This window comes from Luteolibacter ambystomatis, from assembly GCF_018137965.1.
In the GTDB taxonomy this organism is placed as follows: domain Bacteria; phylum Verrucomicrobiota; class Verrucomicrobiia; order Verrucomicrobiales; family Akkermansiaceae; genus Luteolibacter; species Luteolibacter ambystomatis.
Genome location: NZ_CP073100.1, coordinates 4,320,863 through 4,551,548 on the forward strand (window position 1 = coordinate 4,320,863; position 230,686 = coordinate 4,551,548).

Genomic DNA, 230,686 nt, shown 5'->3' on the forward strand with positions numbered 1-230,686 from the left:
TGGATGCTGATCTCAAGTTGGAAAGCTCCGAAAACCGGCTCCTGGCTGAAGGGACTCTACAGCTTCAGCGAGAACTTCGGCGGCGCGAACGGCCAGCTCCTGCGCAAGTGCTACTATGGCAACCAGTGGGCTCGCACCGACAAGGGCCAGTGGATCGAGATCACCCGCGCCAACTTCAGTCACGATGGCACCGGCAAGGAAGACCGCCTCGACCGCTACATGGGTGTGGATCACGGCCGTTTTTTCCTCAGCCAGGGTGGCTTCACGGATGATTTCGTGAAATACGGCACGCCGTTCGACCGTCCGGCGACCAAGACTCCACCGAACGATTTGAAACTGCCGCCGCTGCCGGGGATGTGAGCTTCCGTTTCTGATTTCGCGGGCCGGTGGATCCAGCATCCTCCGGCCCGTTTTTGTGTACGGCGATCAACCGCCTCCGCCGGGCCCGCGGAACGCATCGCCTTCGTAGAACCGGAACGGTTGGAGCATCAGCCCGCCCTTGCGGAAACGCGGAGCGGCCGGGTTTTTCAGCCACTCGCCGAGGATGCGCTCCAGCCGTTGGAGCGGCAGCCGGAAATGGGCGGGCCGTGGTTGGAACCATTCGATATGGCTGTCATAGGTCAGCACCACGCCCACGATGTCGCGGCCAAAGGCCAGACCACGGTTTGCCAGCAGCGCGGCGGTCGCGACAAAGTCGATCCATTCCACGAAAACCATGGCGCTGGGGATGCGGGCGTTGAAGACCTTGGCGAGCAGCGAAGGGATGGTGGTCGGGTTGCGTGTCGGCGAGGTCGGCACGTGGTAGTTTGGCACGAAGGGGATATTCCGGGCGGCCAGCGCGTCGGCGAATTGCGTGCGTACCGGCTCGCTGAGATAGTCCTGAAGGCCGCAGACCGGCATGCAGATGTGGCGATGACCGAGCGCCAGCAGCTTGTCCAAGGCGGATTCCAAGCGGGCCCGGAGGCTGACACCGACGGCCACGACCGGGGTATTGGCGGGAGCACCACCCACAAAGAGGGTCGGCATGCCGCGGCGGCTGGCCCATTCCGCCAGCACCTTGTTTCCTGCCAGAGCGACGAGTTGGGTGGGTCGGACTTCGTCGAGCACTTCGTCCCAGCGCGGGCTGGAGCGGGTGGCATCGGCGTAGGGAATGATGCGGTGGTGGAATTCCCATCCGTGGCGCACGCATTCCAGCATCACGCGGTCCACGCCGGAGCGGCTGCTCGATTCGAATTCGCCGATCGGCTTCGGGCTGATGAGGAGGATGACCTTGCGGCGCGCCGCCGGTTTGGCCGGGGTTTTAGCTTCCGAGCCGAGACGGTAGGGACGGCGCGGTTTGCCCCGGACGACCAATCCTTCCTCGGCGAGCCGTTCCAAGGCGGAGAGCAAAGTGGGCACGCTGACTTGGAGGGATTTTGCCAGTTCACGGCAGGGGGGCAGTTCGCTGGAAAAGGCTCCTGAAGCTATCTGCCGCCGGAGATGCGTGGCGGTGTCTTCCACCAGCAGGGCGCGTTTCACCGGGGTCATAATTCAGCATGCAATTTCTGTTCCGCTGTTCAAGCAGCTTGATCAGGCGGCATGAAATCCCCGGATTGCCAATGGGTTTCACAAATGGGAGGGAACAGGAGTTCGGGAAAAATCCCGGATAGTTCCCCAAACCCACCTCCATGTTCCGGACCCTCCTGCTTGGCGGCCTGCTGCCATTCCTGCCTCTCTGCGCCCATGCGGCGGGAGGCGCGGATTCCCAACCCACCCGTAACACCGCCAGCCATGGCAAGCGGGTGATCGGCTATATCACCCAGTGGGATGCGTGGAAGGGCACCTCCGCCGGCCTCCCGAAGCAGGGTTTCCTGAACCACCTCAACATCGACTACTCCCAGTACACGCATCTGAACTTCTCGTTCTTCGGTGTGGCGCAGGATGGTTCGCTGCACAGCGGGGACTTCCGGAATCCGAACATCTATCAGGCCGGTCAGGTGCAGGCACCCGCGGCGTTGTTGAACGGCGACGTCTATTCCTCATGGGACTACTATCTCGTCTGGGGCGAGTTGAGTCCGCAGTGGAACTTCACCAGTCAGGTGACGGCGGCGGGTTTCGAGTCCTATGGAAACGGGTGGCGGCACACGCCGAGCGGCCTGACAGGACCGATGCCCGTGCCCTATCATGTGCCCGGCACCATGCCGGGTGTGCTTGAGCTGGCGCACGCGAAGGGGGTGAAGGTGATGGCCAGCATCGGCGGCTGGAGCATGTGCAAGCACTACGGCGCGATGGCGGCGGATCCGGTGAAGCGCGCGCGCTTCGTGGCGGATTGCCAGCGCCTGATCGCGCTGGGCTTTGATGGCATCGACTTCGATTGGGAATACCCCGGCACCTCCGGCGGCATGAATTTTGTGGGCACCCAGGCGGACTACGCGAACTTCGTCACACTGATGCAGGAGGTGCGCGCGGCGATCGGCTCCACCAAGCAAATGAGCGCGGCGTTGAGCTGCGCGCCCTCGAAGCTGGAGGGTTTCGATTGGACCGCCGTGGCGGGCCTGCTCGATTCCATCGACCTGATGACGTATGACGTGCAGGGCGGCTGGTCGGACAAGGCCGGGCACAATGCCCCGCTCTACGCGTATCCGGATGAGGAAGGCGGCGCGATGTCCTGCGACACTACGGTGCAGTACTTGATCGGCAAAGGTGTGCCGCGAGGAAAGATCGCGCTGGGGCTGCCTTTCTATGGCCGTGGCGTGGTGTGCTCCGGCAGTGCGGCGCTGGGTGCTTCCACCGTGAAGATCCAGAAGACCGTGCAGCCGGATGGACCGATCACCACCTGCGGTGACTTCGCCGCGTGGGGCGACTACGATGCCACGCCGAACTACGAATACATACGCCAGAATCTCTCCGGCTGGACCCGCCATTGGGATGATGTCGCGAAGGTTCCGTATCTGACCAAGGGCAGTTCGTTCCTCAGCTACGATGATTCCCGTAGCATCGGCCTGAAGGCGGAATACGTGCGCGCGCAGAACCTCGGCGGGGTGATCGTCTGGCATGCCTATGGCGACCTGCGCGCGGGCGCCATCCAGGACAATTCGGCCAAGCTCCCGTACAGCCCCGCCACCGATGCGCCGCTGGTGAACGTGGTGAACTCCGTGCTCGCCGGAGACGCGGTGCCCGCGGATGGCACCGAAGGTCCCTCCCCCGCCACCGGTCCGCAGCGGGGCCTGAACACCCTGCCCTCCCATCCGCTGGTGATCGGCTATCTCAACGGCCTCCGCAACGCGCAGGGCCAGGATCAGGTCATCAGCGACTATCCCGCCGCCCTGCAGGCCGCGAATCTGGAAGCGTTCGATGTGATCGTCACCGCCTTTGCCGAACCGAAGGCGGATGGAACGATCGGTACCACCCTGGGTTCATTCTCCTCGTACCTGCCAGCGGTGGTGAATGAAGGTCACACGCTCGGGAAGTCCGTGGTCGTGAGCATCGGCGGAGCCTATCCCGCCGCACTCGCGGATCAGTATGCGACCATCGCCGCCAGCCCGACGCTGCGGCAGACCTTCGCGAACAACGTGTTGGCTTTCCTGCAGGCAAACCATCTCGATGGTCTCGACATCGACTACGAGTTTCCCGCCGATGCAGGCACCTCGCGCACGAATTTCACCGCGCTGATGCAGACGCTCTATACCACGGTGAAGGCGGCGGATTCCCGCTACATCGTCATGTTCGGCAGCGGACCGGGCTGGTATCTCGGCGGTTTTGATTTCGCCACACTCGGAAGTTATACGGATTTCTTTTTCTACTTCGGCTACGATTGGAAGAACCCCGCGAACGGCTCGCTGCGCAAGCCCGGTTCCACCCAGTGGACGCTGGCGAACGACCAGCTTCCGGAGGCTTCGGTGAAGGGTGGTGTCGACTACGTGCTGGGCAAGGGCTTCCCGGCTTCGAAGGTGATCGTCGGCCTGCCGTTCTATGGTTCCAACAACCATTCGTGGTCCTCCGTGCGTGATACCTGGGCGGCGAACCAGGCGGCCTACACCGCGGCCATTGATCCCAACGCGCTGGAAGTACAGATCAACGGCGAGTGGTTCACGCCGCCGGATGCGATGAAGCGCAAGATGGACGGACTGCTGTCCTCCACCGGCACCGTGCTGGCGGGAGGTGCGACGGTTCGCGGGGTCGGCTGCTGGGAGATCGGCCACGAGCACGCCTCGCACCCGGATCTTTCGAATGCCTTCGCCGAATGGATCGCGGGAAGCACCAGCGGACCGCCGGTGATCTCGGTGGCCGGCGGAAGCATCGCGGAGGGAAATGTTGGTACCGGCTTGCTGAATTTCACCATCACGCTCTCCAAGGCCGCCGCCACCTCCGTGACCGTGGACTACGCCACCGCGAACGGCACCGCCACCGCAGGCAGCGACTATGTTTCCCGTAGCGGCACGCTGGTCTTCGCCGCCGGTGAAACCTCGAAGACCATCGCCGTCACCATCAATGGAGACGAGACGGTGGAGGCGAATGAAACCTTCACGCTCACGCTTTCCAATCCCACCGGGGGGACTCTCGGTACATCCATCGCCACGGGTACCATCACCAATGACGACAGCAATGGTCCGGGGCCGGATGAGGGATGGACCTCGCATGCTGCTCCGGCGGGGATCACGCTTTCGCTGGTGACCTCGGATTCGTGGTCGGGAGGGTTTGGCGGCGAGTTGCATCTGACTAACAGCACCGGTGCGGCGATGAGCACCTGGAACATCCAGTTCGATGCACCGTGGAGCGTGGCCTCGATGTGGAATGGCGTGTTCGTCGGGAAGAGCGGAAACACGCTCACCGTCACCAATCCCACCTGGGGCGGCTATTCGCTGGCGAACAACACCACCGCCGTGATCGGATTCACCGGTTCGGGCAGCCCGTCCCAACCGACCAACCTGCGTCTCAACGGCCAGGCCGTTGGCTCCGGCGGCAGCTCGTTCGCCACCTGGGCCTCGACCCGTGGAATCACCGCCACCGCCTACGCCGCGGATCCGGATGGCGACGGCCGCTCGAACCTGCTTGAATTCCTCAACGGCACTTCGCCGCAGGTCATGAACTACGGTGGACCTCGTACCGAGATCCGCGCCTTGACCGTTTCAGGCAACAGCGGCGGCTACTTCTGCGTGGTGGTTCCGGCGGACACCGCGGCGAGCAATGTGGAGTACCGCGTGATTGCTTCCGCGACCCCCGCCTTCTCTCCTTCCCGTCTGATGGTGCTCCAGCAGACCGTCGATCTTGGCGGAGGAAAGATCGAGGCGGTGTGGCGGGACAATGCGCCCATGGTCTCGCGGCCCACGGCCTTCGCGCGTATCGAAATGCGCGTGAAGTAAACTTGTTCCATCAGTTACCTGATTCGGTTACTTGTTATTCGTGTACAATATCCTTGTACAAAAACATTGCATGTAATCCCTCGTAGAGGCTCGGCGTGTGCTCTACGCCGTGAAGTTGAAATAACAGGCCGATCCGGTTGCACGTGCTCTTCGGGGCATGGTGGCGCCGCCGGTTCGGGTGCGTTCTGAAAACTTCACAAGCATCATGAAACCCCGATTCCTCGTTCTTCCGGTTGCGGCGCGCGCCGCCCTCCCACTGGTTCTTTGTCTTGCCGCCTCATCCTTCGCCGTGGCCGTCACCGGCTCATGGAATACCGATGCGGCCGGAACCTGGAGCACGGCTTCCAGTTGGACCGGTGGCGTTCCCAATGGCATTGGTGATGGGGCCAACTTCACGAATAACATCACCGCAGCCCGCACCATCAGCCTCGCGGGCAACCGCACGGTGGGCGCGTTGAATATCGGCGACTCCGGCACGAGCTACTTCGGATTCACCATCAATGCGGGCACGCCCGGTACTTCGCAGCTCGTCTTCGATCAAACGGGCACGGCGAACGCGACGATCACGGTGCCGAATACCGGTGGCGTGGCGACGAACACGATCACCCCCTTCTCAGTCCTCCTGAAGGACAACCTGGTGGTGACGACCGCGTTCCCGAACAGCGGCACCACGCAGCTCAGCATCAACGGCATCATCACCGATGGCAGTGGCAGCTGCAGCCTGACCAAGGAGGGCCCGGGCATCGTGGTCCTCCAGGCACCGAACAATTATAAAGGTGGAACGCTCATCAATGCCGGGCGTCTCAATGCACAGAGTTCGGTAACGGCCTTCGGTGCCGGTCCGGTGACGGTTGCGAGCGGGGGTCAGGCCTACCTCAACACCAGCGGCACGTATAACAACTTCACCATCGCCGGCACCGGCTACGCCAACAGTGCGGACACCGCCGCGCAGGCGGGTGCCATCCGGCTTGAGAACAATCGGGGAGTGATGGGGAATGTCACCATCACGGCAGCCGGTGCGCGTCTCGGTGTGAATACGAGTGCAGCGGGTTTCATCGGCGGGAATCTTCTCGGTACGGGCAATCTGGAGATCCACTCGCCGGTGACCACCACCGGCACTGTTTCATTGCTGGGAAGCGCTTCCGGTTACTCCGGTACGCTCAGCATGGCGCGGGGCAATTTCAATTTCGCCGGTGCTTTCGGCGGTTCGATGTCGGTGGTGACCGCGACCGGAGCCACCACTACCCTTGGTGGGGGCACTTCGGTGGCCGGCGGTCTCACGCTGGACTCCACCAATGCCGTAATCACCTACCGGAACAACCACGGCACGCTCGCCATTGGCGGCGCATTGAACCTCGGAGGCAGCACGACGGTGTCGCCCTCCAGTTTCCCGGCTCCCGGAACCGGCACCCTCACGCTGATGACCTATGCCTCGAAGACCGGTGCGGGCACGCTGGCCTTCAATGCCACCGGCTACCGCGGCACCCCTGCGATTTCCGTGGGCGCGACGTCGGCCGCGATCACTGGTCTTGATGGCCAGACGCGGACCTGGGTCAACGCGCTCGCCAATGGAATGTGGGATCTCAATGCCTCGGCGAACTGGGATGGAGGTGACAACAAGTTCTGCCATGCGGATGCCGTGGTCTTCAGTGATGTGGCGGCGGGCACCGTGACTCTTACTGGAACTGTAGTACCTCACTCGATCACTTTCACGAATACCACCGGCAACGACTACGTGCTGACCGGCGGAGTGATCGATGGCGCGGGCGGCGGCATCACGAAGTCCGGCGCTGGCATTGTCACGCTGGGCGGCACCAATACCTTCGTGGGGCCGGTGGCGGTGAATGCCGGGCGTCTCAGCCTCGGTACCGCGCAGGCGCTGGGTTTCACCACCGGAGTGACGGTCGCGTCCGGCGCTTCGCTGGACCTGAACGGAAAGGGGATGACGGCGGTTTCCCGGATGGTGGACATCACGATTTCAGGTTCGGGAGACGGTAATCTTCCGGCTCTAGCCAACAACGGTGCGAACATCGCTTTCACCGGGTCCGCGGCAGCGGGTATCCGCAATGTCACCCTTGCGGCGGATGCGACAATCGGCGGCACCGGAAACTTCGATATCGGCAGCAGCGGTATCCTGGACGGTGGTGGCTTCACCCTCACCAAGACCGGGACGAGTCAGGTGTATCTCACCGGCCTTTCGAGAAACCTGAACACGGTGGTCGAAGGTGGCACTCTCTCCGGCTACGGCCCCGATCCATTCGGCACCACGCTCCGGATCAAGGCGGGCGGCATCGCCCAGGCTGCCAATCCGGGCACCTACACCTCGCAGGTGACGATTGAAAGCGGCGGTGTTCTTCAGCATGCCATCGGCACCGAATCCCTGTGGACCGGCGCGTTTACCGTTCCGGGGGATGCGGAGCTCTCATGCAACAATACCACGGGCACCTCTCTCACCGTGGTGCAGGGATTCTCCGTTCCGGGGAATCTGACGAAGAGCGGCGGCGGCACGGTGACGCTCTATAGTGACGTGCCGGTCTCGGGGGGCGTGAGTGTGACCGGCGGTATTCTTCTGTTGGGTACCGGCGGTGGCACCGGTTCCTTTGGCAGCGCGCCGGTCACCCTATCCGCCGGTGCCACCCTCAATCTTTTCCGTAGCGGTACCGTGGCGTTCGGTAGCGCGATCAATGGCGCGGGCAACTTCCAGGTGACAGGCCCGGCGGCCGTGAGCCTGCCTGCAACGAGTACGTACGCCGGTAGCACTACGGTTTCCGCTGGTAGCCTCCAACTGCTGAATCCCGCACACAGCGGCGGCACGCTGACCACGTCCGCAGGCACTTGGTTCGGGGCCGCGGGAACCTTTGGCAATACAGGCGTCAGTGGGATTCTATCGCCGGGAACTCTATCGGCTCCGATCGCCACCCTCAATGTTGTCGGCACCGGTGCGGCTACGGTCATGAACCTGAATCTCGGTGCCACGGCCACCTATGAGGCCCAGATCAACACCGATAACGGCACCGCCGACAAGATCGCCGTTTCGGGAACGGGTACGGCGGCCGGCAATGTCGCCATCGGGGCTGGCACCACGCTTTCGCTGGCGAATCTGGGAACCACCATCGCAGCTCCCGGGACGAAATTCACCCTGATGACCTACACCGGCACGATCACCGGCAGCTTTGCCGGATTGCCGGAAGGCGGAGTCGTTGGGATTGGTGGAACCAATTATGTCATCCGCTATGCGGACGGAGGTAAAAACCTGACACTCACCGTGGCGACCGCCTACGACAATTGGATCCTCGGATACTACGCAGGAAGCTCCGGCGGAGTGGTGCTCGGTGCCACTGCCGACCCGGACAAGGACGGTGTGGCAAACCTGATGGAATATGTCTTGGGATCGAATCCCTCCTCATCCTTGGCAACCCACATGCCGGTGGGTGTCCGTTCGGGATCGGACTTCCTCTTCAGTTTCGATTTCCGCAAGGAGGCGGAAGAAGCCGGCTACATGCCTGCGGTGGAATACTCGTCAACCATGGCACCGGGCGAGTGGTTCGTCGCCGGTCCGGAAACGTATTCCAGCGTCGATCACGGATCGTACAGGACCTTCACCATCACCCCTCCATACGGTTCACTGGAGAAGCTTTTCGGCCGTCTGCGCGTGACGGCACCGTGATCAATTGATTTGAGCAACATGCGCCGGAGGGGACGATTGCTCCTCCGGCGCTTCTTCATACAGTCCATCCATGAAATCCATCCTCATCTTTGGTGCCATCGCCGCGATGGTGTCCACCGCCTCCGCTCTTCAGGCAGGTGACCGCGTGACCCCGGAGGCTCTCGGTCAGGCGAAGTTCGTGCAAGGTTCGGTTCCCAAGGAATGGGAGCCCGGCAAGCTCTACTTCATCGAATGCTGGGCCACCTGGTGCGGTCCATGCATCGCCTCGATCCCGCACGTCAATGAACTGCACAAGAAGTATTCCGAAAAAGGCCTGCGCGTGATCGGCCTGAACGTGTGGGATGATGGCCCGTACGAGAAGGTGGAGAAGTTCGTGAAGGCGAAGGGCGAGGGCATGTCCTATCCCGTGGCTTTCGTCGGCAAGGGCGGCGCGTTCGAAACCTCCTGGCTCAAGCCCGCGGGCGTGACCGGCATTCCCCACACTTTCCTTGTGCGGGATGGCAAGTTGCTCGCCACCCAGCATCCCGGCCAGCTCACCGATGAGGTGATTGGGAAGCTGCTGGCGGGCGGTGATGGTGAAGCCCAGGCGCTGGGCGTCATCGCGCAACAGAAAGCGGATCGCGCCGCGGAGACACAGCTCTACAAGGATTTCCGCGCGGCCCAGGCGAAGAAGGATACGGCGGCGATGGCGCAGGCGATCCAGGGATTGGAGAAGTACGATTCGCGTGGTATTCCGAACCTCCGTTTCGATCTCGCCCGCACCAAGGGTGACTGGAACGAGGTGAAAACGGCGGTGGCCGGTTTCCCGGATGATGCCACGGCACTGATGCCGCTGGGCCAGTTTGCCGCCGAGTTGTGCGACGAAACCCGCACGCCGGGCGTATCGGATGATCTTCGCCGCGAGGTCGCCGCCAAGATCATGAAGGCCCAGGGCGGCAAGCCGGGACGCTATTATGAAATGGTGCCCCTCGCCGCGCTCCAGGCAAAGGCGGGTGACAAGGAAGCCGCATTGAAAACCGCGAAAGTTCTCATTGCGAATCCCGGTGACACACCGGCGGCCGTGATGACCCGTTACACCGCTGAAGTGGACAAGGGCGAGGTTCCCTCGTTGTCACAGTTTCTCTCCTGGGTCTCGGAGGAACGGAAGGCCGCCGCAGCGAAGCAGTAGGCTTCCGCAGGTGTGCTTGCCCGCATGTCGGATTGCTGTTAGCCACCCGCTGTGAGCAACTGGTATTATGAGAGCAACGGGACCCAGGCGGGTCCCGTGACCATGGAAGTGGTTCTGGCCATGGTGGGCCGTGGCGAACTGGGCCCGGCGAGTCTGGTGTGGACCGATGGCATGCCGGGATGGCAGGCCGTCTCCCAGACATCCGCGCTGGCGGTGGTTTCCAGCCCCACTCCTGCACCGGCTCCTGTCGCTCCGGGCGGTTTCAATCCCTATGCTCCTCCATCAGTCGCCTACCAGCCTGCGCCGGTGCCCGAGATGCGAGGGTTTCCATTTGTGAAGCGGGCCAACTATGGTCTTTCCATGGCGCTGCTTTTGAGCGGTTTCGCCGGGATCATTGTGGGAGCCATCGGTATGGAAGCGAATCCCCGCAACGAGGTCGTGTTTGGGATCTTCGCGGGTGTGGGGGGCATCCTGCTCTTGGTCGGAGCGATCCAGTTTCTGATCTACCTCTATCGTGCGTGGCTTGTTCTCCAGCCGCATACCAGCCGCAGCACGCCCGGTAAGGCGGTCGGGTTCCTGTTCATCCCGCTGTTCTCCATCTACTGGAAATTCGTCGCCTACTGGCGCTGGTCGGAGGAGTGGAACCGTCTGGTGGCGAATGTCCGTCCCGGCGCTCCGCGCATGACCGAGGGAGTATTCCTCGCCTATGCCATCACCGGAGCGGCGGCGCTCATTGCCGGTGCTTTTGCCGCCCTTCCCTCCATCATCCTTTTCCTGATCGCGATGCGGCAGGTCTGCAACGCGGTCAACTACGCGGCGGATCATCCGGCCTGATTTCGCGGTCAGGTTTCCCCGGTCCGGGAGATTTGCAGGGAAGGCGGTCAGGAAAGGCCGCCTTTTCCAGATCTCCGTTCATGAAAGTCCCGCTGTTCCTGCTCCTGTCGAGCTTGTGTCCGCTGTATGCCGTCGAATTTCCCGGCGCGTCCCCCGGAGCCGCGGCGCTGGTGGTGGAGGGAACCGGTTGGCAGCTCGGTAATGCGGCGCTGGCCGCGCATTTCGCCCCCGCGGGCGCATCGTGGCAGCTCGTGCGGGTGGACCGGCTGGCAGGTGGAGGTTTCTCCGGAGGTACGGATTTGTTCCGTATCGGGCTGAATGGAGGGACGACGATTTCTTCCTCCCAGATGCATGTGGTGGGTACGGTGCAGCAGCTTCCGCTTACAGCCGTGGCTGACAGTCCGCGTCTGGCCGAACGCCTGTCTGGCAAGGCCCTCCGGATCGTTTTCCGGGATGCGGCGGAGTCACTGGAAGTGCGCTGGCAGGCGGAGTTGCGGGATGGTTCCGCCTATCTGCGGCAGTGTGTGGAAATCGTTTCCCTTTCCGGCAGCCCGACCATCACGGATGTCACCGGACTGACCGGCACTCTCGATGCCGGTGCGATCTCCGGTTACACGGATGGTGCGGTGTTCTCCGGAACCGGCTTCTTCGCGGGTCTCGAGACTCCGGTCGCGAAGCTCTACATCGATCCCGCGGCCGCGCGTGATGTGGGCACCTGGAATCCGGCGGCGGTGGCCACCGGCACCTTGCTCCACGATCTGGGAACCACTGGGCCCGGTCCGTTCCAGATCAAGTACCAGTACACCTCCGGCAACCACCGGCTCGACATGGTGAAGGCCGAGTTGCTCGACGGGAATACCGTGGTCTCCACGGACACCCACACCGGTTATACCGGCAACGCCGCATCCAACAACACATACGTCCTGCAGGCACCGGAGCGGAAAAACTACAAGCTTCGTACCACGCTCCAGCAGACCAGCGGCAACGACAGCAACGGCAGAATCACCCTTACCGAAGGCGCGCCCGCGCTTTCCATCGGCAACTGGACTCCGGCTCTGGTGACGCCGAAGCACATGAACTTCCCCGTCTCTTTCCCCGCCGCGGGGTCGTGGCAGGTCGTGTTCACCTATACTTCCGGCAATCATCGCCTGGACGTCACCCGCGTGGATTTGCGCGATGCTTCGAATCAGATCGTTTCGTCCGATGTCCACTCCGGTTACGCCGGGGTGCCATCGTCTCTGAATACCTACACGCTGAACGTTCCGGCCGCGGGTTCCTACACGCTTTCGATCGACAACACCTATCCGAACTCGGATACGAACAGCAACGGCACCATCACCGCCAACCCGGCGGGGGGGCCGAAGAACGTCCGCGCCGTCTGGCCGCGTGGTCTTGCGCTTGCACCCGGCGATGTCTGGAAAACATCCTCGGTTGTCGGCCTCAGTGAGCCGGGGCAGGCGCGGCGCTCCTTTCTCCACTATCTCGAACGCGAGCGCGCCCATCCCTACCGCCAGTTCGTCCACTACAATTCGTGGTTCGACCTGAACATCGGCCGCAACGACAACTCGAATCCGCTCCAGCGCATGACCGAGAGCCAGGCGCTGGCGGTGGTGGATGCTTGGAACCAGCAGCTCTACACCGCGCGGGGCGTGCGGCTGGATGGCTTCGTGTGGGACGATGGCTGGGATGATTTCAATTCGCTGTGGAATTTCCACGTTGGCTTCCCGAACGGTTTTTCCGCCGTGAACCAGCGGGTGGCCAACCAGCAAAGCGGCATCGGCGCATGGTTGTCACCGTGGGGTGGCTATGGATCGGCGCAGACCCAGCGCATCGCCTATTGGAACTCGATGCATGATCCGGACATCGGCTCATTCCATCTGTCGAACGCGGAGTACTATGGAGCCTTCCGCGACCGCTGCCTGCAGATGGCCCAGGACTATGACATGCGTTATTTCAAGTTCGACGGCATCGGCGGCGGCACCTTCGCCACCGGTCCCGGCAGCGGCACGGCGCAGGACATCGATGGATTGTTGAAGCTCGCCGGCGAATTGCGGGACCGCCGCAGTGATGTGTTCATCAACTGCACCGTGGGCACCTGGGCTTCGCCGTTCTGGCTGCTCTCCGCGGACAGCATCTGGCGGCAGGGCTATGACACCGGCTTCACCGGACCGGGCAACAACCGCGAACGCTGGATCACCTATCGCGATGAAATCACCTGGGAGCGCTTCGCCTCCTCCTCGCCGTTCTATCCGCTGAACTCGCTCATGTTCCACGGGCTGGTGGTGGGGAATTATCCCGGGACGGACCCGGCCTCCATGCCGCTCGATCCCGCCAGCGTGGCGCATGAGATCCGCTGCGCCACTGCTTGCGGCAGCGGCCTGCAGGAGCTGTACGTCAGCGCGGGGCTGATGACGCCAGCGATGTGGGATGAGCTGGCGAAGAGCCTGCGCTGGCTGCGGGCGAATGCGGATGTGCTGCCGGATGTCCATTGGGTCGGTGGCAAGCCGTACGACAGCGCATCCTCCACCGCGTCGGTCTATGGATGGGCGGCGTGGAATCCGCGCAAAGGCACGCTGGCGCTGCGCAATCCGGGATCGCAGGCGACAACAATCACGCTCACGCTGGCCCAGGCACTGGAACTTCCCGCGGGAGCACCTGCCTCCTTCGCCGTGCGCGCGGGCTATGCCGACCAACGCTCGATCACCGGCATCAGCGGTGCGACCGTGGCTTCCGGCGCTTCACTGACCTTCGATCTCCAGCCGTATGAGGTGCTGGTCTTCGATCTTTGGCCGGCGGGTTCGGCGATTCCGGATGGTCCGTTGTCCGCGGCTCTGGCCGGGCCATCCAGCTTCGGCCAATGGGCGGCGGCGAAGGGACTCACCGTTTCCAGTAGTCCCGGTGACCGGCTTGCCGAGGTTTTCGTGAGGGATGATGATGGCAACGGGATCACCAATGGTGTCGAATATGCGCTTGGGCTGAACGGCAATCAATCTCCGCTGAATATGCGGGATACGTCCACGGGCAAGGTGGCGGAGACGCCCGAACCCTCCGTCGCCGCGACGGACTCCGCCCGTTGCTGGGTTGAGACGAGCAGCGATCTGGCAAATTGGAGCGCTGCGACCGATCAAGCGGATGCCTTGGACAAGCCCGCCGGCGTGCGCTGGTGGAGAGCGGAGGGAAATCCCGATCGGGCTTTTTTCCGCGTGCGTGCGGCTCTCAAATGAAGTGAGCCGGCTGCCAAAAAAGAAGCGGCCCGACCGATACTCCCTTGGGAAAAACCCAATAAACCCAGAGGGAACCTTCGGCCGGGCCGCCTTGTTGTGTCGCGACAGGGGATGATACGCAGGTCGCGTGCAAACCTATCGATTATTTTATCCAAAAATAGGATAAGATCCGCTGATGATTGAAGATCAGAGAGAAACGGATGTCATTATTTGCTCTCGAAGACAGGCCGGGTTGTTTGACATACGAACTCATGAAAGCTTTTCCGCAATCTCTTCAAGGGGATAGGTAAGGATTTCCGCCAGCGTGGGATGATACCAAGGTGCGCGCAGCAGGTCGTATACCGTGGCCTTCATCGCCAGCGGCCCCGTGAGGCAGTGGATCAGCGAGTCAGCGTGGGTGCCCACGATCTCCGCGCCGAGCAGACCTCCGCGTTTGGGATCGGCGAAGAGCTTCACGTAACCATAGGTCGCGTCCATGAGGATCGACTTGCCATGATCGTCGAAGGGATAGCTGGCGGAGAGGAAGGGAATGTTCCGCTCCTTGAGCTCCTTTTCTTGGAGGCCAAGCGTGGCCAGTGGTGGATCGGTGAAGACGACGCTGAGGAGCAGATCGGGATCGATGGGTTTGAGACTCTTCACGCCAAAGGCATGGCGGGCGGCGAGTTCACCTTGGGAAACGGCGAGGTGGACGATGTCGTGGGGTCCGCAAACGTCGCCACCGGCATAGATGTGGGAACGGCTGGTTTGTTGCCAGCGGTTCACGGCGACCCGGCCTGCGTCGGTGAGTTTCACACCCGCAGCCTCCACGTTGAGTCCTCCGGTGTTCGGTTCTCGCCCGAGTGCGTTGAAGAGATACGCGGCGCGGCGCGTGAGGGTTTTGCCATCCTTGGTGAACTTCGCGCTCACGCCATCCGTGGTGGTGCTGATCTTTTCGATCTTGGTGCCGGTGTGGAGCTGGATGCCTTCATCGCGGAACGCTTGTTCGACCACCGCAGCGGCGGATTCGGAGAATTCCTTCAGCAAATGCGGGCTGCGTTGGATGAGCGTCACCTTGGAGCCGATGCGGCGGAGGAACTGCGCCAGTTCGCAGGCGACGATGCCGCCGCCGAGCACGATCACACTCTCCGGCACGAAATCCAGATCGAGCACGTCATCGCTGGTCCAGTGTGGGGTTTCCGCGAGCCCAGGAATGGGCGGTGAACTGACCTTGGAACCGGTGGAGATGAGGATCTTTTCCGCTGCGATCTCCGTGCCATCGGAGAGGGCGACGGTCTTCGGTCCGGTGAAGCGGGCATGGCTGCGGTAGAGGTCGAACTTTCCGCTCTCCAGCCCTTGCACGCGGTAGTCGGCGAATTCACGGATGGTCTTCACTTTCCAGCGGTGCAGCGCCTTCATGTCCACCTCGGCAGTGGGGATGCGCAAGCCGAAGGTCTTGCCCTTGCGGGCGTGGTGCAGGACCTCGGTGGCGTGGAGCAGGGTCTTGGAAGGCATGCAGCCGCGCAGGATGCAGAGGCCGCCGAGTTCGCGCGCGCCATCGGCGACCGCCACGCGCTTGCCGAGATCGGATGCCGTACGGGCCGCGGCGTATCCGGCGGAACCACCGCCGATGACGAGGAGATCGTAGGATTTCATAACCTGGCTGCCAGTTTCCACCGGGGTCGGGTGAATGCAAGGAGCAGGGACATTCCTGTCCCGTTTCTGAAGACGAAGAACGGGACAGGAATGTCCCTGCTCCTTGTTGAGTTCGCATGCCGGTTTCTTTAAAAGCCGCGTTGTGCACGAGACGATCGAACTGGGCGGACTGACCAATGCCGAATTCTTCGCGACCCACGCGGCTCCCGGCCGGGTGGGTCTGGTCGGCGGCACGGCACTCATCGATCGCGCGATCTGCCGTGCCCAGCGTCATGTCACGGATGGCGCGTGGAGCTGGTTCTCGCATGCGTTCTTCATCCAAGGTGCACGTGCGGACGGTCACCATTGGGTGATCGAATCCGACCTCGATATCCATCGCCGCCATGTCCGTCTTGGCGTGCAGGAAAACCGCGTTTCGAAGTATCATGACGAGGAGCTATATTCCACCGTGGCAATCCTCGACTTCGGCCTCACGCCTGAGCAAACCGCGGCCATCGTCACCGAAGGGCTCAACCTGGTGGCGGACCGCACGCGTTATTCGCTGCGCGAGTTGTTGGGCGTGATGGTTGCGATCCGGAGTGAAACGCTCCGCGGCAAGACCAACCTCCTTTCGCGGGAGAAATCGATGTTCTGCTCGGCACTGGTGCGGCATCTCTTCCGCGCGGCCGGAGTCGATCTCGCGCCGGATCTGGATGTGAAACACACCGCACCGGAAGATCTCGCGCGGTCGCTCGTTCCCCACACCACTTATCTGCTCAAGCGCGAGATCGCGACGAGCAAGCTGAAGGCGATCAAGCGGAAGCTGAACCGCGGATTCATGCTGTGAGGTGGAGTGCGAGACCTCGAAGAGGTTGCGACCAAGTAGCGTCAAGCTTGGCTTGGCGTGCTTCTGGCGGCTGCCTTTACCGGCAAAGGCGCTTTCCCATACGCGAAGCAGAGCTTCGCGCTACTACGCGCCCGCTGACGCGTGGGCGTGGGCGCCAAAAGAGGGTCTCGATACGGAGATGCCGTCGCCGAGGCTCCTCAACCTCCGGCTATGTTCCGCGGCCTCTTTGAGGTCGTAAGCAGATCCTCGAAATTCGAACCCAAATGGAAAACGCGTGCATGCAGCCGGTGAGCGTGGTTTTTCTCTCCCTTCATGGCAGGCCGCGCGACGCAGATCGACGGGCTCCGGGCGTTCGCGATGCTCGGGGTGGCGTGCGTGCATTGGTTGCCGCGGGAGATGCGCGGCTGGGTGCCGTTCGAGCTGGGCTTGTTCTTTTTCCTGGTGCTCACCGGCTATCTCATCACCGGCGTGCTACTGCGGGAGCGCGACCGTGGCGATGCCTCCGGAGTGGCGTGGAAAGCGTATGGCCTGAAAAATTTCCAAGTCCGCCGCGGCCTGCGGATCCTCGCTCCCTATTACGCGGCGGCGGCGTTCGCGCTGGTGCTGGGAGCGCGGGACATCCGTGAGGCATGGGGATGGTATCTGACACATACGTCGAACCTCCACATGGCCATGCACGGCTGGGCGGACTTCACCTCGCACTTCTGGACGCTGGCGGTGCAACAACAGTTCTACGTGCTATGGCCGTTCGTGATCTGGTGGGTGCCCCGGCGCTGGCTGGTGCCGCTGCTGGTGGTGTTCTCCGCCATCGCACCGGCTTACCGGCTTTTTGACACGGCATTGGAGAAGACCTTCGTCCTGCCGGACCTGCTGCCACTGGCGGCGTGCGACTACCTCGGGCTGGGAAGCCTGCTGGGCCTGGCGGTTCATCGCGGCCTGCCGTTGTCCCTTCCGGTGCTGCGGCGCGCGGGGATGGCGGCCTTCGTTTGCTATGCCGTTCTCTATGGGTTCCAGCAGGCGGGTCATCCGGTGCCGGTCCTGCGGGTGTTCCAGCAGACCTTTCTCGCCGTGGCGTGCTGCGGATTGATCGCCGCGTCCTCGGTGGGATTCGGGGGATGGCGGGCGGCTCTGCTCGATCATCCCGCGATCCAGCATCTCGGGAAACTTTCGTACGGGCTCTATCTTTTCCACAATCTCGCGCCACTGGCGGCCGGGTGGATATTCCCGTGGCTGTGGAACGGGCATTTCGAGCACGGAGCCGGTTTTGCCGCGCGGCTGGGGGTGTTCGCCCTGATCTCATGGGCGCTGGCGTGGCTGTGCTGGCGGCTGCTGGAAGTCCCGGCGCAGGGGGTAAAAGCCCGTATGGCGCGTAATCCCTGATCCATGCAGGCTGCAAAAAATTTTCGTGGCCCCGGGACCGGTCGCGTGCACCATCCGTCGCGTAACTTATGAAAGCATTGGTCAAGGCAAAGGCGGAAGAGGGCTTGTGGCTCCAGGACGTTCCGGAACCCGAAGTGGGTCCGAAGGACGTCCTCATCAAGATCCGCAAGACATCGATCTGCGGCACGGACGTTCATATCTGGAAGTGGGACAAGTGGGCCCAGCGCACCATCCCCGTGCCGATGCATGTCGGTCACGAATTCTGCGGCGTCGTGGAAGCCGTCGGCTCCGGCGTGACCGACGTGGTCCCTGGCGAACTCGTCTCCGGTGAGGGCCACATCGTTTGCGGCCGCTGCCGCAACTGTCTGGCCGGCCGCCGCCACCTTTGCCCGAACACGCTGGGCGTGGGCGTGAACCGTCCCGGTGCCTTCGCCGAATACCTCTCCATCCCCTACACCAACGTTTACAAGGTCGATCCCGCCATCCCGGAGGAGGTCATTTCCACCTTCGACCCGTTGGGCAATGCCGTCCACACCGCCCTGTCCTGGGACATGGTGGCGGAGGACGTGCTGATCACCGGTGCGGGTCCGATTGGCTGCATGGCTGCCGCCGTGGCGAAGTTCGCCGGTGCGCGCCACGTGGTCGTTACCGACGTGAACCCCTACCGCCTTGAGCTGGCCAAGAAACTCGGCGCCACCCGCGTCGTGAACGTCGCCCAGGAAAACCTGGATGACGTGAAGAAGGAGCTCGGCATGAAGGAGGGCTTCGACGTGGCGCTGGAGATGTCCGGCCACCCGTCCGGCCTCAACGACATTCTCCAACACACGTCCAACGGCGCGAAAGTTTCGCTGCTCGGCATCTTCCCGGAAAAAATCGCCATCGATTGGGACAAGGTCATCTTCAAGGGCCTGATCCTCAAGGGGATCTATGGCCGGGAAATGTTCGAAACTTGGTACAAAATGAGCAGTATGATTCGTGCCGGTTTGGACATTTCGCCAGTGATCACCCATCGATTCCACTACACCGACTTCGCGAAAGGCTTCGAGACCATGATGTCCGGCCAATCCGGGAAGGTTGTGCTGGATTGGACGTGATTTCCGGCGGAATTCCCGCCTGCCCATCCTACCACATCCCCTCACTGCATGTCCTTCCTCCCAAAACCCTTCGCCCATCCGTACGAGATCGCTCCCGAGTTTTCGAAGAGCGCGGTGTATTTCTCCTGCGAATTCGCCCTCGACCAGAGCTTCAAGATCTACTCGGGCGGGCTCGGGTTCCTGGCGGGCTCGCACATGAAATCGGCGGCAGCCCAGCGGCAGAACCTGTGCGGGGTGGGGATCTACTGGTCTTACGGCTATTATAACCAGACCCGCGGCGACGAGGGTGAGATGGCGGTCCAGTTCCGGAAGAACGAATACGCGTTCCTCCGGGATACCGGCATCCGCTTCACCGTGCCGATCCACGGCCATCCGGTATGGGTGAAGGCGCTGTACCTGCCTGCGGAGACCTTTTCCACGGTGCCGATGTTCTTCCTGAGCACGGACCTGGAGGAGAACGATCCACTGTCCCGTGCGATCACCCACCGTCTTTACGACAACGATCCGCTGCGCCGCATCGCCCAGTACACCATCCTCGGTGCGGGCGGTGCCCGGCTGATGGAGGAGCTGGGTGTCGATCCGGAGGTCTGGCACCTCAATGAGGCCCACGGTCTTTCCGCGGCCTTCCGCCTGTATGAAAAGCATCGTGATGTGGAGGAGGTGCGGAAACGTCTCGTCTTCACCACCCACACGCCGGAGGAGGCGGGCAATGAGAAGCACGACTTCAAGTTGTTGAAGGATTTCTCGTTCTTCGGCAGCGTGCCGGAGGAAGAGGTCCGGGAGATCACCGGCATCGAGGGCGAGGTGTTCAACCACTCGCTTGCCGCGCTGCGCCTGGCCCACATCGCCAATGGCGTCTCGAAGCTCCACGGCGAGGTGTCCCGCCAGATGTGGAAGGGCCACGCCGGCATCTGCCCGATCACCCACGTCACCAATGCCCAGAACAAGAAGTACTGGGCGGACCACGGCCTCGAAGCCGCCCGCGTCCACGGCGACACCGAGCTGCTGCGCAACCGCAAGCGCGAGCTGAAGGAGCGTCTCTTCCGCGTGGTCGCGGACCAGACCGGCAAGATCTTCCGTCCGGATGTGCTCACCATCGTGTGGGCGCGTCGTTTCGCAGGCTACAAGCGGCCGGACCTGATCACCCGCGACATGCGACTGTTCCGTGAGCTGCTTTCCAACTCCGAGCATCCGGTGCAGGTGATCTGGGCGGGCAAGCCGTTCCCGTTCGACTTCGGTGCGATCGAAACCTTCAACAAGCTCGTCGGCCTCTGCCGCCATCACCCGAATGCGGCCGTGCTCGTCGGCTATGAACTGGAGCTGTCCCGCTTCCTCAAGAACGGCGCGGACATCTGGCTGAACAATCCGGTGGTCACCCGCGAAGCCTCCGGCACCTCCGGGATGACGGCCGCGATGAATGGAGCGCTGAATCTTTCCACCTACGATGGCTGGGTCTGCGAGTTCGCCGACTTTTCCGGTGCGAACAGCTTCATCATTCCGCCCGCGGATCCCTCGCTCTCGCCGGAGTCACGGGATCGTCACGATCTCCTCGGTTTCTATGAGCAGATGGAAAAGAACGTCCTGCCACTCTACTACGAGAACCCGCAGGGTTGGGCGGAGAAGATGCTGCGCTCGATGAACGATGTGGTGCCGTTCTTCGACTCCGACCGCATGGCGGCCGAGTACTATACGAAAATTTACGCTCACGCGGCGCAACCGGTGATTGACCAGACACCGGCCCACAGCGTCCTTTGAAGCATGCCTTTGCCTCCGAAGCGAAACGGGAGATTCGTCCGGAATAGTCCGCCATCGCCCGCCGAATCCGCCATCTGGGAGCCCTTGGATGGCGAGCCTTCGGCTGCACCGCCACCGGTTCGCGTACGGGTGGCGGAAGCGGCTCCCGTGGAGGTGTCCCCGGCTCCGGAGCCTATTGCCGCACCGCTGGCGGAAGCCTCCGCTGCCGGGCCGGTGCCTCCCGCGGTTCCTGTGACACCGCCGCCGCAGGGCGTGCTTGCAGCCGCTCCGGAGCCCGAGCCGGTTTCCGCGCGGCAGATTGCCGCGGATCTGGCGGCCCGGATCGGTGCGGGCAAGGTGGATCTCAGCCAGCCGGTATTGGATACCCACGCCGGGGACAAGTGGTATGCCCGCCACCAGCCGGACGTTGTTGTCTTCGCCGAGTCCACTGCGGATGTGTCCGCGGTGATGGCCTATGCCCACAAGCACCGCATCCCGGTGACCACCCGCGGCGCGGGCTTCGGCTATGTGGGCGGCTGCGTGCCGGTGAAGGGCGGCATTGTTCTCTCCACCATGCGGATGAACCGCATCCTGGAACTGGCTCCCGCCGATGGCGTGGCCGTGGTCCAGCCGGGTGTGATCACCGCGGAGCTCCAGCGTGCCGTGCGCGAGATCGGCTGGGAATATCCGCCGGACCCCGCATCGCTGAAGGATTGCTCGATCGGCGGAAACATCGCCACCAACGCCGGCGGACCGCGCTGCCTGAAGTACGGCGTGACTCGTAATTACGTGCTCGGTCTCGAGGTGGTGCTGGTGAACGGCCGCGTGATGCGCACCGGCGGACGCCTTCACAAGAACAAGACCGGCTTCGACCTGTGCGGGCTCTTCACCGGTTCGGAAGGCATGCTCGGCATCGTCACGGAGGCCACGCTGCGCCTGATCCCCCGCCCGCCCGCGCGTGCGATGGTGGCTGCGGTATTCCCGGATTTCGCGATGGCCGCTGCGGCCGTGCAAACGGTGCTGAACTCCGGCCACCTGCCGTCCGCGCTGGAAATCACGGATGCCTTCACCCTCGCCGCCGCGCGCAAGCGCCTCGGAGCCGATGTCTTCCCACCGGGCGATGCCTATTTGATCGTGGAAATCGACGGCCGCCACACCGCCGTGGCTTCCGAACTGGCGGAGCTTCACACCCTGCTCATGAAAAACGGCGCGACCCATCTGGAGATCGCGCCGGATGAGGAGGACTGCGAGCGGATCTGGCAGCTCCGCCGCGAGTTCTCCTACTCGCTGCGGGATACCGGCCTGACCAAGCTCAACGAGGACATCGTCGTGCCGCGTTCGAAGCTGGTGGAACTCGTGAATTTCGCCCGCCGCCTGCAGGACGAAACCGGTATTCCGGTCGCCTGCTTCGGCCATGCCGGAGATGGCAACATCCACACCAACCTGATGGTGAAGGATTACAACGATCCGCTCGTCCGGGAGAAGGCGGATGCCGCTCTGGACGTGCTTTTCCATTGGATTCTCGCCAATGGGGGCGCGATCACCGGCGAGCATGGCGTGGGCCTCGCCAAGAAGCCATGGATCAAGGAGGCGCTCGGGGACGCATCGTTCGCCATTCACCGCTCGCTCAAGCGCACCCTCGATCCCCACGGTATTCTCAATCCCGGGAAATTCCTGGATCCTTGATCAAAATTTTTGATCCGCAACCTGCTGATCGGGAGCGCCTTGAAAACGTGACGCGAGAGTCACTTTAAAAAATTCGATAGACAGGGCCGCCATCTGCGTATGTTCCCTCGTCGCGACACTACAGGCGGTCCGGCCGACGAGCCTACAGGTTTTTGGGTTTTTCCTTAGGTTTATCGGTCGGGCCGCCTCCTTCTTTTCCGGTGTTGGTTTTCGGGCGGCTGGGCTGATAGGAATCAAAGTTGGATTCCATATGGATCAGCGGCACCCATCATCCCATTGCGGAATCAGGCTCTACAGGGTCGTGCTGTGGATCATGCCCTCATGTCTCGTGCTCGCCATTTCCGCAGGCTGGGATCGGGCTTTTCCGATGCGGAGATTTCCGGGGGGTCATCACCCACCTGAATGGTTGGGCCCGACAGTGTTGCTCTTCATACTCGCCGTGATGGTGGCCATCGGCTCCTGGGATGCCCGTTTGAGCGGGAGACCTTCTCCTTTAAAAGCCGCGCTGAGATACACCTTCATTCAGTGCGTGTGGCTGCTATTGGCGGGTGCAGCGGGTGCCAACGCCTAAGAAGGCGTACCAGAAATCCTGGTTGAAGCCCCTTCGTCCCGTTGGGACGAAGAAGTTTCGGTACACCCTCTAAGAAGCCCGTCCGGGCAACATGCACGGCCCCTTGTCATTGCCTCCTTTCGAAGAATCGGCCTAACATGCGGTATTCATGGAGAGGCTCGGTCACGTGGATCATGTCCGGCTGTTGGATTTCATCGCTGGAATCCATGAAGCGGTGCCGCTGGCTGGATTTGGCAAGCACCTCATCCGTTTGACCTCCGAGCTGCTGCCGGGCCTCACGGTGTCCTTCGACCAGATCGAGGAATCGAGTGGCTTCTATTCGCTGGAGCACAATTTTCTGATGTCGGAGTCGGAGCAAAGCCAGCTCTTCAACCGCCTGCGGGACGTCTATCAGCAGAATCCGATCTACCGCTACCTTCAGGAAGGCGGGACCGGACCGGTGGTGGACATCGCGGATCTGGTGCCGCGCCGCCAGTTCCAGCGTACCGATTTCTATCAGGACATCTTCCGGCCCGTAGGGCTGGAGTATCAGATGCAGGTGCTGATGAACCGCCCCGGCTGGATCCAGACCCTGACTCTCAATCGCGACCGGCCGATTCCGAAGGCTGCGGCACTCACTCTCAAGCTGGCCGCACGTCATATCCAGCTCGCTCATCGCAACGCCTGTCTGATGGAGCAGTTGCGGCCGGTCGTGGTGGCGGACCCGCAACCTGCGATCGCTTTCACCCGCCGTGAGCGTGAGGTCTTCGCGTGGTTGCAGGAGGGCAAGCGCAACGGTGAGATCGCCCTGTTGCTGGGTTGCTCACCCCGGACGGTGGACAAGCACGTGCAGCGCATTTTGTTCAAGACCGGGGCCGAAACCCGCACCGCTGCCGTCCGCTGCCGGCGTCTGTGAAACGTACGCGGTACCGCCCATATCCGGCTACGTGAATTTACGGCATGGTGTGCGCGCTCATGAATCCACGCACCTTTCTGCCTGCCTTCGCGTTTTTCGCCTTATCCCTTGCCCGGCTTCATGCTGCGGATGCTCCCGGGACCAAGGACCATCCGATGCTCAAGCGCGTCACGGGTTCGGAAATCATCTGGGGCAATACCGCGAAGTTCGATGAGATGAAGATCGCGCTGGAGAAGATCCAGTACGACTACAATGCGCAGGGCTTCAAGGCGACCAAGCAGGAGACCGTCGAGGGCGCGCACGCCACGCTTTACTACCGCTTGCCCGGAGACGTCTCCACGCTGGAGGCGGTGCGCCAATACGAGCAGGACCTGAAGGCCGCCGGATATGCCGTGGCCTTCACCGCCGCGAACGACGAGCTGGATGATGGCTATGGCCGCTTTGTCGAACGCATCTTCCCCGCCGCTCTCAAGACGGAAGGGTTGAAGTACTTGCATGAGTTCAACCACGAGGAGCAGCGCTATTCGGTGCTCAAGGGCAAGTCGAAGGAAGGTGCGGACGTCGTTGTCTCGCTATACGCCTTCGTCCTCAAGGATGTCTCGACCGGCTTCAAGAAGCTCGTGGAAGATCACAAGTTGCAGAAGGACCAGACCGTGGTGCGGGTCGACATTCTCGAAACCAAGCCGATGGATGCCCGCATGGAAGTGGTGAAGGCCGCGGAGATCACTTCGTCCATCAGTACCACCGGCCGCGTGGCGATCTACGGCGTCCACTTCGATACCGACAAATCCGAGATCAAGCCGGACTCCGCGGACTCGCTGGCGGAAATGGCGAAGGCGATCAAGGAAGGCGGCGGCCGCTATCTGATCGTCGGCCACACCGACAACCAGGGCGAATACGCCCACAACCAGACCCTCTCCGACCGCCGCGCCGCCGCCGTGACCTCCGCGTTGGCCAGCCGCTATGGCATTCCCTCCTCCACCCTGATTCCGGTGGGCGTGGGTATGGCCGCACCGGTCGCCCCGAATACCGATGAAGCGGGCCGTGCGAAGAACCGCCGCGTCGAGATCGTGAAGATGTGACTTCCCCCCAAACGAAGACCCCAAAGAAAACGACCAGGGCTCGCGGGCAATCGCGGGCCCTGGTTATTTCAGAGGGTTTCGGGAAACCCCTCAGAGGTTTCGTGATTTTCAGATCACAAAGTCGAGGTCATCCGGCTTCGGATGGCGGGACTTCTTGTTGAGGATGCTGAGCTGCTTCTCTTCATACACGACCAGCGAGTGCGCCGGGACGCTGTGCATGAGGAAGACGTTCGCGCCGATGGTGGAGTTCGCGCCGATCACCGTTTCACCACCGAGGATGGTCGAGTTCGGATAGATGGTGACGTTGTCCTCTACGTTCGGATGGCGCTTGAGGCCTTTCACGATGTGGCCCTGTTCGTCCTTCTCAAAGCTGCGCGCGCCGAGCGTGACGCCATGATAGAGCTTCACGTGGTTGCCGATCACGCAGGTCTCACCGATGACCACGCCCGTGCCATGGTCGATGAAGAAACCCGCGCCGATCCGCGCACCCGGATGGATGTCGATGCCGGTGCGCGAGTGCGCCCACTCCGTCATCATCCGAGGGATGATCGGCGCGCCGAGGCGGTAGAGCCGGTGCGCCACGCGCTGGATGGCGATGGCTTCGATGCAGGGATAGGAAAGGATGATCTCCTCATGGCAGGTCGCGGCCGGGTCGCCCTCATAGGCGGCCTCGATGTCGGTGCGCAGGAGTTCGCGGACCATCGGCAGCGATTTGCAGAAGCGTTGCATGATGCCGGGCACCGGATCGTCGCCCTCCGTTTTCCGGCCGATGTTCACGCTCTTCTTCACCTGGTCGGTGAGGCGCTCCACCACGCGGATGAGGCGCTTGCGGGTGACACACTCCAGCGTGTCCTCCTGGATCGCGTCGTCATCGTGGAAGCCGGGGAAGAGGATCTTGAGCAGATCGCGGCAGATGTGGCCGATCGCGCCGGTGGACGGCATGTCGAGCGCTTCGCGGTGGTTCAGACCGCCGACTTGTTCGTAGGAAGCGAGCAGCGCCGCGACGTACGGGTCGAAGGTGTGGTCCAAGATCTGGAGCGTCGCCGCGTCCGGCTGGATCCGGCGTGACGGGACGTTGGCGGGTTCGTGAGACATGGGCAATAGGGGCCGTGACCGCTTTCAAAGTCCCACGATGGGCCGGATTCCGCAAGGCGGAGGTGGGGGTGTCCTCAATCCTCGCGCATCAGGCGGAACGTCAGGTTGATCCGCGGGGTCGTGACCTTCTTCATCTTCGGCAGGCTGTGAAGCCAGTGGGTTTGGGTGATGCCCGCCATGACGAGAAGGCTGCCATTCGCGAGGGTGAGAGAGGTGGTTGCGCTGGTGCGTTTGTGACGCAAGGCGAACTTCCGTTCCGCGCCGAAGCTCAGCGAAGCGATGGCCGAGTCGCGCACGATGGAGGCCTCATCATCGCTGTGCCAGCCCATGCCTTCGCCGCCGTGGTGATAGAGATTGAGCAGGCAGGAATTGAAGGCACTCCCGCTGAGGCGCTCGGCAAGGGCTTTCAATTCCAGCAGCTCCGCCGTCCACGGCAGCGGTTGTTTGGTGGTGCCGGAGTAGGTGTAGGAGAGACCCGGATTGCCGAACCACGCGATCTCCCGCGTGGTGACGATCTTCCTGCCGAACATCACCAGTTCATCGTGCCGCCATGGAATCGTCTCCAGCAGGCGGGCGAGGAATTCATCGGCCTCCGCCTTCGTCATCACCGGGCCGTGGTAGCGGGCATCGCCATCACACGGCAGCAGGTTGAACGCGGAGCCGGGGCCGAAGAGATCCATGTGCAGTTTACTTCGCGGTGAGAAGAATCACCACACTTTCGAGGTTCTTCGCGAGTGGAAGCTTGAGTCCTTCTTCGGCGAGTTGTTTGCCGGTGAGATCCTTGCCATTGGCTTCGAGGGTGGAGCTTGCACCCGGCTTCACGTTTACTTCCTCGAGGTGATAAGTCTTCGCCGGATCGAGACCCTGGAGCTTCAGCGGATGATCCGGGCTGTTGGAATCATCGCCGGTCTGCCACGCGAACACGACCGCCTGCGATTTGTCCGCAGTGACGTACGACGTGGATGGACGCTTGGTTTCGTAGGGGCTCTCGAGGCGATAGAGTTCGCCGAACTGCACGATGGGGCGGAGGCGGGTCTTGTAGAGTTCGATCGCCTGCTTTGCGATGGCGCGGTCCTCGTCGCTCAGGTGGCGCGGATCGAGATCCATGCCGAGGCGCGCGCTCATGGCCACATCGAAGACGAACTTGAGCGGACGCTTGCCCCAGTGGGTGGCGTGGGCGCTGATGGCGGTGGCGGGGAAGAACTGCGCGTAGTCCCACTGCATCGAAATGCGGCGCACCGGATCGGTGTTGTCGCTCGGCCAGAACTGCTGGAAGCGCGAGAGCGAACCGTAGTCCACGCGGCCGCCACCACCGGAGCAGACCATGAAGGTCACGTTGGGATACTTCTTCGCCACCTGGTCCATCACCTTGTAGAGGCCGCGCACGTAGTCGATCCACAGGTGCGATTGAAGACCGGCATTGAGATAGCTCGATCCGGGCTGGGTGATGTAGCGGTTGCAGTCCCACTTCACGTAGGTGGTGTCCGGTGCGGATTGCAGCGTCTTGTCGATGCAGTTGAAGGCGTGCTCCTGGACTTCGGGCCGCGTCATATCCAGCACGAGCTGGTTACGGCGGAAATGAAGATCGCGGCCCGGCGCGGTGATGATCCAGTCCGGATGCTTCTCGTAGAGATCGGACCTTACGTTCACCATCTCCGGCTCCACCCAGATGCCGAACTGGATACCGGCCTCCTTGCCCGCATCGGTGAAGGGTTTCAGGCCGTTTGGCAGCCGGTCCTTGTTCGGCTCCCAATCGCCGAGACCGGCGTTGTCCGCGAGGCGCGCGTGCTTGCCATTCCCAAACCAACCGTCATCCAGCAGGAAAATCTCCGCACCGAGATCCTTCGAACCCTTCATGATCTCGATGATCTTCTTCTCATCGAAGTCGAAGCCGGTGGCCTCCCAGTTGTTGTTGATCACGAGCTGTGGCTTCGCACCATCGCGCACGCCGAACTGGCGTGCCCAGCGGTGGAAGCGGCGCGCGGCCTCGCCCTTGCCGGTGGTGCTGAGCGTGTAGATCAGATGCGGCGTTTGGAAGGGCTCCTTCGGTGCGAGTACACGCTCGGACGCGTAGGGATTCATCCCGGCGTTGACGCGGGTCACGCCGCCGTCCATGCGCTCGAAGTTGAAGGCGAAGTTGCCGGACCATGCGAGGCTGGCAGCCAATACCGTGCCTTCATTTTCACGCGGCTTGCCATCGATCCCCAGCAGGAAGTGCGCACCGACGTACTGGGTGCCCATCACGCCATACTTGTTGTCGATGAGCTTCGAGCCCGGTGTGAGTTTCTCCTCCACCGGGTTCATCTCGTTCGCCCATTCACCGTGATAGTGGGTCAGCCACAGCTCGTTCTGGCGGAAGGTCAGGCTGGCGGAGGCGAAGTTTTGGAGCAGCACCGGCTTGTCCTCCTCATGGCGGATCTCGGTCCACTGTTCGATCACCTCCTCCTTCGCATGGGCGCGGAAATACAGGTCCACGAAGAAAGGATAGTGTCCGTCCTTGAGCTGGATGCGCGTGAGCGTGTCGCCGGGTGCGGTTTCCTTCGTCTCATGGGAAACGTAGCGTAGCTCCGTCGAGGTGCCGCCATCGGCGTGACGGGCGCGGACGGCGGGATCGCCGATGAAGATGCCGCCACCGCCGGGATAGGCGGGATCTTCCTTGGGCTTCTCCGGCGCCGTGGTGGGTGCCTTCGATTTTTCGCCCAGGTAGAGCTGGTGGAGTTCCTTTTTCCCATCCACGCGGAACAGGAGCGTGGTGGAATCGGTCTGGATGGGAATCAGGTCATCAGCCGCTGCCGTGAGGGAGAGGCCGATGAAGCCGGCAAGAGCAATGGATACTCGGGGCATGCGTGGGTACTCAACGCTTGCCCCGATCCATTGCCAAGCCGGAAGGCTGGTTTCCCGGGAGAGACTTATGCCCGGCGTCGGCGCAGCAGGAGCATTACGCCGAGGCCGCCAAGCAGGGCGGCGGAAGGTTCCGGCACCGCATCGCCGAGGAAGCGCACTTCCGAGAGGCCCACGCGGTCCCCGCCACCGCCACCGAAATAATTGTCCGTCACCGTCATGCGGATGAAGTTCGCTTGCGTGGCGGTGAAGGCGGTGGTCGTCGCATTGGTGGCATTCGCGGCCACGTTGATGTCGCTGATGGTGGAGTCGTAGCTGGTACCGCCGTTGGTGGAGAACTCCAGCGTCACGGTCTTGATGCTGTTGCCGGTGCCGCCGTTGTTGTAGCTCCAGTTCACCAGCGAATCGACGAGGTAGGTGTTGTCGAGGCTGAAGGTGAAGACCACGGAGGCCGTGGTATCCGCGAAGAAATCGCCACCCGCGGCACCGGGATCGTTGGTCACCCAGGCATTGCCGGTGGCGGCCGCGGCGTGGGTGATGGTGGTGTAGTTGGCGAAGGTGGGTGTGGCGGAGAGTCCGGCGCTGTTGATGAGGTTCGCCTCGGTGGGGAAGAACTCGACGGCGGTGCCGGTGAAGGTCGCCGCGGTAGGGGTGATCAACACGGTGGCAGCGTGGGCGGCTCCGGCCAATGGCAACAGGGGGAGGAAGCGGAGGAGGGATTTCATGGGATGGGAATGCGATGACGGAGGCCGGTCGTGCGCCGGCCATCCCCATGCCAATCTCGCCCGCCGGGAAAACCTGACGGGAAATCCGTGGATATTACTTTTTGGCGCGGATCGCGTCCCGGTAGGGACGGTTCGTAAACACGAGCGTCTCCGGATCGCGCAGCAGATGGCGTTCGATGATGGGGCCGCTGGCTTCCGGGACGGTCAGCTCCAGGCAGCCGTCCTTCACGATCCAATGGCTGTTGGCAAAGGTGCTGTAAGGTTTGCCATCGATCAGGAGATCGGCCGTTCCATCCGGACGGAAGGTGCGTTTGAACGATTGGCCGTCGTGAAGGTATTCCCACGTGCCGATGAAGTCCTCCGGCTTCGCATTCACGGCGAGGCCTTCCTCCACCAGAACCACTCCGCGTGCCACCGCGGGTTTGTCCGCCAGCCAGTCCGGTTTCACATGCAGCCGCAGCGTCCACTTGCCGCGCCGGTAGTGGTCTCCGGCCACATTGAGATCGTATTCATTGTTCTTGGTCAGCGAGGCGAGCCCGGTGAAGCCCGGGTGATCATCCGAGGCCACCAGTACGTCGTCCAGCCTCAGTTCCGCACCGCGGGTGGCCACACCGTGTGGGCCGGTCATCCATTTGCAGATGACGCGGTAGTGGCCGGGCTTCCACACGAGATGGCTGATATCGTAGTCCCACGTTGTTTCGGCCGCGGCTTCTTTGACTTCCCAGGCGAATTCGCGGGACGGGAACCGGCGGGTGAACTTGGCCTGGTCGAAGGGCACCGATTGGATGCGTCCCTCCCCGGCGAGCACGGCGTGGTTTTCCAACAGCCGCACCGGCCGGGCCCCCTCGCCCTTCGGCTGGAATTCGATCTCTCCCCGGAAGACGCCGAAGTTGGCAACTTTCTCCCCGCGGCCGATGTCGACACCGAATTCCGTGCCGAGATCGACGATCCGTCCGTCCGCATAATTCACCGTGAATCCTTCCGCGCCCTTTGGCACGTCCGCCACCACCTTGCCGTAGGTCAGGGACATCGAATTATGGCCCGTCACCTCGAAGTTGGCCGGACCTTCGATCACCGTGCGCGTGCCACTGCCGAAGGTGACTTCCAGCAGCCCGGAGGTGATGCGGGTGGTTCCCGAGCCGTGTTTCAGATCCACCGAGCGGTCACCGGCCACGCCGTCCCACGTCACTCCCATCATGCCGGTGATCGTTGCCTCCGGACCGAATGACCTGCCGCCTGCGGGCGATTTCGCGCCGGTCATTTTCCACGCGAGCGCGCCACTGGCCGCGCCGATGACGAAGACGGCCGCCATTTTCCACCATGAGCCGGTGGTGGACTGCGGACGCGGTTTTGCCGCGATGGGCGGCAGCATGGCCGCAGCTTCCGCGAGGCCACCTTCGAGTTCGGAGATTTCGAAGAAATAGTCGCGCGCGGCGGTATCGGCTAGGAGGCGTTCTTCCAGCCGCAGGGCGTCGCCGCGGGAGATGGTCCCGTCGTGCCAGGCGTCCGTAAGGCGCCGGAGTTCGGAGTCGGGGGCTTTCATGAGCGTTCGGAGTGGGATTGCCGCCGCATGCAGTCACGCAGGGCGAGGCGGATGCGCGAGATCCGCTTGTGAAGCGATTGGGCGCTGCAGCCCAGCGTCCGGGCGTGGTCGACCAGCGATTGGCGCTGGACGTATTTCACTTCCACCAGTTCGCGCTCCTGGGCGGGCAGGCGTTTCAGGCACTCGGCCAGCGTTTCGCTGCTGCCGTCGCGGGTGGTGAATCGTTCTTCGGCGTGGGCCGCCAGCTCTTGGAATGCGGTTTCGCTGAAGACCACCCGGCCCTCGCGCTGGCGGTCGCGCCGCCAGGTGGTCGCCTTGAAGTAGGCCACGCGGAAGGCCCATGAGATGAAATTCGTTCCGGCCTCGAAAACCCCCTGCTTCTGGATCAGCACCAGATTGGTTTCCTGCACGAGATCGTCCACGTCCGACCAGCCGCCGAGGATCGAGGCCACGTACCCCCTCAGCCGCGGCTGGGCGGCCGCCAGCAGCAGGTCGAATTCCTGCTCGGAGAGCCGTGGCGGGTCCCCGGGAGCTGGAAAAGGAATCGTCATGGTACGTGGATTCGTCTGGGAGTGTATCTCCCCTGCCGCTGGAACCTGACTGGAAAATTGCGGGCAAGAGATCGGGCCCCGGTTCCCACCCCTTCGCTAGACCCTTGCGCACCTGCGGCGGCCCCGCTAAACGTCCCGCCGCCATGGCCACGATCAATTCCAATTTCCTGAAGCTCAAAGCCGGATACCTCTTTCCTGAAATCGCCCGCCGCGTGAAGGCCTACTCGGAAGCGAACCCGGACAAGGCCGGCCGCATCATCCGCTGCGGCATCGGCGACGTGACCGAGGCCCTGCCGCCCGCCGTGGTGAAGGCCATGCACGAGGGTGTGGACGAGCTCGCCAACCGCAGCACTTTCCACGGCTATGGCCCGGAGCAGGGCTATGAGTTCCTCCGCCAGGCGATCGTGGACAACCAGTTCGCCAACCTCGGCATCGAGGCCGATGAGGTTTTCATCTCGGACGGGTCGAAGTGCGACACCGGCAACATTCTCGACATCTTTGGCAAGGGCAATCGCACCGGCATCACCGACCCGGTGTATCCCGTCTATGTTGATACCAATGTCATGGCCGGAAACACCGGCGATGCCAATGACAACGGCGCCTACGAAGGTCTTGTTTACCTCGAGTGCAATGCCGCCAACGGCTTCGTTGCCGCTCCGCCCTGCGACAAGCTCGATCTCGTCTATCTCTGCTTCCCGAACAACCCGACCGGCGCCGTGGCCACCCGCGAGCAGCTTGAGGCCTGGGTGAAATACGCGCAGGAGAACGACACCATCATCCTCTTCGATGCCGCCTACGAGGCCTTCATCCAGGATTCCTCGATCCCGCGCTCGATCTTTGAGATCGAAGGTGCCCGCGATGTCGCCATCGAGTTCCGTTCGTTCTCGAAGAATGGTGGTTTCACCGGCGTCCGCTGTGCTTACGTCGTGATTCCCAAGACCGTCACCGGCAAGTCGGAGTCCGGCGAGCGTATCCCGCTGCACCGTCTCTGGTCGCGCCGCCACAGCACCAAGTTCAATGGTGCCAGCTACCCGGTCCAGAAGGCCGCCGCCGCCGTGTTCTCCACGGAGGGCAAGGAGCAGGTCGCCGCGCTGATCGAGCACTACATGGGCAATGCCAAGCTGCTCCGCGAAACCGCGCAGGCGCTCGGCCTCCAGGTCTTTGGTGGTGTGAATGCCCCGTACGTCTGGGTGGGCTGCCCGGCGGGTCTGACCTCGTGGGACATGTTCGACAAGATGCTGGAGGAAGCTCAGGTCGTCATCACTCCGGGCTCCGGATTCGGTGCCGCTGGCGAAGGCTGGTTCCGAATTTCCGCGTTCAATTCCCGCGCGAACGTCGAGGAGGTGTGCAGCCGCCTCAAGGCGCTCGTTTCGTGACGGAATTGTTAGCAGCATTGCTTGCACGGGACGGTGCGTGAGTTATGGTATCGAGCGTCGTGAAAAAGGCGCTCGGTGCCATTGGTTGTTTTGTTCCGCTGGTTGTCTGCGGATGCCTTCTCGTGTCCTGCGAATCCCCGCAGAAAAAGGCCGTGCGCCAGCTTTCGGAGCGTGGTATCGAGCCGACCGGCAAGGCGCTGCTGGACGCGGTGACGTCCGGGGATTCCAGCACCGCCCGGTTGTTGATCGAAGCGGGCGTCCATACCGGACATCGCGATGAAGCGGGCCGCACTCCGCTGCAACTGGCGATCAACGGTCATGATGTGGGCACGGCCCTGCTGTTGCTGGCACCGGGGCATGACGATCTCGATGTGACGGATGCCAATGGCGTGTCCGCGCTCGGCTATGCCCTGGAGGCGAAGGAAACCGCCGTGGCGGATCGCTTGCTCGATGAGGGCGCGAAGGTGGAGGGGGTGATGCCGGATGGGGAGGAGCTGCTGCCGTGGGCGATCCGGGAGGGTCGGCTCGCCTTCGTGCGCCACGCCCTTGAAAAAGGTGCGGATCCCCACGGTACGGATCGCAATGGCGATTCGCTTGCCCAGGTGGCGATGCGGCATGGCCGTCAGGAAGTGCTTTCCGTCTTGCTCGACCGCGGCGCGGACGCCGCCAGCGTGGATGCGCAGGGCATGAGCCTGCTGCACCGTGCCATGGAAAAAGGCTGGCTGGATCTCGTCCCGCGTTTGTTGAAGGCCGGTGCCGATCCCAATCTGGCGGATGCGAAAGGCCGCACTCCGGTGGAGGAGGCCATCCGTCTGCACGATCCAAAGCTGCTCTCGATGTTCCTCGGCTCCGGGGGCGATCCGAATTTCCGCAACAAGTCGGGGGATTCTCCCGTGAATCTCGTGATGCGGGCGGCTTGGCCGGAAGGCCGTGCCCTGCTTGCCAAGGCCGGTGCCGATTTCAGCCGCGCCGATCACGCGGGCAAGACGCCGCTGGCCTATGCCATGGAAGTGCGCGATTGCGATCTGGCCGTGGAACTCATCGCCTACGGAGCAAAGCCGATGGAAGGCGGCTGGGCCCGTTGGCTGTCGCGGGCCTTGGTCACCGGGGACACCGCGATGGTTCACAAACTGCTCGCCATGGGCGTGAAGGCCGATGCCCGCGACCGTCTCGGCCGGCTGCCGGTGGAAGCCGCCGCACTCAGCGGGCAGGGGTCGATGGTTCGTGCGCTGGTGGATGCCGGGGCACCGGTTGGAAACTCGCTCTATCTCACCTGCGCCACCGGGAACGGCAGCATGGCCCGCCTGCTCATGGCCTGCGGCGTTTCTCCGAATCCGTCCCACGCGCCATGGCTGGATACTCCCCTGGGGGCGGCGATCCGTTCGGGTGATGAAGGCCTTGTCACGAGCCTGCTGCAGCGCGGCGCGAATCCCTTCATCCGCACCGCGGAGGGCCAGTTGCCGCTCAATCTCGCCATCGCGCTGCGCCGGCCGGCGGTGGTCGCGATGCTCCTCAAGCTCGGCGCGAATCCGAACATCCCGTGCCTTACGCCGGTGCGCTCCTCTTTCCTCAAGCATGTGAAATCCAGCTCGATGCGCTATGTGTTGAAGGAGGATAGGAACGTGACCCCGCTGATGCTCGCCGCCGCCAGCGGTGAAGTGGCGACCACCCTCCACCTGCTCAAGGCCGGTGCGAACAAGAACATCACCACCCGGGAGACCCATTTCTGGCCGATCAACTTCGCCTCGTTCGTGGGCGATGTGCGGATGATGCGCGTGATGCTGGGACGCGATCCGTGGATCGAGGAGCGCGTGATCGTGGTGAGCCTGTCCGAACAGCGGGCGCGGGTGTACAACCAATATGGCGAGGAGATCTACACCACCAAGGTTTCCACCGGCAAACCGGGTTTCGCGACCAAGACCGGTGAGTTCGCCATCACCGACAAGAACCGCCAGTGGAAGTCCACGCTCTACCATGCGGAGATGCCGTTCTTCCAACGTCTCAGCGGCGATGACTTCGGCCTGCACGAAGGGGTGGTGCCCGGCTATCCGGCATCGCACGGCTGCATCCGCGTGCCTTCCGGCAATGCGCAGAAGCTCTTCTCGATGACCCAGACGGGTGACCGGGTGAAGATCGTGCCGTGAGGCGACGTCTTACGCCACCCTCGTCACCAGCACCTTGTCCACGCGGTTGCGGTCGAGGTCGAGCACCTCGATCCGGAACGGCCCGGCTTCAAGGGTTTCGCCGGTGGTCGGCATGTGATCGAGCTTCTGGAGGATGAAGCCATTGAGGGTGACGTAGTGGCGTTCATTCGCGCCTTGGCCGGGGAAATCGGGGAAGCGTTCGATGAAGTCATCGAAGTAGATCGAAGCATCCACCAGCCATGAGCCGTCCTTGCGTTCGACGATGGCGGGCTCGGTATCGGGCGAATCCTGGAAGTCCCCGATGATGGCCTCCACGGCATCCTGCATCGTGATGATGCCGCAGATGCCGCCGAACTCGTCCGACACCAGCGCGAAGGTGGAACCGGAGGTGCGGAAGGTTTCCAACAGCCGGATCACCGGTTGGGTGGGCGGCACCATCAGCGCGGGCCGGGCAAGGGCTTTCAGGTCCACCGTGCCTCCCGTGCGCTGGGCGATGAAGACGTCCTGGATGAAGACGACGCCGAGCACGTTGTCGCGGCGGCCTTCATGCAGCGGGAAGCGGGTGTGGCCGCTGGCGAGCATCAGATCGAAGGAATGATTCACCGGTGCGGCCACATCCAGCCACACGATGTCGCCGCGGGGGGTCATCAGCTCGCGCACACGCAGGCTGTCGAGGCCCAGTACGGCTTCCACCATTTCGGATTCCTCGGGCAGCAGCGCGCCGCTCTTGCCGCCCTCGCGGACGATCTGCTTCACGTCCTCCTCGCTGACCGTATCGGCCGCGGCGGGCTGGATCTGCAGGACTGCCACGATGCCGTCCGCGGTTTGTCCGAACAACCGGGCGAGCGGGGCGATCAGCGCGGTCCATTTCCGGACCGTGCCGGCGGTGAAGCGCAGCACGGCTTCCGGGTGTGCAAGGCCGATCCGCTTCGGCACCAGCGCGCCGAACAGCAGTACGGAGCCCGCGACGGCGGGCACCACCAGGAGGCGTGCCACCGGGCCGACCCAGGCGGCGCCATGGAACCAGCCCGAGGCCGCCGTGGCGAGCGGCGCGGCGAGCCCCTCGGAGGCGAACGCGCCTGTTAGAACGATGGCCAGCGTGATCACCGCCTGGGCTGAGGAAAGGGTGTTCTCCGGAGCCCGCAACAGGAGCAACGCGTCCTCCGCACCCTCCTCGTCCGCTTTCAATTTTGATTCACGGCACAGCACCAGCGCGATCTCGACCAACGAGAGGAAGGCGTTGAGAGCGATCAGGAACAGGATGGCGAGTGCGGGCAGCCAGGGTGACATCTCTTGAAATCCCATCACCCAAACCCATGTGGCGGTCTTGTGCAAGCCGGGAAAGAACGTCCGCTCAGGGCACCGTCATTCCCGCCGCGTTTTCATTGAGGGTGATCCGCACCCGTGCGAACTTCCGCGCGGCATTGGCGGGAAACGTGACCAGCGATTCCTTGAACCCGGAAACCGCGGGGGAATGGACCTGATAGGAGGGAGCACCCGCGCCCGCCGGAGCGGTCTGGCTCCAGGTGGTGAGATTGTCCGACCATTCGATCACATACGTCAGTCCTCGTACTTGGGAGTCGGATCTTACCGGGAATCTCAGTGAAGCCGTCCCGGCGGCCGTGCTGATCGCGGTGCCGGCCTGCACGCCGGGAGAGAGGAGATTGGCTCCGGATGATGGATCACCGCCGAAGGCGTATTCGATGAGGTTGTTCCTGCCATCGTTGTCCGGATCGGCGGTGGTGGCCGGTTGCGCCAGGGGAGCGCTCCACTCCGCGTAGGATACCGCGGGAGCGAGATCGTAGTTGCTGGTTTGCAAACTGCTGCCGTCGCTCTGGCTGGTGATGGTGACGGGCAGGGTGGCGGTCGCGGGCACGGAATTCCAGGAGGCCGTCAGCGGTGCGGGACTGCCGTTGGTGAGAGTGGCCCGATGAAGCGTCCAGACGGTTGGCCCCGTGGTATCCACGAACCAATCCGTGCCGCTGATGCTGGTGGGACCGCTGCCACTCGGGAAGGTGAGTGAAACGACGATGTTGGTCGCCCCGTTTGCCGGGGTGTTGTTCGAAATCGTGAACGTCGCGGATCCGGTCTGTGCGCGCCGCAGGGTGGCGGGACTCGTCGACGATTGTGCGGAGGCCAGGGTGACGGCGGGGGGAGAGGATGGAATCATCTGATAGCCATCCGTCGCCATGAGGGGGTTGAGCTGTGCGACGTAGTGCGGAACGAACGTGTCGTAGTTCGTGTACACCGTGGCGGAGCTGGTCGTATCGATGGCGGAATGGGTGCCGACCAGCAGCGGCTTCGAGCCCGTCGGGTTCACGAATGATGGCGAACCGGAATCACCGCTGATGAAGTAGCTGTCATCCTGGCCTCCGCTCGCCAACGTATAGGAGAATGAGAACATCCGGCTGATGGACCCGTTTCCCATGTCCACATTGGCGAACGATCCGAGGGTGCCTCCGCCGGCCTTGGCATCGAATCCGAATACGTGGAGGACCCGTCGGCTGGGGGGGCCGGATGGATAGTAGCTTTCGCTGGTGCTGCCGTATGGGAATGCCGCCACCCCGGAACCTGTGGGGATGGGAGTGGTGAAGCGGCCCAACGTGAGATCCGTGTAAGTCGAATTCTCCTGGATGATGGTCGACGAGGCGATGGTGGCGGTGACGATCTGCCCGCTCGAGGACAGGAAGCGGATCTGATCGCCATTGCCCACCCCCCAGTGCGAGGGCGAGACGAAATGCTGGGGCGATACCAGGGCGAACTGCCGCCGGGTATCGGATGCCAGCCAGCCGACTCCGGTATAGAGGGACCCCGTGAACCATGAACCGGTGTTCAACACCGGTGCGCCCGGGAAACCGGTGAACCGGTCATGCCGTGCGGCGCTGTAGGTCCGGATCGCCAGCGCGTCCGCCGTTGGTGCGGTGACAAGAGCCGCGAGGAGCGGCAGGCACCCTCTTTGAAAAATTGCGGACATTCGTAAAACCATACTCCCTTACTGCTCAACCGCCACCGACCGGCACCAGGGCCTTCGCCAGCGAAAGGAAGATCCCCATGCTGGCGATGTCCGTGGCGGTGGTGAGGAAGATGCTGGAAGCCGTTGCCGGGTCCGCGCCCAGGCGTTTCAGAGTGAGGGGGATCAAGGCGCCGGAGAGGCCGCTGATCACGCAGCTCGCCGTCATGGCCGCCATGACGATGGCTCCCATCAGCAGCGGATGGGCGTTCTTCTGCATGGAGGCGTAGATGAACATGCCGATGCCAGCGGTGATGCCCACCAGCAGGCCGTTGGCAAATCCGAGGATGCCTTCCTTGATGATCAGGCGGCGTTCCTTGCCTTTCACGTCCCCCAGCGTCATGCCGCGCAGAGACATGGCCAGCGCCTGGCAGCCGGTATTGCCGGATTGTCCGGCCATCACCGGCAGGAAGACGGCGAGGATGACGAAGTGGTTGATGGTATCCTCAAAGCAGCCGACTACCGCAGCGGCGAGGAAGGCGGTGAGCAGGTTGATCTGGAGCCACGGATGGCGGAGCTTGAGGCTGCGCGGGAGTGGAGTGGCAAGGCGTTCCTCCTTTTCCACACCGACCATGCTACCGGCCTGGGCGCTGATCTCCACGACTTGCTCGGCGAAGAGCGTGTCGCCGCGGACGAGGCCTTTCAACCGGCCCTGGTCATCGCAAACAGGATAGACCGGGTAGTGCTTCGAGAGTGCGACCTTGAGCGCATCCGGCATCGGCGTGCTTTCGCGCAGGGAGAAGACATCCTTGAGCATGATGTCGCCGAGCTTGGTTTCCGGAGAAGCAAGCAGCAGATCCCGCATCACCACCACACCCTCCAGCCTGCCGTCTTCATCGGTGACATAGCCGTAGGTGATGAAGGCCGCGCGGGTCATTTCGCGCAGGCTTTCGATCGTTTCCGCCACGGTCATGTCGCGGCGGAAAATCCCCACCGGTGGGGACATGAGTTCGCCCACGGTGGTGGCGCGTGCTTTCGGGGCCAGGGGGGATGCGACGGCTTCCTCGCTCATGGCATCGCACCCTGCCTGATCGGACGGCGATCCACAAGCTCAAGACCGCGCGACCGTGATCCGGGTGCGCAGGACATGATGGCCGCCGGGCGGGACGGTGACCTCCGCGCCGGGGGTATTCGCCGCCTCGATGCAGACGAAATGTGGATAGTCCCCCGCAGGCAGGTCGCCCAGCGAGGCGGCTTTTTCCGGACCGGGATTCCACACCACGGTGGAGCCGCTGCCGTGCTTGTGGATGTGGATCGTCCGCTTGTCGTCGTCGGTTAGAACGGTATCGGCGGTGGAGGCATAGACGCGGTCCACTTCGCCGACGATCCGCACCGGCCCCGCCTGGTCGCCGGGGACGTTCAAACCACCGGCCTTTTCGAGGAAGGTCGATCCGCCCAGACCGGCGATCTCAATGGCATCGACATGGCTGATGGTTAGGTAGGTGTGCAGCGCGGCGGTTTCGACGAAGGGCCCGGTGCCGGTATTGTGACTGGTGAGGGACACGTGCAGTTCCGCACCAAGGCGGATCTCCACGATCGCCTCGAATTCATGCGGCCACAGCGCGCGGGTATGCTCGTCGGATTTCAGCGTGAAGCGCAGTTCGACCGAAGCTCCTTCGTCCTGGCAATCCACCAGCTTCCAGAAGCGCGCGCGGGCAAAGCCGTGGGCGGGTTTGCTGGAGTCGGTCGGATGCGGACCGAACCACGGCCAGCAGACCGGAATGCCGCCACGGATCGCCTTGCCTTCCTTCAATCCGGTTTTCGGGCTGAGATAGAGCACCGGATCGTGACCCGCGGGAGTCCACTCCATCACGTGTGCGCCATGCAGCGCCACCTTCGCCCGGCAGGAAGCATGATCGATCTCCAGCACCGGATAATTCTCGGCGGGATGGGTCAGGCGGACGCAGGCGGGAAGCTCGGACATGGCGTGAAATTGGCCGGTTGCCGCCTGCCCTGCAAGCAGGCAGGGACGGCTTCCCATGCAGGGGGCTCATCCGCCTGCTGCAAGGAAATCGTCGATCGTCACCTTCCGCATCATCGCCGCGCATGTTTTCAACATCGCGTGGTCGCCCGCTCTTCGCGGACCGGCCAGGGGTGGCATCACCATCAGGTATTCCAGTTCGGGTTTGAAGGCACGGCGGCGCTTGAACTCCCCCGCTCCGCTGGAGGTGTTTTCATAGGCCCTCGATTGGACCGCGAAGTTGGTGACCACGGTGGACAACTGCCGGTAGAGGCCCTCTTCCGGTGGCAACCGCAGATCGTGACCGAAGATCGGTGTGGTGATGGTGCGGCCGACCATGTGCAGACCGAAACATCCCAGCAGCCGGCCGGTGACCGGATCGGCGAGTCCCCCCAGGCGCAGCCATCCGCGCCCTCGGGCCAGCGCGATCATCTCCGGTGTGAAATCCGGATGACGGATCGAGTAACGGTTCCGGTAAAGCTGGGCATACAGTCCGAGTGCTTCACGGATGCGGGCATCATCGAAATCCCCGTCCTCCAGTTGATCCAGTCCCGCTCGTTCCAGCAGCCGGAAGTCGCGGCGGTAGTGCTTGCTGCGCGGCGGGTGCCCTTCGGAAAAATCCTGCACATAGACCACCCGCACCGGCAGCAGCACGGCATCTTCCGGAAGCATTTCCGGCAGGTCTGTTTTCAACACATTGCGCACAGCAAAGGGGCGCTCCGGCATTTCCTCGCGCAGCTCCGGCAGGATCTTCCACATCGTCTCGCCGGTATTTTCCGATCGGACCGTGGTGGAGAAGGGCAGGCTGCCGACCTGGATCGCTCGCCGCCAGGGTCCGCAGGACATGACCCCGGAGATGCCGTGACCAACCATGGAAAGCAGCCCGCGGGGGTTCCGCTTGGCGCGCCACTCATCCATCACAAAGCCGATGGCGGCGGATTCCAGACAAGTCGTCCAGCAACGTTCCCGGTGGGGGAACGCAGGTTTTGGGTCCGGGACAATCACCGGCACGGAAGTCTCATCCGATTGATATTCAACCAGTGTTGCTTCGGCGTTACGGATCAGGGGACCGAGGACGGTTTCCGTACGGGTCATCAAGGGGGCATATGCATATTGCAGAATGCCACGCGAGAAGGCGATCAAAATCAGCCATGATGGTCCCGTGGGGGATGTCAGTCGTCGTCTCCGCCACTGAAAGTCCATACCCGGCGGGGGCCGGCATGTTCGGCGAGACGGGTTTCTCCCTCTTGGTTGATGAGGTCGATTTTCCGGGAATCCGCGCGCTCCCCGATCTCGCGGGCGAGGGCCTCGGAGTGGGTGACCACGATCAACTGGGTTTGAGGGGGCACGGCGGCGATCAATCCAGCCAGCGCGGGCATCAGTCCCGCGTGGAGGCTGTTCTCCGGTTCGTTGAGCACGATCAAGGGTGGCGGTTTCGGAGTCAGGAGGGCCGCGCAGACGCAGAAGAAACGAAGCGTGCCATCGGACAACTCGCTGGCATCCATCCAGCGTTTCAGCCCGGGCTTTTGGATGCGGAGCTGGAAGCGGCCGGAACCCTCTCCCGGGGTCCAATGCAGGCCGGGAAAAGCCTCGGCGATGGCGGCCTCAAGCGGCTCGTCGCATTTGGATTCGAGAATGGTTTGCAAGGTGGCGGCGAGATTCGCGCCATCGTGGGACAAGACCGGCGACCACGATCCGATCAGCGGACGCCGCAGTGGTGAGTCGGCATCGGTGCGGAACTGGTGGTAGAAGCGCCATGTCAGGAAGATCTCCCGGGCGGCGGCCAGCCCGGGATAGCGGATGCCATCGCGCACCTCCGCGAGCATGGATTCCGGGGCATGCAGGGGCAGTGGCGATCGTTCGAAGCCGCCTTCACCCGCGCGGAGTTCGACCATGGGACCTTTTCGCCGGGCGACCTCCTGGCCCTTGCCGTGCCGCTGGAGCCGGAGGCTCTCGACCTTGATATCAGGATCGGTATGAAAAGCCGTGGTTCCTGGTGCTGCCGGAATCAATCCGCACGCCATGGAGTAGTGGAAGAAATCGTGCTCCACCTCCCACTCCACGCGGATCGGCTTGTCCTTCTTGCGCGGTCCCGCCCATGCCACGCTCGGCATGCCGCCCTCGGCGGCGATGGCCGCCGCGAAGTTCCCTTCCGCCATCCGCTGCAGCATCGCCAGCGCGCGGTAGAGATTGGATTTCCCCACGCCATTGCCGCCGGTCACCACCGTGACCCGCCCCAGCTCCAATCGGAAATCGAGCAACGAACGGTAGCCGCGGAGATGGAGGGTGCGGAGCATCGGTGGCAGGATGAAGGAAAAGAACCGGCAGGGGAATGCGGGTTTTTAGGCAGCAGGTCTCCGGCTTCGTTCCTTGCATTGGAACGAGCCATGGAGGATCATGACGCCATGACGGTGCTCGATCAGATCAAGGGCCTTTCCGCCGCCGATGCATTGGTGGCCATGGAAGCCTTGTGGGATCGGCTTAGTGAAAAAGGAGCTGAGCCGGAATCGCCGGATTGGCATCATGAGGAACTCGCCAGACGGGAAGCCATGGTCGCCGAGGGGAAGGTGGAGTTCTTCGATTGGGATGAGGCGAAGCTGCGCATCCGGGATCGGGTGAAATGAAGATCCGCATCCTTGGAACTGCTGAAGAGGATTTGGAGGCGGGCTATCACTTCTACGAAAGCCAGGCACCGGGCATCGGAGACTACTTTCTCGACTCCCTTTTCGCAGACATCGATTCGCTCCATCTGTATGCGGGAATCCACAAGATCATCGGGAACAAACACCGGATGCTCGCAAAGAGGTTTCCGTTTGCGATTTTCTATCGTGTGCGAAACGAAGGCGTGGACGTATGGGCGGTTTTGGATTTGCGCCGTCGGCCTTCGTGGATACGGAAGCAGCTGGAACGTTAGAGACTCCGCCTCACGGGAAGACCCTCCTCGGCTAAAGCCTCAACTCCATTACTCCATCGGAGCCAGCAGCGCGCCGAGCGTGTTCGAGTCGAGGCGGGTGGAGACATCCGCATCGGCGAGCAGGGCGTTGGCGAGCTGGCTCTTCTGCTGCTGGAGCTTGTGGATACGTTCTTCCACGGTGCCCTGGCAGAGCAGCTTGTGGACGAAGACCGGCTTGTCCTGGCCGATGCGGTAGGCGCGGTCGGTGGCTTGCGCCTCGGCGGCGGGGTTCCACCACGGATCGTAGTGGATCACCGTGTCCGCGGCGACGAGGTTGAGGCCGGTGCCGCCCGCCTTCAGCGAGATCAGGAACACCGATGCATCCCCTTCCTGGAATTCCTTCACCAGCCCGCCGCGGTTCTTCGATTCGCCAGTAAGCTTCAAGTACGAGATCTTCCGTAGTTTCAGCCCGTCCTCGATGATCTGGAGCATGGAGGTGAACTGGGAGAACAGCAGCGTGCGGCGGCCTTCCTCGACCAGCGTCTCCAGTAGCTCGAAGAGATAATCGAGCTTCCCGGAGCCGGCGAGATCCGCTTCCAGCTTCGACTCACCTTCCAGCTTCAGCAGCCGTGGATCGCAGCAGATCTGGCGCAGCTTCATCAGCGCCTCCAGGAACACCATCTGCGACTTGTCGAAGCCGCGCGCGGCGATCGCCTGGCGCACCCGTTTGTCCATCGCCGCGCGGATGGTTTCGTAGAGGTCCTTTTGGCCGGAGGTCAGCTCCACCATGTGGACCAGCTCGGTCTTCGGCGGCAGTTCCTTCGCCACCTGGTCCTTGGTGCGGCGCAGGATCAGCGGGGCCACGCGCTTCTTCAATGCGGCCTGGCGTTCGGCATCGCCATTGCGCTCGATCGGCGTGCGGAAGCGACGGTTGAAATCCTCCTGACTGCCGAGGAAGCCGGGCATCAGGAACTTGAGCTGGCTCCACAGTTCGCCGAGGTGGTTCTCCACCGGCGTGCCGGAGAGACACAGGCGGTGGCGGGCATTGAGCTTGCACGCGGCCTGCGCGACCTTGGCGGAAGGGTTCTTGATGTTCTGCGCCTCATCCAGCACCGCGAGGTGGAACGAATGCTCCGTGAGCTTGTCGATGTCACGTTGGAGCAGGGCGAACGAGGTGAGCACCACGTCCGCGTAGGGGATCGAGCGGAAGTACTTCTTCCGCTCCGGGCCATCGAGCAGCAGGATGCGCAGCTCAGGCGCGAACTTGCGGATCTCCGCCTGCCAGTTCGGCACCACGCTGGTCGGCGCGATCACCAGCGAGGGCCGCTTCGCATTGCGGCCGCTGGCTTTCTCCGCAAGGATGTGGGTGATGGTCTGGAGCGTTTTGCCGAGGCCCATGTCATCGGCCAGGATGCCGTGCAGCTCGTGGCGGGCGAGGAACTGCATCCAGCGGAAACCGGAGAGCTGGTAGGGGCGCAGCTCGGCCTTGAGTCCCTCCGGCGGTGGCTCGGGGTTGATGCCCTCGAAGCCATTGAGCTTTTCCGCCAGCTCGGCGAGACGCGGCGGCGGCTCGATGCCGAACTCCGCCAAGCCCAGCGCGGCGGCATCGAGCGGATGCAGCGGCATCTTGCCGCCCTTGAACCGGCGCGGGTCGATGAGCGCGGCGAAGTGTTTGAGAATCTTCCGCACGCGGGCAGTCGGCAGGCGCAGCGCGGTGCCGTCCGGCAGGTAGTGCAGGAAATGACCGTCGGCGGGGAACTCCAGCGATTCCTCCAGCGCGCCCTTGTCGAGCAGCGCGGCGAGGATCGGCAGCAGGTCGATGGACTTGCCCGCCACCTCGATGCCCACGGAGAGGTGGAACCAGCCGGTGGAATCATCCTCCAGCGTGAAGACCCAGTTGTCCGGATCAAGGTCGATCACATCGTAGCCCACATCGCGGGCGACTTCGAAGGTCCACTTCGCCGCTTCCAGCACCTCGCGTCCGCGCGAGCGCAACCATGGCCAGAATTCCGCGATGGGGCCGTGCACTGCGGAGGGGAACCACAGGCCGCCTTCGTTCGTGATGCCTTTTTTTCCGGCCAGCGAAAGCAGGAATCGGAACTCGGCATGGCCGGACAGGCTCCCAAGTCCGACCTGTTGGAGCGCCTGCACCGCGCTGTATTCCGCCGCCACATCCCGCCGGATCACCAGCGGCCCTTTCTTCGTTTCCACCCGGAACTCGCGGGCGCCAGGTGCGCCGGAAATCGGGATACGATGTTCACCGTAGATGGCGAAGGGCCGCGCCACCACCCAGTCACCCTGATCCGGCATTTTCAGCGCCTGAAGCAGCAGCCGGATGACCTTGGAATCCGTCGACTCGCGGACGAGCGTGAGATGAAAGGTGGGAACCAGCTCGACATGCGGGATATCCTCCGGCGCGGGTACCAGCGTTTCGGCGGCAGCGAGCTCGGGAGCCTGGCGGCTGCGGACGATGGCCCCTTCCAATACTCGGGAAAGCGTCTTCGGTTTCGATGCCTCGGTGAGCATAGCGGCCGCATGCGGGCAGAACCGGCCGAACTCGCACGAGCAATTCGTCTCGAACTGCCAGCCGTCCCCGGCCACCCACATCGGGATCTCGCAATCCTCTCCGGCGACGTTGGCGCGCAGCGTGAGGTTGTCGTCGTCCGGACGCTCGGCGGCCAGCTCGCGGACCTTGCTTTTCAGCTTATGCCCGGCGGCGAGGTGCTCTTCGTCGAAACGCTCCTGCCAGAGGAGGTTTTCGAGGAAGTCACGGATGGCGGCGGCGGTGGGCAAGGGGCGGAAAGCATGCAAGCCGCAGGGCCGGAGTCGAGGCTTTAGCGCGTCTCATTCTTGCCGAAGTGGCGGGGTTTGTGCGAGAATGCTCCATGGCGATCTACAATCCCGCGTTGCAGGTCTTCCTCATCCCCCTGTGGGACCACACCATCACGTTGCGCGAGGGCATGCGACGGCTGCTCTCCATCGGCAACGACCAGGGCGAGGTGCCGTTCCTCGTCAAGATCATGGAGAATCCGGCCTTCGATCTGCCGCCGCTGTCGATGTTCCGGGGACGGGTCACGTTGGAGCAGCACGATTGCGTCCACCTCCTGCTCGGGCGTGGCACCACGCTCTACGACGAGGCATTCACCATCGGGTTCACGATGGGATCGTCCAAGGAAATGAGCAGCGCCGCCACGCGATGGTTCGCCACCGTGGCGGGGAGATGGTATCCGAAGCCGTACCGCTTTCCGAAATCCGCGCGCAGGATTTTCACCGATGCGGTGCATCTGGGAGCGGTCTCGGAGTGCAAGCCGCTGGACCGGGTGGACTTCCGGCCGCTGATGGATTTTTCTCTGTGCGAGGTGCGACATCGGCTGGGCATTGAGGAGGAACTGTTGCAGGCGTACTACAACGTCGAGGCGATGCGGAATCCAAAGATCACGGCGTGCCGGAGGCTTCGCCACAAGGAGTAGGGACATTCCTGTCCTTACTCCTTGGGTCCGGTGAACAATCGCAGCAATTCCTCGGCTGCGGGGCTTGCCTTTGCGCCGCGGCGTTTCATCAGACTCACCGTGCGGTAGAGCCCTTCCCCGGCGAAGGGCCGGATGACCACACTGTCTCCCAGATCCCTCACTGCCAGCTTCGGCACCACGGTAACTCCCAATCCCGCCGCCACCATCGCCATCGCGGTGGAGAGTTGGTCGCAGCGCAAACCCGGATTGGGATCGCGGATCTTGCAAACGCGCAGCGTGCGATCGGAAAGGCAATGACCGCCCTGGAGATGGATCAGCTCGGATGCATCCAGGTCGGCGGCGGTGGGTGACTGCTTCCGTGTCGCCAGCGGATGATCCGCCGGCGCGGCCAGTAGCAGCGGCTCACGGAACAGTTCACGCAGGTGCAGCGACCAGCGTTTGCGCTCGGCCTCCGCCACATCGCTGAGAATCGCGAACTCGATGGCACCGGATACCACCTGCGGAATCAGATCCGCGGTGCGTGCCTCCGAAACGGCGAGATCGATGCCGGGAAAGCGTTTGCGGAACGGGCCGAGCAAACGAGGCAGCAGATACGGCGCGATGGTCGGGATGATCCCGAAGGCCACCTTACCGGATTGAAGTTCCCGCCGACCGGTGAAGGCGTCCTTGGCCCGCGCGGTTTCCTCCAGGATGCGCGCGGCGTGTTCCATGAGCAGCGATCCGGCCGCGGTGGCCTCCACTCCGCGAGGCTTGCGGATCAGCAAGGGCTCGCCCAGTTCCGCTTCCAGCGCCTGGATCTGCTGGCTGAGTGCGGGTTGGGAAAGGTGGCAGCGTTTCGCCGCGGCGGTGAGCGATCCCTCCTCCAGGATCGTGCGCAGGAGTTCGAGCTGGCGGATTTCCATCGGTGCGGAGCCATAAGAAAATCCAATGGCTGGGTTTGCAACACACGATTTCCCGGATGGCGGGTTTCCGGGCATGATGCCCGCATTCCTCAAAGGCCATGATCTACTTTCTGCGCAACCACTACCCCGCCGAGTTCCGGAGCTTCGTGCTCATGTGGCGGGAAACCACGCCCGCCGATGGCAGCCGTACCCGCCATCTCATCGCCGCCGCCCTCTCGGGTCTCTCGATCATCGGCATCCTCTTTCTCTCCTGAACCGACGCAACCCATGAAACCGACCCTCACCACCACCGCCGGCAATCCTATTGCTGACAACCAAAACTCGCTCAGTGCCGGCCCGCGCGGCCCGCTGCTGTTGCAGGACTACCAGCTCATCGAAAAGCTCGCCCACCAGAACCGCGAGCGCATCCCCGAGCGCGTGGTCCATGCCAAGGGCTCCGGCGCGTTCGGCACCTTCACCGTCACCCACGACATCACGAAGTACTCGAAGGCCACGATCTTCTCCCAGATCGGCAAGCAGACGGAAACGCTGTTGCGCTTCTCCACCGTGGCCGGTGAGCGCGGTGCCGCCGATGCCGAGCGCGACGTACGCGGCTTCGCGCTGAAGTTCTACACCGACGAGGGCAACTGGGATCTCGTGGGCAACAACACGCCGGTGTTCTTTGTCCGTGATCCGCTGAAGTTCCCGGACTTCATCCACACCCAGAAACGCCATCCGCGCACCAACATGCGCAGCGCCACCGCGATGTGGGACTTCTGGTCGCTCTCGCCGGAGAGCCTGCACCAGGTCACCATCCTGATGTCCGACCGCGGCCTGCCGAAGAGCTACCGCCACGTCAACGGCTACGGCTCCCACACCTACTCGCTGCTGAATGCCGCGGGCGAACGCTTCTGGGTGAAGTTCCACTTCAAGACCCGCCAGGGCATCGAGACCATGACCAATGCCGAAGGCGAGCAGGTCATCGCCAAGGACCGCGAGTCCTCGCAGCGCGATCTCTACGAGTACATCGAGCGGGGCGATTTCCCGAAGTGGGATGTGAAGATCCAGGTGATGCCGGAGGCCGATGCGGAAACGTATCACCTCAATCCCTTCGACCTCACCAAGGTCTGGCCGCACGGCGACTACCCGCTCATCGACGTGGGTGTGCTGGAGCTGAACCGCAATCCCGCGAACTATTTCCAGGAGATCGAGCAGTCCGCCTTCTCGCCCTCGAACATCGTGCCGGGCATCGGCTTCTCGCCGGACAAGATGCTCCAGGCCCGCATCTTCTCCTATGCGGACGCCCACCGCTACCGCGTCGGCACCTGGTATGAGACCCTGCCGGTGAACCGTCCGAAGTCCGCCGCCAACCACTACCACATGGACGGCTCGATGAACTTCACCACGCCCGCCGCCAGCGATGCCTACTATGAGCCCAATAGTTTCAACGGCCCGGTGGAGCATGAGCGCTTCGCCGAGCCGCCGCTGAAAATCTCCGGCGATGCCGACCGCTACAACCACCGCGAGGGCAACGACGACTACACCCAGCCCGGCAACCTCTTCCGCCTGATGAGCGGCGCGCAGCAGCTGGCGCTCTTCAGCAACATTGCCGCCGCGATGGACGGTGTGCCGCAGGAGATCATCCACCGCCAGCTCGCCCATTTCCACAAGGCCGATCCCGCCTACGCCGCCGGCGTGGCGAAGGCCCTTGAAATCGAGTGGACCGCCAGCGGTGCCTATCCGAACGAGCCGGTGGGCGCCGGCAGCGCCTGAGAACCCGCAACCTTACCGGAACCATGCAAGCCACCGCCGCCGAGGAAGCCCGCTACGCCGAGCTGCAGCGCATCGCGCTCGGCGCCGCCCGTCACGGAGATCTCACCACGCTCGCGCCCATGCTGGACGCAGGGCTGCCGGTGAATCTCCGTGATGAGAAAGGCAACTCCCTCCTCATGCTCGCCGCCTACCACGGCGAGCAGGCGGCGGTGGAACTCCTGCTCGGGCATGGTGCCGATCCGGATGCCCGCAACGACCGCCAGCAAACACCGCTGGCGGGGGTCGCTTTCAAGGGCCATCTGGAAGTCGCCTGCATCCTGCTCGCAGCCGGAGCGGATGCCACTGCGGACCAAGGCGGTGGCAGGACTCCTGCGATGTTCGCCGCCATGTTCGGCCACACCGACCTGCTGACCTTGCTGAATGAAAAATCCGAGCGCCCGCGGTCGCGGATGCTCGGATTGAAACTCACCAGTTGGGCGCGGCTGGTGTCCGCGCTGCGGCGCTGGTTCGTGCCGCGCAAGCTGGCCTGACTTACTTCGCCTCGAGCGCCTTCTCGACCGCCTCGCTCACGTCGGAGAGGTCGGGCTTGGTCTTCGGCTCGAAGCGGGCGATCGGCTTGCCGTCCTTGCCGATCAGGAACTTGCCGAAGTTCCACTTCACGTCGCCCGGGAAGGCACCTTGAGGCCCGGTCAGCGCGGCGTAGAGCGGGTGCTGCTCCGGACCCTTGACGTGGATCTTCTCCATCAGCGGGAACGTCACCGCGTAGGTGCTTTTGCAGAACTCCTGGATCTCCGTAGCGGTGCCGGGTTCCTGGCCGTTGAAGTCATTGCAGGGGAAACCGAGGATCACGAAACCCTTGTCCTTGTATTTTTCGTACATCGCCTCGAGCGGCTTGTACTGCGGGGTGTTGCCGCACTTCGAGGCCACGTTCACGACGAGCACGACCTTGCCGGCGTAATCCTTCAGCGAGGTGTCCTTGCCCTGGATGTCCTTGAAGCCAATGGCGGTGAGATCGGCGCCGAAGGCGGAAGCCGCGAAAACCACGGCGGGAATGACGATGCGGTGGAGCATGACTCCCACGCTAGCAGCGATTTCCGGGACCGCATGCGAAAAAATCTGGGCTCCCGGACCCTTGGAAAATCGGTGTTGCGATCTAACCGATTTGAATGACAGTCATGCCACAACCGTTCAACCCATCATTATGAAACACCTGCCGACGCTCCTGCTCGGAACCGTTCTCGCCGTTGCCGCCGCGGCTCCTGCGGATGCCGCTCCCTACCATCACGGATCGTATCGTCCACCGGGCTACCGCCCCATGCCACCGGCTCCGGTTTATCCGCCGCGTCCGGTCAGCCCGCGCGAGCGCAAGGAATACCGCGCCCAGCTCCGCCTCCGCCAGCTCGGATACTACCACGGTCGCGTCGATGGCAGCATCGGCCCGGTGACCCAGCGCGCTATCGCCCGCTTCCAGCGCGACCACCGCCTCCGCGTCACCGCGTGGTTGGACGTTTATACCCTGCGCGCCCTCGGCGTACTTTGAGAAATTGAGGTATTGGCCGGGGAAGGTCTTCTCCGGGGGCGGAGTCCGGCGACTCCGCCCTTCGTGTATCCGTGGGATGCCCTTGCTCACGAGGGGCCTCCCCGCTATCGGCAGGCATGACGGTGGAGGAACGGATTGCGGAGCTTCTGGATCGGATTGAGCGCGAGCAGGGATTCCGCATCCTCTATGCCTGTGAATCCGGCAGCCGCGCGTGGGGTTTCGCCTCGCCGGACAGCGACTATGACATCCGCTTCCTGTTCGTGCATCCGGAGCAGGCTTATCTCGCCATTGCTGGTGCCACCTCCGCCATCGATCTGCCGATCGTCGATGAGCTCGATGCCGGGGGCTGGGATGTGCGGAAGGCGGAGGGACTGTTGGGAAAATCCAATGGCGCGCTGCTGGAGTGGCTGCATTCGCCCATCGTTTATCGGGCGGAGCCGGGCTTTCTCGACCGCTGGCGCGCCACGGCCCGCGAGGTGTTTTCGCCGCGGGGTGCCTCCGATCACTACCGCGGCCTGGCGAAGCAGATGTGGCTGGGCAAGCTCCAGGCCGATCAGGTCCGGGCGAAGGATTATCTCTACGCCCTGCGCGCCACGCTGGCCGCGAAGTGGATTTTGGAGGATAGGGGCATTCCGCCGGTGGCGTTTGCGGAGCTATTGCCGGTCGCTCCATGTGAGGTGCAGGCACTCGTGCCGGATCTGCTGAAGCACAAGGCCGCCACCAACGAAGGCCAGCGCATGGCGCGCCTGCCGGTGCTTGATGCGTTTCTGGAAGCAGCCATCGGCCAGACCGATGAACTGCCGGATCGCTCGCATGCGGACATGGCGGTACTCGACCGATTGTTTCTTTCGGAGCTGCGTTTGCCATCCGGACCGATGCTCAAGCCGGAGGACTTCACCTTGGAGCGTGTCCGGCAAAAGGATCTGCTGCTTTTCGATACCGTCGCAGGCAGCCATGCCTACGGTACTGCCGTGGAAGGATCGGACGAGGATCGTCGTGGGGTGTTTGTCGCGCCTTCGTCGTTTTTGTTCGGACTCGATTCCATCGAACAGGTGGCGGACGAGCGGAACGACGAGGTGTATTACGAGCTGGGCCGTTTCGTGGAACTGCTGCTGCGGAACAATCCGAACGTATTGGAGTTGCTGGCCTCGCCGGACGATTGCATCCGTCATCGCCATCCCCTGTTTGATCGGTTGAAGCCGGAGTTGTTCCTCTCGAAGCTCTGTGCCGTCACTTTCGGCGAATACGCCATGGGCCAGATCCGCAAGGCGCGCGGATTGAACAAGAAGATCGTCAATCCACAGCCGGAGCAGCGCATCGAACTATTGAAGTTCTGTCATGTGCCGGAGGGACAGGGCAGCCTGCCGGTGGAGGAATGGCTGGCGTTGCGTGGGTTGAGACAGGAGGACTGCGGCCTTACAGCATTGACCCATGCCAGTGATCTGTTTGCGATCTATCATGATCCGGCGGTGAACTACCGAGGCATCGTTTCACCGAAGGACCCGGATGCGCTTCATTTCAGCAGCGTGCCGAAGGACGCGGCTCCCATCGCCTGGATGACCTGCAACCGCGATGCCTTCCGCGCCCACTGCAAGGCTCATCGCGAATACTGGGAATGGGTCGCGAACCGGAACGAGGAACGCTACCGCACCAATGCGGGGCATGGCCGCGGCTATGACTCGAAGAACCTGCTGCACACCCTGCGCCTGCTCGACATGGCGGAGGAGATCGCCCGCGAGGGCGTGCTGCGCGTGCGGCGTCCGAACCGGGACTTCCTGCTGCGCGTGCGTTCGGGTGAGTTCGAATACGATGAACTTGTCGAGCAGGCGGAGCAGCGGCTCGTGCGTGTCCGTGAGGCCTTTGAACAGAGCACCCTGCCGGACGAGCCGGATCGAGGGAGGATCAATACGCTGCTCGTGGAGCTGCGACGGGAGTTTGAAGTAGCACAAGTTTCCAACTTGTGAGTGCTCGCGGCGGAGCGCTGTGGGATGTTTGAAAGTCCCTTTCCACTCGTCTGCCGCACCCATGCGCAAGTTGGAAACTTACGCTACTTCAACGCCTCAAAAGTCAGCCCGAACTTCGCGAGATACTTCTTCAGCCGGTCCGCATCGTTCGTCACCGCACGCTTCTTCCGCGAAACCGCGAACAGCTCCCGTCCCGCCTCCGAAAGCGTCTTAGACCTTCTGCACACCGCCACCACGTGCGCGAGTTGCACTTGGTCGAAGGGATCGATGTCGTCCAATCCATCTCCTAGCAACGCTTCCAGATCCGCGCCTTCCATCGCGCTGCCCGCGCCTGGCCGGTGCCAGCTTTCGCGCAGCCGTTCGACCTCCTCCTCCACCTCCTCCACCCGGATGCGCCCGCGCGGAGCCAGCGTGGCCATCCGCGTGACCGCGGCATTGAGATCGCGGAAGTTCCCGGACCACGGTGTGTCCACCGCTTCCGCAAACGTGAGAAAACGCTGCCGCGCCTCCTTGTTGAAACTCGCCTCGCGCCCGTGCGAGCCCGCGAACCGCCGCAGCTCGTAGTCCAGGTTCGGCGCGATGTCCTCGCGCCGCTGCGCCAGCGAGGGCAGTGTGAAGGTCCACAGGTTGATGCGCGCCAGCAGGTCCTCGCGGAAACGGCCCTGTGCCACCTCGCAGCGGAGATCGCGGTTGGTGCCCGCGATCAGGAGGAAGTCGCTCGTCGCCGGGCGATCGGAACCCACCGGCAGGAAGGTCTTGTCCTCCAGCGCGCGCAGCAGCATCGCCTGCTCGTCGAGACCCAGCTCGCCGATTTCATCGAGGAACAACATGCCCCCATCGGCTTCCCGCAGCAGCCCCGGCCGGTCGCGCTGGGCACCGGTGAAGGACCCGCGCACGTGGCCGAAGAGCGCGGAGGCCGCGGTATCGCCCTGGAGCGTGGCGCAGTTGATTTCCACGAAGGGACCCTTCAGGCCGCCGCGTTGTTTCTTCAGCTCGTGCAGCCGCCGGGCGAGCTGGGACTTGCCCGCGCCGGTCGCGCCATGCAGCAGGATCGGCGCCTTCGAGCGCAGGGCCACCTGCTCGATGCGGTCGATCATGCGGTTGAACGCCGGATTGCGTGTCGCGATGCCGCTCTTGAGGAAATCCGCGGCCTCGGCCTGCTCTTCGGCGAAGCGGGTACTAAGCTTGTCGTACTTGGACAGGTCCAGATCGATCACCGCATAACCGGGCAATGCGGGCTTGCGATTGCTGCGGCCCACCGGTGGCGAGGTCTGGATCAGCTTGCCCGGCAGCGTCCCCGCTTCGTTCAGCAGGAACAACGAGATCTGCGCGATGTGGGTGCCGGTGGTGATGTGGATGTAGTAGTCCTCATGCTCCGGATCGAAGGGATAGGACCGCGCCCAGTCGTGCAGCGCGGCGTACACCGACTCCAGGTCCCAGGGATCACGGCCGAAGCTCACCTCATGGAGCCGCGCCTCCGTTTCCGGAGAAATCTGCCGCACGTCCTCCAGCACGCGACCGGACAGCTTGGAGAAGCTTTTTTCCGCCAGCAATTCGAAGCGGTCGAACAGCAACTCCTCATGCTGGAACAGGGAAATGGTGGGCCGCCAGCTCTCCCAACGGTCTTCCCAGAAGCCGTGGTCCAGCTTGGTGCCAAGGATTCCAATCGCCACGCGCTTCATGGATAAAAGACTAGCGAAATAGCTAATAATTGAAAGTAAAAATCGGATGCGTGGCTATGCTCGAAAAAATCGAAACATTTTTAATTCATTCACCACTAATAGATTAGAGGTGAAATCGCGATGCTCTAACACGCCTTGGCATGGGCCATGCCAATACCCCTTTCGTCCGGCGCAACTCCCGGACAATGCCCACCATGGCCAATCGCACTCTCTTCCAGACCCTCCGTGGAGCCTTCGTTCCCCGCACTGATGCGATCAACGATGCCGCCGCTCCCGCCTACGCCCGCACCCCGCAGGCTACCCTCGCCCAACTGGCCGCGACCGGTTCGCTGAACCGGACCTTCTACGCCAGCGCCGAGACCCAGCTCGACCGCGTGCTGGAGGCCGCGCAACAGGTGGACACCGACTTCCTCGCCCGCACCGCCCTTTATGCCCGCCGCCGCGCGTTCATGAAGGACATGCCAGCCCTGCTCTGCGCCGTGCTCGCCACCCGCGATCTCGACCGGCTCATCGAAATCTTCCCGCAAGTGATCGACAATGGCCGGATGCTCCGGACCTTCGTCCAGATCCTCCGTTCCGGTGTTACCGGGCGGAAGTCGCTCGGCTCCGCGCCGAAGCGCCTCGTCCGCCAGTGGCTCGAGCGCGCCAGCGAGCGCCAGCTCATCGATGCGTCCATCGGCAATGCACCGTCGCTGGCGGACATCGTGAAGATGGTCCACCCGCGCCCGACCGATCCGGCCCGCGAGGCATTCTACGCCTGGTTGATCGGAAAGCCGTGGAATCCGGACGTCCTCCCCGCCGCGCTGCGTGCTTTCGAAGATTGGAAGCGTGACCGCGCCGGTGAGATTCCGGACGTGCCGTTCCAGATGCTTACGGCACAGGACCTCGGCGAAAAGGAATGGGCCGCCATCGCGCGGAAAGCTTCCTGGCAGACCACGCGGATGAACTTGAACACGTTCCTCCGCCACGGCCTCGCCAAGAATCCGGAACTCATCCGCCTGATCGCCAAGCGCCTCGCCGATCCGGATGCGGTCCGCCGCGCCCGTGCCTTCCCCTACCAGTTGCTGGTCGCCTTCATGAACGCCGCGGCGGAAATGCCGCACGCGATCAAGGAGGCTCTCCAGGATGCGATGGAAACCGCGCTCGCCAACGTGCCGGACATCGCCGGCCGGGTGGTTGTCTGCGCGGACGTGTCGGGATCGATGCAGTGCTCCGTCACGGGTTACCAGCGCGGGGCATCCTCGAAGGTCCGCTGTGTGGATGTCGCCGGTCTCATCGCCGCCGCCTTCCTCCGCAAGAACCGGGACGCCCGCGTCCTGCCATTCGAGTGCGATGTCGTGAAGCTGAAGCTCAATCCGCGCGACAGCGTCATGACCAATGCCGCCAAGCTCGCGAAGATCGGCGGCGGTGGAACGAACTGCTCGGCTCCGCTCCAGTTGCTCAATTCGGAGAAGGCCCAGGCGGATCTGGTCATCTATGTCTCGGACAACGAGTCGTGGATGGACGCCCGTCCGAACGGCCGTGGAACCGGGATGATGCACGAGTGGACCCGCTTCAAGGAACGCAATCCAGCCGCGCGTCTCGTCTGCATCGACCTGGTGCCGAACGTCAGCGTGCAGGCCCTGGACCGGAAGGACATCCTCAACATCGGTGGATTCAGCGACACCGTCTTCGATCTCGTCGCCGCCTTTGCGGCGGGCGCGGACGGAACGGACCACTGGATCTCTGAAATCGAAAAGCAACCCATCAACACGCGCATGAAAATCGCATGACCCTTTGCCGGCGCGGCGAATGCCGGTTGGGAATACATTCTCGAAAGCAGATAGCGGGTTCGACTCCCGTCGGGCTGATCAACCAGCCCGAAAGCCGACGGTAGGCGCTATTCCCATCCACCTTTGCCGTCGCGTCGGCATCCCCTCTCCACGAATGCCCGGAAGATTACATTTGGGACCGGCATGGCAGGTTCGGAAACGAACCCAAGCGGCCGGAATGTTCTTCCGCCAATCCTTGTCGTGGAACTCCCTTCAAACCTACGCCGAATGCAGGCGGGACTACATTGGTAAATGCGGGCTTCGAACCCCGCCCGGACTGAAAAGTCCGGAGGCGTCCCGCCGATCCCTTGTCGGCACCTCCTTTCGCGAATGCAGGAAAGACTACATCTGTGGTCGGTTCGATTCCGCCTTTCGTCCTCCATCAGGAGGGCGCTGTAGCTCAGTGGTAGAGCAATGCTCTTTCCGCCTCTTGTCGCGAATCTCTTTCCCTCTCAATGATCATGAAATCGAAAAGCAATTTCCCGAAACGCACGTGACCTTTGCCGACTCGGCGAATGCCGGTGACGAAGATACGCGGGTTCGAATCCCGCACGGATCGCAAGGTCCGGCTACAGACGGTGCAGGTAAAACGTGTCTCACCACCCTTGCCGCCGCGTCGGCATTCTTTCTTCGCGAATGCCAGAAGGACTACATTGCTTTCAGACGTTGCCGGTTCGAATCCGGCTCCCGCGCGAGCGGGGTAGTTCAATTGGATAGAACACTGGACATGACGTCCTTCGACCACCTCGTCGCGAATCCTTTCTCCTTTCAATCCCCTCACGCCGGATGCCGGCAGGACTACATCACCACGATAGCACGAAGGCCGCGGGTTCGAGTCCCGCTCTGGCGACCGCCAGATGGAGCAGTGGTAGCTCGTCGTGCCCGTTTGCCCTGCCATCTCCTTGTCGGCGTCTTCATTCCAAACGCTCTCGAACGGCGGATGCCGGTGAAACTACATTGTTACGGACAACCAGGTCGTCGGTTCAAATCCGACCCGGGCCACCATCGACGGTCCGGTAGCTCAGTCAGGTAGAGCAGGAACGTTTCACCACACACTTGCCGCCGTTTGTTTTTCTCAGATGAACCCGGAACCAGAATCAGCCGATGAAATGTCGGGGGGATTTTTCGAACTCGATGAATATCCGCCTGATCGTGGACGGTACAAACTCATGGGGAATTCGGAGGCATTTGTCCAACTGCGGGCAGCCATCGACCGCTTGCTCGCAAGTGAAACGAATGAGATGCCGGTGGGAAATGCTGACATGAACATCGCATCCATTCAAAGGATACTGCCTCTGACGGAACGCCAGGTCGTGAAGCAGAAGCGGGAAGCCACTCTGATAGAAACGGGCTGTATTATCACCGCCAGCCTAATCCTCCTTTCTGCCGCTTTTGGTTTCATTCGTGCCGTTGAATTTATCGCCTCTCTTTTCAAATGACTTCCGTCTTTCATCCCTGCCCCTGCTGTGGTACCGTACGTATGTTCTTCCCAAAGGAGGGACGATGCAGGTCTGCCCGGTTTGTTTCTGGGAAGACCTTCCTTCGGAGAGGTTCTGCTTCGGGAGTTTGTCTGTCGAAGCTGCCCAGAAGTGCTTCTTTGAAAAGGGCGCATGCGAAGGACGCTACCGGGATGCCGTCAGAGCGCCCCTGTCTGAAGAGGCGCGCTCTCCGGTCTGGCTCTCCTACGAAGATCTTCGTGCCGGAATCATCAGATGGATTGAAATCCATTTTGAAGATGTCACCCGGGATGGTGGCACCACGCTTCATCAGATGGATGTGCTCGATGATTATGGATCTCCGGGAGATCTCGCGGAAGCGGCCAAACTCGATAACGAGCGTACTTGGCAGGAAATCTCCGATCTCAAGCTCTCCAACTTCGCCTGTTCGATGGTGTTTCTGAATGCCAATGGATTTCGGTTTTATCTGCCAGCCTTCATGCGCTTCACCCTCGCCAACTGGGCGGACGGCGCTTCCACTTGCGAGAACATGGGAGTGATTTATGCGCTGAGCGGAGGACCGGGAGGATTTCATCACGAGGCATTTGAGTCTTTTTCCCGTTTCCAGATGGAGGCTGTGTCCGCTTTCCTTTGGTATATCGCCAATTCCAACGATTCCATGGCGGAAGACGCCGAAAGCAGCCTCGCCTACGGTTGGGGCAAATTCCTGCCGGATTTCGTCCGTCTTTTTTCTGAATCTTTTTCAAACTCTCTTTGAATCATGAACGTACACAAAACCGATGAAGCATTGGGCTTCATCCCCCTCCCCAACGATTCCGGGAAGCCGATCACCGTGGTCGGAACCGATGCGATCCGTGACAACTTTGACGCCACCTGTTTGCAGCAGGCGATCAATTCCCGTCTCGCTCCGGGTGTGACGGATGTGATCCTCAATCCAGACGGTCATGCCGGATACGGCGCGCCGGTCGGCTGCGTGATGGTTTCGCCGACCCACATCTATCCGGGCCCGGTGGGCGTGGACATCAAGTGCTCCATGTCGCTGCTCCAGCTTGACATCCCCGAGGACGCGATCGTGGACAAGAAGGTCCGCCGCGCGCTGATCAATGCGATCATCGAGCGGACTCCAACGGGCGCGGGCCGTGGCCAGCGCACGGTGAAGAAGTCGCGGCGTGTCGATCAGGCCACCGGAGTGCTCGCCGTGACGGAGGGCGCGACCACCCGTGTCTGCGAGGCGCTCGGCATCCCGCCGGAGTGGGCGGACCGATGCGAGGACTCCACCCACTTCGGTCACAACGGGACCTACGATGCGCTTCGTAGCCGGCTCGATTTCATCCTCGCCTCCGGGCGGGTGCGGAACTTCGCGTCGAAGATCGAACAGCTCGGATCGTACGGAGGAGGCAACCACTTCGGCGAGTGCGAGATCACGCGCCTGTCGGACCGCCCATCGATGCTCGCCGCCGCGGATACCTTCGGTTTGAAGGACGGCCATGTGTCGTTCCTCAGCCACTGTGGATCGCGCGGACTCGGCAACCTGCTCGCGCAGGGCCAGTTCAAGGATCTGGAGCACAAGTTCCGCCAGTGGGCCACGCCGTTCCCGGCCGGTGACAAGCAGCTCGTGTACGCGCCGCTCGGAACTCCGGAGGCGGATGCTTACCTCGATGACATGGCCATCGGCGCGAATTTCGCCACGGTGAACCACCTGCTCATCAACGCGCTGGTGCTGGAGGCCTTCCAGGAAGTCCTGCCGGGCGCGAAGGGTGAGCTTGTCTACTTCATCTCGCACAACATCGCGCGTGAGGAAGTGGTCGATGGTAAGAAGGCGTGGGTCCACCGCAAGGGCGCGACCCGCGCGATCCCGGGCGGCCACTTCTCGCTGGCTGGAACGCCGTTCGCGGCCACCGGTCATCCGATCCTGCTGCCGGGAAATCCGCGCGATGGCTCGGTGGTGATGGTGGCGAAGGGTGGTGCCGAGCGCACCGCCTGGTCCGTCAACCACGGCGCCGGACGACAGATGGGACGAAAGCACGCGGCACGGACGCTCGACCAGAAGACGGTGGACGCGGACTTTGATGCCTCGGACATCCTCACCAACTGCCGACAGTACCCGATCGACGAAGCCCCGGACGCCTACAAGAACTTCCCGGAAGTGCTGCGAAGCGTCGAGGCCGCCGGGCTCGCCGAAACCGTGGCGAAACTCCAGGCGCGTTTCGTGATCAAGGATTCCTCGGAAGCGGATGACTGAATGATCGATGATTTGATCACGGATTGCACGGATTCAACGGATGGAAGAGAGGAACCGCAGATGACGCAGATTTCGCTGATGGATTGAAAAGAGATCTTCTCTTCAATCTGCGTCATCTGCGTCATCTGCGAAATCTGCGGTCTATTCCTCTTCTCTCAAAAATCCGTTCAATCCGCGTAATCCGTGGTCCCATTGCTTCCCTAGGAACCAGGACTTTTTCAGAATGAGCAAACTCATCCAACTTGATGGCGGCGAAGGCGGCGGGCAGATGCTCCGCACCGCCCTCTCCTTGGCCATGATCACCGGCCAGCCGTTCCGGATGACGAACATCCGTGGCAAGCGCCCGCGCCCGGGGCTGATGCGCCAGCATTTGACCTGCGTGCGTGCCGCCATGGAGGTCTCGGACGGCACCGCCGATGGAGCGGAGACCGGCTCCACGGAGCTGGTATTCCGTGCGGGGAAAGTACGGCCCGGGTCGTACCAATTCGCCATTGGCACCGCGGGCAGCACCGGCCTGTTGTTCCAGACCCTGCTCCCGGCGCTATGGCATGCGGACGGAGAAAGCGCGCTCGTGCTTGAAGGCGGCACTCACAACCCGATGGCGCCGCCCTTCGAGTTTCTCGACCGGGTGTTCCTGCCGGCGTTGCGGAAGCTGGGCGTGGATGCTGATCTTACTCTCGCCCAGACCGGGTTCGCCCCGGCCGGGGGCGGTCGGATCTCCGCCACCGTGCGGCCCTGCGCCACACTCGGGAAACTGGATCTGCATGAGCGCGGCGAACCGCTGGATCACTGCTTCACCGTCGTGTCCCGCCGTCTCGGTGACCGGATTCCGGGGCGGGTTTTGAAAGCTGCGGGCGATGTGCTCGATTGGCAGCAGCAGATCGTGGACGCCCGCGAAAACGGGCCGGGCACCGGGATCTGCTTCCTGGTCGAGCACCGTTTCGAGCATGGGGCGGAGCTTTGCACCTCGTTCGGCGAGATGGGTGTGCTGGCGGAAAAGGTCGGTCACCGCGCCGCAAAGGCGATGCGTGATTTCATCGGCAGCCGCGCGGCGGTGGGGCGTCATCTCGCCGACCAACTTCTCCTGCCCATGGCACTTGCGGGTGGCGGTTCCTTCACCACGATGAAGCCGGACGATCATGTCCACACCAACATCGCCGTGATCGAGCGCTTCCTGCCCGTGAAGTTTGCCATCGAGCACGGATTGGGCAGTCTGAAGCGGATCTCCTGCGGTTGAGCGGTCAGAGCCGCCCGGCCCATGGACGTTTCGACTCGGTGATATGGGGCGGCCGCAGATAGAGCGGCTGGGGGGACTCCGCAGCCCAGCGGGCGCGCTCGCTTTCCGGCGAGCGTTGCCAGGCCTCCCACAGCAGCCGGGCGGTGGGGATCTGGCGGGGGATGGTCAGCCCGGAGGGAAAAGGATCGCGGACGGAGGTCTCGAAGGTCACGGCACACAGGATGCCATCCAGTTCGTGTCCAAAGGCTTCGGCTCCTTCGATGAGGGTGGGCTCAACAACGATCTTCGAATGCTCCATCACGGAAATCCAGAAGCTGCCCCGCCTCGCATCGCCGACCACCATGCAGGTCATGCCATTTGCCGCCCCCGGCGCGGCGAGGATCGACGGCACCGCCACCACCGGGCAACCGGCCGCGAGGGCCACGCCCTGGGCTGCGGCGATACCGACCCGGGTGCCGCTGTAGCTGCCCGGTCCGCTGCCGACCAGCACCAGCCCGATGTCGGACGGGACGAGCCCGGCCATCAGCTCGCCGAGGGGGCCGAAGAGCACCGCATTGTGGCTGCGGTCGCTGCAGAATTCCCGCTCGGCCACCACCCCGTCCGGCCCGGCGAGGAGCAGCGAAGCGGTGGGAGTGGAGGTTTCGAAAACAAGCGTGTGGGAACCGGGCACGGCATGAGCTTAGGGTCCTGCGGGCGGCTGTCGCCAGCCCGATCCGCACGCCCCTGAATCTGTCTATTTCTGGAAATATCTGCGTTCATTTCTGAATGAATTCCCATCATGAGAATGCTGTTCCGCCCGATGCTTTCTACCTTGCGCCGAAACCGGTGAACCGCTTTGTTCCGGGCGCTTCTTCGAACCATTTTCCCAAAACCAATTCATCCCATGACCACCTACGCCAAAGGCCTTGAAGGCGTGATCGCCAACGAATCCGCCCTCAGCAACGTGGAAGGCGCCGAAGGCCGCCTGAGCTACCTTGGCTACGGGATCGATACGCTGGTCGAGAATTGCTCCTTTGAGGAAGTCACCTACCTCCTTCACAATGGCCGTCTGCCGAAACAGGACGAGTTGAACGCCTTGGAGAAGCGCCTGCGTTCCGACCGCGAGCTGCCCGCCGGTGTGATCGATTTCCTGAAGTCGGCGCCGAAGGATGCCTCGCCGATGGATGTGCTCCGCACCGCCGTCTCGATGCTGGGCCTCTACGACAAGCGCGCCACCATCGGTGAGCCGAACATCGCCAAGGATGCCGAAATCGCCCTCTCGCTGGTGGCGAAGACCCCGGTGATCGTGGCTGCCTACCACCGCTTCCGCCAGGGCCTCAAGCTTCCGCCGGTGCGCGAGGACCTCTCCGAGGCCGCCCACTTCCTCTATCTCATCACCGGCGAGGCTCCCTCGGAGGCCGCCACCCGCACGCTGGACGTCGCCTACACGCTTCATGCCGACCACGGTATGAATGCCTCCACGTTCTCCGCCCGCGTCACCATCGCCACCCTTTCCGATTTCTACTCCGCCATCACCTCCGCCATCGGCACGCTCAAGGGGCCGCTCCACGGCGGTGCCAACGAGGGCGTGATCCACATGCTCCAGGAGATCGGTGATCTCGACAAGGTGGACGATTACGTGGCGGGCAAGATGGCCCGGAAGGAAAAGATCATGGGCATCGGCCACCGCGTGTACAAGGTGCTCGATCCCCGAGCCCCTCACCTCCGCAAGTTGGCGATCCAGCTCACCGAGGAGCTCGGCGAGCCGAAGTGGATCCAGATGTCCGAGCGCATCGCCACCATCATGCGTGAGCAGAAGAGCCTCAACGCCAACGTCGATTTCTACTCCGCCACGGTGTACTACTCGCTGGGCATCCCGACGGATCTCTTCACGCCGATCTTCGCCATCGCCCGCACCGCCGGCTGGACCGCGCAGGTGTTGGAGCAACTCCGCGACAACCGCCTCTACCGCCCGCTCACCCTCTACACGGGTCCGGTCGAATTGAAGGAAGTCGAGCCGATCGCGGAGCGCTGAGGCGTTGGGCATCGCCCTCGGGACCGGGCTTCCCGCCGTCCCTTCCTATGCATCGACGGCCTCCACCGGAGGCAGGCCGGAGATTTCCTCCGGCGTGAACACCCGGCTCTGAACGAGAAAGCGGAGGCCCAGGGGAATCTCCAGCGAGAAACTGGAGCCTCGGCCGGGCTTCACGTCGATGGTGAGCTGGGTATGCTTCCAATGCTCGAACTGCGACTTTTCCATGTAGAACGGGCAGCCGTGGATCTCGCCGAGCTTCACGTCGGAACGACCGAGCCTGAACTCGCCCGCCGCGTAGCACATCGGCTGCGAACCATCGCAGCAACCGCCGGATTGATGGAACATCAGCGGACCATGGGCGGCACGCAGTTGGTCGATGACCGCGGCGGCGGCATCGGTGAAGAGGACGCGGAGAGTCATGGAAGTTGAGAGTTTATGGTTGAGAGATGAGAGTCCGAAGGAAGAGTGCAAATGGATTCCCTGCCCTATTGAAGGGCACGGAATCCTGTTCTGACTCTCAACCATCCACTCTCAACTCTCAGCTATTTTTCAGAAGAACCTGAGCGCCTTCTTCGAATACGAGACGAGCATGTTCTTCGTCTGGCGGTAGTGGTTGAGCATCATCTTGTGGGTCTCGCGCCCGATGCCGGATTTCTTGTAGCCTCCGAAGGCCGCATGCGCGGGATAGAGATGGTAGCAGTTCACCCACACGCGCCCGGCCTCGATGGCACGGGGGATGCGGTAGAGCTGGTGGGCATCGCGCGTCCACACTCCGGCACCGAGGCCATAGAGCGTGTCATTGGCGATACGGATGGCATCCTCCTCATCCTTGAAGGTGGTGAAGCTCGCCACCGGTCCGAAGATCTCCTCCTGGAAAATGCGCATCGTATTGGTACCGCGGAACACGGTCGGCTGGATGTAGTAGCCGCCTTCCACTCCCTTGTGGATCTCGCCACCGCAGAGCACCTTCGCGCCCTCTTCCTTGCCGACCTTCAGGTAGCTCTGGATCTTCTCATACTGGTCGTTGGATGCCTGCGCGCCGACCATCGTGTCGGTGTCGAAGGGATCGCCCAGTTTGATCTTCGCCACCCGTGCGACCAGGCGCTCGGCGAAAGCCTCGGCGATGGATTCCTGAACGAGAATGCGGCTCGGACAGGTGCAGACTTCACCTTGGTTCAGAGCGAACATGGCAGCGCCTTCGAGGCATTTGTCGAAGAAATCGTCATCCTCATCCATCACGCTTTCGAAGAACACGTTCGGCGACTTGCCGCCGAGTTCGAGCGTGACCGGAATGATGTTCTCGGACGCGTACTGCATGATCAGGCGGCCGGTGGTGGTTTCCCCGGTGAAGGCCACCTTCTTGATGCGGTCATGTTGCGCCAGCGGCTTGCCGGCCTCGGGACCGAAGCCGTGGACGACATTGAGCACGCCCGGCGGAAGCACGTCCTTGATCAGGTCCACCCACTCCATGATGCCCACCGGAGTTTGCTCGGCGGGCTTGAGGACCACGCAGTTTCCGGCCGCCAGCGCGGGAGCGAGTTTCCAGGCCGCCATCAGCAGCGGGAAGTTCCATGGAATGATCTGCCCGACCACACCCAGCGGTTCGTGGAGCTGGATGCTCACGGTATCCGGATCGAGCTCCGAGATGCCACCTTCCTCGCCGCGGATCACCCCGGCGAAGTAGCGGTAGTGATCGACCACCAGCGGCAGGTCCGCCGCGAGTGTCTCACGGATCGGTTTGCCATTGTCCATCGTCTCGACACGGGCGAGGTGGACGAGGTTGTCTTCGGTGATCTGGGCGATCTTCAGCAGCAGGTTGCTGCGGGTGGTGACGGAGGTGTTTTTCCAACCCCCATCGAACGCCTGCCAGGCGGCATCGACCGCGAGGTCGACGTCCTTTTCATTCGAGCGGGCGACTTCACAGAAAACCCTGCCGTCGATCGGCGACGGGTTCTCGAAATACCGGCCATCGACCGGTTCGACATACTTGCCGCCAATGAAATTCAGGTAGCGGTCCTTCAGTTTTGGACGTTCGTGGAGCATACGGATGGTGGTTTGCGGAAACTCGCACGAAGGCGCGGCGGAACATTCCGCCACTCCTCATGCAATCATCACGAGACGCCCCGTGATGCAAGGTGTCAAGGGGCCGTGGATGCTCCCCACCTGCCGAAGTCCAAAACATCTTGAGCATTTCGCAGGCGCGCGCATTTGCCCATGGCTTCACTTCTTCTTGGCTCATGGCCTAACAGAATGCATATTCCGGGCGATGTCCGATCTCGTCCGTGTCGAACCCGTGGCGTTGCTCCCCACCCAGGCCGGCTGTGCCGTGTTCCTGGGCGATGGGAGCAAGGCGATCGTTTTTTATATCGATCCCGCCGTGGGAGCGTCCATCAACACCTCCATGTCCGGCCAGCAGCCGCCACGGCCGCTGACCCACGATCTGTTCCTGCTCGCGTTGGAAACCTTCGGCGCGAAGGTCACGAGGGTGATCATCGTGCGGGTGGAAAACGACATCTACTACGCCCGCTTGATCCTGGAGGCGGAGAACGAGATCATGGAGCGCAAGATCGTGGAACTGGATGCCCGTCCCAGCGACTGCCTGGCTCTCTCCGTGCGCTGCGGGGCACCGGTTTTCGTGGTGCGGGAGCTTTGGGACTCGCTGCAGGACATGTCCCCGGTGCTGGAGGAAATGCGGGAAAAAGGCCTCGGCTTCGGAGATCCGGAGCACGGGTGATCAAACCGGCATTTTCAAACTCCGGATTCAACGGATTTGGGCCGAAGCCCGTGTCTTGTTCCGAAGAAGGATTTTGGCCGCAGATTTCGCAGACGGCGCAGATTTGAAATCTCAGATCTGAAATTTGAAATTCATCTGCGGAATCAGCGAAATCTGCGGTCCTTCCTCCGAGAAACGACTTCGAATTCGTGACCCAATCCGTTGAATTCGTGAAATCCGTGGTCAAATCCATCCCCCTGTAAAAACGCCTGATCGGCCGGTATAAGACTGCCACTTGCACGGCGCGGATTCCCTTTTAGGGTGGCAGCATGCCTTCCATCGCCGCCCTCCCAGACTACCTCCATGAGGAGATCCTGCTCCATCCGGAGAATCGGAAGTTCCCCGCCTTCGATCTCGTCCGCCTGCTGGGCACCGTGTTCAAGCCCACCGAGGGTTGTCGGGTCTGTATTCTAACCGAATTCGAAAATCCGGCTTCCTTGATCAAGGACTTCTCCTTCCTGAAGCAGGAAGGTTTCCCGGTGCAGAAGAAGGCCCATGAGGTGTTCTACCAAGGCCTCAAGAACGGCGCGCTGGAAGCGCTCGGCATGACCGGCGGCGAGATGTTCGCCTACAAGTCCACCCACGGCTCGAACCTCGATCTCGAGGATGACGTTTGGGACACCGCCGGCAACCACCTGTCGCTCGACCGCGACATCTATCCGAACTACGACCTGATCCTCTGCATCTCGATCTTTTCCGCCACCGCGCCACTCACGGCGAAGGCGAAGGAATTCGGCTTCCGTGGTGCGACTCTCCACGGCCTCAACGACATCATCCTCAAGTCCGGCCTCGCCGTGGATTACCATGAAGTTTCCCGCGATGCTGAAAAGCTCCGCTTCGCCTTGACCAAGGCCGACTCGATCGAGATCGACTTCGCGTTGGAAGACGGCCGTGTGCTCACCGCCTGGCTCGGCCTCAACGGCCAGGAAGCCCAGAAGTCCCACGGCCTTTGCCAAGGCCTGACCCCGGACATCGCCAACCTGCCCGCGGGTGAGGTCTATTTCGTGCCCGAGGATGCCCGCGGCCAGTTCCCGATGAAGTACGAGGATGGCACGCTCGGCGTCTTGGAAGTGGTGGACCGCTGCATCATCCACTCCACCCTCATCGCGGGCAACCAAGCCACCATCGACGCCCACAACGCGCGCCTGCAGGACGACCCGATGACCGGCACGCTTGGTGAACTCGGCTTCGGCACCCAGGTGCTGCCGGTTTCCGGCGCTGACATCCAGGACGAGAAGGTGCTCGGCACCTGCCACCTCGCCACCGGCCGCGATGACCATCTCGGCGGTGACATCGTCCCGGAGATGTTCAAGAAGCACGAGAACTCGACTCACGACGACATCCTCTTCGCCCCGCACAAGACGCCGAACTTCAACATCAGCCAGGTGCGCATGAAGCGCGGTGACCAGGAGGAAATTCTCATCGAGAACTTCCGTCCATCCCGCTACCTGATGGAAGCGCTGGCAGAGGGCCATTGAAGCGGAGTTGAGGCTTTAGCCGGGAAGGGCCTTCCGGGAGGCGTAGTCTCCGGAGACCCTTCTTTTCCAACCATCGCACCGATCCTTCCCACCCCGTCTCTAACAGATGCCGAACATCTACGAATCCGACAAGCTGCTCTCCGAATACCTGCTGTTCCACTATGGCAGTGACGTGGAGATCCTCGGCGAGCGGGCGGGGGACCAATCTCTCGCTCCTGCACTCGGCTTCCCGGTTCGCACCGCTTGTTGCTTCAGTGGCGGCGAAGCGGAACGCGGTCTCGATCTCGGCTGCGCGGTCGGGCGTTCCACTTTCGAGATGTCCCGGAACTGCCGGGAGGTGATCGGCATCGATTTCTCCGCCTCCTTCATCTCCGCGGCGGATGCCCTCCGCCATGGCGGCTCCATCCGCTACGCCCGCTTGGAAGAGGCCGCCGTGTCCACCGCGCTGGTCGCCCAAGCTCCGGAAGGCATCGACCCGACCCGGATCTCATTCGAAACCGGCGATGCCATGAACCTGCGTCCGGATCTCGGTTCCTTTGACCGCGTCCATGCCGCCAACCTTCTCTGCCGCCTGCCGGACCCGCAGCGGTTGCTGGACCGACTGCCGGAACTCGTGAAACCCGGCGGTGAGCTGGTTCTGGCCACCCCTTGCACCTGGCTGGAGGAGTTCACTCCGCCCGAAAACTGGCCCGCCGGGAGCACCTTGGAGTGGCTCAAAAATGAACTTTCTTGCTCCTTCGATCTCCTTCGCCAACAGGACGAGCGGTTCGTGATCCGCGAAACGGCCCGGAAATTCCAGTTTACGTTTTCCCTGCTGACGGTTTGGCGTCGGAAAGCCTGAGACGGGTGGCGGGATCCGGGTGCTTCCCGGGCTTGCCATCTTACACTCAATCCCTTTCACTCCGCGCCCCGCGCCATGGCCCTTATTGTCCAGAAATACGGCGGCACGTCCGTCGGCACCCTTGACCGCATCCGCAACGTCGCTTCGCGACTCAAACGCACGCGCGACGAGGGCAATCAGGTCGTGGCGGTGGTTTCCGCCATGTCCGGCGTGACCGATGGTCTGTTGAAAATGGCCCGCGACCTTTCCGAGAACCCGTCCGAACGCGAACTGGACGTGCTGGTTTCCACCGGTGAGCAGCAGTCGATCGCGCTGGTGACCATGGCGCTGCACGATCTGGGCGTGGAGGCCGCCTCCATCACCGGCCGCCAGGCGGGCATCCTCACCACCGGCTCCCACACCCGCGGCCGTATCCTGAACATCGAGCCGCAGATGATGCAGGGCTTCCTTGATGAAGGTAAAACCCTCGTCGTCGCCGGCTTCCAGGGCGTGACCCCGGACGGCCAGATCCATACCCTCGGCCGCGGCGGCTCCGACCTCACCGCCATCGCCATCTCCGCCGCGCTGAAAGCGGATGTCTGCCAGATTCTCACCGATGTGGACGGCGTTTACACCTGCGATCCCCGGATCGTGAAGAACGCCCGCAAGCTGCCGGAGATCTCCTACGACGAGATGCTGGAAATGGCCTCGTCCGGATCGAAGGTGATGCAGTCCCGTTCCGTCGAGTTCGCCAAGAAATTCGGCGTCGTCTTCGAAGTCCGATCCTCACTCAACGATAACCCGGGCACGCTGGTGCTCGAAGAACATCCCGCCATGGAAAACGTCGTCATCCGCGGAGTCTCGATCGAGCGCTCCCAAGCCCGTGTCACCATCACCGGCATCCCGGACGAACCCGGCATGTCCGGCAAGATCCTCGGCGCGCTGGGGGATGCGGAGATCAACCTCGACATGATCGTTTCGAACATCGCGCACGATGGCTACGCCCGCCACTCGTTCACGATGCACGCGAACGACCTGGCCAAGGCCCAGGCCGCGCTGAAGCCGGTGCTCGCCGCGCTTTCCGCTGATGCCAAGATCGAGACCGACGTGGGCATCGCCAAGCTTTCCGCCGTGGGCATCGGCATGCGTTCCCACTCGGGCGTGGCCTCCACCATGTTCAAGGCCCTCGGCGATGCAGGCATCAACATCGGCATGATCTCCACCTCCGAGATCAAGATCGCCGTGACGGTGGACGAGACCCGCATCGAGGACGCCGCCCGCGCCGTCCACGATGCCTTCGAACTCGACAAGGAACCGGTCCGCTGAGCGGGCCGCGGGAAGCCGCCGCCGGGCGGTTGGAAAGATTGATAGACATTTCTCCTTCCGGAAGGCGCTGGTTTCGCGTAATCCCGCAGCCCTCATGAAGAAAGCCCTGTTTGTTTGCGCCCTGCTCGCCCTGCCCGGCCTTGGCCTGGCCAAGGATAAGAAGGAGGAAACCGCCGTGCCGTCCGCCTCCGTGGACCAGGTCCGCTGGGGCACTCCGGCCAATGAAGCCGCTTTCGACAAGGACCAGCTCAAGGGCAAGGTCGTGGTCGTCGAGCAGTGGGGTGTCCACTGCGCGCCCTGTATCGCCAGCCTGCCGAATCTGGCCAAGATGGCGAAGACCTATGAAAAATCCGGCCTCGTGATCGTGGGTCTGGAAAGCCAGAACGGCAGCAAGGAGGAAATCACCAAGCTGATCAACGACGCCCGTGTGAAGTATCCGATCCAGTCCGGCGGCTCCGTTCCGGTTTCCAGCTCCGGCATTCCGCACGCCTTGGTCTTTGGTGCCGATGGCAAACTCACCTGGCACGGCAACCCGCACGACGAGGATTTCGAAAAAGAGGTCAAGAAGGCCCTCCGCGAAGCCAAGGCGGGAGCCAAGACCGAAAGCAAACTTTGACCCGGAAGCGCATCATCCGGTTTTCCCAACGCCGCCCTGGTTCCGCCGGGGCGGCGTTTTTGTTTTGCGAGGTTTTGCGGAATTGACTGCCACAACCGGTGCGGAACACTGGGGTTTCCCGGTTGTCCCGTTTTATGAAACTCCGCCTCGCCATCCTGTGGCTCGCCGCGATCTCCGCCTCACCCGCCGCCGAGCGTCCGAACGTCCTGTTCATCGCTGTGGATGATCTCCGGCCGTGGCTCGGGTGCTACGATCCTGCTCTCAAGGTTTCGCCGAACATCGACCGGCTGGCCGCCACCGGGAGGGCCTTCACCCGCCATTACGTGCAGGTGCCCACCTGCGGGGCTTCCCGTTGCGCGCTCATGTTCGGCCGTCGCGCAGGACATCTGCCGGGGGATGGGGGGAATGAAGCCTCGAAGAAAACCGCCGCCCAGCAGCCGGTTCCAGCCCTACCCGCGCTTTTCAGGGCCAACGGCTACCAGGCGATCTCGGTGGGAAAGGTCACCCACTACCCCGGCAACCACACCGGCAGGGATTGGGCGGACGGACCGGAGGAAATTCCGGATGCCTGGGATGTGGCGACCATGTCCTGCGGCCCATGGCAGACCCCGGAGGCTGCCATGCACGGCTACGCCGGAGGTATCGGCCGTGCAGCGATGAAGGACAAGCCGCTCACCCAGCACGTGGACGGAGACGACAAAACCTACCCGGACGGTTGGATCGCGGAGGAAACGGTGGCCCGGCTGAAGGAGGCCGCTGCTTCCGGCAAGCCGTTCTTCCTCGCCGCCGGTTTCATCAAACCGCACCTGCCGTTCGTTTCGCCGAAGTCCTACTTTGAGGAGATCGCGGGCATCACACCGCCGGTGCCGAAGATCACCACCAAGCCCGCGTTCCCCACGACCTGGCACAACAGCAATGAATTCCGCGGCTACAGCTTCAACGAGGGTGATCCGTTCCAATCGGACGCCGCCGCGCTGACCTACCGCCGGGCCTACCTCGGCTGCATCCGCTACACCGATGCCCAGGTCGGGAAGGTGCTCGCCGCATTGGACGCCTCACCCGCCGCCGGAAACACCATCGTGGTGCTGTGGGGCGATCATGGCTGGCTGCTCGGAGAGCATGGCATCTGGGGAAAACATTGTCTGTTCGAGGAGGCCCTGCGCTCGCCGCTCATCATCCGCGTGCCCGGGCAAAAGCAACCGGGTGCAAGGACCGATGCCATCGTGGAAACCGTGGACGTCTATCCCACTCTCGCCAGCTACGCGGGGATCCCCCTGCCGGCGCAGCTCGAAGGAGCTTCGCTCCGACCCCAGCTTGAAGATCCGGCCGCCCCCTCCCGCGGTACGGCCATCGCGGCTTGGGAATCCTCCCGCACGATCCGCGAGGACCGCTACCGGCTCGTCATCTCCACCAGGAATCCGCGGCAGGTCGAACTATACGACCACGTGGAAGATCCCGGTGAAACGCGCAATGCCGCGGAAAGCGCGCCGGAAACGGTCGCACGGCTCCGCGGCAAACTCGCCCCGCCCCCTTAGTTGTAGGACGAGGCCGTGCGGCCGGTCGGATTGAACTTGGCGTCCAGCAGGGCGTTCGGCTTCACCGTCTTGAACGACTCGATGACACGGGGATCGCTCTTGAGCGCTTCGTTGAACTTCGCGCAGTTGCTGGTCTGCTGGATGAGATTGCCTTTGTCATCCGTCAGGATGAGCACGTAGCCCTCGTATTGATCTCCGCCGGCATTGCCCACGCCCTTGTTGTCGCTGTCGTAAACCGTTTTGAAGGGATCGGTATCACGGACATCGGACATGCCCCCGCTCAACTCGACCTTGTATTCCCGCACGGCCAGGACCGAGTGCTCCTTGCCCGAGCTGCGGTCCTCACCCAGGAAAACCATCCTGACACCTACCGGGGGCGCGGGAGTGTTCGGGTTGGGATTCTTGATCGTCACCTTGGCGGACACGGTTTGCTCGACCATGTACCAGCTTTCGCCCTTTTTCTTGCGGCGCTTCTCGATGGAGACATCGATTCCATAGTTCGGGTGGACTCCGCCCACCTCGGATTTCTTCGAGGTGATCTGGCTGACGGAATCCGCGTCGAACGTGGAGAGGGGCAGGTCGAAACGCTTGCCGTCCGACTTGCGGTTGAAGGAAACCTTGTCGCTGGAGACACCAAGAACCTCGATCTCCATGGCGCGCCCGGTCTTGTCTTTCACGGTCATTGTGGGGCCCGCGAAGGCGCAGGCGGAAGACAGCAGCAGGGCTCCGAAGATGCCAAATGGCTTTGTGCGATTCATATATGTTGTCTTGGGGGACGGGTGGATCGTAGAGGCCTAACCGTTCAGGAAGCTATTCCAAAGCGGTTCCGATTTTGTCATTTCTTGATGTAATACGAGCAAGCTGCGGACCTTTTCTTGGAATTTTCATGCACTTTTCATCGGGCATTCATTTCATGTCATGGCACGGCCAGACGGGGGTAGCCAAGGCGGTGGCGGAGGCCTTCTTTTTCCGATGACCTGGCGCTTGGAATCATCCTCCGGGCGGGATACACCCCGGCGTGGACGAAAGCCCGATCATCGACCTGCAAAGCGACGCTTTCTTCATGGGCCAGGCCCTGCGTGAAGCGCGGAAGGCCTATGTCGCCACCGAGGTGCCGATCGGCGCGGTGGTCGTGCGCGAGGGCAAGGTGATCGCCCGGGCCTGGAACCAGGTGGAAACCCTGAAGGACGCCACCGCCCACGCCGAGATGCTTGCCCTCACCGCCGCCCAACAGGCGCTGGGCGACTGGCGGCTGGAGAAGTGTACCCTCTACGTGACCAAGGAACCCTGCCCGATGTGCGCGGGGGCGATCGTCCATTGCCGGCCGGAGCGGGTCGTCTTCGGCTGCCCGGATGCGAAGGCCGGCGCCGCGGGCGGTTGGATCAACCTTCTCGATTCCAATCCTCCACTCAACCACCGCTGCGAGATCACCTCCGGCGTTCTTGGTGAAGAGTGCCTCGCCCTGCTGCAAGGATTCTTCCGCGAGGCGCGGGAGAAGAAAAAGGCGGAACGGCTCAATCCGCCCATGGATTCCGGCGGCTGAGTGGCGGGGAACCGCGGTTGCAAACTTGTGCTGCCCGATCCCCGGGTCTAAATCCCGGGCGTGGCAGCGAAAGCGAAATCCTCCGGCGGCAATGGCAACATTGTCGTGGTGGCGGGCACCGACGAGGGGCTCGTGAAGGAGCGTGCTCTGGAACTGTATCGCGAGATGACCGGTGGTGTGGACGATGGCTTCACCCACGAAACCATCGATGGCGTGGCGGACAATTCCGACAAGGCCCACGAGATCTGCGGCAGCACCATCCAGGCGCTGCAGACGCTGCCGATGTTCGGCGGTGACAAGGTGGTATGGCTGCGCAATGCCAGTTTCCTTTCCGATGATGTGACCGGCCGCTCCGAGCGCACGCTTTCCGGGGTGGAGGCGCTGCGGAAGGTGCTGGAAGCCGGAGTGCCGCAGGGGGTGAAGTTCCTCGTCACCGCCAGTGCGCCGGACAAGCGCCGCGCTTTCTGGAAGTTCCTCGAAAAGGCGGCGGAAGTGGAGGTCCACGACCGTATCGATACCAGCCGCGAGGGCTGGCAGGATCAGGTCGCCCGGCTGGTGGACGACCGAGCCCGGGATCTCGGCCTGCGCTTCGAGCCGGACGCGCTGGCGCTGTTCGTGATGCTGGCAGGCGAGGCCACCCAGCAGATCGGCAACGAGTTGGAGAAGCTCGATCTTTATCTCGGCGAGCGCCGCACGGTGACCGAGCAGGACGTTTTCACGATGGTGCCGCTGAGCCGTGCCGGGATCGTGTTCGAGATCGGCAACGCGCTGCAGAAAGGCGATGCCGCGCGGGCGATCGCCCTGATCGACCAGCAGCTCGAACAAGGTGACAGCGCGATCGCCATCATCCGCGCCTCGATCATTCCCACGGTGCGGAATCTTTTCATGGCGAAGGTGGTGGGGGACACGATGAAAGTCCCGACCAACAACTACCAGTCCTTCGCCGGAGCGCTCGACCGCCTGCCGGAAATCGAACGCGCCTGGTTGCCGCAGAAGAAAACCGGCGGCGTGAATGTCTATCCGGTTTTCCTCGCGCTGCGCGGTGCCGCCGCTTTCACCTTGGATGGCCTGCGGAAAGCGATGGAAGCCACCCTCAAGGCGGACCAGGCACTGGTCACCACCGGTCTCGACCACCGCCTTGTGCTGCACCGCCTGATCGCGGAGATCACGGCGACAAGGCCGCAGAAGCGGATGGCCGCAAGGAGTTGAGCCTTGCCCCGGCCACAGTTGCCCGGAGACCACCATCTTCCCCTTCTTCGTGGGCCTGGGCACTTGGAGGGCTCAGCGCGCGAGATACTTCCGGGAGACGGTCACGTACTTCTCCGCCCAGCTTTTCACCTTCGATTGTTCGTCCAGCGAAAGCGTGCGAACGACTTTCGCCGGTGAGCCGATGACCAGCGAACCGGGTGGAATGATGGTGCCGCCGGTGACCAGCGCGCCCGCACCGATGATCGAGCGTTCCCCGATCACCGCGCCATCGAGGATGATCGCACCCATGCCCACCAGCACCTCGTCCTTGATGGTGCAGGCATGGATGACGGCGGAGTGGCCGACCGTCACCAGTTCGCCGACATGGCAGCCGTAGTCATCGGCGAGATGCACCACCACATTGTCCTGGATGTTCGACCGCGGCCCGATGGTAATCTCATTGATGTCCCCGCGCAGCACGGCGTGATACCAGATGCTGGATTCCTCGCCGAGTGTCACGCGGCCGATCACGTCGGCGCTGGCGGCGATGTAGGCGGAGGCGGGGATCACCGGCTGGATGCCGTCATAGGATTCGATGGCCATGCGGGAAAGGTGGCGTGGGACTGCCGCGGAGGCGAGTACGGAGGCTCCGGGGAAACTTTTCCGGACATGCCGCTCGGCCGAGAAAGGCCGCTTGCAGACCGGGCGGACGAGTGGAATGTGTCGTCATGCGGGCCGCCCCGCGTTGAAGCTGCTGCTTGACGGGGCGATCCGCCCCGCCTAGTGGCTGCGTCCCGCCCCGAACCCTATCATGTGCAAACCTCTCATCGTCCTCGGCTTGGTCGTGCTGGCCCTGGGCCTGCGCAGCTCCCGTACGGGATGGCTGCGCAAGTTGGGTGCGGTGACTTTCCTAGGAGCCAGCTTTTGTCTGGCCTGGTTTCTGACGGGGCGCTTGTGGGCCGGATTCCTCGGGGTGGCGGCCTGGTTTTTCCTGCCGTGGATCGAGCTGTTGACCCGCATCCGCCGCCTGCGGCTGCCGTTGAACAACCGGCTCCGCCACCGTCCGCTGCCGGACCCCGCGTTTTTCCCGAATGCCGTCGAGGCCACCCACGCGATGGAGGAGGCCGGATTCGAGCATGTCACGGACTGCGGCTGGGACTGGGCGGGCATGCAGCAGTTTTTCCGGCTGTTCTGGCATCCGGAGGAAATGGCGGTGGCGGCCGTGTGCCTGTGCGAGCAGAGTGAGGTGGCCTTCGCCTTCATCTCGGTGACGTCGTACGACGAGAACGGTCGTACTTGGCGGACCACCAACTACCCCTTTTCCCCCACCCTGAAATGCACGCCCGGTGTGCGCTGGAACCATGTGCCGTGCGAGCGCGCCTGCTTCCACCGCATCCTGCGGGATCACAAGTGCTTCCTGTCCCGAGCCGGTGTCGGGCATGACGACCTGCGGATGCCGGACCCGGATGAACTCGAAGGCAAGATCGAGGGTGAGATGCAGGCGCAGGTGAAACACAATCTCGATGCCGGCATCATCCGCCTCACCGAGGACGGGCACTTCCAATACTCGCGGCGCGGGTTGCTTTTCCTCTGGGGCCAGTTCGTGAAGGACATGCTGCGGCTCTGCTGAGCCTGCAAGAGTCCGGCGGGAAAGCGAGTAGGTGCCGGATGCGAAACGCGCTGCTGTTGTTCATCGCGATGGTGCTGCCTTCCGGCCTCGTCCACGCCGATGCTCCGTCCAAACCGGCCGCTCACCAGCACCGGGAGATCGAAGGCTGGCAGGTGGATGTCGACCAGCGTCTGTTGGAGGGACCACAGGCGGAGCTGGGTGATCGCGCGCTGAAACTGCTGCGCAACCGCCTTGAGGAAATCGGGATGGTCGTGCCGCCGGACAAAGTCGAGCGGTTGAGGAAGGTGCCCATCCAACTCGATGCCACGTACGGCGGACTCCACACCATGCAGTATCATCCTTCCGCCGGTTGGCTGAAGGCAAACGGCTACGATGAGGCCCTGGCGAAGAAAGTACACATCCCGGATGCCGCGGATTTCGCCAGCCTCCGCCATCATCACACCCAGCCGTGGTGCGTGCTTCATGAACTCGCCCACGCCTATCACGATCAGGTGCTGGGCTTCGACAACCCTGATGTGATGGCCGTGTGGAAGGAGTTCGTCGCTTCCGGAAAGTACACGAAGACGCGCTTCATCAACGGCGGTACGCAGCGTCACTACGCGCTGACCGATCAGAAGGAATTCTTCGCCGAGATGACGGAGGCGTATTTCGGCACCAATGATTTCTTTCCCTTCAATCGTGCGGATCTGCGCGATTCGGAGCCGGGTATCTTCGCACAGATGAAGAAGACCTGGGGCGACCTGCCGTGAGCGGCTTTCCGCTCTCCGTTCGTGACAGCGGACGCGGGGCCGTGGATGGTGCGGGGGTGAATTTCCTGACCATCGCGGCCCTCAAGGCACAAGCGGGCGAACAGGCGCTGACCGCCGTCGTCGATGCCGAGCTCCAATCGCGCAGCGCGCGCCAGACCAAGACCGGAAAGCCGTATCTCGTCCTCACCTTCGCCGATGCCACCGGCAGCTTTGCTCTCAACGCGTGGTCGGACGCGCCGTTGTTCGATGCCGCAAACGGCCTGCCTGATGGCACGGTGATGCGGCTGGATGCGGACTGGACCCAGAACACCTACGGTGTGAATGCCGTCAATGTCGCTTGGGAACGCCTCACCGGAGATGCCTTGGAGGCCTTCTATGCCGGGGATGCGGCCACGGCGGAAAAGCAGCGGAGGGATTGGGACACCATCACCAGTCTGTGCGCTTCCGTGAACGACCCGCGCCTGCACGCGCTGGCGGATCATTTCATCAAGGACTTCGGCTCCCGCTTCCGGCGAGCGGCGGCGGCGCGGAAAAACCATCATGCCCGCCGCGGTGGTCTGGTCGAGCACGTCGCCCAGATGATGCGGACCGCCGATGCCGTGTGTTCCGTGTATCCCCGTCTGAACCGCGACCTGCTCCTCATCGGCACATTGTTCCACGACTGCGGCAAGCTGTGGGAGAACCAGTACAAGGAGCGCGGCTTCACCCAGGACTATTCCATCCATGGCGAGATGCTCGGTCACATCCCGCTGGGCATCGAGCTGGTGAACAAACTCTGGCGCGATGTCGCGGAATCCCCGGCCGGGAAAGGCTGGCTGACGTTGGAACCCGCCACGGAAACCGTGCGCCTCCACCTCCTGCACCTCATCGCCAGCCATCACGGCGAGTATCAATTCGGCTCCCCCACGCTGCCGCGCACTCCGGAGGCGATCGCGCTCCACCACATCGACAATCTCGATGCGAAGATGGAAATGATGATGGACGCTTACGAGAACGCGAACGAGCTGGCGGACGGCATCTACGAAAAGCAGTTCCCGCTGCCCGCGAACCTGGTGGCCCCGCTGCCTGCGTTCGAGCCTCCGCCTTCCCCGGTGCCCGCTGCTGCCGCATCCCGCGGCAGCGAGTTGTTCTGATCCATGGAGCAATCCCCCGCCATCCTCATCCGGCTGACCAAGCTCTCCGACACGAGCTTGATCGTCCATTGGTTCACCGAGGACGCGGGCTTGATCAAAACCGTGGCGCGCGGCGCGCGGCGGCCCGGAAGTGCCTTCGCCGGAAAGCTCGATTTGTTTTTCAGCGCGGAGGTCATCTGGTCCCCGGCGAAGCGGGGGGAACTCCATACTCTCAAGGAGGTGGCGGTCACGGGTTGGCGGACCGGCCTGCGGAAAGCCTACGCCTCCACGCTGCTTGCCGGATACTGCTGCCGCTTGCTGGAGCAGGCGGTGGAACCGGGCCATCCGGAAGCCGCGCTCTTTGATTTGCTGCGCCGGGCGCTGGACCACATCGACGGAAAAGGGGCCAGCGAGCGGGCAATGAGCCATTTTGAGAGGGAATTGGCTAGATTGTTCGGAGTTTCGAACGAGTATCGTGCTCCAGATGCCGCCCTTCGGGACGCATTGGGCGATTTGCCTGCCATCCGGCGGGAATTAGTCGAACGCTTGTCCAGTTCCGAGGATTTTGGCTCGTCAGGAGCCACTTCCGGTGTTAACGATGTATAGACCTTATGAATTCACCAACCGCGACCCTGATTGGAATTCTTCGTGAGCGCGTGGACTCCCTGCGCCAGGCGGGGGATCTCGATGAAGCGCTTCACGCCGCCAATGCTGCGGTGGAACGTGCTCAGTATGAGCTGAGCAGCGATTTCGACAGCATCGATACCTTCGCCTCCAGCTTGGAAATCCGCGGCGAGATTCTCCGCGAACTCGGCCGCTACGAGCTGGCCCGCGACGATTACCGCCAGGCCATCGACCAGCTCGACAACCGTGTGGACCGCCTCGACCAGATCGGCCGCCTGTACGCCGGTCTCGGAGCCGTCTATGATGCCTTGGGCGATGAAGTGCGCGCCTTCACCGCATGGGAAAAGGCCATCGACAGCTTCGAGAAGCACGATCCGCCGCTCCTGCTGGATGTGGCCTCGCTGGCGAACAACCTCGGCGTGCTCAAGAAGTCCGCCGGGAACCATGAGGCGGCGGAAGGCTACTTCCTCCGTGCCTTGGAGATCCTTCATGCCCACGTTGGTGCGACCAATGAGGAAACCGCCGCGGTTTCGAACAATCTCGGCGCGCTTTACCTTTCCGCCGGCTTCACCGAGCAGGCCCGCGAAATGCACATGATGGCGCTGGAGGCCCGCCGCCAGCTCTTCGGCGAACACCATCCGGACACCGCCCAGTCCCACAACAACCTGGCGCTCGCATTGCTCCAGACCGGTGACCGTGCCTGGGCCAAGCGTCACTTCGAAAAGGCCCTCACCGCCTTCGAGGCACTGGGCGCTCCGTATGTGGACGATCTTGAGGCCGTGTCCTCGAACTATTGCGACTTCCTCCGCGAGGATGGCGAAGCCGGACTGGCCGAGGTGATCGACCAGCGCGTGCAAGCCTCGCTCGGCCGCGTGTGATCCGATCCGGTTCTTCTGTTTTCAAAAAGCCGCGTTCCGAGTCCGGAGCGCGGCTCTTTTATTCGGTACTACTGGCAAGTGCCGTTTGGTGGTGCGGAAGAATTGCTACCGTTTCTTCTTCGGCAGCGAAGCCACCACCAGGTCGTAGGAATGGTCGATCAACTCCCGGACCAGCTTGGAAGGCAGCGCCCCGTTCAGGATCACCGTGTTCCAGTGGCGCTTGTTCATGTGGTAGCCGGGGATGACGGATTCGTATTCGTCCCGCAGTTCCTCGGCCCGCTCGGGGTCGCACTTGAGGTTCACCCGCGCCGGGAAATCCTCCGGCACGGTGAGGGCGAACATCTTGCCGCCCACCTTGTAAACGAGCACGTCCGGGCCGAAGGGCGTCGTTTCCTCCGCCCCGGGTTTGGACAAGCAGTGGGCGATGACGTCGGGAAGATCCATGGCCGGCGCCCGGGAGAAACGATCAGAGGCCGTCCGGATGGCGCATCACCGTGCCTTTGGCGGAGCGGGTCTGCGGACGCCAGCGCGGGCCATCGCCACCCCCACGTCCGCCCGTGTCGAGGCGCAGACCGGCGATGGTCATGAAGACGTGGCCCTTGCGGGTGTAAATGGTGATCCACCTGCCCTCGCCCTTGTTGCCGTAGCTGAAGTAGTCCTTCGAGGTGCCGACTCCCTTCATGAGACCGGCGGAGCGCAGGACGTAGGAGACGGTGCCGGAGCAATCGTAGCCCCAGTCCTCGCCATTGGCATGGCCACCGCCCCACTTGTAAGGCTTGCCCTGGAGGCGGTTGCCCGCGGCCACGGCGCGTTTCACGGCGTCGGGAGCATTGCGGGGGGCATAGGCGAGGCCGCCTTGGAGCATGGCGGTCTTGCCGGATTCAAAGTGGTAGGAAACCGGGCGCTTTGCCTCTACCTGGCTGGAGCAGGAGGACAGGCCGCCGACCACCGGAAGGGCGAGCAGGAGCAGCAGGAAGCGTTTCATGCGGAATGTTTTAGCAAAATTGGTTAAGTTTTACAAAATATTTATCACGTAGGGGGAAATTTTTGATCCGGCGTTGTTAGTAGGTCGGACCCGGGGCAGGCAAGCCTCCGGGTCTAACAAATTTTGCGGCTGTTGGCCTCGCAGTCTCCTGCTTCTTCATTTCCATCAGACGATGCCGGGTTTTCCGTCCGGGATCTTCAGGTCCTCGGGAACAGCGGGCAGCCAGGATGCCATCCGTGGAGCCAGCCGGATCTTCCAAACCACCCCGGCGGGGGTGGTTGGGATCTTCAGGCGGATCGGTTGGAAGGAGCAGTCTCCCGGCTGCTGGATTTCGGCCAAGGTTTCCTTGTGAACGACCTTCTCCTGCTTGCCATCGTCCGAACCGATCGACTTCACGGCGATGAGGAGGATGGAGAGCTGCCCGGGCTGGCCGCGGCCCTCGCTCCGCCGCCACGTGATGGAACCCTCGTCTCCGGGAGCCAAGGCGCCCGGTACCAGCCGGACTTCGTAGGACGGGCGGCGGAATTGGAGCAGCCGGTTGAGGCAGACCAGCAGCAGGCCGAGACCGACGATCACGAAGGGAATGAGGAAGAGATTGAGGAACATCTGGGGATGGCCGCTCTGCCATTCGGAAACCGCGATGCTCACGAAGACCCCGACGATGCTGTTCCAGAAGATCGTCGCGAAGCCGATCCCCAACAGCGCGACCAAGCGTTCGGATCCGCCGGTGAGTACGACGCCTTGTTCAGACGGTTTGCCACGCCAGGAGAGGGTGGAGTCGGCTTTGAGCTTGAGTTTCCGTTGATAGCGGGGCCACCACCACATCCCCACCAGCCCGCCGACTCCGACGAGAGTGAAGGGAATGGGGAACAGAAACATCGCCACGCTGCCCTTGAGATTCCGATCCACGATGGCCTGCCAGGGCTTCCGCGGATTCACGTAGCAGAGGAGGGTCGTGCCCACGGGATGGGAGCGGACGAGATCGTGCTTGGCGGAGTCTCCGTTGAAGCCACCACCGAGGTCGTAGCGGTTCGAATGGTATTCGCGGCCTGCGAAGGTATAGCGGTAGAAGATGTCCGGTTTCGTGCTGCGGTCTTCGCCACTGCCGTGTTCCACGATCCGGCTCCAGACGACTTCCGCCGGGGTTTCCACCCAACCGCTGGATACGGTCTTTTTCGTCACGGCGGGGATGATCATTCCACCGATCATCGCAAGCCCGCCTGTCGCGAAGACGCCGCAGAAGGCGATTCCCAGCAGCCTGCCCTTGGGTGACCCGGCGGGCGCTTCTTCCCCGGTATGGAAAATCTCCGGACTTTTTCCCGGTGCCATCCGCATGATGGAGATGCCGATCAACACGAACAAGCCTCCCACGGTGGCGAAGAGCAGGCCTCCCCAGAGATCGCCGGTGGACGGCAGCAGGAAGGCTTCGGTGGGATTCGCGGGATTCACATGGCACTCCGCGGCAGCTCCTTCAATGGCATCCCGACCGGCGTGGAGGCGGATCTCCTCCAGAGAATTACTCAGTTTCTCGTAGTCGTCCGCGCCGTTCTTCCGGGGCCACAGGCGGTCGGAGGTGAACTCACGGCCATCCACACTGTAGCGGAAGCGGAGATCCGGCTGGAAGGGCGGAGATTGCTTCAGGTCCGCGCGGATCCCGAAACGCTCGATCACGCAGGGCACCTTGTCCCAAGTGGTGTGGAAAAGGCTTTGGAAAACAGCCAGCAACCCCATCACCAGAAAGATCGAACTGAAGAGCGTCCAAATGATGCCGAACCAGAACGATCCCCTTGCTCCCGCCCTCTTGGCTTTTTTCATTCTCACGGCGGTCGTCTAACCGTCCCCGCAAATACGGTCGATGGGAAACGCCCGCGGCCATTCCAATGGGACTGCATGGCAAGATGCGCCAGCATCGGCGGATGCCGCTCCGAGGCCATTCGGGGCCCGCTGCCACGGGAAATCACCCCCGGCTTTCCAGCCATTCCACTACCTTCGTCAGCGCCCGCGCGCGGTGGCTGAGCTGGTTTTTCACCTCGTCGCCGAGTTCGGAGAAGGTCTGGTCGTAGCCTGCGGGAACGAACAGCGGATCGTAGCCGAAGCCGCCTTCGCCACGCCGTTCCTCGATGATCGCGCCTTCCACGCTGCCGTCGAAGTTGCCGAGCTCCATGCCGCCCTCGGCGAGGACCATGGTGCAGCGGAAGCGGGCGGTGCGCTGGTTTTTGTCGGACATCTCCCGCATCAGCCGCTCGTTGTTGCGCGGGTGGTTGCCCTCCTCGCCGCCGTAGCTGGAGGACCACACACCGGGAGCTCCGGCAAGCGCGTCCACTTCCAGCCCGGAATCGTCGGAGAGGACGATTCCTCCGATTTCCCGGCTGATGGCGAGGGCCTTGAGGCGGGCGTTTTCGAGGAAGGTGGTGCCGGTTTCCGGGACGGGCGGCAGGTCCGGAAAGGCGGTGACATCCAGCACCTCGTAGCGATCCCCGATCATCGAGCGGATTTCCGCGGTCTTGTGGGCGTTGCGGGTGGCGATGACGAGCCGGGGGCGGATTTCCATGCCCTCCGCTACCGGGTTGGCGGAGCCGGGCCAAGATTTTTGAAATAATCCGGCTTTGTGCTACGCCTTATACCACGAATGAAAGCAATCACCTGGCTCGCCTCGCTCACGGTCGGTGTCGCCGCCCTTTCCGCCTCCGCCTTCTCCGCTACTCCCGAAGGCTGGTCCACCGATCTCGAAAAAGCCCTCGCCACCGCGAAGAAGGAAAAGAAATCCGTCCTTGTCGAATTCACCGGCTCGGACTGGTGCCCGCCCTGCATCGCCATGCGGAAGAACGTCTTTTCCAAGAAGGAGTTCGTGGAGAAGGCCTCGAAGAAATTCATCCTCGTCGAACTGGATTTCCCGAAGGGAGAGAAGGAAGTCGCCGAGAAGAACCAGCCGCTGGCCGAGAAATACAAGATCGAAGGCTTCCCCACGGTGGTTCTGCTGGATCCGGAGGGCAAGGAGTTCAACCGCTTCTTCGCCTCCCAGTATCCGAAGTCCGAGGACTTCCTGAAACATCTCGATGAGACCCTCGCCAAGAAGGAACTCGACTGACCCTTTCAAGGGAATGCCTGTCATGGCGCCTCGTCCGGATTCGTCCGGGCGGGGCTTTTCCCATTCCCCGTGATTCTCCCGACACATACCTATGAAGAAAGCCGCCCTGTTCATCGCGACCCTGTTCGCCACCGCCTCCCTCTCCTTCGCCGGCAGCGGCGCGGGCTGGACCGATAATTATGAGGCCGCCAAGGCCCAGGCCAAAAAGGAAAACAAAACCATCCTGCTCGACTTCACCGGCTCCGACTGGTGCGGCTGGTGCATCAAGCTCGACAAGGAAGTCTTCTCCCAGAAGGCCTTCAAGGACTACGCCAAGGACAAGCTGATCCTCGTGGAGGTCGATTTCCCGCACGACAAGCGCCAGAGCCGCAAGCTCAAGGAGCAGAACCAGGCACTGGCCAAGGAATTCGGCGTCAAGGGTTACCCCACGGTCATTCTGGTGGATGGCGATGGCAAAAAAGTCGGCCAGACCGGCTACAAGGAAGGCGGCGACGCGTCCTATGTGACCCACCTCAAGGGCCTGCTCGGTTCCAAGGGCTGATCCCGGGTTCTCGGAGCATCCACCCGTTTATTTCCCCGCCCGGCCTCGCGGCCCGGCGGGGTTTTGCTTTTCAAGGCCAAGGGCTTCCGCCAGAGTCCGCGCCCCTTTCCCCGATTTTCCGAAGATCATGTCCGACCGCCGCATACCCTTTCCTTTCGACGAATTCGAACCCAAGTGGCAGGCCCGCTGGGATGCGGAGAAGACGTTCCGCACCCCGAATCCGGGTGATGCCGACTTCGACGCCTCGAAGCCGAAGTTCTACGTCCTCGACATGTTCCCCTACCCGTCCGGTTCCGGCCTCCACGTGGGCCATCCGGAAGGCTACACCGCCACGGACATCATCGGCCGGGCGAAGCGCCGCCAGGGCTTCAACGTGCTGCACCCGATGGGCTGGGATTCGTTCGGCCTGCCCGCGGAGCAGTACGCCATCAAGACCGGCCAGCATCCGGCGATCACCACCACTGCGAACATCGCCACCTTCAAGCGCCAGTTGAAGTCGCTGGGCTTCGGCTACGATTGGGACCGCGAGATCGCGACGACTGATCCGGAATACGTGCGCTGGACGCAGTGGATCTTCCTGCAGCTCTACTCGTCCTACTACGATGAAGAAACGCAGAAGGCCCGTCCGGTGGCGGAACTGGAAGCGAAGGGCTGGACCCGCGATCAGATCGACGCGGTGCGGCTGGCCTTTGTCCACGAAGCCCCGGTGAACTGGTCGCCGGACCTGGGCACGGTGCTGGCGAACGAGGAAGTCGAGGAGTGGCGGAACAAGGGCCACATTGTCGAGCGTCGTCCGCTGCGCCAGTGGATGCTGCGCATCACGAGCTATGCCCAGCGGTTGATCGATGAACTGGAGCCGCTGGATTGGCCCGAAGGCATCAAGCTGCTGCAGCGCAACTGGATCGGCCGCAGCGAGGGCGCGGAAGTGGATTTCCAGCTGGCCGGTCACACCGTCACCGTGTTCACCACGCGTCCGGACACTCTGTTCGGTGCCACCTACATGGTGCTGGCACCGGAGCATCCGTACGTTTCTGAGATCACCACGGCCGATCAGAAGGCAGCGGTGGAAGCCTACATCACGGCCTGTGCGGCGAAGTCCGATCTGGAGCGTGGCGACCTGAACAAGGACAAGTCCGGCGTCTTCACCGGCGCGTATGCCACCAATCCCGTGAACGGCGCTCAGATCCCGGTGTGGATCGCCGACTACGTGATGATGGGCTACGGCACCGGAGCGATCATGGCCGTGCCCGCTCATGACGAACGCGACTTTGAATTCGCGCAGAAGTTCGACCTGCCGATCGTGCAGGTGGTCCAGCCGACCGGCGATCAGGAGTGGCAGGGCTACACCGATCCCGGCACCGCTGTGAACTCCGGCTTCCTCGATGGTCTGCCGACCACCGAAGCCAAGGCGAAGATGATCGGTTGGCTGGAAGACGAAGGCCGGGGCAAGCGTCGGGTGCAGTTCAAGCTGCGCGATTGGCTGTTCTCCCGTCAGCGCTACTGGGGCGAGCCCTTCCCGCTGACGTGGAAGGACGGCCATCATTACGCCGTGCCGGATTCCGAGCTGCCGCTGTTGGCTCCGCCGTTGGAAGACTACAAGCCCTCCGGCTCCCCCGAGCCGCTGCTGACGAAGGCACGCGAGTGGGTGGAACTGCCGGACGGTTCGGTCCGCGAGACCAACACCATGCCGCAATGGGCCGGCTCCTGCTGGTATTATCTGCGCTACTGCGATCCTCGTAATTCCGGTCGCTTCATTTCGGAGGACGCCGAGTCGTACTGGGGCGGCGGTGAAAAGCCGGGCATGGTCGACCTGTACGTCGGCGGCACCGAGCACGCCGTGCTGCACCTGCTCTACGCCCGCTTCTGGCACAAGGTGCTTTTCGACCTCGGCCACGTCCACACCAACGAGCCGTTCCAGCGCCTGGTCAACCAGGGCCTGATCCTCGGCGAGGATGGCCGCAAGATGTCGAAATCCTTCGGCAATGTGGTGAACCCGGATGACGTCGTGCGCGAGTACGGCGCGGATTCGCTGCGCCTGTATGAGATGTTCATGGGCCCGCTGGAACAGGTGAAGCCTTGGAGCATGAAGGGTGTGGAAGGCGTCTCGCGCTTCCTGGCGCGCGTCTGGCGCATCGCTTTCAACCAGAACGATGACGGCCATTGGGATGTCTCCCCGAAGGTCCAGGACGTGCCATGCACGGACAAGGAACTGCTGCGGGTGGTGCATGAGACTGTCAAGAAGGTCACCGAGGACATCGAGAAGCTGTCGTTCAACACCGCGATCTCGCAGATGATGATCTGCACCAACGCCTTCACCCAGGTGGAGGTGGCTCCGCTGAAGGAGTTCACGTTGCTGCTGCACGCGCTCAATCCCTTCGCCCCCCATCTGAGCGAGGAAATCCACGCCCGCCTCGGCGGTACCACGCCGCTCAGCGAAACCGCATGGCCATCCTATGACGAGGCCGCCCTGGTCAGCGACGAGATCGAGGTGGTGGTGCAGGTGAATGGCAAGCTGCGCGACAAGATCCGCATCTCACCCGCCACCGCCCAGGCCGATGTCGAAGCTCTCGCCCAAGCCAGCGAGCGCGTGAAGGAGCACACCGACGGTAAGACGATCCGCAAGGTCATATACGTCCCCGGCAAGCTCGTCAGCATCGTGGCGAATTGATCGTGGCGGCGGATTCCATCCGCCTAGCCTCTGTCATCAAACGAAAGGTGCTCCCAACCGGGAGCGCCTTCTTTCCTTGGTAGGTCAGGCGGACATTTTTGCTCGGGTAACCTCCGCCGAACTCCTATAACGGCTCCATGATGCGTCGGTCGCTTTTTCACGTCCTGGTCATGGGATTGCTGCTGGTATCATGCGATCGGAAGAATAAAGGAACGGCCTCTCCGACACCTCCTGCGGCCAGCCATGTATTGGCGCGTGCGGACAACGGCTATCCCGCGGGCACACGGTTCATCGAGCGCTTGGAAATGACGATGACCTTCCCGGGGAAAGGAAGCGCGTCATCGACATGGGTCCAGCATCGGGACATCCGGTGGGAATTTCGAACTGCGGATCTTCTGGTCGGCGAACTGTTACGCGAGGACATGGGCAGTGTTGAGAACGTGAAACAGCCTTCCATCCGCCCGACACTCCAAGGCATCCCGCTCCACTTCATCCGCGCGGAAGGGAAATGGCATGAGCAGATTCCCGAAGGCCTGGATCCATCTCCGCGGGACCGGGCCTGGCTTGCGGCACTGGCCTATGACTGGTCCAGAGGTTGGGATTCACACGCCTATGGAACGGTGCCCCGGAGCGTCGGAGATGGTTGGTCCACCCACAATCCCGCGGTGTTCTTCAACGAACCGGCCAGTTATGTCTCAGGCGTGATGGAGACCACGTTCAGAGGAGTGGAGGATCATGCAGGCAGGCGTTGTGCCAAGCTTGAGGCTCGTTTTCAATTCCAAGGAATCGCGGATGCGGTGGGATACCTGACGTCATACGACCTCAGGGGAGAAATCCTGCATGCGTTGGATGATTTGATGGATATCGAAACCCGTATGAGAGGAACGATGGAGGCGTGGTCTCCCAATGAGAGTTCCGGTGAAGTTTCGGCCCAAAAAGCCGAAGTGGATTTTCGGATCACACGGGAGAGGCTGGAATGAAGCGGTGTCCTTCAAGAAACCAAAAGGCGTTCCCGGGTGGGAACGCCTTTTGGTTTTTGAGTATGGAGGCATATGGCGGATGAAATCCGCCGCCACGTTCATTCACAGTCCCAGCGCGCGGCGGGTCGACCAGTCGAGCCAGCCGGTGATGCGCAGGCGGTGGTCGCGCTGGAAGCGGGCGAGGGCGCGGCGCGAGCCGTAGCCGAAGTCACCGTCGATGGGGCCGCGGTAGTAGCCCATGCTGCGGAGGCGGAGCTGCGCGCGGGCTTCGAGGCTCATCGGGCGGCGATGGTAGCTTCCGCCGTAGCCGCCGCCATATCCACCACGGTCGCCGCCACCGTAGCCGCGGTCGTGGTCGTAGCCGCCACGGCCACCACGGTAGTCCACCTCCACGTAGCCACCACTACGAGGACCATAGTAGGAGCCGCGGTCGCCGTCATGGGAACCGTACCAGTCGGCCTGGGCCAGGGAGGTGGTGGAAAGGGTCGCGGCGACAAGGGCGCCGATCATTTGAGTCGTTTTCATGACACCAGATGGAACGAAAACGTGGTTCGGATTATTCACGGTTCTTCAGGAGATATTTTGCGTTTCGGGAATTCGTGCGAACCGCAATGCGGCATCGGGCAAATCACCCCTTCGCCGCATGTTGCATCCCGTGGAAGGTCGCGTAGCGTTTCAGTTCAGGGGCACCCACCAGCAGCCCGCATTTCCGGAACCATCCATCCCGAAGAAAGGACGGCGCCATGAATCTGAAACAAATTCCGATGTGGGGAACCCTCGGCGCGTGGGCGCTGTGTGGTTCGCTCACCACGCTCCAGGAGGCGCGGGCGATCCCCGCCGAAGAGGACCAGCAGCCACAGCAGGAAGGCGCGGAAACCCTGACCCGCGGCCCCGTCCACGAGGCCTTTGCCGAAACGGTGAGCTACAATCCGGTCGCCGGTATCATCGTGAAGAAGGAGCCGCCCGCGAACATCGAGGAAGTGCCGCCGGACCAGCAGCTCGTCGGCAACAACGTCTCCTGGATCCCCGGCTATTGGGGATGGGAGGATGAGGGCTCGGACTTCATCTGGATCAGCGGCATCTGGCGCAATCTGCCGCCGGGCCGCCAGTGGGTGCCCGGTTACTGGAATCCCATTGATGCCGGGTACCAATGGGTCTCCGGGTATTGGTCGGATGCGCAGACGGAGGAGGTCGCTTATCTGCCGGAGCCGCCCGCGAGTCTGGAGAACGGTCCGAGTGTGGAGGCCTCGTCCAGTGACCAGGTGTGGACGCCCGGCAGCTGGGTTTATCAGGAGGACCGTTATGCCTGGAGTCCCGGCTACTGGCAGGCCGCGCAGCCGGATTGGACGTGGATGCCGGCCCACTACAGTTGGACACCGCACGGCTATGTCTTCGTGCCCGGTTACTGGGACTATGATGTGCCGCGCCGCGGGGTGTTGTTCGCGCCGGTGCGTTTCGCACCGGACTATTATTCGCGTCCGGGCTTCGTGTACTCGCCGGTTACGGTGATCAGCCTGGTCGTATTCGCGGAGCATTTGTTCCTACGCCCGAACTACTGCCACTACTACTACGGTGACTACTATGCCCCCCGTTACAGGGACAGCGGCTTCTACGCACCCTATGCCTACTATTCCGACCGTCGCCGCGGCTTCGATCCGATCTTCGCCAAGGAGATCTGGCAGAACCGGAAGGACCGGAACTGGCTGAGACAGCGTGAGGCGGATTTCCTGTTCCGCCGCGACAATGAGAACGCCCGCCCGCCGCGCACGTGGGGAGCCTTGCAGGCTCTCGCACGGAATCCCGATGCGAAGGACGCGCGCGCCATGGCCTTCGTGAAACCCTTCTCGCAATACACGAAGGATGCGAAAGGCCCGCAGCGCTTCAAACCTCTCGCCGCACCGGACAAGGAGCGCTTCCTCGCGCAGAAACAGGAGATGGTGAAATTCGCCGCTGATCGGCGGAAGCTGGAGGGTGTGACGAAGGGTGCCGGTGCCGAAGCACCGAAACGCACGACGGTTGAAAAGACCAAGTTCGAGCGCTCGCCCATCTTCGGTCGTGCGGCTGACAAGCTCGCGAAGGGAGAAGCTCCGCCGAAATTGCCGCCGATGAGGAAGATCGATCCGAAAGCCATGCCGGGGGGAGTTCCCGACACCCGTGGACCGGATCGCAAAGGCGATGACACCGCGATGGATGAACGCGGCAAGCCCGGTCCCAAGACCGACCTTCCCAATGATCCGCGGGAAGGCAAAGGCATCCGGCCGAAAGGCAACGACCAGCAGCCGAAGGAACCGGGCAACGAAACCATCCCACGCCGCAAGGCGACTCCGAACGAGGCCCCGCAGGGAGTTCCGGACAGAACGCCCCGCGTCGATCCGGAGAAGACTCCGAAAGTTGAACCGAAGAAGGTGATGCCGCGCGAAGAGCCGGAGAAAAAGCAGGTCGAACCGCGCAAGGTGGTGCCCCAGGACACGCCGCGCCGCGAGGTGCCAGAGCCCGAGCGGAAGATCGTTCCAAAACCGGAACCGAAGGTCATGCCCAAGCCGGAGCCGAAGGTGGTTCCACGTCCTGAACCCAAGGTGATGCCAACCCCTCAACCCAAGGTCCAGCCGCAGCCCAAGCAGGTGGTGCCCAAAGGCCCGGCGGTGAATCCAGCCGGTGACGGTGTGCCCCAGCGCCGCGGCAATGACCGCAGGAAGGACAAGGACAAAGACAACTGACGCTGTTGCCACTCACTCACATCGGGCCACCGGAGCATCCTCCGCCGGCCCGTTTGTTTTGTAGCTGGAGTCGTAAGACTTCAGGTTGGATGGATTTCCGAATCCCCTGCGGAATCCAGTCTTCCTTGATCCACCGCAAAGGCGAAGCCTTGGGATCGGAGTGCATCCACCCCGCCCGAAGTCTCACGACTTCGGCTACGCTTCAGGATGGAAGACTGAGCACGAACGATGCGCCATTGGTAGCAGTCGCATCGCAATTCAGATCGCCGCCCATCGACCGCGCGAGGCGCCGGGAAAGCGCCAAGCCCAGACCCACGCCGGGGCGGGTCTCCGCGGCATCGCGTGCGGATTTGTGGAAGGCGCGGAAGATGCGCTTGTGCTCGCTGGCCGGGATGCCCGGTCCCTGATCGCTGACACGGATGGCCACGCCGTTTGGCAGGGGTTCCACGCGCATCGCGAGCGAGCCTTTGCCCGCGTACTTCGCGGCATTGTCCACAAGGTTGAAGAGGATGTGCTCCACGGCGGCGGTATCCACCTTGAGCAGTCGTGAAGCGGCCTCGGTTTCCAGATCCATGTGGAGCGTCATGCCTGCGGAATCCAAGCGCGAGGCGAAGCGTTCGCGCATGGGTTCCAGCAACTCGCGTGCGGTGATCTGCTTCACCATCGCGCGGGCGCTGCCTCGCTCGATGCGTGAAAAGGCGAGAACGTTTTCGACGAGGTGGGAGAGGCGGTCGGCCTCGCGGGTGAGCACGTGCAGGTAGTCGGCGCGCTTCTCCTCCTTCACCGCGCCGGCTTCCAGCATGTCGGAATAGAGGCGGAAGGTGGTGAGCGGCGTGCGCAACTCGTGGGTCACGGCGGAGACAAAGGACGCCCGGCGCTCGCTGAGGCGCACGATGCCGCGGACCAGCAGCGAGGCCGCCAGGATCGCGAGAATCGCTGCTGCCCAACCTGCAGCCAGTGAAATGACGATCGGCCGGGGCACCGCGGCGGGCGAGGGCTTCTCACCGGTTTCGAGGCGGAATGGGAACGAGGCGAGCACCATCGCATCCGAAGAGATCCCGACAGCGGGTGCCAGCCTGGCCATCGGCAGCAGATCGCGGATCTCCTCCAGCAAGGACTGCTGTAAGGCGAGGGGATCCAGCCACACGCCTTCGATGGTTTTGCCGCCGCTTGGCGGAGTGCCTTCCCACGCCACCTTGCGGAGCAGGAACAACTGCCCGCCGATCCAAGACGGCCGCAGCGGCCCGGCGTCGCGGAGAATCCGCCCGCCGCCATTCCCCCCCGGAAGTGCCGGCGGGATGGGGGGCGCCACCGGCGGCTTCACAGCACCGGGGTTCGCATTCTTGTAGTCTCCTCCGGCCCGGCTCTGCGCCTTCGTGACCTGGGTGTCCACGGCTTTGCTGCGCAAGGACAGTTCCTTCTCGTTGGACGCAGCCTGGGCGGGAGCGCTGTCGCGCTGGAAGACCTGCTCCTTTTGTTGCTGCTGTGCGTAGTCGGGCTCCTTCTTGGTTGCTTCCCAGTTGCTGTTGCTGAGTTCGATCGATCCGCAGAGGGCGGTGAAGACCACGCGGCCCTCGCTGGTGTCGCGGAGGAGGCGTTTGAGTTCGGGCAGGCGGGATTCGCCCATGCGGGCCGAGAGGCTGCCATTCTCGGAAAGTTCGAAGCGCATCCGCACCGGGCTGTCCGCGGGTTCCGCCGGCAGGTTGGTTTCGCCCACGGGCCGCTGGCTTTCGTCCACGATGATGGCCGTGCCCGCGGCGTCCATGCGCCAAAGCGCGAGCCGCATCCGCTCCTGGAGATCGGCACGGGCCTCCGCGTTCGAACGTTCGTGTTCGGAGGAGAGGACGTTGCGCGTCAGCCAGGTCATCGCGCCCAGCACCAGCGCCGCGCACACCGCGAGCGCCGCCCAGTTGCACCATGAACTGCCGGTCGCCTTCATGCCTGATCGGAGGTGTGGAAGCGGTAGCCCTTGCCGCGCACCGTGGTGAGGAGGGTCTGGTCCTTGTCGCCGAGTTTCGCGCGGAGATGCATGATGTGCATGTCGATGGTGCGGGTCTCGGTGCGGTCCGGATCGAGTCCCCAGAGCTGGCGCAGGATTTCCTCGCGCGTGACGAGACGGCCCCGGGACTCCACCAGATAGCGCAACAGGTCCGCCTCGCGCTCGGAAAGTTCCTCGCTGCGGCCATCGTGGAAGGTGAGCTTGCGTGCGGTGAAATCGGCGGTGCCGCCGGGGATCGGACTTTCGCTGGCGGGAGCCGCGCGTTCGCAGGTGCGGCGCAGCACCGCATCCACGCGGGCGAGAAGCTCCTTCATGCTGAAAGGTTTCACCACGTAGTCGTCCGCGCCGGTGGTCAGGCCGCGGACGCGGTCGTTTTCCTCGCCGCGTGCGGAGAGGATGATCACGGCCTGGCCGGGACGTTTCTTCCGCAGCGCCTCGAGGATGTCGAAACCGGAAGGACCGGGCATCACCAGATCGAGCAGGGCCAGCCGGTAGTTCGCGCGCAGCGCCAGGTCCATGCCGGCGTGGCCGTCGGGTGCCTCCAAAGTACGATATCCGGCGTACTCCAGCACGTCGACGATCCCGCGGCGCACGGCGGGATCGTCCTCTACGACCAGGATGGTGGTTTCGGCCATGTCAGTTTCCTTGATACACGCGGAACCATGGCAGGGGCAAGGCGGGCTTCATTTCGTGACGGTGGTTCCTTCCATCGGCAGCTTCACCTTGGAGATTTCGATCAGGGGCGCCAGTTCCTTCACGTTCCGGTAGCCGTAGGTGTGGAGGTTGATGAAGGTCTGGACATTGAGCGCCACCTGCACCGCCTTCGCGGGGAAGGGGCGTTCCGCGCCTTTGAAGTTGTTGTTGCAGTAGATCAGGATGCGGGTGGTCTTGTCCGGGATCAGTTTTTCCAACGCGGGCGCGTTGAAGTCGGTGAGGTCGAGATGGAGCGCGCCCTTCACGTGCATTTCATCGAACCTCGCCTTGCTGCGCGCATCCAGCACCACGGTGCCGGACTCGCCCATCATGCGGAGGAAATCGTCCTCGCTGACGCGGTTGGCCTCGCGGACCTTCTGCAGATCGGTCGCGGTTTGGACGAAGCCGGGATAGTCGATGCGTGGATTCGGCTCCGCCTTCTGTTGCTGCGCCGGAGTGGAGGATGTTTCGGCGCAGAGCAGCGCCGGAAGAAGCGTCAAAATGGCAATGGTTTTCATGATCGATACGGAATGGGGATGGGATTCAGGAATTGGAGAATCCAGCGGAAGGTTCTTCGTCACTGGGGCTGAAATATAGATAGATGATCACCGCCTCGCTGGCTCCGGCCTCACCACAGGCGGCCAGGAACGACCGGGTGTCGGGTGATTCCGGATAGCGGATCTGCCGGTTCCTTTCGCCGCAGATGGCCATGACGGGATACAGCTCGAAGCCAAGTCCGCCCTGTCTCTCCGGCTTCCGGGCCTCGGGCTTTGAATTCGTGAAGTAGCAGGCGTCCATCGGCTTGAAACCGGGAAAAACCGCACGGGCGGTCCATGGACTGTACATATCCCCATTGTCATGGACGGACACGAGGCGCTCGGCATCCCGCTGCCAGCCGAGGGAAATGATACCGGTCCGGTGGTTCCGGGATGTATCGTACTTGGCACGCGCGAGGCGGAATCGTCCGATGCAGGCTCCATCCTTGTATCGCTCCGCGATCAATAGGGTGCCTTGGATCGCACGTCCCAATTCATAGTCGCACCGGAATTCCCGCACGCCGGCCAGTTCGGACAGCCGGGCTTCGCTGCGAGGGATCTCGGCACGGCGGAAGTGGGAAAGATCCTCCCCATATGCCGCCATGGACAGGCAGGGGAGGATGGCGAGAAACAAGAGGAAGCGGCCGGGGGATGTTTTCATGGGAATCACTTGGCGAAGGTGTAGCCGCGGGCCGATGCTTGTTCACGGGTGGTTTCGACCAGGGCCTCGTCGAGCGTCTGATCGCTCTTCGCCGCCTGCTTTTTCATTTCCTCCGCCACGAAGGCTTCGCGTTCACGGTTGAGGGTGACGATCTTTTCCTGGATCGCCGCGCGTTCTTTCGCGGCCTTTTCGATGTAGGCCGCGCGGTCTTCAGGCTTCATGCCGCGCATCGCTTCCGGCAGCTCGGCTTCGGCGAGCTTCGCCGGATCGACTTTCTTATCCCTGGCCGCATCGACAAGATCCCACGTGGCATTGCGGTAGTTGCCACCGGCCTTGGTGACGGCGCGGTTGACACCCGCACCGGCCTTCGCGTTCGCGGATGCATCCTTGTCCGCTTCCTGCTGGCGGGCGGATCCGGCAGCGCGATCCTTGCCATACCCGAGGTAGGTTTTGTTCAGCTCGATGCCGAGATCGGAGATCTCCTTGTCCTGCGGAGCGGGAATGTTGACGACCGCACGGTCCTGGTTGATGGCCATGTACTTCCCGCCACCCAGCGCCGCACCATCGTGCCACGCACCCGTCATGCCTTCCTCACGGCTGCCGCAGTGGATGGTGTTGATGGTCACTCCTTTCGCGAGTGCGTCCTTGCAGGCCTTGCGTGCATCGACCGGACCCTGGGTGAAGGGTTCGTTGCCAGCGATGAAGATCACCTTGTAGGTGTCCTTCGAGTCATCCCAGCGCAGATCGGAAAGCGAACGCCGGATGACCGCGCCGCAGTATTCCTCGCCGCCGTAGGTCTTCAGCGAGAACAGCGCCTTGCTGATTGAATCGAGGTCGGAGCTCAGCGGCTGGACCTGGCGGACCCATTGGTTGTCCACGCTCAGGTGGTTGTTGCCGTATTCGTAGAGGGCCACTTCGACCCGAGGTGCCTCGCCGTCGCGCTTCGCATCGGTGAAGGTGTTGACGACCTTCCAGAGCTGGGTCTTCGCCTGGTCGATGAGACCGTCCATGCTGTTCGAGGTATCGAGCAGCAGGGCGATCTGGACGCGGTTTTTGGCCGGAGCGGAATCGACTTCCGGCTCGTTGGCAGGGCCGTTTTCGCGGCCGTGAAGCGGAGCAGTCAGCAGCATGGTGGCTGCGGAGAGGAGCATGAGGTGTGTTTTCATCACACCTCATGGATACCGTGCCGCCGTGCCGCTGTCCGTAAAGGCAGGGTAAATAAAGCCCCGCCGCCGATGCAGGTCAGAGTCCGAGCAAGGCATCCGCCCAGATGGCGTAGCCTTTCTCGGTGGGATGCGTGCCGTCCGACATCAGGTCCACCGGCAGCGTTCCATCCGGCTGGAGAAACTTCGGCCCGATGTCGAGGAAGGTCACTCCAGGCACGTTCGACCACTCGTTTTTCAACAGGGAGTTGAGATCGCCGATGAGCTTGCGGCGTGGTGAGTCCGGAGCCTTGTCGCGCGGGAACACGCCCATCAGCACGATCTTCGAGGACGGCGATTTGGAACGAACGCGCAGGATGATTTCGCGGATGCCTTCCGCCACTTCCGCCGGGGTATTGGCGCGGGCGTGATTGGTGCCGGAGAAATTGTTGGTGCCGATGTTGATCACCACACGTTCCGGATGCAGGCCGTCGAACTCGCCATGGTCGAGCCGCCACAGGACGTTCTGGGCACGATCCCAGCCGTAGCCGAGATTGAGTGCTTTCTTGCCGGCGAAGGCCTTGTCCCACGACAGTGGACCGCGTGGCTTCGCGCCCGCGCTCTGCGGGATGCCGCCCCAGAAGTGGGTGATCGAGTCGCCGATGAGCACCACCTGCGGATCAAGGCCCTCCTTGGCCTTCATCACCTCCTCGTGACGCTTGAACCAGTCGTAGGAATCGCTCTCCAGCTTGGACACCGGCACCACCGAGTTGTTCGCAGGCGCGGCTTCCTTCGGTGAGTCACCCATCAGGGTGGAAAGCGTCGGCTCCATCGCCTGCGCCCACAGCAGCGCACCCGCCGGGCCGGGATGGAGGAGATCCGGCACCAGCTTCGGATCGACCGTGCCGTCCGGCTTCAGGAACACGTGGTTCACATCCAGGAAGAACACGTTCTTGTTGTCCGCGAGCTTCGCCATCAGTTCCCCGGCACGCAGGTTCGCGGCGAAGCGTTTCTCCGAACTGCCGCGTTCGCTGCCGTCCGGTTTCTTGTAAACATTCGTGCGCGGAAAGATGCGCAGCAGCAGGATCTTTGATTGAGGGCACTTTTCGCGCAGCAGCTTCACGATGGCGGTGACGCCTTCGACAACCTGCTCCGGGGTGTGGACCACCGGGTAGTTCGCATCGTCGGTGTTGTTCGTGCCGATCAGCAGGGTGATGGCCTTGGGCGACTGGCCCTGCAGCTCGCCGTTCTGGAGATTCCACAATGTGTTCTCGGTGCGGCCGCCGCTGTAGCCGAGGTCGATCGCATTCCGCGAGCCGTAGAACTTGTCCCAGATCTCCTTGTAGGCGGGCAGCTCGAGGTTGTGGGTGATCGAGTCGCCGATCATCAGCAGGTCGTATTTCTTCGCACGGATCTGCTCCACCTTCTGCTGGTGGCGTTTTTCCATCCCCCGCTGCGGAACGGGGTACACCGGGGAACCGGGAGCATCCTGGGCATGGACGACGGCCCCGGAGACCATCAGCGACAACACGGCAATCGAACGAAATGACATGGCGTAAAGACGACTCCGCGCCTCCCGCCCTTTCAAGCCGGAAACGACTCACTGCATCGCTTTCGCCAGAGCCTCGCCCCAGATCTTGTAGCCCTTCTCGGCCGGGTGGACGCCATCCGGCATGATCTCCGCGGACAGGGTGCCATCCGGCTGGAGCAACTCCGAGTTCACATCGATGAAGCGGATGCCCGGGATATCCCGATAGGTGTCCGCCAGCAGTTTGTTCAGTTCGTTGACCGGATCGCGCTTCGAGGCGTCCGGATCGCGGCCGAAGGGGAACACGCCGGTGATGATGATTTTCGAGCCTGGCGACTTCGCCCGCACCCGCAGTACGATTTCGCGGATGCCATCGGCGATTTCCGCAGGTGTGTTGACCCGCGCGTTCGGCGTGCCCGCGAAGTTGTTGCTGCCGATGTTGATCACCACCCACTGCGCGTGGATGCCATCCAGCTCGCTGTGGTCGAGCCGCCACAGGACATTCTGGGTACGGTCCCAGCCATAGCCGAGATTGATCACCCGCTTGCCCGAGAAAGTCTGCTCGAACGATTGGGGGCCGCGCGGCTTCATCTGCTCGGACTGCGGCGCGCCGTCCCAGAAGTGGGTGATGGAATCTCCGATCAAGACGATCTCCGGCTTCAAGTCGTCCGCCAGCTTCAGGATCGCGCGATGGCGTTCCCACCAGTCGTAGCCGTCTTTCTCCAGCTTTGACACCGGCACGATGGCGCTGTTCGAGGAGAGGGGTTCCTTCGGTTGCTCGCCCAGCATGGATGCCAGCACCGGTTCCATCTCCCGGGCGATCTCCATCGCGCCCTCTGGTGAGGGCTTTCCGGACTCGGGTAGCAACACGGTTTCCAGCGAGCCATCGAGCTTGTAAAAGACGTGGTTGGTATCGAGGAAGAAGACTTTTTCGTCATCGGCCAGCTTCGCCACCAGTTCACCGGCGCGGAGGTCGGTGGCGGAGCGTTTGTGCGTGGCCTCATCCCGGTCGCTGTCGGTGCGCGGCAGTGGGCGTAGCAGCAGGATCTTCGTGTCCGGACATTTTTCGTGCAGTAGTTGCACGATGGCGGAGACTCCGGCGGCGATCTCATCCGGCGTCCGGGTCGGATCGGCGGAATCGTCGCCTCCGGTCAAAAGGACCACCGCCTTCGGTGTCTGGCCGTCGAGTTCGCCGTGCCGGAGATTCCAGAGGATATTGGCGGTGCGGCTGCCTTCATATCCTAGATCGAGCGAATGCCGGGCATCGAAAAAGCGGTCCCAGACCTCACGGAACGGGCCGGTCTCCAAGGCGGCGATCGCGCCGTCTCCGATGAACAGCAACTCGTGATTGTCCGCATGGGCGGCGGCTGCTTTCATCTCATGCCGGGCTTCGCTACCCGGTTGCTGGACCATCTCCGCAGGACCGGCGGCGAGCGCCATCGATACGCCGGCGAGCCCCGCGTAGAGAGCCGCGATACGGTTGGGGAGCATGGTTCCATGGATACGCTTTTCCCGGCGATTGCCAAGGGTGGTCTTTCTGGAGGCCTGCATGCGGAAGGCGGGATGTTGAATGTATATCGGCACGACGCGTGCCATTCGTGCCCCGATGTGACGACCGTGCGAATTGCAGATCGTTGGAAAAGCCCGGGAGGTTTCCAACCGAACGCCCTTTGCCTTGTCCGTGGTGGAGAGGCCGCATTAGCTTGAATGGGATGTCCGGCGTGTCCGCCCCCATTCCCTCCCCTGCTGCCACTGATCCACGCGTGCTCCAGCCCGCGCCGCGCGCGCGCCTGTTGTCTTTCGATGGTGGCGGTATCCGCGGCCTTTTTGCTCTGCAAATCGCGAAGCGCATCGAGACCCTGCTGCGTGAGAAACATGGTCGCCCGGACCTCGTGCTGGCGGATCATTTCCACTACATCGGTGGCACCAGCACCGGTGCGATCATCGCTGCATTCCTGTCCTGGGGCCTGCCGGTGGATGACATCGTGGGCCTCTATCGCGAAAACGCCGTGGCCATGTTCCGCAAGGCGGGCTGGGCGCAGCGTTTCACCAGCCACCGCTTCGTGGCGGAGGGTCTCTCGGAATTCCTGCGCTCGTTCTTCGTGGAGGACGATGGTGCGCCCGCCACGCTCGGCACCCGGAAACTGAAAACCCTGTTTCTGTTGGTGGCGCGAAATGCTTCCACCGGCTCAGCCTGGCCGCTCTCGAACAATCCGCTGGCAAAGTACAACGATCCCGTCTCGCCCGGCTGCAATCTCCAGATTCCGCTGTGGCAGCTCGTCCGGGCAAGCACCGCCGCGCCGACCTTTTTCCCGCCCGAAGTGCTGGAGGTGAAAGGCGAGCACGGCGAACCGCTCACCTTCGCCTTTGAGGACGGCGGCGTGACCCCTTTCAACAATCCCGCACACCTCATGCATCTCATGGCCACGCTGCCGGAGTATCGCCTCGGCTGGGCGGCGGGCATCGACCGCATGAGTGTCGTTTCCGTAGGCACCGGCAAGGTCCGGACCGGTCGTGGCGACAAGCTTTTCGTGGATGTGCTGGCGCAAGCCAAGAACCTGCCCGCCTCGCTGATTGGTTCCTTCCAGCAATACCAGGACCTGCTCTGCCGCGTGGCCGGTGAATGCCGCCATGGCTCGCCCATCGATGGCGAACTGGGCGACCTGATCCGGCCACACGATGGCGCGAAGTTTCTCTACGCCCGCTACGACCGCACCTTCGACGACGATGATCTCGCCGCCGCCGCCCGCTACACCGAAAAGGGCTTCACCCTCGACAACCTGGAACTCATGGACTTCCTCGCCGAACACGGCGCGCGCCATGCGGAAGCGACCGTGAACCTCGCACATTTCGACGATGTCTGACACGCCATCCTTCATCCGCCGCTTGTGGTTTGTCGGCTTCGCCGGTCACCGGGCCGTGCCTGATCCCGCAGGCGCCAAGGCAGCGATCGCCCGTGAACTGGAAGTCGTCCGCAGTTCCATCGATGGCGAGCTGGTGGGCATCTCCAGCGCCGCCGCCGGAGCGGATCTTCTTTTCCTGGAGGCCTGCGGTGAGGCGGGCATCCGCACCGTGGTACTGCTGCCGTTTCCACGCGAGCGCTTCCATGAAGATTTCGACGACGAGGCGGAGTGGCAGCGAGCCTGCAAGCTGATGGATGCCGCCTGGTGGTGCGAGGTATCTCCCGGCGGCGAGGAAGCCCCCGCCGCCTACCACGTGGTGGCACGCGAAAGCCTCGATATCGCGGAACGCATGCTCTTCTTGTGGGATGGCAAGGCGCCGCGCGGTCTCGGAGGTACGGGAGAAACCGTAATTGAAACCCGGGAGCGGCGGATTCCCGCCCGCCTTATTTCCGCGGACACTCTCGAAGCCCGCTGGGACGTTGAGCCGCCTGCGGCCAAGGCCGATCCTGCTTTCGCCGGGCTTCCCGCCATCACCGAGGTCTCGGAATGGTTCGAAAAACTCGATGAGCGCGCGTCCTCCAGCGCGCCCCGTTCGCGGAGGTTCTCCGCATGGTCAATGTCGTTGAATCATCTGGCCACCATTTTCCAGGCGATCTTCGTCGTGGCAGCACTGGCGGCCCCAGTCGGCGCACTGGTGAAGTTCATTCTCGTCCTGATCGCCGCCATCCTGCCCTGGGTGGGAGGCCGCCTGCGCTGGAAGGAGCGCTGGATCAGAGATCGTGTGGGAGCGGAGCTGCTCCGGTCGCTGCTCGCCAGCCACCAGCCCGGAAGCCCCCTGCGCCCGCCCGCGATCGAGCTTTTCGGTCGTGAGGAAGCATTGCTCCGTACCGCCGCCATGCATCTCATCCGTCATCGCGGCGACTGGGAGGCCGCACGTGACCATTACCTCCGTGAGCGGGTGGACGGCCAGATCGGTTACCTGAAATCCAAGGGTGAAAAAGCCGCGGCAAAGATGAAGATCTTCGGTACCCTGTTCTGGGTCAGCGCGCTGCTGTCCATGGTGCTGGGCGGGGTCGCCGTGGCCGGGGCGTTCATGGGAACAAAGCCCACATCACCCGCAGGCATCTGGCTCATTTTCCTCACCACCGTGCTGCCCGGCGTGGCGGCATGGTGTCTCGCGATGATCTCGGTATTCGAGTTCAAGCGCCGGGCCTCGCTCTATCGCCAGCTCGTGGAAGAACTCATCCGCCTTCGCCCGCAGGTCGCCGCTGCCAACTGTGCCAGCGCGCTGACCCGGGCGATGCAGCAGATCGAGCGTCTGCTGCTCAACGAACTGTGGGAATGGCAGGGCTCGCTCGAAAAGTGAGCGGAGCGCGGTCATAGCTTCCGCGCGCCGCGCATCACAAAGGACACCAGCCACAGGATCAGGAAGATCACGAAAAGGATCCACGCGATCTGGGCGGACATGCCCGCGATGCCAGTGAGGCCGAGCACACCCGCGATGAGCGCAACCACCAGAAAAACAAGGCTCCAGTGCAACATGGTCGTAAGGGTTTTGGGGTTCAGGAGCCGGTGGCCGGATGCCATCGGTCCCGTCTAACCGGTCGTCCCGCTTGGGTGGAAAAGCAAGCAGCTGCGGCCAGAAAATCCGGGCTACAAAATCCGGGGATTGACAGCCGCAGGACGAGTCCCTACGGAGTGGCTCCCCGGTGTGCATCAAAGGCGGAGTAGCCAACCGGTAAGGCAGTGGTTTGCAAAACCACCATTAGTGGGTTCGATTCCCGCCTCCGCCTCCATTCTTTCCTTCTTATTTTAAGGAGGTTGTGACGCAAATTGCGACTCTGCAAAGTGTCTCCAAATCGGCAGATTTAGGCACGTTTTAGCGGTTTGATATGGCTGGTTTCGTCCCCAAATCGTCCCCAAATATTTCGCGTCGCCTCATGCCCTATGAAGGACCCTAATTGCTCATGCAAAGTCCTCGGAGCGAGAAGACTACCTTGACGAAGCGGGGAGCATTCTGGTCACTTTACTAGATCCCCCACGATTCATGAGCGCATTGCGACCAGTCGATCACCATACCCGCCTCCAACTCAATCACCACCTTGAAAAGATCGAGGCGGCCTTTGACGCGGATATCATAACGATAGTATCTCCAATACTTTATGGATTGGATGCCGTTGTGAAACGGGCCGTGGAAATGTTCGAAACACGCAGGCGGCGGGTTGCCGTCGTTCTTGATACGCCCGGCGGCATTGTGGAGGTTGTAGAGCGGATGGTCACCACTCTCAGGCACCATTACGAAGAGGTTTACTTCATCATCCCGGACCGAGCGATGTCAGCGGGGACCGTGTTTGCGATGGCTGGGGACAAGATCTTCATGAGCTACTTTTCCAGCTTGGGGCCCATTGATCCGCAGGTCGAAAAGGACGGCAGATTGGTTCCTGCTCTGGCCTATTTGGTTCAATTTCAAAGGCTTTGCACGAAAGCCGCCAACAATACTTTGAATACTGCCGAGTTCGCACTTTTAAACAAACTCGACCTAGGGGAGCTTCACCAATTCGAACAAGCTCGGGAGCTTTCTCAAGAACTGCTCATTGATTGGCTCTCTCGCTACAAATTCAAAGACTGGACGGTTCACAGTTCAAGCGGCAACGTGGTCACCGAGGATGATCGCAAGAACAGAGCGAAAGAAATCGCTGCAAGCCTCAGCAACAACGAACGCTGGCATTCGCATGGGCGCGGAATTTCCCGTGAAACTTTGGTGGGAGAAATGCGTCTTAAGATTGACGAGTTAGAGGGCATCGAAAACCTCAATCCCTCTCTTGACGATTATTTTGGATTGCTTAAAGATTATATGGCAAGAGAACAGCACTCTTCCTTCGTTCACTCTCGACTCTACTTCTGATCATGGACCCGAACGAATCTGAGACGATCATGAGAGCCAATCCGCAGGTAAACCCTTCGGTAGTGGAAGCATTTTCCCGTCTCCAATCGACCGTGAGAAGCGCGGCGGCACCCGCCCGCGATGGAGCTGCCTACCGTCTTGCTCATCCGCTCTCGGTGTCCGCCTCATTCGGCGCTTCCGACCGAAGAGTTGCCCGTCGGATGGCGGCCAAAGAAAACTAGGTAGCGTTGGCACTCCAAGGCCTTACGCTCCACGTGCAGCCGTTTCGGCATCATTCGAAAATGCTTCGATTCCCACATGGAGTATGGTTTTTCGAATTTTGATGCCATATTTAGTGTCGACTCGGAGCATCGGTTTGGAAACAGTGGAGAGCGAGCATGGCACGAAAAAGGACTTTCACTTTTTGCGAATTCTTCGCCGGAGGGGGGATGGCCCGCGCCGGTTTGGGAGCCCAGTGGCTATGCCAGTTCTCTAACGATTTCGACCAAAAGAAGGGGGAAACCTACGCTGCAAACTGGGGTGGCGACACGCTGCGAATCGGGGACGTCAAAGCTGTGAAGGTTTCGGATCTGCCCGGCGAAGTCGATTTGGTGTGGGCCTCTTTCCCTTGCCAAGACCTTTCGCTTGCGGGTGGCGGAGCCGGACTTCTAGGAGAGCGTTCAGGCACGTTTTGGCCGTTTTGGAAACTTATCCAAGGGCTCGTCAGCAATGCCACCCCGCCAAGAATGATCGTGCTGGAAAATGTCTGCGGTGCACTCACTTCGCATGGCGGCAAGGACTTCTCGGCTATTTGCAGTGCTCTCGCCAAAGCAGGATACCAATTTGGAGCCCTTGTGATTGATGCGGCCCATTTCGTGCCACAATCCCGACCACGTCTTTTTGTCGTCGCATGCCGTTCAGACGTGCAGATTCCTCCGCATCTTCAGTGCGCCCTTCCCGAACAAGCATGGCATTCGAAGCCGCTGGTAAGAGCATTCGATTTGCTTCCAAAGGCTCTACAAAAAGCGTGGATCTGGTGGTCATTGCCCTTTCCTACGGAAACGCGTCTCAAATTCGGTGACCTAATCGAGGACGAACCTGCCGACGTGGAGTGGCATAGCCGGGCTGAAACCCAAAAACTTCTTTCGATGATGTCCCCTATCAATCGGGCGAAGGTGGAAGCTGCAAAGAAGACCGGTGCGAGGATGGTTGGGACCATCTATAAGCGCACCCGGCCCGACGAAAATGGAGTGAAAGCCCAACGGGCGGAAATCAGATTTGACGACATTTCAGGATGCTTGAGAACACCCGCTGGCGGTTCGTCTCGTCAGGTGGTCATGCTCGTCCACGGCGAGAGTGTTAAGAGTCGTCTCATTTCCGCACGCGAAACGGCACGCCTAATGGGTCTGCCTGACAACTACAAGCTCCCTAGCCGCTACAATGAAGCCTATCACCTAACAGGGGACGGTGTCGTCGTGCCGGTTGTTCGTCATCTAGCGAAGCACCTTTTGGAGCCGCTTATTCTTCGTCATCGTGTCTCGGCATCTCCAAAGAAAGCCGCATGAGCGAAATCCCGTGCCAACAGAATCCGGAATTCCGCACTAAGGTTGTGGACTTTGCGGAAACTTTGAAAACGCGCTCCCACGAACTTGTTGGTTTGTCGGAGGATGACGTTTTTAATTCAGGATTGTTCCGCGCAGCTATCGAGCGCATTCGTGGTCAATTCTCGGCAACAATGCGGGACAAGAGGGACTTCATTTCACGAATTTTAAACCACCTTCAGGATTCTCAGCTTATCGAGGAATGGGAGTCCGCAGAGTCAAGAAATCGACACGACTATACCGTTAAATTGCCAAGCGGGAAATTGTGCGTGATCGAGGCGAAAGGCTGCCTTGACGGAAATAACACCAATATTTTCGAGCGGCCTGCTCACGCAAATGAATTCATCATTTGGTCGATTTGCCAGAACCCCGGAGCAGATCCGCGAAAAAACGTCTGGTCCGGTCTTCACACGCGTCTCTCGGCGGAGATTATTTCTAAGAACAAGCAGGTAGATGGTTTGGTTGTTTGGGATATGGTTTGTGGAACGATTGGGCGGCCCTGCCCAAAAATGATGGCTCCCCGAGTGCCCACGAACATTGGGCCCTTCCACCTGCCGCCACCGTGCATATACCTCTTTCCAGACACCATTCCGTCCGTTCGAAACAACCCTAACCCGACCGCGCAAGCCTTGGATCGAGTTGAAATGCTGAAGGTGCTTCATACTGCCTTCTTGGGAGTTTCGGAAGAGGTGAACTACGTTGATTTCGAAGTCCGGCACCAAGGGGCGGAAACCGTTCGCCGGACAACCATTCGCCGCGCCGGAGCGATTCAAAAGCAGTCCGATTTCACCCCCATCCAGCGCAGTTAAAGCCGCCCTTTCAGCGAGAGCGGGCGAGCTTCGCTAATTCTGCAAGGAATCGCTTTCGGCCCGGCGGCTTCACGCCGTTTCCATCGTTGTAGATTCGTTGGTAAACTTCGCTGGGTTCATACGATTCAAAGCCTCCTAGATCCTTAACAACGAGCAAATCGTCAAATTTCTTGGTTGGTTGCACCTGCGAGATTAGTGCCAGAACATCGACACGATGAACGCGGAGGGTGACCGCCATATCGCGAAGGGAGCGTCTCTTTGAATCGGTTTGCTCGATTGGAAACGCAGTGACGGTGATTTCGTCGGTTTGGGTATGAATGAACGCCCGCAAGATTCCGTAGAGGAGCGTCTGTTCATTCTGATCCTTCACGGATTGGGCTGACTCGGAGGGATCGACGAGGCGTGAGAGGCGGATGTGAAGCGGTTTGCGGGCGATGATCTCAAAGGTTCCGTTGTCAGAGGAGTAGTCCCCCAGTTCCTCGATCATTTCCGGAATTGAATTGAAGTGAGGGAATGGAATTCCCTCACGGACTGTTTTCTCGATCTCACGTGGCCCGTCGGCCCCTCGATCCATGCTCGTATCAGATGGCGGCGCGGCGGTGGGCCGGGCAATTTCCACTGTTCTCTCGGGCGTTAGACTTGCACGAGTTCCGCTGGATGTAGCTTTAGATTTCGCGCCGAGGGCTGCGAGACCTATCAAGGAAATCAGCGCCACAACGGCAAGGATGGCCAAAATGAGCACGGCCATTATGCAGCCGGATTTTTTCTTAGGCGCGATTGGATGATTTTGGCCCGGTAACGGAGGAGGATTCATGGATGGCGAATTGGAATTCGCCATCTCCCAGGTGGACGGGGAGTTGAGAAGCTGCCAACAGACAGCCGCAACGGCCTTTGGCCACCCCGTAAAGGGAAGCTTGGACATGCGCCGCCGCCTCCCCGGCCATTGGCCTTGGTGGCGGCATTGTCGCGGTCAATGCCGACCGCTGTTGGTAAGGGTTCTCACGCCCTGTCTCATCGGAAGATGGGACGCCTTCAGGGGACACCGCCGCCTCTAAGCGAGCAAGGAAAAAGCCCTCTCGGCATTTCGCTTTTGGTTACGGCGACCTCAATTTGCTGGGAGCAGACGGAATATAGGATGTCACCAAATCAAAATGCACTTTATTTGCGTTTATCTAGATCTATATGGTGGCGGTCTTTGCCCTCCGCAGGAGGCTGGGGAAGAAGGACCCACGTTGGGGGAGGGGCCTGCACGGGCTGGTGCAAAGGGCATCGCCCTCTATCAGGGCGATGCACCTTGCCCTAGGTGACATGCCCGTAAATTACCCCAACATTGCCCTGTGCCCTAATCTCGACAAACTGCGATGAACCTCTAGGTTCGGACAATGAAGTGGTATTGGACTTGGTCAGGAAAGTGTTTCGGGTATAGAGACGGCGACTGTTTGAGGACCTACGATGGCTATGATGTCGGTCGGTTCCAAGGCGTCGAAATCTACGGACGGGATGGCCGCTACCTCGGCGAAGTAATGAACGACCAGTTTCTCATCACTTGCTTATCGAAAAAGGGGAGAAGAGGGTTCGTGTTCACTCCCTATGCTAAATATGGAAGTTACGCGAAATATGCGAATTACGCTGCTTACGCGATGTATGCGGGTTACGAAGACTTTCCTTCTCCCGAGACGCTGCATTAATTCCGAGTAGCGATTCACGCGAAAGTGTATTTCCCATCCGGGTTCTTGGTGATGATTCCATTACTATTCCATTTCTGAATCCGGAGCTTGGCGGAACGGTCGCCCAGCGCGAGGGATTCCATGATGGCTCCCTTCAACTCCGTGAAGGAGAGACGGTCATGGCCCCAAAACGCGCGAGCGGCTTCTTCACCGGCCTTGTCCTGCGACGCTTGCTCTTTCAACTCCTTCGCGTTTCCACACGAAATGTGCATTCCGGCGGCATCGGACCACGCGAAACACGAACCCGCATTGCGGGGAATATGGGCGTGACGGGCGCGTTCGGTAAAAACCGTGGTGATCCCATCGGAGGCCTTGGCAAGGCGAAGGTTGGTTTCAGCCTTTCGCTCAAGCTGGCTTCCTAGATGGCCTCGCGTCTTCCCGGATTCACTGCCCGGATTCTCGTGCAGGACCGTGATGATCGCGCATTCATGCTGAATCGCCAACGTGTGAAGATGCCCAACAAGTGCGAACGCTTCGGTGGAATCGTTCGGGTCATGGCAGAGATCCGCCACCCCATCGACAATGACCGCGAAAATTCCGCCATGATCCGTCACGGCTTTTTCAATCAAGAGGTCTAGCGCAGCAAGGCGCTCATGAATTGACAAATCAGCCACGGAACGGGAATCAAACCAACCGGGAGGACGATCCAGACGGACGCGGCCCAAGGCGCGCCTAACAAGGGCATCGTGGTCAAAGCGGCTTTGTTCCGTATCGAGGTGGACCAACGCGTGCTCCATCACATTTTCAGCCGAAAATCCGAGCGTGTCAGAACCCTGCCGTCTCCCGTTGAAAATTGCCGCCATAATTGCACCAATGATGGCGGATTTTCCTGCCTTAGCAGGGGCTTGGATGTTGGTGACGTTGCCCGGCGTGCAAATGGTTTGGTCCCCAAGTCGGAGAATCGGAACCGGAGGGAGCGGAGGATTGTCGAAATCGAAAATCCGCTCCTTAAGCTTCGCCATGACCTCCGCATTTGTCTCCGGGGTTGGGGTAGTCACCACGGAAGCAAGGGAACGCTCCTTTAGCATCACGTCTAGCTGGGCGGAACGAAGCTGAAGAGCCACAGTTTGTTCCTCCACAAGCTCGCGATTAGCTGCTTTCTGACGCAAAGCCTCCGCCTTTGCCTCTTTGGCGAGCCGAAAGGCTTCTCTCTTTTCGAAAGCTCGGCGTTCTTCTTCCTGCCATCTCCTCCGCTCCCGGAGTGCGTCAGCCTCCCTTTTCGCTACCGTGGCAGGGGTTTCTGGCTCGTCGGGCTCTACTGGAAAATCCCAAGGATTGGAGACCGATTCCTTGGGGGATTCAGATACGGCAGGATTCATGCGGCCTCTCCTCTCTTCTGGTCACTCAAAAGTGAATCAGCGCAACGAAGAATTGTCGCCGCCGCCCAAACGAGGTGAAGTTCAAATGCTCTCGCCTTCCATTCAAATTCGGGATTTCCTTTTCCCATTTCCTCATACTCTTTCGGCGTCAATGCCCGACCCTTCTCTGGATGAATTTGATCCAGTGGGGGCGAATCTGGAATATATGGGGTGGGCATCCTTTGCCCCGTCACATGTGCTGCAATTTCTAGCGCCCTGAATGTTCGCTCGTCGTGAGTCATATTCTGAATCAAGTGGGTACTTCAGATAGTGGCCCTAACCGTGCGAGCTTGGATAAAGTCGAGGATGGCCTCGCGGGGATAGCGGACGCTGCGACCCGCCAGTCGAACGATGGGGAAGTCTCCCCGGGCTTTCATAACCTCCACGGTGCGTTCACTAACTCCCAGTAGCTCGGCGACGTCTCGGCGACGGAGGAGGATGGGCTGTGCTGATACGGATTTAATGTCCATTTGCGCGAACTTGAGCGCGTAGCCCAAAATTCGTCCACCGCGCCGTGTGCGCATCCCTTCAACTCTTTCTGTTAGAGTTGAGAACGAGGAATAAAATCACCCAGCATTCCTCTTGAAAGGAATTTTTTCGGAAACAAGTTCACCGGGTTTAAGGCTGAAAAACGCTCTCGCCTCGGCTTCCAATTTCGCATCGCGGTAATGGCGACGAACGATGGAAACACTGTTTCCCATCTCGTCAGCCAAGCGCCCGGAGTCCTTGATGATGGCTCCACGGTAGGAGGCGAAGCTATGGCGCAAGCCGTTCTCCACTCGGCGCACGTTTGCTCCGGCGTGGGCATGCCTTACGCGAGTGAGCCACGCGCTTTCTGTCATGGTGACGACGGAGCCGCTTCGGCGCGTTTGAGAGAGCAACCAGTGCTTGAGGACGGGCAACACCGGAACGGCGCGGGGACGGTCGGTCTTGGTATCGCTTGCGCGCAAAATGAACTCTCCCTCCTTGTCAGGCTCGCTCAAGTCGAAAGCCGAGAGGTCCAAGCGGGCGATTTCTGACTGCCGCAATCCCGTGAAAAAGCCGATGGCCGTTGAGGGAAGCAACAGGGAATCGTTTTCCAGCATCCACGCCAACAGCATGTAGGCTTCTTCCGGGGTATAGTGATCGCGCTCCGGCGACTTGATGAGCGGCGCTTCGATTTTGGTGACGGGATTCCGGTCGGGATTCACCCACGCGAAAAACGTGTGAAGAACTGCCCGGTAATGCTTCCGGCTTTGCGGAGAAGACGGCGCATCCAACTCCACTGGCCCGGCTTTGGTCTTTTTACGCGGACGGATTTCCAACACCCACCGCTCGATTTCGCCTTGGTCGATGGAAGCCGCCACCCGATCCCCGAAGGACTCTTCAAATCGTCCCAATCGGATACGCAGGCTTTTCAACTGTGCCGCACCAATACCCCGGTCCGTTTTCGCCTGAAGGAATAGAGGAACTAAGTCGGCAACCTTGCGGGCGTCAGGATTGGCAAAAAGCCGTCCAAGGCCTTCACGGATGAGGTCGGCGAGACTCGGCACCGTAACGCCGTCAGCGGCCAGCCTAGCAGCTTCATTGCGCCAAGCGGAGACAGCGGCGATTTCCTCGCGGGTGAGTTCGCTGGCGAACTGCCGCCCGTGGTTGATCGTCGCAACGTCTCGTTCCTCCGCGAACCGTCTGGCCGCATGGAACTCGGAGAACTTCTTACGCGCCGTGAAGGCCTTCCCATCGGGGGTTGCCGTTGGATAGGCGACAATGAACGGTCTGCGCTCCTCATTGTTGAACTGGATGCGGCAGTGGCGGAACTGGGGAGCGGTTTCAACATCGCACCATGCGACAGCCAAAGCCCGGTTTGTGAACTCGCGGGACTTGCTGCCAGCCGTGGCCTTGAAGCCTTTGCCTTGTGCTTGAACCGCCGTTTTCTTCCGCGCTGCCATGCGGCAAACTTAGGCAGGCTCCGGCAGCTTGAGGAAGCGAAATTCGTCCCCATTCCGTCCCCATGGCCAAATAATCCGTGAAAAATATAGGTTCGCAGTGGTTTGCAAAACCACCATTAGTGGGTTCGATTCCCGCCTCCGCCTCCATTTTCTTCTCCATTGCGAGTTGATGATCGCGTCCCCAGCTGATCGATTCCGCCAGTTCCGGGTGGACATCTCCCAATATAGACGGGTACGGCGTCGTGAGGGTCGATGTGGTGCCTCTTCTTTACGAGGCATGGGATGGATCTGATTCGGGAGCCACCGGGGATTGTCCCGGAATGCGGGATCGTCCTCTGTCTGCCGAAGACTCCGAATGATTTCCGGTTGCTGGACAAGTTGCTCGGTCTCGGATGACATTTTGAATCATCTTCAAGCTTTCCGAGTCCGAATGAGCAAGCTCACCAACAAGATAGAAGCCCACGACCGTACCGTCTGGCAGGTATTGGCTGATAAAAAATACACCGTGGATTTTTTCCAGCGGGAGTACAACTGGGAACAAAGGCACATCGAGCAACTGGTATTCGACCTGACGAGCGCATTTCTCGATGAGCACCAGCCGGGGGATGCCCGGACGAAGGGTGAAGACTACAACAATTACTATCTCGGCCCCTTTGTTGTCAGTGAGAAGGCGGGGCAGCGGAGCATCATCGACGGCCAGCAACGCCTCACGTCCCTGACCCTGCTATTGATTTATCTGAAGAATCTCCAGGAATCGCTCGGGCTTGCGGAAAAAATCGAGCCGATGATCTTTTCCGAGCACCGGGGAATGAAATCCTTCAATATCCAGGTCGAAGAGCGCTCGGAATGCCTGGAGAAGCTGTTCAGCGGTGGCAGCTATGCGGGCAAGGCGGGGGATGATGCATCCACCACCAACATGGCGGCGCGATATGCCGATATCGAAAAATGCTTTCCCGATGACATCGCCTCAAAGCCGGAGGTGTTGCCGTTCTTCATCGATTGGATCAAATACAATGTCGTTCTCGTCGAGATCATCGCCTATTCGGACGACAACGCTTACACCATCTTCGAGACCATGAACGACCGGGGTTTGAACCTTACCCCGACGGAAATGCTCAAGGGTTTCCTCCTCTCCCGCTTCACCGATCAAACCAAGCGGAACAGGGCCAACGAGCAATGGAAAGAAGCCGTGGCCATGCTGAAGGAATATGATCTGAGAGAGGATCAGAGTTTCTTCCAAGCGTGGCTGCGCGCTTGCTATGCCGACACCATCCGTCCGGGCAAGGCCGGATCACAGAATGAAGACTTCGAAAAGATCGGCACCCGCTTTCACAGCTGGGTCCGGGATAATTTGCCGAAACTGGGCCTCGATCCCGAGGTTCCGGCGGATTTCGAGCGCTTCATCAGTGTGGATTTCAAATTCTACCACGCCGCCTATCTCCGGATCCTTGCAGCTCAGGAATCGTTCGTACCAGGATTGGAACACGTTTATTACATCGATTGCTGGGGCATTGCGGCTTCCCAGGCGTTCTCCCTGATGTTGGCTCCTCTGGTCGCAACCGATGACGGGAAGACCGTGGATGGGAAGCTGGATCTTGTGGCACGCTACATCGAAACCTTCTCCGTCCGGAGAGCGGTCAATTTCAAGAAATTCGGAGCCAGTTCCATCCGTTATACGATGTATTCGCTGGTGAAGGAAATCCGCGGAAAAGATCTAGCGGATCTGCGCTCCATTCTGGCGACGAAAGTTGAAGAGATGGAATATGGCTGGGACGGGTTCCAGCATTTCCAAATGCATGGAATGAACCGACGGTTTGTAAAATTCCTGCTATCGAGAATCACCGCCCATGTGGAACAGGGTGCGGGCATGACGACGACTTTCCAAACCTACTTCGAAAACCCGCGAGGAAAGCCGTTTGAGATCGAGCATATCTGGGCCGATGACATGTCACAGCATCCGGCCCAGTTCATCGACAAGGCGGACTTCAGCGATTGGCGGAACAGCATCGGAGCGCTCGTGTTGCTGCCGAACGGGACGAATCAATCATTCAACGACAAACCCTATTCGGAAAAGCTCCCCCACTACCATCGCGAGAACCTTCTTTCCCAATCGCTCTGCGAGATTACCTATCAGAACAATCCCAATTTCACGAAGTGGGCGAACGCGAATGGCTTGCCGTTCAAGCCTCATGAACAGTTCCACAAGAAGGATATTGAGGAACGGCAATCTCTGTACCAGGCCATCTGTGAACAGATTTGGACATTTCCAACGAGCTGATGGAATGATCCCAGGATCAGACTCCGGAGGACATCTGCCACACGATGGACCATGTCGTTCCGAAGATCCGGTATTGCAGCGCAGAGAGGGCAGGCAGCCCGCGGAGGGATATGGGCGGATGCGTTCCCGCTCGATTCCGTACGGGGCGTGAATTAGGGATGCCGCCATGGAAAATGAAAATTCCGCGGGAGCAGGCATCTCTTCCACCAGGCAGAACCATTTCCGGTTCCACCTGCCGCACGCGCATCTGGCGGCCACGTTCGGGAACGATTGGTTCGGATTGAGGGCCGAGTCGTTCGCTCGGTTTTTCGGGACACCGACGTTTTTGATCGGCCAGACCGTGATCGTGGGGATCTGGATTCTGGTCAACCTGGTGGGCTGGGTCCAGTTCGACGTCTATCCGTTCATCCTGTTGAACCTGGCCTTCAGTTTGCAGGCGGCGTATGCGGCGCCGCTGATCCTGCTGGCGCAGACGCGGCAGGCGGAGCGGGACAAGGCGAATGCGGAGGCGGATGCGCAGCACCGGGAGGAGCTGGCGCACATTTCCGCCGAGAGGCAGGCGACCGCGGCGGAGCAGACGGCCCATCTGCTTGAGTTGATGCGGCGGAACACCGAACTCACGGAGCTGACCAAGCAACTCAGCGAGCGCATCGAGGGGCTCACGGAGGAGGTACACCGCCACATTACGGCATCGGAAGAGCGGCCGGGATTGTAGGAGTTTTCAGCGGGCGTCGGTGGCGAGACGGAAGCCGAGGTCCGGGCGGCGGATGGCGCGGTCGTCGATCCATTCGCGGGCGAGCGCGCCATTGGCGGGCTTCAGGTAGGAGCCACCGATGATGACCCAGAGCTTTTCACCGAGCGGATTGGCCGGATTGACGGAGCGGCTGCGTGTCCACTCCGCCACGGAACCGGCCATGCCGAGCAGGCCATTCGGCGTGCGGTCCGGGGTTTCGGCGCTGACCGGCAGCCAGTTCGAGGGTTTGATCGCGGACGGTTGCTTCACGTCCTGGCTCATGGCGGCGAACCATTGCTCCTCGGTCGGCAGGTTGCCGCGCTTCCACTCGCAATAGGCGGCGGCATCCCACCAATCGACGCCGATGACGGGCGTGTCGAGTGAGACCAGGCGGCCCTGCCAGGTGCTGTTGGCCTTGGCGGCGGCGCTGAGGTTGTCCCAGTCGTCCGGGATGTGGCTGGCCTTTTCCGGCGGCTGGCTTTCGTGATCGAAGGTGCGTTCGCGCTGGTCTTTTGTCAGCAGCGCGAGGGTGTCGAGGAATTCCCCGTATTCGCCGATGGTTACCTCATGGGCGGCGAGTTGGAAGGCGGGCAGGGTTGCCTCGGTGCCATCGGGCATCAGGTGCTTGCCCTCCGGAATGAGCACGGCCGGGGGCAGCGGGGCTTTTGGCGGCGCTGCCGGAGGTTTCGGTTTCATCATCGACAGACCAATCCCCACCCCAACGAGAAGAAGGGCTCCACCCATGACTATCGCGGCCACCGGCAGTTTCTTCGGTGTCGGCAGGTGGCTTGTGGCGGGACCGGCGCCAGCCGCAGGATCGACGAGCTGTCCTTCGATCTGTGCCGAGTAGTCGCGGACCTGTTCCCAAGTGATGGGGCTTTCCAAGCCTTCCCCGCGCATCCACGCCAGCAGGGTAAGCAGCCGGGTGGCTCCGGAATGGCCGTCCGCGACCAGCGGCACCAGATTGACTCCCAGTCCCATGATGTCCTCCACCGAGCGCTCCGGCTCGCGTTCTCCGGCGACGGAGAGATTCACCAGCCGGACCACGCCGCTGTCTTCCAAATGGATGTCACAGGGATCGAGCGGCGCGGTGGCTTGGCCGCGGGATTCGAGATAGAGGTTTCCCTCGGCCACACGGCGGAGCACATGGGCGAGCACGGAGGGGCGCAACGGTTCGGAAGCATGCAGCCGTTCTTCCAAGGTGGCTCCTGCCAGGCGTTCGCGGGCGAAGAAGCAGTGCGAGTCCTTGGCCACCGCTTCATAGACCGATCCGATCAAAGGGTGGTCCGTGGCCGCCTTCGATCGGACATCTGCGAGGAAGGACTCGCGGGCCTCTTCGGCTTCCGGTTTGAGTTCGTCGACGAGGACCTTGCGGCGGACCGAGACTTGCTCCGCCAGCCAAGTGCGGGTGAGCGGGCCTTCCGCGAGAAGTTCTTTCAGCCGGTAGTCTCCAAGGGTGGGTTCGTCGGAAGGGGAATCCATGCGGAAAGGATCGGGCGATCAGCGGGGAAGGGGCAGCAGGGGCGCTCCGGGATTGAAGTCACGGGGAAGCTCCTCCTTGTTGAGGAATTCGGGGGGGACATCGCCGGGGCTGGGCAGGCCGTTCGGCTGCTGCTGTTGCAGTTGTTGCTGCTGGATCTGGAGGGCCTGCTGGTTGCGGGCGGCGAGGTCGCGCGGCCAGGCTTGCACGTCGATGAGCTCGTTCTTGTAGTTCAGCTCCACGGATTGGCCGTAATACGCGCGGTGGCCGAAGAGGTGTTCATCCTGTTCGTCCTGTTTCGGAATGATGTAGGTCACGCGCAGCAGTTCCTCGCCACCGGCCCAGTCGATCGGCAGGCTGGCCCACTCGGTCTTGATGATGCTGGTGTCGCGGGTGGGAACGACGTCCTTGCCCTTCAGCGTGTCGTAAAAGAGGACGCGCACGGAGAAATCGTCCGCGCCCACCGTGGTGCCGGGCGCCACCTGCACGGGGATGGTGAGCACCACGCGCTCGCCATCTTCGTATTGGGCGTCCTTGAAGATGCGGGTCCGGCCGAGCGCCAGCTTGCCATGGATATCCGGTTCCTGGAGGCCGTCGCGCAGTTTGCCCGCAGCTTGTTCATAGAGGTTGCCGGCCTTGGTGGCGCCCATTTTGAAGACATTCTCGTAGTGCTCGGAGGCCTTGTCATAGACGCCCATGGCTTCATGGACGAGGCCCAGTTCGTATTCCACGTTCGGTTCGTCCTGGGCTTTGGAGGCGGCTTCCTGGAGCTTCACGATGGCGGCCCCCATGTCTTCGGCGATGCGGGCCTTGCGGGCTTCCGTGACCAGACGCTCGACCACCGGATCTGCGATCGGCGGCGTGGCCACCGGAGTGGGGGCCGGACCGATTGGGGCGGCTGCCACCGGGGTTTGGGGGGGCTTGGCCAGCACGCCGTGGGGTTCCGCACCCTCCGGCAGGGCCGAGGCGATGGTCGGCAGCGTGCGGTTGGCGGGAGCTGCGGCGGGTGTCGGGACTGGCACGGCTACGATCTTCGGCACCTCCACGATCTTTTCGACCACGCGGATTTCCTTCGCGGCGTCGAGGCGGGCGGCCAATGCCACGGCGGTGCTCATCACCTCCGCGAACGCCAGGATGCCGAGCGTCCAGCACGAGACACGGAAGGCCGTGAAGCGGTGTGCGGGAGTGTAGTGGCCTGCCATTTCTCCGCACACTGGTGAATCCACCGCGGGGTGTCAATGCGGCGGGGAGCTTGTTAGCGGCGGCGGCTCACTTGGCAAAGTGATCCCAGCCGCCTTCCAAACGTTCTTCCGCACCTTCGCTGAGTTTGCCGATCACCGTCAGCGGCAGCTTGGGAAATGCTTCGTTCCACGCGGCGATGGTGCGGGTGTTCCACTTGCGCGGCGGCAGAGTGAATAACAATTCGAAGTCCTCTCCGTCGCCCAAAGCTTGCTCCACGGTGCAGCCGCGGGTGCGTGGGACGGCTTCCCGGTCGAGCTGGAATCCCAACCCGCTGGCCTTCGCGAGGCGCGGCAGATCCTTGGCGACCCCATCGGACAGATCCATCATGGCGGTTGGCTTGAGATGGCGCACCAGCCACGCGGCTTCTTCCAAGCGCGGGGTGAAGGTAAGGTGCTTGCCCCGGATCGAGCCGCCGAGCCTGCCAGTTACCAGCACCAGATCCCCGGGCCGGCCACCGGAACGCAGCGTGATGTGGGATGGCACGACCGTGCCGGTGGCGGCGATGGAAATCACGGCGGCGGAACCGGCGGGCACGCGGGTGGTCTCGCCGCCGGCGAGGAATCCGCCGTGGCGTGCCAGGCACTCGCCGAAACCGCGATAGATCCCTTCGATCCTCGCTACCGGCCACGAGGGCGGAAGCGCGATGGTGACCAGAAAACGATCCGGGGTTCCGCCCATGGCGGCGAAGTCGGAGAGCACCCGCGCCGCGGCCTTCCAGCCGATTTTGCGGGGTGGCGTGTCCGGCAGGAAATGCACGTGCTCGACCATGGCATCGGTCTTGAGCAGTTGGAGCGCGCGCGTGTTGCCGGTATCGATCACCGCGCAATCGTCGCCGGGGCCGGTGACCGGATCGGGGTCGCGCGGCACCAGCCGGACCAGCCGGTCGATCAGCGCGTCTTCACCGAGGTCTTTGAGAGCTTTTTTCACATCCCGGGATCCACGGGGATATTGTAATAGCGGACGATGAACTGGATCAGCACCGTCGCGCCATTGAAGCAGAAATGCACGGCGATGGTGGACCACAGCGAGCCCGTCTTTTCGTAGAGCCACACCAGCAGCAGTGCGAGAAGGAACAGCGGCAGCAAGGCGGTGAGATTACCGTGGGCGGCTCCGAACACGAGGGCGCTGAAGATGGCGGCCGGCCAGGCTCCCGCAAACCGCTTTGCCACCGGATACAAATAGCCGCGGAAAATGATCTCTTCACACAGCGGCGCAACGACCACAGCGATCAAGGCCATCAGACCGAGGATCACCGGATCCTTGCTTTCCTTCAGCAACTTGACCGTGTCCTGGGCGCCGCCGCCCAGGGATTCCGACCACTTCATGTAGCCCGCGCGATCCAGTGCGAACATGAGCGCCCACATCAGCAGGACACAGCCGGGACCGATCAGCAGCGCCGCCGGCCACTTCGGCCAGCGGAGGCCTAGCCAGGGAGCCGGCCGCACGCGCCCGAACATCACGGCGATGACGATGCCGGCGAGGCCGAACTGGAACACCATCGCGCCGATCAGGGCTTCCGGTGTGTATTTCACCTCGCTGCCGGGAGGCATGCTGGCGGTGGCCACGGCTTGGAAGAAAAAGAACAGGAACAGGAATCCGGCCACGATCAGGTCCACCCGGTGATACCAGCGGGTGGTCACCCCCGGAGAGGCTATCCGATGCAGGTCTTCGCCCGGCCGGGTCATCGCGGCGACCGCTTCCGGACTCATGCCCGCTGGCGGCGAGTAGGGGGAAGGATTTGCCGTGGGCTCGACCGGGAAAGGTGGCGGCGTGATGGCGGGTGGCTCGATGACCACGATGGGTTCTTCCCCCGGAAGGTCCCGGCGCAGCAAGGCGTGGATGCCGGCACCGATCGCGGCGACCCCCATGGCTGCCAGAAAGCTCCCTTTCACGATCTGGACCGGGATGGGGTTGGCGGCGGCGAGGGCGAGCAGGTCGGACACGGCGGGACATTGCGGGAGGCTTCCTTGGACGGCGAGTGGGAAAATCGGCTGGCATGGGGCGGAGATGGTTAAGAGGGCTTGTCAGTCTGGAGAAATTGACGATTGTAAAGGCGGTTGCCCCCTTCTCATGCCGGTACTTCCCTCGAATCCCTACCGGCAGATCCTCGCCCGGCGATTTCCCGAGCCGTTCATTGCCTTGCTGGCATTCGTGCTCGGGGTGTGGATTTGGGATCATTACTTCGGTCCGAAGGCGGGCTACGAACCGGGTTCCGACCAGATCGCGCTGGTGAAGTTCGACCGCGATGTGCGCCTTGCGGAGGCCATGTCCGGGGACTCGCCGTGGCTGCGGAAATTGGTGGGAGTACAGCCGCCGGAAGAGGTGAAGCGGAAAGGTATCGAGGCCCTGCAACTGCTGGCCCGTGACAAGAGCCTGGGTACGGATGGCGTGGAGGCCCTCGTCATCGCCATCGCCGAGCGGGACCGGCTGCCGATGCTGGAAACCCTGCGCCAGACTGCGGCCGGACTGCAGGGGGCGGATTTTCCGCAACCCTATGAAGCCTTGGTTGGGAAGATGCTGGCCGGAGATGGCCGCTGGTGGGAGAGATCACTGGCGCGCACCTATGCCCCGGAGCGTCCGACCGCCGCGGGTCTGGATGATGCGATCGTGGTATTCGACCGGGGCTCGGCGGTGCTGCGGCAGCGGGCCATCATCGGCCGCTGCGCCGTCTGGCTGATGGTATGTGTCGGAACGTTGTTCCTGCCAGCCGCTCTGCCGCGTCTGGCAGGTCTGCGGAAGTGGGAAGGCGGCGGCTACGCCAGCCGCTGGAGCGCCTCGCTGGGAATCGTAGTCTTTCTCGTCTCCACGCTGGCTTGGATCGGGTTCACCTTGTCGATGCGGGCCGGACTCGCGGCGGTGAGGGACGTGCCGAACTGGATGATTCTGGCCCTGGATACCGCCATGCGTCTGCTGCCAGCCGCCATCGCGATTGGCTGGCTGTTCCGCCGTCCGGGGCACGCGGCGCGGGTGTTGGGCCTGAACCGGCCGCCGGTGTGGTCGGTGGTATTCGGCGGGTTTGCCTTGGTCGGGTGGGTGAACGAGCTGTTGCTGCCCTGGCTCAAGCGTTTTTCACCCCCCGATCCCACGGGCGGGTTGGGATTCGGCGAGGAAGGGCTGTGGGGATTGACCTTTGCGGTGGTGTCGGCGTGCCTGGTGGCCCCGGTGGCGGAGGAGTTGCTGTATCGCGGCGTGTTGTTCCGCTCGCTGGCGAACCGGATGGGAGTCTGGGGTGCCGCGCTGCTTTCGGCCTTTGTGTTCGCCCTTGTCCATTTCTACGATCTGTACGGGCTTGCGAGTGTGGCGACCTTCGGCTTCACCTGCGCCATCGCATACGCGGCTACCCGCAACCTTCCCACGGCGATCCTGTTGCACCTTCTGTACAACACCGCGGTGAAACTGCCGGAGTGGCTGGTGTATCACTCGAACCTCCATTGAAGAAACGGACGACGGGATTCCAATCGCTAACAGAGCGGTCCCTTGCTACCCGTTTCCTGTTTTCATTCATTCATGAGCCTGCCTTCTTCCTTTGATGCTCCCGCGCCCGAGACCTTGGCCGCGCACCTGCCCGCGTACGATTTCGAAGTCCTGATCGCGTCCGACGTGACCGGAGCGGTTTACAAGGCCCGCCAGAAGTCCCTGGACCGCGATGTGGCGGTGAAATTCCTGCCCGCGGAGCGTCTGGCCGATCCCAAGGTGCGGCAGGCATTCGAAAACGGCGCGCGCGTGCTCGCGAAGCTCAACCACCCGAACCTGATCTCGGTATTCGACTTCGGAGACATCGACGGCACGCCGTACGTGGTCATGGAGTTCGTGCCGGGCAAGTCGCTCCAGCGTTCCGCTTCCGGAAAGCAGATCCACCCCGTCCAAGCCGCGGAACTGGTGATCGGCATCTGTCAGGGGCTGGCTCATGCCCATGACAACGGCGTGATCCACCGCGACCTGAAGCCTGCGAACATCCTGCTCAACCAGAAGGCCCAGCCGAAGATCGGTGATTTCGGTCTCGCCGACCTGCGCGAGACCGGTGCGGAAAACCAAGCGTACATTGCGCCGGAGGTGCTCAGCCAGCCCCGGGCGGCCGACCGCCGTTCGGACATCTATTCGGTTGGCGTGATTCTCTACACCCTGCTCGCAGGGAAAGAGCCGCATGCGGGCTCCCCGCCTCCCTCCGCGGTCTGTGATGTGGATGCGGGTCTCGATCACATCTGGCAGCGGGCCACGCAGCCGAATCCCGGCTTGCGCTATCCGGATTGCCACGAGTTCGCGGCCGACCTTTCCGAATGGCACCGCATGCGCACCACTGGAAAAGCCGCGGTCATCGCGGAAGCACCTGCCGGACCAGCCGGTGCGCCGAAGCGTATGCCCGCGCAGCGTGTGGAAGAGGATGAGCTGGTCATCCCCGCCAAGAGCGGCTCGGGCGGGTGGTTGGTGAATCTCATCCTACTCGGCATTCTCGGTGCCGGTGGCTATTATGCCTGGCAGAAGTTCGGGCAACCGGCCTCCCAAGCGGATGCGCCGACCCAATCCGCGCCTGCCGAACCAGGCAAGGCTCCCGGCTCAAGAGACATTTCGAAGCTTCCGCTGCCGGCTCCCGGGGCAGGCTCCCTGCCGGACCCGAATGGCGGATCTCCTTTTGGCAAGCCGGTTCCCGGGACGGACCTCTCCGGTCCGGACGCGGCCGGCGGGACTCCGGGCAAGACCGCCCAAGCCGCCAACGATCCACTGACCGTCAAGGCGCGCGAACTGATCGCGGATGCCGAGAAGGAGCGCACCAAGTCGCTGGGCGACAATGTCCGCAATTTCTTCTTCGATATTGATGGCTGGGCCCGTTCGTTGCCGAACAAGGAGCAGGTCTCCCGCAAGGCGGACGTGGACAAACTCAAGGGCGCGGTGCGCGATTCCCGCGTTCCTGTTTCCGTGCCATCCAGTCATACCCTGGCCTCCGTCCCGAACATCACCAAGGCGGTGTCCCGGGCGGCGGACAAGCAGAAGCAGATCGATGCCGAGTATGCCACCAAGGTCGGCCGCTACCGCGATCTTTATGTGAGCAAGATGAAGGTCTCCATCGATGAGGCCACCCAGAAAGGCGAGGATGCCACCGGCCTGAACCGCAATCTGGAGGCTGCTGCGGAGCTCTCCGGGTGGATCGACAGCCTCGGTGGCAAATTGCAACCGGAGAACCCGGTGCTCGATGAGCCGAACGAGTACAAAGGCATTTTTGGACCGACCACGAACCCTTTCGGCACCCCGATCAAATGACGGAAATCGGCGCGGCGGCCGGGATCAGCCGCCGTGGCCCGGATGATTGCGCAGGAAATCCGCGACTTGCTCGAAAAACGGGCCGAGCCACAGCCGGGCCTCGGCAGGAACCGCGGTTTCATCCATGGATTCCCGCATCAGCAGTACCCAGCGATCCCGTTCCCGCTCGCTGATGGTAAAGGGCATGTGTCGCATCCGCAGGCGCGGATGGCCCCGGTTTTCCAAGTAGCGGCTGATCCCGCCGATCCGGAACAGCAGGAAATCCCGCAGCCGTTCCTCCGCCCCCTCCCAGTCATCCGCCGGATACATCGGTCCCAGCACATCGTCCGTCCTCACCCGCCGGTAAAACGCCGCCACCAGCCGCGTGATGCCATCCTCCCCCATCGCCTCGAAGGTCATTTGCTCGTCCACCTCGCAAGAATTGACTCGCGAAACCCGTTTTTCCAGTCGGTTTCGGAACTACCCGCTCGTCCCCGGGTTTATAGCCTGAGTAAATTTCCTAAGAAACTGGTCACAAATCCGTCTCCCAGTGGCGTTTGTTTGCTCTGAGGCATGGCGATAGCTCTTGACCTCATCTGAGGCTGACATTAGCCGCCAGCCGTCCGCACCCTTGCTTTCCATGACTGAAGCCTCCCACGCCCCAACTTTTGAGGCCCCCACGCCCGAGCATCTCGCCGAGCTTTTTCCGAGTTATGACATCGAGGGGCTGGTGGCCTGCGGTGGCATGGGAGCCGTGTTCCGGGCCGTCCAGCGGGCGCTCGACCGGACGGTGGCGATCAAGATCCTCCCGAAGGAATTCGGTGCCGATGCCTCGTTCCGCGAAGCGTTCCAGGCGGAAGCCCGCGCGATGGCGAAGCTCAACCACCCGAATCTCATCGGGGTGTACGATTTCGGCGAGGTCGAGGGCATGCCTTTTATCATCATGGAGTATGTCGCCGGAGGATCGCTCTATGAGGCATCCTACGGCCGCCGCATCGATCCCCGCGAGGTCGCCCGCATCGTGGCGGCCACCTGCGATGGTCTGGCCCACGCCCATGAGCACGGTGTCCTGCACCGCGACATCAAACCGGCGAACATCCTGCTCGATCTCCAGGCTCGTCCGAAGATCGGGGATTTCGGTCTGGCCCGTCCCATCGGCTCCCACGAGGGAGAGGAGGAAACGGTGTTCGGCACGCCCCACTACACCGCACCGGAAGTATTGAACCGTCCGACGGCGGTGGATTCCCGCGCGGACATTTTCTCCATCGGCGTGGTGTTGCACGAACTGCTGACCGGCCAGAAGCCTGCTGACGATCCGCGGCTGCCTTCGGTGATCTGCGGCTGTGACATCCGCTTCGATGCCATCGTGCGCAGCGCCACCAATCCGATGCCGGAAATGCGCTATGCGAATGCCGGCATCATGGCTCGCGAGCTTCACCAGCTTGAGGAGGCACTGGGTCGCGCGACCAAGGCGGTCGATCTCCGTTCGCCGACTTCGCTTCACCGCATGCCCGGTCCTTCCAACCGTGCGCCGGGGCCTGTGCGTCGTGCTCCGACGGCTGTGGCACGCGCCAGCTATGCCGGTGGAAAGTCCGGCAGCAAGGGACTCTTCACCACCATCCTGCTTCTCGGTGCGGTGGTCGTGATCGCCTGGCTGATCTTGAAGACCGGCATCAAGGTGCCGCAGGCTCCGCCACAGGAACCGGCGGTACCCACTGCCGAAGGGGGTGCCTCGAAGCCTGCGCCGGAGACTCCCGGCTACGGCAAGAGAGCGGCGGAACAGGCTGACCGGCCGAAGCCGAGGCAGCAACAAGGTGAGGAATCCCCCTTTGGTTCGACCACGGCTCCGAAGTCGGACCCGTAAGGCGACGCAGGATTGAGGGAGGATGTGGTGGCCCCTTTGCGTAGGGTGCCACCATCGTATCGATCCATGGGAAGGCCTATGGATCTTGAAGCTGTTAGATGATGTGGCGGCCTCAAGTGGCCCGGCGCATCGACGGATGGTTCGTCCCGAAATGTAAATTCGGAATGCGCCAACTTTTACGTCGATTTGACGCAAAGGGGAGGCCCCGGATGTCAGGGTGATAGGGTCATGAAAATGAATCCACGATTTTCGTCCGATTCCGGGATGTGGTGGCGAATTGTGTAGTGAGAGCCATTTGCAGCAGGAGCTCATCCATCCGGGAGCGATCCCGCTTTCTTCCAATCGGCCACCTGCGTCATAAAACATCGCTCCGATGACGCTTATGTACCGCATTGAATCTTTGTTGAACCACCGTCATGAATGCCATTGCATCCCTTGCCTTCGAATCTTTCGACCTCAGGCAGATCGCCGGATTGTTTCCCGGCTATGACATCACCGGTCTGGTCGCCTGCGGCGGCATGGGCGCGGTGTATCAAGCGGTCCAGCGTTCGCTGGCGCGGACCGTTGCCATCAAGATCCTGCCGCGTGAATTCGGTGCGGATCCTTCCTTCCGCCAGGCCTTCCAACTCGAAGCGAAGGTGATGGCACGGCTCAACCACCCGAACCTGATCGGAGTCTTCGATGCGGGTGAGGTGGATGGCATGCCTTATCTCATCATGGAATACGTGCCCGGAGGCTCGCTCCACGAAGCCACCCACGGTCATTGCGTGCAGCCCCATGAGGCCGCGACTTTCATCGCCTCGGTTTGCGAAGGTCTCGCCCACGCCCACGCCCATGGCATTCTTCACTGGGACATCAAGCCGGCGAATATCCTGCTGGATGCGGAAGCCCGCCCGAAGATCGGCGACTTCGGGCTCGCCCGCCCGGTCGGACATTACGAAGACGGCCCGGAAATCATCTTCGGCACGCCGCATTACACCGCACCGGAGGTGCTGAATCGTCCGACAGCGGTGGATTCCCGGGCGGACATTTTCTCCATCGGCGTGGTGCTTCACCAACTGCTGACCGGCAGGTTGCCCGCGGAAGATCCACGCATGCCTTCCAGGATCTGCGGCTGCGATATCCGCTTCGACCACATTGTCGGCACCGCCACCCACCCCCTGCCGGAAATGCGCTACAGCAGTGCGGACCAGATGGCCCGTGAGCTCCATCATCTGGCGCAGGAATTGCGCCACAAGCTCTCCGCTTCCATCGGTGCGGCCCCTCGTTCCGCGGTTCCCAACCGTGCGCCGGCACCGGTTCGCCGCGCGGTGGGACCCACCGGCTACACCACTCCCAAACACCGTGCCAGCGAATGGCTGACCACCGCCGCCCTGTTGTGTGGAGCGGTGGCTGTCGGGTGGTTCATCCTGAAGAAAGGTGCCAAGGTCGAGGGTGCCGCCGCTGCCGGAGCCGTCGCTGCGGTATCGGAGGAACCGGCCGGACCGGCACTGGCTACCACCGGGGAGTCCGATCTCACGGCGCTTGCCGCACGCCTGGCAAATGCCGCTCCGAGCCACCCCGGGCCGGAAAACAAATCCACCGCCGCGGACCGGCCACTTGCCTCGATCGAGCCGGTCTCTCGGCCACAGGAAGCCGGGAAACAGGAGCAGCAGGCACCGGCATCGGTTTTGAAGGAGAACGAGTCATCGGTTTTCGGTTCCGCCGTGCTGTCGAAAAAAGACACTACCGGCAACGACCGGTAATTTCCCTTATTGGTTCCACTGGCGGAGCGGACATTCCTGCCTAGAGTCCGGGCGTGCCCGCTCGGAAAAAGTCCTCCGCCCCGTCCACCGCGCCCGCCATCGCCCTCCGGGGTGCACGCCAGCACAACCTGAAGGGACTCGATCTCGATATCCCGCTCGGGAAGCTCACCGTCGTCACCGGTCCGTCCGGCTCCGGCAAATCGTCGCTGGCGTTCCACACGCTTTATGCGGAAGGCCAGCGCCGTTACGTCGAGACGTTCTCGCCGTATGTGCGCCAGTTCTTCGACCGCATGGACAAGCCGGCGGTGGATCGCATCGATGGCATCCCACCTGCGATCGCCATCGAGCAGAAGAACAACGTCCGCACCACGCGCTCGACGGTTGGCACGCTCACCGAGATCAACGATTACCTGAAGCTGCTCTACGCGCGGCTGGCCAGCGGCTTTGATCCCCACACCGGGGAGGAGATCCGGCCGGACAGTCCGGAGTCCGCCGCCGATTGGGCTGCGGAGCATGTGGCGGGTCAGGCGGTGATGGTGACCTTCCCGGTGCCGGTGCCGCCGGACACGACGAGTGCGGATCTGTTCCCATTTCTCAACCAGCAGGGCTACCTCCGCATTCTCCATGCGGGAACGGTATTACGCACCGATGAACCCGCACCGGAAGGCGTGGAGTTCAAGCGCGGCATCGAGGTGATCCAGGATCGTCTCACGATCTCGGACGAGAATCGCATGCGCCTGCTGGAGGCCTTGGAAACAGCTTTCCACCTCGGCAAGGGCCATGCCGCCATCGCGGTGCCGAAGGGTGGGACACGGAAGTTCTCCACCAGTTGGACAAATCCGCACACCGGCTTCAGCCTGCGCGCGCCCAGCCCCTCGTTGTTCTCGTTCAACAATCCGCTCGGCGCTTGTCCGAAGTGCCGTGGCTTCGGCCGCATCATCGGCATCGATCTCGACAAGGCCGTGCCCGACCCCTCGCTCACGATCAAGCAGGGCGTGATCAAGCCGTTCCAGGGCGAGCGCGGCGAGGAATGCCAGCGCGACCTGCTGCGCCATTGCAAGGAACGCCGCATCGATATCAACACGCCGTGGGAGGATCTCGAGGACGAGGTCCGTGAGTGGATCTACTACGGGGACCGTAGGTCACCCGGCGCCACCGGCCCCGCGGAAGCCGAGGAGCTGTGGCGGGATGGCAAGTGGTACGGCGTGAAGGGTTTCTTCGATTGGCTGGAGACGAAGGCCTACAAGATGCACGTCCGGGTCTTTCTCAGCCGCTACCGGTCCTACACCGCTTGCCCGGAATGCCGTGGCAAGCGCCTCCAGCCGGAGGCGCTGTGCTTCAAGATCGATGGCAAAACATTGCCGGACCTGTGGACGCTGCCGGTGACGGATTTGCGCGAGTGGTTCGACACGCTGGCCGCCGTGCCGCGCCAGCCGGATCCTTCGTTGGAACTGGTGCTGAATGAAATCACCTCGCGCCTGCATTATCTCTGCGAGGTCGGCCTCGGCTATCTCACTCTGGACCGCCCGACCCGCACGCTTTCCGGCGGCGAGGTGGAGCGCGTGAACCTCACCACCTGTCTTGGAGCTTCCCTGACTGGAACGTTGTTCGTGCTGGATGAACCGACCGTCGGCCTGCATCCGCGGGACATCCACCGTCTTGTTGGCGTGATGCATGGCTTGCGCGACAAGGGCAACACGCTCGTAGTCGTCGAGCACGAGGAAGCGGTGATGCGTGCGGCGGATGAGATCATCGACCTTGGTCCCGCCTCCGGTGAAAACGGCGGCTCGCTGCTTTATCAAGGCCCGGTCATCAAGCCCGCGAAGGGCCAGGGTGGTACGCTGCCATGGCTGAGTGGTGGCCGGTCGATTCCCGTTCCCAAGAAGCGCCGCCAATCCGGTGGCGCGAAGCTGGAGATCCGCGGGGCATCGCGCCACAATCTGAAGAAACTGGATGCGGACATTCCGCTCGGCCTCTTCTGCTGCCTCACCGGCGTTTCCGGATCGGGCAAGTCCACCTTCGTTCACGACGTGCTGTATCTCAATCTCGCCCGCAAGTTCGGAAAGGAGATCGAGGACGAGCCCGCGCGCGTGAAGGAGATCAATGGCTCGAAGCACCTCGGTGGCATCGAGCTGGTGGACCAATCACCGGTGGCGCGCACGCCGCGTTCAACGCCCGCGGTGTTCATGGGGGCGTTCGATCCGATCCGCCAGCTCTTCGCCCTCACGGAGGATGCGAAGGCCCGCGACCTGAGCACCGGCTTCTTTTCCTTCAACTCGGGTGAGGGCCGCTGCGACCGTTGCGCGGGCGTGGGCTCGGAGAAGGTGGAGATGCAGTTCCTTTCCGATCTCTACGTCACCTGCCCGGATTGCAACGGCCGCCGCTACAAGGCGTCCACGCTGGATATCCAGTACCGCGGCAAGTCGGTGGCGGACATCCTTGAACTGACCGTCGATGAAGCGCTGGCGTTCTACGAGGTGGAGAAACTCCCGGCCCCGATCGCAAAGCGCCACGGCCAGATCATCGCGCTGTTGCAGCCACTCGCGGAAGTGGGACTCGGTTATCTGAAACTCGGCCAGCCGCTCAACACGCTGTCCGGCGGCGAGGCCCAGCGCCTCAAGCTCTGCCAGCTCCTCGCGGAAACCAAGGGCGATGCCAGCGGCAACAAGCTGCTCATTCTCGATGAGCCGACCACCGGCCTGCACTTCACCGACATCGAGCGCTTGCTGGCGGTGTTCCAGCGTCTCGTTGATTCCGGCCACTCGCTGTTGGTGATTGAGCACAATCTGGATGTGATCAAGTGCGCCGACTGGATTCTCGATCTCGGTCCGGAAGCTGGCGCGAATGGCGGCCAGCTCGTCGGCTCCGGATCACCGGATCACATCGCCACGCTCGGCACCGAAACCGCACGCTTCCTCAAGGATGCGCTTGCGGGCGGACGTGGCCTGCATAATGAGGCACCGGTTTCCGCGGTGACCGTGGTGGATCGCGACGTGATTTCGTTGTCCGGTGCGCGCCATCACAATCTGAAGAACATCTCGCTGGAGATCCCGCGTGAGAAATTCGTTGTGCTCTCCGGTTTGTCGGGTTCCGGCAAATCCACGCTGGCGTTCGACATTCTCTTCGCGGAAGGCCAGAGGCGCTTCCTCGATTCGATGTCGGCGTATGCGCGCCAGTTCGCGGAGCAGCTGGAGAAGCCGGAGATCGACCGCCTCGCCGGATTGCCGCCGACGGTGGCCATCGAACAGCGCGTGTCGCAAGGCGGTGGCAAGTCGACCGTCGCCACCGTCACCGAGTTGTGGAACTTCATCCGCTTGCTTTATTCAAAACTAGGTGTGCAGTACTGCCCGGATTGTCATCTCCCGGTGGAGAAGCAATCGCTGGCCGCGATCGAGAACACGCTGCGCGGTTATCTCAAGCGTGGTGCCGTTTCGGTGCTCGCGCCGGTGATCCGTGCGCGCAAGGGCTTCCACACCGAGGTCGCCGAATGGGCGCTCAAGCACGGCTTCACGAAGCTGCTGGTGGACAAGAAATTCCGAGAGGCCGAGGGCTTCCAACGTCTGGAGCGCTTCAAGGAGCACGACATCGATGTGGTCGTGGCGGAGCTCCCGAAAGGCGCGGCGAATACCAGCATTCCCGTTTCCCGCGCGCTGGAGATCGGCAAGGGCGTGATCCGCTTGTTCACGCCGGACAAGAAATTCGTGCTGCTTTCCAGCGAGGCGAGCTGCCCGTCCTGCCACAAGTCTTTCGACGATCTCGATCCGCGGATGTTTTCATTCAACTCGCCGCACGGCTGGTGTCCGGAGTGCCGCGGCCACGGTCTGGTGCCGAAGCGTCGCCGCCATCTCGACACCTCACGTTTCGATTCGGTGCTGGAGGCGGAGCTCGATGCCGACCGCACGATCGAGCGCATGGAGGACGAGGAACTGGTGGAGTGCCCGTCTTGTCACGGCGCCCGCATCAATCGTACGGCATCCGCCGTACATCTTCAAGGCACGCCGATCCGTGATGTCGCCCGGCTGGCCATCGACCATGCCACCGGTCATTTCGGAAAGATCCGCTTCGGTGGAGACCGTGAGGCCCTCATCGCCCGCGACATCCTGCCGGAGATCCGCCAGCGCCTTGCATTCCTTCAGGAGGTCGGCCTCGGTTATCTCCAGCTCGACCGCTCCGCCAAAACACTGAGCGGCGGCGAAAGCCAGCGCATCCGCCTCGCCGCGCAGCTCGGGTCGAATCTCCGTGGCGTGCTCTACGTGCTCGATGAACCGACCATCGGCCTGCATCCGCGCGACAATGCCGCGCTGCTCGACACGCTGGTGGCGCTGCGCGACAAGGGGAACTCGCTCATCGTCGTGGAGCATGATGAGGACACCATCGCCCGCGCGGATCATCTCATCGATCTCGGCCCCGGTGCCGGGCGTCTCGGCGGACAAGTGGTTTACCAAGGCAATCCTCCGCGTATCGGTGAGGGCAAGCCGACCGCCGCGAAGAGCAAGAAGGCGGGCGGTTATGATCTGGCCAACTCTCCCACTTGGCGCGCACTTGCGGACATTCCCGTCCACCCGATGCGTGGCGAACGCCGCGCGGTGGCGAAGAGTCATCCGCGGCTCACCGTCACCGGTTGCAGCGTGAACAATCTCAAGGAGGTGGATCTCCACATTCCTCTGGGTCGTCTCACGGTCTTCACCGGTATTTCCGGTTCGGGCAAGTCCACGCTGATGCATTCCTGTCTGGCGGTTGCGGCGGCCAACCGCCTGCTCAAGCCGACGAAGAAGAATGCCCCGCTGGGATTCACGAAGGCGACCGGCTTCGACAAGATCCAGAGCGTCTATGAAGTGGACCAGTCTCCCATCGGCAAGACGTCGCGGTCCTGCCCGGCGACGTATGTGAAGGTCTTCGATGACATCCGCGCGCTTTACGCCCAGCTCCCGGAGGCGCGCATGCGCGGCTTCGATGCCTCGCGTTTCTCGTTCAATACCGAAGGCGGGCGGTGCGCCGAGTGCAATGGCAACGGCCGCGTGAAGCTGGAGATGGATTTCCTGCCGCCCACCTGGGTACACTGCGAATCCTGCAATGGCAGCCGCTACAACCCGGCTACGCTCGAAGTGACCTTCCGCGACAAAAACGTCGGCGAGGTGCTGGCGATGACCATCGATGAAGCCGCAGGGTTCTTCGAATCGCAGCCACGTATCGCACGTCCGCTGCGGCTGCTTGCGGATACCGGCCTCGGTTATCTCCAGCTCGGCCAGGCTTCGCCCACTCTATCCGGTGGCGAGGCACAGCGCATCAAACTCGTCAGCGAGATCGCCAAGGGCCGCAGTGCGAAGACACAGATCCGCACGCTGCAATCGGTGAACAAGAACCTCTATCTCATCGAGGAGCCGACCGTCGGCTTGCACTTGGAGGATGTGAAACGTCTCATCGACGTGCTGCACCGTCTGGTCGATGAAGGTCACACCGTCGTCGTGATCGAGCACCACATGGCGGTGGCGGCGGAGGCGGACCACATCATCGACCTCGGCCCTGAGGCGGGTGAGAACGGCGGCGTCATCATCGCCGAAGGCACACCCGAACAGGTGGCGAAGTCGAAGAAGTCACGCACCGCGCCGTTCCTGAAGGGGGCGTTGAATCGGTGAGATGCATCTCTGAGGGATGAGCTTCTGTGAGGTAGCTGGAGTTGTGAGACTTCAGGCTGGGTCGAGTTGCGAAGTTCCGTATCGCGTCCAGTCTCCTCCAGGGCGCGGCCTCGTGATGAGGGTGGATCTTCCCCACCCGAAGTCTCACGACCCCGGCTACGGAACCGGGCGAACCGCTGGCAGCAGACGTGATCGCAGGATCGAACTTTCGTCACAGGCCCAAGAAAAAACGCCGCGCGGTTTCCCGCGCGGCGTTTTCGATTCGATCTTTCCAGATGACGATCAGAAGTGGATCGCGTGGCCTTCGGCGGCGAGCGTCGCTTCGTGGATCACCTCGCTCATCGTCGGATGGGCGTGGATGGTGGTGTGGATGTCATCAATGGTGAGTTCCTGGTCGAGCGCCAGACCCATCTCGGCGATGAGTTCGGTGGCGTTGTCGCCGACGATGTGCGCGCCGAGCAGTTCGCCGTGTTTCTTGCCGTAGAGCAGCTTCGCGAAGCCGTCCGGCTCACCGGCGGCGATGGCCTTGCCGATGGCGACGAACGGGATCTTGCCGACGACATACTCGATGCCTTCTTCCTTCAGCGCGCGCTCGGTCTTGCCGACGGAGGCGACCTGCGGGTGGCAGTAGGTGCAGCCCGGGAAATTGGTGACCTTGCGCGGCTTGTGCCCATCCACGAACAGGCCGTCGACGGCCTGGATCGCTTCGAAGGAAGCGGTGTGGGCGAGGAGCGGCGGACCGGTGATGTCACCGATGGCATAGACTCCCGGGATGGAGGTTTCGTAGCGGTCGCCGACCTGGATCCAACCGCGGTCCGTAAGCGCCGGCTGCTGGCCGCCCGGCAGGACCGGGAGCACGCCAATGGCGACGAGGACGACCTCGGCGGACAGGGTGCCCTTTTCCTTCGGACCGTCCACGGTCACTTCCACGTGGGTGCCCTTGTCGGCGGTGGCGGTGATCTTGGTGTTGGTGAGGCAGCGGATGCCCTGCTTGATGAAGGACTTCTCGACGGTCTCGCCGACCTCGGTGTCTTCCACCGGGAGGATGGTCGGCAGCATTTCGACGAGGGTCACCTTCGTGCCGAACGCGTTGTAAACGTAGGCGAACTCCGCGCCGATCGCACCGGCACCGATGATGATCATGCTTTCCGGCTGCTTCGCGAGGACCATGGCTTCCTTCGAGCCGATGACCGAGGTGCCGTTGAAGGGCAGCGGCGGCAGCGGGCGGGACTTCGCGCCGGTGGCGATCATGATGTTCGTGCCCTCGAGCACGGACTTGGTGCCATCCGCGGCGGTCACGCCGACCTTGCCCTGGCCCTCGATGGAACCGAAGCCACGCACGTAATCGACTTTGTTCTTCTTGAAGAGGAATTCGATGCCGCCGGCGAGTTTGTCGGACACTTTGCGGGAGCGGCCGATCACCGCGGACCAGTCGTAGGTGAGATTGTCGAACTTCAGGCCGAACTCGGAGGCCTTCTTGGTGAGCGTCTGGTAGAGCTCGGCGTTCTTGAGCAGAGCCTTGGTCGGGATGCAGCCCCAGTTGAGGCAGGTGCCGCCGGCGCGGTCCGCCTCGACACAGGCGACTTTTTTGCCGAGTTGGGCGGCGCGGATGGCGGCGACGTAGCCGGCCGGGCCGCCACCGATGACGATAAGATCGTAGGCCATGGGATTGCAGGAATTCTGGTTCGGCGGGAGGTTGGGGGCGCGGGAGGCGCTTGTCAACGTGTGGGGACCACCGTTCTCGCTCCGGCCCCAAACCCGCTCAAAAGGGACGTGACGGAATCGCTCCGGACGGGAATGCTGGCGGCGAGATGCCTGCCTTCATCGCCAACGCCGACTACGAGGAAAAGGATTCCAACCCGATGCACCTGCAGCCCGGGGACGAGGTGAACGTGGGACCCGCCGACCGTGCCTGGCCGGGCTGGGTGTGGGCGGAAGACCATGACGGTCGCCACGGCTACATCCCGGAGGAAATCCTGGAGCCGCTCGGCGAAGGCCGTTTCGCGATGATGGAGGGTTTCGACCCGACGGTGCTCAAGATCCAGCGCGGCGACCGTCTGGAATCGCTCCGCCAGATCCACGGCTGGCATTGGTGCCGCAGCGCGGATGGCAAGGAAGGCTGGGTGGCCGGCTATCTGCTCAAGCCGGAAAGCTGAGGAGGAAGCGGCTACGCTTCCTCGCTCCCCCATATCTCCCGCAGCACCGCCGCGACCTCGGCGGCGGAACCGCCGCGCAGGAATTCCTCGTGGCGGCCTGAAACCGCCCGCGTCTCGATGCGGGTGCGCGCGTGGCGTTTCCACCCCAGATCCTCGGGTGCGGGCAGCCAGCCATCGTCCTGCGCCCGCACGATGACCAGCCGCTCCACTTCCGGGAGCCGGGGCTGATGGCGGTGCAGGATCTCCCAGTGGTGCTCCGCCCGTTCGCGCGAGGCCTCGTCAAGCTGGGAAAGATCGAGCACGGTATGGATGTCCGGAGTGCGGCGTGATCCCATCAGGTCACGGAGGACTTCTATCGCGGCACGACTCTTCATCGCCATCCGTTTGGCCATCAGGTCGGGATCGTAGGCGGTGATCCGGGGAAGGTGTTTTTGCACCCGGGATGCGAAGTGCTTCCACGATGAAGGCCGTAGCAGATGCGAAAGAGGGAGTCGTGCGTCCGTCGGCCGGGATTCGAGAAGTGCCAGGGATTCGATTCTCCCGCCCGTTTCCGATAGTTGCGAGGCGACCTCGGCCGCGACGTTGCCACCGAAGCAGAATCCGGCGATGCGATATGGGCCTATCGGTTGTACCGAGCGGATGATTTCCACATGGCGGCGCGCCATGGCCGCGAGGCTGTCGAACGTCCGCGTGCCTTCTGCGATGCCGTAGGAGGTGAGGGTGCCGAGGCCGGCTGCGGCTTCGCGATAGGGGAAGAGGCCCATGCCGCCATCGATCAGCGTGTGAATCCAGAACACCGGAGGTTCCGCGGAATGGCCTTCGTGCAACCGGATCGCCCGCGGTTCGGTGAAATTGATGCCGGACGATTCTTCCACATGGGAGGCAAAGCCCGCGACCGTCGATCCCCGGAACAAGGTGTCGAGCGCGACTGGAAATCCCAAACGCCGCGAAAGCTCCGCCGTCATCCGGGTGGCGAGCAGGGAATGCCCGCCCAGCGCGAAGAAATCATCGTCCCTGCCCAGCGGACCACTGCCCAACAGGCGCTGCCACACCACCGCCACTTCCGCCTCCAGCGGATGGTGGAAGCCGTTGTTTGCCGTTGCCTGTGGGGCTGCGGGCTGAATGGCGGAGAGCGCGCGGCGGTCGATCTTGCCGCTGGCGGTGAGTGGCATGGCCACCACTTCCACCATGGGTGCGGGCACCATGTAGTCCGGGAGCCTTCCGGCGAGATGGCGGGTGAGTTCCGCAGCGGTCGAGGGGGCGGAGGTGCGATAGTATCCCACCAGGCGTTCGCCGCTGGCGATCACCGCCGCTTCGGCCACGGAGGGATGGGCGAGCAGCGCCGCTTCAATTTCACCGAGCTCGACCCGGAAGCCGCGCACCTTCACCTGGCCATCGGAACGTCCCAGGCATTCCAGCGAGCCATCCGGCAGCCAGCGCGCGAGATCGCCGGTATCGTAGAGGCGTTCTCCATCACGGACGATGAATCTTTCCGCCGTGAGATCCGGCTGCTGCCAGTAGCCCTCCGCCAGTCCCGCCCCACCGATGAACAAACCACCGGGCACACCGGGCGGCATCGGTTTGCCCGCGCCATCCAGTACGTGCAGGACGGTGTTCGCAATGGGTCTGCCGATGGTGATCTTGTCCGCTTCTGGCGCGACTTTCCAAAGAGTGGACCAGACCGTGGTTTCGGTCGGACCGTAGAGATTCCAGACTTCGCTGCCGAGCATGTGGAGCTGGCGGGCGAGGGTGGGGTCGAGAGCTTCACCGCCGCACAGGATTTTCAGAGTTGGCGATCCCTTCCAGCCCGCATCAATCAGCATGCGCCACGTCGAGGGAGTGGCTTGGAGCACGGTCGGCGGATGCGTTTCGAAGTGCTGGCGCAAGGCGGTACCATCGCGCGCGAGTTGGCCCGGGATGAGGTCGAGGGCCGCTCCCGTCATCAGCGGCAAGTACAGTTCCAATGCGGAGATGTCGAAGGACACCGTCGTCAGCGCGGCCAGCCGGTCTCCGGCGGCGAGACCGGGTTCCTCCCGCATCGAGAACAGGAAGTTGGCGAGCGCACCGTGGGAAACCACCACGCCCTTCGGTCGTCCGGTGGAGCCGGAGGTATAGAGGATGTAGGCTGGATCTTCCGGAGAAAGGCCGGCCTGTGCAGGGGGATGACTTTCCTCCGCCATGGCGGGATCGAAGAGGATCGCATCGCTGCCTTCGGGAAGACGGTCGGCCAGCGCAGGGGAAACGAGGATGGAGAGCGAAGCCTGATCCTCGAGAATCCAGCGCAGTCGTTCCGGTGGATTGGCGGCATCCAATGGCACGTAGGCGGCGCCGGTCCTCCAGATCGCCAGCAGCACCGCTGGCAGCCAGGCATCGCGTTCCAGCAGCACGGCCACCCTCTGACCAGAGGCGATGCCGCGTGCTTGGAAGGCGGCGGTGAGTTTTTCCACGCGCGACCAGAGTTTGCCTGCTGTTAGAGAGACGTCTCCACAGACCAGTGCGAGAGTCTCGGGGCGGCTCCGCAATGACGCCTCGATGTTCCTCAACGGCACCTGCTCGAGAAATTCCGGGCGGGTGGGACCACGGGAGAATTGCTTCAGGCGCGCCTCATCCGCCGCAGTCAATCCATGCAGTTCAGCAACGGGAGTGTCAGGTGCGTCCACGCCCTGCTCCAGCATTCGCAGGTAGCGTTCCAACAGCGCCGAGACGGTTTCCCGCCTGAACAAGTCCGTGCGATACTCCAGGTAGAACTCGTGGTGATCAGAGAAGGCAAAGACGAGCGCCGAGAGATCGAACTGGGCGGCCCCGCGATGGGCCAGGCGCGGACGGCATTTCAATCCATCCGCCCAGGTGGTCGCGAGAGGGATCTCCTGATGATCGAACATCACCTGCGCCAGAGGGGCGTGGTCCAGCGCACGTTCCGGCCGCACCGCTCCGATGATGCGTTCGAACGGAGCGTCCTGCGCTTCCAGCATCTCCAGCGAGGCATCGCGGATCCGGGCCACCAGGGCGGCGAATGATTCCGATCCATCGATGCCGGGCCTGAAGGGCAGGGTGTTGACCAGATTGCCGATGATCGCACCGCTGGCCGCATGGTTGCGGTTGGCCACCGGCACCGCGACGACAGGATCTTCTCCGCCGCCGTGGCGGCGCAGGGTGGCCAGGAAGGCGGCGAGCAAAACACAGAACGGCGTGGTGCGCCGGGTGGCCGCGAGCCTGCCAACCTTTTCCAGCAGGATCGAGGACAAGCTGCCTCCAACCATCGCACCATCCGATGAAGGACGGGCGGGGCGGGGAAAGTCCAAGGGCAGGGTGAGGATGCCTTCATGTCCGTCCAGTTTCCGCCTCCAATAGTCGATCGCGCCATCCGCCCCACCCTTCTCGATCCATCCACGATGCCACGCCGCGTAATCGAGATAAGAGGGGCTTGGCGGCTGAGGCAGCGGCTGCGGTTGCAGGCATTCCTCCCGATAGCGGGCGGTGAGTTCGCCGAGCAGCAGGCGGATCGACCATCCATCGGTGACGATGTGGTGCGCGCACAAGGCCAGCACGTGCGAGCGGGTGCTCCGTTTCAGATGCAAGGCGCGCACCGGAGGGTCCGACGCGAGATCGAACGGGCGGCGGGCGAAGTCCGCGAGAAGCGCGTCGATTCCACCGGCATCCGCGTGGAAGGCATCTGCGGTTTCGATCGCCACCTCCGGGATGGCGTCGATCATGATTACCGGAAGACCATTCTCCCGGCGGTGGCGGCTGCGCAGGATTTCGTGGCGGGCGAGGATCGCCTTGAAAGCCCGGGACAGGGCGGCGCCGTTGATCGGGCCATCCAGATCCAAGGCTCCGAATACATGATAGGCCGCGCTCTGCGGCTCAAGCTGATGCAGGAACCACATCCGCTCCTGTGAGTGGCTTGTCACGTTGGCACCGGGATCGCGGGCCGGGATGGCATCCGGCAGACAAGCCGCCGGCTTCATCGCCAGCAGATTCGCGAGCGCGGCAAAAGACCGGGAGGCAAACATTTCCCCCACCGGCAGGTCCGCACCTCCATAAGATCGAAGCAGGGCCGCAACGCGCGTGGCATCCAGGGAACTCAGGCCATAGGCGACAGGGTCGTCTTCCGGCCGCGGGGTCGGGCGGCCGGTGGCCTCGGCCACCGCGGCCGCCAGCCGGTCGAAGGCCGCCCGCCCGTTGAAGTCGAGCTCCTCCGCCACAGGAGGCGAGTCGTCATGGAGAATGGGCAGAGTGTCGGCGAGCAATGCCTCACGACTGGCCGAGCGGCGGATCTTGCCGCTGGTCGTGCGGGGCAGCGTGCCCTGGCGGACGAGCAGCACACGATCGATGGGGATGCCCGCATGCTCGCCGATGATCTGGCGGATGGCGTGGCAGAGAGGAGCGTGACGTTCTGTTGCCAGTTTGGGGATCTCCTGGACCAGCACGAGTTTCTCGGGCCCCTCGCCATGTACGGCGAAAGCGGCCCCCGCGGATGCGGTCAATCCGGGATCGGCCGAGATGGCGGCCAGCTCGAGGTCCTCGGGCGAGTGGTTCGCGCCATCCACGATAATGAGGTCCTTGAGGCGGCCTGCGACAAAAAGTTCTCCTTCGTCCACGAAGCCGAGATCACCCGTGCGGAGCCAGCCATCCTCCTGGAAAACCTCCGCCGACTCTTCCGGGCGCCGCCAGTAGCCTCCGGCCACGCTGGGGCCCTTGACCAGAATCTCACCCGTGAGCCCATCTGCCAGCGGCTCATGGCTGATCGGATCCTCAATGCACACGCTCATGGCGGAGACTGGCGGACCGCAGGACACCAGTCCGCGGCATTCGCGTGGCGGCATGCCTGGCTTGCGCGCGCTGACCGTGAGCGTGGATTCAGCCAGGCCGTATCCCGGGAGCAGCGCATCGGCGCGGAATCCGCACGGGGCGAATGTTTTTGCGAACCGCTCCAGGGTATCCACACGCACCCGCTCCGCACCACACGGCGCGGCCTTCCAACAGGAAAGATCGAGTTCTTCGAAATCCTCGGGACGGACGGCACGCAGGCATTGCTCGAAGGCGAAATTCGGAGCTGCGCTGAATGCGGCGCGGTAGCGGTGGATCGCTCGCAGCCAGCGCATCGGGCGGTGAATGAACGCCTCCGGTGGAAAGAACGTCAGCGGGATGCCGCTGCCCACCGCGTGCAGGATTTTCAGAACCAACCCCATGTCATGATAGGGCGGCAGCCAGCTCAGGAGTGAATCCACCGGGCCGGCGTGCGCGCGGGTGGCTTCCCATTGATGCACCAGATTCGCGTGGCTGACCTGGACCCCTTTCGGTGAGGCGGTGGAGCCGGAGGTGTATTGCAACAGACAGGGACCTTCGCCGGTGGGCGCTGCAGGGGAGGGTTCCGTTTCGGGATCGAACTCCAACCGGGCGACGCCAAGACGCTGCAAGGCATCGTGATGCGCGGCGGATGCCAGGACGTGTCTCGCACCGCTGTCACGCAGGATCGCGGACAAGCGTTCGCGATGCCGGTGGCTCTGGGGTGGATAGCAGGGAACCGCGATCGCCCCTGCATACCAGCATCCGAACAAACCTTCCAAAAATTCCAGCCCGCAGGGCTGAGCGATCACCACGGGCTTCCCTGCCACTCCGCAGGCAATCAGTCCGGCGGCGGCTTTTCGCGCGCGGGATGCCAGTTCTCCGAAAGTCAGGCTGCCGCTCTCATTCTCACCATCTTCAAGAAACCGGTACGCCAGAACATCAGGCATCTCCGTGGCACGGGATTCCAGAATGTGGACAAGCGAATCGCCACGCCTGGGCGGCGGTGGTTCGCATGGCTTGTGGGCGCAAGACATGCCGAAAAGGGGAGGAGGTGGCAGTTGGGGTGAACCCGTGGATTATCCGATCCGAAGGACGGGGACAATCCGGAATGACGATTTTATAACTGGTCCGGCGAATGAATGTTTTTGGGAAACGTCAAGTTACGTTATTGTCACAATCTTTCTTTCAATTCTAAATTACTAAGTATAAACGCGTAATGATTTAAGATTTTTAAAAAATCGGATGGACCCGGCCCGGTCGTTGGGCCACTTTTCCGCACGTTCTCGGAAAACCCCGTTCCGTCTTCATTGCATTGCATGAAAACCCACCCCCTCGCGGGCCTCGCCTGCTTTGTCATCGCATCGTCATGTCTGGATGCCACTCCTGTCACCGTTGGTGATCCTTCCTTCGAAGGCAACTCGCTGACCGCGGGCAGCTACACGAACAACATCGGACCGGAGTGGACCGGCACGAACGGCCAGAATGCCGGTAGCGCCTTTGAAGAATACATCACCGGTTTTGCATCGAGTGGGACGGACCACCTGGGAATGGAATTGAACTATGACGTCTGGCAGGATCTGGGCGTCACCTATCAGGCGAACACCCGATATACGCTGACCGTGGGATGTGGCAATCGCTCCGGCTCGACCCAGCCCGGCAACCAGACCGAGTACCACCTCGCGGACTCCACCGGCGGCATTCACGCCACCGGCCTTTTCAATGCCTCCACGATTCCGGTGATGACCTTCGCGGATGCTCCCGCGCTGGTATTCGACACGCCGAACGATCCGTCCTCGGTTGGGAAGACGATCCGCATTCTGCTCCGTTCGCGGGGTAGCGGTCGCTCTCATTTCGACAACATCCGCCTGGATGCGCAGTCCTTGATTCCGGTCGGTGGCGCGACCGTCACCAACGATGCCGCGAGCGCGATCACCTCCACGACCGCCACCCTGAATGGCACCGTGACGGTCATCGGCAATGATGCTCCGGCGATCACGATCTTCTGGGGCCCGCAGAACGGCGGCATCACTCCGGCCAACTGGGCTCACTCCGTGACGCTGCCGGGAACTTGGAGCGGCACGTTTTCCACGAATCTCTCCGGACTCACCCGCGGCACGAACTATTTCTACGCCGCGAGGGCTACCAACAGCGCCGGGGATTCATGGGCGCAGCCGTCCGGCAGCTTCGAGACCTCCGTGCTGCCAGCCACCGTGGCGAACATCGCGGCGACCGACATCACGCCTGCCTCGGCCACTGTCGGCGCGCAGGTCACGGACACCGGCGGCGAACCACCCGCCGTCACGATCTACTACGGAACCACGGATGGCGGCACGACCGTGGGTGCGTGGTCGAACTCGGTATCGCTTGGAGCGGTGGGCACATCGGCCACGACCAGTCTCAGCGGGCTCTCCCAGTCTTCGACGATTTATTTCCGGACCTTCTCCCAGAACTCAGGTGGCGACTCCTGGGCTCCGGCTTCCTCCAGCTTCAACACTCCCACTATTACGGCTCCGGTGGTCGTCAATGACGGCACGGATGGCATCACCGGCACCACCGCGACCGTGCGAGGGAAGATCACATCCACCGGCGGCAGCGCGCCAACGGTGACCTTGTTTTATGGTACGAGCGATGGTGGCACGATGCCGGGTTCATGGACCAGTTCCGCGAACCTTGGCACGCAGAGTGGGGATTTCTCGAAGTTCCTGACCGCGCTCAATCCTTCCACGACCTATTATTTCCGTTTCCGGGCGGTCAATTCAGCTGGCACGGCGTGGTCCGCGGACGCGGGCACCTTTGCGACCATCGCCGCGATCTCAGCCACACCCGTGATCAATGAATTCCACTACAAGGCTGCGGACGATACCAGTCTCGAGGAGTTCATCGAACTCTACAACCCCAGCGACTCCGCGGTGGATATCTCCGGCTGGACGCTTTCTTCCGCCGTCACGTTCACCTTCCCCGGTGGTTCGGTGATTCCAGCCGGTGGTTATTTCGTGGCGTGCCAGGACCCAGCCACGATGCTATCGAAATACGGCGTTACCGCGGCCGGCCCGTGGAGCGGCAATCTGAACTCCTCTGGTGAGAAGATCGTCCTGAAGAATGGCGCCACCACCATCGATAGCGTGGATTACGGTGTCGGCTTTCCATGGCCGACTGGAGCCGCCGGTGGCGGCAGCTCCGCCGAACTCATCAATGCCGGCCTCGACAATGATCTGGGGGGCTCATGGCGTTCTTCCGGAGCCACCGCGACCAATCCCGCGACATACGTGGCTGCTGCCTCGGCAGGATGGAAATACAAGAAGGGAACGGCGGAAGCCTCAAACCCGGTGGAGGCGTGGCGCGACACCGCCTATGGCGATGCCTCGTGGCTGACCGGCACCGCGGCTTTCGGCTATGCGGGAGGTTATACATTCGGCACCACGCTCAGCGATATGAAGGGCACCGGCGCCAGCAACTACAGCACCGTTTATCTCCGGAAATCCTTCACGGTCACCCAAGTCCCGCAACAGCTCTTGTTGCGACTGAAATACGATGATGGCTGCATCGTCTGGATCAACGGGCACGAGGTTGCCCGCAAGAACGTTGCCGCGGGTCAACTCGCCTACACCGCCGTGGCATCCGCGGATCATACCGCATCCACGTTCGAAGAAGTCGTGGTGGACAACGCCGATGACATTCTCGTCGGAGGCACGAACGTCATCGCCATCCAGGCGCTGAACCTCACCAAAAACAGTTCGGACTTCTTCATCGACGCGGAGGTGAAGGACGTTCCCGCTGCTGCTCCGGTGCCGACGCCCGGGGCGAAAAATTCTGTGTATCAGGCGATGAATCTGGTGCCGCCGCAGATCCGCCAGGTGGCCCACAGCCCGGTCCAGCCGGTGACCAGTCAGCCGGTCACTGTCACCGCCCGCATCACGGACGCCGATGGCATGGGTGCCGTTTCATTGGCCTATCAGACGGTCGATCCCGGCAGCTACATCCGCGCCACCGATGCTGCCTATTCCACCGGTTGGACCAGTGTGACGATGTATGACGATGGAACCCACGGTGACGTGACCGTCGGCGACTCCATCTACACGGCGGTTGTGCCGGGTACCGTTCAGACAAACCGGCGGCTGGTACGTTACAAGATCACCTTCGCTGACGCACTGGGTAACACTGCGACGGTGCCGTATGCGGACGATGAGCAGAAGAACTTCGCCTACTTCGTCTATGATGGCACGCCTGCCTGGCAGGGAGCCTTCCGCCCTGGAAGCACGGCCATTCAGACTTTCTCTCCATCGGTGCTGAACACCGTGCCGGTTTACACCATGGTCGCGAACGGCACGGATGTGATCAACTGCCAGTACAATTCGGGCTACGACGAGACGCGTTTCCTCGGCACGTTCGTTTACGACGGCGTGGTGTATGACAACATCCAGTTCCGCAACCGTGGCGAAGCCTCGACCTACGTCTCGGGCAAGAACAAGTGGCGCTTCTACTTTAACCGTGCCCGCGATCTGGTGGCGAAGAACAATCTCGGCCAGCCCTATGCGGAAACCTGGGGATCGTTCTCCGCGAATGCCTGCGCCTCGCCGTGGTGCGCGGTTCACCGGGGTATGGCGGGCGTGGAGGAATCGGTTTCCTTCAAGGCCTTCCAGCTCGCCGGCGTGCCCTCGCCGAACACCCACTATTACCAGTTCCGCATTGTCCGCGGAGCGAATGAAACACCCACCGCCGGAACCACGGTGGCCGACCCGATCGGCACTGCTGACGGCCAGTATGCCGGAGACTTCTGGGGGCTCTACATGGCCATCGAGCAGATCGACGGCTCGTTCCTCGACGAGCGCGGGCTTGCGGACGGCAACGTCTACAAGATCGAGAACAGCGCTGGCGACAAGAAACACCAGGCCCCCGGCCAGTCGGTGGACTCCTCGGATTGGAACACCTTCCGCGACACCGGTGCCAGCACCCAGACCGAAGCCTGGTGGCGCGCCAACATGGACGTGAACAACTACTACACGTTCCATGCCATCAACCGCCTGATCGGCAACGTGGACCTGCGCGGCGGTTACAACCACTACTACTACCATCGTAGCACCGACAACCGCTGGTTGGCCATTCCATGGGACGTGGACATGATGTTCATCCCGAAACGCCACTGGCAGACGACCATCAACGGCACCGCATACAATGGCGTGATTGCGGCTCACAAGGCGCTGGTGGATACTCCGGCTCTTGCGCTCGAGTTCCGCAACCGCGCCCGCGAAATCCTTGATCTGATGGCCTCGGACGGCACCCCGAACGGCGGCCAGATCGGGCAGCTCATCGACGAGTTCAGCCAGATCGTCAATCCGACGGGTGCGCCGCTCACCATCGCTGATGCGGATGCCGCGATGTGGAACATGCATCCACGCACCCAAGGCACGGACGGCAACCACAGCGGCCAGACCAACCACAAGGGCAACTTCTACTATTCGCCCTTTTCGGACAGCCGCATGGGAGGCAGCTGGACGCGCTGGCTGAAGAGTTCCTCTTACACCGGGGTCGCCGAGCATGAGGACCTGATGAATTACCTTCGCGACTATTCCTCCAACACCTGGCCGTCCGGCACTTGGGCGGTCAACAATGGCGATCAGCGCGGTTATGGTTATCAATACCTCGCCTCTGAAGCGGCTGATGCTGCGGCTCCAAACAAACCGGTGATCACCTATACCGGAGCAGGTGGATATCCTTTGGATGGGTTGTCGTTCTCCGCCTCCGCTTTCAGTAGTCCCGGTGCGGGGACATACATCGGCACCCAGTGGCGCATCGCGGAGATCTCCGCACCGGGCATTGCAGGTTATACGGTGGGCACGTCGCGCAAGTATGAGATCCAGGCTACTTGGACGCTCTCCAACACCGGCACGATGGTGCAGGTGCCTGCCAGCGCACTCAGTTCTGGCAAGACCTATCGTGCTCGTGTCCGCTATGTTGACAGCACCGGCAGGACGAGTTCGTGGTCGAATCCGGTTCAATTTGGCGCCACGCCATCCACCAGCACTCTGGTTCATTACTGGAACTTCAATAACAGCACTTCTTTGGTTACTCTGGTGGCTCCCACCAAGGGCAATGGCACGTTGACTGTCCAACCGGGTTCCGGAGGAGCATATGTGGCGGATACGGGCAATGGGTTTGCAGCCAGTTCGACTGGTGATCCGGCTTCAACCCATCTGCGTCTGAATAATCCGATCGGCTCCGCTCTCGTTTTTAACCTGCCAACTACCGGCTATAGCAACATCCAGGCATCCATCGATGCTCGTCGCTCATCGCCCGGCACCGCCGCGGAGCTCGAAACTTGGAGCTATACTACGGACGGCGCCAACTACACTCAGATGGCAGTCGTCAGCGTGAACGCCTCAAATCCCGTGGCCATTCCGCTCGACCTCCGAGGGATTCCGGGAGCCAACAACAACCCGAATTTCGGGTTGAAGGTGGTGGTCAGCCAAGGCACCGGAGGCACGGCGGGCAACCATCGCTTCGACAACTTCACACTTACCGGCAATCCCATCCCTGGCACCTACGCGAGTTGGATCCAGACCGCTTTCAGCACGACTGATCAGGCGAGCACCGCCATATCCGGTCCCAATGCCGATGCGGACGGTGACGGGCGCTCGAACTTCATGGAGTTCGCCTTGGCCTCATCCCCCAAGGTGAAGGATCTCGCCGATGTGAAATTCGCATGGAGCACCAGTAGCCCCAACCGCTATCCCGCGCTCCGTTTCAAGCGCCTGGAAGGAATTTCCGGTGTCCTTTATGAACTCCGAGCCAGCAGTGATTTTGTCAGTTGGACGACCGTCTCCACCACTCCGGTCAGCGCGACCTCACTTGGCGGCGGCATTGAGGAAATTGTCATCCGCGATACCCAGACGGATGCCCTGCCGAAGCGCTTTCTGCGACTGCGGATCACCCAGGTGCCATAGCCTCCCTAGGCGCTCTGTGATCACAGTGGAACCTCGTGATACTCGAGCGCCCACTCGCGCATGAACCGCACCCGCTCCGGGATCATCCGGTAGATGACCAGTGCCGGATTGTCCGGGGTGCCAAGGTAGGCGCGCAGGAGCGGGTTTTTCTCCCAGATCACGGCGAGCAGGGCGGCGTCAGTCTCGATCACCGCCCGGGCCGTGATGCGGACTTGGTCGTGGTGTTCATCGAGATAGCATAGCTCCACCCGCGGATTGGCCGAGATTTCGGCCGTTTTGTGGTAGTTGCGCAGATTTGCCACCCACACGACGAAGCCCTCCACGCGTACCGGTGATACGGGGCGCAGCCGCGGTTGCCCGGCGTCGTCAGTGGCCAGCATCGGGAACTTTGCCATCTTCATCGCCGCCATCGCCAGTTCGGGCAGGTGTTGCGGATCGATGGGTGCGGGCTGGGGCTTCGCCATGATCGCCACACTCGCCGGACCGGACTCATCTTTCAACACCGCATCGCATCACCGCGATCTTGATCCGGACGAACCTTCCTGATGGGATACGCTCATGAAAAAGGCCCTTCCGGCATGTTTCGTCCTGCTCACGGTCACCTTGGTCCAAGCCGAGGAACGTCCGACATTTTATCCCTTTGATGTGACCCTCGGGGGCGTGAAGGCGGAGATGAAGCCCGGTAACACACTCTTTGCCGAGGTGCCGAAGCCCGTCACCGACGATGCCGTGCTCGCCCTCGACCATGAGGTGCCCATGCTCATCGTGAACGCTTTCCCCTGCAAGGAGGACGGCAGTGTCGAGGAAACCCAGGCAGTGGGCATCCTCTACGCCCAGAAGGTGAAGCAGGTGAAGCTGGATGCCACCATGGATAAGAAGAAGCTGCCGCCCGGCAACTACCTCGCCAACGTCGTGGCGGATGGAAAAACCTCCCGTATCGTCTTCACCGTGGCTCCCGCGGAATCCAAGGTGAAGACGGATTTCTCGAAAGTCCTCGGTTTTCTGAAAAAGAAAGCAGGCTTGGACAAATGACATGGGAAACCTCATCCGGGGCGGGAATCGGACATGATCTGTCAGATATCCGTGGTGGGATGAGAGTAAATATGTTACGACATTACGGGATACATGATTGCGTGATGGTCCGAACGTTGGGATCGGCTAGGATGACGGCCTCCCCCCACCCGCATGAAATCCTTCCAACCATCCGCGGCCACCAAGCCGCGCGGCATTACGCTGGTCGAATTGACCGTCGTTTTGTGCGTTCTTGTGACCCTCCTGGCGGTCACCTTCATCGCTGCCAGCGTTTGGCGCAGAGGCTCCGAGCGAGCCCAGTGCATCATGACCCTCTATCACGTCCAGCTCGCCGTGCGGTCGTACCAAAACCTCAGCGGTGCCGAGCCCGGAGCCCATCCGGCTGTCGCCTATGGCACCTATGACATCGGTCGGCATCTTTTGGAAAAGGGATACATCGGCAGCGATCTCTACAGCGCGATCACCGGTCAAAGGTCCTGCCAGGGAGGTGGCACCTACGAGCGGACTGCTGCGGACATGTTCCCGAAAATCGGGGAACTCTACATGGAATGCTCGCTGGCTACCAACGGCAACCACCTCCCGGACGCGCACAACGCATGGTGAGATCATGCCGGGAACGAAGCGGGCGCGGATGAACCATCCGCGCCCGCTTGTCTGAAGAAATTGGCGTCCGCTTACTTCAGCGTCGCGGTCACTTCCGGCTTCGACTCCATTTTGATACCTTCCACACCTTTGAGGGTGGCTTCGATTTCTTCCGGAGTCTGCGGATTGGCCTTCTGGAGCTTCTTGAAGGCGGTGGGATCCTTCATGAGCTTGCCAAAGTCCATCTCCATCAGGGTGATGGTGCCGCCGCTGTTGTAGGTGGCGTCGGTTTTGGCGATGCCGTCGTCCGCGGTGAGACGCACGGAGATCTTCATGTCCGCAAACATCTGCTTCATCATGGCCTCCTGCTGGGCGGCCTGCGGATCTTCCTCTTCCTCCTTGGAGTCATCCCCTTCCTTCTTCGCTTTCGGATCGGGTTTCGGCATGTGGATGGTCAGGTTGCCGCTGGCATAGGTGAAGGTGATCGGGTCGGACTTTTTGGCCTTGTCCTCCTCTTCCTCGCCGTCCGCGCCGGGCGGTTTCATGCTTTCGGTCGCGTCACCGGGATCGAATTTCACCTTGTTGATATCCGCGAACTTGTAGGTCACGCGGTAGCCATCGCGGTCGCCGAGTTTGACTTTCTCGACCTTGTCGAAGGTCACACCTTCTCCCAGCGCGGCCGCCTTCTTCTTGCCCTTCTCTTCGGAGAACATCTCCGCCATCGGGTCCTTGCCCTTGTCGGCGCCTTCACCGCCGAGAGCGGACATCTGGGCCATCATGGTCTTCATCTGTTCGCCGAAGGAGGTTTCCTCGACGATCGTGCCGCTGCCATCCTTCTTCAGGTGGATCACGGTTTCGGACTGGAAGCAGCTCGTGAGGGTCAGAGCGCCGACCGTGGCGAGCAGAGGCAGAATTTGTTTTTTCATGTTTTCGGGGTTCAGCGTTCGATGCTGGGTGGAGTTGTTGGAAAGCTCAAGTACGCTTCCGTTGAAAAACTGTCGCCGTTTCCACCTGACCGGACATGAAAAATGCCCGTTGCCACGCCCGCCACCATCCATATCGTCTGGCACCGTCCGCATGGAATCCGTCCCCGCCGTTGAAATCCGAGACCTCGTGAAGGACTTCAAAACGTCCTTCCGCCGTGCCCCGTTGCGCGCGGTCGACCGCGTCTCGCTGGTGATCCAGCCGGGGGAGGTTTACGGCCTGATCGGCCCGAACGGGTCTGGGAAATCGACTACCATGAAGGCGCTGCTCGGGTTGGTCGCTCCTACTTCGGGCCGTTGCGCGATCTTCGGGAAAGACTCGCTCAAGGTCGATTCCCGCGACGATGTCGGCTTTCTCCCGGAAAATCCCTATTTCTACAAGCATCTCACCGGTACCGAGACTCTATCCTTCTACGGCAAGCTCTGCGGCCTCCGTGGCAGGATACTCAAGGACCGTGTGGCCGAATTGCTGGAACTGGTGGATTTGAAGGAGGCGCGCGACCGCCGCATCGCCGGCTATTCGAAGGGGATGCTCCAGCGCATCGGCCTGGCCCAGGCGCTGGTGCAGGAGCCGCGGCTTGTGATTCTCGATGAACCGACCGCCGGGGTGGATCCGATCGGCTCACGCCAGATCCGGGATCTGATCCTGAAGCTTCGGGACAAAGGCATCACCGTTTTCCTCTGCTCGCACTTGCTGGAGCAGGTCCAGGAGGTCTGCGACCACGTCGGCATTATTTTCCGCGGCAAGATGGTGAAGGAAGGCCATCTCGAAGACCTCATTGCCATCGAGGACCAGACCGAAATCGTCCTCCGCGACGCTTCTCCCGAGTTGGTCGCCGAGATCCAGGCGCTGGTGAAGCGCTCCGGCCGCACCGAATGGCTGCGCTCCGGCAAGCCGAAGACCACCCTCGAGCGCCTCTTCCTGCGCGAAACCTCCGGCGACGAACCATGACCCACGCCCCCACCCGGAAACATCCGCTCGCCCGCCCCCGCCGCATCGCGGTGATCGCCGGGCATGCCTTCACGCAACTGGTGCGGATGAAGGTGTTCTACTTTCTCGCGATCTTCGCGCTCATCGCCATCGCCAGCAATTTCTTCGACCTGCCCCAGCACGAAGGTCCGGAGGCAATGGGAGCCAAGGGCCTCGACATCCTGCGCCTGATCAAGAGCTGGTCGCTGGGTGCCATGACCTTGTTTTCCGTGGTTTTCGGCATCGTCTCGACAGCCCTGCTGCTGCCGAAGGACGTGGAGGACCGCACGCTCTATACCATCCTCGCCAAGCCGGTGCCGCGGATCGACTACCTGATTGGCAAGCTTGGCGGGGTGCTGCTCCTGCTTGCCGTTTCCCTGGGTCTGATGGACCTGCTGATGACCGGCATGCTCCACATCCGCATGAACATCGTGCTCGAGGTGCAGAAGGCCATGGCGGATTCCTACGGTTGGGATCAGGCGGCCCGTGACTCGCTCACCCGTGACACGCTTCTCCAAGGTCCCACCTGGAGCCTGCAGGGTGCGGTGGCCGCGGTCTTTCTCCGCTCCGCGGTGATGGCGGCCGTGGCGCTCCTGATCTCCACCTTCTCCAGCAGCACGCTTTTCACTGCGGTGGTGAGTTTCCTCGTCTATTTCATCGGTCATTTCCAAGGGGATGTCCTCGGAGGCGGGGACAGCGGTCAGTCGGCCATGGCGCGCTACCTCGGGCAGGCTGTGGCGATGGTGTTTCCGGATTTCCAGCTCTTCAACGTCATCGATGCCGTCATCCAAGGGAAAATGATGGAAATCGCCCAATTCGGGAAACTGGTGTGGGCGGCTCTTTATTACATTGGTGTGTACGTCTTCGGATCTTGGTTCGTCTTTTCCGACAAGGAGTTCTGATCCCGTGAACCGCCCGCTCAAATACTGTCTCCTCGCCGCCGGCCTCCTCGCCGCCGGAGGGCTGCGCGCGACCTGGGAGCAGCCGATGACCCGCGAATTCCGCGCGGCGGGCCTGCTGTCGTCACCGGTCGGCATCGATACCCGGGACCGCATCGGCCAGACCAGCAGCGCGGTGGCGCTGGGCGGCCTGCGCACGCTGGTCGCCACCTTTCTGAACATCAGATCCTTCACCTATTTCAGCGAAAAGCGCTGGGGTGACGTGGCGGACACCTATGACCTGATTGTCGATCTCGCGCCCAATACCATCCAGTATTGGGACATGGGCAGTTGGCACATGGCCTACAATGCCGCTGGCGATTACCGGACCAATTCCGATCTCCCGGCTGCCCGCCGCAGGGAGGCGTGGCAGGAATGGATCAAACGCGGCGAAGCCTTCCTCCGCCGCGGTATCCGCAACAATCCGGACGATTGGCAGCTCCCCGCCGCCTTGGGCCGCATTTGTTCCGCCCCCGACAAACTGCGCGAATATCCGGAGGCGGTGGAGGCTTTCCGTGCCTCGGCGGACACCGGCAAGGCTCTGCCCTATGTGCGCCGGCTGCAACTTTACTCGCTCGCCCGCTGTTCGGGACGGGAGGCGGAGGCTCTGGAAATGGCACGCGGGATGTACGCCAGCCCGCGCAACCGCACCACCACCATGGTCGCCATCCTTTTTGCCCTGGAGCAAAAGGTCTCCCCTTCCACGAATCCAACCGCTCGCGCCATCGAACTCTTCGAAGGCGACAAGGCGGCTTATGACGGATTGAGCCTCTACTGGTTGAGGGAAAACGAGCGCTTCCCCGTCGATGGCGTGGCCTCCGCCCTGAAGGGATTGGAGACGAAATTCGCCATCCCGGAGGCCAAGAGCATTTTCCGGAAGATCGGCCGGCGCAATGAAGGCCCGGAAGATTGGTTCAAGAGTGACACCGAGCTTTTCAAGGAGGAGTTGAGCGACCGCCTGGGAATCCCCTCCCGGAAGAAATGACCGCCTTTCCCCATCCGTAACCATTTCCTGAACTTCCTGACCACAATGCGGGTTTGACTCGACACTGGCGCGCCCAACGGAGCACCTTACCCGCCCACCTGCGATTGCTGACATGCGGATAGCCCTATTCGGTGACATACATGCCAACCTCGAGGCCCTGGATGCCGTTCTTGCCGACGCCGCAGCCCAGGGAGTGACGGACTATGTCTGCATGGGAGATGTCGTTGGTTACAATGCCGATCCCGCCGCCTGCCTGGAGAAGGTGAAAGCCATGGATTGCCCCACCGTGAAGGGCAACCACGACGAGGACGCCTCCGGCACCCACTCGCTTGATGCCATGAACCCGGTGGCCGCCGCCGCCCTGCAGTGGACCCGCGAACATCTTTCCGATGAGCAGCGCCAATGGCTGCGCCGCCTGCGCATGGTCCGCCAGGTTGCCGATTTCACCGTCGTCCACAGCACCCTCGACCAGCCTGCGAACTGGAACTACGTGACCAACCGCTTCGATGCGATGGCCAACTTTTCCTACCAGTTCACCCAGGTCTGCTTCCATGGCCACACCCACGTGCCGCGGGTGTACATGAAGACCGACAAGGTTCAGGAAGTCGCCGCCGACTCGGTGGTGATCGAGGACGGGGCGAAGTATTTCATCAATGTCGGCTCCGTGGGTCAGCCCCGCGATGGCGACTGGCGTGCCGCCTACGCGATCTACGATCTGGAGCACAAGCTGGTGGTCATCCGTCGCGTGGAGTATGACATCGCCACCACCCAGCGGAAGATCCTCGAAGCGGGCCTCCCCGAGATGCTCGCCGAGCGCATCGCCGAAGGACGGTGACCGTCAGATGACGGTCAACTTCCGCTCCACCCGCGAGCGGGCTTCGGCCAGCCATTGGTCGAGCACTGCGGCATTGCCCAGCGAATCGTCCAGTGGCATTGCGGAGACCTCACGCTCGCCCGCCCGCACCGCCGCCGCGAACGCATCCGCTTCGTAGGTATAAAGCGACCGGTCGGGAGTGATGGCGATTTCCTCCGGTTTGGTCGCCCCCGGCTTGAACACGAAGATCCGCGAGGGCTCCAGATGGCGGTTCACGATATAGGGTGAGGGAATCCACAGCCATCCCTCGGAGCCATAGATGCGGACGGCATTCTCCTGTCCCAGCCCGATGGCGCACGAAACCTGCCCGAGCATCCCGTTTGGGAACACCAGACTCGCCACCGCCTGCACGTCCACGCCGGACTCCGGGTGGAACACCGCGGAGCCGTGGACTTCCACTGGATCGAGGAACGGCAGTCCCTCCACCGCTCCGGCCACCAGCCTCGCCCACGAAACGGGGTAGCCACCCACGTCAAGAATGCCTCCACCGCCCAGTGCCTTGTTCCAAAGCCGGCCGCCGGGCGAAAACGGGGCATCAAACCCGAAGGTGGCATGAACCAACCCCACCTTTCCGATCGAGCCCCGCCGGATCAACTCCAGCACCCGCTGGGTCTGCGGATGGCAGCGGTACATGTAGGCCTCCATGACCACCACACCCCACGACTTCGCCTCCGTGATGATCCCGGCCGTGTCCTCATAGGTCATCGTCAGCGGCTTCTCGCACAACACATGCTTGCCCGCGCGGATCGCGCGCAGCGCCCATTCGGCATGCTGGGGATGGGGCGTGGCGATGTACACCGCCTGCACCGTGGGATCATCGATCAACTCCTCGTAGGAGCCGTAAAAGTCCGGGATGTCGAAGGCAGCGGCGAATTCCTCCGCCTTGTGTCGGTCACGGCTCGCCACGGCGGCGACCCTGCCGGTTTTGGATGACTCCAGGGCCTTGGCGAACACCACCGCGATCCGCCCGGTCGAGAGAATGCCCCAGCGGAGCCTGCTGTCATCATCACTCATCTTCCGGAGTTTTCGTTCCGGATCGGCCCGAGGTCAATCCGGCGGTGTTTCTTCACGTAGCTGAAGTGGTAACACTTCAGGCTGGGTGGATACCCGAAGTTTCCAACGCCTTCGATCTACCTGTGGTCAAGATTGCCAGGTCTTGGAATCCCTCAGGGCAGATTCAGTTGCCAGGACACGCCGAAACGATCCTCCACCCACGCGAACTTGGTACTAAATCCGTAGTTGTCCGGCGGCATGAGGAATTTTCCTTCCGCGGAAAGCGCGCTGCAATACCCGTCCAGCTCATCCTCTTCCACGCAGGAGACGTAAAATGAGAATGATGGAGTGAAGGTGAAATCATGTACCGGCGGACTGTCCGTACACATCACCTGCTGCCCGTTCAGGGAAAATGTGGCGATCTTCACCGATCCCTCGGCTCCCGGTTCACCCGCTCCCCATCGCTGGATCTCCTCGATCCGGGCACCCGCGAACAATGAAACATAGAACTCCATCGCTTCCTCCGCCTTGCCGGTGAACATCAGGAACGGAGTGACCGAGGTATCGTGACGCTTCGTCATGATCCTTGATCGTCTGGAACGCGCTTCGTGGCAATCCATTCTGCAAGGATCGGTCCGTCCGCCGCCGCCCATTCGAGGCGATGACAGCTCGCCGCATCCACCCATTCCAGCGCATCGTGCTCGTGCGGATGGAGATCCCCGGAAGCAATGCGGCAGAGGAAAGGAATCAGGCGGATCAGGCCACGACCGTAGTCCCACACCACCGGTGTGAGTCCGCTTTCGATTGCCACCGTGATACCGAGTTCTTCCTGAAGCTCACGGATCAATGCCGCCGCGGCGTCTTCTTCCGGCTCAACCTTGCCTCCTGGGAATTCCCACAAGCCACCAAGGTGCTTGCCTGGCGGACGACGGCATGCGAGCACGCGGCCCGCATCATCCCGGATCAATCCACAGACGACTTCAATCATGGCGGTGGGGAGGCGGGACCGACGTGGCAGAAACCACCGCTCCAACGAACCTTGAGCGGCAGGCCGTAGAGTTCCGAGAGTACTTTGGACGCGAGCACCTGCTTCGGCGCGCCGTCGGCGAAGATGCGGCCGTCCTTCAACAGGATCACGCGCGTGGTTTCCGGCGGGATCTCGGACGGATGGTGCGTCACCCACAGCACGCCATGGCCGCTGCGGATGAGTTCACGGACGATTTCGATGAATGCGAACGAAGACGGGAAATCAAGTGCCGTGGTCGGCTCATCCAGCAGCAGCGCCTGGGGCTCATGCACCAGCGCGCGGGCGAGCAGGAAGCGCCTGCGCTGTCCTGAAGAGAGCGTGCCATAGTCGCGCTTCGCCAGATCCAGCACGCCTGCCTTCTGCATGGCGGCAGCGGCACGCGCGCGCTCCTGTTTGGAAAAACGCATCCAGCGCGTCACGCCAAACGCTCCGCGCAGGGAGGACAACACCACTCCTTCCGCTGGTTCTTCCGGATCGAAACGCTGGGCTTCTTCCGGAGCCACCAGACCGAGTTTGTGACGCAGATCCTCCAGCGACCACAGGTCCTCGCCGAACAACCGTGCGACCGTGCCCGGCTCGGCAGCGGCACGGAGTTCACCCGTGATCAGTTTGATCAGCGTGCTCTTCCCCGCGCCGTTCGGCCCGAGGATCGCCACACTCTCGTCATCGCGGACCGTGAGCGCGAAATCGTGGAACACACGATTGTCCCCGCGCCAGACATCGGCATGGCGGAGTTCGAGCAAGGGATGTTCGGCGTTCATGTATACAACCATCCTTTCGTGCGAAGATTGGGACCGCAGATAACGCTGATTTAAATTGAATCTCTTCAATCTGCGTCATCTGTGAAATCTGCGGTCAAATCTGCACCGGATCAGCGCTTTTTCGCCAAAGCCACCAGGATCGCCTTCTGGGCGTGCAGGCGGTTTTCCGCTTCCTGGAAGATCACGTCGGCGTGTTTTTCCAACACCTCCTCGGTGATCTCCTTGCCACGATAGGCGGGCAGACAGTGGAGCACGATGTGATCCGGCGCGGCGTTCTCCAAGAGGGCGGCGTTTACTTGGAACGGGCCGAAAGCCTCCTCCTTGTCCTTCTGGTCTTCCTGCCCCATCGAGAGCCACACGTCCGTGTTGATGACATGCGCGCCTTTTGCGGCTGCCGCCGGATCGGTGGTGACGGTGACATTCGGAGCATCAAGCTTCGCGAGGAATTCCGCAGGCGGCTGATAGGAAGCAGGCGCGGCCACGGCGAGTTCGAAGCCGAGGTGCTTTGCCGCCCACATCCATGAGATCGTCATGTTCGAGAAGCCGTCACCGATGAAGGCGATTTTCCTGCCCTCCCACGTGCCGAGTCGTTCGACCACCGTCAACAGGTCCGCGAGGATCTGGCACGGATGCTCGTCATCCGTGAGCGCGTTGATCGTCGGGATGCCGGAGTATTCCGCGAAGTCCACCACGTCCTGCTGGGCGAAGGTCCGGATGATACAGCCGTGAACCATCCGGCCGAGCACGCGGGCGGTGTCCTTGATCGGCTCCCCGCGTCCGAGCTGGATGTCGTTCTTCGAAAGGAACATCGGGAAGCCACCGAGCTCGCGGATGCCGACCTCGAATGAAACCCGCGTCCGCGTGGAGGATTTGGTGAAAATCATCGCCCACGTCTGGCCCGCGAGCGGTTGGCCTTCGCGGCCTCGCTGGGCTTTCAAATGAGCGGCGGAGTCGAGCAGCCAGGTAATGTCCTTGGCGGTGAGTTCTTCGATGGAAAGGAGATGGTTCATGATATTTGCACGAACAGATGTTAGAGAGAGGAGAGGACTTCGTGGATGATGGCGAGTGCTTCATCCACTTCGGCATCGGTGACATTGAGCGGCGGTAGCAAGCGGAAGCAGGCCGGACCCGCGGGCGGAACCAGCAGGCCCTTTTCCATCAGCTTCGTCACGATGACGAGAGCCGCGGTCTTGCCTTCCGGCACTTCGATCATGGAAGCATCGAGTGCGATGCCAAGCAGGAGACCCTTGCCGCGGACTTCGGTGATGACCGGCAGATCCCATGCGGTGATGATGCCGCGGATCCGCTGCTCCTGCCGCCGCGCGTTATGAGCGAGATTCTTTTCCGTGATCTCATCAAGCACGGCGAGCGAGGCCGCGCAGACGAGCGGATTGCCACCATAGGTGGAACCATGCGAGCCGGGACCCATCAGCGAGGACAGCGATGGTCCTTCATCGCCGATGATGCGATCTGAAATCCAGAAGGCTCCGATCGGCACGCCACCGCCCATGCCCTTCGCCCACGAGATGCCATCGGGCTTGAGGTCATAGGAAATCGTCCGCCATGCGCATGAATCACCACAACGCCCGAAGCCGGTCTGCACTTCATCGAAGAACAGCAGCAGGTCGTGCTGCTTGCACAGCTTGGCGATGGCGGAGAGGAATTCGGTCGTCGCGACATTCACGCCACCCTCACCCTGGATCGGCTCCAGCAGGATCGCCACGGTTTCCGAAGAGATCGCTTCTTCCAATGCCATGATGTCGTTGAATGGCACGTGCTTGAAGCCGGGCAGCATCGGATCGAAGCCCTCCTTCACCTTGTCCTGGCCGGTGGCGGCGATGCCGCCGAGCGTCCGGCCGTGGAAGGATTGGTTGAAGGTGATCACCTCGTAGCGGGGCGAGCCATCGGCCTGCGGGCGCTTGTGGCCGAACCTCCGGGCGGTTTTCACCAGACCGTCGTTCGCTTCCGCGCCGGAGTTCGAGAAGAACACCTTGCCCGGCAGGCCCACATGATCCTCCACAATCGCCCGGGCCAGCTCGGCCTGCTGGGGGATCTGATAGAGGTTTGAGACATGCAGCAGCATGCCAGCCTGCTCGCGGATGGCGGCGGTCAGCCGCGGGTGGGCATGGCCCAGCGAGCACACGGCGATGCCGGTGCAGAAATCGAGGTAGGACTTGCCGGTGTCATCCCACAGGCGCGCTCCTTCCCCGCGGACGGGCACCAGCGGGAAGCGGCCGTAGGTGGGAAGGACGAACTGTTGGAATGTCTCAGGAGTGGTCATTGGAAGGGGCGGAGGCTAACGGGGTTATGGAAAATGGCAAACCGTGATTGATGGCGGTTTTTTCAGCGGGCGGCGACCACCCGCCAGGTGGCGAGCAGGGTCAGGGCGGCCCCGCCCAGTTCGGGCAGGTGGAAGGTTTCACGGAAAAAGGCGAAGCCGCCCACGGCGGTCACCAGTGGCAGGGTCATCTGCATGGCCGATCCACGGGAGACGGGCAGGGCTTGGTATGCCTTGGTCATCAGGAGTTGGGCGAAACACACAACGGTGGCCGCAGCGATCAGCCCGATCCACGCCAGCGGCGGCAGGGAGGGCACTTTTGTCACCGCAGGCACGGATGCCAGCAGACCGTAGAAGGCTTGAGAGGCGTAGATCGTCGCCGGATGTTCCTCATGCCGCAGCCGCCGGATCACCACCACCACCCAGCCGGCCGCGACGGCACCGAAGAGGCCGAGGAGATCGTAGGGCGAGGGATGCAGGAGTTTGCCGTCACCGCCGAGGAAAAGCAGCAGGCCGAGAAAGGCCAACCCCATCCACAGGATCGCGGCGCGGGTGATGGTTTCCTTCAGCCACAGCGCGGCGATGATCGTGGCGAAGGCGGGATAGGTGAGATTGAGCACCACCGCCCGCGCCGCGCCGAGTTTGGTCACGCTGATGTAGAACGCGAGAATGCCGATGGCCCCCACCACGCCCCGGATCATGACCAGCCGGCTGCCGATCAGCCGCCGCGGGTTGAAGCCCCGGCCGGAACCGTAGAGCGCGGCCACGATGATCAGTCCGCACACGCCGCGGAACAGCGATGCGAGCCAGCCATCCGCCGCCGGCACGTGCGTGGACACGCCGCGGATGATGAGGGTATTCGCGGAAAACAGCAGTACGGACAGCAGCATCAGCAGGATGCCGCGCCGGTCGGTGAGGGAGGCGTCGGGTGGATCGGTCATGGCGGTTTCGGAAAATCCGAAACGGCATCGCCGGGAAGGAAAAGTGGGGCCCGATGTTCAGCGCGTCCCCGGAATCCTGCCTGGTGAGGCGCGTTCCGGAGAGGGTCGGGCGGTTCCCGTCATCACACTCCGTGCGCCATCATACGCCATGCCGGAATAGCGGCGTGGCGTTTGGCTCGGAGTCGGGCGACAAGAATCACGCCGCTCGTCTGGCAGGATCACGGCGCGGCGTCAAGCCGTACGTAGTTCCTCCTTCAGGAGGGCGGGGTGGACTGCGCTGCTCCCCGCAGTGGCAAAACCATCCAAGCCCGCGTTCAATCATCCCACCCCTTTCCATAGTCGAGAATCGGATACGCTTTCCAGGTTCGAGTCGCCTCATCGCGACCCACCTCATCGAGATATCCGATGGCGCTCGAAAACGGCCAGTCGTCCCACTTCTCCACGTGGCCGTGCTTCACCGGATTGTGATGGATATAGTTGATGGTCGCCCAGAAATGACCCTCGCCACGCATCGCCCGATCTGCAACACCATGCCAGATCTTTCGGCCCCGGGCGTTTTCTTCACGATTCCATTCGAATGAGGTTCTTCCGTGGAGTCTCGCGAGCTCCGCGACCACCGGCTTTACCTCTTCTGCCCTGACCAAAACGTGGTAGTGATTCGGCAGCACGCACCAGGCCGCGGGAGCATGATTTGTATTCGTTTCGATGGCCTCCACCAGACGCTGGGAAAAATCCCCCATGCGTTCCGCAGAGCAGCCAATCCAATACTGATGCTCGTAGCAGCTTCCGGTCAGATGATAGTGGAGTGTTCTTTGTTCGAAATGGGGTGGGCGATGCCATGGGCGTTTCAGCCTTTTCCGTTGGAGCAAAAACAGCTTCCGGAGTTCCGGTGTTAGGGAGCGCCAAGCGTAGGACATCGGCATTATTCTACGAAATCACATGTCCATCGCAAGAGAGGGCTCATTTGCCCTTGCCACCGCTGGGAACAGAGTACTCCTCCCCACCCTCCTGAAGGAGGAACTACGTACGAAGAAGGACGAAAGAATCACGCCTGTCCGGCTGTCTTCTTCTGCGTTATGTTCCGCTTGTCTGCCTTCGTATCCTTGATTCCCTGTATCGCGACAGCGTTACCCCCGGCAACCTACCGACCCGAGCGCGATTGGCTTGTGCAACCGCAGGGCTTCAAGGCGTCCGTTTCCAAGAACGAGGAACGCAGCGAGGTCACGCTTTCGAATGGCCTGATCCGCCGGACCTTCCAAATCGCTCCCGGTTTCGCCACCACCGCCTTCGAGCTGACCGCCACCGGCGAGTCTCTCATTCGCGCCGTGCGTCCGGAAGGTGCCGTCACTCTGGATGGCCGCCGCTATGACATCGGCGGCCTCTCCGGCCAGCCGAACCAGGCCTTTTTCACCGAGGCATGGCTGAAGGATCTCAAGCCCGCGCCGGATGCCCTGCGGTTCATCGGGATGTCCACCGGCGTGCCCGTGGCTCCGTTCGCTTGGAAGCAGGTTCGCCATCATGCTCCGGATGCCACTTGGCCGCCGAAGGGTGCTGCGGTGAAGTTCGACTTCGAAGTTCCCACATCCGCCGTCGCTGCCGAAGGCCCTCGCAAGGTGCTGTGGCAGGATCGCTTCACGACGAAGCTTGATCCCGCATGGAAGGTTACGCGCTCGAATGCCGCGGAGCGGGTCAGTTTCGAAAACGAGGGCAAGGCCGGTGAGATCTACGCGCCCGCCAACGTTCATTGCTTCGCCGACCGTGCATTGCCTGCGGATGCGGAGGTGATCGAGGTCGGCATCGATGCAGGCACGGATACCGGTACAAGCTGGGGTCCTGGCCTCGGATTGGTGTTTGAGGACCGCGTGGTGAAAGTGAATCTCCGCCCCGGAGATCGAGGCGAACACGGCCAGTTCGAACTCCGTGATAGTGGTGAGGAAAGGTTGGCGAAGGTTGCGGCCTTTGCCGCCAAGGACGGTGGACTTTCCACCGATCAACCGTATCGCCTGCGCGCGCGCCTCGATGCCACCGTGATCCATTGGGAGGCGTCCTTGGATCGTGAGCCTCTCGCGTGGCAGCCGTTGTTCGATTCGTCACGCCCGGCGGGTGCGCCCAAAGCCGTCCGCGTCGGCAAGACCGACCGCAAGGGCGGAGCAAGCGACGAAGCTCCCAACGGCGAATGGAGTCGCAGCCACATCACCGGCGTCACCGTTTTCGGGGCCGCCGAGGCCAAGCCCGCTTCACCCGGGACGAAGCCCGCGCTCATCGTGTCCGTCCACTACGAGATCTACGATGGCATTCCACTGCTGGTGAAATGGATCACCGTTTCCAATCAAGGCACGAAGCCGGTGAGGCTGGACAAGCTGAACGCCGAGACGCTGGCATTGGTGGAGTCACGCAATCATGCCGATATCCAGGATGAAGCCGCGATGACGCAGCCGCAGTCGCTGCGCGTGGAAACGGACATGACCTTCGGCAGCTTCGATGCGGAGCAGGCGAACAGCCACATCGTCCGCATCGGTTCGGATCCCACTTACAAGACGCAGGTGAATTACGAGCTGAAGGAGAAGTGCCTGCTGACCGTCGAGCCGGTTCGCGGTCCGTCCCAGGACATCGCGCCCGGAACCACCTTCGAATCGTTCCGTGTGTTCGAGCTCGGCATGGACTCGACCGATCGCGAGCGCAGCAGCCTGGCCTACCGCAAGATGATGCGGACCATCGCCCCATGGACGACGGAGAATCCGCTGATGATGCACATGCGCGATGCGAATCCGGACAAGGTCCGCGCCGCCATCGACCAATGCGCGGAGGTGGGCTTCGAGATGCTGATCCTTTCCTTCGGCTCGGGCTTCAATGCCGAGAACAATGATCCCGCCTACCTCGCGACCTGGAAGCAGGTGGCGGATTACGGAAAGTCGAAGGGCATCGAGCTCGGGTGCTACTCGCTCTACGCCTCTCGCAGTGTGGGCGGTGGGAATGACATGGTGCCGCCGAAGGACAAGAAACTCCAGTTCGGGAACTGCCCGGCGGTCACCAGCCCGTGGGGCCAATCCTATCTCGCCAAGCTGGAGAACCTGTTTCCCGCCACCGGTTTCATGGTCTTCGAGCATGACGGACCGTATCCCGGCGATGTCGATGTCACGCCGCGCCCGCCGCTGCAGCGCGGTGCGGACGATTCCCAGTGGGTGCATTGGCGGATCTGGTCGGACTTTTACAAGGGGCTGCGGGAAAAGGGAGTGTTCATCAATGCGCCGGATTACTACTATGCCGTTGGTAGTAACAAGTGCGGCATGGGCTACCGGGAAACGAACTGGTCGTTGCCGCGCGCGCAGCAGCTCATCCACACCCGCCAGAACATTTTCGATGGCACGTGGGAGAAGACGCCGTCGATGGGCTGGATGTTCGTGCCCCTGAGCGTCTATCACGGTGGTGGCGCTGCCGCGACCATCGAGCCGCTGGACGAACACATCGACCACTACGAGGCGATGATGCTGGGCAATCTCGCCGCCGGGGTGCAGGCTTGCTATCGCGGCCCCCGCCTCTACGACACGCCGCGCGTGCGCGACATGGTCCGTAAGAACGTGACGTGGTTCAAAGCCAACCGCGACCTGCTGGAAAGCGATGTGCTGCACCTGCGCCGCGCCAATGGGCGGACACTGGACGGCCTGCTCCATGTGAATCCCGCGCTGCCCACGCAGGCACTGCTCGCGGTCTTCAATCCCACCGACCACGAGATTACCGAGACCTGGAACATTCCGCTCTACTACGCCGGGATTGCGGGTGATGTGGTCGCAAAGTCGGACGGCAAGGAACAAAGCCTGAAGGCGGATCGGTTCTGCCGGATTCAACAGGAACTCAAGGTTCCCGCGGGAGGATTCCGTTGGATTACCTATGCGAGAAAGTAGCACAAGCATTCCTGCTTGTGATTGGGAGCGGTGGACCGCGGAGGGACGCTTGAGCTTCACTCCCGAGGTCCACCCCACCCATGCGCAAGTTGAAAACTTGCGCTGCTTTGCTTACGCGATCAGATCCTTGATCACCTTCGTTCCCGGCTGGGTGATATTGGTGAAGCGCTGGTGTGCCCCTTGGAAGGGATACGTGAACTTCTCGTGATCGAAGCCGAGGAGCCTCAGCACGGTGGCGTGGAAATCGTGTACGCTCACCTTGTCCTTCATCACCTCGTAGCCGATCGGGTCGGTCTCGCCGTAAGAGAAGCCGCCCTTCGCGCCGCCGCCCGCCATCCACATCGTGAAGGCGCTCGGATGGTGGTCGCGGCCGACGAACGGCATCTCCACGCCGCCGCGGTTCTCGCGCATCGGCGTGCGGCCGAATTCGCCACCCCAGATCACCAGCGTCTCCTCCAGGAGACCTCGCTGCTTGAGATCCTTCAGCAGTGCCGCGATCGGCTTGTCGATGGAGTTGCACTTGTTGACGAAGCCCTTGCGCAAGTCCGTACCCGCATCGGTGCCGTGCGAGTCCCAGCCCCAGTCGAAGAGCTGGATGAAACGCACGCCGCGCTCGGCGAGGCGGCGCGCCAGCAGGCAGTTGTTCGCGAAGGATTCCTGGCCCGGCTTGGTGCCGTACATCTCGTGGATCGCCGCGGGCTCCTGCCTGATGTCGAAGGCATCGGACGCATGGATCTGCATCCGGTAGGCCATTTCGTATTGGGCGATGCGGGTGAGTGTTTCCGGATCGCCCACATCTTTCTCGATCTTGCTGTTGATGAGCGAAATCGCGTCCAGCGTGCGACGGCGCATCGAACCGGAGACACCGTCCGGATTCGCGAGGAACAGCACCGGATCGCCTTTCGAGCGGCACTGCACACCCTGGTAGATCGATGGCAGATAGCCCGATCCCCACACCGACTTGCCCGCGTCCGGGTTGTTGCCGCCGGAGGTCAGCACCATGAAGCCGGGCAGGTTCGCATTCTCCGAGCCGAGTCCGTATGTCGCCCATGCGCCCATCGAAGGCAGGCCGAGCCGCTGCTCGCCGGTATGCATCATCAGCTGCGCCGGTGCGTGGTTGAACTGCGTGGTGTACATCGATTTCACGATGCACAACTCATCGATCATCGTCTCGATGTTCGGCAGGCGGTCGGTGATCCACTGGCCGCTCTTGCCTGCCTGATGGAACGGGAAGACCGAGGACAGCATCTTCGGCACGCCTTGGATGAAAGCGAACTGCTTGCCGGCCAGGAATTCCTGCGGACAGTCCTTGCCATCCAGTTTCACCAGCTCCGGCTTGTAGTCGAAAAGCTCCAGCTGGCTCGGCGACCCGGCCATGTGCAGATAGATCACGCGCTTTGCCTTCGCCGCGAACATCGGCATGTCCGGTGCGAGCGGGTTCGTCGGATCCTTTGCCAGCACGCCGCCTTCGGAACTGCCCCATGAGCGGCCCTGGCTGGCCAGCCACATGGCGCCGAGCCCCACCCCGCAGCGGTTGAGGAAGTGCCGGCGCGTGGCATGCTGCACGCGGTCGTGTTCGTATTGTTGGAAGAGGTTCATGGCAATGAATCGGTGGCGGACTTCAGCGGGTCAGGGCGGAGTCCAGGTTGAACATGGTATTGGCGACGAGCACGAGGGCGGCTTCGTCAGGGGTCGGCGCGAGTTTCACCGAATCCGCGGCGTTCTTTTCGAGCTCGGTCTTCGCATCCGCGTGGAGCGCGGCCAGCGTTTGGAGGATGTCCTTTGAAGCCTCTTCATTGGTGAGGAGCTTGTAACCCGCCGTGAGCTGGGTATTGAGATCGCCACCGGCGGCAGCCATCCGTTTCGCGAACGATTGCGCCAGCTCCATGAAGGCCGGGTCGTTGAGGGTGACCAAGGCCTGGAGAGGAGTATTGGTCGGGATGCGGCGGGCGGTGCAAACATCGCGCGTGGGCGCATCGAAGGTGAGGAAGGCAGGGTACCCGCTGGTGCGCTTCTGATATGTATAGACGGCACGGCGATAGCGGTCCTCACCGGTGGAGGTCGCCCACTTTGCGCCGCTGTAAACGGAATTCCAGATACCATCCGGCTGCGGCGGGTAAACCGGCGGGCCGAATTGCTTCTTCGAAAGCAGCCCGGAAACGACGAGCGCCTGATCGCGCACCATCTCCGCGGTAAGACGCTGGCGGGGACCACGGGCGATGAAACGGTTGCGCGGATCCTTCGCCAGCAATGCCGGCGTGGCCTTGTCCGATTGACGGTAGGCAGCGGACAGGACGATCTCGCGAAGGAACGGTTTGATGTGCCACTTGTGATCCTTGGCAAGGCGCAGCGAGAGATGATCGAGCAGCGGTTGGTTGGTTGGCAGCAATCCGGAGGAACCGAAGTCCTCCAGCGTCTCGACGATGCCGATGCCGAAGAGCTCCGCCCACAGGCGGTTGGCCAGCACGCGGTCGGTCAGCGGGTTGCTGTCGCCCGTGATCCAGTTCGCCAGATCGAGTCGGCTCATGTTCGCGTTCTTCGCGGGCGGGCGCATGATCACCGGCAGACCGGCATTGACCGGAGTGGACTTGGTCATGCGGTTGCCGCGGTCGAAGACGCGGGTATCGCGGCGCGCGGCGGAGTCCCGCTCTTCCATCACCGGAATCATCGTGCCGGGGATGGCATTGTATTGTCCCTGGAGCTGCGCGTGCTTCTGCCACGCCTGGGCGCGCTCCGGAGACATCACGAAAGTGGAAAGGCGATCGTCCGGCGAAATGGAGAGCTTGAACTTCCGCATCACGCAGGGCTGCGTCTCATTGCAGGTCACACCGTGCTTGAGACGGATTTCGAATTTCGCCCCCGGGTCCACATTCTCCACCACCTCCGGCACGAAGAACGCATGCCGGGGACCCCGCAATGCCGGGTAATCCCCGAATCCGCCGCCGCTGCCACTCTGCACGGCGATGTTCGGCTCGAAGGGACCGGCGAGGAAATCGCTGACGACTTCCTTGAGCTTCATCGGCTGCTTCGTGCCATCGGGCAGGATGCGGTCGATTTCCAGCTTGGTCACCACCGCGCCGAGTTCGCTCCACTTCGCGGGGTCGTCGCTCACGGGCAGAATGTCCAATCGCAGGATGCCCAGCCGCACCGCGGGAGCGGTGACGGTGAAAACCGTGCTCGCTGGATTGGTGCCGGTCGCCACAAAGCTGCCGTCCGGCCGTTGCTCGATCTTGCCGCTGGCGGCGGAGGCTTTCACTGTCTCCGCCTTCACCGGAGTCCAGCCGCCGGCTTGTTTCGCCAAGCTGAGGGCCACGTCGTTGATGGCCTCACGATCCTTGCGGATTTCCTTTTCGAGGCGCACGGCCTCTCCCTGCTTCGCGGGATCCTTTGCCGCCTTGGTTTTGGGGAACTCGTTGTTGAGGTCGACGTCCTCCGTGTTGTCGAAGAACGCCATGAAACGGTAGTAGTCGTCGTGCGGGAATGGGTCGTAGGGATGGCCGTGACACTGCACGCAGGCGAAGGTCGTGCCCTGCCATACGGTCCACGTCGTGTTAATGCGGTCCATCACCGCGGCGACCCGGTACTCCTCGTCATCAGAGCCGCCTTCGGTATTGCACATCGTGTTGCGCTGAAAGGCAGAGGCGATGAGATCGCCCGGAGCGGGATTGGGCAGCAGGTCGCCCGCAAGCTGGCGCTTGGTGAACTCGTCGAAAGAAAGATCGGCGTTGAAGGCTTGGATCACCCAGTCACGGAACGGCCAGATCTCGCGGCCCGGGTCTTTTTCAAAGCCCATCGTGTCCGAATAGCGGGCCAGATCGAGCCACATCGTGGCCCAGCGTTCTCCGAACTGCGGTGAAGCCAGCAGGCGGTCCACCACCGCGGCCATCGCGCTTTCCTTGTCGGCAGCGGCGGCTTTTTCGAATGCGTCGAGTTCCTCCGGCGACGGCGGCAGGCCGATGAGGTCGAGCGTCACGCGGCGCAGCCATTCGGCGGATGTCGCCTCCTTGGAAGGTGCGAGTCCTTCCGCCTCCATCTTGGCGAGGATCAGGCGGTCGGCCTTGGTTTTCGCCCAGCCCGCTTGCTTCACCTGCGGATCGGCGGGTTCGGCGGCGGGGATGAATGACCAGTGGTCCTCCCACTTCGCGCCCTGGCGGACCCATTCAGTCAGCTTCGCGATCTCGTCCGCAGGCAGCTTCTCGCCGTGCTCGCCCTTCTTGGGCTTCGGCATGATCTCGTCGTTGTCGTCGCTGTTGATGCGATGGACCAGCTCGGACAACTCCGGCTTGCCGGGAACGATGGCCGGCTTGCCGGATTCGCCCTTGCCCAGCGCCTTCTCGCGATAGACCAGAGAAATGCCACCCCCTTCCTTGATGCCACCGTGACAGGTGATGCAACTGCGGATGAAAATCGGCCGGATGTCGCGGTTGAACGAGATTTCCTCCGCAGCCCGCATGGGCACGGTCATGGAGAGCGAGGTGAGCAATAGAGAGCGGACGATCTTCATCAACGTGACGATGATACGACGGGCCGTCCGGGAATTCTTCTGCGATCATTTGCACAATCCGGTTCCAAGTTGCACAATTTGGTGAAACTTGACGTAGATTGAGGGTCATGGCGCAGCATTCTTGGAAAGTTTGGCAACAGCAGCTCCGGTCTCCACTCGGCAATCTGGTGGAAATCGGGGAGGTGCGCCACTCGCGCAGCGGGATGCCCCGCTACCGGTATCTCGAACGCTACGCCCTGGTGGTCATCACACGTGGAGAGGGCACCTATGAGGACGAGCGCGGCTTCAGCCGCAGTCTTTGCGTCGGAGATTGGATCCTCGTGCTGCCGGAACTGGGACACAGCTACAAGCCGTGGGAGGTCGGCGGATGGGATGAAATCTATGTGATGTTCGATGGCCCCGTGTTCGATGCGTGGCGGGCCAACGGCTTGCTCGCACCGGAACATGTGACCGGCAGCCTGAGCAATCTGGAGCAGTGGGTCGCGGACTTTCACCGCGGCATTGTCGAGTCCTCCGCCAGTAATCTCGAAAAGATCTGCGTGTTCCAGAGCCTGCTCGCCCGGGCGCTGGACGGGACGATTGATCTCGCGATCGGGAAGGACGGCGGTCCTTCATGGTTCGGAGACGCCTGCCGGATGTTGGGGCAACCCGGTGCGGACGGCCGCGAGGTGGCCGCGGCCCTAGGCCTGAACTACGAGACTTTCCGTAGAAACTTCCAGAAGCATGCCGGCCAGTCACCCCACCGCTACCACCTGCGGCAGCTCGTCAACTCCGCCGCCCGCATGCTCGATACCACCGACCTGAAGGCCGCCGAGATCGCGCGCACGCTGGGCTTTTGTGACGAGGCGTATTTCTCGCGAACCTTCAAGAAACTCACCGGCCGCTCGCCGCGCACCTACCGCCAGACCCGCGGAGGCCCGCAGGAAGGCCTGCCACCGCTCCGGACCACCTGATTCAACCGGGTCCGAGCAGATCGGGGCGGTTCTGACGCGTCCGTTCCATGGCCTTTTCCCGCTTCCATTCGGCGATTTTGCCGTGATGTCCGGAATACAGGATGTCCGGTACTTTCATGCCGCGGAAATCAATGGGCTTCGTATAAGCGGGAGCCTCCAGGAGATTGGGATCGGAAAACGATTCCTCCTGGTGCGAGCGCTCGTCGCCCAGCGCGCCGGGCAGCAACCGCACGATCGCATCCGTGACCACCGCCGCGGCGATCGCGCCATTGGTCAACACGTAGTCACCGATGGAAAGCTCCAGATCGACGAGCTCCTCGATCACGCGGTGATCCACGCCTTCGTAGTGGCCGCAGAGCAGGATGAGATGCGTTTCTTCCGAGAGTTCGCGGGCGATGGCCTGCTTGAAGACCTTCCCCTGCGGCGTCATCAGGATCACCTTCGCTTCCGGCGTCCGGAGTTCCTCGATGGCGGCGAAGATCGGACCCGGCATCAGCAGCATGCCTTGGCCGCCACCCGCGAGGTAGTCATCCGTCTTGCGATGCTTGCCCGTGGCCCAATCGCGGAGGTTGTGCGCCACGATCTCCACGATTCCCGCCTCGCGGGCACGGCGGAGGATGCTCTCGCTCAGAGGAGCGAGCGCGATCTCGGGGAAGAGGGTGAGGATGTCGATGCGCAACGCGGCGAGAGTTGAGATTCAAGAATCCCGAATCCAGAAAGAAAGCGTGGGGGCAGCTTCCAAGGGTGTTTATGGTTCACCCTCTCGCCATCAGGATCAAGGCGATGACGCACAACACGATCAACACCACCAGCGCGACCTTCCAGGGACTGATCGGGAACTTCGCGGCGGTGGTGCCGGTGACGCCGTTGACCACGCCCTGCCAGGTCTTGCCGCGGTACTGGTAGGCCAGCAGCCATACCGGTGCGAGGATGTGCTTGAAGGTCTTGCCCGAGAATTCCGGGTAGATCTGGAGGTTCCGGTAGGTATCCCCCGGTACTTCCCCCGCACACATTTGCTGGAGCATCCCTTGCATCGTACCGAAGCCACGGCGTGCGGCCTCCGGCAGCGGGACCTGATACTGCTCCACCTGCCAGCCGGAGACATACATTGTCTCGTAGGGTACGAGATCCTTGGTGGGAAAGGGCTCGATTTTCCGCAGCAGGTCGCCATTGAGCCCGGCCGAGCCGGAGATCACCACGTCATCGAAGAACGTCGAGACATGGCCGCTGGCGGGTGTCCACCGTACGCGCCGTTCCTGGCGGGTGATGGTGCGACCCTCCGAATCCCGGTCCTGCACCGTGACATAGTAGTAGGTGCCGCTGTCCGCGGTCCACGGGCATTCGGCATTCGAGTCGAAGGTCCAGTAAGGGAGGTAAACACGGTTGATGCGGTCCACCAGATTGCGGCGCTTGAGGTCGCCCGGTGCGAACCACTTCGACGCGAGATAGTTCTTCAGCGAATGATACGCCTGCTCCTTCGAGATCTGCGCGGGCAGGACGGACTCCGGTTTGACCGGCGCGGAAATGTCGTTGTAGTCGAGCAGCTCGGGAGAGCCGCAGAAATCGCAATGCTGGGCGACCGTCTCGCCGCTGCGCACGAGCACGGCGTGGCAGTTGTTGCACTGCACGCGGCGGCTGGCGGTATCCACCCGGCCCGCGTCCTGGCCGAGCTCGGCGAGCGTTTGATCGAGATCATGTTCGACCACCGCGCCGAGATCCGGCGGCGGTCCGACGCGCTCGAATATATTCCCGCAATAGGGGCAGACGAGCTGCTTTTTGGCCGGATCCCACTCGCCTTTGCCACCGCATTCCGGGCAGGCATGGCGGTCGAGCGAACGCACTTCCGCCGCCGACCCCGACCGGCCTGGCAAGGGCGGCGGGATCGTTTTCTTCGGAACCTCGATGGGAGTGCCGGTGGCCGGCCCGTCCATCACCGGCGGGTCACTGGGCGAGGAAGGCATCGAGCGAGGCCCGCGTCACGCGGTAGCTGGAGCCGATCTTCTTGGCGGGCAGTTTGCCGGAGTTGATCTCTTCCATCACGTCCGCCTCGCTGACCCCGAGCATCTGGGCGATGGTTGGCGGATCGAGAAGATCCAAGGCTGGAGCCGGAGCGGCCGCGGCGATGGCGGGAGCTGCGCCCGGCAGGGGCGGCGGGGCGCCACCGCCGGTCATGCCGCTCTGCTGCATGAGCTCCTTCGCCACGGCGAAACCGACGGCCAGTTCGGACGCGGTGCCGGCGGCGCCACCGCCACCACCCGCGGCCATGCCCTGGCCCATCTGGTACTTCACGTAGTCGTTGAGATTGCCGATCGCGGACATGGCGGAGCGCTTGTCGATCGCCTCCTCCACCTCCGGTGGCACGGACACGTTCTCGACAATGAAGCTGCCGATCTCGATGCCGTACTTCGCGGACATGACCGGATTGATCAGCGGCAGCAGCGCGTCGCCGAGATCCATATAGCGCGTCGCCACGTCGAACACCGGCACATGGGCGCTGGCGAGTGCGTCCGAGAACACGCTGACGATGCGGGAGCGCATCGCATCCGCGAACTCATCGACGCGGAAATCCTGATCCGAACCGGCGACCTCCTTGAGGAAGGTCTGCACGTTCGTCACCTTGAAATCATAGGTTCCGTAAGCGCGGGCGCGGACGATGCCGAGATCCTGGTCGCGCAGCATGATCGGGTTCGCCGTGCCCCACTTGTTGCCGGTGAAAAGGCGGGTGTTGACGAAATAGACGTCCGCCTTGAACGGGCTCTGGAAGCCGTACTTCCACCCTTTGATGCGGGTCAGCACCGGGATGTTCTCGGTGGCCAGCGTGTGCTTGCCGGGGCCGAAAGTGTCGCCGAATTGGCCGAGGTAGAGGAACTGCGCGGTTTGGCTCTCGCGGACGATGAGCTGCGCGCCGTTCTTGATCGCCTTGTCATCGTCCGGAAAACGCCAAGCGATCGTGTCACGGCTGTCGTCCTGCCACTCGATGATTTCGAGCAGTTCGCCTTTGATAAAGTCCATCAATCCCATGGTCGTGGTGGTTCGAGTTCGCCTGACAGATTGGTGGTCCGACCGTCTCCATTCAATCGGAATCGTGTGAGGATTTTAGAACCGGGGAAGGTTCTGGAAACCTCCGCTTGCCGCCCATGAAGTGTCACTTTAGTATCACTTCATGAAGACTGAGCTGGCCACCACACTCAAACGTGAGACCAACCGGATTCTGACCGAGCTCGCGGACGCACGCGATCCGGTCCTCATCACCCAGCACGGTCTTCCGGCCGCTTATCTCGTGGACGTCGGGACATTCGAAGCCATCCAGCAAAAGCTGGAGGTTCTTGAGATCATCGCCCGGGGCGAAAAAGCGGTCGATGAGGGGCGTGTGGTCACTCACAAGGCTGCCGAACAACGGATGGCGCGATGGCTGAAGTGATCTGGACGGAGCCCGCCTTGGCGGATCTCGACGCCATTGCCGAATACATCGCCCTCGACAAGCTGGATGCCGCCCGGCGCTTCGTGAAACGCGTTTTCAAGCGTGTCGAGCAACTGGCTTCGTTTCCGGAAGCGGGCTCGTTCATTCCTGAAATGCGGCCCCTCAAAGTCCATCGTCAGGTGGTGGTCGCGCCTTGCCGGATTTTCTACCGTTTTGATACAAGTGCAGACATCGTCCGGATTGTTGGAGTGATGCGGGGTGAGCGGCTCTTTCGCCCGGAGAATCTGGACAGGGATTGAGTTGCGTTCCCAGAGGGCGGCTCAATCGCTAGGAGTATAAGGCATGGAGTCAAATGTGATAATCCTGCTAAACATGGTAATTTATTATTGACCGGTTAATTCCCACAAATTAATCGACATTCATCAGCGCGTCTTTGGGACCCGGCGAAGTGGACTTCGGAGCGCAGTCATCCGCAGGCAGGCGAAGCCTCCGTGGAACAGCCTGCCGATTGTCACCTCATCTGAATCCCAAACATGATCCCGACATCCTTGTCCGGGAACCCGCGCGTGGTTCCCCTGCTCCATCGTATTCATCTCCCCCGTGTCCGGCGCTGGGCTGGTGCGGCCCTCGGCCTGCTGCTGGCCACCAGCGCTCCGCAGGCCCAAGCCGCCCGGAACATCCTGTTCCTGATCGCCGATGACCTCGGCTTCGACAGTTCCTCGCTCACGGCCACGCCCGCCGCGAACGTCTCGCTGCCGCCCACACCGAACATCGATGCGCTGGGTGCCTCCGGCGTGACCTTCACCCACGCCTACGCCCGGCCGACCTGCTCCGCCACCCGTGCGACGCTGCTGACCGGCCGCCATGGCTTCCGCACCGGTGTTGGCGTGGCACTTTCCGGTGCGAAGCCGGGCCTCCGGGACGATGAGTACACCCTGCCCCGCGCCTTCGCGGCGAATGCCCCGGACTATGCCTTGGCGTCCTTCGGCAAATGGCACCTCGCCAATGGAGCGAACACGCCGCTCACCGTCGGCGGCTGGCCGTACTTCGCCGGGTTCAATGCGCCGGGCGTGGCCAGCTACACGAACTGGAGCAAGATCACCAACGGCGTGACCGCGACCTCCACCGTTTACTCGACCACCGATCAGGTGAACGAGGCGGTGGGCTTCATCAACACGCAGACGCAGCAGAACAAGCCGTGGCTGGCGTGGGTGGCGTTCAACGCGCCGCACTCGCCGTTTCACAAGCCGCCGGTGAACCTGCTCGCCGGGATCACCAAATACACCTCGCTGTCCGGCACCACCGCGCACATCAATGCGAACCAACGCCTCTACTTCGAAGCGATGATGGTGGCGCTGGATACGGAGATCGGACGCCTGCTGCAATCCGTGGACCGTTCCAACACCGACATCATCTTCGTGGGGGACAACGGCACCGAGAACGCGGTGATCCAGCCGCCGTTCAAGTATGCCGCGGAGAACCACGCGAAGTTCACCGTCTTCGAAGGCGGCGTACGCGTGCCGCTGGTGATCACCGGACCGGACGTGGCCTACATCGGGAAAAACGACAGCCTGGTGAGCACGGTGGACATCTGGGCCACCATCCAGGAACTCGCGGGCATTGATGTGGACGCCACCATTCCGGCGGGTGTCACCGTGGACTCGAAAAGCCTGGTGCCGCTCATCAAGGAAAACGTGATCCGTTCCGGCGATTTGTTCGACGAGCAGTTCAACCAGAGCGCCGCCGCCGATGGCCAGACCCTGCGCGACGAACGTTACAAGCTGATCCGCTTCGACAGCCAGGTGGAGCGTTTCTACGACCTGCAGAACGATCCGTACGAGAATACGAACCTGCTCGCCTCCACCCTCACGGCGGATGCGGCGGCGCACTACAAGTCGCTGAAGCGGAAGTTCCAGAACTATCTCGCGCTGCCGAATGCCGCGACCACCCGCGATCCCTTCCCGTTCCCGGTGAATGGCTCGAACAACGTGACGCCGGACAGCTTCTCGCTGGACTTCAGCTACAGCCAGCTCCGCACGAACGCGATCTACACGTTGTGGCGCACGCCGGATCTCGGCGATCCTCTGAAGTGGGAGCAGGTGGGTTCGCTGCCTGTCAGCGGTGTGGCGAGCGGTACGCTCGGCACGGTCAATGCCACGCTCACGGACCCGCAGGCGAATGGCGGCAGCTACTTCTATCAGGTGGTGCCGAGCCGCTGGTGAACCAAGCCACCCAACGATCCCCAACTTTTCTTTCCCATGAAACACCTTTTCGCATCCGCAGCCCTCGGGCTGCTTCTCCCCGCAGCCGCACACGCGGCCTCCGTGACCTTCAGCGCCGTTCCTACGGCGCGCACCGTAGTTGCCGCGGACGGCGTCACCGTCCTCTCCGGCGGCACGGTCTGGGTCGGCACCCTCTCCAGCACGTCCTTCACCTACAATCCGCTCACCAGCGTGAGCGACAATGTGAACAACATCATCGCCCAGGGCGGCTGGGAACGCTTCGGCTACGATACCGTGACCGGCGACCCCAATCCCGGCGCGTCCTCCAACCTCGCGATCCGCACCTCGCCACAGGGGCGCATCGGCGGAACGGCGACTGACAACAACTCCGGCACGACCGCCGCGGACTACTTCAACAACGCGACGATCTACCTGTGGGTGTTCAACGGCGCGACGCCGGAGACCTCCACCGAGTTCGGCATCTTCACCGCCACCAGCGCGGGCACGCCGTGGCTCTTCCCGGTGAATGCCGGCGGCGTGGGCGACACGGTCACGCTGAGCACCACCACCAGTGCCGCTCCGGTCATCACGGCGGTGGGTGGTGTCGGCTCCACGCCCGCGGGCCAGCTCCGTCTGGTATCCGCGGTGCCGGAACCGTCCGCTCCCCTGCTGCTCGGACTTGCCGCCGTGGGCCTGACCTTCATGAGACGCCGTGGCCGTGCCTTGGCCGCTGTCGCCGCGCTGGCCGGACCGCTGCACGCCACGGAGCTTTCCAACAATCCAGTGGGTTACCTCACCGTGACCTTGCCCGGCGGCAGCCAGCAATCGCCGCGCTTGTCGCTGATCTCTCCCACCCTCGTCCGGCCGCTGTCGTGGCAGGGCACCATCACCGCCGTGTCCGCGAACACCAGCGGACCTACGACGTTCTCTGTAGCTGGAAATCCGTGGACGGACGGTCAGTTCAACGGAGTCAATGGCAGCTATTATGCGGAGGTGGTGCCGCGCACCGGTTCCGGCGTGGTTTCCGACATCACGGGCACCACGGAAGGAGTTGCTCCGGATGGCAGTTCGCTGACCACCTTCGACAACCTCGCCGCGTTCGCATCCGTGGGCGACGAACTCCGCGTCCGCAAGCACGTCACGCTCGGCGGTTTCTTCGGCGAGACCAATGCCGCGGGCCTGCTGGCATCGGACGATCCCTCCACTGCGGATGAGGTGCTGGTCTATGACGGCGGAACCTTCACGTCCTACTTCTACTACACCGGCGACGAGGTTTTTGCCGCCGGCTGGTATGACACGAACTTCACCCTTGCACCCGGCGAAGCCGCCAAGGTGGTGATCGCACCGAACCAGGGCCTGGTGGTGAAACGCCGCGGCACTGCTCCGCTTTCGTTTCGCTACACCGGCGCGGCGAAAACCGGCGATACCCTGCTGCCGGTAGTGAATGGCAGCAACGTTCTCGGAACGGTTTCCAGTGCCAGTCTCACGCTCGGCACCAGTGGACTCCACACCGGGGATGCGAGCACCGGTGTGAACGGTGGCGAGGATCCCTCCGTGGCGGATGAAATCGTGCTCTACACCGCCAGCGGTCCGGTGAGTTACTTCTACTACACCGGTGCGCCGGACTTCCCGGCGGGCTGGTATGACTCGGCGTTCACGCTGGCACCGGGCGAAGCGGACAACATCCGGATCGAGCCGGGCAGTTCGTTCGTGCTGAAGCGTAAGAGCGGCGCGCCATTCAACTGGACGCAGCCCGCGCCGAAGGTGTTCTGAAATTCGAAACGGAAGCGGGCGGATGGTTCGACATCCTCGAACGATCCGCCCGCCACGTTCACAAGCAGGAATGCTTGTACTACTACGTTAATCGTCGTCGTTGCTGGCGCCCTTCACGCGGACCTTGCCGCGGAGCTTGGCCTCGATGAAGTTGTCGATGTCCCCGTCCATCACGTACTGGATGTTGCCGGTTTCCTCGCCGGTGCGGAGGTCGAGGACCTTCTGGTACGGCTGGAAGACATACGAGCGGATCTGGTTGCCCCAGGAAATGTCGCCCTTTTCGCCATAGGCGCGTTCGGACTCGGCCTTCTGCTTGTCCTCCTCGATCTGGTAGAGCTTCGATTTGAGGATCTCAAAGGCGAGCACGCGGTTCTGGCCCTGCGAGCGGGCGGCGGTCGAGCGGATCAGGATGCCGGTGGGAAGGTGGCGCAGCAACACGGCGGTTTCCACCTTGTTCACGTTCTGGCCGCCCTTGCCGCCGGATCGCGTGGTCGTGATCTCGACGTCCTTTTCGTTGATCTCGATCTTGATCTCCTTGGAGACTTCCGGGGTTGCGTCGATGGCGCAGAAGGAGGTGTGGCGCTTGCCGGCGGAGTCGAAGGGGGAGATGCGCACCAGGCGGTGTACACCGCGTTCGTTCTTCAGGTAGCCGTAGGCGTATTCGCCGGTGATCTTGATGGTCGCGCCGCGGAGGCCGGCCTCGTCACCGTCCTGCCAGTCGATCGTTTCCACGGTGAAGCCCTTCCGTTCCGCCCAGCGGGTGTACATGCGGTGGAGCATCTGGGCCCAGTCGCAGGCTTCTGTGCCGCCCGCACCTGCCTGGATCACCAGATAGCACGGGGAAATGTCGGCAGGCTGGTTGAGCAGCGTGAGCAGCTCGAAGGAGGCGAGGTCGGCGTCCAGCGCCTTGAACTCCGCGGTGGCCTCGGCGGCCATGTCGTTGTCGTCGTACTCCTTGGCCAGAGCCACGCCTTCCTCGATGTCGCCGATGCGCTTTTCGAGAGCCAGGAAGGCCCCGAGCTTCTTCTTCATCGTCGCGGCATTGGAGCTGACCTCCTTCGCCTTGTCGGCATCGTTCCAGAAGGCCGGAGATCCCATCGCTTCCTCAAGCGTGGCGATCTGTTGTTCAAGGGCCGGGACGTCAAAGATACCTCCTGAGCTTCGACAGGCGGCTCTTCAGGCCGTCGGTGTCGAGCGCCAGGAGGTCGGCGGTGTGGGCTTCGGACATGGGCGGGAAGAAGAACGGCGGAAACGCCCGGAAAGCAAGAGCCAATAGGAAAGGGGGGAAGCCCTGCCGCGCGGCTTTTGACAATTGCGCGCAACTGCCTACTTGCTTTCGGCAGGGTGATGGCCAAAGTGGGAAACGTGAGCGTGATCAAGCGAGTGGGTGCCGTGGAGGCCGCGGCAACAGCCCTCCGGGAGATGGTGGCGGCCGGGAAATGGGCCGACCGTCTGCCGGGCACCCGCGTGCTGGCCGGACAGCTCGGCGTTTCCCAGCCGACGGTGCAGCTCGCATTGCTTGAGTTGGCCAAGGACGGCGTGTTGGAATCCGCAGGCGAGCGGAAAGCCTACCGCGTCAAGAGCCGGGGTGCGAGCTTGTCCAAAGAGTCCGGGCCGAAGGGCAAACGCGTGATCCTGTTGACCCACCAAGCCATCGAGCGCACGGCGGAATCCGGGCGACAAGTCATGGAAATGCTGCACCGGATGCTGACTCCCGCCGGTTGGCAGGTGGACTACCGGATCGTCGATTTCCTGCATGCCCGCACGCCTCATCGCAGTTGGGACGACCTGATCGGGGCCGAACCCGGCGAGCAGGTGGTGGCCTTGTTCGGACGACCTGCCTTGGCCGAGTGGGCGGTGAAACGGGGAGTGAAGATCATTTTCCTGGGAGGCGTGACCGATGGCTTCGAGGTGCCCGTAGTCGCCGTGAGGTCGGCCAATCTTCTCGCCGAGGCTTACCGCAGGTTGATCGCCTTGGGCCACCGGCGGATCGTCACACAGCTCTGCGACCGTCCTCAAAGCTACATCGACTCGATGCGGGAAGCCGCCCGTATGGAGCTGGAAGCCGCGGGATTGCCCTACTCTCCGGCCTATCACACTCCGGACAGCGAGTACCTGCGGCCGGATGTTTCCTGGAGCATCATGGAGAGCCTGTTCAAACGCGAGCGGCCCACCGCACTGGTGCTGCTCGACTGGCGCGAGCTGGTCACGGCGATCTGTTTCCTCTCGAAGATCGGCCTGAAAGTCCCCGAGGACGTTTCCGTGGTGCTATTGAACGATCAGGCGAATGCCGAGTGGTTCCAGCCGCCATTGGCACGCTTCAAGTTCCCCATCGCCCGCATGGCACGGCGGCTCAAGGCATGGTTGGAGGGCAAGTGGGACCCGGATGGGCTGCGGGTGGGTGTCGCCGCGGAATGGGTGCCGGGGGAGAGCATCGCCCCGCCGCCGAAGGGGTGAAGAGTCTACTCCCACCACTTTCGCACGCCGATCTGTTGCGCCTTGTAGATCCCGGAGTGGCCGCTGCACGCGTAGGCCACGAAGCAGGCGATTGCCAGATAGACCGCATTCGAAGCCCCGAACAGCTCGATGCCCAGCAGCGTGCAGGCCAGCGGAGTATTCGCCGCCGCCGCGAAGATCGCCACGAACCCGAGCGCGGCGAAGAGATCCGTCGGCGCGCCCATCAAACCGGAAAGCGCGTTACCCAGTCCCGCACCGATGAAGAACAACGGCGTGACCTCGCCGCCCTTGAAGCCAGCTGATAGTGTGATGACGGTGAAGACCAGCTTCCAGAACCACGCCCACGCGAAGATCCGGCCATCGAAGAACGCGGACAACGTCGCATCGCCCGGATGCTCCGCCAGCACACCGAGGCCGAGGTATTCCCGCGTACCGAGCAGGTAGGCCAGCGCGATGACGATCCATGCGCCGATCACCGGCCGCCACAGCGGCTCCGGGCAGAAGCTTTTGTAGAGACGTTCCACCACATGGCAGGCCTTCGCGAACAGGCTGCCGCAGAAACCGAACAACACCGCCGCCACCAACACCTTCGTGAGCAGCACCGGATCGAAGGGTCCGCCCTGGCCGGGCACCGTGAGATGTTCCATGAACATCACGTGGTAGTGCGTGTGGGTCGCGCCCCAGGCGAGGCAGGTCCAGTTTCCGATCAAGGCGGCAGCGAGACAGGGGACCAGCGCCTCATACTGGACGCGCCCGACCACCAGCACCTCCAATGCGAACACCGCTCCGGCCAAAGGCGTGCCAAAGACCGCGCCGAAACCGGCCGACACACCTGCCATCAGCAGGATGCGTAGCGTGGGCTTGTCCAGGCGGAAGAGCTTCGCGAAGCCGCTGGCGATGCTGCCGCCCATTTGCACCGCGGTGCCTTCGCGACCCGCCGAGCCACCGCAGAGATGGGTCAGCACGGTCGCGCCGAGGATGAGCGGAGCCATTCGTTTTGGCACGCCGCCACCCCCGGGTTCGTGGACTTGTTCGAGGATGAGATTGTTTCCGCCGCCCGATGTGCCGCCGTGGTGCTTGTAGCACCATGCCATCGCCACCCCGGCTACCGGCAGCAGGAATAGCAGCCACGGATGGTCGAAGCGCAGCCGCGTCACCGCATCCAGGCTCCACAGGAAAAACGCACAGGCGGAGCCGACCGCCACCGCCATCGGCACAAGCCAAAGAAACCACCGCAGCGGCGGCAGGATGCGGCCGCGGAGGGTTTGGACAAGGAAGCGCGCCATGGGATGACGGGAAATTGCTAACAAGCTCGTGCCATGGCCTCAAGCCGCGTTCCGTTCCGCGCGCTGCCGGAGTTGGTCATAGATCGGCGCGCTGCCGAGCCACTCCGTCACGCCATAGGCCGCCAGGCACGAGGCCAGCAGCGGCAGCATGAAATCGTATTTTCCGGTCATCTCCACCATCAGCACGATACCCGTCAGCGGCGCGCGGACGATGGCGGTAAACAGCGCGCCCATGCCCAGCACGGCGAAGGATTCCGGGTTCGGCATCCATGCCGGAGACAGGTGCGCGATACCATGACCGAACAACAACCCGCCAAGCGCTCCCAGCACCAGCAACGGCGCGAAGATCCCACCCGCCGTGCCGCAACCGTAGCAGGTCATTGTCAGTACGAAGCGCGCGATCAGCAGCAGCGGCAGGATGCCCACGGCGATCTCACCCGCGATCGCCTGATCCGCCAGCGTGCCGCCCCCGCCGGAGAGATGCGGCATCGTCCAGCCCGCGATTCCCGCGACAAATCCGGCCACCGCGCCGCCGAGCCACTTCGAGCGGGTCAGCCGGTCGAAGCCATCGAGGCTGCCGAGCAGGCACTTGTTGAACACCACTCCGAGCAATCCGGCGAGCAGTCCCAGCAGCAGGGCGAGGGGTAGCTCGTTCACGCTCATCGCAGGCATCGCCTCCAGATGGAATACCGGCTTGTCCCCGACCAGCAGCCGCGAGACCACATCCGAGGATACGGACGCAAGAAATGCCGCCACGAACACCACCGGTGTGAAATTCCCCTGAAGCTCCTCCAGCACGAAGATCATGCCCGCCAGCGGGGAATTGAACGCCGCTGCCAATCCCGCTCCGGCTCCGGCGCTGATGAGTGCCTTGCGTTCGCCGCCACCCGCCTTCACCCGGAACCAATCCGCCACCATCAGGCCGGAGGCACCGCCCATCTGCACGGTCGGGCCTTCGCGTCCCAGCGTGAGGCCGCCACCGATCCCAATCACTCCGGCGATGAATTTCACCGGCAGCAGACGTTTCCAATGGAGCCGGGTCTTGCCCAGCAACACCGCCTGCAGATGCGGGATGCCGCTGCCCGCCGCCTCCGGGGCCAGACGCCGCACCATCCACAAACCCAGTCCGCCCGCGAGCGCGCCCAGGGACGTCCATGCGGCGAACGATGGCCAACCGTGCAGGCCGCCGAGCTGGTGATTCCGCAGGTCCTCCGCCCATGCCAATGCCAGCCGGAAGGCGGACGCCACCACGCCCGCGACCAATCCCACCACCAGCGCTTTCGGCAGGATGTGCCTGCGCCGCACCTCTTCCTCATTCAGGCCGCTGCCCACCTCGGTCGCCGCATTGCTCTCCGGAGTCGTCACCCGCGGAACCTGCCGGGGGCGATGGCCCGCCACAACCCGATCCGCCGTTGTTGTTTGTAACGCGGCGCATTTTACGGTTCGCCGTAACGTCAGGAGACGCTAGGGTGCCCGCCATGACGGAGGGGGTCAACGTCCCGAAAAGCATCGTGCTCATTGGCTTCATGGGCAGCGGGAAGACCACGGTCGGGCGCGAGCTGCACCAGCGGCTCGGCTATCCACTGGTGGACATGGACCACCTGATCGAGCAGCGCGCGGGCAAGCCGATCACCGCCATCTTCGCCGAGTCCGGTGAAGACGCCTTCCGCGACATGGAAACGGCCTTGCTCCAGGAGCTGTCCGCACCGGATGCGCCGCGTCGGATCATTTCCACCGGCGGTGGCGTGGTCGTGCGCCCGGAGAACCGTGAGCTGCTCCACCAGCTCGGCTACGTGGTCTGGTTGCATGCGCCGGTGGACACCATCCTCGAGCGCACCGGCCGGAACCGTGAGCGACCGTTGCTGCATACGGAGGATCCGCGTGCGAAGATTGAAGCACTGCTGGAACTGCGTCGGCCTTGGTATCAAGCCACCGCCCACCAGGCCGTGGACACCGAGGGTCTCGACTCCAGCGAGATCGCCACCGGCATTCTGGAAAGCGCCCGCTATTTTTTCACGGGGCATGTTTGAGAGGTGGCACAAGCATTTCTGCTTGTGAGGGTGCACGGTTCACCCGTTTCCCGGCTCCAAACGCCCTGGAAATCCGCATCGGCACCTTGGCAAATCCGGTCGGCTTCCGGACAAACCACTCCACCCGCTCACAAGCAGGAATGCTTGTGCTACTAACATTCGTGTTCATTCGCGTCCATTCGTGGTTCATCCTTCCTGCGTGGACGCTGTTGCGGTCAAAGCCATCGCCCGGGAACTGGGTTTCGACGACTGCCGGATCGCGGCGGCGAAGGAAGCCACGCACGCGCATGCCTTCCGCCAGTGGATCGGCGATGGCTGCCACGGTGACATGGCGTGGATGGAAAAGACGCCGCACCGCCGCTGCGACCCGCGCGAGGTGCTGCCCGGTTGCAAGGCGGTGATCTGCCTGGCCTTGAACTACTATCCCGGCCGTAGCCCGCGGCCGGATGGTGGAGATCCCGGCTACCGCATCGCCCGCTATTCGTGGAACGAGGATTACCACGATGTGATCCTGAAAAAGCTGAAGGCTTTCGATGCGGAGCTGGCGAAGCTCGGCGGCGTGCAACGCTACTATGTGGACACCGGCCCGGTGCTGGAGCGCGATTTTGCCACCGATTCCGGTCTTGGCTGGAACGGCAAGTCCACCCTCCAGATCCACCGCCGCCTCGGTACTTGGTTTTTCCTCGCCGAGCTGCTGACCACGCTCGACCTGTCCGCCGATGCCCCCTTCGGCGACCACTGCGGGAAATGCACCCGCTGCATCGATGCCTGCCCGACGCAGGCGATCACCGCGCCGCACCGCGTGGACGCGCGGCGCTGCATCTCCTATCTGACCATCGAGCACAAGGAAGCGATCCCGCTCGAGTTCCGCGAGGCCATCGGCGACCGCATCTACGGTTGCGATGCCTGCCTGGAGGCCTGCCCGTGGAACAAGTTCGCGGAGGTGTCACGCGAGGCGAAGTTCCTGGCACGCGAGACCGTTTTCACCCACCGCCTGCGCGATTTCCTGGAGCTGGATGACGAGGGCTTCCGCACGCTCTTCGCCAAGTCTCCGATCAAGCGGATCAAGCGCGCACGCTTCCTGCGGAATGTTTGCGTGGGGCTCGGCAATACCGGTGGAGCGGAGGACTTGCCCGCGCTCGAAAAAGCGGCGGCGGACGAGGACCCGTTGATCGCCGAGCATGCCGCGTGGGCGATCAGGAAGATCCGCGAGCGACAATGACTGGGAGCAAGGACATTGCCTCCGGCCATATCCCGACTCCCTGGGGTCAACCGTGGCTGTCGGCCGTGGCCTTGATGTCCGTCAGGGCGGCGATGAAGTCGCCGAGCAGCTCCGCCGGCACCATGATGGTGTCCCGGTTGCCGCCGACGTCTTCCGTGATTTTGACCACCATCCCGCGGGCGTTCTCCTTCAGATCGAGGAAGAACGTTTTCCGATCGGCCAGAATCTTCTCCGTGTGAAGTAGATCGCTTTGCACCATGCCTCCTTCTAGTTCCTTGCTACTGTGACAATCCCGGGAGCGCTTGGGATGTCAATGAAATTTGACCTGCTGGCGCCGCGATTCGAGTTGCTTCACCCCATGGTGTCCGGGATCATCGCCAACACCTGATGGAGCGCGAAACCGAAGGATTCATCCTCTACCTCGCCACCGAGCGCGGGTTGTCCGCCGCCTACCAGCTTTCCGTGCGCCAGTCGCTCGATGCGCTGGCGGCGTGGATGGCGAAGCGGAAGCTGGTGCTGGCGGATCTGGGCACGCATGAACTCTCGGCCTTTCTCAGTGAGCGGAAAGGGGAGGGGTTGATCGCCTCCTCGCTGCGGATCACCACCGTCCATCTGAAGGTGTTTTTCCGCTGGCTGGCCGCGCGTGGCAAACTGCCGATGGACCCTGCGGAGCCGCTGATTTCGCCACGGCCGGATCACACGCTGCCGGAAACGATCCATGCCAGCGAGGTGGTGACGATGCTCGAGTCCATCGATCCGGCGCGCCCTCTCGGTCGCCGCGACCGCGCGATCCTGGAGCTTTTTTACGCCTCCGGCTTGCGCCTGTCCGAACTGTGCAACGCGCGGCTGGAACATGTCGATTTCGAGGAAAGCTTCATCCGGGTGACGGGGAAGGGGAACAAGACCCGGATCGTCCCCATCGGCGGCAAGGCGAAGGAGGCGCTCGAAAGCTACCTGCACCACGAACGGCCCACGCTGGTGAAGAAACGCACCGGCTCGCATGTCTTCCTCAGCGTGCGCGGCGGCGCCCTGTCGCCAGACCGCGTGCGGGAGGTGGTGCAGGAACGCGCGGCGGCAGCGGGGATCGATCACAACGTCTATCCCCACCTGCTGCGGCATTCGTTCGCCACCCATCTGTTGGAAGGCGGCGCGGACCTGCGTGTGATCCAGGAGTTGCTCGGCCATGCGGACATTTCCACCACCCAGATCTACACGCACGTGGATGCAGCGAGGTTGAAATCGATCCACAAGCAGTTTCATCCGCGTGGTTGAAGCGATGCCTCAAGGCTGCCGCATGGATGCTTCTTCGACCTCGAAGAGGTCGCGGAATATAGCCGGAGTGTCGCGCAGCGACCTCCGGACCCCCGAGGTCTTTATTTCATTCGACCCCGGAGGGGTCGCACATGAGCGGACCATTCGGGTAGATCCCTTCCGTTAGAAACCGCCCAAGGCCTCTACGCCTATTTGCGCCCCGCTGACGCATGGGCGCAGACTCAAAAAAAACCGTCATTTCCGGAGGTCGCTACGCGACACTCCGGCTATGGTCTGTGACCTCTTCGAGGTCATAAGATGGACTCCGGCCACTGGTCGGGAAAACCGACCACGAAAGACATCCCAACTCACTCCGGTAAGAGAACGTCATTCGTTCTTTGTCTTCCGCATCATGAACCGCCGTCTGCTATATCTGTCACTATTGCTGCCACTGCTGGCTCCCTTGCACGCCGCGAAAACTCCAGCCGCTTGGACCACTCCGGTGCCGCCGGAACAACTCGCGCAGGCGAAGACCGCGCTCATTCCGTTCCCGCAGGATGTGCGTTGGGGTCAAGGCGATTGGAAGCCGGGTGCGGAAACCGCGATCGTGTTTCCCGGCAAGCAGCAGGATGACCTCGCGCCCGCCTTGCGCGAGCTGGCTGCCATCTTCTCAAGCAAAGGGCTGAAGACCACCAACGCTCCCGCCAACGATACGCCTGCATCGCAGCCGGGCCGGATCAGCCTCGCCATCCAGCAGGGCGTGGTGGCGAAGGCGGAGGGTTATACACTCTCGATCACGGCGGATGGAATCGTGCTCCGTGGCAATGATGCCGCGGGCGCGTATCACGGTGTACAAACGCTGCGTCAGCTCTTGCGCGGTGACAAAGGCGGCGTGCTGGCACAGCAGGCGGTGATCCGCGATTGGCCTGCCTTCGGCCTGCGGGGATTCATGCACGACACCGGCCGCAATTTCCAAACGGTGGAGTCGCTCAAGGAACAGCTCGACCGCTTCGCCGCCTACAAGCTGAACGTCTTCCACTGGCACCTCACGGATAATCCGGCATGGCGCATCGAGTGCCACGCCTACCCTCAGCTCAACGATCCGAAGTTCCAGACCCGCGACAAGAGCGACATCTACAGCTACGCGCAGATCCGCGAGGTGATCGCTTATGCAAAGGCGCGCCACATCACCATCATCCCGGAACTCGATATGCCGGGACACAGCGCTTTCTTCGATCGTGCCTTCGGTTTCAGCATGGGCAGCGACCAAGGCATGAACGTGCTGGAAAAGCTCATCGCCGAGTTCTGCCAGGAGATCCCGGTGGCGGATTGCCCGTATCTCCACATCGGCTCCGATGAAGTGAAGATCAAGGACCCGCAGCAGTTCATGACCCGCATGCTGAAGGCGGTTCGCAATGCAGGACGCAAGCCGCTGGTATGGAGCCCCGGTCTCAAGGCGGACGACCAAGCCATCCGGCAGCTCTGGGGCGACGAGGGCGTGAATCACTCCGACAAGGGAGCGTCGCCGTTCGTGGATTCCGCAGGCGGCTATCTGAATGGTTACGATCCGCTCATCACCGTGCAGCGCTATTTTTTCCGGCAGCCCGCGCATCTTGCCCAAGGCAATGGCAAGGCTCTGGGTGGCATCCTCTGCTGCTGGCCGGACATCCGTGTGGCGGACAAGGCGAACATCTTCCGCCACAATGCGGTCTGGCCCGGTATGCTCGCATTCGCCGAAGCGTTCTGGCATGGCCGTCCATCGGATGCGGGAGGGCTCTACAGCGTGCAGCCGGCGCCGGCTTCCCCGCAGGGCAAGGCCTATCGTGAGTTCGAGAACCGTCTGGCCGCGCACCGCGATGGGTATTTCGCCGGGCAGCCATTTCCGTTCGTAAAGACCTCTCAGCTTTCCTGGCAGGTGCTCGGACCGATCCCACGCGGCAAGGATGAACCGGGCGACAAGGCTTTCGAGCCGGAGACGAAGATCGAGCCATCCTACACCATCGGCACCACCAGCCATGCATGGAAGCCCGCCACTGGTGGAACCATCATGCTGTCGGATCGCGGCAAGGAAGGCGTGCTGCCGCGCGCGGGCATCTCCACGGCCTATGCGCTCACGTATGTGCATGCGAAGGAGGCGCGCACCATCGACGCATGGATCGGCTTTGAAACGGCGACGCGTTCGAACCGCCAGTGCGGCGGCATTCCGGAAACAGGCAAGTGGGACGCATTCGGCGCGCAGGTGTGGATCAACGATCAGCCGTTGCCCGCACCCGCATGGAAGAACCCGGGGAAACACAAGCATCTCAGCCCGACGTGGTTCGCTCCGGCCAATGAGGAACCGTTGGAAGATGAGGAGCTCTATTGGACCCGCGAGCCATCGAAGGTCGAGTTGAAGAGCGGCTGGAACAAAGTGCTGTTGCGCGTGCCTTTCGGTTACGGCGGACAGAACTGGAGCTTCACATTCATCCCGGTGAAACCGTCCGGCGGACGATGGATCGAGGACGAATCGGTGAAGGTGAACGCGGAGAAGAAGTAGCGCGAGTTTCCAACTTGCGCATGGATCAAGCGGATCAGCGAGGGAAGGCTTGTGGACGCTTCACGACAATCCGCCGCGAGCACTCACAAGCAGGAATGCTTGTGTTACTTCTTCAACTCCTGCGGGCTGCCGATGGGCTTGATCTCGAGCTTCGCGTTTTCCGGTGCCTTGGCTTCGGCGGGTTTGGTTTCCGCGGGCTTCGCATCGACGGGCTTCGCGGCCTCGGCTGGTTTCGCCGGTTCGGAGGGCTTGTTCGCCTCCGCCGGTTTCGCTGCGTCCTTCGGCTTCTCTCCCTCCTTGGGCTTTTCCGCTTCCTTTTTCTCGCCATCCTTCGCTGCGGGCATCGGCGGTGGAGCCTGGCCGTCCTCGGTGCGGATGGCTTGGTAGAGGTGATTGTAGTTGTGGCGGATCGCCGCCGGGAATGACACGCGGCCGGCCTCCACGATTTTCTCGCGCAGCAGCTTTGATGAAAGGTCGGCCACCAGATCGCCGCCGATCTTCACCGCCGCACCCACTCCGCCGACATGTGCGCCCGCATTGGCGCTGCCGCGGATCAGGTCGCTGGAAATCGACACGCCTTGCAACGCCAGGCTCGATTGCGCGGAGGCGATGGTCGCGTTCGGGGCCACGGTGATCTCAAGCACTGCGTGGTCGTCGGAGGAAAGCCAGCCACGGACATGGTCGATGCGGATGGAAATGAAGATGCCACCGTCCGGGGTGGGGGAGATCTCCGGCTTGTAGGTCTTGTACTCGCTGCCGGAGAGCGAATAGCTCACCGACTTCCCCTTCCATCCGCCCATGCTCTTGCCGAAGGCTTCCTCGTCGATGTGCGGTGCGGCGGCGGCACAGGCAGCCAGTGCGAAATAGGTGAGAGCGGTGCGGATCATGATCGTGGCGTGGTCTCCGGGGCATCCATACCACGCCTTGGCGGAAATCCTTCAGGAAAATTCCGGCGGCAGGGGTGGCGGGGTGCCTTTGTCCTTTGCGCCGAAAAGACGGTCCACCTGCGCGCGGGCCTTTTCCTTGTGCTCGTCCTTGATGTAGGCGGCCACCGCACCGAGCGCGCCGACCAGAGCGCCCCAGTCATCGGAATAGCCCGCGCCGGGGATTGCATCCGGAATCAGGTCCACCGGCAGGATGAGGTAACCCAGCGCACCGACGATCACCCCTTTCGCCCAAGCCGGAGTGTCCTTGTCCTGAAGGCAGTAGAACAGGATGAGCGCGGTCAGCAGGACCTTTTCCCCGGCGAATTTAGCGGCACGGCTGAGCTTCGACCACAACCTGCGGGCGGTGTACCAGCGGCCGGTTTTGGAAGTGTCGGGAATCAACGGTTGCTCGCTCAATCCGTCCACATCGTGCCCGGACCGGCCTCCGGGAGCAACTACAACGCCGTCGCCCGATTGGAATCCACCGCGCGACCGAGACCACGGTTGCGCCGTCCCGGATCGCCCGCTAGCGTCGTCCGCGTGAGTCGTCCGGTCGATGCCCTGATCGAGTTCCTGCGTGCCGAAGAGGCCCGCGGGGTGACCCATGTGCATCTGGATGAGGGCGCGCGCCAGGTCCTGCGGGAGCTCAACGCCCGCTCGAAGCGCCCCGCCGCCGCTGCGCCCACGCCGCCTCCGTCCCGTCCGGCACCACAGGGCCCGGCGTTTTCCCTTTTCGATCATCCGGACCCGCTTCCCACGCCACGCCCGGCCCCGGTCCTCGCGGAAGTCCGCGCCTCGGACGGCAGCGCCGCCGAACAGATCGCCGCGCTCAAGGCCCAGGCCCGGAATTGGTCGCCCGCCCGCTCGCTCGGCACACTGCGCGATACGATGGTGTTCTCCGTTGGCAATCCCGAGGCGGACCTGATGCTCGTCGGCGAGGCTCCCGGCTATCAAGAGGAACGCCAGGGCGAGCCCTTCGTCGGCCCCGCAGGCCAGAAGCTCACCGACATTCTCCGCGCCATGGGCCTCGGCCGGGAGGCGGTTTATATTTCGAACATCGTCAAGTTCCGCCCGGCTATTGCAGGCCAGACGACCAACAACCGTCCGCCTACGGACGAGGAGATGGCGTCCTGTCTGCCCTTCATCCGCCGGGAGATCGGCATTGTCCGGCCGAAGTGCATCGTCGCGCTCGGCGGCACCGCGTCGAAGGGCCTGCTCGGCACCGAGGAAGGCGTGGCCCGCATGCGCGGCCGGTGGCATGAGTTCGAAGGCGTGCCGGTGCGCGTGACCTACCATCCCAGCTACTTGCTGCGCACCACCTCCGGCAATCTGGACAAGCGCAAGGTCTGGGAGGACATGCTGGAAGTCATGGAGCTGCTTGGCATGCCGGTTTCCGAAAAACAGCGCGGCTTTTTCCTCAAGTAATTCATGAGCGTTCTCGTCCTCACCACCGGCGGCACCATCGACAAGGTCTACTTCGATGCTTCTTCCGAATACGAAGTCGGCGAGCCAACCGTGCCTCATGTCTTCCGCGAGGCAGGCGTGGCCCTCGATTGGCGGCTGGAATCGCTGATGCGGAAGGACAGCCTGGAGATCAACGATGAGGATCGCGCTGCGATCCGCGCCGCCTGCGAGGCCGCGCCGGAATCCCGTATCCTCATCACCCACGGCACGGACACCATGTCCATCACCGCGGAAAAGCTCACCGGCATCTCTGGCAAGACCATCGTGCTGACTGGCGCGCTGGCTCCCGCCCGATTCAAGACCACGGATGCCATTTTCAATCTCGGCCTCGCCCTTGGTGCGGTCCAATCGCTGCCGCCCGGCGTCCATCTCGCCATGAACGGCACCATCTTCGAAGCGGGCAAGGTCTGCAAAAACAGAGAGGCCGGCCGCTTCGAAGCAACCGGCCCCTGAAAGGCGAACCCGCGGTTCAGTTGCGGCGCATGAACAGGCGCAGGATGTACCAGAACATCAGCGCCACACTCGCGAACAGGCTCAGGGCCGCGGCCACGTGCTGGCCCGGCTGGTAGTGATACTGGATTGCGCTGGTCTGATAGAGGATGCAGGCAGCGGCGAAGATCACCATCGCCACGCTGAACCAGAAGCCGAGGGTGATCGGGGTGAGGCAGGCCAGCACCACCGCGCCTAGGGCGATCATGCCGCAGACCTTCAGGAAGCCACCCATGAAGGTGAAATCGACCTTGGTCGAGGAGGCGACTGCCGTCAGGCCCAGTACCAGGCCGCAGGTGATGACCGCCGCCTTGCCTAGCACCATCGGATCACCGGAGACGATCGGAGCGAGTGTGACCATCGGCAGGAAAATGATCGCTTCCGCCACTACGTAGACCGCGAGGCCGAGGTATTGGGTGGACACCGAGGTGGAACTGCGGGCCCAGCGGTCCGCGACCGATCCCACCAGCGCGAAGCCGCCGATCACGATCAACCAACCGAAGCGGCTGGCTCCCAGCGCGTGGAGCGCCATCTTGCCGAATCCGGCTTGGATGAGGAGGGTTTCCAGGATGGCGAAGGCCGCCATGGCAGCCGCGAGGTGCCAATAGGTCTTCTTGACGAAATCCAGACGGATCTCCCGGGGAGACTGCGCGATGGCCGCCGGGGAGGCGTAAGGGTTGTAGTTGGGGTATTCCGAAGACATGGCGGTTGGATATATCCATTCCGGCAGGAAATCCAGACAAGACAAACCCGGCTTCCGTGGCGCTAAATTCGCGGCTTCCCTTTCCCGCCGATCCCATCAAAAGAACCCGCCATGCATCCGTTCCTCGACGAATCGTTTCACGTCCGCTGGTCCACCCTCGTCCCCGAAGCCGTCGAGCCGGATATCCGCCGCGCCCTCGCGCTGGCCAAGGACAGCCTCGATGCCATCCGCGCCGCCGATCTCTCCGCGCTGACCTACGACAACACCTTCGTCGCGCTGGAAAAGGCCACCGAACCGCTCAGCCGCGGCTGGGGCTTGCTCAACCACCTCGATTCCGTGAATGACGGGCCGGAACAACGCGCCGCCTTGAACGCGATGCTGCCGGAAGTTTCCGATTTCTACGCCTCCATCCCGCTCGATGACGCGCTGTGGACCGTGTTGAAGACCTACGGCCGCAGCGCCGCCGTGGCGGAACTCGATCCGATCCGCCGCCGCTACGTGGAGGAGACGATGAACGATTTCGTTCAGTCCGGCGCCGACCTGCCCGCAGACAAGAAAAGCCGCATTGCCGAGATCGAGGCGGAGCTGTCCAAGATCACGCAGGAATACACCGAGCACGTCCTGGATTCGACCAACGCGTGGGAACTCGTGATCGAGGATGAGTCGAAGCTCGCCGGACTGCCGGATTCCTCGAAGGCCGCCGCGCTCGCCAATGCGAAAGCCAGGGGCGTCGCCACCGAGGACAAGCCCGCGTGGCGTTTCACCCTCCAGTATCCCTCGATGGGGCCGGTGATGCAGTACCTGCATGACGATGGCATCCGCCAGCAGGTGTGGGAGGCCTCCACCAAGGTCGGTGCGACCGGTGATTTCGACAATACCGCGCTGGTCTGGAAGATCCTCGAACTCCGTCATGAGAAGGCGGCGATCCTCGGTCACGACGATTTCGCCGATCTCACGCTGCTGCGCCGCATGGCGAAGGACGGCAAGACCGCGCTGCGTTTCACCGAGGATCTGCACACCCGCGTGAAGCCCGGCTTCCTGGCCGACTACAAGCAGCTCAAGGCCTACAAGGCCGCCGCCAACCAAGCCCCCGCCGACGATTTCCAGCCATGGGAAACCGGCTACTGGGCCGAGCGCCAGCGCAAGGAGAACTACGATCTCGATGACGAGGCGCTGCGTCCCTACTTCCCGGTGGAGGGCGTGATGGCCGGCATGTTCGAGCTTTCGTCACGCCTCTTCGGCATCACCATCCGCCAGCGTGAGGCGGTCTATTACGAGCGCGGCCAACGCCCGGAGGATGCTCCGGCGGACGTGATCGAAGTCTGGCATCCGGAAGTCACCTTCTATGAGATCCACGATTCGGAAACCGGCCGTCATCTCGGTTCCTTCTACGCCGACTGGCATCCGCGCGAGCCGAAGCGCGGCGGTGCCTGGATGAACTGCCTCCACACCGGCGGTCCGGACGAACCGCACCTCGGCCTGATCACCGGCAACATGTCGCCGCCGGTCGACGGCAAACCCGCCCTGCTCACGCATGGCGAGGTGGAGACCGTTTTCCACGAGTTCGGCCACCTGCTGCACGGCCTGCTCAGCGATGTGCCGGTGAAGTCGCTCTCCGGCACCAATGTGCCGTGGGACTTCGTCGAACTGCCGTCGCAGATCATGGAGAACTTTTGCTGGGACCGCCAGTCGCTTGATCTTTTCGCCCGCCACCACGAAACCGGCGAGCCGATCCCGGAGGAGCTCTATGCCAAGATGAAGGCTGCTCAGAACTACATGAGCGCCACCGCCTTCATCCGCCAGCTCGCTTTCGGCAAGCTCGACCTCGAACTCCACATCAACCTCGACCGTTACCGCGGCCGCGACCTGGATGAAGTGGACCGCGAGATCCTCGCCGACTACCGCACGCCATTGAAGACCGACACTCCGTCGATGACCCGCCGCTTCAACCACCTCTTCAGCAGCCCCACCGGCTACGCCGCGGGCTACTATTCCTACAAGTGGGCCGAGGTGCTGGATGCGGATGCCTTCACGCGCTTCCAGCAGGAAGGCGTCCTCAATCCCGAGACCGGCCGCTCGTTCCGCGAGCACATCCTCAGCAAGGGCAACTCCGCGCCAGTGGACGAGCTCTACCGCCGTTTCATGGGCCGCGATCCCGAACTGGAGCCGCTGCTCGTCCGCGCTGGCATCGCGTGACCGGCCGCTGCCCCGGATTTTGAAGCCACATTCATCCCCCCTTGAAAGAGGAGGGATGAACGGCTACCCTTCCGGCGACTGGTTCGTCCGGATGGCGGGTCGGTCCCGCGGCTTCCAATCCTCCAACCCACCCTCCTTTGAATGGAACATTCCCGGCAGAACAAGGGTTCGTTTGGAAACACGACGATCCGCGCCTCGGAATCCCAACCGCCATCCTCGGAGGCTGGCCCCACGACCAGCAGCGACCAGCTTGCGTTGCCCTTAACCGAGAGCGAACGCAAGGAATCCGCCATGCATTTGAGCAAGCTCCATCCCGCGGAGCGGTTTCACTTGATGATTGGCAAGAAGCCTTCGAAACGCTCTGCCGGCGGCACCGGGTCCCCCTGATTGATCTGGAGCAACTTGGCATTTTCCACGATGAGGATCGCCTCATCTCCTCGCGGATCCTCATTCCCCTCAGACCGGGAGCCGAGGCTTCGCCCTTCCGCGATGACGCCTTCGGAGTGGTCTACAAATTGTTCGATCTGAGGATCGACGGCAGCCTGGGCAAGGCTGCGACCCTCGTCTCCAGAGGCGAGGGCCGGTTCGATGTCGAGCTCCGCAATGCGGACCTGATGACCACCTTGGCCAAACTCGCCATTTTGAATCAGGCCGGTGGTCTCCCGACCGAAATCGCCGGGCTGTCCACGGATGGGAACTATCTGGTCGTCAAACAACCGCTGGCGAAGGATATCCCGGACCAGACGGCGGGCTCCAAACTGCTGAAACAAAACCAGCACAAGGCGCTCGCCATGATGTACGGCTTGCTTCCGGAGACCACCACCTGCTCCCGGACGGTCGGCGTCCTCTGGCTGAACGGGGAAGGCTGGCTGGTCACGGATCTGCACGAGCGGAACATCATGCTGGATGATCGGAACCGTCCCTCGGTGATCGACGCGCTGGTCGCACCGGTACCGGTGGAATATCTCCGCGATTGCCGCTGGCTGCGCAACGCCGTCGATGATGCGCGCTGCCTGCGGGAGGGCCGCCCGATCACACGGATCGAGTTCGGTGAGGATGTGAACGACGATGACTTGTGATTCAGATTTGAATACCCGGCGCGGTCGATGGTCCGAAGGTTGTCATGGGGTTCCAATTCTGCCAAAAGCGAATCATGCCAAAAGCGTGGTTCATGTTTTGTTCCTGTCTCTGCATGGTCTCCGCCAGCGCGGAGGATGTGACCCGCGCATGGCATCTGGCGGTGCCTCCTGCGGAGGCACGCGAGGGCGAGATGATTGCCGAGGCTCCCACGCCCTCCGTATTCACTTCCAAAGGCGATCGGCTGGTGGATCTAAGCAATGCGTTGAAGGCGGAGGAAACCTTCGGCGAGGGAGCGTGGATTGTTTGGAACAAAACGCGTCGATTGCTTGTTGCTCACGGGAATCGTTACACGCTGGCTCATGCGGATGGTGTGGGATTCCTGCGCGAGCCGCACCAAGTGGGGATCTCGCTGGCATGGTATCGAGGGATCGGTCCGGGAGAGCCAGTATCCGCTGCTGCCAAAGCCATCCATCGCTCGGAGATCGTTACGAGATCCTGTCAGCACTCCGCCACGCGATGGGATCATCCCGATGCCGCGTCTCTGGGCTCGATCGAAGTGGATGCCTCAGTCTGCTCCGAGCCCGACAGTCCTATCGCCGATGTGCAGATGTCGGTGGATTGGCAGGAGAAGCGGGAGGCCGGAGCATTGCGTTGGGATTTCATCGCCAATTTCAACACGGAGGCCCAAGGCCGGGCGGAAAGGGTGATCTCCCAGGTCATCTCACCCACGGGGGAACGCTGGACGATCACAGCGAAGGTGCGCGATCTCCTGTTGGACGGCACCTCCGCTTCCGAAAGACGGTGGGTCGAAGCGGATGGACAAGCGCAAGCTGTACATTACCGCGCTTCCAGCTCCCAGACAGGGATTCCTGCAGCGCACCGCCTGGGCCAGGTTACGATCAAGGGCGCGGCTCTCACGGTTGCGGAGTTCGACCTTGCCGTGCGGGAGGTGAAGGCTCTTCTGAATGAGCCGGACAAAGATTCGGCAGCTCCGCCAGATGATCCTTTCGCTACGAAAGAAACGGCATTGGCTCGGCCGCCATCGTGCCGGGATGCAATCCTTCCGGAGGAATTGAAGAGCTACGCGCCGGTGACGATGTGGGATGTCAGAGCCATTCTTGCCGGATGGGGCATTCCGTTGGCCGAGACTGATTGCGCCGCCTATGATCCGCGGTTGGGTCGTCTGTTGGTGGCCTTCCAAGATGCCACCAACGAGGAGCGTATGGAACAACGAGGAGCGTATGGAACAACTGCTCACACCCATGTGCTGGTTGATGCCCAAGAATCTCTCGGTCGTCCTCCGGGGGATCGCGGACGGTGCCTCAGGCAATCCAACGGCCGGCGCCAAGCTCATCGTCCGAAGCGGACAAAACACCATGCTTCATTGCAGGGACGCGCATGACAATATCCTGCTGTCCCTCGAAACCGAAGCCACCCTCGGGGATTCCGCAGCCATCATGGATGTGGCATACGATCTGAAAGCCGCCGGCCTTCCCGGTTTTCCAGGATTGGAAACAAAGGGATCAGTCAGCGTCGTGACAGGAACGGAGACGTCCGTTCATACCAGCGAATCCGATGGGAAGAAAACCGCGGTGACATTCATCTTGGACGTCGATCCGGTTTCGTTCGCGCCAAATCCGTAGCCTGCGTGATCTTGTGAAAACCGCCCCCATCTGCCACAAGCGGAGGATGAGGCGACCTGCGGACTAAATCTTCATCCATCGATTTTCCCAATGAATGGTACCGCTCATTCGATTGGCTGACGGCGGAGGATTTGTGTTAGGGTTGCCATTGGTTCCTCCATTCCCATCGCCTTCCATGAACGAATCTTCCCGCACCGCTGAACTGGCCGCAGCTATCGATGGCATTCGGAAGCGCCTGGAGGTGCTTGAAGGAAAGCACTGGGAGGCGATCATCAAGCTGAAGACGGATCTCGATGTTCTGGAGCAGCAGGTGAGGATGCAACCCAAGGGGGAAGAGCTCCCGCCGGTCACGGTTCCGGTGTTGGAACCACAGGCACCGCTCCTCAAGCACCTCCAGGAAGCGAAGCAATCGGCGGGACCGCCGCCGCTGCCATCCGTGGCGACCGTGCCGGTGGTTTCTGAAAAACCGGCGGGCATCCAAGTGGCTGTTTCGCCTTCGCCACGTCCGCAGGCCACCGCGGCAGCAACAGCAGCGCAGGTGCCTCCACCGATGCCGAAGGCAGAAGCCTTCGAGCAACAGCTCGGCCGGGTGTGGCTGGTGCGGATCGGTATCGTGTTGTTGCTGACCGGCCTCGTGCTGGGGGCGAACTGGGCGTATCACAATTGGATCCACCGCCTGCCACCCGGCGTGCGGCTGGGCATGATGTACCTGTGCTCATTCCTGATCGGCGGCTCCGGATGGTGGCTGGCGAAGAAAGAAGAATACAAACGCTACGGCGAGGTGCTGATCGCGGGTGGTCTGGCGTTTTTCTACTACTGTACCTATGCGGCGCATCACGTGGCGCGTGTCCGCGTCATTGAGAATCCGGTGGTGGCGGCGGTGCTGCTGCTCGGCGCCGCGGGATTGATCGCGGCGGTGTCATGGCTGCGTCAATCACGGGCGACGGCGGTGATGGGAATCATCCTGGCGTCCTACGCGACGATGATCCAGCCGCTCGATTGGTTGTCTTCTCTCTCGAACCTGTTCCTGGCGGTCATGGGCATCGCGCTGATGTTGCGGCCGGGATGGGGCGGACCCGGCATCGCTTCGCTGGTCGGCACCTATGCGGCTTTCGGCGGCTGGCAGATTCTCGGTGCGGCGGGCGCGGGTCATGGCGATGAACGCGCGAGCCTGTGGTTCCTGCCGGGAAGCTGGGCGATCTTCGCGATTCCGGGCATGCTTGGTCGCTTCCGCGAATCGCTCGGTGACCGAGGTCGTGCGATCTTCACGGCGGCGAACAACGCGCTGTTTTTCCTGACCTTCTCGCTGCTGTGGCTCAACCACTACGGGTCGCAGGGCTTTTGGAAAGTGCCCGCGGTGTTCGGTGCGGTGCTGCTGCTCATGGGAGTGATCGGTCGGAAACGGGAGGACACGGCGGCGGCTTCGAATGTGATTCAAGGTCTCGCTTCACTGAGCCTCGCGGTGGTGCTGAAGTTCGATGGCTACCATCTTCCGCTTGCCATGGCCGGGGAATCGCTGGCGTTGGCGATCGCGTATCACCGCTTCAGAAAAGCGCCGGAATTCATCTTCTCCCTGCTGGCGGGGATGGGTGCGTTTCTATTCGAGATCTACCTCAAGGAGACCGGCGATCCCACGGTGCCGCTGTGGAGCGGCGCGCTCACGGCGTTGGTGGTTCTGGCGGCGGCGTTGGTACTGCGGTTCCGTGCGGAAGGAAAAACGGAGGCGCGGGTGGGAACCGCGATCCTCTTTTATTCCGCGGTGGGCCTTTTGATCTACGGTTGGGTTGCTCGTCTGGGCGACACGTGGAAGCTGCCGGTGACCTGTGGCCTTTCCGTGGTCTGCGTTGCGCTATCGCTGCTGGTGGACCGTCGGCGCTGGCTGCCCGAGGTGGCATGGGCTTCGGGAATCTTTGGCCTGATGGCGGTGCCATATGCCCGCTTGGATGGCACGGAAACAGGCAGCGCGATTGCATTGGCCTCGGTCCTCGGGGCATGCGTGTTGTGGCATCGGCCGAAGACCGTGCCGGAGTCCGATTTGTGGCTGACCACCGATCCGGCGGAATCGCCGCAGGCCTTTGCGTGGCTGCACTCGCTGTTGGCGCCGGTGCTGCTTTGGAAGCTGCTGGATCAGTGGCAGCCGTTGTCCGCCTTGCAAGTTGCGCCGCTCGCCGTTGGTGCGGTGGTGCTGGTGGCCCTGGCGCGCGGGACCAGGTCGGTGCGTCTGGAAATCACCGCGCCATTCCTGAATATCGGCGCGTTGTGCATCGTGTGGGATGCGATCCTCCGCCATCAGGAGGGCGTGTCGAAGGCGATGTCCTTCACGCCCGCGGTGGCCGCGTTCGCCATGAGCTGGCTTTCGAGTTGGAAGCGCGATCAGGCATCCACACTGCCTCAGGTGGTGATCTCACGCGCCACGTTGTTCGTCGCGTGGGCGGCGGCGCTGCTGTATGCGGTGCCGCGCGGCTTCATCGACCTGATGGCGGTGTCCGCCGCCGCGGCCTTCGCGCTGGCATGGTATCGCAAGCAGACCGCCACGGTGGACGCGTGGGGATGGACGCTGGCTTCACTGCTCGCGTATCTGTATGTGTGTGTCTTCGGCGAGCACACGCGTCTTCATGGGTATCTGTTCGAAGGTGTGGCGCTGGTCCTGCTGATGGCGGGCATCGCATTGGTCACACCGGCCACGAAGCCCGGCAGCCCGTTCAAGCCGCTGTTGGAAAAATCCCTGCCATGGCTGGCGTGCGGACTCTTCACGCTTTGGAGCACCCGCATCGCCGTGGATGAGTTCGGTTGGAAATCGGTGGTCGTGCTGTGGACGGTCAGCGGCTTCGGCCTGGTGACGCTCGGTCTGGTGCTGGACCGCATCACCTCGCGGAAGACCGGCTTCATCCTGCTCGCCTTGGCCCTGCTCAAGCTGTTCGTGTCGGATGTGTGGGACTTCACCACCTTCATGCGGGTGGTGTCGTTTGTTGCACTGGGGCTGGCGCTGCTGCTGCTGGGGCTTTTCTACCACCGCTTCGCCCCGATGATGAAGAAACTGCTGGATGAGGATGCGGGTAAGGAGGGGAGTTGAGGCGTCTTTCTTCGTGCGTAGTTCCTCCTTCAGGAGGGCGGGGTGGGTCACACCAGATCTCAGAGCTACCAGACCTTGGATTCCTCAATGAATGCTTTGGAAACCGGGGCGCATCCACATGACGTCGATCTCAACCCAGCCCTCCTGAAGGAGGAACTACGTACGGAGAACGCATCGCACCCAATCCATGCTTGGGATTTCCTGATTGTTAGACTCCCTTGCTTGCCGGGTCGTGCAATCGCGTCCATGATGCGGGCCATGATGCGCCGTCTGCTCCTCCCGGTCCTCGGATTGCTCTCCACGCTTCCGGCATTTTCGCAGGCCTTCGCGCCGATCGCGGACCGGCCGCCGGCGATCACCCGCGAGTTCCGCGGTGCCTGGGTGGCCTGCATCTATAATCTCGACTGGCCCAGTTCGCGGGGTCTCGGTGCGGCCCAGCAACAGGCCGAGCTCCGTGGCATCCTCGACAAGATGGCGGCGCTCAACATGAACGCCGTGGTCTTCCAGGTCCGCCCGCATTGCGATGCCGTCTATCAATCGTCCATCGAGCCGTGGAGTCCGTGGCTCACCGGCACCATGGGGTCCTCGCCGGGCTATGATCCGCTGGCCTTCTGCATCCGCGAGGCCCATGCCCGCGGCATCGAGGTCCACGCGTGGTTCAATCCCTTCCGTGCGATTTCCAGCAACACCATTACGTGCAGCAGCAGCCACGTGACCTGCGCCAATCCGCGGATGGTGAAGCCCTACGGCTCCATGAAATGGTGCGACCCGGCGCTGCCGGAAACCCGCGGCCGCGCCACCGGGGTGATCCTGGATGTGGTGAAGCGCTACGATGTCGATGGCGTCCACATGGACGACTATTTCTATCCCTATCCGTCCGGTGGCGCGGTCTTCCGCGATGGCAAGACCCCGGCCGAACGCCGCGCTTATGTCGATGGCTTCGTGAACAACCTCTACTCCGCGGTGAAACAGCAGAAGCCGTGGGTGCGTGTGGGCATCAGCCCCTTCGGCATCTGGCGTCCGGGCGTTCCGGCGGGCATCGAGGCCGGCCTGGACAGCTATGAAAACCTCGCCTGCGACTCGCGCAAGTGGCTCGCCAATGGCTGGGTGGACTACCTCGCGCCGCAGCTCTACTGGCGGAATGCCCCGGCCAAGCAGAGCTTTTCCTCGCTCCTTTCCTGGTGGCGGCAGCAGGGCAGCCGCCCGGTCTGGCCGGGCATCGCGACGGCCCGCATCAACAGCTCGGAGGACCCGGGCCGCCCGGCATCGGAAATCATCAATCAGATCCAGCTCAGCCGCAGCATCGGCCGCAACTACGTGGGGAACATCCAGTGGAGCGCGAAGAGCATCGTCACCAATCGCGGCGGCATCGCCACCCAGCTTGCCAATACCTACACCCAGCCCGCCGCCGTGCCGCCGATGCCGTGGGTGAGCAGCCGCGCTCCGGCCTCTCCCGGCGTGAGTGCCCAGACCAATGGCAATGGCACTTTCGTCCGCTGGGTGCTTTCCGATCCGAACACCGCCAAGGTCGCCATCCAGGCCCGCTATGGCAGCCAATGGAAGATGATCAAAATCGCCCCGGCTTCCGGAAACGGCATCACCATCCCAGCGGCGGACGCGGTGGCGGTCACCGCTCTCGATCGTTTTGGCTCGGCCAGCGCGCCGAAAGTGCTGGGTCGCCACGGAAGCTGATCCGGCGGGGAATTTTCCTTTGCAACCGGGCGCAAGTCGTTTATAACCCGCAGGTCCCCGGCGGCTGCTTCCGCTGCTCCTTGATCTCCTGAATGAAAGCGACCGCATTTGTCTGTGCGTCGGCCGCCCTTTTCGCGGCCTGGCTGACGATCACTTATGTCCGTGATGTTTCTCCCAAGGATTACCCGACGCTCGGCAAGGGCTCCGTTCCGGTGTCCGCCCAGCGCCAGGCTCCGGCCTCCCGCGACAGCGCGATGATCTCGCTGGGCGAGGAACGGGAGGCTCCCGTGGCCGCCCGTCAAGAGGCCGTGGCGGACGAGTCGAAGCTCGCGCATTGATCGTTCCGGCCATTGCTGGCAGGATGCCGGTCATGGCCGAAGAACCCGTCGTCTGCGATACGAAGCCGATCGGACTGGAAGTCGAAGCAGGCGTCCATTGGTGGTGCGCCTGCGGCCGGTCGAGCCATCCGCCGTTCTGTGATGGCTCCCACAAGGGCACCGGGCTCCAACCGGTGAAATTCGAGGTGAACGACAAGACCACCGTCTGGTGGTGCCAGTGCAAGAAAACGGACTGCGCTCCGCTCTGCGATGGTTCCCACAAGAAACTGAGGCTGTCGTGACTTGAAACGGCAAGGGGAGCCGCGGCGTCGGCTATTGTAAGCGTCTCTGCCCAAGCGGATTGGGCAGAGAGATAGGCAAAACGGGACTGGCAATCCGACGGTTTTGGAATAGGGCATGACGGTTCAATCGGAAAGCCGGGTGTTCTCCAAAACCCCCGCCTGGCTTCACGGTTTCCCCTCCGGATGCAAAACCCACCCGCACTCCTTTCCGTCGCGCGTTTGCTCATGTCATTTGCCGCCCTGCTGGGGGGCATCGCAAATGCCCAGACGCCGCCCCCGGCGACGTTCACCCGTACCATCAGCACGTCGTCCGGTTCCGTGACGGCGAACTTCACGCTGCACCCGGTGCGCAGCTCCAACTTCAAGGTGCTGGTCCAGCAGTCCGACGGTTCCTTCTCCGAGGCGGCGGCGGATGTACCGCGCACCTACCTCGGCACCGTGGACGGTTATCCCGGCGCGGTGGCGGCGGCTCTGGTCCGGGCGAATGGAACGGTCTATACGCGGATTAGTTTCGAGAACGGCCTGGAGTGGATCAGCTACGGCGGCACCGCCTCGGTGCGCGGCAGCACGAACTGGACTCCGGCGTGGCCGACCACGGTGGTGGGCACCGGTGGCGCGGGCTCCACGGTGCGTGGCGCGGAGGTGGGGGTGGATGCCACCTACCGCGAGTATCTCGCCTGCGGTTCCGATCCGGTGGCGACACTGGACATGATCGAGTTCTGCCTCATCTCCACGGACTACATTTATCTGAGGGATGCGGCGATCCTGATGAAACTGGGCCGGGTGGTGATCCGTGCGAACCAACCGCAGGACCCTTACGAACCGGACGGCGGCGATACCGGCGCCCTGCTGCCCCATGTCCGCGACCAATGGAACACGACCATCAATTCGACTGTTGGCAGCACGCATGACATCGCGCTGGTGGCCCGGCCCGGGGCGGGCGGGGGACTGGCCTACGTGGGAACCATCGCGACGAGCAGCCGCTACTCGGCGAATGGCGCGGATTCGAATGGCGACTTCTACGTGATCTGGCGTCACGAGGCCGGGCACAACTGGGGCTCGAGCCACTATGAAGGGGGCGGCAAGCCGGAAGGGCCGACCATCATGTCGGACAACAGCCTGTCCCGTTTCTCCAGTTCGGAGCTTGCGAAGATTATCTCCCACCGGAATTCCAAGGTTTCGAGTCTGGATGATCTCGGGCCGTATCCCTTTCCGCTGCCGCCGCGGGCGAACATGGATCGCGCGATCTTTCTGCCGGGATCTCCGATCACCGTCGACGTGCTCAACAACGACTCGGACTCGAACGGCGATGCGGTGAGCCTGCTGTCCTTTGATGAACTCTCGCCGCGAGGCAGCACCCTCACGCGCTCGGTGGGCACCGGACCGAATGGACGTGACCAGATTCTCTACACACCGGCATCCGGCTACGAATCCGGTACTGATACCTTCAGCTACCGCATCACGGATTCCACCGGCCGCACCGCGCTGGGCTATGTGGCGATGTCGCCGGTGGGCGAACTTTCACCGATCGACTGGTGGAAGCTGGATGAAACCAGCGGCACAACCGCGGCGAATGCGATCTCCGGCCGTACCAATGGCAGCCACAGCACCGTGACGGTGAATCAGACCGGAGCCACCTCCGTGACCGGAAAGGGCACGGCCTACAATGGCACCAACGGCCGCACCAGCGCCGGGACGCCGAGCTACAATACCAACGTGCTGACCCTCACCACGTGGGTGAAGCGCAATGGTTCCCAGGCCGCGCAGGCGGGTGTGGTGTACAGCGGCACCAGTTCCTCCGGCAGCGGCCTGTGTATCGGCCCTTCGAACGACCTCCAGTTTCGGTGGAATGGCGCGGGCTACAAGACCTCCCCGGCCACGCCGCTCACCCTGCCGGATGGCGTCTGGTGCCTGGCGGCGATGACCGTGTCACCGAACTCGGTGACGGTCCACCTGCGCACGCCGGATGGCTTGCAGAGCGCCACGACCAACGGGACTTATAGTAGCACGTCCTTCGGTTCCACGCTCTACTTCGGCCGGGACAACAGCTCGCATTACTTCAAGGGATCGCTGGATGACGTGCGGGTCTATGGAGCGACCTTCTCGGGAGACCAGATCGAATCGCTCTACCAACAGGGCGTCGATCCTCCGCTGGTGACGGTGACATCGCCGGCCGCTGCCGCTTCGGTGCCCGCGCTCAATGTGGGACTCACGGCATCCGTTACGAACGGAGGTGTCGATTCGCTGACGTTCCTTGATGGAACGACCACGGTGGGCACGCTGGCGGATTCGCCCTATGCACTGGCGGTTCCGTGGTTCTATCCCGGCAGCCATACGATTGCGGCGCGGGCACCCTATGGGGATTGGGGATACATCGCCACCTCGCCAGCGGTGACTTTCAGCGTGCAGACACCGCCTCTGCCGGTGGCGAGGATCACGGCGACAGGCACGCCTTCACGATCCGGATTGATTTCCGGAGCCTTCGTCATTTCCCGGAATCATCCGATCGGCGCGGTGACCATACCGATTGCCGCAAGTGGCACGGCGGTCGCGGGCACGGACTACACGGCCCTGCCTGCCAGCGTGACGATGGCGGACGGCGTGCTGTCCGCTTCGGTGGGTGTGGATCCGCTCGCTACTTCGGTGCCGGGAGCGAACGTCACAGTCATCGCCACGCTCCAGGAGGATCCCAGCTACACCATCGGCACGCCTTCCAACGCCACGCTCACCATCGATGACCACATCACCTCCATCGCCAGCAGCGCGTGGAACGTGGCCACCACTTGGACCAACAACACCGCCGCCCCCACAAGCGGCACCCAGGGCACGGGCCTCGACTACGCGGTGGCCCATACCGTTTCATCGAATGATCCGAATTCCAGCAGCCAGGCCCTGATTGGAAAAACCCTGCGCATCCAGAACGGCGGCATTCTGGATCTGCAGCGTAACAATGGCGGGACGCAGATCACGCCAAGCTACAACCTGCCGCCCCTCACGCTACAGGATGGGGGCGCCATCCGCTTCACGGCCTCCCTTGGCAGCATCCTCAGCACGGTTTCCGCCTCCATCGCAAATTCTGGCAACACCTCGCTGATCACCAGTGCCGGCAGCTACGACAACAGCGCCAATCTCACCGGTGCGATCACCGGCAATGGCACGATCCATGTCTACAGCCCAACTTCCCCGGGCGGAGGCACCTACGTGCGTACGGTCTCCGTCGCCTCCGCGAACAATTCCTTCTCAGGAAACTGGCTGGTGGACATGACCGTGTCCTCGGGTGACGACTACGCGGGTCTGCGTGCCAATGCTGCCAATGCGCTCGGCACCGGCACCGTCACCATCGGTACCCGCGGCCAGTTGATCAACAACATCGCCAGCGGCATCAATTCGCTGGCAGGCGTGGTCATGACGGGTTCTCCCTCCGTGCTGAATCTTGCCCAGCCGTGGACGAAGTCCACCGCCAGCCTGACCCTGGACGGCGGCACTCCCACCGTCTCGTTGGGCAATGCCGCTTCCACCATTGGCAACCTCTTTGGCACCACCGGCACGATCGGTGGCAGCGGCTCTTCCTCCGCTTTGACGGTGACCCAGACCACAGACGCCACCTTCGCGGGCGGGCTGGGTTCGAACGTGAAGTTCACGAAATCGGGCGCGGCCACGCTGCTGCTCACCGGCAGCCTGAACAGCGCCTTGCCCCTGACCTTGACCAATGGCGGGCTCGGTTTCGACGGCGGCACGCCGGCCATCGCATCGCTGACCCAGAGCGGCGGCCAGTTGCTGCTCACGCCCGGGATCCCGGCCACGCCCCGGCTCACGCTTTCCGGGAACTATTCGCGCACCGGTGGTGGCATCACGGTGACGGCGGCGGCGGTGCCGGAGCTGGATGTTCCCCACGTGCTGGTGTCCTACGGTGGTTCCCGTACCGGCACGCCACCGGTCACCTTCGTGAACAACAGCGGCACCACTCTGGAGACGGCCGTGGACTACGGCGCGACCTCGAACTCCGCAATCACCATCACCTTCAGCCTGCCCGATCCGTTCGTGGCCTGGGTTGCTTCGCATGGCTTGGCGGGAGCCGATGCGCTGAAGGCCGCCGATCCGGATGGCGACGGACTCACCAACCTGCAGGAAATGCTGTTCGGCTTCGATCCGAAGGACCGCAATTCCCGGCTGAAACTCACAATCACCTCGGTGGACCCGACCACCGCGCATCTCCGCCTCAACCGGGTCATTGCCAGTGGTGCCTTCGTTCTTCAAAGTTCGGATACCCTGGCGGGACCATGGGCGGAAACGCCGGTCACGGTCAGCGCGGATGGCTACGATCTCGCCATCGACACGGCGCGGAGCGGGGTGAAACGCTTTTACCGGGTGGTGTTTCGCGAGCCCTGATTCCCTATCTGTAAGATGTCAGGGATGTCGGATTTTCCGGCTTTTCCTGACGGATGATCCGGGAGACGATGCGCGCCCGATGAACCGTTCGCGCGTGCTTTTCCTGATCCTGCTTCCGGCCATGCTGCTGGCTTTGCCCGGCTGCGATGCGGCGAAGAAGGCTCTGGGCAGGGCGGCGAGCACCAAGGCAGCGCTCCCTCCATTGGAAGTGAAAGACATCACGGAGGAGGAGTTCCCCGCTTTCATCCGCCAGAAAGGTCGGCTGAATCTGATGCTGGTCTATGACCTCAATGGCCCGGAAACCGCGGCCCAGACCAAAGAGCGGCTTGCTGCGGAAGAGTTCCTCAAGGTCGCCAGGGATTTTTCAGATGTGGTGTCGGTGGGAAGGATCGACGGTCGCCTCAGCAAGACCCTGGCCACCTCATACACTCCGGGAACCATTCGATTCGAACTTTTCCGGGAAGGCTCCCGGGTGGATGATTGTAGCGATGGGAAGCTCATCATGACGTCGGAATTCCGTTCCATCCTCGCCAGGGAGGCGGAAGTCATCCGCAAGAACCCACCGGCAGCCCCTGCCATTCCCGGATCGAATCCACCTCGCGAACTCGCGGAAAAGGAGTTCGACAGTTTCACAAAGGATCCGAACAAGCTCTCGGTGGTGGTGTTCCACGCCAACTGGTGCGGTCCCTGTCAGAAATTGAAGCCGGTGATGGCCGAGGTGGCTGACAGCTTTCCCGGCGTCTCCGAGGTGGGGCGCTTCAACGTCGATAATTGCCGTAACCTTGCCGGACGGTTGGGGGTTTCCAGCATTCCGGACGTGCGTTTTTACCGGGACGGCAAGGAGGTGGGGCGCTTCACCGGTTATCGACCGGACTACGCGGTGCGGACCCTGTTTCAGCAACACACCGTCGGGCTGAAGGCTCCGGTCGCTCCGGCCCCGTCCAAGGGGTCCTCCGGCGGCGGCTCGATGACGCGCATGACAAAGGACTGGGTGCCACCAGGCATGGAAAAGCGCTGAGTCATCTCTCCGCGATCACGTATATTTTGTTTTTCCTAAATTCCGGGTAGTTTTTCGGCCAACTCCCCCCCGGAATGAACGCTGCATTGCTAGGCCCGGCACTGGGTGCCGCGGCTGCCATTTACTTCCTGGTGCGCTCCTTGCGCATTTTGAAAACCGGTACCGCCACGTTGGCGGGCATCCCCCTCAAGGGATGGTTGGCGCGGTTTGCGGCCGTGCCGATGTTGATCGGTAGTCTGGCGGGGGTGACGGGTGGCCTTTGGATGACCACGATGTTCGTCCTCGACGCGAGGAAGGCCGCCGGTGGGGCGGCGCTTGGAAAACCGGCTGCTGCGGCTTCCCACCCCGGGTTGCTGGACGGGTTCAAGGGCTCGCTGGCCTCCTTGACGGGCAGATTCTCTCCTCCGGCGCGCGAAAAGAAACCGGCTGCCGGACCGGTGGAATTCACGCCAGTGACGGCCCGCGACCTTTCGGAAGCGGAATTCCGTTCGGTCACTTCCACGCCGGACAAACTGGCGGTGGTACTTTTCCACCGGGAGGGAGACGGCCCGAGCCGGATGGTCCAGCGGGAGTTGGAAGGCGTGGCTCTGGAGTTTTCCGGACGGGTGGAGATCGCGCGCGTCGATGTCGAGCGCTTCCCGAAGCTGGCGAAACAGGAAGACATACGCGGCGTGCCGGACATCCGCTATTTCCGGAACGGCAAACGTGTGGACCAAGTGACAGGGCCCGCGCCGGCCTCGATGCTGCGCATGCGGTTCCAACAGCTTGCCCCCGCGCCTCCCGTCCCGGATCCGGAGCCGGCCGTGGTCGCCGTTGAGCCGGTGGAGCGGCTTCCTTCCGGATCTGGATCCATCAGCCGGATGAAAAAAGGCTGGGTGCCCCCCGGCATGCAGCGGTGGTGACCGGGAACGCCTTGCACCGGCTCACTCAGGCGTCCCGATGGAGGTCGTGGCGGTTTTTGCCGGGGTGATCACGATCATGTGAGGATCGTAGCGGGCTGTCGCGCTGCATTGCCCCAACAGATAGGCGAGCGCGTCGCGGGCCGGGATTTCGCGAAGTTGGAGATTGTGGATGCGCCTGGCCGCCAAGGCGGCGCCGGGATCGTCGATGACGAAATTGACCGTGAGCTTGTCTCCGGCTTTCTCATGGATGCGGTTCGCCAGAAACGTGAGCGCTTCTTCGAGAGAGGCGTCGTCCAGATGCACCTTTGGGATGACCACCTGTGCCAGCTTCGCCTCGCGGCTGCGGGTGGCGGCTTCCTCCAACATCCGTTCCTGTTCCGTGCGGTTGTCCACATCCGGACCCAGCGGCACGCAGGCGATCGCCTGCTCGTCGTAGCGCGGCTCGAAGCCGCACTGGCGCAGGGTGCATCGGATCGCCGTGGAGAGGGGCACGTTCTTCAAACGCAGCCACTTGATCTGCCGGGACAGGGCGGCTTGGTCGGCCACCGCGAAATCCACCTTCGCCCCGTCCTTCGTTGCCACATCGGCGCGGGTGGAAAGGTATTCCAGCGCATCCTGCAGGGTGGCTTCATTGAAATCGACGGTGGGAATGGTGACTTTGGAGATCTGGGTTTCACGGACCTTCTCCAAGGCGGCGTCCGCCCGCTGCTGGCGCCCGCTCGCTCCGGCCATGGTATCTTCACCACCAGATAGCGGCGAAATGACGACCGCGTGGGCGTCGTAGCGGATGCGCGCGCCATACATCGGTGCCAGATACCGCAGCGCCGTCCTTGCGGACACGTTCCGGAGTCTCAGCCAAGTCACCTGCCGGTCCTTGAGCTTCCCCTCGGAGTCCTCCACCACGAAATTGACCTTTTCCGTGCCTTCGCCAGCCTCGTTGACCTTTGCTCTCAGAAAGGCCAGCGCGTCTTCGAACGAGGTTTCCTTGAAATCCAGGTTCGGAATGGTCACCCGGGTCAGGAGAGGTTCCATCCCGCCGGAGGGGGCTTGCCCGATGGTGGGAGCGTCCACGGGCTCGGCCGCGAGGCCGGGACTCGTTTGAAGAAGGATGGCTAGCAAGACAGCGGAACGGTGGTTCACGGCGGAATGGGGTTTGAGGTTTCCTCGCAATAAAGAAATACGATTCCTCCTGCCCTTGTTTCACGATTCCGGGAAACTTTCTTCGTCCGGTGCGGCTGCGTAGCAGGGCGAGCCCGGGCCGGATGCCGCCGTTTTTCCGATGGTTCCGGCCGATCCCGGAGGCTCCCGCCGCCGCCGTGACGAAATTCCAAACATCCAACCCTTTACAAGCGGGGGCGGGGATGCCAAACCCCTCGAAATTTAGACCTTGCGCGCCCTAACCGGTCCGCACGCCTGCTTCCCGCCATGCCAAAAGACACCTCGATCCGCAAAATTCTCGTCATCGGTTCCGGCCCCATCGTCATCGGACAGGGCTGCGAATTCGACTACTCCGGTGTCCAGGCCTGCAAGGCGCTGCGCGAGGAAGGCTACACCGTGGTGCTGGTGAACTCGAATCCGGCCACGATCATGACTGATCCGGAGTTCGCCCACCGGACCTACATCGAGCCGATCACGCCGGAAGTCGTCGAGAAGATCATCGCCCGCGAGAAGCCGGATGCGCTGCTGCCGACCCTCGGCGGCCAGACGGCCCTCAACACCTCGATGTCGCTCTTCAAGTCCGGCGTGCTGGACAAGCACAACGTGAAGATGATCGGCGCGAACGCCGATGCGATCGACAAGGGCGAGGACCGCTTCCGATTCAAGGAAGCCATGCTCAAGATCGGGCTCGATGTGCCGGAGTCCGGCGTGGCCCACTCCATGGAAGAGGCCCGCGAGGTGGCCACGAAGATCGGTCGCTTCCCGCTGATCATCCGCCCCGCCTTCACCCTGGGCGGCACCGGCGGCGGCATCGCCTACAACCGTGAGGAGTTCGAGGAAATCGCCTTCTCCGGCATCGACCTCTCCCCGGTGTCCGAGATCCTCATCGAGGAGTCCCTGCTCGGCTGGAAGGAATTCGAAATGGAGGTCATGCGCGACCGCGCCGACAACTGCGTGGTCATCTGTTCGATCGAGAACCTCGATCCGATGGGCGTCCACACCGGTGACTCGATCACCGTGGCCCCGATCCAGACCCTCACCGACCGCGAGTACCAGATCATGCGCGACGCCTCCTTCGCGGTGATCCGCGAGATCGGCGTGGAAACCGGCGGCTCGAACATCCAGTTCGCCACCGATCCGAAGACCGGCCGCATGATCGTGATCGAGATGAACCCGCGCGTGTCCCGCTCGTCCGCGCTGGCCTCGAAGGCCACCGGCTTCCCGATCGCCAAGATCGCCGCGAAGCTGGCCGTGGGCTACACGCTCGATGAGATCCGCAACGACATCACCCGCGAGACCCCGGCCTCCTTCGAGCCGACCATCGACTACGTGGTGACCAAGGTGCCGCGCTTCACTTTCGAAAAGTTCCCGAAGGCCAATCCGGTGCTCACCACCGCGATGAAGTCCGTCGGCGAGGCGATGTCGATCGGTCGCACCTTCAAGGAGTCCATGCAGAAGGCGCTGCGCTCGCTGGAAACCGGCCGCTGGGGCTTCGGCTTCGACAGCAAGGAGCCGCATGGCGTGACCCGCGAGGACATCGAGCGCAAGCTGCGCGTGCCGAACGCCGAGCGCATCTTCTGGCTCCAGACCGCTTTCGTGAACGGCTTCACGCTGGAGGAGATCTTCGAACTCACCGCGATCGACCCGTGGTTCCTGGGCCACCTCCAGCAGATCGCCGAGGAGGGCAAGGACCTCGCCAACCTCGACCTGAAGCGCGCGAAGAAGCTCGGCTTCTCCGACCGCCAGATCGCCAAGGCCCGCGCCCACTCGCAGGCGATCCACAACGTTTCCATCCACGGCGAAACCGACCAGCCCGCCGGTGCTCCGCCGCGCGCCGAGCCGGAACCGGCCGTGGCCGACATCCCGACCGAGGACACGATCCGCGCCGAGCGCAAGGCCCGGAAGATCATCCCCACCTACCGCCTGGTGGACACCTGCGCCGCGGAGTTCGAGGCCTACACGCCCTACTACTACTCCACCTACGGCGATGAGAACGAGGCCCGCGCCTCGGACAAGAAGAAGATCATCATCCTCGGCGGCGGTCCGAACCGCATCGGCCAGGGCATCGAGTTCGACTACTGCTGCGTCCACGCCGCCTTCGCCCTGAAGGACCTCGGCTACGAGACCATCATGGTGAACTCGAACCCCGAGACCGTCTCCACCGACTACGATACCTCGGACAAGCTGTTCTTCGAACCGCTCACGCTCGAGGACGTGCTGAACATCTGCGACCAGGAGCAGCCGGACGGCGTGATCGTCCAGTTCGGCGGCCAGACGCCTCTGAACCTCGCCGCGGACCTGAAGCGCCACGGGGTGCCAATCATCGGCACCAGCCCGGAAAGCATCGAGCTCGCCGAGGACCGCAAGCACTTCTCCGCGCTGCTCGACCGCATCGGCCTGAAGCAGGCCGATGCCGGCACCGCCACCAACGAGGAGGAAGCCATCGAGGCCGCCGACCGCATCGGCTACCCGGTGCTCGTCCGCCCGTCCTTCGTGCTCGGCGGCCGCGCCATGATGATCGTTTACTCGGAAGACGAGCTGCGCCGCTACATGCGCGAGGCCGTCACCGCCTCCCCGGAACGCCCGGTCCTCGTCGACCGCTTCCTCGATGGCGCGACCGAAATCGACGTCGATTGCATCAGTGACGGCCAGCAGGCCGTCGTCGGCGCGATCATGCAGCACATCGAGCAGGCCGGCATCCACTCCGGTGACTCCGCCTGCGTGATCCCCGCCTTCTCGCTCTCCGAGAAGATCAAGGCCGAGATCACCCAGGCCGCCAAGGACCTCGCCCGCGAGCTGAACGTGAAGGGCCTGATGAACATCCAGTTCGCCGTGAAGGACGACGAACTCTACGTCATCGAGGTCAATCCCCGCGCCTCCCGCACCGTGCCCTTCGTCTCGAAGGCCATCGGCGTCTCTCTCGCCAAGCTCGCTGCCAAGATCATGGTCGGCAAGACGCTGGCCGAGCTCGGATTCACCGAGACCATCATCCCGCCGCACTACTCGGTGAAGGAAGCCGTCTTCCCATGGAACCGCTTCCCCGGCATCGACATCGTGCTCGGCCCGGAAATGCGCTCCACCGGCGAGGTCATGGGCATCGACGAAGATCGCGGCATGGCCTACGCCAAATCCCAGATCAGCGCCTTCAACCCGCTGCCGACCAAGGGCAATGTCTTCCTCTCCGTGAACGACCGCGACAAGGACCGCGCCCTGGAGATCGCCCGCGGCCTGATCGAGCTCGGCTTCGAGATCTACTCCACCGGCGGCACCCAGGCCCGCCTCATCGCGGAAGGCCTGCCCTGCCACCGCCTCTACAAGCTCTCCGAAGGCGCCCGACCGACAGTGATCGACGCCATGAAGAACGGCGACGTGCAGTTCGTGATCAACTCCCCCAGCAGCCACGAAAGCCGCGAGGACGAGATCAAGATCCGCGCCGGCGCGATCTCCATGAAGATCTCCCACGCCACCAACATGGCCGCGGCGGAGGCCTCCGTCGAAGCCATCCGCGCGCTGAAGACCCGGGAGCTCACCGTGAAGAGCATCCAAGAGTACCACGAGTGAAGCCCGTGAGTCTTCTTGCTTGAATCCTGCCTCTCCAAAGCACTCTAGGGATTTCAATGCTTGTTAGCTCCTAGTCAATTTGACACCTGCGTCAAAATATGTTCAAATGAACCTGTGAAAAAATTCCAATCTATTGAACTTTTTTCGGGTGCTGGCGGTCTGGCGTTGGGGCTTCACGCTGCGGGATTCCAGCACCGAGCATTGTATGAATGGAACCCCAGCGCGGTAGAGACCCTCTTATACAATCAGCGCATGGGCCACGCCTCCCTTCGAGGAACCAAGATAACTCGAGGAGATGTGCGCCAGGTCGATTTCACCCAGTATCTGGGTGTTGATTTGGTCGCAGGAGGGCCTCCCTGCCAGCCGTTTTCAATGGGAGGCAAAGCGGCGGGCATGAACGACTCGCGAGACATGTTCCCTCAGGCGATCCGCGCGGTCGCCGAAGCTCAGCCCAAAGCGTTCATCTTTGAAAACGTTCGTGGCTTGCTCCGTCCGGCATTTTCGAACTATGTGGAGTACATTCGTTTGCAAATGGAGTTCCCAACATTTCCGATCTCGCAGAACATTAGTTGGGACCAGAACCTCGCTCGCTTGGAGCGGCATAAGGAAACCGTCGGTAGTTCCTGCGGAGATTTACGCTACCGTGTGCACTTACACCTTGCAAATGCAGCCGACTACGGCGTGCCACAGCAACGGAACCGGGTGTTTTTTGTGGGCTTCCGCTCCGATATCGAGACGGACTGGTCATTTCCGATGCCGGCCTACAACGACCCTTCGCGTTGGATACCACTTTCGAAGGCAATCGGCGATTTGCCCGACCCTTCATCCAAGAAAGCTTCAAAATGGGCAAACCACGTATTTCAATCAGGAGCGAAGCCTTACCCAGGGCACACAGGCAGCCCTCTTGACCGCCCAGCGAAGGCCCTTAAGGCCGGTGCCCACGGCGTACCAGGTGGTGAAAATATGATTCTCTTTCCGGATGGCTCCGTGCGCTATCTAACGGTGCGAGAAAGCGCTCGCGTACAAACATTTCCTGACGATTACAAATTTCTTGGCAGTTGGACGGAAGCAATGCGCCAACTAGGCAACGCGGTACCGGTCAAACTGGCGGAAATCGTCGGCCGATCGGTTGCCAAAGCGCTGTCTCGACAAGTAAGACAAAAGGTTAAAGCCTCGGACAGTGAAACCCTACAATCCTCTTGAGAAAGAGAATCTAGGAAAGAGCGTTGCCTCGTCTCTCATCCAACAAGCCACAGTTCCTCTTGGCAGCATCTCCCGCTTCCAAGGGGCTGGGGTATACGCGATTTACTACACTGGGAAATTTGAAGCGTATGCCCCCCTCGGTGAGGCAAACTCTGCCCCTGACGGTTTGAATTTACCGATATACATTGGGAAAGCCATTCCCACAGGTGGGCGGAAAGGTGCCGTCGATCCTGAAATCTCGGCTAGAGGCACTTCTCTTTTTTTCCGTTTGGAAGAGCATCGAAAATCGATCGAGCAAGCTACAAATCTCGACATCGGAGATTTTTGGTGCCGGTTTCTAGTGGTGGATGACATTTGGATTCCATTGGGGGAATCCTTACTCATCCAGCGGTTCCGCCCGATTTGGAACTCGGTGGTCGATGGGTTCGGCAACCACGACCCAGGCAGCGGGAGGCATGCGGGAAAACGCCCCTCTTGGGATACCCTTCACCCAGGTCGGGTTTGGGCGGATAAATGTGCGCCCTCCAAATTCACCGAAGCAGAAATTCGCGATAAAATTAGCCAGCACTGGCAAATTCGAGACGAATACAACACTCTAGAATAAACGATGGCAGCGCGAACGGAGAACATTCAACCGATCAATCGCTCCAGCTGTTTTGCCAGCCACCCCCGTCCCACTTTCGTCTTCACCGCACAGGCCCAGATAGTGACGACATGCCAGCCAAGGTTCCGGAGAGCGGTTTCGTTGCGAAGATCGCGGGCTTTGTTGCCGATGATCTTTGTGGTCCACCAATCGGTGCGGCTTTTGGGTAGGCGGAAGTCCCCGCAGTTCTCATGGCCATGCCAGAAGCAGCCGTGGACAAAGACTACGGTGTGGTACTTCGGCAGCACCAAATCCGGGCGGCCGGGGAGTCGATGGTTGAGAGGACCGTTCACGGTGAAGCGGTAGCCGTGCTTGTGCAGCAGGGTGCGGACGATTAGTTCCGGCTTGGTATTGCCACTACGGATGCGGGACATGACCTCTGAGCGCTTTTCGGGCGTGAACACGTCGACCATCGGCATGAAGAATCGCACGGCTTCTTCCGATGGCCATCCGGAAAAGTGACCGGCGGTAATCTCGCTGCATTCCGCTCCAACTTTCCGGCGCATTCCGAGAGCTTCCAATTCCCCATCCTTCCTAGCAAGCCCGCCGAACCTGAGCAGGTTCTTTACGAAGAAGAGGCCAAGAAGGTCGCACGGTGGAACTTCATGAAACAGGCGGCGCTTCAGATCGATCGTCGGGAGATGCTCAGCGGTTATTCCGGTATTTCAGGAGCACGCACAACAGAAACGGAGCACCGGTAATTGAATTGGATTCGGAGAGGAGAGCTCAACAAACAAGTTTGCAGGCTTCCTGCAAGTGCCGCTCGATCCGTTCGAACTGGCGTTGTTCGAACGCGCTGCCGTGATGGGAAAAGTATTTGGGCAGCGATTCCTCGTTCAAGATGGTGACATCGCCGACCGCGCGGCGTTCGACGGACCAACCGGGCAGCACCAGCATGGGAAGCGCCTTCGTTTCGACGGCGGTGGCTTGGGTGAGGATGGCGGAGAGCTTTTCCGAGGAACGGGCAGCTTGGCGCAGGCTGGAGTAGTCCGGCTTCAGAGGGGCGGGAAAGACGAGGCGCTTGCCATCGAAGCGCACCTTGTGGGACGGGTCTTCTTTGGAATAGCGGTGGGGCATGCGGCGGGTTTTGGTTTCCAAGGCGAAGAGGCCGGAGGGCGTGAGCACGACGTGGTCGATGTTCCATGGCTTCTTGCCGGGCTCGGTCACCTGATAGTCATGGAAGACGCGGATGCGGTCGGAAGAGAGCCGGTCGAGGACCTGGCCGACGAGTTGCTCGCCGAGGAGACCGAGGCGGATCTGGCGATACGCGAGCCCGGCTTTGATGGCCCGCCAGATCCAGAAAGCGGTGGCTGCAATGCCAATGATGGCAAGACCGATCGTGTCCTGAGGTCCCTTCCACAAAGCCCACGGCACCAAAGGCGAGGTCACCATACCCACGGTGGCAATCATGAGGTGCTCTATCTGGAGGTCGGCCTGCGATTGCAGCCAGCAGCCCGCTGGCTTTGCCATTTTAAGGAAAGGCTTGCGCCACTCCTTCTGATATTTGCGAGTCAGAGTGAGGACGATGGCTGCAAAAATCCCCACCGGACCGAGGACGAGAAGGGCCAACAGGGGAATCTGGGAAAACATGCGGAAAGATGATGTTGTTTAACTCATTTCCACAATGACGTATGTGCGTAGATATTGTTGCGTGACAGGGTCTGTCAGATGGCGGACGCCTGAGCGAGAATAGGTGAGGTCACAGTTACGCGGAGCTCGCAGCGCCCTCCTGAAGGAGGAACTACGTGCGCGGAGATGGATCGGGAATCGATGGATAGAGGGCTCTGGAGACTCCGCCCCCACGGAAGACCCTCCTCGGCTGAAGCCTCAACTCCTTGAAACAAGTCGTCCGCCCGCTCCGCGTTTGACGGCGGAACGGACGGACGCCTCCTACTCCTGGAAAACGATGATGCACGAGGCCACAGAATCTTCCTCCGCGGCTTCGAGGGGACGAAGTGGATCAGGCTACGCGAGGCGGGCGGCGAGGAGCTCGCGCTGGAAAACGATCTCCTTCGGCAGGTAGTCGTAGAGCTTCAGGAAGAGCTCGCCCTGGGAGAGGATCTCGGCGCGCCATTCATCGGCCTTGAAGGCCATGCACTTTTCGAAGCGCTCGCGGGTGAAGGATTCGAGGCCCTCGATATTGAAGTTCTCGTACTCGGGGGTCCAGCCGATCTGGGTTTCGTGGCCGGGGATCTGGCCGACGCAGCGCTTCACGATCCACTCGAGGACGCGCATGTTCTCGCCGTAGCCGGGCCAGAGGAACTTGCCGTCCTCGTCCTTGCGGAACCAGTTCACGTGGAAGAAGCGCGGCAGGTGGGTGACATGGCGGCGCATGTCCAGCCAGTGGTGGAAGTAGTCCGCCATGCTGTAGCCGGTGAAGGGGAGCATGGCCATGGGATCGCGGCGGACGCCGGGCTTCAGCCCGATGGCGGCGGCGGTGACCTCGGAGCCCATGGTGGCACCGATGTAGACGCCGTGCGACCAGTTGAAGGCCTGATAGACGAGCGGCATGGTATCCGGGCGGCGGCCGCCGAAGACGATGGCGGAGATGGGCACGCCTTCCGGATTCTGCCACTCCGGATCGATGGTGGGGCACTGGCTGGCGGGCGCGGTGAAGCGCGCGTTCGGGTGCGCGGCCTTGGTGCCGCTGGCGGGCGTCCAGTCCTTGCCCTGCCAGTCGATGGCGTGGGCGGGCGCTTCCTTGGTGAGGCCTTCCCACCACACATCGCCATCATCGGTGAGGGCGACGTTGGTGAAGATGGTGTTGGCCTTCATCGACTCCATCGCGATCGGATTGGTGTCGTAGGAAGTACCGGGGGCGACGCCGAAGTAGCCGGTCTCCGGATTGATGGCGTGGAGGCGGCCGTCCTCGTGCGGCCACAGCCAGGCGATGTCATCGCCCACGATGGTGGTCTTCCAGCCGGCGTCGCTGTAGGACTTCGGCGGGACGATCATGGCGAGGTTGGTCTTGCCGCAGGCGGAGGGGAAGGCGGCGGTGACGTAGGTCTTCACGCCTTCCGGTGACTCCAGGCCGAGGATGAGCATGTGCTCCGCGAGCCAGTTGTGCTCGCGCGCAATGTTCGAGGCGATGCGCAGGGCGAGGCACTTCTTGCCGAGCAGGGCATTGCCGCCGTAGCCGGAGCCGTAGGACCAGATCTCGCGGGTGTAGGGAAAGTGGGAGATGTATTTCTCCTCGTTGCACGGCCACGGGACATCGGCCTGGCCGGGCTCCAGCGGCGCGCCGACGGAGTGGAGGCAGGGGACGAAGCGGCCGTGGCCATCGCGCTTGCTGGGCAGTGCGCCGGACGCTTCCTGTTCGAGGCGCTCGAGCACGTGTCTGCCCATGTTCGTCATGATCCGCATGTTGATCACGACGTAGGGGCTGTCGCTGATCTCGACGCCGATCTTCGCCAGCGGCGAATCGAGCGGGCCCATGCAGAAGGGGATGACGTACATCGTGCGTCCCTTCATGGCGCCGCGGAATTTCTCCGTGAGGATTTTCTTCATCTCGTCCGGATGCATCCAGTTGTTCGTCGGTCCGGCCTGCTCGGGACGGCGGGTGCAGATGAACGTGCGGTCCTCCACGCGGGCGACATCGGAGGGCGTGGAGCGGGCGAGGAAACTGTTGGGGCGCTTCGCGGGATCGAGGCGGATGAGCGTGCCCTTCTCCACCATGAGCTGCGTGAGGCGGTCCCATTCGGCCTGGGAACCGTCGCACCACTCGATGGCATCCGGGGTGCAGAGCGCGGCCACTTCTTCAACCCAGGCGGCGAGCCCGGCGTGTGAGGTATGAGTCATCACGGACATGACGAGTCCATAAGAGGCAGCCGTGGCGCACAACGCAACGCCACGCAAAGGAATGGGCCAAAATTGGACCGAAACGGGGGATAAACGGCCCAAAATCGGTCAAAGCAAATCCAATGGCAGGCAATCCCGGCTCGGCTGCGGATACCCTGGGCCGCCGTCGCCCGGCGCCGGATCGACGTCGAGCGGTGGCCACCCGGGAAGAATGGTCCCGTGCCGGGTTGCACTGGCTTCTACGCGGGAGGGAAGGGGATCTATCAGTGGCGTGCCGATTCCTGTTTTGGGAAGGCCGCCGTATCAGGTCAGGTGTGGAATCTCCATCCGGAGTCGCCGTCCTGGTCGCGCCAGGCGGGACGGCGTGAGATCGGATCCTGCAGGAGGCGATGGGTCTTCCGGCCTGCGGTGCTGAGGAAGCTCTCGCAGTCCAGTTCGATGACCTCCAGCCCCATGTAGTAGGTATCCCGGAGGGTGGTCACGGAATCCGCGCCGAAGACTTCGCCAAGGTGTTCGCGGAGAAGCCCGGCTTCCTTTTTTCCAACAAAAAGGAATGCGGGCGTCTCCTCGTGGCCGCACTTGGAGCGGATGAGTCCGGCGACGGCATCCGCGTCCCATTCGCCATCGAAGGCGAGCTCGGGGGCGATGGTGCGGTCGTCCGGTACGTGACTAGGTCGTTCGCGGGTATTGTTGTGTTCGTTCGTGTTCATGGTTGTAGCAATGAGTCAGCCACCCGGATTCTAGCAACCGCCGTGCCGGATCGGGGCGGGTGAGGCCGGAAATCGACAAGTCGGGTCATCGGGAACCCCGGAAATCACGGATTTGATTCATAGTTGGGGCGGGCGGCCTTGCGGCGCGGCGGTGGCCGTGCTACCCCGTGCGGCGGATGGGCAGCTACGACCGCGATTATTCCACGCCTCCGCGCCAGCGCATGGTGCCCGGCCTCACGCCGGTGACGAAGTGGCTGCTGATTTCAAATCTGGTCATCTTCTTCGCGGACATGCTCCTGTTCCGCTACCGGATCGTGAATTTTTCCGCCTTTGCGGTCCGGAGTGCGATCTTCGAGGGCCGGATCTGGGAGTTTATCACGTTTCAGTTCATGCACGCTTCGGTGGGGCATGTGTTGTTCAACAGCATCGGCCTCTACTTCTTCGGACCTTGGATGGAGCGGTGGTGGGGTCCGGGGCGGTTCCTGATTTTCTATTTGCTGTGTGGCGTGGCGGGCGCGGCCTTCTTTTCATTGCTCGTTTTCACCCATGTGCTGGGTGACAGCTATATCACCGAACTCGTCGGCGCTTCCGCGGGCATCTACGGCATCCTCATCGGGGTTGCGGTGGTGGCTCCGAACATGCGGGTGCAGATGTTGTTCCCGCCGATTGAGATGTCCCTGCGGACGTTCGCAATCGCCATTCTGGCGATCGCCGTGGGCTCAATCGTGTTGCGCCTCGGCGGCAATGAAGGCGGGGAGGCCGGCCATCTCGGTGGCGCGATCCTCGGGTTCCTGCTCGTGCGCTATCCATTCCTGTTGGGCAAGGGCGATCATGACGGCATCCTGCCGCCGTCATGGAAGCGCCGTCAGGCGCAGACGGAATCGAAGCTCCGTCCTCGCACGTCCGTGGATCTCCACACGAGCAATGAGATCGACCGCATTCTCGACAAGATCAACCGCGAGGGCCTTCAGAGCCTGACCGAAGAAGAACGCGATACCCTCCGCAAGGCCTCCAACTCATGATGACCGACGCTGAAATGATCGATTGCCCGGAGTCCGGGCGGCAGCTTGAGCGCCTGCGCGCCATCATGCACCGGCTGCGTGCGCCCGGTGGTTGCCCATGGGATGCGGAGCAGACGCATGAGAGCCTGGTGTCGAATCTGATTGAGGAAGCGTATGAGGCGGTGGATGCCATCCGCAGCGGGGACCAGACCCATTTGTGCGAAGAGCTTGGTGACGTGTTGCTGCAGGTGGTCTTCCATGCCGAGCTCGCTGAGGAAGCGGGACGTTTCAATCTCGATGACATCGCGCGTGGCATCAGCGACAAGCTGGTGCGGCGTCATCCCCATGTCTTCGGTTCCAGTGTCGCGGATGGTCCGGATGCGGTGCTGACGCAGTGGGATGCGATCAAGCGCGCGGAGAAAGGTGAGGTCGGCGAAAAGCCGTTTCTTCATGGAGTCGGCAAGGGATTGCCCGCATTGCCACGCGCGGCGAAGCTTCAGAAGAAGGCCGCGAAGGTCGGATTCGATTGGCCGCAGGAAACCGGTGTGATCGCGAAGATCCGCGAGGAACTCCAGGAGTTGGAAGCGGCCGTGGATGCACAGGATATCGAGGCGGTGTCCGAGGAACTCGGCGATCTCATGTTCAGCGCGGTGAATCTCGCGCGCTTCCGCGGTGCCGATCCGGAAGTGCTGATGGCCCGCGCCAATGCCAAGTTCGAGGACCGTTTCCATGCCATGGAGCGCCTGCTTGCGGCCAAGGGCTTGTCGCTCGCCGATGCCACTGCGGACCAGATGGAAGAGGCTTGGGACGAAGCCAAGCGGGCGGAGAAATAGGGCATGCGTGGAACTCCCGGCCCCGGCCGGTGTTTTGTTGCAACAGCGCGTTCTTGCGCGCGTTTTTCCCATGATGCGAACCTCGTTCCGGACCCTTTTGGCCACCTGTGTCGGATGGAGTCTTCTCCTTGCCGGAGCCCTTGCTGCGGACACTCCGCCCGAGCGGCCTAACATCCTGTTTCTCTTCAGCGATGATCACGCGCTGTCCACCATCAGCGCCTATGGGCGCACGCTCTACGGTGGCCGGGTGTTGAACGAAACGCCGAACATTGACCGCATCGCGAAGGAGGGAGCGATTTTCACGCGCAGCTTTTGCACGAACTCGATCTGCGTGCCGAGCCGTGCCACCGTGTTGACCGGGAAGTTCTCGCACAAGAACGGCGTCTATGGCCTGGCCTCGTTGTGGAAGCCGCAGCAGACCTTTCCGAAGCTGCTTTCCGCCGCCGGTTATCAAACCGCATTGATCGGGAAATGGCATCTCGTGCCTCAACCCACCGATGAGTTCGACTACTGGAAGGTGCTGTCCGGAAATGGCGGCCAGGGCGATTACTACAACCCTGCCTTCGCCGAAAAAGGGAAGCCCGGCGAACGCCAGGAAACCGGCACTTCATCCGACATCATCGCGGCCGATTCGATCCGCTGGCTGGAGCAGCGGGACAAATCGCGCCCGTTCCTGATGATGACGCAGTTCAAGGCTCCGCATGTTCATCGCATGCCCGCGCCGCGTTTCCTGAGCGCGTATTCGGATGTGAAGTTCCCGCAGCCGCCGACCTTCCATGACGATTATGCGGGACGCTCCGCCTATCTCTCGAAGTCGTTCATGAAATTCTCCGGCATGGATGAGGCCGCGCTGAACATCTTCCCGCCGGACAAGCCGCTCGATCCTGCCAGCAAGACCGGCAAGGCGCTCGCCCGCCTCACCCCGGAGCAACGTGAATCCTTCATCAACAGCTACCGCGCGGCCAACGAGGAATACTATCGTCTCAAGGCGGAGGGGAAGCTCACCGGCGAGGCGCTGCTCGACTACAAGTACCAGCGTTACATGCGCGACTACGCCCGCTGCGTGGCGGAGGTGGATGACAATGTCGGCAAGCTGTTGCAGTGGCTGGACACGGCCGGTCTTGCGGCGAACACCATCGTCATCTATTGCTCCGACCAAGGGTTCTTCAATGGCGAGCACGGCTGGACCGACAAGCGCATGATGAATGAGGAATCCTTCATGATGCCGTTCCTCATCCGCTGGCCCGGTGTGGTGAAGCCGGGTCGGAAAGTGGAGTCGATGATCCAGAACATCGACTACGCGCCCACCTTCCTCGATGTCGCCGGAGCATCCATTCCCATGGATATGCAGGGGCGTTCGCTGGTTCCCATTCTCCGCAATGAGAAGGCTCCGGACGATTGGCGGAAAAGCCTCTACTATCACTACTACGATGACGGCTCCTACAACCTGCCGCGCATCGAGGGCGTACGCACCAGCCGCTACAAGCTGATCCGCTATTACATCCCCGGCCAGCGCGAGGACTGGGATCTCATGGACCTGGAGAAAGACCCGCTGGAGACCAAGTCCTTCCGCGGACAAGAGGGTTACGACACCGTGGAGCAGGAGTTGCGGGTCGAGCTCGCCCGCTTGCGCAAAACCTATGACGTGCCGGACCGCGAGCCCACGCGCGCGGAGGTGAACTCCGTGCGCCAGTCCAAAGGGGAGCCGGCCAAGGGCGATTGAGGACTACTTCGCCAGCGCCTGTTCGTCCAATAGAGGGCTGGGTTTCGGCAGGCGCCGGCGTCGCAGGCCGAACTGCCGCACGGCGTGGCGCTGGAGTTCCGCCACCGCTTCATCGACATCATCGGTGAAGAACACGATGTCCGGGTCCTCCGGGCTGATGGTTCCTTCCTCCGCCATCTTGTAGAGGAAGTCCACCAGCGGCTGCCAGTAGTCCTTGCCCATCAGGATGACGGGGAAGTTCCGCAGCTTGCCGGTTTGGATCAGAGTCATGGTCTCGAACATTTCATCGAGCGTGCCCGCGCCGCCGGGCAGCACGATGAAGGCGTAGGAGTATTTGATGAGCACCGTTTTGCGCGTGAAGAAATAGCGCATGGTGAAGGATTTGTGGACGTAGGGATTGAGGTGCTGTTCGAAGGGCAGCTCGATGTTCACGCCGATCGAGCGTCCGCCCGCTTCGAAGGCACCGCGGTTCCCCGCCTCCATGATCCCGGGTCCGCCCCCGGTCATGACGGTGAAGCCCAGCCGCGCGCATTCCTCGCCCATGCGCCGCGCCAGCTCGTAGTAGGTCGTGCCCGGCTTCGTGCGCGCGGAGCCGAAGATGGTCACGCACGGCCCCACGAAGTGCAGGATGCGGAAGGCGCGCAGGAAATCCAGGCTCACCCGGAACAGCGTGCCGAAGTCATGCAGCCGCGAGCGCGGACCGGACAGGAACGAGTGATCGGGCGAAACCAGCTCGAACAACTCCTGTTCGATGATGTCTTTCTCACTGATGCCATGGCCGTCGGTGGGCTGGGGAGAGTCGGGACAATTCGGGGCAGTCACTTCCCTTCACTAACACATTTCCCGGTTGGATTCCAGAAGATGACGTTTGAACACGGCAGGGGATTTTTGCGGCGGACCGCAGCCCCGGCCGGTAGGCTGCCGCCATGGAACTGACGCTCGCCACGCCCACGCTGCTGTTTCCCGCCAGTTCCCTGCTGTTCCTGGCCTATACCAACCGCTTCCTCCACCTCTCCGCCCTCATCCGGAAGCTGCATGTCGATTTCCTGGAAGGTCACCATCCAGCGGTCCAGGCGCAGATCCGGAATTTGAAAACGCGCCTGTGGCTGATCCGCTGGATGCAGGCCTTCGGTGTGGTGAGCCTGCTGTTCTGCTTGGCCTCGATGGGCGCTTTCTTTTACGAGGGCGTGGCCCAGGCGAAGATGCTGTTCGGCATCGCGTTGGGGCTGATGGGCGTGTCACTGGTCATGTCCCTCGCGGAAGTGCTCCTTTCCGGCGGGGCACTGGCGATCTTCCTGCGGGACATGGGGGAGGAGGCGTTGCACCCCCGGGGCAAGGACGATGAGACTTGAATGCTTCGGCTTTGTCTGGCAAAGCGGGGCATGACGACACGCGAGGAGGCGGCCGAACAACTGCGGGTGATCCGCTCGATGATGGAACGGGCCACGGTGTTCCGGGCCCTCTCCGGGGAAACCGCTCTGGTCGGTGGCGCGGCGGCACTTGGAGCCGCGTGGGTGTCGGAAAACAAAACCGGCTGGGTGTGGGCGGGCGTTTGGCTGGCAGGGTTGGCTGCGGTGCTGCTTTTCAACGTTTGGCAGATCTTCCGCGTGGCGGCGGCGAAGAACGGCCGGATGTGGACCTCCGGCCTGAAGCTGGCGATCCGCGGCGCGCTGCCCTCGATCATGGCAGGCGGCTTCCTCGGTCTGCTGTCGGTGCGGGGAGGCTTTCCTGCCGCCACTTCCCAGGCCGCGTGTTTCTGGATCCTCCACTACGGCATCGCCCTGCTGGCGATCCGTGAGTTCGCGCCGAAGTCGATGGTTTGGCTCGGCTGGGCCTTTGTCATCTTCGGGGTTTTCGCACTGGCGGCGATGACCGGCCTGCTTGGCACCCAGGTCGCGCCGGTGATGGCCTACCTGAAAAACGGCTCCCGGCTGATGGCGATTGCCTTCGGGGGCTTCCATCTGGTTTATGGCGCGGCCATCGTGACCACCGGTCGCCGCGAGGAAGCCGCCGCATGATCGACTTTTCCCAGATCGACAAAACCATCCATGAGAAGGGGCGGCTCTCCATCATGACGCTGCTCGCTTCCCGTGTGGAGCCGTGGCCGTTCCAAGATCTCAAGGCGGAGCTGGACATGAGCGACGGCAATCTCATCACCCACCTCCGCACCTTGGAAAAGGCCGGCTTCATCGCCGGAGAAAAGTTCACCGGTGACGGTCGGCCGCAGACGCTCTATACGCTGAACAAGGAGGGGAGGAAGGCTTTCGAGCAGTACCTTTCCATCCTCGCCCAGATCCTCGACCTCGGGAAATGAAGCGGACGCGGAAGGCCAGGGAGAAGTCCGGACCTCCGGTGGCCGGGTGGCGCCGGATCACCGGGATCGCGGCTCTCGTGCTCGCAGTCGTGTCCGTGCTGGTTTCATCCACGGTCCGGGACCAGTGGGTGCCCACGGCGCTGGTCATGTTTGCCACGCCGTGGCTGGTGCGGCTCGGATTGGTCGCCTTCGTGCTTTCCACCCGTCCCGGCAAGGTGATGGTGTGGATCGCCATGGCGGTCGCCCTTTTGTCGGGCTTGGAAGGTTGGCGCTCCTTCCGCTGGCGGGATGAAAAATCCGTTGCCACCAAGGACGGCTTCGATGTCACCTTGTGGAACTGTGGGCACCGCCTGTCCCGGATGCCGGAGCAATGGAGCGAGTTGGCTGGACCAGACACCCGCGTGGTGGTCTTGATCGAGGCGGGGGTGTTTTCCGCGGAGGAGTGGGCGGCTTTCACCACGGCTGCTCCGGAGCTCGATTGGCACCAGCTTGAGGGCGGCATTGTCGTGGGGGTGCGCGGGCGCTTCATCGGCAGCGAGTTGTTCGAGGGGCTTCCCAAGCTGCGCTGCCATCGCATCCAAGTGTCCATCAGCGGGGTGATCCATACCGTGCTGGCCTGCGATGTGCCCTCGCAGCCATGGCTGCTCCGCGAGCCCTATCTCGATCGCATCCGCACGGTGGCGAAGGAGCGCCGTTGCCTCATCGCAGGGGATTTCAACACGCCGCCCGCAGCGGTGGGCTATGACGATTGGCGGAGGGACTTCACCTTTGCGAATGCGGCCCAGACAAGGGGCTTCGTCGAGACCTGGCCCTTCGGCGTACCCCTGCTTCAACTCGATCAGCTCTGGCTCAGCCATGACCTGAAATGCACCTCGGTCATCCGCCAACCGAGCCTTCACTCCGATCACGCGCGGATGACGTTTCACGTCGCTCCGGCCATTCGATGACCATGGCGTCCGCGTTTTTGCTTGTCCGGATCTAACTTTGCGATACAAAGCAAATGATCCTCCGGCCTGCCGCCGGATTTTTTGGCGGAAACAACTTTGCAATACAAAGCTATGAATGCGGTCATGTCGAAGCAAAACACGGGCACCCGGGCTGGCGTGGAGATCCGGATGGCGGCGGTACTGGGGATGGATACGGAAACACGGATAGCGCTCGAAAGTCTGGAGCGCCTCGCCGCCCAGGGAGCGGTGGCCATCCCGGGGATCTTCATGCCGGACGCGGGCGTGGCGGCGAAGCTGCGCCAATGGGGCGTGATCGAGGATGCCACCGAGCAGGATTTCCGGCGGGTGAAAACCGTGGCGCTGCCCTACGGGGGGGTGAGCGGCCGGGACAGGCGCCGCTGGAAGGAGGAAGGCTGGCGGATCGTGGACACCCGCTCGACCCACGTCCGCCGCGCGCAGGTGACCCTCGGCCTGCTGAAGCTGGAGGGTGCGCAAACTCTGGTGATCGGCCGTCACGATGACCCGGAGACCATGGCTCTGGCCGCAGACTATCCCGGCACGATCATTCTGGAGGACACCACCGACATCGCCCGCCTGCACTACGCTCCGGCCTTTGGCGCGGTGTGCCAGACCACTCTCTCGCCCCGGCGGGTGGCGTGGCTGTCCCAGCAGCTCCGGATGCGGTACCGTGACGCCAGGCTTTCTTTTTTGGATACCCTATCCCCCGGCATGGCCACGCGGGAGCGGTCGCTGGAGTCGCTTTGCGATTGGTGCGATGGCGTGTTGGTGGCCGGTGATCCCGGGGAGTCCTCGGTGGAGGCCCTCTTGGAAACCGTGCGGCGTTGTGGAAAAACCGCGGCGGACGAGGGTGATATGCATGCCCTCCACGGCTGTCGCAGGATCGCCGTGGCGGCGGGAGCCTTCGTCCTGCCGGAGCGGGTGGCGGAGTTGGCCGGCAAGTTGACCCGTTGACCGTGAACGAGTGCTTGGCGGCGCGCGGCGGGTATGCAAGAAGACCTCCATGCGTGGATTCCCTGTTGTTGCCGTGATGCTTGCCATCGCCCCGTTCGCCCATGCCGATTCTCTCAGCCAGGCGGATCGGGACATGCTTCTGGAAAAGCTGGAGAAGATCCAGGAAGCGGCGGACGCCAAGACGGATGCGCGATTTGGAGTGGCCATCGCGGCTTTCCGGAATGCTCTCACCAGCGATCAGGCCGCCTTGGAGCTTTACCTGAAATGCGTGGAGAAGCAGCAGGTGGAGGAGCAGCACAAGAAGCCGCAGGAATTCCGGGAATGGAAGCGCCGCCAGGAAGCCCAGCTCGGAGACGTGGGGTTCCACCACGCGCTGCGGTTCCAGTTGCGCTGGCTGCTGCTCACGATGCAGGTCGCTTCGTCCAAAAAGGACGTGAGCACCTTCGGTCCGGAGGCCGGCAAAATTCTCGATGAGATTTTCCTGGATGCGGACAAGCTCGCGGATCAACGCGGATACCTGCGCCAGTCCGCCGTCGGCTCCGTCTTCGGCCAGACCTACGGCCTTGACGGGCTCAATATGAAGGAATGGCCGAATTCCCCGCTCGATACGAATAATATCTACGAGCGCCTCATCCTGCCTTCGTTGCGCAATCCGGAGAAGACCGATGCACTGCGCGCCACCTGGATGAGACGCATCCAGCAGGAAGGGATCGCCGCCACCACGTGGTCGAAGGACGCGGGGGGCCAGGAACGATTCCAGCAGGATACCTATCCGGAACTCATGTGGCAGATGGAGACGGATGTCTTCCACGCCGGCGACCAGAAGGGCGCGGCCTTGCACATGTTCCAGCATCTGGAGAAATACGCCTCGCATCCGAAGGCGTCGGATTGGGCGAAGCAGTTCAAGGAGCTGCTGAGTCCGCGCGCCGCCACTGCCAAGGTGAAGGAGCCCGCCACCCCGTTTGGCACGACCGCTCCCACCCCTCCGCCGGTTCCGACCCCGGGCCAATGACCGCCCTCCGCCGCCGGTGCGCCGCACGTCATGAGCGCGGACCGCACCGGACGGGGAGTTTGCGAGACGCCTGAAGATGCACCGCAATCAGGCGATTCCGTGAGTCGAATGTTTTTGTCAAAACATCGATTCCGGTGATGATGGCCTTATGCCTGAAACGCTGCCGAACCTTCACCATCTGGAGCTGTTCTATCACGTCGCCAGCAGCGGCGGGATCACCGCCGCCACGCGCGCGATGCCCTATGGCATCCAGCAGCCCGCGGTGAGTGGCCAGGTGGCGCAGTTGGAGAAGGATCTCGGCGTTCGGTTGTTCCAACGCCGTCCCTTCAAGCTCACTCCGGCAGGAAAGGAGCTCCACGACTACCTCGCGCCGTTCTTTTCGGCGCTGCCGGAAGTGTGCTCCCGGATCTCCGGCAAGGCTTCGCGGCGGCTGCGGCTGGCCGCACCGGTCACGCTGATCCGCGATCACCTGCCCGCCGTGCTTTCTTCCGTCCGCAAGGTGCAGCCGGATCTGGAACTCTTCCTCACCGATGCCGACCAAGGCAGCGCCTTCGAGATGCTGGAGCGCGAGGAAGTGGACCTCGCCGTGACCGAACTGGTGGAGCGTCCTCCCTCCGGCGTGCGTCATGAAACCCTGATCTCGATGCCGCTGGTATTGCTGTTGCCGCCCGGCTTCACCTCACCGAAATCCGGTGTCTCCGGCATCGCCGCCGCCCTGCCGCTCGTGCGACCGCCCGATTTCGCGGCGGTTTCTCGCTTGTTCTCCAAGGGGCTCGACAAGGCCGGCATCCGTTGGCCTGCCAGCATCGAGGTGAACTCGTTGGAACTGGTACACACATACGTTGCGAAGGGCTTTGGCGCGGGCCTCAGCATCGCTGCTCCCGGCATCCGCATCGCCCGTGGCGTGACCAGTCTGGAACTCGGAAACTTTCCGAAGCTCGCCATCGCCGCCCTCTGGCGCGGCAAGCTCAACCCGCTGGCGGAACTTGTCCTCAGCGGTCTGCGGGAGCGGGCGAAGGGCTGAGCGGTGGCACGGTGACAATCACCCGTGCCGCTCCCCACGATTTCGCCAGGGCTTCCGCCCGATCCGGTCCGGCGAGGCACGCCGCATTGTCGAAGGAGTCGCTGATGGTGGTATCCCATGCCACGATGGTCACCGCCAGATGACGCGTCATGCCGAGGCCGGTGGAGGGATCGATGATGTGCGAGTAGCGCACGCCGCCGATCTCCACGAACTGCTGCAAGTCCCCGGAGGTGGAGACGCCGCAATTCGAAAGCGGGATTTCATCGGACAGCTTGCCCTTCTCCAGCGAGCGGATGCCCACCTTCCAGCCTTTTTGTCCCGGTGGCGGATCACCCAGCCGCAGATCCCCGCCCGCAGCCACGCAGGTGCGGGGGAAGCCACGGTCGTGCAGGATCGCGAACATCGCATCCGCGGCATAGCCCTTCGCGATGCCGCCGAGATCGATGCGCATGCCGGGCTTCTCCAAGATCACACCGCGTGTTTCGGGATCGAGTTTCAAGGCCTGCCAATCGCAGGCGGCGCGGGCTTTTGACAGCGTGTCGGCATCGGGGAGTTGGCTGCGACGGCGGGTTTCACGCCATAGCTTCGTCAAGGGACCGATGGTGGGATCAAAGCGGCCTTCGGTGATCTCCGCTGCCCTGCGGGCCTTGGTGAGAATATCGAAGAGCAGGGAAGAAACGACCGTCGCTTTTCCCGCCGGCGCTTTCGACAACGAGAGCACCTCGCTGTCCGCGATATAGTCGGATGCCACCGCATTGATCTCCTCCGCTTTCGCGAAGGCGGCTTCGGCGGCTTTCTTCGCCGTTGCTTCATCCGTGCCATGCGTGGTGATGGCGAAGCGCGTGCCCATCAGGCCACGCTCGAAGGTGAAACGCTGCTCTTCCGCCCGTGCGACCGATAGTGCCCCGAAGACCACAATCGAAACCAATCTTTGGAGAGAACCACGAAAAGCACGAAAGCTCACGAAACAAGAGTCGGCGCAACCGGTGGCCATTTTCATTTCGTGTGATTTCGTGACCTTCGTGGTTCGAGAAGAACGAGTCTCACTCGCTGTCGCCATCCATGTTCCAGTAACGGTGCATCTCCTCCACGCTCGGTGTCTTGAGCGGGCGGATGACGCGGAAGCCCAGCCACGAAGCATTGGTGAAATACCAGACCGACTTCGGAACCTGCGGGTCGATCATCTTCAGCGCCGGTTCCGTTTTGCCGCGTGCCGCGGAGCGCAGCTTGTCCGGATCATCGTTCCAACTGCCGCCGCGATACACGGTGGGGTAACGCTTCGTCACCGGCACCCATGGATTGGTCGCGCCGTCCGCCGCCTTCGTATAGGCGTCCGGCAGATATTGGTCGAGACACAGCTCGGCGACGTTGCCGTGCATGTCGTAAAGTCCCCATGCATTCGGCTTCTTGGCGCCGACTTTCTGGTACTGGTACTCGGAGTTGGCGACGGACCAGCCGAAGTCATCGAGCTTCGCCGGATCATCGCCGAAGTTGTAGGCGGTGGTGGTGCCCGCGCGGCAGGCGTATTCCCATTCCGCCTCGGTGGGCAGGCGGTAGAAGTGGCCGGTCTGCGCGCTGAGCCACTCGCAGAACTTGCTCGCGGCGTGCGCCGTCACGCCCACCGCCGGATACTGTTTCGAATACCCCTCGCCCATCCCGAAGTGCATCGGCAAGTGCGGTGGTGTCGGCTGCGTGACCACATCCACCAGCGATTCGCCGTCCTTTTGCTCGGGCGGTTCGGAAGTGGTGAGGTTGTTGTCGCGGTTGAGCGTGCCGTCCTTGTTGCGCGCCTTCTGGTTGTCCATGAAGGGCTGGTAGAGGTCCCAGGTCACCTCCAGCTTGCCCATCCAGAAGGGCTCGATCTTGAGCTTCTTCTGCGGCCCCTCGTCCTCGCCGCGCTTCGCTTCGCCCGCCGGAGATCCGATGGTGAACTCACCGCCGGGAACCGCGACAAGATCGAAGGTCGCGTCCGCAGCCTTCGGCACTTTCTCGCTGAACGGCTTCATCGCGTCCGCGGCGGGAGCGGTTTCCTTCGCCACCAGCTCATGGATTTTCCTAGTGGTCGGCAGGAGTTCGGGATGCGGCAGTTTGGCATCATCGGCGCGTGCGGCGGCGATCAGGAGCGGCAGGACGGAGAGCAATCGTGAGTGCATGGTGGCGGCAAAAGGAAGCCTCCGGACATCGGATGGCCGGAGGCTTTGAATGGGATCAGAACGCGTGGATTCAGGCGAGCTTGTACTTGCCCGGCACCGGCACCGGCGCGATCGGGAAGGTGTCCTTGAATTGAAGGCCGTCCGGAGCGAGGTCCTGATCCGCCTTCCACAGGTCCTCCCAGGTCACGCGCAGGCCGGTGTGTGCGGCCTCGCGGCCGAGGATGGCGAGCATGGTGCTGTTCGCCATGTACTCGCCCTTGTTGATGATCTCGCCCTTGCGCAGCGAGGCGAAGAACTCGTTGTGGCAGACCTGGTACATGTTTTGTTCCGCTCCGGGCTGCGGGCGGTACATCCACTGGCGCTTCTTGCCATCCGGGCCGAGCACCATCGGATTGTCCGGGCAGATCACCGTACCCTTCTCGCAATACACGCGGTCCACGACTTCCGCATAGAGGCCGGGGAACTGGCGCTCGCCCATGTGACAGATGACGCCGCCGGGATATTCGAAGGCGATGTTGTAGTGGTCGTAAACGTTACCGTCATCGGTGCGCATGGCACGGCCGCCGTTGGCGATGGCGGCGATGGGTGCCACGTCGTTCATCGCCCATGCGATCTTGTCCACGGTGTGGATCGCCTGCTCGAGCAGCGGGCCGCCGCTGAGCCATTCGAAGTTGTTCCACCATGCGATCTGCCATTCGACTTCGCCCATCTTGTCGGGCCTTTTCATTCCAGGCTGGAGCGGTTTTGGCGGCGTACCGAAGTAGGTGCCGTAGAGGGAACAGACGCGGCCGAGCTCGCCCGAGGTGATCTTGCCGTAGGCCTCGCGCACGCCCGGGGCGAAGCGCCAGCAGAAGCCGTGCTGGATGGAAATGTTCTTCTGCTTCGCCAGCTTGGCGGACTCGAGCACCGACTTCACGCCGGCCACGTCCACGGCCATCGGCTTCTCGGCGAAGACGTGCTTGCCCGCTTCGATCGCGGCACGCAGGTGCTGCGGGCGGAATCCCGGAGGCGAGGCGAGCAGCACCACATCCACACCGCTTTCGATGACCTTTTGAAAAGCATCGAGGCCCGCGAAACGGCGTTCCTCCGGAACCTCAACCTTCGCGCTGAAATTCTTCAGGTTGTTCAGGCTGTTCGTGATCGCGGGTGCGAAGGCATCGCCCATCGCCCATAACTTCACGTTCGGATCGGCGGACAGCGCCTGGCTGGCGGCGCCGGTTCCGCGGCCCCCGCAGCCGATGAGGCCGATTTTCAATTGTTTCGATGCGGCGGCTTCCTCACCCTTCAGGATGGAGGGAAATCCTGCGGCGGCGACCGTGGCTCCGGTGACTCCCAGAAACGTGCGGCGATCGAGTGCGGATGGTTTCATGATGATGCGGTGGGCAAAGGTTGACGCGACCCGTTACGGTAGGAGCGGAGCCGCATATTTCAAGGAATCGTCCCATGTCGGCGGCCGCGCGGCGTGGTTCGGATTCGCGCATCATCCCAATTCCACCGCTTTCCGGAAGCTGACCAAAATTCCGTGAAAACGTCTTCAACATCGACAGGAGAGCCTTCTCCTTCGCAGTCTGCGAAATATTACGCAACTCCCGTCGTATCGACCCCGACCATGAGCCAGACCCCGTCTTCCTCCGGCACCACGTTCAAATTGTCCGTGATGATGTTCCTGCAATTTTTCATCTGGGGCAGCTTTTTCGTGCCGCTCGGCGGATACCTCGGGAAGATTTTCGCGGGGCAGAACGTGGTGGGTTACATCTACTCCACGAACAACTGGGCGGCCCTGATCGCGCCGTTGTTCGTGGGTTTGGTCGCCGACCGTTTCTTCAATGCGGAGCGGGTGAACGGCGTGCTGCATCTGGCGGGGGCCGCGCTGCTGTGGAAATGCGCCTCGGTCACCAGTTCGCCGGACGCGCTCTTCGTGTGGCTGCTCGCCTATTTCCTCTGCTACATGCCGACGCTGGCGCTGGTGAACACCATCGCCTTCCACAATATCGCGGATGCCGACGAGGAATTCCCGAAGATCCGCCTATGGGGCACCATCGGCTGGATCGTGGCCGGCCTGGTGGTGGCTCAGTCGGTGTTCGGTCTGGTGAAGCTGCCGGTCCTGCCGGGCATCGCCGATGCGGGATCGACTTCCTTTCCGATGAAGCTCGGCGCGGCCGTCAGCCTCATCTACGGTATTTATAGTTTCTTTCTGCCCGCCACGCCGCCGAGCGGCAGGGGCACGCCGGTCAGCGTGGTGAAGATGCTGGGCCTCGATTCCTTCCGCCTGTTCAAGGATCCGGCCTTCGCGGTTTTCGCGCTGTGCTCGTTCCTGATCTGCATCCCGCTGGCGTTCTACTATGCATCCACCTATGACTTCGTGGCGAAGGCCTCGTTCGGCGCGAGTTCCGCCGGGGTGATGGCGCTGGGCCAGGTCAGCGAGATCGTGTTCATGGCGCTGGTGCCGTTCTTCTTCCGCAAGCTGGGGGTGAAGTGGATGCTGCTCACCGGCATGCTCGCGTGGACGCTGCGCTACGCCGTCTTCGGCCTCACGCCATCGGTGCCCGCCATGCTTGTGCTCGGTATCGCCCTTCATGGCATCTGCTACGATTTCTTCTTCGTCACCGGCCAGCTCTACACCGACCGCAAGGCGCCGAAGGACATCCGCGCGAGCGCGCAAGGCCTCATCGGCCTGCTCACCTACGGCGCGGGCATGCTGGTGGGCAACAAGGTGCTCGACTGGTGGAGCACCCACACCCAGCTCGATGGCACCACCAAGGAAGGCTGGCTCGCAGGTGCGAAGGCCTTCTGGCTCATGCCCGCGGGCGTGGCGTTCGGCGTGGCCGTTCTCTTCGCTCTCACGTTCTGGGATCGCACCGCTCCGGGCAAGCCGCCGGTGAAGGTGCCGTCCGAGCTGCCTTGAGTTCCAAGCGGCGGGCCGGACTTGCGAAAACATCGGCCGAGTGTGTCCGGAATCTCCCGGATTTGGAATAGGAACAAGGGTGGGCCTCTTCGTGTGAAACACGGCCCTCCCGTCCTTCGTAGCAAACCGGTTCCCTGATTTTGTCATGC

Annotated in this window: 185 protein-coding genes and 2 tRNA genes (2 of these 187 cut by a window edge); 109 read left to right on the forward strand and 78 right to left on the reverse strand. The window is 62.5% G+C overall.

The features are described from left to right. On the forward strand, positions 1 to 360 hold the 3' end of the coding sequence (locus tag KBB96_RS16655) for a DUF3472 domain-containing protein (protein ID WP_226373567.1). Its footprint begins 891 nt before the window's first position; only the last 360 of its 1,251 coding nucleotides appear in the window; the start codon falls outside the window, past its left edge; its stop codon occupies positions 358 to 360. Between the two features lie 66 nt (positions 361 to 426). Here KBB96_RS16655 and KBB96_RS16660 read toward each other — a convergent pair whose 3' ends face one another. After that, complete coding sequence (locus KBB96_RS16660; protein WP_211630622.1) at positions 427 to 1,518, reverse strand: GntR family transcriptional regulator; 1,092 nt, start codon at positions 1,516 to 1,518, stop codon at positions 427 to 429. Positions 1,519 to 1,667: 149 nt separating this feature from the next. Here KBB96_RS16660 and KBB96_RS16665 point away from each other — a divergent pair, with 149 nt between their 5' ends. The 5 genes from KBB96_RS16665 to KBB96_RS16685 all read left to right on the forward strand — a co-directional run bounded on the left by KBB96_RS16665 (position 1,668) and on the right by KBB96_RS16685 (position 14,235). After that, the gene (locus tag KBB96_RS16665; protein WP_211630623.1) at positions 1,668 to 5,342 is read left to right on the forward strand and encodes a glycosyl hydrolase family 18 protein; all 3,675 of its coding nucleotides are present in this window, start codon (positions 1,668 to 1,670) and stop codon (positions 5,340 to 5,342) included. A 205-nt stretch (positions 5,343 to 5,547) separates the two neighbouring features. Beyond that, on the forward strand, positions 5,548 to 9,009 hold the full coding sequence (locus tag KBB96_RS16670; protein ID WP_211630624.1) for a beta strand repeat-containing protein: 3,462 nt from the start codon (positions 5,548 to 5,550) through the stop codon (positions 9,007 to 9,009). Positions 9,010 to 9,079: 70 nt separating this feature from the next. After that, entirely contained in the window at positions 9,080 to 10,177 is a 1,098-nt protein-coding gene (locus tag KBB96_RS16675) for a TlpA family protein disulfide reductase (RefSeq protein ID WP_211630625.1), read from the forward strand. 51 nt (positions 10,178 to 10,228) lie between these two features. After that, complete coding sequence (locus KBB96_RS16680) at positions 10,229 to 11,011, forward strand: DUF4339 domain-containing protein (protein WP_211630626.1); 783 nt, start codon at positions 10,229 to 10,231, stop codon at positions 11,009 to 11,011. An 80-nt stretch (positions 11,012 to 11,091) separates the two neighbouring features. After that, positions 11,092 to 14,235: a hypothetical protein gene (locus tag KBB96_RS16685; RefSeq protein ID WP_211630627.1), complete on the forward strand. Its 3,144-nt coding sequence runs from the start codon at positions 11,092 to 11,094 to the stop codon at positions 14,233 to 14,235. Between the two features lie 249 nt (positions 14,236 to 14,484). On the opposite strand, the gene KBB96_RS16690 is transcribed toward KBB96_RS16685, so the two are convergent. Next, positions 14,485 to 15,867 (reverse strand): dihydrolipoyl dehydrogenase family protein, encoded by a 1,383-nt coding sequence (locus tag KBB96_RS16690; protein ID WP_211630628.1) that lies wholly within the window; start codon positions 15,865 to 15,867, stop codon positions 14,485 to 14,487. A 142-nt stretch (positions 15,868 to 16,009) separates the two neighbouring features. Between KBB96_RS16690 and KBB96_RS16695 the strand changes: the two genes are divergently transcribed. The 7 genes from KBB96_RS16695 to KBB96_RS16725 all read left to right on the forward strand — a co-directional run bounded on the left by KBB96_RS16695 (position 16,010) and on the right by KBB96_RS16725 (position 25,135). After that, positions 16,010 to 16,693: a hypothetical protein gene (locus tag KBB96_RS16695; protein ID WP_211630629.1), complete on the forward strand. Its 684-nt coding sequence runs from the start codon at positions 16,010 to 16,012 to the stop codon at positions 16,691 to 16,693. A 312-nt stretch (positions 16,694 to 17,005) separates the two neighbouring features. Next, positions 17,006 to 18,073 (forward strand): acyltransferase family protein, encoded by a 1,068-nt coding sequence (locus tag KBB96_RS16700; protein WP_211630630.1) that lies wholly within the window; start codon positions 17,006 to 17,008, stop codon positions 18,071 to 18,073. 68 nt (positions 18,074 to 18,141) lie between these two features. Beyond that, positions 18,142 to 19,167: an L-threonine 3-dehydrogenase gene (gene tdh, locus KBB96_RS16705; RefSeq protein ID WP_211630631.1), complete on the forward strand. Its 1,026-nt coding sequence runs from the start codon at positions 18,142 to 18,144 to the stop codon at positions 19,165 to 19,167. A 48-nt stretch (positions 19,168 to 19,215) separates the two neighbouring features. Continuing rightward, a complete protein-coding gene (gene glgP / locus KBB96_RS16710; RefSeq protein WP_211630632.1) occupies positions 19,216 to 20,922 on the forward strand; it encodes an alpha-glucan family phosphorylase in 1,707 nt (568 codons plus the stop codon). A 3-nt stretch (positions 20,923 to 20,925) separates the two neighbouring features. Continuing rightward, entirely contained in the window at positions 20,926 to 22,587 is a 1,662-nt protein-coding gene (locus KBB96_RS16715) for an FAD-binding oxidoreductase (RefSeq protein WP_211630633.1), read from the forward strand. Between the two features lie 719 nt (positions 22,588 to 23,306). Continuing rightward, positions 23,307 to 24,053 carry a helix-turn-helix domain-containing protein gene (locus KBB96_RS16720; RefSeq protein WP_211630634.1) on the forward strand — a complete coding sequence of 249 codons (747 nt, stop codon included), beginning with the start codon at positions 23,307 to 23,309 and terminating at the stop codon, positions 24,051 to 24,053. 59 nt (positions 24,054 to 24,112) lie between these two features. Next, positions 24,113 to 25,135: an OmpA family protein gene (locus tag KBB96_RS16725; RefSeq protein ID WP_211630635.1), complete on the forward strand. Its 1,023-nt coding sequence runs from the start codon at positions 24,113 to 24,115 to the stop codon at positions 25,133 to 25,135. 108 nt (positions 25,136 to 25,243) lie between these two features. On the opposite strand, the gene epsC is transcribed toward KBB96_RS16725, so the two are convergent. The 6 genes from epsC to KBB96_RS16755 form a co-directional block, all read right to left on the reverse strand. Continuing rightward, the gene (gene epsC / locus KBB96_RS16730; RefSeq protein ID WP_211630636.1) at positions 25,244 to 26,230 is read right to left on the reverse strand and encodes a serine O-acetyltransferase EpsC; all 987 of its coding nucleotides are present in this window, start codon (positions 26,228 to 26,230) and stop codon (positions 25,244 to 25,246) included. Between the two features lie 74 nt (positions 26,231 to 26,304). Further along, positions 26,305 to 26,910 carry an alpha-ketoglutarate-dependent dioxygenase AlkB family protein gene (locus KBB96_RS16735; protein ID WP_211630637.1) on the reverse strand — a complete coding sequence of 202 codons (606 nt, stop codon included), beginning with the start codon at positions 26,908 to 26,910 and terminating at the stop codon, positions 26,305 to 26,307. A gap of 7 nt (positions 26,911 to 26,917) precedes the next feature. Further along, positions 26,918 to 29,074, reverse strand: a complete 2,157-nt coding sequence (locus tag KBB96_RS16740; protein ID WP_211630638.1) for an alpha-galactosidase — start codon at positions 29,072 to 29,074, stop codon at positions 26,918 to 26,920. 65 nt (positions 29,075 to 29,139) lie between these two features. Further along, entirely contained in the window at positions 29,140 to 29,796 is a 657-nt protein-coding gene (locus KBB96_RS16745) for a hypothetical protein (RefSeq protein WP_211630639.1), read from the reverse strand. Between the two features lie 94 nt (positions 29,797 to 29,890). Beyond that, a complete protein-coding gene (locus KBB96_RS16750; protein WP_211630640.1) occupies positions 29,891 to 31,339 on the reverse strand; it encodes a FecR family protein in 1,449 nt (482 codons plus the stop codon). Further along, entirely contained in the window at positions 31,336 to 31,890 is a 555-nt protein-coding gene (locus KBB96_RS16755) for a sigma-70 family RNA polymerase sigma factor (RefSeq protein ID WP_211630641.1), read from the reverse strand. Before KBB96_RS16755 ends, KBB96_RS16750 begins: the two co-directional genes overlap by 4 nt. Before the next feature lie 143 nt (positions 31,891 to 32,033). On the opposite strand from KBB96_RS16755, the gene KBB96_RS16760 reads away from it, so the two are divergent. Continuing rightward, the gene (locus KBB96_RS16760; RefSeq protein WP_211630642.1) at positions 32,034 to 33,266 is read left to right on the forward strand and encodes an LL-diaminopimelate aminotransferase; all 1,233 of its coding nucleotides are present in this window, start codon (positions 32,034 to 32,036) and stop codon (positions 33,264 to 33,266) included. A gap of 122 nt (positions 33,267 to 33,388) precedes the next feature. Beyond that, positions 33,389 to 35,410, forward strand: coding sequence for an ankyrin repeat domain-containing protein (locus KBB96_RS16765; RefSeq protein ID WP_211630643.1), 2,022 nt, complete (start codon positions 33,389 to 33,391; stop codon positions 35,408 to 35,410). 9 nt (positions 35,411 to 35,419) lie between these two features. Here the strand turns inward: KBB96_RS16765 and KBB96_RS16770 are convergent, their stop codons facing one another. The 6 genes from KBB96_RS16770 to KBB96_RS16795 all read right to left on the reverse strand — a co-directional run bounded on the left by KBB96_RS16770 (position 35,420) and on the right by KBB96_RS16795 (position 42,677). Continuing rightward, positions 35,420 to 36,700: a hemolysin family protein gene (locus KBB96_RS16770; protein WP_211630644.1), complete on the reverse strand. Its 1,281-nt coding sequence runs from the start codon at positions 36,698 to 36,700 to the stop codon at positions 35,420 to 35,422. Positions 36,701 to 36,764: 64 nt separating this feature from the next. Beyond that, positions 36,765 to 38,384 (reverse strand): hypothetical protein, encoded by a 1,620-nt coding sequence (locus KBB96_RS16775; protein WP_211630645.1) that lies wholly within the window; start codon positions 38,382 to 38,384, stop codon positions 36,765 to 36,767. 25 nt (positions 38,385 to 38,409) lie between these two features. Beyond that, positions 38,410 to 39,432: a magnesium transporter gene (locus tag KBB96_RS16780; RefSeq protein WP_211630646.1), complete on the reverse strand. Its 1,023-nt coding sequence runs from the start codon at positions 39,430 to 39,432 to the stop codon at positions 38,410 to 38,412. Positions 39,433 to 39,471: 39 nt separating this feature from the next. Further along, positions 39,472 to 40,344 (reverse strand): D-hexose-6-phosphate mutarotase, encoded by an 873-nt coding sequence (locus KBB96_RS16785; RefSeq protein WP_211630647.1) that lies wholly within the window; start codon positions 40,342 to 40,344, stop codon positions 39,472 to 39,474. A 66-nt stretch (positions 40,345 to 40,410) separates the two neighbouring features. Further along, on the reverse strand, positions 40,411 to 41,226 hold the full coding sequence (locus KBB96_RS16790; protein WP_211630648.1) for a hypothetical protein: 816 nt from the start codon (positions 41,224 to 41,226) through the stop codon (positions 40,411 to 40,413). A gap of 326 nt (positions 41,227 to 41,552) precedes the next feature. Next, entirely contained in the window at positions 41,553 to 42,677 is a 1,125-nt protein-coding gene (locus tag KBB96_RS16795) for an AAA family ATPase (protein ID WP_211630649.1), read from the reverse strand. Positions 42,678 to 42,767: 90 nt separating this feature from the next. Here KBB96_RS16795 and KBB96_RS16800 point away from each other — a divergent pair, with 90 nt between their 5' ends. Continuing rightward, the gene (locus tag KBB96_RS16800; RefSeq protein WP_211630650.1) at positions 42,768 to 43,004 is read left to right on the forward strand and encodes an addiction module protein; all 237 of its coding nucleotides are present in this window, start codon (positions 42,768 to 42,770) and stop codon (positions 43,002 to 43,004) included. Further along, positions 43,001 to 43,294, forward strand: coding sequence for a type II toxin-antitoxin system RelE/ParE family toxin (locus KBB96_RS16805; RefSeq protein ID WP_211630651.1), 294 nt, complete (start codon positions 43,001 to 43,003; stop codon positions 43,292 to 43,294). The genes KBB96_RS16800 and KBB96_RS16805 overlap by 4 nt, the downstream gene beginning before the upstream one ends. Positions 43,295 to 43,342: 48 nt before the next feature. Here the strand turns inward: KBB96_RS16805 and KBB96_RS16810 are convergent, their stop codons facing one another. Beyond that, positions 43,343 to 46,066, reverse strand: a complete 2,724-nt coding sequence (locus tag KBB96_RS16810) for a DEAD/DEAH box helicase (RefSeq protein WP_211630652.1) — start codon at positions 46,064 to 46,066, stop codon at positions 43,343 to 43,345. A gap of 92 nt (positions 46,067 to 46,158) precedes the next feature. Here KBB96_RS16810 and KBB96_RS16815 point away from each other — a divergent pair, with 92 nt between their 5' ends. Further along, the gene (locus KBB96_RS16815; RefSeq protein WP_211630653.1) at positions 46,159 to 46,743 is read left to right on the forward strand and encodes a hypothetical protein; all 585 of its coding nucleotides are present in this window, start codon (positions 46,159 to 46,161) and stop codon (positions 46,741 to 46,743) included. Between the two features lie 14 nt (positions 46,744 to 46,757). Here KBB96_RS16815 and KBB96_RS16820 read toward each other — a convergent pair whose 3' ends face one another. Further along, positions 46,758 to 47,645 (reverse strand): LysR family transcriptional regulator, encoded by an 888-nt coding sequence (locus tag KBB96_RS16820; protein WP_211630654.1) that lies wholly within the window; start codon positions 47,643 to 47,645, stop codon positions 46,758 to 46,760. A gap of 98 nt (positions 47,646 to 47,743) precedes the next feature. Here KBB96_RS16820 and KBB96_RS16825 point away from each other — a divergent pair, with 98 nt between their 5' ends. Genes KBB96_RS16825 through KBB96_RS16835 form a run of 3 tightly spaced genes read left to right on the forward strand, consistent with a single transcriptional unit; the run spans position 47,744 to position 49,927 of the window. Then, positions 47,744 to 47,899 carry a hypothetical protein gene (locus KBB96_RS16825; RefSeq protein WP_211630655.1) on the forward strand — a complete coding sequence of 52 codons (156 nt, stop codon included), beginning with the start codon at positions 47,744 to 47,746 and terminating at the stop codon, positions 47,897 to 47,899. A gap of 13 nt (positions 47,900 to 47,912) precedes the next feature. Continuing rightward, on the forward strand, positions 47,913 to 49,397 hold the full coding sequence (locus tag KBB96_RS16830) for a catalase (protein ID WP_211630656.1): 1,485 nt from the start codon (positions 47,913 to 47,915) through the stop codon (positions 49,395 to 49,397). Between the two features lie 23 nt (positions 49,398 to 49,420). Further along, positions 49,421 to 49,927 carry an ankyrin repeat domain-containing protein gene (locus tag KBB96_RS16835; protein WP_211630657.1) on the forward strand — a complete coding sequence of 169 codons (507 nt, stop codon included), beginning with the start codon at positions 49,421 to 49,423 and terminating at the stop codon, positions 49,925 to 49,927. Between the two features lies 1 nt (position 49,928). On the opposite strand, the gene KBB96_RS16840 is transcribed toward KBB96_RS16835, so the two are convergent. Next, positions 49,929 to 50,468: a glutathione peroxidase gene (locus KBB96_RS16840; RefSeq protein WP_211630658.1), complete on the reverse strand. Its 540-nt coding sequence runs from the start codon at positions 50,466 to 50,468 to the stop codon at positions 49,929 to 49,931. 130 nt (positions 50,469 to 50,598) lie between these two features. Here KBB96_RS16840 and KBB96_RS16845 point away from each other — a divergent pair, with 130 nt between their 5' ends. Continuing rightward, complete coding sequence (locus KBB96_RS16845; RefSeq protein WP_211630659.1) at positions 50,599 to 50,937, forward strand: peptidoglycan-binding domain-containing protein; 339 nt, start codon at positions 50,599 to 50,601, stop codon at positions 50,935 to 50,937. 116 nt (positions 50,938 to 51,053) lie between these two features. After that, positions 51,054 to 52,901, forward strand: a complete 1,848-nt coding sequence (locus tag KBB96_RS16850) for a DNA polymerase beta superfamily protein (RefSeq protein WP_211630660.1) — start codon at positions 51,054 to 51,056, stop codon at positions 52,899 to 52,901. Between the two features lie 83 nt (positions 52,902 to 52,984). Here the strand turns inward: KBB96_RS16850 and rtcR are convergent, their stop codons facing one another. Beyond that, positions 52,985 to 54,583 (reverse strand): RNA repair transcriptional activator RtcR, encoded by a 1,599-nt coding sequence (gene rtcR / locus KBB96_RS16855; RefSeq protein ID WP_211630661.1) that lies wholly within the window; start codon positions 54,581 to 54,583, stop codon positions 52,985 to 52,987. 194 nt (positions 54,584 to 54,777) lie between these two features. On the opposite strand from rtcR, the gene KBB96_RS16860 reads away from it, so the two are divergent. The 6 genes from KBB96_RS16860 to rtcA all read left to right on the forward strand — a co-directional run bounded on the left by KBB96_RS16860 (position 54,778) and on the right by rtcA (position 61,330). Further along, the gene (locus KBB96_RS16860) at positions 54,778 to 56,355 is read left to right on the forward strand and encodes a vWA domain-containing protein (RefSeq protein ID WP_211630662.1); all 1,578 of its coding nucleotides are present in this window, start codon (positions 54,778 to 54,780) and stop codon (positions 56,353 to 56,355) included. A gap of 898 nt (positions 56,356 to 57,253) precedes the next feature. After that, a tRNA-OTHER gene (locus tag KBB96_RS16865) sits at positions 57,254 to 57,399 on the forward strand. Between the two features lie 74 nt (positions 57,400 to 57,473). Then, positions 57,474 to 57,833, forward strand: coding sequence for a hypothetical protein (locus KBB96_RS16870; protein WP_211630663.1), 360 nt, complete (start codon positions 57,474 to 57,476; stop codon positions 57,831 to 57,833). Continuing rightward, positions 57,799 to 58,608, forward strand: a complete 810-nt coding sequence (locus KBB96_RS16875; protein ID WP_226373720.1) for a DUF6714 family protein — start codon at positions 57,799 to 57,801, stop codon at positions 58,606 to 58,608. Before KBB96_RS16870 ends, KBB96_RS16875 begins: the two co-directional genes overlap by 35 nt. 3 nt (positions 58,609 to 58,611) lie before the next feature. Beyond that, positions 58,612 to 60,093: an RtcB family protein gene (locus KBB96_RS16880; RefSeq protein WP_211630665.1), complete on the forward strand. Its 1,482-nt coding sequence runs from the start codon at positions 58,612 to 58,614 to the stop codon at positions 60,091 to 60,093. A 223-nt stretch (positions 60,094 to 60,316) separates the two neighbouring features. Further along, on the forward strand, positions 60,317 to 61,330 hold the full coding sequence (gene rtcA, locus KBB96_RS16885) for an RNA 3'-terminal phosphate cyclase (RefSeq protein ID WP_211630666.1): 1,014 nt from the start codon (positions 60,317 to 60,319) through the stop codon (positions 61,328 to 61,330). Positions 61,331 to 61,334: 4 nt separating this feature from the next. On the opposite strand, the gene tsaB is transcribed toward rtcA, so the two are convergent. Next, positions 61,335 to 62,000, reverse strand: coding sequence for a tRNA (adenosine(37)-N6)-threonylcarbamoyltransferase complex dimerization subunit type 1 TsaB (gene tsaB / locus KBB96_RS16890; RefSeq protein WP_211630667.1), 666 nt, complete (start codon positions 61,998 to 62,000; stop codon positions 61,335 to 61,337). A gap of 213 nt (positions 62,001 to 62,213) precedes the next feature. Here tsaB and KBB96_RS16895 point away from each other — a divergent pair, with 213 nt between their 5' ends. Next, entirely contained in the window at positions 62,214 to 63,344 is a 1,131-nt protein-coding gene (locus tag KBB96_RS16895; RefSeq protein WP_211630668.1) for a citrate/2-methylcitrate synthase, read from the forward strand. 45 nt (positions 63,345 to 63,389) lie between these two features. Here the strand turns inward: KBB96_RS16895 and KBB96_RS16900 are convergent, their stop codons facing one another. Continuing rightward, positions 63,390 to 63,764: a DUF779 domain-containing protein gene (locus tag KBB96_RS16900; RefSeq protein ID WP_211630669.1), complete on the reverse strand. Its 375-nt coding sequence runs from the start codon at positions 63,762 to 63,764 to the stop codon at positions 63,390 to 63,392. A 129-nt stretch (positions 63,765 to 63,893) separates the two neighbouring features. Further along, positions 63,894 to 65,387 carry an aldehyde dehydrogenase family protein gene (locus KBB96_RS16905; protein ID WP_211630670.1) on the reverse strand — a complete coding sequence of 498 codons (1,494 nt, stop codon included), beginning with the start codon at positions 65,385 to 65,387 and terminating at the stop codon, positions 63,894 to 63,896. A gap of 223 nt (positions 65,388 to 65,610) precedes the next feature. Between KBB96_RS16905 and KBB96_RS16910 the strand changes: the two genes are divergently transcribed. From KBB96_RS16910 to KBB96_RS16935, 6 genes are all read left to right on the forward strand, one after another. Further along, the gene (locus tag KBB96_RS16910) at positions 65,611 to 66,078 is read left to right on the forward strand and encodes a bifunctional nuclease family protein (protein WP_211630671.1); all 468 of its coding nucleotides are present in this window, start codon (positions 65,611 to 65,613) and stop codon (positions 66,076 to 66,078) included. A gap of 308 nt (positions 66,079 to 66,386) precedes the next feature. Next, the gene (locus KBB96_RS16915) at positions 66,387 to 67,595 is read left to right on the forward strand and encodes a M29 family metallopeptidase (RefSeq protein WP_211630672.1); all 1,209 of its coding nucleotides are present in this window, start codon (positions 66,387 to 66,389) and stop codon (positions 67,593 to 67,595) included. A 106-nt stretch (positions 67,596 to 67,701) separates the two neighbouring features. Further along, positions 67,702 to 68,436: a putative 4-mercaptohistidine N1-methyltransferase gene (locus KBB96_RS16920; protein WP_211630673.1), complete on the forward strand. Its 735-nt coding sequence runs from the start codon at positions 67,702 to 67,704 to the stop codon at positions 68,434 to 68,436. A gap of 75 nt (positions 68,437 to 68,511) precedes the next feature. Continuing rightward, complete coding sequence (locus KBB96_RS16925; RefSeq protein WP_211630674.1) at positions 68,512 to 69,741, forward strand: aspartate kinase; 1,230 nt, start codon at positions 68,512 to 68,514, stop codon at positions 69,739 to 69,741. 94 nt (positions 69,742 to 69,835) lie between these two features. Beyond that, on the forward strand, positions 69,836 to 70,357 hold the full coding sequence (locus tag KBB96_RS16930; protein ID WP_211630675.1) for a TlpA family protein disulfide reductase: 522 nt from the start codon (positions 69,836 to 69,838) through the stop codon (positions 70,355 to 70,357). A 134-nt stretch (positions 70,358 to 70,491) separates the two neighbouring features. Further along, positions 70,492 to 71,892: a sulfatase gene (locus KBB96_RS16935; RefSeq protein ID WP_211630676.1), complete on the forward strand. Its 1,401-nt coding sequence runs from the start codon at positions 70,492 to 70,494 to the stop codon at positions 71,890 to 71,892. Here the strand turns inward: KBB96_RS16935 and KBB96_RS16940 are convergent. Next, positions 71,889 to 72,650, reverse strand: a complete 762-nt coding sequence (locus KBB96_RS16940; protein WP_211630677.1) for a hypothetical protein — start codon at positions 72,648 to 72,650, stop codon at positions 71,889 to 71,891. The two genes, KBB96_RS16935 and KBB96_RS16940, sit on opposite strands and share 4 nt — an antisense overlap. 260 nt (positions 72,651 to 72,910) lie before the next feature. Here KBB96_RS16940 and tadA point away from each other — a divergent pair, with 260 nt between their 5' ends. Beyond that, positions 72,911 to 73,435: a tRNA adenosine(34) deaminase TadA gene (gene tadA / locus KBB96_RS16945; RefSeq protein ID WP_211630678.1), complete on the forward strand. Its 525-nt coding sequence runs from the start codon at positions 72,911 to 72,913 to the stop codon at positions 73,433 to 73,435. Positions 73,436 to 73,495: 60 nt separating this feature from the next. Then, complete coding sequence (gene holA / locus KBB96_RS16950; protein ID WP_211630679.1) at positions 73,496 to 74,644, forward strand: DNA polymerase III subunit delta; 1,149 nt, start codon at positions 73,496 to 73,498, stop codon at positions 74,642 to 74,644. Positions 74,645 to 74,716: 72 nt separating this feature from the next. Here the strand turns inward: holA and KBB96_RS16955 are convergent, their stop codons facing one another. Next, positions 74,717 to 75,226: a gamma carbonic anhydrase family protein gene (locus KBB96_RS16955; protein ID WP_211630680.1), complete on the reverse strand. Its 510-nt coding sequence runs from the start codon at positions 75,224 to 75,226 to the stop codon at positions 74,717 to 74,719. 208 nt (positions 75,227 to 75,434) lie between these two features. Between KBB96_RS16955 and KBB96_RS16960 the strand changes: the two genes are divergently transcribed. Genes KBB96_RS16960 through KBB96_RS16980 form a run of 5 tightly spaced genes read left to right on the forward strand, consistent with a single transcriptional unit; the run spans position 75,435 to position 79,616 of the window. Next, on the forward strand, positions 75,435 to 76,253 hold the full coding sequence (locus KBB96_RS16960; protein ID WP_211630681.1) for a hypothetical protein: 819 nt from the start codon (positions 75,435 to 75,437) through the stop codon (positions 76,251 to 76,253). A gap of 38 nt (positions 76,254 to 76,291) precedes the next feature. After that, positions 76,292 to 77,002 (forward strand): M90 metallopeptidase family protein, encoded by a 711-nt coding sequence (locus KBB96_RS16965; RefSeq protein ID WP_211630682.1) that lies wholly within the window; start codon positions 76,292 to 76,294, stop codon positions 77,000 to 77,002. Next, the gene (locus KBB96_RS16970; RefSeq protein ID WP_211630683.1) at positions 76,999 to 78,135 is read left to right on the forward strand and encodes an HD domain-containing protein; all 1,137 of its coding nucleotides are present in this window, start codon (positions 76,999 to 77,001) and stop codon (positions 78,133 to 78,135) included. Before KBB96_RS16965 ends, KBB96_RS16970 begins: the two co-directional genes overlap by 4 nt. A gap of 3 nt (positions 78,136 to 78,138) precedes the next feature. Continuing rightward, a complete protein-coding gene (gene recO / locus KBB96_RS16975; RefSeq protein ID WP_211630684.1) occupies positions 78,139 to 78,720 on the forward strand; it encodes a DNA repair protein RecO in 582 nt (193 codons plus the stop codon). 50 nt (positions 78,721 to 78,770) lie between these two features. Continuing rightward, the gene (locus tag KBB96_RS16980; protein ID WP_211630685.1) at positions 78,771 to 79,616 is read left to right on the forward strand and encodes a tetratricopeptide repeat protein; all 846 of its coding nucleotides are present in this window, start codon (positions 78,771 to 78,773) and stop codon (positions 79,614 to 79,616) included. 105 nt (positions 79,617 to 79,721) lie between these two features. Here KBB96_RS16980 and KBB96_RS16985 read toward each other — a convergent pair whose 3' ends face one another. From KBB96_RS16985 to rdgB, 4 genes are all read right to left on the reverse strand, one after another. Next, positions 79,722 to 80,060 (reverse strand): MmcQ/YjbR family DNA-binding protein, encoded by a 339-nt coding sequence (locus tag KBB96_RS16985; RefSeq protein ID WP_211630686.1) that lies wholly within the window; start codon positions 80,058 to 80,060, stop codon positions 79,722 to 79,724. A gap of 22 nt (positions 80,061 to 80,082) precedes the next feature. After that, on the reverse strand, positions 80,083 to 80,601 hold the full coding sequence (locus tag KBB96_RS16990) for an NlpC/P60 family protein (RefSeq protein WP_211630687.1): 519 nt from the start codon (positions 80,599 to 80,601) through the stop codon (positions 80,083 to 80,085). 165 nt (positions 80,602 to 80,766) lie between these two features. Next, on the reverse strand, positions 80,767 to 82,416 hold the full coding sequence (locus KBB96_RS16995; RefSeq protein ID WP_211630688.1) for a DUF3592 domain-containing protein: 1,650 nt from the start codon (positions 82,414 to 82,416) through the stop codon (positions 80,767 to 80,769). Positions 82,417 to 82,558: 142 nt separating this feature from the next. Then, complete coding sequence (rdgB, locus tag KBB96_RS17000; RefSeq protein ID WP_211630689.1) at positions 82,559 to 83,152, reverse strand: RdgB/HAM1 family non-canonical purine NTP pyrophosphatase; 594 nt, start codon at positions 83,150 to 83,152, stop codon at positions 82,559 to 82,561. 78 nt (positions 83,153 to 83,230) lie between these two features. Here rdgB and KBB96_RS17005 point away from each other — a divergent pair, with 78 nt between their 5' ends. The 4 genes from KBB96_RS17005 (at position 83,231) to KBB96_RS17020 (ending at position 87,878) form a co-directional block, all read left to right on the forward strand. Beyond that, positions 83,231 to 83,689, forward strand: a complete 459-nt coding sequence (locus KBB96_RS17005) for a thioredoxin family protein (RefSeq protein WP_211630690.1) — start codon at positions 83,231 to 83,233, stop codon at positions 83,687 to 83,689. 91 nt (positions 83,690 to 83,780) lie between these two features. After that, entirely contained in the window at positions 83,781 to 84,230 is a 450-nt protein-coding gene (locus tag KBB96_RS17010; RefSeq protein WP_211630691.1) for a thioredoxin family protein, read from the forward strand. A gap of 127 nt (positions 84,231 to 84,357) precedes the next feature. After that, complete coding sequence (gene leuS / locus KBB96_RS17015; RefSeq protein ID WP_211630692.1) at positions 84,358 to 86,898, forward strand: leucine--tRNA ligase; 2,541 nt, start codon at positions 84,358 to 84,360, stop codon at positions 86,896 to 86,898. Between the two features lie 305 nt (positions 86,899 to 87,203). Further along, positions 87,204 to 87,878, forward strand: a complete 675-nt coding sequence (locus KBB96_RS17020; RefSeq protein ID WP_211630693.1) for a hypothetical protein — start codon at positions 87,204 to 87,206, stop codon at positions 87,876 to 87,878. A 102-nt stretch (positions 87,879 to 87,980) separates the two neighbouring features. Here KBB96_RS17020 and KBB96_RS17025 read toward each other — a convergent pair whose 3' ends face one another. Beyond that, the gene (locus KBB96_RS17025) at positions 87,981 to 88,403 is read right to left on the reverse strand and encodes a peptidoglycan-binding domain-containing protein (RefSeq protein WP_211630694.1); all 423 of its coding nucleotides are present in this window, start codon (positions 88,401 to 88,403) and stop codon (positions 87,981 to 87,983) included. A 218-nt stretch (positions 88,404 to 88,621) separates the two neighbouring features. Between KBB96_RS17025 and KBB96_RS17030 the strand changes: the two genes are divergently transcribed. Continuing rightward, a complete protein-coding gene (locus tag KBB96_RS17030; protein WP_211630695.1) occupies positions 88,622 to 90,595 on the forward strand; it encodes a YXWGXW repeat-containing protein in 1,974 nt (657 codons plus the stop codon). 202 nt (positions 90,596 to 90,797) lie between these two features. Here the strand turns inward: KBB96_RS17030 and KBB96_RS17035 are convergent, their stop codons facing one another. The 7 genes from KBB96_RS17035 to KBB96_RS17065 all read right to left on the reverse strand — a co-directional run bounded on the left by KBB96_RS17035 (position 90,798) and on the right by KBB96_RS17065 (position 98,645). Then, entirely contained in the window at positions 90,798 to 92,534 is a 1,737-nt protein-coding gene (locus KBB96_RS17035) for a sensor histidine kinase (RefSeq protein WP_211630696.1), read from the reverse strand. Then, a complete protein-coding gene (locus KBB96_RS17040) occupies positions 92,531 to 93,229 on the reverse strand; it encodes a response regulator transcription factor (RefSeq protein WP_211630697.1) in 699 nt (232 codons plus the stop codon). Before KBB96_RS17040 ends, KBB96_RS17035 begins: the two co-directional genes overlap by 4 nt. Before the next feature lie 48 nt (positions 93,230 to 93,277). Beyond that, positions 93,278 to 93,805, reverse strand: a complete 528-nt coding sequence (locus KBB96_RS17045) for a rhodanese-like domain-containing protein (RefSeq protein WP_211630698.1) — start codon at positions 93,803 to 93,805, stop codon at positions 93,278 to 93,280. Positions 93,806 to 93,830: 25 nt separating this feature from the next. Further along, a complete protein-coding gene (locus KBB96_RS17050; protein WP_211630699.1) occupies positions 93,831 to 94,484 on the reverse strand; it encodes a hypothetical protein in 654 nt (217 codons plus the stop codon). Between the two features lie 5 nt (positions 94,485 to 94,489). Continuing rightward, entirely contained in the window at positions 94,490 to 95,650 is a 1,161-nt protein-coding gene (locus KBB96_RS17055) for a vWA domain-containing protein (protein WP_211630700.1), read from the reverse strand. A gap of 76 nt (positions 95,651 to 95,726) precedes the next feature. Next, on the reverse strand, positions 95,727 to 97,178 hold the full coding sequence (locus tag KBB96_RS17060; protein WP_211630701.1) for a GDSL-type esterase/lipase family protein: 1,452 nt from the start codon (positions 97,176 to 97,178) through the stop codon (positions 95,727 to 95,729). A 48-nt stretch (positions 97,179 to 97,226) separates the two neighbouring features. Beyond that, complete coding sequence (locus tag KBB96_RS17065) at positions 97,227 to 98,645, reverse strand: GDSL-type esterase/lipase family protein (RefSeq protein WP_211630702.1); 1,419 nt, start codon at positions 98,643 to 98,645, stop codon at positions 97,227 to 97,229. Between the two features lie 230 nt (positions 98,646 to 98,875). Between KBB96_RS17065 and KBB96_RS17070 the strand changes: the two genes are divergently transcribed. Continuing rightward, positions 98,876 to 100,018 (forward strand): patatin-like phospholipase family protein, encoded by a 1,143-nt coding sequence (locus KBB96_RS17070; RefSeq protein ID WP_211630703.1) that lies wholly within the window; start codon positions 98,876 to 98,878, stop codon positions 100,016 to 100,018. Then, complete coding sequence (locus KBB96_RS17075; protein WP_211630704.1) at positions 100,011 to 101,423, forward strand: SLATT domain-containing protein; 1,413 nt, start codon at positions 100,011 to 100,013, stop codon at positions 101,421 to 101,423. The genes KBB96_RS17070 and KBB96_RS17075 overlap by 8 nt, the downstream gene beginning before the upstream one ends. A gap of 11 nt (positions 101,424 to 101,434) precedes the next feature. Here KBB96_RS17075 and KBB96_RS17080 read toward each other — a convergent pair whose 3' ends face one another. Next, a complete protein-coding gene (locus KBB96_RS17080; RefSeq protein ID WP_211630705.1) occupies positions 101,435 to 101,599 on the reverse strand; it encodes a DUF1328 domain-containing protein in 165 nt (54 codons plus the stop codon). Between the two features lie 179 nt (positions 101,600 to 101,778). Here KBB96_RS17080 and KBB96_RS17085 point away from each other — a divergent pair. The 4 genes from KBB96_RS17085 to KBB96_RS17100 all read left to right on the forward strand — a co-directional run bounded on the left by KBB96_RS17085 (position 101,779) and on the right by KBB96_RS17100 (position 105,351). Further along, a tRNA-Cys gene (locus KBB96_RS17085) sits at positions 101,779 to 101,853 on the forward strand. Between the two features lie 251 nt (positions 101,854 to 102,104). Beyond that, a complete protein-coding gene (locus KBB96_RS17090) occupies positions 102,105 to 102,962 on the forward strand; it encodes an SDH family Clp fold serine proteinase (protein WP_211630706.1) in 858 nt (285 codons plus the stop codon). A 377-nt stretch (positions 102,963 to 103,339) separates the two neighbouring features. Then, positions 103,340 to 104,506 carry a DNA cytosine methyltransferase gene (locus tag KBB96_RS17095; RefSeq protein WP_226373568.1) on the forward strand — a complete coding sequence of 389 codons (1,167 nt, stop codon included), beginning with the start codon at positions 103,340 to 103,342 and terminating at the stop codon, positions 104,504 to 104,506. After that, positions 104,503 to 105,351 carry a hypothetical protein gene (locus KBB96_RS17100; RefSeq protein WP_211630708.1) on the forward strand — a complete coding sequence of 283 codons (849 nt, stop codon included), beginning with the start codon at positions 104,503 to 104,505 and terminating at the stop codon, positions 105,349 to 105,351. The genes KBB96_RS17095 and KBB96_RS17100 overlap by 4 nt, the downstream gene beginning before the upstream one ends. A gap of 10 nt (positions 105,352 to 105,361) precedes the next feature. On the opposite strand, the gene KBB96_RS17105 is transcribed toward KBB96_RS17100, so the two are convergent. Both KBB96_RS17105 and KBB96_RS17110 read right to left on the reverse strand, forming a co-directional pair. Then, positions 105,362 to 106,165 carry a hypothetical protein gene (locus KBB96_RS17105; protein ID WP_211630709.1) on the reverse strand — a complete coding sequence of 268 codons (804 nt, stop codon included), beginning with the start codon at positions 106,163 to 106,165 and terminating at the stop codon, positions 105,362 to 105,364. Between the two features lie 888 nt (positions 106,166 to 107,053). Continuing rightward, on the reverse strand, positions 107,054 to 108,397 hold the full coding sequence (locus KBB96_RS17110) for an AAA family ATPase (RefSeq protein WP_211630710.1): 1,344 nt from the start codon (positions 108,395 to 108,397) through the stop codon (positions 107,054 to 107,056). On the opposite strand from KBB96_RS17110, the gene KBB96_RS17115 reads away from it, so the two are divergent. Further along, positions 108,396 to 108,656, forward strand: a complete 261-nt coding sequence (locus KBB96_RS17115; protein ID WP_211630711.1) for a hypothetical protein — start codon at positions 108,396 to 108,398, stop codon at positions 108,654 to 108,656. The two genes, KBB96_RS17110 and KBB96_RS17115, sit on opposite strands and share 2 nt — an antisense overlap. Positions 108,657 to 108,699: 43 nt before the next feature. Here the strand turns inward: KBB96_RS17115 and KBB96_RS21360 are convergent, their stop codons facing one another. Continuing rightward, positions 108,700 to 108,960 carry a helix-turn-helix transcriptional regulator gene (locus KBB96_RS21360; RefSeq protein WP_386780331.1) on the reverse strand — a complete coding sequence of 87 codons (261 nt, stop codon included), beginning with the start codon at positions 108,958 to 108,960 and terminating at the stop codon, positions 108,700 to 108,702. Between the two features lie 42 nt (positions 108,961 to 109,002). Next, entirely contained in the window at positions 109,003 to 110,364 is a 1,362-nt protein-coding gene (locus tag KBB96_RS17125; protein WP_211630713.1) for a tyrosine-type recombinase/integrase, read from the reverse strand. Between the two features lie 430 nt (positions 110,365 to 110,794). Here KBB96_RS17125 and KBB96_RS17130 point away from each other — a divergent pair, with 430 nt between their 5' ends. Continuing rightward, on the forward strand, positions 110,795 to 112,642 hold the full coding sequence (locus tag KBB96_RS17130) for a DUF262 domain-containing protein (protein WP_211630714.1): 1,848 nt from the start codon (positions 110,795 to 110,797) through the stop codon (positions 112,640 to 112,642). A gap of 166 nt (positions 112,643 to 112,808) precedes the next feature. After that, positions 112,809 to 113,357 carry a DUF1003 domain-containing protein gene (locus KBB96_RS17135; protein ID WP_211630715.1) on the forward strand — a complete coding sequence of 183 codons (549 nt, stop codon included), beginning with the start codon at positions 112,809 to 112,811 and terminating at the stop codon, positions 113,355 to 113,357. A gap of 6 nt (positions 113,358 to 113,363) precedes the next feature. Here the strand turns inward: KBB96_RS17135 and KBB96_RS17140 are convergent, their stop codons facing one another. The 4 genes from KBB96_RS17140 to KBB96_RS17155 all read right to left on the reverse strand — a co-directional run bounded on the left by KBB96_RS17140 (position 113,364) and on the right by KBB96_RS17155 (position 118,040). Then, on the reverse strand, positions 113,364 to 114,857 hold the full coding sequence (locus tag KBB96_RS17140) for an SUMF1/EgtB/PvdO family nonheme iron enzyme (protein WP_211630716.1): 1,494 nt from the start codon (positions 114,855 to 114,857) through the stop codon (positions 113,364 to 113,366). Between the two features lie 18 nt (positions 114,858 to 114,875). Then, positions 114,876 to 116,057 (reverse strand): tetratricopeptide repeat protein, encoded by a 1,182-nt coding sequence (locus tag KBB96_RS17145; protein WP_211630717.1) that lies wholly within the window; start codon positions 116,055 to 116,057, stop codon positions 114,876 to 114,878. 67 nt (positions 116,058 to 116,124) lie between these two features. Next, complete coding sequence (locus KBB96_RS17150; protein WP_211630718.1) at positions 116,125 to 117,024, reverse strand: thiamine-phosphate kinase; 900 nt, start codon at positions 117,022 to 117,024, stop codon at positions 116,125 to 116,127. Then, a complete protein-coding gene (locus tag KBB96_RS17155) occupies positions 117,021 to 118,040 on the reverse strand; it encodes a type II CAAX endopeptidase family protein (RefSeq protein ID WP_211630719.1) in 1,020 nt (339 codons plus the stop codon). Before KBB96_RS17155 ends, KBB96_RS17150 begins: the two co-directional genes overlap by 4 nt. Before the next feature lie 127 nt (positions 118,041 to 118,167). Between KBB96_RS17155 and KBB96_RS17160 the strand changes: the two genes are divergently transcribed. Next, positions 118,168 to 119,532, forward strand: coding sequence for a CPBP family intramembrane glutamic endopeptidase (locus KBB96_RS17160; RefSeq protein ID WP_211630720.1), 1,365 nt, complete (start codon positions 118,168 to 118,170; stop codon positions 119,530 to 119,532). A gap of 72 nt (positions 119,533 to 119,604) precedes the next feature. Beyond that, positions 119,605 to 121,353 carry a serine/threonine protein kinase gene (locus KBB96_RS17165; protein ID WP_211630721.1) on the forward strand — a complete coding sequence of 583 codons (1,749 nt, stop codon included), beginning with the start codon at positions 119,605 to 119,607 and terminating at the stop codon, positions 121,351 to 121,353. 24 nt (positions 121,354 to 121,377) lie between these two features. Here the strand turns inward: KBB96_RS17165 and KBB96_RS17170 are convergent, their stop codons facing one another. Then, entirely contained in the window at positions 121,378 to 121,764 is a 387-nt protein-coding gene (locus KBB96_RS17170) for a globin domain-containing protein (protein ID WP_226373569.1), read from the reverse strand. Between the two features lie 208 nt (positions 121,765 to 121,972). On the opposite strand from KBB96_RS17170, the gene KBB96_RS17175 reads away from it, so the two are divergent. From KBB96_RS17175 to uvrA, 3 genes are all read left to right on the forward strand, one after another. Next, positions 121,973 to 123,196 carry a serine/threonine-protein kinase gene (locus KBB96_RS17175; RefSeq protein WP_211630722.1) on the forward strand — a complete coding sequence of 408 codons (1,224 nt, stop codon included), beginning with the start codon at positions 121,973 to 121,975 and terminating at the stop codon, positions 123,194 to 123,196. A gap of 416 nt (positions 123,197 to 123,612) precedes the next feature. Next, positions 123,613 to 124,941, forward strand: a complete 1,329-nt coding sequence (locus KBB96_RS17180; protein WP_211630723.1) for a serine/threonine-protein kinase — start codon at positions 123,613 to 123,615, stop codon at positions 124,939 to 124,941. Between the two features lie 53 nt (positions 124,942 to 124,994). Further along, positions 124,995 to 130,577: an excinuclease ABC subunit UvrA gene (gene uvrA, locus KBB96_RS17185; RefSeq protein ID WP_211630724.1), complete on the forward strand. Its 5,583-nt coding sequence runs from the start codon at positions 124,995 to 124,997 to the stop codon at positions 130,575 to 130,577. 282 nt (positions 130,578 to 130,859) lie between these two features. Here the strand turns inward: uvrA and lpdA are convergent, their stop codons facing one another. Then, the gene (gene lpdA, locus KBB96_RS17190) at positions 130,860 to 132,242 is read right to left on the reverse strand and encodes a dihydrolipoyl dehydrogenase (RefSeq protein WP_211630725.1); all 1,383 of its coding nucleotides are present in this window, start codon (positions 132,240 to 132,242) and stop codon (positions 130,860 to 130,862) included. Positions 132,243 to 132,388: 146 nt separating this feature from the next. Here lpdA and KBB96_RS17195 point away from each other — a divergent pair, with 146 nt between their 5' ends. Beyond that, a complete protein-coding gene (locus KBB96_RS17195; protein ID WP_211630726.1) occupies positions 132,389 to 132,733 on the forward strand; it encodes an SH3 domain-containing protein in 345 nt (114 codons plus the stop codon). An 11-nt stretch (positions 132,734 to 132,744) separates the two neighbouring features. Here KBB96_RS17195 and KBB96_RS17200 read toward each other — a convergent pair whose 3' ends face one another. After that, a complete protein-coding gene (locus tag KBB96_RS17200; protein ID WP_226373570.1) occupies positions 132,745 to 138,558 on the reverse strand; it encodes a non-ribosomal peptide synthetase in 5,814 nt (1,937 codons plus the stop codon). Positions 138,559 to 138,840: 282 nt separating this feature from the next. Between KBB96_RS17200 and KBB96_RS17205 the strand changes: the two genes are divergently transcribed. Continuing rightward, positions 138,841 to 144,465 (forward strand): CotH kinase family protein, encoded by a 5,625-nt coding sequence (locus tag KBB96_RS17205; RefSeq protein WP_211630728.1) that lies wholly within the window; start codon positions 138,841 to 138,843, stop codon positions 144,463 to 144,465. A 20-nt stretch (positions 144,466 to 144,485) separates the two neighbouring features. Here KBB96_RS17205 and KBB96_RS17210 read toward each other — a convergent pair whose 3' ends face one another. Beyond that, on the reverse strand, positions 144,486 to 144,929 hold the full coding sequence (locus KBB96_RS17210) for a pyridoxamine 5'-phosphate oxidase family protein (RefSeq protein ID WP_211630729.1): 444 nt from the start codon (positions 144,927 to 144,929) through the stop codon (positions 144,486 to 144,488). Between the two features lie 94 nt (positions 144,930 to 145,023). On the opposite strand from KBB96_RS17210, the gene KBB96_RS17215 reads away from it, so the two are divergent. Next, positions 145,024 to 145,497 carry a hypothetical protein gene (locus KBB96_RS17215; protein ID WP_211630730.1) on the forward strand — a complete coding sequence of 158 codons (474 nt, stop codon included), beginning with the start codon at positions 145,024 to 145,026 and terminating at the stop codon, positions 145,495 to 145,497. Between the two features lie 153 nt (positions 145,498 to 145,650). Continuing rightward, a complete protein-coding gene (locus tag KBB96_RS17220; RefSeq protein WP_211630731.1) occupies positions 145,651 to 146,100 on the forward strand; it encodes a hypothetical protein in 450 nt (149 codons plus the stop codon). 71 nt (positions 146,101 to 146,171) lie between these two features. On the opposite strand, the gene KBB96_RS17225 is transcribed toward KBB96_RS17220, so the two are convergent. Beyond that, positions 146,172 to 147,005, reverse strand: a complete 834-nt coding sequence (locus KBB96_RS17225) for a hypothetical protein (RefSeq protein WP_211630732.1) — start codon at positions 147,003 to 147,005, stop codon at positions 146,172 to 146,174. 151 nt (positions 147,006 to 147,156) lie between these two features. Between KBB96_RS17225 and KBB96_RS17230 the strand changes: the two genes are divergently transcribed. From KBB96_RS17230 to KBB96_RS17245, 4 genes are all read left to right on the forward strand, one after another. Continuing rightward, positions 147,157 to 148,014 (forward strand): ABC transporter ATP-binding protein, encoded by an 858-nt coding sequence (locus KBB96_RS17230; RefSeq protein ID WP_211630733.1) that lies wholly within the window; start codon positions 147,157 to 147,159, stop codon positions 148,012 to 148,014. Then, complete coding sequence (locus tag KBB96_RS17235) at positions 148,011 to 148,934, forward strand: ABC transporter permease subunit (protein ID WP_211630734.1); 924 nt, start codon at positions 148,011 to 148,013, stop codon at positions 148,932 to 148,934. Before KBB96_RS17230 ends, KBB96_RS17235 begins: the two co-directional genes overlap by 4 nt. 4 nt (positions 148,935 to 148,938) lie before the next feature. Further along, positions 148,939 to 149,955 (forward strand): hypothetical protein, encoded by a 1,017-nt coding sequence (locus tag KBB96_RS17240; protein WP_211630735.1) that lies wholly within the window; start codon positions 148,939 to 148,941, stop codon positions 149,953 to 149,955. A 112-nt stretch (positions 149,956 to 150,067) separates the two neighbouring features. Further along, a complete protein-coding gene (locus KBB96_RS17245; protein WP_211630736.1) occupies positions 150,068 to 150,790 on the forward strand; it encodes a metallophosphoesterase family protein in 723 nt (240 codons plus the stop codon). 3 nt (positions 150,791 to 150,793) lie between these two features. On the opposite strand, the gene KBB96_RS17250 is transcribed toward KBB96_RS17245, so the two are convergent. The 8 genes from KBB96_RS17250 to KBB96_RS17285 form a co-directional block, all read right to left on the reverse strand. Beyond that, positions 150,794 to 151,843: a Gfo/Idh/MocA family protein gene (locus KBB96_RS17250; RefSeq protein ID WP_211630737.1), complete on the reverse strand. Its 1,050-nt coding sequence runs from the start codon at positions 151,841 to 151,843 to the stop codon at positions 150,794 to 150,796. A gap of 152 nt (positions 151,844 to 151,995) precedes the next feature. Next, positions 151,996 to 152,403: a VOC family protein gene (locus KBB96_RS17255; RefSeq protein ID WP_211630738.1), complete on the reverse strand. Its 408-nt coding sequence runs from the start codon at positions 152,401 to 152,403 to the stop codon at positions 151,996 to 151,998. Then, positions 152,400 to 152,810: a (deoxy)nucleoside triphosphate pyrophosphohydrolase gene (locus KBB96_RS17260; RefSeq protein WP_211630739.1), complete on the reverse strand. Its 411-nt coding sequence runs from the start codon at positions 152,808 to 152,810 to the stop codon at positions 152,400 to 152,402. Before KBB96_RS17260 ends, KBB96_RS17255 begins: the two co-directional genes overlap by 4 nt. Continuing rightward, positions 152,807 to 153,610 carry an ABC transporter ATP-binding protein gene (locus tag KBB96_RS17265; RefSeq protein WP_211630740.1) on the reverse strand — a complete coding sequence of 268 codons (804 nt, stop codon included), beginning with the start codon at positions 153,608 to 153,610 and terminating at the stop codon, positions 152,807 to 152,809. Before KBB96_RS17265 ends, KBB96_RS17260 begins: the two co-directional genes overlap by 4 nt. Positions 153,611 to 153,720: 110 nt before the next feature. Continuing rightward, positions 153,721 to 154,620 (reverse strand): ornithine carbamoyltransferase, encoded by a 900-nt coding sequence (gene argF, locus KBB96_RS17270; RefSeq protein ID WP_211630741.1) that lies wholly within the window; start codon positions 154,618 to 154,620, stop codon positions 153,721 to 153,723. Between the two features lie 20 nt (positions 154,621 to 154,640). Beyond that, positions 154,641 to 155,891: an aspartate aminotransferase family protein gene (locus KBB96_RS17275; RefSeq protein WP_211630742.1), complete on the reverse strand. Its 1,251-nt coding sequence runs from the start codon at positions 155,889 to 155,891 to the stop codon at positions 154,641 to 154,643. Between the two features lie 62 nt (positions 155,892 to 155,953). Further along, positions 155,954 to 156,829 carry a DMT family transporter gene (locus KBB96_RS17280; RefSeq protein WP_211630743.1) on the reverse strand — a complete coding sequence of 292 codons (876 nt, stop codon included), beginning with the start codon at positions 156,827 to 156,829 and terminating at the stop codon, positions 155,954 to 155,956. Between the two features lie 314 nt (positions 156,830 to 157,143). Further along, entirely contained in the window at positions 157,144 to 157,569 is a 426-nt protein-coding gene (locus tag KBB96_RS17285; protein WP_345779473.1) for a hypothetical protein, read from the reverse strand. Positions 157,570 to 157,995: 426 nt separating this feature from the next. On the opposite strand from KBB96_RS17285, the gene KBB96_RS17290 reads away from it, so the two are divergent. After that, positions 157,996 to 160,731: a hypothetical protein gene (locus tag KBB96_RS17290; RefSeq protein ID WP_211630745.1), complete on the forward strand. Its 2,736-nt coding sequence runs from the start codon at positions 157,996 to 157,998 to the stop codon at positions 160,729 to 160,731. Positions 160,732 to 160,842: 111 nt separating this feature from the next. Here KBB96_RS17290 and KBB96_RS17295 read toward each other — a convergent pair whose 3' ends face one another. Further along, the gene (locus tag KBB96_RS17295) at positions 160,843 to 162,330 is read right to left on the reverse strand and encodes a DUF1501 domain-containing protein (protein WP_211630746.1); all 1,488 of its coding nucleotides are present in this window, start codon (positions 162,328 to 162,330) and stop codon (positions 160,843 to 160,845) included. Positions 162,331 to 162,352: 22 nt separating this feature from the next. Beyond that, on the reverse strand, positions 162,353 to 165,235 hold the full coding sequence (locus tag KBB96_RS17300) for a PSD1 and planctomycete cytochrome C domain-containing protein (protein WP_211630747.1): 2,883 nt from the start codon (positions 165,233 to 165,235) through the stop codon (positions 162,353 to 162,355). Between the two features lie 107 nt (positions 165,236 to 165,342). Here KBB96_RS17300 and KBB96_RS17305 point away from each other — a divergent pair, with 107 nt between their 5' ends. Next, complete coding sequence (locus KBB96_RS17305) at positions 165,343 to 166,188, forward strand: AraC family transcriptional regulator (protein WP_211630748.1); 846 nt, start codon at positions 165,343 to 165,345, stop codon at positions 166,186 to 166,188. A gap of 1 nt (position 166,189) precedes the next feature. On the opposite strand, the gene trmD is transcribed toward KBB96_RS17305, so the two are convergent. From trmD to KBB96_RS17320, 3 genes are all read right to left on the reverse strand, one after another. Next, on the reverse strand, positions 166,190 to 166,867 hold the full coding sequence (gene trmD / locus KBB96_RS17310; RefSeq protein WP_211630749.1) for a tRNA (guanosine(37)-N1)-methyltransferase TrmD: 678 nt from the start codon (positions 166,865 to 166,867) through the stop codon (positions 166,190 to 166,192). Between the two features lie 76 nt (positions 166,868 to 166,943). After that, positions 166,944 to 168,149 carry a TFIIB-type zinc ribbon-containing protein gene (locus tag KBB96_RS17315; RefSeq protein ID WP_211630750.1) on the reverse strand — a complete coding sequence of 402 codons (1,206 nt, stop codon included), beginning with the start codon at positions 168,147 to 168,149 and terminating at the stop codon, positions 166,944 to 166,946. After that, complete coding sequence (locus tag KBB96_RS17320) at positions 168,130 to 169,209, reverse strand: SPFH and helix-turn-helix domain-containing protein (protein ID WP_211630751.1); 1,080 nt, start codon at positions 169,207 to 169,209, stop codon at positions 168,130 to 168,132. Before KBB96_RS17320 ends, KBB96_RS17315 begins: the two co-directional genes overlap by 20 nt. Positions 169,210 to 169,351: 142 nt before the next feature. Here KBB96_RS17320 and KBB96_RS17325 point away from each other — a divergent pair, with 142 nt between their 5' ends. The 4 genes from KBB96_RS17325 to KBB96_RS17340 all read left to right on the forward strand — a co-directional run bounded on the left by KBB96_RS17325 (position 169,352) and on the right by KBB96_RS17340 (position 173,604). Further along, on the forward strand, positions 169,352 to 169,609 hold the full coding sequence (locus KBB96_RS17325) for a type II toxin-antitoxin system Phd/YefM family antitoxin (protein ID WP_211630752.1): 258 nt from the start codon (positions 169,352 to 169,354) through the stop codon (positions 169,607 to 169,609). Continuing rightward, entirely contained in the window at positions 169,597 to 169,908 is a 312-nt protein-coding gene (locus KBB96_RS17330; RefSeq protein WP_211630753.1) for a type II toxin-antitoxin system RelE/ParE family toxin, read from the forward strand. Before KBB96_RS17325 ends, KBB96_RS17330 begins: the two co-directional genes overlap by 13 nt. 234 nt (positions 169,909 to 170,142) lie before the next feature. Next, positions 170,143 to 171,831, forward strand: coding sequence for a sulfatase-like hydrolase/transferase (locus KBB96_RS17335; RefSeq protein WP_211630754.1), 1,689 nt, complete (start codon positions 170,143 to 170,145; stop codon positions 171,829 to 171,831). A gap of 36 nt (positions 171,832 to 171,867) precedes the next feature. After that, the gene (locus KBB96_RS17340) at positions 171,868 to 173,604 is read left to right on the forward strand and encodes a TIGR02597 family protein (RefSeq protein WP_211630755.1); all 1,737 of its coding nucleotides are present in this window, start codon (positions 171,868 to 171,870) and stop codon (positions 173,602 to 173,604) included. An 87-nt stretch (positions 173,605 to 173,691) separates the two neighbouring features. Here KBB96_RS17340 and prfB read toward each other — a convergent pair. Further along, positions 173,692 to 174,832, reverse strand: a protein-coding gene (gene prfB, locus KBB96_RS17345; protein WP_211630756.1) for a peptide chain release factor 2 whose coding sequence is annotated in 2 segments (ribosomal slippage) — positions 173,692 to 174,753 and positions 174,755 to 174,832 — 1,140 coding nt in all. Because the reading frame shifts where the segments join, the coding sequence is not laid out codon by codon here. A 119-nt stretch (positions 174,833 to 174,951) separates the two neighbouring features. Here prfB and KBB96_RS17350 point away from each other — a divergent pair. After that, positions 174,952 to 176,061: a substrate-binding domain-containing protein gene (locus KBB96_RS17350; protein ID WP_211630757.1), complete on the forward strand. Its 1,110-nt coding sequence runs from the start codon at positions 174,952 to 174,954 to the stop codon at positions 176,059 to 176,061. A 5-nt stretch (positions 176,062 to 176,066) separates the two neighbouring features. Here the strand turns inward: KBB96_RS17350 and KBB96_RS17355 are convergent, their stop codons facing one another. Both KBB96_RS17355 and clcA read right to left on the reverse strand, forming a co-directional pair. Beyond that, a complete protein-coding gene (locus KBB96_RS17355; RefSeq protein ID WP_211630758.1) occupies positions 176,067 to 177,347 on the reverse strand; it encodes a voltage-gated chloride channel family protein in 1,281 nt (426 codons plus the stop codon). A 39-nt stretch (positions 177,348 to 177,386) separates the two neighbouring features. Further along, the gene (gene clcA, locus KBB96_RS17360; protein ID WP_211630759.1) at positions 177,387 to 178,712 is read right to left on the reverse strand and encodes a H(+)/Cl(-) exchange transporter ClcA; all 1,326 of its coding nucleotides are present in this window, start codon (positions 178,710 to 178,712) and stop codon (positions 177,387 to 177,389) included. A 113-nt stretch (positions 178,713 to 178,825) separates the two neighbouring features. Between clcA and KBB96_RS17365 the strand changes: the two genes are divergently transcribed. Beyond that, positions 178,826 to 179,377: a shikimate kinase gene (locus KBB96_RS17365; protein WP_211630760.1), complete on the forward strand. Its 552-nt coding sequence runs from the start codon at positions 178,826 to 178,828 to the stop codon at positions 179,375 to 179,377. Between the two features lie 199 nt (positions 179,378 to 179,576). Further along, entirely contained in the window at positions 179,577 to 180,599 is a 1,023-nt protein-coding gene (gene queG, locus KBB96_RS17370; RefSeq protein WP_211630761.1) for a tRNA epoxyqueuosine(34) reductase QueG, read from the forward strand. A gap of 46 nt (positions 180,600 to 180,645) precedes the next feature. Here queG and KBB96_RS17375 read toward each other — a convergent pair whose 3' ends face one another. After that, on the reverse strand, positions 180,646 to 180,858 hold the full coding sequence (locus KBB96_RS17375) for an RNA-binding protein (RefSeq protein ID WP_211630762.1): 213 nt from the start codon (positions 180,856 to 180,858) through the stop codon (positions 180,646 to 180,648). Between the two features lie 128 nt (positions 180,859 to 180,986). On the opposite strand from KBB96_RS17375, the gene KBB96_RS17380 reads away from it, so the two are divergent. Both KBB96_RS17380 and KBB96_RS17385 read left to right on the forward strand, forming a co-directional pair. Then, a complete protein-coding gene (locus KBB96_RS17380; RefSeq protein WP_211630763.1) occupies positions 180,987 to 181,871 on the forward strand; it encodes a tyrosine recombinase in 885 nt (294 codons plus the stop codon). Between the two features lie 391 nt (positions 181,872 to 182,262). Further along, on the forward strand, positions 182,263 to 184,386 hold the full coding sequence (locus tag KBB96_RS17385; RefSeq protein ID WP_211630764.1) for a beta-N-acetylhexosaminidase: 2,124 nt from the start codon (positions 182,263 to 182,265) through the stop codon (positions 184,384 to 184,386). A gap of 104 nt (positions 184,387 to 184,490) precedes the next feature. Here KBB96_RS17385 and KBB96_RS17390 read toward each other — a convergent pair whose 3' ends face one another. Next, positions 184,491 to 185,273, reverse strand: coding sequence for a hypothetical protein (locus KBB96_RS17390; protein ID WP_211630765.1), 783 nt, complete (start codon positions 185,271 to 185,273; stop codon positions 184,491 to 184,493). Positions 185,274 to 185,324: 51 nt separating this feature from the next. Continuing rightward, entirely contained in the window at positions 185,325 to 185,714 is a 390-nt protein-coding gene (locus KBB96_RS17395; protein ID WP_211630766.1) for a YkvA family protein, read from the reverse strand. 138 nt (positions 185,715 to 185,852) lie between these two features. Here KBB96_RS17395 and KBB96_RS21095 point away from each other — a divergent pair, with 138 nt between their 5' ends. Together KBB96_RS21095 and KBB96_RS17405 are read left to right on the forward strand one after the other, a co-directional pair. Continuing rightward, positions 185,853 to 186,737: a uracil-DNA glycosylase gene (locus KBB96_RS21095; protein ID WP_226373572.1), complete on the forward strand. Its 885-nt coding sequence runs from the start codon at positions 185,853 to 185,855 to the stop codon at positions 186,735 to 186,737. A 3-nt stretch (positions 186,738 to 186,740) separates the two neighbouring features. Further along, positions 186,741 to 187,229, forward strand: coding sequence for an asparaginase domain-containing protein (locus tag KBB96_RS17405; RefSeq protein ID WP_211630767.1), 489 nt, complete (start codon positions 186,741 to 186,743; stop codon positions 187,227 to 187,229). A 16-nt stretch (positions 187,230 to 187,245) separates the two neighbouring features. Here the strand turns inward: KBB96_RS17405 and KBB96_RS17410 are convergent, their stop codons facing one another. Next, positions 187,246 to 187,968, reverse strand: a complete 723-nt coding sequence (locus KBB96_RS17410) for a Bax inhibitor-1/YccA family protein (RefSeq protein ID WP_211630768.1) — start codon at positions 187,966 to 187,968, stop codon at positions 187,246 to 187,248. A 111-nt stretch (positions 187,969 to 188,079) separates the two neighbouring features. On the opposite strand from KBB96_RS17410, the gene KBB96_RS17415 reads away from it, so the two are divergent. The 10 genes from KBB96_RS17415 (at position 188,080) to KBB96_RS17460 (ending at position 204,580) form a co-directional block, all read left to right on the forward strand. Further along, positions 188,080 to 190,164 carry a M3 family metallopeptidase gene (locus KBB96_RS17415; RefSeq protein ID WP_211630769.1) on the forward strand — a complete coding sequence of 695 codons (2,085 nt, stop codon included), beginning with the start codon at positions 188,080 to 188,082 and terminating at the stop codon, positions 190,162 to 190,164. 503 nt (positions 190,165 to 190,667) lie between these two features. Continuing rightward, positions 190,668 to 191,243: a hypothetical protein gene (locus tag KBB96_RS17420; protein ID WP_211630770.1), complete on the forward strand. Its 576-nt coding sequence runs from the start codon at positions 190,668 to 190,670 to the stop codon at positions 191,241 to 191,243. Between the two features lie 191 nt (positions 191,244 to 191,434). Further along, positions 191,435 to 192,646 carry a hypothetical protein gene (locus KBB96_RS17425; RefSeq protein ID WP_211630771.1) on the forward strand — a complete coding sequence of 404 codons (1,212 nt, stop codon included), beginning with the start codon at positions 191,435 to 191,437 and terminating at the stop codon, positions 192,644 to 192,646. 416 nt (positions 192,647 to 193,062) lie between these two features. Further along, positions 193,063 to 195,960, forward strand: coding sequence for a DUF2339 domain-containing protein (locus KBB96_RS17430; protein ID WP_211630772.1), 2,898 nt, complete (start codon positions 193,063 to 193,065; stop codon positions 195,958 to 195,960). Positions 195,961 to 196,218: 258 nt separating this feature from the next. After that, complete coding sequence (locus KBB96_RS17435) at positions 196,219 to 197,652, forward strand: glycoside hydrolase family 10-like protein (RefSeq protein ID WP_226373573.1); 1,434 nt, start codon at positions 196,219 to 196,221, stop codon at positions 197,650 to 197,652. A 92-nt stretch (positions 197,653 to 197,744) separates the two neighbouring features. After that, the gene (locus KBB96_RS17440) at positions 197,745 to 197,990 is read left to right on the forward strand and encodes a hypothetical protein (RefSeq protein ID WP_211630773.1); all 246 of its coding nucleotides are present in this window, start codon (positions 197,745 to 197,747) and stop codon (positions 197,988 to 197,990) included. Positions 197,991 to 198,022: 32 nt separating this feature from the next. Then, positions 198,023 to 198,271 (forward strand): CDGSH iron-sulfur domain-containing protein, encoded by a 249-nt coding sequence (locus KBB96_RS17445; protein ID WP_211630774.1) that lies wholly within the window; start codon positions 198,023 to 198,025, stop codon positions 198,269 to 198,271. A 225-nt stretch (positions 198,272 to 198,496) separates the two neighbouring features. Beyond that, complete coding sequence (locus tag KBB96_RS17450) at positions 198,497 to 202,660, forward strand: LamG-like jellyroll fold domain-containing protein (RefSeq protein WP_211630775.1); 4,164 nt, start codon at positions 198,497 to 198,499, stop codon at positions 202,658 to 202,660. Positions 202,661 to 202,739: 79 nt separating this feature from the next. After that, entirely contained in the window at positions 202,740 to 203,678 is a 939-nt protein-coding gene (locus KBB96_RS17455) for a thioredoxin family protein (RefSeq protein ID WP_211630776.1), read from the forward strand. 74 nt (positions 203,679 to 203,752) lie between these two features. Further along, complete coding sequence (locus tag KBB96_RS17460; protein ID WP_211630777.1) at positions 203,753 to 204,580, forward strand: thioredoxin family protein; 828 nt, start codon at positions 203,753 to 203,755, stop codon at positions 204,578 to 204,580. 21 nt (positions 204,581 to 204,601) lie between these two features. Here the strand turns inward: KBB96_RS17460 and KBB96_RS17465 are convergent, their stop codons facing one another. Next, positions 204,602 to 205,612, reverse strand: a complete 1,011-nt coding sequence (locus tag KBB96_RS17465; protein ID WP_211630778.1) for a hypothetical protein — start codon at positions 205,610 to 205,612, stop codon at positions 204,602 to 204,604. A gap of 393 nt (positions 205,613 to 206,005) precedes the next feature. Between KBB96_RS17465 and carB the strand changes: the two genes are divergently transcribed. The 3 genes from carB to KBB96_RS17480 all read left to right on the forward strand — a co-directional run bounded on the left by carB (position 206,006) and on the right by KBB96_RS17480 (position 211,106). Beyond that, on the forward strand, positions 206,006 to 209,299 hold the full coding sequence (gene carB / locus KBB96_RS17470) for a carbamoyl-phosphate synthase large subunit (RefSeq protein ID WP_211630779.1): 3,294 nt from the start codon (positions 206,006 to 206,008) through the stop codon (positions 209,297 to 209,299). A 114-nt stretch (positions 209,300 to 209,413) separates the two neighbouring features. Continuing rightward, positions 209,414 to 210,502: a DNA cytosine methyltransferase gene (locus KBB96_RS17475; RefSeq protein WP_226373574.1), complete on the forward strand. Its 1,089-nt coding sequence runs from the start codon at positions 209,414 to 209,416 to the stop codon at positions 210,500 to 210,502. Next, entirely contained in the window at positions 210,480 to 211,106 is a 627-nt protein-coding gene (locus tag KBB96_RS17480) for an Eco29kI family restriction endonuclease (RefSeq protein ID WP_211630780.1), read from the forward strand. The genes KBB96_RS17475 and KBB96_RS17480 overlap by 23 nt, the downstream gene beginning before the upstream one ends. A 26-nt stretch (positions 211,107 to 211,132) precedes the next feature. On the opposite strand, the gene KBB96_RS17485 is transcribed toward KBB96_RS17480, so the two are convergent. Next, positions 211,133 to 211,564 (reverse strand): very short patch repair endonuclease, encoded by a 432-nt coding sequence (locus KBB96_RS17485; RefSeq protein ID WP_226373575.1) that lies wholly within the window; start codon positions 211,562 to 211,564, stop codon positions 211,133 to 211,135. A 39-nt stretch (positions 211,565 to 211,603) separates the two neighbouring features. On the opposite strand from KBB96_RS17485, the gene KBB96_RS17490 reads away from it, so the two are divergent. Continuing rightward, a complete protein-coding gene (locus KBB96_RS17490; RefSeq protein ID WP_211630781.1) occupies positions 211,604 to 211,846 on the forward strand; it encodes a hypothetical protein in 243 nt (80 codons plus the stop codon). 25 nt (positions 211,847 to 211,871) lie between these two features. Here KBB96_RS17490 and KBB96_RS17495 read toward each other — a convergent pair whose 3' ends face one another. The 3 genes from KBB96_RS17495 to KBB96_RS17505 all read right to left on the reverse strand — a co-directional run bounded on the left by KBB96_RS17495 (position 211,872) and on the right by KBB96_RS17505 (position 215,653). Beyond that, positions 211,872 to 212,735 carry a nuclease-related domain-containing protein gene (locus tag KBB96_RS17495; protein WP_211630782.1) on the reverse strand — a complete coding sequence of 288 codons (864 nt, stop codon included), beginning with the start codon at positions 212,733 to 212,735 and terminating at the stop codon, positions 211,872 to 211,874. A 375-nt stretch (positions 212,736 to 213,110) separates the two neighbouring features. After that, complete coding sequence (locus KBB96_RS17500; RefSeq protein ID WP_226373576.1) at positions 213,111 to 214,952, reverse strand: phosphoenolpyruvate carboxykinase (GTP); 1,842 nt, start codon at positions 214,950 to 214,952, stop codon at positions 213,111 to 213,113. A 299-nt stretch (positions 214,953 to 215,251) separates the two neighbouring features. Further along, the gene (locus KBB96_RS17505) at positions 215,252 to 215,653 is read right to left on the reverse strand and encodes a hypothetical protein (protein WP_211630783.1); all 402 of its coding nucleotides are present in this window, start codon (positions 215,651 to 215,653) and stop codon (positions 215,252 to 215,254) included. Between the two features lie 176 nt (positions 215,654 to 215,829). On the opposite strand from KBB96_RS17505, the gene KBB96_RS17510 reads away from it, so the two are divergent. The 3 genes from KBB96_RS17510 to KBB96_RS17520 all read left to right on the forward strand — a co-directional run bounded on the left by KBB96_RS17510 (position 215,830) and on the right by KBB96_RS17520 (position 219,210). After that, a complete protein-coding gene (locus KBB96_RS17510) occupies positions 215,830 to 216,675 on the forward strand; it encodes a rhomboid family intramembrane serine protease (protein WP_211630784.1) in 846 nt (281 codons plus the stop codon). Then, entirely contained in the window at positions 216,672 to 217,487 is an 816-nt protein-coding gene (gene mazG / locus KBB96_RS17515; protein WP_226373577.1) for a nucleoside triphosphate pyrophosphohydrolase, read from the forward strand. Before KBB96_RS17510 ends, mazG begins: the two co-directional genes overlap by 4 nt. A 70-nt stretch (positions 217,488 to 217,557) precedes the next feature. After that, positions 217,558 to 219,210 carry a sulfatase family protein gene (locus KBB96_RS17520; RefSeq protein ID WP_211630785.1) on the forward strand — a complete coding sequence of 551 codons (1,653 nt, stop codon included), beginning with the start codon at positions 217,558 to 217,560 and terminating at the stop codon, positions 219,208 to 219,210. 3 nt (positions 219,211 to 219,213) lie between these two features. On the opposite strand, the gene KBB96_RS17525 is transcribed toward KBB96_RS17520, so the two are convergent. Then, complete coding sequence (locus KBB96_RS17525) at positions 219,214 to 220,032, reverse strand: LOG family protein (protein ID WP_211630786.1); 819 nt, start codon at positions 220,030 to 220,032, stop codon at positions 219,214 to 219,216. A 104-nt stretch (positions 220,033 to 220,136) separates the two neighbouring features. Between KBB96_RS17525 and KBB96_RS17530 the strand changes: the two genes are divergently transcribed. From KBB96_RS17530 to KBB96_RS17560, 7 genes are all read left to right on the forward strand, one after another. Continuing rightward, a complete protein-coding gene (locus KBB96_RS17530) occupies positions 220,137 to 220,562 on the forward strand; it encodes a DUF2721 domain-containing protein (protein WP_211630787.1) in 426 nt (141 codons plus the stop codon). A gap of 30 nt (positions 220,563 to 220,592) precedes the next feature. Next, positions 220,593 to 221,228, forward strand: coding sequence for a hypothetical protein (locus KBB96_RS17535; protein ID WP_211630788.1), 636 nt, complete (start codon positions 220,593 to 220,595; stop codon positions 221,226 to 221,228). Continuing rightward, on the forward strand, positions 221,225 to 221,524 hold the full coding sequence (locus KBB96_RS17540; RefSeq protein WP_211630789.1) for a transcriptional regulator: 300 nt from the start codon (positions 221,225 to 221,227) through the stop codon (positions 221,522 to 221,524). The genes KBB96_RS17535 and KBB96_RS17540 overlap by 4 nt, the downstream gene beginning before the upstream one ends. Beyond that, the gene (locus tag KBB96_RS17545; RefSeq protein ID WP_211630790.1) at positions 221,521 to 222,471 is read left to right on the forward strand and encodes an endonuclease/exonuclease/phosphatase family protein; all 951 of its coding nucleotides are present in this window, start codon (positions 221,521 to 221,523) and stop codon (positions 222,469 to 222,471) included. The genes KBB96_RS17540 and KBB96_RS17545 overlap by 4 nt, the downstream gene beginning before the upstream one ends. A gap of 123 nt (positions 222,472 to 222,594) precedes the next feature. Next, positions 222,595 to 223,443 carry a hypothetical protein gene (locus KBB96_RS17550; RefSeq protein ID WP_211630791.1) on the forward strand — a complete coding sequence of 283 codons (849 nt, stop codon included), beginning with the start codon at positions 222,595 to 222,597 and terminating at the stop codon, positions 223,441 to 223,443. Between the two features lie 76 nt (positions 223,444 to 223,519). Next, positions 223,520 to 224,455 (forward strand): hypothetical protein, encoded by a 936-nt coding sequence (locus tag KBB96_RS17555; RefSeq protein WP_211630792.1) that lies wholly within the window; start codon positions 223,520 to 223,522, stop codon positions 224,453 to 224,455. A 148-nt stretch (positions 224,456 to 224,603) separates the two neighbouring features. Then, the gene (locus tag KBB96_RS17560; protein ID WP_211630793.1) at positions 224,604 to 225,479 is read left to right on the forward strand and encodes a LysR family transcriptional regulator; all 876 of its coding nucleotides are present in this window, start codon (positions 224,604 to 224,606) and stop codon (positions 225,477 to 225,479) included. On the opposite strand, the gene KBB96_RS17565 is transcribed toward KBB96_RS17560, so the two are convergent. The 3 genes from KBB96_RS17565 to KBB96_RS17575 form a co-directional block, all read right to left on the reverse strand. Continuing rightward, the gene (locus KBB96_RS17565) at positions 225,448 to 226,407 is read right to left on the reverse strand and encodes an FAD:protein FMN transferase (RefSeq protein ID WP_211630794.1); all 960 of its coding nucleotides are present in this window, start codon (positions 226,405 to 226,407) and stop codon (positions 225,448 to 225,450) included. The genes KBB96_RS17560 and KBB96_RS17565 overlap by 32 nt on opposite strands. A 115-nt stretch (positions 226,408 to 226,522) precedes the next feature. Beyond that, entirely contained in the window at positions 226,523 to 227,632 is a 1,110-nt protein-coding gene (locus tag KBB96_RS17570) for a formylglycine-generating enzyme family protein (RefSeq protein WP_211630795.1), read from the reverse strand. A 70-nt stretch (positions 227,633 to 227,702) separates the two neighbouring features. Then, positions 227,703 to 229,001, reverse strand: a complete 1,299-nt coding sequence (locus tag KBB96_RS17575) for a Gfo/Idh/MocA family protein (RefSeq protein WP_211630796.1) — start codon at positions 228,999 to 229,001, stop codon at positions 227,703 to 227,705. Positions 229,002 to 229,241: 240 nt separating this feature from the next. Between KBB96_RS17575 and KBB96_RS17580 the strand changes: the two genes are divergently transcribed. Further along, positions 229,242 to 230,537, forward strand: a complete 1,296-nt coding sequence (locus KBB96_RS17580; RefSeq protein WP_211630797.1) for an MFS transporter — start codon at positions 229,242 to 229,244, stop codon at positions 230,535 to 230,537. 145 nt (positions 230,538 to 230,682) lie between these two features. Next, positions 230,683 to 230,686 carry the 5' portion of a Gfo/Idh/MocA family oxidoreductase gene (locus tag KBB96_RS17585; protein WP_211630798.1) on the forward strand. It continues 1,259 nt past the right edge of the window, so the window shows 4 of its 1,263 coding nt (coding positions 1-4); it begins with the start codon at positions 230,683 to 230,685; its stop codon lies beyond the right edge, outside the window.

Coding starts and splice junctions, on each gene's coding strand:
- KBB96_RS16755 (WP_211630641.1), bottom strand. CDS start 31,890: ATGACGATTCCTTTTCCAGCTCCCGGGGACCCGCCACGGCTCTCCGAG.
- KBB96_RS17160 (WP_211630720.1), top strand. CDS start 118,168: ATGCCGGTACTTCCCTCGAATCCCTACCGGCAGATCCTCGCCCGGCGA.
- KBB96_RS17495 (WP_211630782.1), bottom strand. CDS start 212,735: ATGTTTTCCCAGATTCCCCTGTTGGCCCTTCTCGTCCTCGGTCCGGTG.
- KBB96_RS17405 (WP_211630767.1), top strand. CDS start 186,741: ATGAGCGTTCTCGTCCTCACCACCGGCGGCACCATCGACAAGGTCTAC.
- KBB96_RS17115 (WP_211630711.1), top strand. CDS start 108,396: ATGCGGCCTCTCCTCTCTTCTGGTCACTCAAAAGTGAATCAGCGCAAC.
- KBB96_RS16870 (WP_211630663.1), top strand. CDS start 57,474: ATGAACCCGGAACCAGAATCAGCCGATGAAATGTCGGGGGGATTTTTC.
- KBB96_RS16955 (WP_211630680.1), bottom strand. CDS start 75,226: ATGGCCATCGAATCCTATGACGGCATCCAGCCGGTGATCCCCGCCTCC.
- carB (WP_211630779.1), top strand. CDS start 206,006: ATGCCAAAAGACACCTCGATCCGCAAAATTCTCGTCATCGGTTCCGGC.
- KBB96_RS16735 (WP_211630637.1), bottom strand. CDS start 26,910: ATGGATCTCTTCGGCCCCGGCTCCGCGTTCAACCTGCTGCCGTGTGAT.
- KBB96_RS16905 (WP_211630670.1), bottom strand. CDS start 65,387: ATGCTCCACGAACGTCCAAAACTGAAGGACCGCTACCTGAATTTCATT.
- KBB96_RS17280 (WP_211630743.1), bottom strand. CDS start 156,829: ATGACCGATCCACCCGACGCCTCCCTCACCGACCGGCGCGGCATCCTG.
- KBB96_RS17555 (WP_211630792.1), top strand. CDS start 223,520: ATGCTTGCCATCGCCCCGTTCGCCCATGCCGATTCTCTCAGCCAGGCG.
- KBB96_RS16935 (WP_211630676.1), top strand. CDS start 70,492: ATGAAACTCCGCCTCGCCATCCTGTGGCTCGCCGCGATCTCCGCCTCA.
- KBB96_RS17300 (WP_211630747.1), bottom strand. CDS start 165,235: ATGAAGATCGTCCGCTCTCTATTGCTCACCTCGCTCTCCATGACCGTG.
- KBB96_RS17355 (WP_211630758.1), bottom strand. CDS start 177,347: ATGGCGCGCTTCCTTGTCCAAACCCTCCGCGGCCGCATCCTGCCGCCG.
- KBB96_RS17175 (WP_211630722.1), top strand. CDS start 121,973: ATGACTGAAGCCTCCCACGCCCCAACTTTTGAGGCCCCCACGCCCGAG.
- KBB96_RS16900 (WP_211630669.1), bottom strand. CDS start 63,764: ATGACTCTCCGCGTCCTCTTCACCGATGCCGCCGCCGCGGTCATCGAC.
- KBB96_RS17130 (WP_211630714.1), top strand. CDS start 110,795: ATGAGCAAGCTCACCAACAAGATAGAAGCCCACGACCGTACCGTCTGG.
- KBB96_RS16835 (WP_211630657.1), top strand. CDS start 49,421: ATGCAAGCCACCGCCGCCGAGGAAGCCCGCTACGCCGAGCTGCAGCGC.
- KBB96_RS17410 (WP_211630768.1), bottom strand. CDS start 187,968: ATGTCTTCGGAATACCCCAACTACAACCCTTACGCCTCCCCGGCGGCC.
- KBB96_RS17330 (WP_211630753.1), top strand. CDS start 169,597: ATGGCTGAAGTGATCTGGACGGAGCCCGCCTTGGCGGATCTCGACGCC.
- KBB96_RS17230 (WP_211630733.1), top strand. CDS start 147,157: ATGGAATCCGTCCCCGCCGTTGAAATCCGAGACCTCGTGAAGGACTTC.
- KBB96_RS17325 (WP_211630752.1), top strand. CDS start 169,352: ATGAAGACTGAGCTGGCCACCACACTCAAACGTGAGACCAACCGGATT.
- KBB96_RS17570 (WP_211630795.1), bottom strand. CDS start 227,632: ATGCACTCACGATTGCTCTCCGTCCTGCCGCTCCTGATCGCCGCCGCA.
- KBB96_RS17010 (WP_211630691.1), top strand. CDS start 83,781: ATGAAGAAAGCCGCCCTGTTCATCGCGACCCTGTTCGCCACCGCCTCC.
- KBB96_RS16960 (WP_211630681.1), top strand. CDS start 75,435: ATGTGCAAACCTCTCATCGTCCTCGGCTTGGTCGTGCTGGCCCTGGGC.
- KBB96_RS16675 (WP_211630625.1), top strand. CDS start 9,080: ATGAAATCCATCCTCATCTTTGGTGCCATCGCCGCGATGGTGTCCACC.
- KBB96_RS17545 (WP_211630790.1), top strand. CDS start 221,521: ATGAAGCGGACGCGGAAGGCCAGGGAGAAGTCCGGACCTCCGGTGGCC.
- rtcA (WP_211630666.1), top strand. CDS start 60,317: ATGAGCAAACTCATCCAACTTGATGGCGGCGAAGGCGGCGGGCAGATG.
- KBB96_RS16785 (WP_211630647.1), bottom strand. CDS start 40,344: ATGTCCGAGCTTCCCGCCTGCGTCCGCCTGACCCATCCCGCCGAGAAT.
- KBB96_RS17110 (WP_211630710.1), bottom strand. CDS start 108,397: ATGAATCCTGCCGTATCTGAATCCCCCAAGGAATCGGTCTCCAATCCT.
- KBB96_RS16995 (WP_211630688.1), bottom strand. CDS start 82,416: ATGAAAAAAGCCAAGAGGGCGGGAGCAAGGGGATCGTTCTGGTTCGGC.
- KBB96_RS17365 (WP_211630760.1), top strand. CDS start 178,826: ATGACGGAGGGGGTCAACGTCCCGAAAAGCATCGTGCTCATTGGCTTC.
- KBB96_RS17510 (WP_211630784.1), top strand. CDS start 215,830: ATGGGCAGCTACGACCGCGATTATTCCACGCCTCCGCGCCAGCGCATG.
- KBB96_RS17430 (WP_211630772.1), top strand. CDS start 193,063: ATGAACGAATCTTCCCGCACCGCTGAACTGGCCGCAGCTATCGATGGC.
- KBB96_RS17320 (WP_211630751.1), bottom strand. CDS start 169,209: ATGGGATTGATGGACTTTATCAAAGGCGAACTGCTCGAAATCATCGAG.
- KBB96_RS16790 (WP_211630648.1), bottom strand. CDS start 41,226: ATGTCCTGCGGACCCTGGCGGCGAGCGATCCAGGTCGGCAGCCTGCCC.
- KBB96_RS16775 (WP_211630645.1), bottom strand. CDS start 38,384: ATGTCCGCAATTTTTCAAAGAGGGTGCCTGCCGCTCCTCGCGGCTCTT.
- KBB96_RS17460 (WP_211630777.1), top strand. CDS start 203,753: ATGAACGCTGCATTGCTAGGCCCGGCACTGGGTGCCGCGGCTGCCATT.
- KBB96_RS16895 (WP_211630668.1), top strand. CDS start 62,214: ATGACCACCTACGCCAAAGGCCTTGAAGGCGTGATCGCCAACGAATCC.
- KBB96_RS16770 (WP_211630644.1), bottom strand. CDS start 36,700: ATGTCACCCTGGCTGCCCGCACTCGCCATCCTGTTCCTGATCGCTCTC.
- KBB96_RS16845 (WP_211630659.1), top strand. CDS start 50,599: ATGAAACACCTGCCGACGCTCCTGCTCGGAACCGTTCTCGCCGTTGCC.
- KBB96_RS16740 (WP_211630638.1), bottom strand. CDS start 29,074: ATGCCCCGAGTATCCATTGCTCTTGCCGGCTTCATCGGCCTCTCCCTC.
- KBB96_RS17535 (WP_211630788.1), top strand. CDS start 220,593: ATGACGACACGCGAGGAGGCGGCCGAACAACTGCGGGTGATCCGCTCG.
- KBB96_RS16920 (WP_211630673.1), top strand. CDS start 67,702: ATGCCGAACATCTACGAATCCGACAAGCTGCTCTCCGAATACCTGCTG.
- KBB96_RS17065 (WP_211630702.1), bottom strand. CDS start 98,645: ATGCTCCCCAACCGTATCGCGGCTCTCTACGCGGGGCTCGCCGGCGTA.
- KBB96_RS17140 (WP_211630716.1), bottom strand. CDS start 114,857: ATGGATTCCCCTTCCGACGAACCCACCCTTGGAGACTACCGGCTGAAA.
- KBB96_RS17425 (WP_211630771.1), top strand. CDS start 191,435: ATGATTGCCGAGGCTCCCACGCCCTCCGTATTCACTTCCAAAGGCGAT.
- KBB96_RS17575 (WP_211630796.1), bottom strand. CDS start 229,001: ATGAAACCATCCGCACTCGATCGCCGCACGTTTCTGGGAGTCACCGGA.
- KBB96_RS17025 (WP_211630694.1), bottom strand. CDS start 88,403: ATGAAAACGACTCAAATGATCGGCGCCCTTGTCGCCGCGACCCTTTCC.
- KBB96_RS16965 (WP_211630682.1), top strand. CDS start 76,292: ATGCGAAACGCGCTGCTGTTGTTCATCGCGATGGTGCTGCCTTCCGGC.
- KBB96_RS16805 (WP_211630651.1), top strand. CDS start 43,001: ATGAAGATCCGCATCCTTGGAACTGCTGAAGAGGATTTGGAGGCGGGC.
- KBB96_RS16700 (WP_211630630.1), top strand. CDS start 17,006: ATGGCAGGCCGCGCGACGCAGATCGACGGGCTCCGGGCGTTCGCGATG.
- KBB96_RS17235 (WP_211630734.1), top strand. CDS start 148,011: ATGACCCACGCCCCCACCCGGAAACATCCGCTCGCCCGCCCCCGCCGC.
- KBB96_RS17385 (WP_211630764.1), top strand. CDS start 182,263: ATGAACCGCCGTCTGCTATATCTGTCACTATTGCTGCCACTGCTGGCT.
- argF (WP_211630741.1), bottom strand. CDS start 154,620: ATGAACCATCTCCTTTCCATCGAAGAACTCACCGCCAAGGACATTACC.
- KBB96_RS17275 (WP_211630742.1), bottom strand. CDS start 155,891: ATGACCACTCCTGAGACATTCCAACAGTTCGTCCTTCCCACCTACGGC.
- KBB96_RS17125 (WP_211630713.1), bottom strand. CDS start 110,364: ATGGCAGCGCGGAAGAAAACGGCGGTTCAAGCACAAGGCAAAGGCTTC.
- KBB96_RS17100 (WP_211630708.1), top strand. CDS start 104,503: ATGAGCGAAATCCCGTGCCAACAGAATCCGGAATTCCGCACTAAGGTT.
- KBB96_RS17030 (WP_211630695.1), top strand. CDS start 88,622: ATGAATCTGAAACAAATTCCGATGTGGGGAACCCTCGGCGCGTGGGCG.
- KBB96_RS17205 (WP_211630728.1), top strand. CDS start 138,841: ATGAAAACCCACCCCCTCGCGGGCCTCGCCTGCTTTGTCATCGCATCG.
- KBB96_RS16880 (WP_211630665.1), top strand. CDS start 58,612: ATGAACGTACACAAAACCGATGAAGCATTGGGCTTCATCCCCCTCCCC.
- KBB96_RS17040 (WP_211630697.1), bottom strand. CDS start 93,229: ATGGCCGAAACCACCATCCTGGTCGTAGAGGACGATCCCGCCGTGCGC.
- KBB96_RS17530 (WP_211630787.1), top strand. CDS start 220,137: ATGGAACTGACGCTCGCCACGCCCACGCTGCTGTTTCCCGCCAGTTCC.
- KBB96_RS17060 (WP_211630701.1), bottom strand. CDS start 97,178: ATGTCATTTCGTTCGATTGCCGTGTTGTCGCTGATGGTCTCCGGGGCC.
- KBB96_RS16720 (WP_211630634.1), top strand. CDS start 23,307: ATGGAGAGGCTCGGTCACGTGGATCATGTCCGGCTGTTGGATTTCATC.
- KBB96_RS16850 (WP_211630660.1), top strand. CDS start 51,054: ATGACGGTGGAGGAACGGATTGCGGAGCTTCTGGATCGGATTGAGCGC.
- KBB96_RS17380 (WP_211630763.1), top strand. CDS start 180,987: ATGGAGCGCGAAACCGAAGGATTCATCCTCTACCTCGCCACCGAGCGC.
- KBB96_RS21360 (WP_386780331.1), bottom strand. CDS start 108,960: ATGCGCACACGGCGCGGTGGACGAATTTTGGGCTACGCGCTCAAGTTC.
- KBB96_RS16830 (WP_211630656.1), top strand. CDS start 47,913: ATGAAACCGACCCTCACCACCACCGCCGGCAATCCTATTGCTGACAAC.
- KBB96_RS16715 (WP_211630633.1), top strand. CDS start 20,926: ATGCCTTTGCCTCCGAAGCGAAACGGGAGATTCGTCCGGAATAGTCCG.
- KBB96_RS17455 (WP_211630776.1), top strand. CDS start 202,740: ATGAACCGTTCGCGCGTGCTTTTCCTGATCCTGCTTCCGGCCATGCTG.
- recO (WP_211630684.1), top strand. CDS start 78,139: ATGGAGCAATCCCCCGCCATCCTCATCCGGCTGACCAAGCTCTCCGAC.
- KBB96_RS17580 (WP_211630797.1), top strand. CDS start 229,242: ATGAGCCAGACCCCGTCTTCCTCCGGCACCACGTTCAAATTGTCCGTG.
- KBB96_RS17260 (WP_211630739.1), bottom strand. CDS start 152,810: ATGATTGAAGTCGTCTGTGGATTGATCCGGGATGATGCGGGCCGCGTG.
- KBB96_RS17465 (WP_211630778.1), bottom strand. CDS start 205,612: ATGGAACCTCTCCTGACCCGGGTGACCATTCCGAACCTGGATTTCAAG.
- lpdA (WP_211630725.1), bottom strand. CDS start 132,242: ATGGCCTACGATCTTATCGTCATCGGTGGCGGCCCGGCCGGCTACGTC.
- KBB96_RS17500 (WP_226373576.1), bottom strand. CDS start 214,952: ATGTCCGTGATGACTCATACCTCACACGCCGGGCTCGCCGCCTGGGTT.
- KBB96_RS17135 (WP_211630715.1), top strand. CDS start 112,809: ATGGAAAATGAAAATTCCGCGGGAGCAGGCATCTCTTCCACCAGGCAG.
- KBB96_RS17445 (WP_211630774.1), top strand. CDS start 198,023: ATGGCCGAAGAACCCGTCGTCTGCGATACGAAGCCGATCGGACTGGAA.
- KBB96_RS17560 (WP_211630793.1), top strand. CDS start 224,604: ATGCCTGAAACGCTGCCGAACCTTCACCATCTGGAGCTGTTCTATCAC.
- KBB96_RS16910 (WP_211630671.1), top strand. CDS start 65,611: ATGTCCGATCTCGTCCGTGTCGAACCCGTGGCGTTGCTCCCCACCCAG.
- KBB96_RS17195 (WP_211630726.1), top strand. CDS start 132,389: ATGCCTGCCTTCATCGCCAACGCCGACTACGAGGAAAAGGATTCCAAC.
- KBB96_RS16690 (WP_211630628.1), bottom strand. CDS start 15,867: ATGAAATCCTACGATCTCCTCGTCATCGGCGGTGGTTCCGCCGGATAC.
- KBB96_RS16925 (WP_211630674.1), top strand. CDS start 68,512: ATGGCCCTTATTGTCCAGAAATACGGCGGCACGTCCGTCGGCACCCTT.
- KBB96_RS17520 (WP_211630785.1), top strand. CDS start 217,558: ATGATGCGAACCTCGTTCCGGACCCTTTTGGCCACCTGTGTCGGATGG.
- KBB96_RS16820 (WP_211630654.1), bottom strand. CDS start 47,645: ATGGAAATCCGCCAGCTCGAACTCCTGCGCACGATCCTGGAGGAGGGA.
- KBB96_RS17295 (WP_211630746.1), bottom strand. CDS start 162,330: ATGAACCTCTTCCAACAATACGAACACGACCGCGTGCAGCATGCCACG.
- KBB96_RS17180 (WP_211630723.1), top strand. CDS start 123,613: ATGAATGCCATTGCATCCCTTGCCTTCGAATCTTTCGACCTCAGGCAG.
- KBB96_RS17340 (WP_211630755.1), top strand. CDS start 171,868: ATGAAACACCTTTTCGCATCCGCAGCCCTCGGGCTGCTTCTCCCCGCA.
- KBB96_RS17250 (WP_211630737.1), bottom strand. CDS start 151,843: ATGAGTGATGATGACAGCAGGCTCCGCTGGGGCATTCTCTCGACCGGG.
- KBB96_RS17145 (WP_211630717.1), bottom strand. CDS start 116,057: ATGGCAGGCCACTACACTCCCGCACACCGCTTCACGGCCTTCCGTGTC.
- KBB96_RS16860 (WP_211630662.1), top strand. CDS start 54,778: ATGGCCAATCGCACTCTCTTCCAGACCCTCCGTGGAGCCTTCGTTCCC.
- KBB96_RS16750 (WP_211630640.1), bottom strand. CDS start 31,339: ATGAAAGCCCCCGACTCCGAACTCCGGCGCCTTACGGACGCCTGGCAC.
- KBB96_RS16825 (WP_211630655.1), top strand. CDS start 47,744: ATGATCTACTTTCTGCGCAACCACTACCCCGCCGAGTTCCGGAGCTTC.
- rdgB (WP_211630689.1), bottom strand. CDS start 83,152: ATGGAAATCCGCCCCCGGCTCGTCATCGCCACCCGCAACGCCCACAAG.
- KBB96_RS17440 (WP_211630773.1), top strand. CDS start 197,745: ATGAAAGCGACCGCATTTGTCTGTGCGTCGGCCGCCCTTTTCGCGGCC.
- KBB96_RS17390 (WP_211630765.1), bottom strand. CDS start 185,273: ATGATCCGCACCGCTCTCACCTATTTCGCACTGGCTGCCTGTGCCGCC.
- KBB96_RS17050 (WP_211630699.1), bottom strand. CDS start 94,484: ATGAAAACATCCCCCGGCCGCTTCCTCTTGTTTCTCGCCATCCTCCCC.
- KBB96_RS17210 (WP_211630729.1), bottom strand. CDS start 144,929: ATGGCGAAGCCCCAGCCCGCACCCATCGATCCGCAACACCTGCCCGAA.
- KBB96_RS16780 (WP_211630646.1), bottom strand. CDS start 39,432: ATGAGCGAGGAAGCCGTCGCATCCCCCCTGGCCCCGAAAGCACGCGCC.
- KBB96_RS17305 (WP_211630748.1), top strand. CDS start 165,343: ATGGCGCAGCATTCTTGGAAAGTTTGGCAACAGCAGCTCCGGTCTCCA.
- KBB96_RS17200 (WP_226373570.1), bottom strand. CDS start 138,558: ATGTCTTGCGCCCACAAGCCATGCGAACCACCGCCGCCCAGGCGTGGC.
- KBB96_RS16940 (WP_211630677.1), bottom strand. CDS start 72,650: ATGAATCGCACAAAGCCATTTGGCATCTTCGGAGCCCTGCTGCTGTCT.
- KBB96_RS17415 (WP_211630769.1), top strand. CDS start 188,080: ATGCATCCGTTCCTCGACGAATCGTTTCACGTCCGCTGGTCCACCCTC.
- KBB96_RS17220 (WP_211630731.1), top strand. CDS start 145,651: ATGAAATCCTTCCAACCATCCGCGGCCACCAAGCCGCGCGGCATTACG.
- KBB96_RS17020 (WP_211630693.1), top strand. CDS start 87,204: ATGACGATGACCTTCCCGGGGAAAGGAAGCGCGTCATCGACATGGGTC.
- KBB96_RS17045 (WP_211630698.1), bottom strand. CDS start 93,805: ATGAAAACCATTGCCATTTTGACGCTTCTTCCGGCGCTGCTCTGCGCC.
- KBB96_RS17075 (WP_211630704.1), top strand. CDS start 100,011: ATGTCTGACACGCCATCCTTCATCCGCCGCTTGTGGTTTGTCGGCTTC.
- mazG (WP_226373577.1), top strand. CDS start 216,672: ATGATGACCGACGCTGAAATGATCGATTGCCCGGAGTCCGGGCGGCAG.
- KBB96_RS17350 (WP_211630757.1), top strand. CDS start 174,952: ATGGCCAAAGTGGGAAACGTGAGCGTGATCAAGCGAGTGGGTGCCGTG.
- KBB96_RS17265 (WP_211630740.1), bottom strand. CDS start 153,610: ATGAACGCCGAACATCCCTTGCTCGAACTCCGCCATGCCGATGTCTGG.
- KBB96_RS16685 (WP_211630627.1), top strand. CDS start 11,092: ATGAAAGTCCCGCTGTTCCTGCTCCTGTCGAGCTTGTGTCCGCTGTAT.
- KBB96_RS16800 (WP_211630650.1), top strand. CDS start 42,768: ATGGAGGATCATGACGCCATGACGGTGCTCGATCAGATCAAGGGCCTT.
- KBB96_RS16990 (WP_211630687.1), bottom strand. CDS start 80,601: ATGAAACGCTTCCTGCTGCTCCTGCTCGCCCTTCCGGTGGTCGGCGGC.
- KBB96_RS17215 (WP_211630730.1), top strand. CDS start 145,024: ATGAAAAAGGCCCTTCCGGCATGTTTCGTCCTGCTCACGGTCACCTTG.
- KBB96_RS16725 (WP_211630635.1), top strand. CDS start 24,113: ATGAATCCACGCACCTTTCTGCCTGCCTTCGCGTTTTTCGCCTTATCC.
- KBB96_RS17245 (WP_211630736.1), top strand. CDS start 150,068: ATGCGGATAGCCCTATTCGGTGACATACATGCCAACCTCGAGGCCCTG.
- epsC (WP_211630636.1), bottom strand. CDS start 26,230: ATGTCTCACGAACCCGCCAACGTCCCGTCACGCCGGATCCAGCCGGAC.
- KBB96_RS17335 (WP_211630754.1), top strand. CDS start 170,143: ATGATCCCGACATCCTTGTCCGGGAACCCGCGCGTGGTTCCCCTGCTC.
- KBB96_RS17375 (WP_211630762.1), bottom strand. CDS start 180,858: ATGGTGCAAAGCGATCTACTTCACACGGAGAAGATTCTGGCCGATCGG.
- KBB96_RS17315 (WP_211630750.1), bottom strand. CDS start 168,149: ATGCCTTCCTCGCCCAGTGACCCGCCGGTGATGGACGGGCCGGCCACC.
- KBB96_RS17095 (WP_226373568.1), top strand. CDS start 103,340: ATGGCACGAAAAAGGACTTTCACTTTTTGCGAATTCTTCGCCGGAGGG.
- KBB96_RS16670 (WP_211630624.1), top strand. CDS start 5,548: ATGAAACCCCGATTCCTCGTTCTTCCGGTTGCGGCGCGCGCCGCCCTC.
- KBB96_RS16665 (WP_211630623.1), top strand. CDS start 1,668: ATGTTCCGGACCCTCCTGCTTGGCGGCCTGCTGCCATTCCTGCCTCTC.
- rtcR (WP_211630661.1), bottom strand. CDS start 54,583: ATGAAGCGCGTGGCGATTGGAATCCTTGGCACCAAGCTGGACCACGGC.
- KBB96_RS17090 (WP_211630706.1), top strand. CDS start 102,105: ATGAGCGCATTGCGACCAGTCGATCACCATACCCGCCTCCAACTCAAT.
- KBB96_RS17550 (WP_211630791.1), top strand. CDS start 222,595: ATGTCGAAGCAAAACACGGGCACCCGGGCTGGCGTGGAGATCCGGATG.
- KBB96_RS16930 (WP_211630675.1), top strand. CDS start 69,836: ATGAAGAAAGCCCTGTTTGTTTGCGCCCTGCTCGCCCTGCCCGGCCTT.
- KBB96_RS17055 (WP_211630700.1), bottom strand. CDS start 95,650: ATGAAAACACACCTCATGCTCCTCTCCGCAGCCACCATGCTGCTGACT.
- KBB96_RS16760 (WP_211630642.1), top strand. CDS start 32,034: ATGGCCACGATCAATTCCAATTTCCTGAAGCTCAAAGCCGGATACCTC.
- KBB96_RS16915 (WP_211630672.1), top strand. CDS start 66,387: ATGCCTTCCATCGCCGCCCTCCCAGACTACCTCCATGAGGAGATCCTG.
- KBB96_RS17450 (WP_211630775.1), top strand. CDS start 198,497: ATGTCATTTGCCGCCCTGCTGGGGGGCATCGCAAATGCCCAGACGCCG.
- KBB96_RS16795 (WP_211630649.1), bottom strand. CDS start 42,677: ATGCTCCGCACCCTCCATCTCCGCGGCTACCGTTCGTTGCTCGATTTC.
- KBB96_RS17505 (WP_211630783.1), bottom strand. CDS start 215,653: ATGAACACGAACGAACACAACAATACCCGCGAACGACCTAGTCACGTA.
- KBB96_RS16985 (WP_211630686.1), bottom strand. CDS start 80,060: ATGGATCTTCCCGACGTCATCGCCCACTGCTTGTCCAAACCCGGGGCG.
- KBB96_RS17105 (WP_211630709.1), bottom strand. CDS start 106,165: ATGAATCCTCCTCCGTTACCGGGCCAAAATCATCCAATCGCGCCTAAG.
- leuS (WP_211630692.1), top strand. CDS start 84,358: ATGTCCGACCGCCGCATACCCTTTCCTTTCGACGAATTCGAACCCAAG.
- KBB96_RS16815 (WP_211630653.1), top strand. CDS start 46,159: ATGGCGATCTACAATCCCGCGTTGCAGGTCTTCCTCATCCCCCTGTGG.
- KBB96_RS17285 (WP_345779473.1), bottom strand. CDS start 157,569: ATGGGGGATTTTTCCCAGCGTCTGGTGGAGGCCATCGAAACGAATACA.
- KBB96_RS17005 (WP_211630690.1), top strand. CDS start 83,231: ATGAAAGCAATCACCTGGCTCGCCTCGCTCACGGTCGGTGTCGCCGCC.
- KBB96_RS17165 (WP_211630721.1), top strand. CDS start 119,605: ATGAGCCTGCCTTCTTCCTTTGATGCTCCCGCGCCCGAGACCTTGGCC.
- glgP (WP_211630632.1), top strand. CDS start 19,216: ATGTCCTTCCTCCCAAAACCCTTCGCCCATCCGTACGAGATCGCTCCC.
- KBB96_RS17485 (WP_226373575.1), bottom strand. CDS start 211,564: ATGCCGATGGTCGACGTGTTCACGCCCGAAAAGCGCTCAGAGGTCATG.
- KBB96_RS17255 (WP_211630738.1), bottom strand. CDS start 152,403: ATGACGAAGCGTCACGATACCTCGGTCACTCCGTTCCTGATGTTCACC.
- KBB96_RS16840 (WP_211630658.1), bottom strand. CDS start 50,468: ATGCTCCACCGCATCGTCATTCCCGCCGTGGTTTTCGCGGCTTCCGCC.
- KBB96_RS17035 (WP_211630696.1), bottom strand. CDS start 92,534: ATGAAGGCGACCGGCAGTTCATGGTGCAACTGGGCGGCGCTCGCGGTG.
- KBB96_RS16745 (WP_211630639.1), bottom strand. CDS start 29,796: ATGAAATCCCTCCTCCGCTTCCTCCCCCTGTTGCCATTGGCCGGAGCC.
- KBB96_RS17225 (WP_211630732.1), bottom strand. CDS start 147,005: ATGAAAAAACAAATTCTGCCTCTGCTCGCCACGGTCGGCGCTCTGACC.
- KBB96_RS17435 (WP_226373573.1), top strand. CDS start 196,219: ATGATGCGCCGTCTGCTCCTCCCGGTCCTCGGATTGCTCTCCACGCTT.
- tdh (WP_211630631.1), top strand. CDS start 18,142: ATGAAAGCATTGGTCAAGGCAAAGGCGGAAGAGGGCTTGTGGCTCCAG.
- KBB96_RS17540 (WP_211630789.1), top strand. CDS start 221,225: ATGATCGACTTTTCCCAGATCGACAAAACCATCCATGAGAAGGGGCGG.
- KBB96_RS17080 (WP_211630705.1), bottom strand. CDS start 101,599: ATGTTGCACTGGAGCCTTGTTTTTCTGGTGGTTGCGCTCATCGCGGGT.